This window comes from Bradyrhizobium sp. LjRoot220 (genome assembly GCF_964252915.1).
GTDB lineage: Bacteria > Pseudomonadota > Alphaproteobacteria > Rhizobiales > Xanthobacteraceae > Bradyrhizobium.
On record NZ_CAXUPS020000003.1, the window covers coordinates 336,421 to 566,218 of the forward strand.

208 protein-coding genes, 2 tRNA genes and 2 pseudogenes (2 of these 212 running past the window's edge) are annotated in these 229,798 nt (G+C 62.3%); 107 read left to right on the plus strand and 105 right to left on the minus strand.

What is annotated here, in order from left to right:
• The 4 genes from ACSQ84_RS15735 to ACSQ84_RS15750 all read right to left on the minus strand — a co-directional run.
• Window positions 1–1,865, minus strand: the 5' portion of a protein-coding gene (locus ACSQ84_RS15735) for a hypothetical protein (RefSeq protein WP_436212598.1). 199 nt of this gene lie to the left of the window's left edge; 1,865 of the gene's 2,064 nt are visible here — the first part of the coding sequence; it begins with the start codon at window positions 1,863–1,865; its stop codon lies off the left edge, out of view.
• Between the two features lie 152 nt (window positions 1,866–2,017).
• Window positions 2,018–4,828 carry a DUF4159 domain-containing protein gene (locus ACSQ84_RS15740; protein WP_436213088.1) on the minus strand — a complete coding sequence of 937 codons (2,811 nt, stop codon included), beginning with the start codon at window positions 4,826–4,828 and terminating at the stop codon, window positions 2,018–2,020.
• On the minus strand, window positions 4,828–5,772 hold the full coding sequence (locus ACSQ84_RS15745; protein WP_436212599.1) for a DUF58 domain-containing protein: 945 nt from the start codon (window positions 5,770–5,772) through the stop codon (window positions 4,828–4,830). Before ACSQ84_RS15745 ends, ACSQ84_RS15740 begins: the two co-directional genes overlap by 1 nt.
• Window positions 5,772–6,773, minus strand: a complete 1,002-nt coding sequence (locus ACSQ84_RS15750) for an AAA family ATPase (RefSeq protein WP_436212600.1) — start codon at window positions 6,771–6,773, stop codon at window positions 5,772–5,774. Before ACSQ84_RS15750 ends, ACSQ84_RS15745 begins: the two co-directional genes overlap by 1 nt.
• Before the next feature lie 229 nt (window positions 6,774–7,002).
• Between ACSQ84_RS15750 and ACSQ84_RS15755 the strand changes: the two genes are divergently transcribed.
• The 5 genes from ACSQ84_RS15755 to ACSQ84_RS15775 are packed head-to-tail and all read left to right on the plus strand — an operon-like array spanning window position 7,003 to window position 10,669.
• Complete coding sequence (locus ACSQ84_RS15755; RefSeq protein ID WP_436213089.1) at window positions 7,003–7,662, plus strand: DUF1285 domain-containing protein; 660 nt, start codon at window positions 7,003–7,005, stop codon at window positions 7,660–7,662.
• Window positions 7,663–7,670: 8 nt separating this feature from the next.
• Complete coding sequence (locus ACSQ84_RS15760; protein ID WP_436212601.1) at window positions 7,671–8,333, plus strand: CoA pyrophosphatase; 663 nt, start codon at window positions 7,671–7,673, stop codon at window positions 8,331–8,333.
• On the plus strand, window positions 8,330–8,623 hold the full coding sequence (locus ACSQ84_RS15765) for a DUF6111 family protein (protein WP_436212602.1): 294 nt from the start codon (window positions 8,330–8,332) through the stop codon (window positions 8,621–8,623). Before ACSQ84_RS15760 ends, ACSQ84_RS15765 begins: the two co-directional genes overlap by 4 nt.
• Window positions 8,620–9,891: a CCA tRNA nucleotidyltransferase gene (locus ACSQ84_RS15770; RefSeq protein WP_436212603.1), complete on the plus strand. Its 1,272-nt coding sequence runs from the start codon at window positions 8,620–8,622 to the stop codon at window positions 9,889–9,891. The genes ACSQ84_RS15765 and ACSQ84_RS15770 overlap by 4 nt, the downstream gene beginning before the upstream one ends.
• Before the next feature lie 10 nt (window positions 9,892–9,901).
• Window positions 9,902–10,669 carry a TSUP family transporter gene (locus tag ACSQ84_RS15775; protein WP_436212604.1) on the plus strand — a complete coding sequence of 256 codons (768 nt, stop codon included), beginning with the start codon at window positions 9,902–9,904 and terminating at the stop codon, window positions 10,667–10,669.
• Window positions 10,670–10,903: 234 nt separating this feature from the next.
• On the opposite strand, the gene ACSQ84_RS15780 is transcribed toward ACSQ84_RS15775, so the two are convergent.
• The 8 genes from ACSQ84_RS15780 to ACSQ84_RS15815 form a co-directional block, all read right to left on the minus strand.
• Window positions 10,904–13,381, minus strand: coding sequence for an EAL domain-containing protein (locus ACSQ84_RS15780; RefSeq protein WP_436212605.1), 2,478 nt, complete (start codon window positions 13,379–13,381; stop codon window positions 10,904–10,906).
• 2 nt (window positions 13,382–13,383) lie between these two features.
• The gene (locus tag ACSQ84_RS15785; protein WP_436212606.1) at window positions 13,384–14,178 is read right to left on the minus strand and encodes a substrate-binding domain-containing protein; all 795 of its coding nucleotides are present in this window, start codon (window positions 14,176–14,178) and stop codon (window positions 13,384–13,386) included.
• A gap of 571 nt (window positions 14,179–14,749) precedes the next feature.
• Window positions 14,750–18,763, minus strand: coding sequence for a PEP/pyruvate-binding domain-containing protein (locus ACSQ84_RS15790; protein WP_436212607.1), 4,014 nt, complete (start codon window positions 18,761–18,763; stop codon window positions 14,750–14,752).
• Between the two features lie 725 nt (window positions 18,764–19,488).
• Window positions 19,489–20,211, minus strand: coding sequence for an HAD family hydrolase (locus tag ACSQ84_RS15795; RefSeq protein WP_436212608.1), 723 nt, complete (start codon window positions 20,209–20,211; stop codon window positions 19,489–19,491).
• Window positions 20,212–20,215: 4 nt separating this feature from the next.
• The gene (gene hemF / locus ACSQ84_RS15800; RefSeq protein ID WP_436212609.1) at window positions 20,216–21,103 is read right to left on the minus strand and encodes an oxygen-dependent coproporphyrinogen oxidase; all 888 of its coding nucleotides are present in this window, start codon (window positions 21,101–21,103) and stop codon (window positions 20,216–20,218) included.
• 102 nt (window positions 21,104–21,205) lie between these two features.
• Window positions 21,206–21,571, minus strand: a complete 366-nt coding sequence (locus ACSQ84_RS15805) for a 6-pyruvoyl trahydropterin synthase family protein (RefSeq protein ID WP_436212610.1) — start codon at window positions 21,569–21,571, stop codon at window positions 21,206–21,208.
• A 32-nt stretch (window positions 21,572–21,603) separates the two neighbouring features.
• Window positions 21,604–22,236, minus strand: coding sequence for a 7-carboxy-7-deazaguanine synthase (queE, locus tag ACSQ84_RS15810; RefSeq protein WP_436212611.1), 633 nt, complete (start codon window positions 22,234–22,236; stop codon window positions 21,604–21,606).
• A 49-nt stretch (window positions 22,237–22,285) separates the two neighbouring features.
• Complete coding sequence (locus ACSQ84_RS15815; protein ID WP_436212612.1) at window positions 22,286–22,741, minus strand: tRNA (cytidine(34)-2'-O)-methyltransferase; 456 nt, start codon at window positions 22,739–22,741, stop codon at window positions 22,286–22,288.
• 278 nt (window positions 22,742–23,019) lie between these two features.
• On the opposite strand from ACSQ84_RS15815, the gene petA reads away from it, so the two are divergent.
• The 4 genes from petA (at window position 23,020) to ACSQ84_RS15835 (ending at window position 27,635) form a co-directional block, all read left to right on the plus strand.
• On the plus strand, window positions 23,020–23,550 hold the full coding sequence (gene petA, locus ACSQ84_RS15820; RefSeq protein ID WP_436212613.1) for a ubiquinol-cytochrome c reductase iron-sulfur subunit: 531 nt from the start codon (window positions 23,020–23,022) through the stop codon (window positions 23,548–23,550).
• Window positions 23,551–23,613: 63 nt separating this feature from the next.
• Window positions 23,614–25,686 carry a cytochrome c1 gene (locus ACSQ84_RS15825; RefSeq protein ID WP_436212614.1) on the plus strand — a complete coding sequence of 691 codons (2,073 nt, stop codon included), beginning with the start codon at window positions 23,614–23,616 and terminating at the stop codon, window positions 25,684–25,686.
• Window positions 25,687–25,922: 236 nt separating this feature from the next.
• Window positions 25,923–26,597, plus strand: coding sequence for a dienelactone hydrolase family protein (locus ACSQ84_RS15830; RefSeq protein WP_436212615.1), 675 nt, complete (start codon window positions 25,923–25,925; stop codon window positions 26,595–26,597).
• A 141-nt stretch (window positions 26,598–26,738) separates the two neighbouring features.
• Entirely contained in the window at window positions 26,739–27,635 is an 897-nt protein-coding gene (locus ACSQ84_RS15835) for an NAD-dependent epimerase/dehydratase family protein (RefSeq protein ID WP_436212616.1), read from the plus strand.
• A gap of 151 nt (window positions 27,636–27,786) precedes the next feature.
• Here ACSQ84_RS15835 and ACSQ84_RS15840 read toward each other — a convergent pair whose 3' ends face one another.
• Window positions 27,787–28,722, minus strand: a complete 936-nt coding sequence (locus ACSQ84_RS15840; protein WP_436212617.1) for a VOC family protein — start codon at window positions 28,720–28,722, stop codon at window positions 27,787–27,789.
• Between the two features lie 386 nt (window positions 28,723–29,108).
• Here ACSQ84_RS15840 and ACSQ84_RS15845 point away from each other — a divergent pair, with 386 nt between their 5' ends.
• Both ACSQ84_RS15845 and ACSQ84_RS15850 read left to right on the plus strand, forming a co-directional pair.
• On the plus strand, window positions 29,109–31,265 hold the full coding sequence (locus ACSQ84_RS15845; RefSeq protein ID WP_436212618.1) for an anthranilate synthase component I: 2,157 nt from the start codon (window positions 29,109–29,111) through the stop codon (window positions 31,263–31,265).
• Window positions 31,266–31,367: 102 nt separating this feature from the next.
• Complete coding sequence (locus ACSQ84_RS15850) at window positions 31,368–31,907, plus strand: adenine phosphoribosyltransferase (RefSeq protein ID WP_436212619.1); 540 nt, start codon at window positions 31,368–31,370, stop codon at window positions 31,905–31,907.
• 43 nt (window positions 31,908–31,950) lie between these two features.
• Here the strand turns inward: ACSQ84_RS15850 and ACSQ84_RS15855 are convergent, their stop codons facing one another.
• The 10 genes from ACSQ84_RS15855 to ACSQ84_RS15900 all read right to left on the minus strand — a co-directional run bounded on the left by ACSQ84_RS15855 (window position 31,951) and on the right by ACSQ84_RS15900 (window position 42,445).
• Window positions 31,951–32,619: a hypothetical protein gene (locus tag ACSQ84_RS15855; protein ID WP_436212620.1), complete on the minus strand. Its 669-nt coding sequence runs from the start codon at window positions 32,617–32,619 to the stop codon at window positions 31,951–31,953.
• Between the two features lie 59 nt (window positions 32,620–32,678).
• Window positions 32,679–33,428 carry a hypothetical protein gene (locus tag ACSQ84_RS15860; RefSeq protein WP_436212621.1) on the minus strand — a complete coding sequence of 250 codons (750 nt, stop codon included), beginning with the start codon at window positions 33,426–33,428 and terminating at the stop codon, window positions 32,679–32,681.
• Window positions 33,429–33,592: 164 nt separating this feature from the next.
• Window positions 33,593–34,804, minus strand: coding sequence for a M48 family metallopeptidase (locus ACSQ84_RS15865; protein ID WP_436212622.1), 1,212 nt, complete (start codon window positions 34,802–34,804; stop codon window positions 33,593–33,595).
• A gap of 33 nt (window positions 34,805–34,837) precedes the next feature.
• A complete protein-coding gene (locus ACSQ84_RS15870) occupies window positions 34,838–35,398 on the minus strand; it encodes a LemA family protein (protein WP_436212623.1) in 561 nt (186 codons plus the stop codon).
• A gap of 324 nt (window positions 35,399–35,722) precedes the next feature.
• On the minus strand, window positions 35,723–36,700 hold the full coding sequence (locus tag ACSQ84_RS15875) for a small ribosomal subunit Rsm22 family protein (protein ID WP_436212624.1): 978 nt from the start codon (window positions 36,698–36,700) through the stop codon (window positions 35,723–35,725).
• Between the two features lie 132 nt (window positions 36,701–36,832).
• The gene (gene smc, locus ACSQ84_RS15880; RefSeq protein WP_436212625.1) at window positions 36,833–40,297 is read right to left on the minus strand and encodes a chromosome segregation protein SMC; all 3,465 of its coding nucleotides are present in this window, start codon (window positions 40,295–40,297) and stop codon (window positions 36,833–36,835) included.
• A gap of 278 nt (window positions 40,298–40,575) precedes the next feature.
• Window positions 40,576–41,232 (minus strand): DsbA family protein, encoded by a 657-nt coding sequence (locus ACSQ84_RS15885; RefSeq protein WP_436212626.1) that lies wholly within the window; start codon window positions 41,230–41,232, stop codon window positions 40,576–40,578.
• Window positions 41,233–41,348: 116 nt separating this feature from the next.
• Window positions 41,349–41,828 (minus strand): DUF721 domain-containing protein, encoded by a 480-nt coding sequence (locus tag ACSQ84_RS15890; RefSeq protein ID WP_436212627.1) that lies wholly within the window; start codon window positions 41,826–41,828, stop codon window positions 41,349–41,351.
• A gap of 40 nt (window positions 41,829–41,868) precedes the next feature.
• The gene (locus tag ACSQ84_RS15895) at window positions 41,869–42,189 is read right to left on the minus strand and encodes a HigA family addiction module antitoxin (RefSeq protein WP_436212628.1); all 321 of its coding nucleotides are present in this window, start codon (window positions 42,187–42,189) and stop codon (window positions 41,869–41,871) included.
• Complete coding sequence (locus tag ACSQ84_RS15900; protein WP_436212629.1) at window positions 42,161–42,445, minus strand: type II toxin-antitoxin system RelE/ParE family toxin; 285 nt, start codon at window positions 42,443–42,445, stop codon at window positions 42,161–42,163. Before ACSQ84_RS15900 ends, ACSQ84_RS15895 begins: the two co-directional genes overlap by 29 nt.
• A 70-nt stretch (window positions 42,446–42,515) precedes the next feature.
• Between ACSQ84_RS15900 and mutY the strand changes: the two genes are divergently transcribed.
• Together mutY and ACSQ84_RS15910 are read left to right on the plus strand one after the other, a co-directional pair.
• Complete coding sequence (gene mutY / locus ACSQ84_RS15905) at window positions 42,516–43,658, plus strand: A/G-specific adenine glycosylase (RefSeq protein ID WP_436212630.1); 1,143 nt, start codon at window positions 42,516–42,518, stop codon at window positions 43,656–43,658.
• 51 nt (window positions 43,659–43,709) lie between these two features.
• On the plus strand, window positions 43,710–44,129 hold the full coding sequence (locus tag ACSQ84_RS15910) for a PaaI family thioesterase (protein ID WP_436212631.1): 420 nt from the start codon (window positions 43,710–43,712) through the stop codon (window positions 44,127–44,129).
• Window positions 44,130–44,283: 154 nt separating this feature from the next.
• Here the strand turns inward: ACSQ84_RS15910 and ACSQ84_RS15915 are convergent, their stop codons facing one another.
• On the minus strand, window positions 44,284–45,549 hold the full coding sequence (locus tag ACSQ84_RS15915) for a flavin-dependent oxidoreductase (protein WP_436212632.1): 1,266 nt from the start codon (window positions 45,547–45,549) through the stop codon (window positions 44,284–44,286).
• A 90-nt stretch (window positions 45,550–45,639) separates the two neighbouring features.
• Window positions 45,640–46,014, minus strand: a complete 375-nt coding sequence (locus tag ACSQ84_RS15920; RefSeq protein ID WP_436212633.1) for a nuclear transport factor 2 family protein — start codon at window positions 46,012–46,014, stop codon at window positions 45,640–45,642.
• Between the two features lie 111 nt (window positions 46,015–46,125).
• Between ACSQ84_RS15920 and ACSQ84_RS15925 the strand changes: the two genes are divergently transcribed.
• The 3 genes from ACSQ84_RS15925 to ACSQ84_RS15935 all read left to right on the plus strand — a co-directional run bounded on the left by ACSQ84_RS15925 (window position 46,126) and on the right by ACSQ84_RS15935 (window position 48,148).
• Window positions 46,126–46,950, plus strand: a complete 825-nt coding sequence (locus ACSQ84_RS15925; protein ID WP_436212634.1) for a helix-turn-helix domain-containing protein — start codon at window positions 46,126–46,128, stop codon at window positions 46,948–46,950.
• A gap of 20 nt (window positions 46,951–46,970) precedes the next feature.
• Window positions 46,971–47,447, plus strand: a complete 477-nt coding sequence (locus ACSQ84_RS15930) for a nuclear transport factor 2 family protein (protein WP_436212635.1) — start codon at window positions 46,971–46,973, stop codon at window positions 47,445–47,447.
• An 80-nt stretch (window positions 47,448–47,527) separates the two neighbouring features.
• A complete protein-coding gene (locus ACSQ84_RS15935; protein WP_436212636.1) occupies window positions 47,528–48,148 on the plus strand; it encodes a glutathione S-transferase family protein in 621 nt (206 codons plus the stop codon).
• Between the two features lie 141 nt (window positions 48,149–48,289).
• Here the strand turns inward: ACSQ84_RS15935 and ACSQ84_RS15940 are convergent, their stop codons facing one another.
• Window positions 48,290–49,213: a LysR family transcriptional regulator gene (locus ACSQ84_RS15940; protein ID WP_436213090.1), complete on the minus strand. Its 924-nt coding sequence runs from the start codon at window positions 49,211–49,213 to the stop codon at window positions 48,290–48,292.
• Window positions 49,214–49,304: 91 nt separating this feature from the next.
• On the opposite strand from ACSQ84_RS15940, the gene ACSQ84_RS15945 reads away from it, so the two are divergent.
• Genes ACSQ84_RS15945 through ACSQ84_RS15955 form a run of 3 tightly spaced genes read left to right on the plus strand, consistent with a single transcriptional unit; the run spans window position 49,305 to window position 50,372 of the window.
• Complete coding sequence (locus ACSQ84_RS15945; protein ID WP_436212637.1) at window positions 49,305–49,727, plus strand: nuclear transport factor 2 family protein; 423 nt, start codon at window positions 49,305–49,307, stop codon at window positions 49,725–49,727.
• Window positions 49,663–49,959: a DUF1127 domain-containing protein gene (locus tag ACSQ84_RS15950; protein WP_436212638.1), complete on the plus strand. Its 297-nt coding sequence runs from the start codon at window positions 49,663–49,665 to the stop codon at window positions 49,957–49,959. The genes ACSQ84_RS15945 and ACSQ84_RS15950 overlap by 65 nt, the downstream gene beginning before the upstream one ends.
• A 14-nt stretch (window positions 49,960–49,973) precedes the next feature.
• Window positions 49,974–50,372, plus strand: coding sequence for a RidA family protein (locus tag ACSQ84_RS15955; RefSeq protein ID WP_436212639.1), 399 nt, complete (start codon window positions 49,974–49,976; stop codon window positions 50,370–50,372).
• Between the two features lie 59 nt (window positions 50,373–50,431).
• Here the strand turns inward: ACSQ84_RS15955 and ACSQ84_RS15960 are convergent, their stop codons facing one another.
• The 4 genes from ACSQ84_RS15960 to ACSQ84_RS15975 form a co-directional block, all read right to left on the minus strand.
• The gene (locus ACSQ84_RS15960) at window positions 50,432–51,106 is read right to left on the minus strand and encodes a glutathione S-transferase family protein (RefSeq protein WP_436212640.1); all 675 of its coding nucleotides are present in this window, start codon (window positions 51,104–51,106) and stop codon (window positions 50,432–50,434) included.
• A 183-nt stretch (window positions 51,107–51,289) separates the two neighbouring features.
• Complete coding sequence (locus ACSQ84_RS15965; protein ID WP_436212641.1) at window positions 51,290–51,616, minus strand: hypothetical protein; 327 nt, start codon at window positions 51,614–51,616, stop codon at window positions 51,290–51,292.
• 272 nt (window positions 51,617–51,888) lie between these two features.
• On the minus strand, window positions 51,889–52,320 hold the full coding sequence (locus ACSQ84_RS15970) for a hypothetical protein (RefSeq protein WP_436212642.1): 432 nt from the start codon (window positions 52,318–52,320) through the stop codon (window positions 51,889–51,891).
• A 123-nt stretch (window positions 52,321–52,443) separates the two neighbouring features.
• Window positions 52,444–53,577, minus strand: coding sequence for a site-specific DNA-methyltransferase (locus ACSQ84_RS15975; RefSeq protein WP_436212643.1), 1,134 nt, complete (start codon window positions 53,575–53,577; stop codon window positions 52,444–52,446).
• A 381-nt stretch (window positions 53,578–53,958) separates the two neighbouring features.
• Between ACSQ84_RS15975 and ypfJ the strand changes: the two genes are divergently transcribed.
• Together ypfJ and moaB are read left to right on the plus strand one after the other, a co-directional pair.
• Entirely contained in the window at window positions 53,959–54,900 is a 942-nt protein-coding gene (gene ypfJ, locus ACSQ84_RS15980; RefSeq protein ID WP_436212644.1) for a KPN_02809 family neutral zinc metallopeptidase, read from the plus strand.
• 177 nt (window positions 54,901–55,077) lie between these two features.
• Entirely contained in the window at window positions 55,078–55,641 is a 564-nt protein-coding gene (moaB, locus tag ACSQ84_RS15985; protein WP_436212645.1) for a molybdenum cofactor biosynthesis protein B, read from the plus strand.
• Between the two features lie 116 nt (window positions 55,642–55,757).
• Here moaB and ACSQ84_RS15990 read toward each other — a convergent pair whose 3' ends face one another.
• On the minus strand, window positions 55,758–56,687 hold the full coding sequence (locus ACSQ84_RS15990) for a bifunctional helix-turn-helix transcriptional regulator/GNAT family N-acetyltransferase (protein WP_436212646.1): 930 nt from the start codon (window positions 56,685–56,687) through the stop codon (window positions 55,758–55,760).
• A 122-nt stretch (window positions 56,688–56,809) separates the two neighbouring features.
• Window positions 56,810–57,382, minus strand: a complete 573-nt coding sequence (locus tag ACSQ84_RS15995; RefSeq protein WP_436212647.1) for a glycosyltransferase — start codon at window positions 57,380–57,382, stop codon at window positions 56,810–56,812.
• Between the two features lie 157 nt (window positions 57,383–57,539).
• Here ACSQ84_RS15995 and ACSQ84_RS16000 point away from each other — a divergent pair, with 157 nt between their 5' ends.
• From ACSQ84_RS16000 to ACSQ84_RS16015, 4 genes are all read left to right on the plus strand, one after another.
• Window positions 57,540–58,718: a PA0069 family radical SAM protein gene (locus tag ACSQ84_RS16000; protein ID WP_436212648.1), complete on the plus strand. Its 1,179-nt coding sequence runs from the start codon at window positions 57,540–57,542 to the stop codon at window positions 58,716–58,718.
• 146 nt (window positions 58,719–58,864) lie between these two features.
• Complete coding sequence (locus ACSQ84_RS16005) at window positions 58,865–59,320, plus strand: VOC family protein (protein ID WP_436212649.1); 456 nt, start codon at window positions 58,865–58,867, stop codon at window positions 59,318–59,320.
• Window positions 59,321–59,410: 90 nt separating this feature from the next.
• Entirely contained in the window at window positions 59,411–60,190 is a 780-nt protein-coding gene (locus ACSQ84_RS16010) for a ribonuclease HII (protein WP_436212650.1), read from the plus strand.
• A gap of 171 nt (window positions 60,191–60,361) precedes the next feature.
• The gene (locus ACSQ84_RS16015; RefSeq protein WP_436212651.1) at window positions 60,362–61,870 is read left to right on the plus strand and encodes a glycosyltransferase family 39 protein; all 1,509 of its coding nucleotides are present in this window, start codon (window positions 60,362–60,364) and stop codon (window positions 61,868–61,870) included.
• A gap of 113 nt (window positions 61,871–61,983) precedes the next feature.
• On the opposite strand, the gene ACSQ84_RS16020 is transcribed toward ACSQ84_RS16015, so the two are convergent.
• Window positions 61,984–62,823, minus strand: coding sequence for a uracil-DNA glycosylase (locus ACSQ84_RS16020; RefSeq protein ID WP_436213091.1), 840 nt, complete (start codon window positions 62,821–62,823; stop codon window positions 61,984–61,986).
• Window positions 62,824–62,956: 133 nt separating this feature from the next.
• Between ACSQ84_RS16020 and ACSQ84_RS16025 the strand changes: the two genes are divergently transcribed.
• From ACSQ84_RS16025 to ACSQ84_RS16035, 3 genes are all read left to right on the plus strand, one after another.
• Window positions 62,957–64,618, plus strand: coding sequence for an electron transfer flavoprotein-ubiquinone oxidoreductase (locus ACSQ84_RS16025; protein ID WP_436212652.1), 1,662 nt, complete (start codon window positions 62,957–62,959; stop codon window positions 64,616–64,618).
• A 283-nt stretch (window positions 64,619–64,901) separates the two neighbouring features.
• Window positions 64,902–66,683 (plus strand): tetratricopeptide repeat protein, encoded by a 1,782-nt coding sequence (locus ACSQ84_RS16030; protein ID WP_436212653.1) that lies wholly within the window; start codon window positions 64,902–64,904, stop codon window positions 66,681–66,683.
• Between the two features lie 26 nt (window positions 66,684–66,709).
• Window positions 66,710–67,594 carry a 4-(cytidine 5'-diphospho)-2-C-methyl-D-erythritol kinase gene (locus ACSQ84_RS16035; RefSeq protein ID WP_436212654.1) on the plus strand — a complete coding sequence of 295 codons (885 nt, stop codon included), beginning with the start codon at window positions 66,710–66,712 and terminating at the stop codon, window positions 67,592–67,594.
• Here ACSQ84_RS16035 and ACSQ84_RS16040 read toward each other — a convergent pair.
• Window positions 67,591–68,211, minus strand: a complete 621-nt coding sequence (locus ACSQ84_RS16040) for a LysE family translocator (RefSeq protein ID WP_436212655.1) — start codon at window positions 68,209–68,211, stop codon at window positions 67,591–67,593. The genes ACSQ84_RS16035 and ACSQ84_RS16040 overlap by 4 nt on opposite strands.
• A 150-nt stretch (window positions 68,212–68,361) precedes the next feature.
• Entirely contained in the window at window positions 68,362–69,372 is a 1,011-nt protein-coding gene (locus ACSQ84_RS16045) for a polyprenyl synthetase family protein (RefSeq protein ID WP_436212656.1), read from the minus strand.
• A gap of 233 nt (window positions 69,373–69,605) precedes the next feature.
• On the opposite strand from ACSQ84_RS16045, the gene ACSQ84_RS16050 reads away from it, so the two are divergent.
• From ACSQ84_RS16050 to ACSQ84_RS16080, 7 genes are all read left to right on the plus strand, one after another.
• Window positions 69,606–69,833 (plus strand): DUF2007 domain-containing protein, encoded by a 228-nt coding sequence (locus ACSQ84_RS16050; protein WP_436212657.1) that lies wholly within the window; start codon window positions 69,606–69,608, stop codon window positions 69,831–69,833.
• On the plus strand, window positions 69,826–70,587 hold the full coding sequence (locus tag ACSQ84_RS16055; RefSeq protein WP_436212658.1) for a tRNA1(Val) (adenine(37)-N6)-methyltransferase: 762 nt from the start codon (window positions 69,826–69,828) through the stop codon (window positions 70,585–70,587). Before ACSQ84_RS16050 ends, ACSQ84_RS16055 begins: the two co-directional genes overlap by 8 nt.
• Before the next feature lie 282 nt (window positions 70,588–70,869).
• A complete protein-coding gene (locus tag ACSQ84_RS16060; RefSeq protein WP_436212659.1) occupies window positions 70,870–71,781 on the plus strand; it encodes a S49 family peptidase in 912 nt (303 codons plus the stop codon).
• Window positions 71,782–71,957: 176 nt separating this feature from the next.
• Window positions 71,958–72,149 (plus strand): hypothetical protein, encoded by a 192-nt coding sequence (locus tag ACSQ84_RS16065; RefSeq protein WP_436213092.1) that lies wholly within the window; start codon window positions 71,958–71,960, stop codon window positions 72,147–72,149.
• A 237-nt stretch (window positions 72,150–72,386) separates the two neighbouring features.
• Window positions 72,387–73,334: a glycine--tRNA ligase subunit alpha gene (locus ACSQ84_RS16070; protein ID WP_436212660.1), complete on the plus strand. Its 948-nt coding sequence runs from the start codon at window positions 72,387–72,389 to the stop codon at window positions 73,332–73,334.
• Window positions 73,334–75,454, plus strand: coding sequence for a glycine--tRNA ligase subunit beta (gene glyS, locus ACSQ84_RS16075; protein ID WP_436212661.1), 2,121 nt, complete (start codon window positions 73,334–73,336; stop codon window positions 75,452–75,454). Before ACSQ84_RS16070 ends, glyS begins: the two co-directional genes overlap by 1 nt.
• A 3-nt stretch (window positions 75,455–75,457) precedes the next feature.
• A complete protein-coding gene (locus ACSQ84_RS16080; RefSeq protein ID WP_436212662.1) occupies window positions 75,458–76,060 on the plus strand; it encodes a class I SAM-dependent methyltransferase in 603 nt (200 codons plus the stop codon).
• Between the two features lie 262 nt (window positions 76,061–76,322).
• Here ACSQ84_RS16080 and ACSQ84_RS16085 read toward each other — a convergent pair whose 3' ends face one another.
• On the minus strand, window positions 76,323–76,682 hold the full coding sequence (locus tag ACSQ84_RS16085; RefSeq protein WP_436212663.1) for a DUF1236 domain-containing protein: 360 nt from the start codon (window positions 76,680–76,682) through the stop codon (window positions 76,323–76,325).
• Window positions 76,683–76,915: 233 nt separating this feature from the next.
• Here ACSQ84_RS16085 and ACSQ84_RS16090 point away from each other — a divergent pair, with 233 nt between their 5' ends.
• The 7 genes from ACSQ84_RS16090 (at window position 76,916) to ACSQ84_RS16120 (ending at window position 85,851) form a co-directional block, all read left to right on the plus strand.
• The gene (locus tag ACSQ84_RS16090) at window positions 76,916–77,071 is read left to right on the plus strand and encodes a DUF3096 domain-containing protein (protein ID WP_436212664.1); all 156 of its coding nucleotides are present in this window, start codon (window positions 76,916–76,918) and stop codon (window positions 77,069–77,071) included.
• A 91-nt stretch (window positions 77,072–77,162) separates the two neighbouring features.
• The gene (gene ppdK / locus ACSQ84_RS16095) at window positions 77,163–80,102 is read left to right on the plus strand and encodes a pyruvate, phosphate dikinase (RefSeq protein WP_436212665.1); all 2,940 of its coding nucleotides are present in this window, start codon (window positions 77,163–77,165) and stop codon (window positions 80,100–80,102) included.
• Between the two features lie 468 nt (window positions 80,103–80,570).
• Window positions 80,571–82,043 (plus strand): cell wall hydrolase, encoded by a 1,473-nt coding sequence (locus ACSQ84_RS16100; protein ID WP_436212666.1) that lies wholly within the window; start codon window positions 80,571–80,573, stop codon window positions 82,041–82,043.
• Between the two features lie 340 nt (window positions 82,044–82,383).
• A complete protein-coding gene (locus ACSQ84_RS16105) occupies window positions 82,384–83,628 on the plus strand; it encodes an MFS transporter (RefSeq protein ID WP_436212667.1) in 1,245 nt (414 codons plus the stop codon).
• A gap of 46 nt (window positions 83,629–83,674) precedes the next feature.
• Window positions 83,675–84,661, plus strand: a complete 987-nt coding sequence (acuI, locus tag ACSQ84_RS16110) for an acrylyl-CoA reductase (NADPH) (protein WP_436212668.1) — start codon at window positions 83,675–83,677, stop codon at window positions 84,659–84,661.
• A 188-nt stretch (window positions 84,662–84,849) separates the two neighbouring features.
• A complete protein-coding gene (locus tag ACSQ84_RS16115; protein WP_436212669.1) occupies window positions 84,850–85,446 on the plus strand; it encodes a hypothetical protein in 597 nt (198 codons plus the stop codon).
• 138 nt (window positions 85,447–85,584) lie between these two features.
• Complete coding sequence (locus ACSQ84_RS16120) at window positions 85,585–85,851, plus strand: DUF6894 family protein (protein ID WP_436212670.1); 267 nt, start codon at window positions 85,585–85,587, stop codon at window positions 85,849–85,851.
• A 111-nt stretch (window positions 85,852–85,962) separates the two neighbouring features.
• Here the strand turns inward: ACSQ84_RS16120 and ACSQ84_RS16125 are convergent, their stop codons facing one another.
• The 8 genes and pseudogenes from ACSQ84_RS16125 to ygfZ form a co-directional block, all read right to left on the minus strand.
• Complete coding sequence (locus ACSQ84_RS16125) at window positions 85,963–88,680, minus strand: DUF2339 domain-containing protein (protein WP_436212671.1); 2,718 nt, start codon at window positions 88,678–88,680, stop codon at window positions 85,963–85,965.
• A 122-nt stretch (window positions 88,681–88,802) separates the two neighbouring features.
• Entirely contained in the window at window positions 88,803–89,309 is a 507-nt protein-coding gene (locus ACSQ84_RS16130) for a tyrosine phosphatase family protein (protein ID WP_436212672.1), read from the minus strand.
• Window positions 89,310–89,487: 178 nt separating this feature from the next.
• Complete coding sequence (locus ACSQ84_RS16135) at window positions 89,488–89,640, minus strand: hypothetical protein (protein ID WP_436212673.1); 153 nt, start codon at window positions 89,638–89,640, stop codon at window positions 89,488–89,490.
• A gap of 498 nt (window positions 89,641–90,138) precedes the next feature.
• Window positions 90,139–91,041, minus strand: a complete 903-nt coding sequence (locus tag ACSQ84_RS16140; protein WP_436212674.1) for a transposase — start codon at window positions 91,039–91,041, stop codon at window positions 90,139–90,141.
• A gap of 870 nt (window positions 91,042–91,911) precedes the next feature.
• A pseudogene (locus tag ACSQ84_RS16145) lies at window positions 91,912–92,914 on the minus strand (IS110 family transposase).
• Between the two features lie 263 nt (window positions 92,915–93,177).
• Window positions 93,178–93,786: a YfbR-like 5'-deoxynucleotidase gene (locus ACSQ84_RS16150; protein ID WP_436212675.1), complete on the minus strand. Its 609-nt coding sequence runs from the start codon at window positions 93,784–93,786 to the stop codon at window positions 93,178–93,180.
• Window positions 93,783–94,409, minus strand: a complete 627-nt coding sequence (locus ACSQ84_RS16155; protein WP_436212676.1) for a DNA-3-methyladenine glycosylase I — start codon at window positions 94,407–94,409, stop codon at window positions 93,783–93,785. Before ACSQ84_RS16155 ends, ACSQ84_RS16150 begins: the two co-directional genes overlap by 4 nt.
• Window positions 94,406–95,287 (minus strand): CAF17-like 4Fe-4S cluster assembly/insertion protein YgfZ, encoded by an 882-nt coding sequence (ygfZ, locus tag ACSQ84_RS16160; RefSeq protein WP_436212677.1) that lies wholly within the window; start codon window positions 95,285–95,287, stop codon window positions 94,406–94,408. Before ygfZ ends, ACSQ84_RS16155 begins: the two co-directional genes overlap by 4 nt.
• Window positions 95,288–95,437: 150 nt before the next feature.
• Here ygfZ and ACSQ84_RS16165 point away from each other — a divergent pair, with 150 nt between their 5' ends.
• Entirely contained in the window at window positions 95,438–96,772 is a 1,335-nt protein-coding gene (locus tag ACSQ84_RS16165) for a dihydroorotase (RefSeq protein WP_436212678.1), read from the plus strand.
• Between the two features lie 163 nt (window positions 96,773–96,935).
• Here ACSQ84_RS16165 and ACSQ84_RS16170 read toward each other — a convergent pair whose 3' ends face one another.
• The 5 genes from ACSQ84_RS16170 to ACSQ84_RS16190 form a co-directional block, all read right to left on the minus strand.
• The gene (locus tag ACSQ84_RS16170; RefSeq protein ID WP_436212679.1) at window positions 96,936–97,202 is read right to left on the minus strand and encodes a hypothetical protein; all 267 of its coding nucleotides are present in this window, start codon (window positions 97,200–97,202) and stop codon (window positions 96,936–96,938) included.
• Window positions 97,203–97,351: 149 nt separating this feature from the next.
• Window positions 97,352–97,996, minus strand: coding sequence for an HAD family hydrolase (locus ACSQ84_RS16175; RefSeq protein WP_436212680.1), 645 nt, complete (start codon window positions 97,994–97,996; stop codon window positions 97,352–97,354).
• A 1-nt stretch (window position 97,997) separates the two neighbouring features.
• Window positions 97,998–98,375, minus strand: coding sequence for a TIGR02301 family protein (locus ACSQ84_RS16180; protein WP_436212681.1), 378 nt, complete (start codon window positions 98,373–98,375; stop codon window positions 97,998–98,000).
• Between the two features lie 75 nt (window positions 98,376–98,450).
• The gene (locus tag ACSQ84_RS16185) at window positions 98,451–98,870 is read right to left on the minus strand and encodes an NUDIX hydrolase (protein WP_436212682.1); all 420 of its coding nucleotides are present in this window, start codon (window positions 98,868–98,870) and stop codon (window positions 98,451–98,453) included.
• Between the two features lie 184 nt (window positions 98,871–99,054).
• On the minus strand, window positions 99,055–99,567 hold the full coding sequence (locus tag ACSQ84_RS16190; protein ID WP_436212683.1) for a hypothetical protein: 513 nt from the start codon (window positions 99,565–99,567) through the stop codon (window positions 99,055–99,057).
• 62 nt (window positions 99,568–99,629) lie between these two features.
• On the opposite strand from ACSQ84_RS16190, the gene ACSQ84_RS16195 reads away from it, so the two are divergent.
• Window positions 99,630–100,388, plus strand: coding sequence for an SOS response-associated peptidase (locus ACSQ84_RS16195; protein WP_436212684.1), 759 nt, complete (start codon window positions 99,630–99,632; stop codon window positions 100,386–100,388).
• Window positions 100,389–100,540: 152 nt separating this feature from the next.
• On the opposite strand, the gene ACSQ84_RS16200 is transcribed toward ACSQ84_RS16195, so the two are convergent.
• From ACSQ84_RS16200 to ACSQ84_RS16215, 4 genes are read right to left on the minus strand one after another with little or no spacing between them, the layout of a single operon-like run.
• The gene (locus tag ACSQ84_RS16200; RefSeq protein ID WP_436212685.1) at window positions 100,541–101,122 is read right to left on the minus strand and encodes a GDP-mannose pyrophosphatase; all 582 of its coding nucleotides are present in this window, start codon (window positions 101,120–101,122) and stop codon (window positions 100,541–100,543) included.
• Window positions 101,123–101,134: 12 nt separating this feature from the next.
• Complete coding sequence (locus tag ACSQ84_RS16205) at window positions 101,135–101,590, minus strand: GNAT family acetyltransferase (protein WP_436212686.1); 456 nt, start codon at window positions 101,588–101,590, stop codon at window positions 101,135–101,137.
• Complete coding sequence (locus ACSQ84_RS16210) at window positions 101,587–103,014, minus strand: FAD-binding oxidoreductase (protein WP_436213093.1); 1,428 nt, start codon at window positions 103,012–103,014, stop codon at window positions 101,587–101,589. Before ACSQ84_RS16210 ends, ACSQ84_RS16205 begins: the two co-directional genes overlap by 4 nt.
• A gap of 26 nt (window positions 103,015–103,040) precedes the next feature.
• Window positions 103,041–104,033, minus strand: coding sequence for an L-threonylcarbamoyladenylate synthase (locus tag ACSQ84_RS16215; protein ID WP_436212687.1), 993 nt, complete (start codon window positions 104,031–104,033; stop codon window positions 103,041–103,043).
• A 68-nt stretch (window positions 104,034–104,101) separates the two neighbouring features.
• Between ACSQ84_RS16215 and ACSQ84_RS16220 the strand changes: the two genes are divergently transcribed.
• Window positions 104,102–104,178: transfer RNA gene (locus tag ACSQ84_RS16220), tRNA-Pro, on the plus strand.
• Window positions 104,179–104,360: 182 nt separating this feature from the next.
• Here the strand turns inward: ACSQ84_RS16220 and ACSQ84_RS16225 are convergent.
• Both ACSQ84_RS16225 and ACSQ84_RS16230 read right to left on the minus strand, forming a co-directional pair.
• Window positions 104,361–104,981, minus strand: a complete 621-nt coding sequence (locus tag ACSQ84_RS16225) for a PepSY domain-containing protein (RefSeq protein ID WP_436212688.1) — start codon at window positions 104,979–104,981, stop codon at window positions 104,361–104,363.
• Between the two features lie 45 nt (window positions 104,982–105,026).
• The gene (locus tag ACSQ84_RS16230) at window positions 105,027–106,202 is read right to left on the minus strand and encodes a patatin-like phospholipase family protein (RefSeq protein WP_436213094.1); all 1,176 of its coding nucleotides are present in this window, start codon (window positions 106,200–106,202) and stop codon (window positions 105,027–105,029) included.
• Window positions 106,203–106,579: 377 nt separating this feature from the next.
• On the opposite strand from ACSQ84_RS16230, the gene ACSQ84_RS16235 reads away from it, so the two are divergent.
• From ACSQ84_RS16235 to ACSQ84_RS16260, 6 genes are all read left to right on the plus strand, one after another.
• Window positions 106,580–107,215: a TetR/AcrR family transcriptional regulator gene (locus ACSQ84_RS16235; protein ID WP_436212689.1), complete on the plus strand. Its 636-nt coding sequence runs from the start codon at window positions 106,580–106,582 to the stop codon at window positions 107,213–107,215.
• Window positions 107,216–107,340: 125 nt separating this feature from the next.
• Window positions 107,341–108,540 carry an adenylate/guanylate cyclase domain-containing protein gene (locus ACSQ84_RS16240; protein WP_436212690.1) on the plus strand — a complete coding sequence of 400 codons (1,200 nt, stop codon included), beginning with the start codon at window positions 107,341–107,343 and terminating at the stop codon, window positions 108,538–108,540.
• A 112-nt stretch (window positions 108,541–108,652) separates the two neighbouring features.
• The gene (gene dinB / locus ACSQ84_RS16245; protein WP_436212691.1) at window positions 108,653–109,900 is read left to right on the plus strand and encodes a DNA polymerase IV; all 1,248 of its coding nucleotides are present in this window, start codon (window positions 108,653–108,655) and stop codon (window positions 109,898–109,900) included.
• A gap of 290 nt (window positions 109,901–110,190) precedes the next feature.
• On the plus strand, window positions 110,191–112,524 hold the full coding sequence (locus ACSQ84_RS16250) for a xanthine dehydrogenase family protein molybdopterin-binding subunit (protein ID WP_436212692.1): 2,334 nt from the start codon (window positions 110,191–110,193) through the stop codon (window positions 112,522–112,524).
• Entirely contained in the window at window positions 112,521–113,426 is a 906-nt protein-coding gene (locus ACSQ84_RS16255; RefSeq protein WP_436212693.1) for a 2-dehydro-3-deoxygalactonokinase, read from the plus strand. Before ACSQ84_RS16250 ends, ACSQ84_RS16255 begins: the two co-directional genes overlap by 4 nt.
• A 13-nt stretch (window positions 113,427–113,439) precedes the next feature.
• Complete coding sequence (locus tag ACSQ84_RS16260; RefSeq protein WP_436212694.1) at window positions 113,440–114,078, plus strand: 2-dehydro-3-deoxy-6-phosphogalactonate aldolase; 639 nt, start codon at window positions 113,440–113,442, stop codon at window positions 114,076–114,078.
• A 32-nt stretch (window positions 114,079–114,110) separates the two neighbouring features.
• On the opposite strand, the gene ACSQ84_RS16265 is transcribed toward ACSQ84_RS16260, so the two are convergent.
• Both ACSQ84_RS16265 and garD read right to left on the minus strand, forming a co-directional pair.
• Window positions 114,111–116,543, minus strand: coding sequence for a hypothetical protein (locus ACSQ84_RS16265; RefSeq protein WP_436212695.1), 2,433 nt, complete (start codon window positions 116,541–116,543; stop codon window positions 114,111–114,113).
• Between the two features lie 245 nt (window positions 116,544–116,788).
• Window positions 116,789–118,333 carry a galactarate dehydratase gene (gene garD, locus ACSQ84_RS16270; protein WP_436212696.1) on the minus strand — a complete coding sequence of 515 codons (1,545 nt, stop codon included), beginning with the start codon at window positions 118,331–118,333 and terminating at the stop codon, window positions 116,789–116,791.
• Window positions 118,334–118,533: 200 nt separating this feature from the next.
• On the opposite strand from garD, the gene ACSQ84_RS16275 reads away from it, so the two are divergent.
• Complete coding sequence (locus tag ACSQ84_RS16275) at window positions 118,534–119,595, plus strand: ketopantoate reductase family protein (protein ID WP_436212697.1); 1,062 nt, start codon at window positions 118,534–118,536, stop codon at window positions 119,593–119,595.
• 83 nt (window positions 119,596–119,678) lie between these two features.
• Window positions 119,679–120,554: an alpha/beta fold hydrolase gene (locus ACSQ84_RS16280; protein WP_436212698.1), complete on the plus strand. Its 876-nt coding sequence runs from the start codon at window positions 119,679–119,681 to the stop codon at window positions 120,552–120,554.
• A 16-nt stretch (window positions 120,555–120,570) separates the two neighbouring features.
• On the opposite strand, the gene ACSQ84_RS16285 is transcribed toward ACSQ84_RS16280, so the two are convergent.
• From ACSQ84_RS16285 to ACSQ84_RS16300, 4 genes are all read right to left on the minus strand, one after another.
• Window positions 120,571–120,825, minus strand: coding sequence for a hypothetical protein (locus tag ACSQ84_RS16285; protein ID WP_436212699.1), 255 nt, complete (start codon window positions 120,823–120,825; stop codon window positions 120,571–120,573).
• Window positions 120,826–120,869: 44 nt separating this feature from the next.
• A complete protein-coding gene (locus tag ACSQ84_RS16290) occupies window positions 120,870–121,544 on the minus strand; it encodes a hypothetical protein (RefSeq protein ID WP_436212700.1) in 675 nt (224 codons plus the stop codon).
• A gap of 231 nt (window positions 121,545–121,775) precedes the next feature.
• Window positions 121,776–122,105, minus strand: a complete 330-nt coding sequence (locus ACSQ84_RS16295) for a hypothetical protein (protein WP_436212701.1) — start codon at window positions 122,103–122,105, stop codon at window positions 121,776–121,778.
• A gap of 151 nt (window positions 122,106–122,256) precedes the next feature.
• The gene (locus ACSQ84_RS16300) at window positions 122,257–123,504 is read right to left on the minus strand and encodes a multidrug effflux MFS transporter (RefSeq protein ID WP_436212702.1); all 1,248 of its coding nucleotides are present in this window, start codon (window positions 123,502–123,504) and stop codon (window positions 122,257–122,259) included.
• Window positions 123,505–123,762: 258 nt separating this feature from the next.
• Between ACSQ84_RS16300 and hemC the strand changes: the two genes are divergently transcribed.
• A complete protein-coding gene (gene hemC, locus ACSQ84_RS16305; protein ID WP_436212703.1) occupies window positions 123,763–124,752 on the plus strand; it encodes a hydroxymethylbilane synthase in 990 nt (329 codons plus the stop codon).
• 93 nt (window positions 124,753–124,845) lie between these two features.
• Here hemC and ACSQ84_RS16310 read toward each other — a convergent pair whose 3' ends face one another.
• The 4 genes from ACSQ84_RS16310 to ACSQ84_RS16325 form a co-directional block, all read right to left on the minus strand.
• Window positions 124,846–125,070 carry a hypothetical protein gene (locus ACSQ84_RS16310; protein WP_436212704.1) on the minus strand — a complete coding sequence of 75 codons (225 nt, stop codon included), beginning with the start codon at window positions 125,068–125,070 and terminating at the stop codon, window positions 124,846–124,848.
• 181 nt (window positions 125,071–125,251) lie between these two features.
• Window positions 125,252–126,052, minus strand: coding sequence for an SDR family NAD(P)-dependent oxidoreductase (locus tag ACSQ84_RS16315; RefSeq protein WP_436212705.1), 801 nt, complete (start codon window positions 126,050–126,052; stop codon window positions 125,252–125,254).
• 1 nt (window position 126,053) lies between these two features.
• Window positions 126,054–126,608 carry a carboxymuconolactone decarboxylase family protein gene (locus ACSQ84_RS16320; RefSeq protein ID WP_436212706.1) on the minus strand — a complete coding sequence of 185 codons (555 nt, stop codon included), beginning with the start codon at window positions 126,606–126,608 and terminating at the stop codon, window positions 126,054–126,056.
• Window positions 126,609–126,650: 42 nt separating this feature from the next.
• Window positions 126,651–127,595 carry a hypothetical protein gene (locus ACSQ84_RS16325; RefSeq protein WP_436212707.1) on the minus strand — a complete coding sequence of 315 codons (945 nt, stop codon included), beginning with the start codon at window positions 127,593–127,595 and terminating at the stop codon, window positions 126,651–126,653.
• A 119-nt stretch (window positions 127,596–127,714) separates the two neighbouring features.
• On the opposite strand from ACSQ84_RS16325, the gene ACSQ84_RS16330 reads away from it, so the two are divergent.
• Entirely contained in the window at window positions 127,715–127,978 is a 264-nt protein-coding gene (locus ACSQ84_RS16330; protein ID WP_436213095.1) for a DUF6537 domain-containing protein, read from the plus strand.
• A gap of 93 nt (window positions 127,979–128,071) precedes the next feature.
• Window positions 128,072–128,506, plus strand: coding sequence for a hypothetical protein (locus tag ACSQ84_RS16335; protein WP_436212708.1), 435 nt, complete (start codon window positions 128,072–128,074; stop codon window positions 128,504–128,506).
• Between the two features lie 16 nt (window positions 128,507–128,522).
• Here ACSQ84_RS16335 and ACSQ84_RS16340 read toward each other — a convergent pair whose 3' ends face one another.
• Window positions 128,523–128,651, minus strand: a complete 129-nt coding sequence (locus ACSQ84_RS16340; RefSeq protein ID WP_436212709.1) for a hypothetical protein — start codon at window positions 128,649–128,651, stop codon at window positions 128,523–128,525.
• A 150-nt stretch (window positions 128,652–128,801) separates the two neighbouring features.
• Here ACSQ84_RS16340 and ACSQ84_RS16345 point away from each other — a divergent pair, with 150 nt between their 5' ends.
• Complete coding sequence (locus ACSQ84_RS16345; protein WP_436212710.1) at window positions 128,802–129,620, plus strand: aldo/keto reductase; 819 nt, start codon at window positions 128,802–128,804, stop codon at window positions 129,618–129,620.
• A gap of 99 nt (window positions 129,621–129,719) precedes the next feature.
• Complete coding sequence (locus tag ACSQ84_RS16350) at window positions 129,720–130,892, plus strand: thiolase family protein (protein WP_436212711.1); 1,173 nt, start codon at window positions 129,720–129,722, stop codon at window positions 130,890–130,892.
• Between the two features lie 69 nt (window positions 130,893–130,961).
• Here the strand turns inward: ACSQ84_RS16350 and ACSQ84_RS16355 are convergent, their stop codons facing one another.
• Window positions 130,962–131,189, minus strand: coding sequence for a hypothetical protein (locus tag ACSQ84_RS16355; protein ID WP_436212712.1), 228 nt, complete (start codon window positions 131,187–131,189; stop codon window positions 130,962–130,964).
• Between the two features lie 492 nt (window positions 131,190–131,681).
• Between ACSQ84_RS16355 and ACSQ84_RS16360 the strand changes: the two genes are divergently transcribed.
• The gene (locus ACSQ84_RS16360) at window positions 131,682–132,962 is read left to right on the plus strand and encodes an amidohydrolase family protein (protein ID WP_436212713.1); all 1,281 of its coding nucleotides are present in this window, start codon (window positions 131,682–131,684) and stop codon (window positions 132,960–132,962) included.
• 39 nt (window positions 132,963–133,001) lie between these two features.
• On the opposite strand, the gene ACSQ84_RS16365 is transcribed toward ACSQ84_RS16360, so the two are convergent.
• Complete coding sequence (locus ACSQ84_RS16365; RefSeq protein ID WP_436212714.1) at window positions 133,002–134,699, minus strand: FAD-dependent oxidoreductase; 1,698 nt, start codon at window positions 134,697–134,699, stop codon at window positions 133,002–133,004.
• A gap of 50 nt (window positions 134,700–134,749) precedes the next feature.
• Here ACSQ84_RS16365 and ACSQ84_RS16370 point away from each other — a divergent pair, with 50 nt between their 5' ends.
• Complete coding sequence (locus tag ACSQ84_RS16370) at window positions 134,750–135,733, plus strand: Bug family tripartite tricarboxylate transporter substrate binding protein (RefSeq protein WP_436212715.1); 984 nt, start codon at window positions 134,750–134,752, stop codon at window positions 135,731–135,733.
• 67 nt (window positions 135,734–135,800) lie between these two features.
• Here the strand turns inward: ACSQ84_RS16370 and ACSQ84_RS16375 are convergent, their stop codons facing one another.
• Window positions 135,801–136,679 carry a DMT family transporter gene (locus ACSQ84_RS16375; RefSeq protein WP_436212716.1) on the minus strand — a complete coding sequence of 293 codons (879 nt, stop codon included), beginning with the start codon at window positions 136,677–136,679 and terminating at the stop codon, window positions 135,801–135,803.
• Between the two features lies 1 nt (window position 136,680).
• A complete protein-coding gene (locus ACSQ84_RS16380) occupies window positions 136,681–137,925 on the minus strand; it encodes a PLP-dependent aminotransferase family protein (RefSeq protein WP_436212717.1) in 1,245 nt (414 codons plus the stop codon).
• 356 nt (window positions 137,926–138,281) lie between these two features.
• Here ACSQ84_RS16380 and ACSQ84_RS16385 point away from each other — a divergent pair, with 356 nt between their 5' ends.
• The 8 genes from ACSQ84_RS16385 to ACSQ84_RS16420 all read left to right on the plus strand — a co-directional run bounded on the left by ACSQ84_RS16385 (window position 138,282) and on the right by ACSQ84_RS16420 (window position 147,908).
• On the plus strand, window positions 138,282–140,003 hold the full coding sequence (locus ACSQ84_RS16385; protein ID WP_436212718.1) for a cation:proton antiporter: 1,722 nt from the start codon (window positions 138,282–138,284) through the stop codon (window positions 140,001–140,003).
• Between the two features lie 139 nt (window positions 140,004–140,142).
• The gene (locus ACSQ84_RS16390; RefSeq protein WP_436212719.1) at window positions 140,143–140,964 is read left to right on the plus strand and encodes a hypothetical protein; all 822 of its coding nucleotides are present in this window, start codon (window positions 140,143–140,145) and stop codon (window positions 140,962–140,964) included.
• Window positions 140,965–141,285: 321 nt separating this feature from the next.
• Entirely contained in the window at window positions 141,286–142,362 is a 1,077-nt protein-coding gene (ribB, locus tag ACSQ84_RS16395) for a 3,4-dihydroxy-2-butanone-4-phosphate synthase (RefSeq protein ID WP_436212720.1), read from the plus strand.
• A 191-nt stretch (window positions 142,363–142,553) separates the two neighbouring features.
• Window positions 142,554–143,768 (plus strand): acyl-CoA dehydrogenase, encoded by a 1,215-nt coding sequence (locus ACSQ84_RS16400; protein WP_436212721.1) that lies wholly within the window; start codon window positions 142,554–142,556, stop codon window positions 143,766–143,768.
• A gap of 161 nt (window positions 143,769–143,929) precedes the next feature.
• On the plus strand, window positions 143,930–144,856 hold the full coding sequence (locus ACSQ84_RS16405; RefSeq protein ID WP_436212722.1) for an MBL fold metallo-hydrolase: 927 nt from the start codon (window positions 143,930–143,932) through the stop codon (window positions 144,854–144,856).
• A 263-nt stretch (window positions 144,857–145,119) separates the two neighbouring features.
• A complete protein-coding gene (locus ACSQ84_RS16410) occupies window positions 145,120–146,463 on the plus strand; it encodes a fructose-1,6-bisphosphatase (protein ID WP_436212723.1) in 1,344 nt (447 codons plus the stop codon).
• A gap of 17 nt (window positions 146,464–146,480) precedes the next feature.
• Entirely contained in the window at window positions 146,481–147,701 is a 1,221-nt protein-coding gene (locus ACSQ84_RS16415; RefSeq protein WP_436212724.1) for a 6-phosphofructokinase, read from the plus strand.
• A 54-nt stretch (window positions 147,702–147,755) separates the two neighbouring features.
• A complete protein-coding gene (locus tag ACSQ84_RS16420; RefSeq protein WP_436212725.1) occupies window positions 147,756–147,908 on the plus strand; it encodes a hypothetical protein in 153 nt (50 codons plus the stop codon).
• A 1,099-nt stretch (window positions 147,909–149,007) separates the two neighbouring features.
• Here the strand turns inward: ACSQ84_RS16420 and ACSQ84_RS16425 are convergent.
• Entirely contained in the window at window positions 149,008–149,853 is an 846-nt protein-coding gene (locus ACSQ84_RS16425; protein ID WP_436212726.1) for a DUF1499 domain-containing protein, read from the minus strand.
• Window positions 149,854–149,987: 134 nt separating this feature from the next.
• Entirely contained in the window at window positions 149,988–150,887 is a 900-nt protein-coding gene (locus ACSQ84_RS16430) for a LysR family transcriptional regulator (RefSeq protein WP_436212727.1), read from the minus strand.
• Between the two features lie 92 nt (window positions 150,888–150,979).
• Here ACSQ84_RS16430 and ACSQ84_RS16435 point away from each other — a divergent pair, with 92 nt between their 5' ends.
• Window positions 150,980–151,222: a hypothetical protein gene (locus tag ACSQ84_RS16435; protein ID WP_436212728.1), complete on the plus strand. Its 243-nt coding sequence runs from the start codon at window positions 150,980–150,982 to the stop codon at window positions 151,220–151,222.
• Here the strand turns inward: ACSQ84_RS16435 and ACSQ84_RS16440 are convergent.
• The gene (locus ACSQ84_RS16440; RefSeq protein WP_436212729.1) at window positions 151,219–152,847 is read right to left on the minus strand and encodes a fatty-acid--CoA ligase; all 1,629 of its coding nucleotides are present in this window, start codon (window positions 152,845–152,847) and stop codon (window positions 151,219–151,221) included. The two genes, ACSQ84_RS16435 and ACSQ84_RS16440, sit on opposite strands and share 4 nt — an antisense overlap.
• Before the next feature lie 82 nt (window positions 152,848–152,929).
• Here ACSQ84_RS16440 and ACSQ84_RS16445 point away from each other — a divergent pair, with 82 nt between their 5' ends.
• On the plus strand, window positions 152,930–154,114 hold the full coding sequence (locus ACSQ84_RS16445) for an extensin family protein (protein ID WP_436212730.1): 1,185 nt from the start codon (window positions 152,930–152,932) through the stop codon (window positions 154,112–154,114).
• 31 nt (window positions 154,115–154,145) lie between these two features.
• Here ACSQ84_RS16445 and ACSQ84_RS16450 read toward each other — a convergent pair whose 3' ends face one another.
• Together ACSQ84_RS16450 and ACSQ84_RS16455 are read right to left on the minus strand one after the other, a co-directional pair.
• Window positions 154,146–154,820: a L,D-transpeptidase gene (locus tag ACSQ84_RS16450; RefSeq protein WP_436212731.1), complete on the minus strand. Its 675-nt coding sequence runs from the start codon at window positions 154,818–154,820 to the stop codon at window positions 154,146–154,148.
• A gap of 334 nt (window positions 154,821–155,154) precedes the next feature.
• Window positions 155,155–155,838 (minus strand): L,D-transpeptidase, encoded by a 684-nt coding sequence (locus tag ACSQ84_RS16455; RefSeq protein ID WP_436212732.1) that lies wholly within the window; start codon window positions 155,836–155,838, stop codon window positions 155,155–155,157.
• A 418-nt stretch (window positions 155,839–156,256) separates the two neighbouring features.
• On the opposite strand from ACSQ84_RS16455, the gene ACSQ84_RS16460 reads away from it, so the two are divergent.
• Window positions 156,257–157,234: a magnesium transporter CorA family protein gene (locus ACSQ84_RS16460; protein WP_436212733.1), complete on the plus strand. Its 978-nt coding sequence runs from the start codon at window positions 156,257–156,259 to the stop codon at window positions 157,232–157,234.
• A gap of 229 nt (window positions 157,235–157,463) precedes the next feature.
• The gene (locus ACSQ84_RS16465) at window positions 157,464–157,694 is read left to right on the plus strand and encodes a hypothetical protein (RefSeq protein ID WP_436212734.1); all 231 of its coding nucleotides are present in this window, start codon (window positions 157,464–157,466) and stop codon (window positions 157,692–157,694) included.
• Between the two features lie 271 nt (window positions 157,695–157,965).
• Here the strand turns inward: ACSQ84_RS16465 and ACSQ84_RS16470 are convergent, their stop codons facing one another.
• Window positions 157,966–158,718 carry an SDR family NAD(P)-dependent oxidoreductase gene (locus ACSQ84_RS16470; protein WP_436212735.1) on the minus strand — a complete coding sequence of 251 codons (753 nt, stop codon included), beginning with the start codon at window positions 158,716–158,718 and terminating at the stop codon, window positions 157,966–157,968.
• Between the two features lie 56 nt (window positions 158,719–158,774).
• Window positions 158,775–159,416, minus strand: a complete 642-nt coding sequence (pdxH, locus tag ACSQ84_RS16475) for a pyridoxamine 5'-phosphate oxidase (RefSeq protein ID WP_436212736.1) — start codon at window positions 159,414–159,416, stop codon at window positions 158,775–158,777.
• A 122-nt stretch (window positions 159,417–159,538) separates the two neighbouring features.
• On the opposite strand from pdxH, the gene ACSQ84_RS16480 reads away from it, so the two are divergent.
• Window positions 159,539–159,949: an RT0821/Lpp0805 family surface protein gene (locus ACSQ84_RS16480; RefSeq protein WP_436212737.1), complete on the plus strand. Its 411-nt coding sequence runs from the start codon at window positions 159,539–159,541 to the stop codon at window positions 159,947–159,949.
• A gap of 133 nt (window positions 159,950–160,082) precedes the next feature.
• Window positions 160,083–161,027 carry a DnaJ C-terminal domain-containing protein gene (locus tag ACSQ84_RS16485; protein WP_436212738.1) on the plus strand — a complete coding sequence of 315 codons (945 nt, stop codon included), beginning with the start codon at window positions 160,083–160,085 and terminating at the stop codon, window positions 161,025–161,027.
• 358 nt (window positions 161,028–161,385) lie between these two features.
• On the opposite strand, the gene ACSQ84_RS16490 is transcribed toward ACSQ84_RS16485, so the two are convergent.
• Both ACSQ84_RS16490 and ACSQ84_RS16495 read right to left on the minus strand, forming a co-directional pair.
• Window positions 161,386–162,156, minus strand: coding sequence for an anti-sigma factor family protein (locus ACSQ84_RS16490; RefSeq protein WP_436212739.1), 771 nt, complete (start codon window positions 162,154–162,156; stop codon window positions 161,386–161,388).
• A gap of 82 nt (window positions 162,157–162,238) precedes the next feature.
• Window positions 162,239–162,727, minus strand: coding sequence for an RNA polymerase sigma factor (locus tag ACSQ84_RS16495; protein ID WP_436212740.1), 489 nt, complete (start codon window positions 162,725–162,727; stop codon window positions 162,239–162,241).
• A gap of 237 nt (window positions 162,728–162,964) precedes the next feature.
• Here ACSQ84_RS16495 and ACSQ84_RS16500 point away from each other — a divergent pair, with 237 nt between their 5' ends.
• Both ACSQ84_RS16500 and aroC read left to right on the plus strand, forming a co-directional pair.
• Window positions 162,965–163,564, plus strand: a complete 600-nt coding sequence (locus ACSQ84_RS16500) for a histidine phosphatase family protein (RefSeq protein ID WP_436212741.1) — start codon at window positions 162,965–162,967, stop codon at window positions 163,562–163,564.
• 177 nt (window positions 163,565–163,741) lie between these two features.
• Window positions 163,742–164,827, plus strand: a complete 1,086-nt coding sequence (gene aroC / locus ACSQ84_RS16505; protein ID WP_436212742.1) for a chorismate synthase — start codon at window positions 163,742–163,744, stop codon at window positions 164,825–164,827.
• Window positions 164,828–164,882: 55 nt separating this feature from the next.
• Here aroC and ACSQ84_RS16510 read toward each other — a convergent pair whose 3' ends face one another.
• The 5 genes from ACSQ84_RS16510 to ACSQ84_RS16530 are packed head-to-tail and all read right to left on the minus strand — an operon-like array spanning window position 164,883 to window position 171,879.
• Window positions 164,883–165,944 (minus strand): DMT family transporter, encoded by a 1,062-nt coding sequence (locus tag ACSQ84_RS16510; RefSeq protein WP_436212743.1) that lies wholly within the window; start codon window positions 165,942–165,944, stop codon window positions 164,883–164,885.
• A gap of 40 nt (window positions 165,945–165,984) precedes the next feature.
• Complete coding sequence (locus ACSQ84_RS16515; protein ID WP_436212744.1) at window positions 165,985–166,359, minus strand: hypothetical protein; 375 nt, start codon at window positions 166,357–166,359, stop codon at window positions 165,985–165,987.
• Window positions 166,360–166,381: 22 nt separating this feature from the next.
• Entirely contained in the window at window positions 166,382–169,501 is a 3,120-nt protein-coding gene (locus tag ACSQ84_RS16520) for an efflux RND transporter permease subunit (protein WP_436213096.1), read from the minus strand.
• An 8-nt stretch (window positions 169,502–169,509) separates the two neighbouring features.
• A complete protein-coding gene (locus ACSQ84_RS16525) occupies window positions 169,510–171,201 on the minus strand; it encodes an efflux RND transporter periplasmic adaptor subunit (protein WP_436212745.1) in 1,692 nt (563 codons plus the stop codon).
• A gap of 48 nt (window positions 171,202–171,249) precedes the next feature.
• Entirely contained in the window at window positions 171,250–171,879 is a 630-nt protein-coding gene (locus ACSQ84_RS16530) for a hypothetical protein (protein ID WP_436212746.1), read from the minus strand.
• A gap of 272 nt (window positions 171,880–172,151) precedes the next feature.
• Here ACSQ84_RS16530 and ACSQ84_RS16535 point away from each other — a divergent pair, with 272 nt between their 5' ends.
• The 3 genes and pseudogenes from ACSQ84_RS16535 to ACSQ84_RS16545 all read left to right on the plus strand — a co-directional run.
• A complete protein-coding gene (locus ACSQ84_RS16535; protein ID WP_436213097.1) occupies window positions 172,152–172,385 on the plus strand; it encodes a DUF3551 domain-containing protein in 234 nt (77 codons plus the stop codon).
• Between the two features lie 121 nt (window positions 172,386–172,506).
• Entirely contained in the window at window positions 172,507–172,683 is a 177-nt protein-coding gene (locus tag ACSQ84_RS16540; RefSeq protein WP_436212747.1) for a hypothetical protein, read from the plus strand.
• Window positions 172,684–172,692: 9 nt separating this feature from the next.
• Window positions 172,693–172,824 (plus strand): annotated as a pseudogene (locus ACSQ84_RS16545) (SOS response-associated peptidase); the annotation flags it as partial.
• 854 nt (window positions 172,825–173,678) lie between these two features.
• On the opposite strand, the gene ACSQ84_RS16550 reads toward ACSQ84_RS16545, so the two are convergent.
• Window positions 173,679–175,286 carry a GMC family oxidoreductase gene (locus tag ACSQ84_RS16550; protein ID WP_436212748.1) on the minus strand — a complete coding sequence of 536 codons (1,608 nt, stop codon included), beginning with the start codon at window positions 175,284–175,286 and terminating at the stop codon, window positions 173,679–173,681.
• Between the two features lie 302 nt (window positions 175,287–175,588).
• Here ACSQ84_RS16550 and ACSQ84_RS16555 point away from each other — a divergent pair.
• The 3 genes from ACSQ84_RS16555 (at window position 175,589) to ACSQ84_RS16565 (ending at window position 177,481) form a co-directional block, all read left to right on the plus strand.
• Window positions 175,589–175,665, plus strand: a tRNA-Met gene (locus ACSQ84_RS16555).
• Between the two features lie 470 nt (window positions 175,666–176,135).
• The gene (locus tag ACSQ84_RS16560) at window positions 176,136–176,444 is read left to right on the plus strand and encodes a hypothetical protein (protein WP_436212749.1); all 309 of its coding nucleotides are present in this window, start codon (window positions 176,136–176,138) and stop codon (window positions 176,442–176,444) included.
• 665 nt (window positions 176,445–177,109) lie between these two features.
• Window positions 177,110–177,481, plus strand: a complete 372-nt coding sequence (locus tag ACSQ84_RS16565) for an H-NS histone family protein (RefSeq protein WP_436212750.1) — start codon at window positions 177,110–177,112, stop codon at window positions 177,479–177,481.
• A 224-nt stretch (window positions 177,482–177,705) separates the two neighbouring features.
• Here the strand turns inward: ACSQ84_RS16565 and ACSQ84_RS16570 are convergent, their stop codons facing one another.
• Window positions 177,706–177,858, minus strand: a complete 153-nt coding sequence (locus ACSQ84_RS16570) for a hypothetical protein (RefSeq protein WP_436212751.1) — start codon at window positions 177,856–177,858, stop codon at window positions 177,706–177,708.
• 216 nt (window positions 177,859–178,074) lie between these two features.
• On the opposite strand from ACSQ84_RS16570, the gene ACSQ84_RS16575 reads away from it, so the two are divergent.
• A complete protein-coding gene (locus tag ACSQ84_RS16575) occupies window positions 178,075–178,284 on the plus strand; it encodes a hypothetical protein (RefSeq protein WP_436212752.1) in 210 nt (69 codons plus the stop codon).
• A gap of 551 nt (window positions 178,285–178,835) precedes the next feature.
• Window positions 178,836–179,252 (plus strand): hypothetical protein, encoded by a 417-nt coding sequence (locus ACSQ84_RS16580; RefSeq protein ID WP_436213098.1) that lies wholly within the window; start codon window positions 178,836–178,838, stop codon window positions 179,250–179,252.
• 729 nt (window positions 179,253–179,981) lie between these two features.
• On the opposite strand, the gene ACSQ84_RS16585 is transcribed toward ACSQ84_RS16580, so the two are convergent.
• Window positions 179,982–180,692: a metallophosphoesterase family protein gene (locus tag ACSQ84_RS16585; RefSeq protein WP_436212753.1), complete on the minus strand. Its 711-nt coding sequence runs from the start codon at window positions 180,690–180,692 to the stop codon at window positions 179,982–179,984.
• A 278-nt stretch (window positions 180,693–180,970) separates the two neighbouring features.
• A complete protein-coding gene (locus ACSQ84_RS16590; protein ID WP_436212754.1) occupies window positions 180,971–181,267 on the minus strand; it encodes a hypothetical protein in 297 nt (98 codons plus the stop codon).
• Window positions 181,268–181,645: 378 nt separating this feature from the next.
• Between ACSQ84_RS16590 and ACSQ84_RS16595 the strand changes: the two genes are divergently transcribed.
• From ACSQ84_RS16595 to ACSQ84_RS16610, 4 genes are all read left to right on the plus strand, one after another.
• Window positions 181,646–182,965, plus strand: coding sequence for a UDP-glucose dehydrogenase family protein (locus ACSQ84_RS16595; protein WP_436212755.1), 1,320 nt, complete (start codon window positions 181,646–181,648; stop codon window positions 182,963–182,965).
• A 50-nt stretch (window positions 182,966–183,015) separates the two neighbouring features.
• A complete protein-coding gene (galE, locus tag ACSQ84_RS16600; protein WP_436213099.1) occupies window positions 183,016–184,029 on the plus strand; it encodes a UDP-glucose 4-epimerase GalE in 1,014 nt (337 codons plus the stop codon).
• Between the two features lie 366 nt (window positions 184,030–184,395).
• Window positions 184,396–185,829 carry an undecaprenyl-phosphate glucose phosphotransferase gene (locus ACSQ84_RS16605; RefSeq protein WP_436212756.1) on the plus strand — a complete coding sequence of 478 codons (1,434 nt, stop codon included), beginning with the start codon at window positions 184,396–184,398 and terminating at the stop codon, window positions 185,827–185,829.
• A gap of 104 nt (window positions 185,830–185,933) precedes the next feature.
• Window positions 185,934–186,341, plus strand: a complete 408-nt coding sequence (locus ACSQ84_RS16610) for a hypothetical protein (protein WP_436212757.1) — start codon at window positions 185,934–185,936, stop codon at window positions 186,339–186,341.
• A 14-nt stretch (window positions 186,342–186,355) separates the two neighbouring features.
• Here the strand turns inward: ACSQ84_RS16610 and ACSQ84_RS16615 are convergent, their stop codons facing one another.
• The 6 genes from ACSQ84_RS16615 to ACSQ84_RS16640 all read right to left on the minus strand — a co-directional run bounded on the left by ACSQ84_RS16615 (window position 186,356) and on the right by ACSQ84_RS16640 (window position 193,278).
• Complete coding sequence (locus ACSQ84_RS16615) at window positions 186,356–187,162, minus strand: hypothetical protein (protein ID WP_436212758.1); 807 nt, start codon at window positions 187,160–187,162, stop codon at window positions 186,356–186,358.
• The gene (locus ACSQ84_RS16620; protein ID WP_436212759.1) at window positions 187,146–189,398 is read right to left on the minus strand and encodes an AAA family ATPase; all 2,253 of its coding nucleotides are present in this window, start codon (window positions 189,396–189,398) and stop codon (window positions 187,146–187,148) included. The genes ACSQ84_RS16615 and ACSQ84_RS16620 overlap by 17 nt, the downstream gene beginning before the upstream one ends.
• A 9-nt stretch (window positions 189,399–189,407) precedes the next feature.
• On the minus strand, window positions 189,408–189,902 hold the full coding sequence (locus ACSQ84_RS16625; protein WP_436213100.1) for a hypothetical protein: 495 nt from the start codon (window positions 189,900–189,902) through the stop codon (window positions 189,408–189,410).
• Window positions 189,903–190,412: 510 nt separating this feature from the next.
• Window positions 190,413–191,075 (minus strand): transglutaminase-like cysteine peptidase, encoded by a 663-nt coding sequence (locus ACSQ84_RS16630; protein WP_436212760.1) that lies wholly within the window; start codon window positions 191,073–191,075, stop codon window positions 190,413–190,415.
• A 145-nt stretch (window positions 191,076–191,220) separates the two neighbouring features.
• Window positions 191,221–191,853 carry a hypothetical protein gene (locus ACSQ84_RS16635; RefSeq protein WP_436212761.1) on the minus strand — a complete coding sequence of 211 codons (633 nt, stop codon included), beginning with the start codon at window positions 191,851–191,853 and terminating at the stop codon, window positions 191,221–191,223.
• A gap of 51 nt (window positions 191,854–191,904) precedes the next feature.
• Window positions 191,905–193,278 (minus strand): O-antigen ligase family protein, encoded by a 1,374-nt coding sequence (locus ACSQ84_RS16640; protein WP_436212762.1) that lies wholly within the window; start codon window positions 193,276–193,278, stop codon window positions 191,905–191,907.
• A gap of 216 nt (window positions 193,279–193,494) precedes the next feature.
• Between ACSQ84_RS16640 and ACSQ84_RS16645 the strand changes: the two genes are divergently transcribed.
• The 8 genes from ACSQ84_RS16645 to ACSQ84_RS16680 all read left to right on the plus strand — a co-directional run bounded on the left by ACSQ84_RS16645 (window position 193,495) and on the right by ACSQ84_RS16680 (window position 201,577).
• Window positions 193,495–193,734: a hypothetical protein gene (locus ACSQ84_RS16645; protein ID WP_436212763.1), complete on the plus strand. Its 240-nt coding sequence runs from the start codon at window positions 193,495–193,497 to the stop codon at window positions 193,732–193,734.
• On the plus strand, window positions 193,731–194,921 hold the full coding sequence (locus ACSQ84_RS16650) for an acyltransferase family protein (protein WP_436212764.1): 1,191 nt from the start codon (window positions 193,731–193,733) through the stop codon (window positions 194,919–194,921). Before ACSQ84_RS16645 ends, ACSQ84_RS16650 begins: the two co-directional genes overlap by 4 nt.
• Window positions 194,918–196,270, plus strand: coding sequence for a hypothetical protein (locus ACSQ84_RS16655; protein WP_436212765.1), 1,353 nt, complete (start codon window positions 194,918–194,920; stop codon window positions 196,268–196,270). The genes ACSQ84_RS16650 and ACSQ84_RS16655 overlap by 4 nt, the downstream gene beginning before the upstream one ends.
• 100 nt (window positions 196,271–196,370) lie before the next feature.
• Window positions 196,371–197,423, plus strand: a complete 1,053-nt coding sequence (locus ACSQ84_RS16660; protein WP_436212766.1) for an acyltransferase family protein — start codon at window positions 196,371–196,373, stop codon at window positions 197,421–197,423.
• Window positions 197,420–198,460, plus strand: coding sequence for an acyltransferase family protein (locus tag ACSQ84_RS16665; RefSeq protein WP_436212767.1), 1,041 nt, complete (start codon window positions 197,420–197,422; stop codon window positions 198,458–198,460). Before ACSQ84_RS16660 ends, ACSQ84_RS16665 begins: the two co-directional genes overlap by 4 nt.
• 223 nt (window positions 198,461–198,683) lie before the next feature.
• Window positions 198,684–200,126, plus strand: coding sequence for a lipopolysaccharide biosynthesis protein (locus ACSQ84_RS16670; RefSeq protein WP_436212768.1), 1,443 nt, complete (start codon window positions 198,684–198,686; stop codon window positions 200,124–200,126).
• A gap of 3 nt (window positions 200,127–200,129) precedes the next feature.
• Complete coding sequence (locus ACSQ84_RS16675; protein ID WP_436212769.1) at window positions 200,130–200,711, plus strand: serine O-acetyltransferase; 582 nt, start codon at window positions 200,130–200,132, stop codon at window positions 200,709–200,711.
• 131 nt (window positions 200,712–200,842) lie between these two features.
• Window positions 200,843–201,577, plus strand: coding sequence for a class I SAM-dependent methyltransferase (locus ACSQ84_RS16680; protein WP_436212770.1), 735 nt, complete (start codon window positions 200,843–200,845; stop codon window positions 201,575–201,577).
• A gap of 168 nt (window positions 201,578–201,745) precedes the next feature.
• Here ACSQ84_RS16680 and ACSQ84_RS16685 read toward each other — a convergent pair whose 3' ends face one another.
• A complete protein-coding gene (locus ACSQ84_RS16685; RefSeq protein WP_436212771.1) occupies window positions 201,746–206,116 on the minus strand; it encodes an RHS repeat protein in 4,371 nt (1,456 codons plus the stop codon).
• A 574-nt stretch (window positions 206,117–206,690) separates the two neighbouring features.
• On the opposite strand from ACSQ84_RS16685, the gene ACSQ84_RS16690 reads away from it, so the two are divergent.
• A complete protein-coding gene (locus ACSQ84_RS16690) occupies window positions 206,691–207,788 on the plus strand; it encodes a hypothetical protein (protein ID WP_436212772.1) in 1,098 nt (365 codons plus the stop codon).
• A gap of 203 nt (window positions 207,789–207,991) precedes the next feature.
• Window positions 207,992–209,197 (plus strand): glycosyltransferase family 4 protein, encoded by a 1,206-nt coding sequence (locus ACSQ84_RS16695; protein ID WP_436212773.1) that lies wholly within the window; start codon window positions 207,992–207,994, stop codon window positions 209,195–209,197.
• A 52-nt stretch (window positions 209,198–209,249) separates the two neighbouring features.
• Here ACSQ84_RS16695 and ACSQ84_RS16700 read toward each other — a convergent pair whose 3' ends face one another.
• The 6 genes from ACSQ84_RS16700 to ACSQ84_RS16725 all read right to left on the minus strand — a co-directional run bounded on the left by ACSQ84_RS16700 (window position 209,250) and on the right by ACSQ84_RS16725 (window position 217,482).
• Window positions 209,250–210,677 carry a hypothetical protein gene (locus ACSQ84_RS16700; RefSeq protein WP_436212774.1) on the minus strand — a complete coding sequence of 476 codons (1,428 nt, stop codon included), beginning with the start codon at window positions 210,675–210,677 and terminating at the stop codon, window positions 209,250–209,252.
• A gap of 73 nt (window positions 210,678–210,750) precedes the next feature.
• Window positions 210,751–211,962 (minus strand): glycosyltransferase family 4 protein, encoded by a 1,212-nt coding sequence (locus tag ACSQ84_RS16705; RefSeq protein ID WP_436212775.1) that lies wholly within the window; start codon window positions 211,960–211,962, stop codon window positions 210,751–210,753.
• Between the two features lie 58 nt (window positions 211,963–212,020).
• On the minus strand, window positions 212,021–213,175 hold the full coding sequence (locus ACSQ84_RS16710; RefSeq protein ID WP_436212776.1) for a glycosyltransferase family 4 protein: 1,155 nt from the start codon (window positions 213,173–213,175) through the stop codon (window positions 212,021–212,023).
• 336 nt (window positions 213,176–213,511) lie between these two features.
• The gene (locus ACSQ84_RS16715) at window positions 213,512–214,642 is read right to left on the minus strand and encodes a glycosyltransferase family 4 protein (protein ID WP_436212777.1); all 1,131 of its coding nucleotides are present in this window, start codon (window positions 214,640–214,642) and stop codon (window positions 213,512–213,514) included.
• 796 nt (window positions 214,643–215,438) lie between these two features.
• The gene (locus ACSQ84_RS16720) at window positions 215,439–216,734 is read right to left on the minus strand and encodes a polysaccharide biosynthesis/export family protein (RefSeq protein WP_436212778.1); all 1,296 of its coding nucleotides are present in this window, start codon (window positions 216,732–216,734) and stop codon (window positions 215,439–215,441) included.
• Window positions 216,735–217,194: 460 nt separating this feature from the next.
• Entirely contained in the window at window positions 217,195–217,482 is a 288-nt protein-coding gene (locus ACSQ84_RS16725) for a hypothetical protein (RefSeq protein ID WP_436212779.1), read from the minus strand.
• A 232-nt stretch (window positions 217,483–217,714) separates the two neighbouring features.
• On the opposite strand from ACSQ84_RS16725, the gene ACSQ84_RS16730 reads away from it, so the two are divergent.
• Complete coding sequence (locus tag ACSQ84_RS16730; RefSeq protein WP_436212780.1) at window positions 217,715–217,891, plus strand: hypothetical protein; 177 nt, start codon at window positions 217,715–217,717, stop codon at window positions 217,889–217,891.
• A gap of 125 nt (window positions 217,892–218,016) precedes the next feature.
• Here ACSQ84_RS16730 and ACSQ84_RS16735 read toward each other — a convergent pair whose 3' ends face one another.
• Together ACSQ84_RS16735 and ACSQ84_RS16740 are read right to left on the minus strand one after the other, a co-directional pair.
• Entirely contained in the window at window positions 218,017–219,189 is a 1,173-nt protein-coding gene (locus ACSQ84_RS16735) for a glycosyltransferase family 4 protein (RefSeq protein ID WP_436212781.1), read from the minus strand.
• A gap of 113 nt (window positions 219,190–219,302) precedes the next feature.
• Window positions 219,303–220,391 carry a glycosyltransferase family 4 protein gene (locus tag ACSQ84_RS16740; protein WP_436212782.1) on the minus strand — a complete coding sequence of 363 codons (1,089 nt, stop codon included), beginning with the start codon at window positions 220,389–220,391 and terminating at the stop codon, window positions 219,303–219,305.
• 337 nt (window positions 220,392–220,728) lie between these two features.
• Between ACSQ84_RS16740 and ACSQ84_RS16745 the strand changes: the two genes are divergently transcribed.
• From ACSQ84_RS16745 to ACSQ84_RS16770, 6 genes are all read left to right on the plus strand, one after another.
• Window positions 220,729–220,878 carry a hypothetical protein gene (locus ACSQ84_RS16745; RefSeq protein ID WP_436212783.1) on the plus strand — a complete coding sequence of 50 codons (150 nt, stop codon included), beginning with the start codon at window positions 220,729–220,731 and terminating at the stop codon, window positions 220,876–220,878.
• Window positions 220,835–222,550, plus strand: coding sequence for a type I secretion system permease/ATPase (locus ACSQ84_RS16750; RefSeq protein ID WP_436212784.1), 1,716 nt, complete (start codon window positions 220,835–220,837; stop codon window positions 222,548–222,550). The genes ACSQ84_RS16745 and ACSQ84_RS16750 overlap by 44 nt, the downstream gene beginning before the upstream one ends.
• A 9-nt stretch (window positions 222,551–222,559) precedes the next feature.
• Window positions 222,560–223,939, plus strand: coding sequence for an HlyD family type I secretion periplasmic adaptor subunit (locus tag ACSQ84_RS16755; protein WP_436212785.1), 1,380 nt, complete (start codon window positions 222,560–222,562; stop codon window positions 223,937–223,939).
• A 179-nt stretch (window positions 223,940–224,118) separates the two neighbouring features.
• A complete protein-coding gene (locus ACSQ84_RS16760) occupies window positions 224,119–225,144 on the plus strand; it encodes an NAD-dependent epimerase (protein WP_436212786.1) in 1,026 nt (341 codons plus the stop codon).
• 247 nt (window positions 225,145–225,391) lie between these two features.
• A complete protein-coding gene (locus ACSQ84_RS16765; protein WP_436212787.1) occupies window positions 225,392–227,005 on the plus strand; it encodes a phosphoenolpyruvate carboxykinase in 1,614 nt (537 codons plus the stop codon).
• 8 nt (window positions 227,006–227,013) lie between these two features.
• Window positions 227,014–227,421 carry a hypothetical protein gene (locus ACSQ84_RS16770; RefSeq protein WP_436212788.1) on the plus strand — a complete coding sequence of 136 codons (408 nt, stop codon included), beginning with the start codon at window positions 227,014–227,016 and terminating at the stop codon, window positions 227,419–227,421.
• Window positions 227,422–227,442: 21 nt separating this feature from the next.
• Here the strand turns inward: ACSQ84_RS16770 and ACSQ84_RS16775 are convergent, their stop codons facing one another.
• On the minus strand, window positions 227,443–227,592 hold the full coding sequence (locus ACSQ84_RS16775; protein ID WP_436212789.1) for a hypothetical protein: 150 nt from the start codon (window positions 227,590–227,592) through the stop codon (window positions 227,443–227,445).
• A gap of 32 nt (window positions 227,593–227,624) precedes the next feature.
• Entirely contained in the window at window positions 227,625–227,783 is a 159-nt protein-coding gene (locus ACSQ84_RS16780; RefSeq protein WP_436212790.1) for a hypothetical protein, read from the minus strand.
• A 309-nt stretch (window positions 227,784–228,092) separates the two neighbouring features.
• Here ACSQ84_RS16780 and ACSQ84_RS16785 point away from each other — a divergent pair, with 309 nt between their 5' ends.
• Together ACSQ84_RS16785 and htpG are read left to right on the plus strand one after the other, a co-directional pair.
• Window positions 228,093–228,899 carry an MBL fold metallo-hydrolase gene (locus ACSQ84_RS16785; RefSeq protein WP_436212791.1) on the plus strand — a complete coding sequence of 269 codons (807 nt, stop codon included), beginning with the start codon at window positions 228,093–228,095 and terminating at the stop codon, window positions 228,897–228,899.
• 100 nt (window positions 228,900–228,999) lie between these two features.
• Window positions 229,000–229,798 carry the 5' end (the start) of a molecular chaperone HtpG gene (gene htpG / locus ACSQ84_RS16790; protein WP_436213101.1) on the plus strand. It continues 1,070 nt past the right edge of the window, so 799 of the gene's 1,869 nt are visible here — the first part of the coding sequence; it begins with the start codon at window positions 229,000–229,002; its stop codon lies beyond the right edge, outside the window.

The window sequence follows — 229,798 nt, forward strand, 5'->3', positions numbered from 1 at the left end:
TCGACCACGCGGCGGGCGTCGCCGCCGGTCGCCTGTGCCAGCGGCTTGAGCATTTCGATCGTCGAAGTGACCTCGGAAAATTCCCTCGGGTTGGTCGGCCCGACATTGATCAGCGCCTTCAGCGTGCCGTCGGTCGCCTGCCACAGGCCGAGTTCGCTCGCCGGCAGGGTCGAACGCCAGGTGCCGGGATCGCTCGCGCTCAACGTCAGTTCGCGCGTGGCGCCGCTCGGCGACGTCACCGTGACGGGTGCGACGTTGTCGGACATGGTCTGGCGCAATACCACGAGGTCCTTGCCCTGGATCTGCAGGCGCAGCGCCTCTTCATCCAGATCGGGCTGCTTCATCAGCCAGTGCGACATCCGCCGCAAGAGATCGAGATGCGGGCCGCCGCCTTCATAGCCGCGTGCCCACAGCCAGATATGGTCAGACAGCAGCAGCGCGACGCGGCCCTCGCCGAAACGCGACAGCAGCAGCAGTGGCTTGCCGTCGGCGCCGGTCATGACCGGGGGCGTGACCGCATTGCGCGTCTCCACGGTACGGAAGAAGCGGCTCCAGCGCGGCGGCTCGCTGGCGGAGCCCTCGAGGCCGCGGGTCACCGGATGACGTTTGCCGATGTCGCTCAAATGCGCATAAAACGGCTTCTCGGTGACGCCGACGGGTTCGGCCGGCAGCACCGAATCCAGAGGCGTGCGCCAGATGCTGCTGGTCGAGGCGTAGTCGGGTCCGGCGGATACCAGCACAGCGCCGCCGGCACGCACATAGCGCGCCATATTCTCGAAATACGGGATCGGCAGCACGCCCTGGCGGGCGTAGCGATCGAAGATGATCAGCTGGAACTCGTTGATCTTCTGCTGGAACAATTCACGTGTCGGAAACGCGATCAGCGACAGTTCGTTGATCGGCGTGCCGTCCTGCTTCTCCGGCGGGCGCAGAATGGTGAAGTGCACGAGGTCGACGCTGGCGTCCGACTTCAACAAATTGCGCCAGGTGCGCTCGCCGGAATGCGGCTCGCCCGACACCAGCAGCACCCGCAACTTGTCGCGCACGCCGTCGATCGCGACCACGGCGCGGTTGTTGACCAGCGTCAGCTCGTTCTCCAGCGGCGAGGCCTCGATCTCGACGATATTGGGGCCGGCATGCTTGATGTCGATATCGACATTGGCGGTCTGGCCGCTCTGCAACGTGCGTTCGTTGATCACCTCGCCGTCGCGGCGCACGACGATCTTGGCGCGCTGGCCGGTGACGCCCTGGTCGTCCAGACGGTAGGTGATGGTCTGGGGCTGGCCGACGATGCCAAATCTTGGCGCGGCTGAAATCGCGATGCGGCGGTCGCGCTCGTCCTTGCGGCCGGTGACCAGCGCATGCACCGGCGCCTGGAAGCCCAATGCCGCGGCATTGGCGGGGATGTCATGGACCCTGCCGTCGGTGATCAGGAAGGCACCGGCGACCCGATCGACGGGAACATCCGCCAGCGCCGACGATAACGCGCCGAACAGTTTGGTGCCGTCGGTTTCGCCGTCGGCCTGTCCGGCGTCGACGACACGTACTTCCAGTCCCTTGATCTTCTTGAGGCTGTCGACCAGGGCCTCCTGCGCCTTCGCCGCCTCCTGATTGCGGGTGCCGAAATTCTGGCTCGGGCTCTTGTCGATGACCACAGCGGCGACCGACGACAACGGCTCACGGTCCTCGCGGGTGAAGGAGGGGTTGGCGAGCGCGAGCAAGATCAGCGCCAGCGCGGTGACGCGCACCGCAGCACCGCGCGCACGGCTGATCAATAGCAGTGCCGATATCGCGACGATCGCAGCCAGCGCGATCCACAGCACGAGCGTGGGAACGAGGGGGGTGAATGCGATGCCGTACTGCATTTATCTAACCCAGCAAGTTGGCGTCATCCTGAGGTGCGCGTCGCGCTTGCGGCGCGCCTCGAAGGATGAATTGAGACCGAGCCCCATCCTTCGAGGCTCGCCCAGCGGTGCAAGTGCACCGCAAGGCTCGCACCTCAGGATGACGGAAACCATCATTGCCCCAACCGTTCGATCAGGGCGGGCGCGTGCACCTGGTCGGCCTTGTAGTTGCCGGTCAGCGTGTACATCACGATGTTGACGCCGGCGCGGAACGCGAACTCGCGCTGACGCGGTTCGCCCGGTGTCAGCGGCAGCATCGGCTGGCCATCGGGACGGATCGCCCAGGCACCCGCAAGATCATTCGAGGTGATGATAATCGGCGAGACGCCGTCGCCGCCGCGCGCGGGCCGCGATGCGGCCTCATCGTCATCCTCGCGCGGCAGGGTTTCGACCCAGGTCTGGCCCGAGTTGAACCGGCCCGGAAAATCCCGCAGCAGATAAAAGGTTTTGGTCAGCACGTGCTCGCGCGGCACCGGCTCAAGCTCGGGCATGTCGAGCGAGGAGAGCAGCTCGCGCAAGGTGCGCATGCCCGCCGTCTGCGATGCGCCGCTTTCGCCAGGCGGCGCCTCGACGGCGTCGCGGGTGTCGAACACGACAGTACCGCCTTGCTTCATATAGGCATCGATGCGGTTGATGGCGTCCTGCGGCGGCTTCGGCGCCCCCGGTACAACGGGCCAGTAGATCAGCGGGAAGAACGCCAGTTCGTCGCGCGCGGGATCGATGCCGACGGGATCGCCGGCTTCCAGCGCGGTACGCTGGGCGAGAAACAGCGTTAGTCCGGACATGCCCGACTTGACGATGGAATCGACGTCGGCATTGCCGGTCACGACATAGGCCAGACGGGTCTGCGAGACCGACTTGATGGCGAAGTCATCATTGTCCGCGGCGCGCAGCGGTGCGGGCGCGATCGACGTGACGGTCAGGAACATTGCCAGCACCAATGCTGCGGTTGCCGTCCGCCGCCGCCACAGCGCGGCAAGGCCCGCGCCGAGCATGGCGACCACGATCGCATCGATCAGGAACAGCGCCAGCGATGACGACAACAGGATGCCTCTGAGATCGCGCGGTTCGGCGTTGGTGTAGCTGGCGCGCCGGGCGCGCAGCGACGTCGTGTCGAGCGCCGCGATCCGATCGGCTGAGGCCAGCGTGTTGACCGCGATCGGACCTTCGGCCGCGCCATAGAATCCCGGCGGATGATCCGCGGTGGCGCGGTCGCGGTAGTCGGCCGGCATCGGCTTGGCGGTGGAGGGCGGCGGGCCGAACGCGCCAAAGCCGTCGAGCGTGCGCAGCGGCGCCACGGTCTCGACATTGGTCGGTTCGCTGGCGACGCCTGCGCCGGGCTTTTGCGTGTAGCCGGACATGTCGACCAGCCGCCGCAGCATTTCCACGAAGCTGCCGGACATCGGCAGGTCCGACCAGCGCGAGTCGGCGCCGACATGGAACAGGCTGATGATGCCCTTGCCGCGATGTTCGCCGGTCACCAGCGGCGTGCCGTCTTCCAGCGAGGCCCAGCTCTTGGTCGCCAGCACGGCGTCGGGCTCGGCCAGAACCTGGCGGTTGACGGTGACGTCCTTTGGTACCTGCAAGCCCGCGAACGGGCCGTCAGCGGCGAACGAGGCCATATGCTGCGGCTTTTCCCAGGTCAGGCTGCCGCCAAGGCTGCGGCCGCCGCGGCGCAGTTTGACCGGCACCAAATCGTCATCGGCCTGGGCGAGACGGGGGCCTGCGAAACGCACCAGCACGCCGCCTTGGTCGATCCAGGCGTTGAGGCGCTCGCGGATTTCCGGCGACAACGTGCCGACATCCGCCAGCACGATCATCGGCAGCCGCTGATCGAGGAATTGAGCGATCACCTGCTGCGGCGCGCCGCGGTCGCCCAGCCGCACGTCGGCGAACGGCGACAGCGCGCGGGTGAGATAGAAGGTCGAGGCGAGCAGCGGCTGCGCGGTGTCGCTGGTCGCGCCGGTGACGACGCCGATCGCGCGCCGCCGCCATCGCTTGTCGAGCAGCTGCACGGCACCGGCGGACCGCTCGCCGGCAATTTCCAGCCGCGAGATGTCGTTGCGCAACTCGACCGGCAGTTCGAACGCGGCTTCGGCTTCGCGGTCCTGCGGTCCGAAGGCATAACGGGCTTCGCCGATCGGCGACCCCTTGGCGTCGATCGCACGCACCAATCCGGCGGCCATGCCGCTGGTGGTGCGCAATACTTTCACGGTCATCTTCGCCGCGGCGTTTTCGGCGGCCACCAGCGCCAGGGCTGGGGATGCGCCGCCCTCGTAGATCGTCAGCGTTCGATCGCCGACCGTCTTGCCCAGCGCTTCCAGGAATTCGGTGCCGCGTCCGGTATCGACGCCGTCGGACAGCCAGGCGAGTTCGGCATCGCCGGTGGTCTTGAGGAAGCGGTCGAGCGCGGCGAGCGTTTCGACACGCTCGATCGAATAGGGTTTGGGCGCCAGCTGGCGCAGCGCGACGCGGGCGGTGCCGCCCGGCATCAAGGTGATGTCGCGCGCCGGCTCGGACAGCGGCACCAGGGCGATGCCGCGGCGGTCGTTGTCGGCGTTGGCGATCAACTCGTCGGCGGCCTTGATCCTGGTTTCCCAGCTCGATGCCGCGCTCCAGCCGTCATCGAGCAGGATCACCAGCGGCGCGGTGCTGCCGCCGGCGGCGGTCTGCGGATTCCAGATCGGACCTGCGGCGGCGAGGATCACCAGCGCTGCTGCGGTCAGGCGCAGCAGCGTCAGCCACCACGGCGTTCGCGACGGGGTCTCTTCCCTGGGCTTGATGTCGAACAGCAGCCGCGTCGGTGGAAATTCGATCCGCCTCGGCCGCGGCGGCATCACGCGCAGCAGCCACCACAGCACCGGAAGGGTCAACAGGCCCATCAGCAGCAGCGGTTGTGCAAAGGAGAGGGGCAGGCCCGCGATCATGCGCTTCGCCCCGCTTTGACAGTCGAGGAACGCGCCGCGCCCTTGCTCACCATCATGCCCGAGTGCAGGAACAACAATAGCTCGGCCGCGGAGCGGCTGGTGGTGTGGGTCGAGAACAGCCAGTCGAGCTTGCTGGTCTCGCTTCGAATCTCGTCGCGATGCAGCGCCACGCGCGCGACATAGTCGCTGGCCCAGCTCTCGGCGCGGCCCGCGGTGATCACGCCGCCGCCTTCCGGCTCGACGAACTCGACGCGGCCGGCATAGGGAAAGGTCTCTTCGGCGGGATCGACGATCTGGATCAGCGTGCCATGGGCGCCGGAGGCCGACAGCCCGGCGAGCATGGTACGGATTTCGTTCATCGGCGACCAGAAGTCCGACAGCACCACGATCTCGGCCAGCGCCGACGGGATGAATGAGGGCGGCAGGCTGGTGCGCGTCGCATCGTCATGCAGCATCGCCTGCGCCATCTTGTCGATGACGCTGCGGCTGGCGGTCGGGCTTATCAGGCCGGGAATGCCGACGCGTTCGCCGCCTGCGACCAGTAGTTCGGCCAGTGCGAAGGTGACGATGAGGCCGCGCTCCAGCTTGCTGTCGCGCGCCTGCTTGGAGGCAAACACCATCGACGGCGAGCGATCGGGCCACAGCCAGACGGTATGGGCGGCCTCCCATTCCTGCTCGCGGACATAGAGATGATCGTCGCGCGCCGAGCGGCGCCAGTCGACGTTCTGCGCCGGCTCGCCCGAGACGAAGCGGCGGTACTGCCAGAAACTTTCGCCGGAGCCGGCGCGGCGGCGGCCATGCAGGCCGTGAATGACGTTGGCGGCGATGCGGCGGGCTTCAAGCACGAGACGCGGCAGCGATGCGGCGAGCGTACGGCTTTCGCCATCGGCACGTCGGATTGCTGTGATCTCCTCGCTGGCGTGCTTGGTTTCTGCGGCCATCAACCGATCCGCGTCTTCAATTGCCTGATCACGTCAGGAATGGTGCGGCCTTCCGCGCGCGCCGCGAAGGTCAGCGCCATGCGGTGCTTGAGCACGGGTTCGGCAAGGTCGAGCACGTCGTCGATCGAAGGCGCGAGGCGGCCGTCGAGCAGCGCGCGGGCGCGCACCGCCAGCATCAGCGATTGGCTGGCGCGCGGACCGGGGCCCCAGGCGATCAGCTTGTCGCCGCCGCCATCCGTACCGGGGCGCGCGGCCCGCACCAGTGAGAGGATCGCCTCGACGACGCTGTCGCCGACCGGCAGCCGGCGTACCAGCCGCTGGGCGGTGATCAGGATCTCCGCGTTCATCGAGGCCTTGGCGAGCGTCTCGTCCGCGCCGGTGGTCTCGAACAGGATGCGGCGCTCGGCGTCGCGATCGGGATAGTCGACGTCGATCTCCATCAGGAAGCGGTCGAGCTGGGCTTCCGGCAGCGGATAGGTGCCTTCCTGCTCCAGCGGGTTCTGCGTTGCGAGCACATGAAACGGCTTGGGCAGATCGTGCCGCGCGCCTGCAACGGTGATGTGCTGTTCCTGCATGGCTTGCAGCAACGCGGATTGGGTGCGCGGGCTGGCGCGGTTGATTTCGTCGGCCATCAGCAGCTGGGCGAACACGGGCCCCGAGATGAAGCGGAACGAGCGTTTGCCGGAATTGCTCTCGTCCAGCACTTCGGCGCCGAGGATGTCCGACGGCATCAGGTCGGGTGTGAACTGGATACGCTTGGCGTCGAGACCGAGCGTGATGCCGAGGGTTTCGACCAGCTTGGTCTTGGCGAGGCCGGGAACGCCGATCAGGAGCGCATGGCCGCCCGACAGGATCGTCACCAGGGTATTTTCGATCACCCGTTCCTGGCCGAAAATGACGGTGGAGATGGCTTCTTTCGCGGCCTTGATCTGTCCGGCGACCTGTTCCGCGGAGCGGACGATCGCATCCTCGAGCTTTTCGACGCCGTCTGCACCAGCCATGTCACTCTCCTTAACCGCTTCATGACCCCGCCGAATGCGTCGTCATGCCACGAACCTCATGCTAAACTTACGCAAAGGCCATGTATTCGCTGAATTAAACTATCCCCACATTATCGGTATTTGGGGGTATGAACGGCATCACGATATGGCGAGAATATTGTTCCCGCTCACGTCTCTCGGACGTGCACCAATCGTGCCAGATCGAGCCGCAGAAGCTTTAAGGCAAACAATGGCGAAGCAAGGGCAAAGCAGCGAACAAGGCCGTGAGGCTCGAGATATTGCAAGCAAGGGCCGCGAAAACGCGGGCCTCGAAGGTCTTTCCGCCGCAGCGACCGATGCGGCGAAAGCCAGCCCCGCCGGACGCGGCCTGCCGCCGGTACATCTGTGGAATCCGCCGTTTTGCGGCGATCTCGACATGCGAATCGCCGGCGATGGCACGTGGTTCTACTTGGGCACGCCGATCGGGCGGCCGGCGCTGGTCCGGCTGTTTTCGACCATTCTGAAGCGCGAGGACGGCAAGCACTTTCTCGTGACTCCGGTAGAAAAGGTCGGCATCCGCGTCGACGATGTGCCGTTCCTGGCGGTCGAGATGGAAAAAGAGCAAAGCGGTAGCGGCGGCCGCCTGCTGCGCTTCCGCACCAATGTCGACGACTGGGTGCCCTGCGACGGCGGGCATCGGCTCCGGTTCGAGATGGCCGCCGACGGCGGGCTCACGCCCTATCTTCACGTCCGCAGCGATCTGTGGGCCAAGGTCACCCGCGCGCTCTACTACGATCTGGTTGACATGGGCGAGGAGCGGATGGTCGATGGACAGCCAATGTTCGGAATCGAATCCGGCGGCGAGTTCTTCGCGATGGCCGATGCGAAGCAGGTGAGGGACGCGCTTTGAACGAGCCGATGCTGAAGAAGATGGAACCGGCAGCGGTCAGCTCGGCGGAATTCTTTGCGCGGACCAAAGCGCGGCTGAACTTCGACGTGCCGCCCGGCCTGATCGATCCCAATATCATTCCCAGAACCGGCGACGAGGGCAATGATCGCATGCTCGAGATCATCGCCCAGGAGCAGCCGGTGCGGCCGGCGGCGGTGCTGATCCCGGTGGTCGATCATCCGGAGCCGACGGTGCTGCTGACGCAGCGCGCGGAGCATCTGAGCAGCCATGCCGGGCAGATTTCCTTTCCCGGCGGCAAGATCGATGCAACCGATGCATCGCCGATGGATGCGGCCCTGCGCGAGGCCGACGAGGAAGTCGGACTGAAGCGCGACTTCATCGAGCCGATCGGCTATCTCGATCTCTACGGGACCGCGTTCGGCTTTCGCATCCTGCCGACGGTGGCGCGGGTGAAGCCGGGGTTCAAACTTGACATCAACGAGGGCGAGGTCGTCGACGCCTTCGAGGTGCCGCTGGCGTTCCTGATGAACCCGGAAAACCACCAGATCCACTCCAAGGAATTCCGCGGCATGGAGCGTAGCTATTACGCGATGCCGTTCGCCGAGCGTTACATCTGGGGCGCGACCGCGGGCATCCTGCGGGTGTTGTACGAGCGGATTTATCTCGCATGATCCGTCCGGTATTGACCGAACTTGCAATTTTCCTGATCCCGTTCGTGGCCTATGCGTTGTTCCTGATTGCGACCCGTTCCGGCGTGCTGGCGAAGACTTCCTGGCCGGCGCATCTCGTCGCCAAGCTCGTGCTCGGCTCGCTGCTGCTCGTGGTCGTGAGTTTCCTCCTGCTCGCGCATTTCAGAGGGGCGCCTCCGGGTTCGACCTACGTGCCCGCCCACATCGAGAACGGCAAATTCGTTCCGGGAAGGGAAATCCCCGGAACCGAAAAACCTGGAGCGGGGAAATGAGCGAGGTGCGCGTGCTTGCCGACGCGCCCTGGCTCAAGTCAGGACCGGCTGCCCGCGTGCTCGCTCTGCTCAACGGCGAGGGCGAGGAAGCCCGCGTGGTCGGCGGCGCCGTCCGCAATGCACTTTTGAAAATCCCGCCCGGCGATATCGATATCGCCACCACGGCGCTGCCCGATGAAGTGGTGCGTCGCGCCAGGGCGGCCAGCATCAAATGCGTGCCCACCGGCATCGAGCATGGCACCGTGACGCTGGTGGTCGACGCTGTGCCGTTCGAGATCACGACCCTGCGCGAGGATACCGAGACCTTTGGCCGCAAGGCCAAGGTCGCGTTCGGCCGCGACTGGGTTCGCGATGCGGAGCGGCGCGACTTCACCATCAACGGGCTGTCCGTCGATGCGGACGGCGTCGTGCACGATCATGTCGGCGGGCTTGCCGATATCGCGGCCAGACACGTCCGCTTCATCGGCGATGCCGGCCAGCGCATCGCCGAGGATTATTTGCGCATCCTGCGGTTCTTCCGCATGCACGCGGTCTATGGCGCCGGCGAACCCGACCGCGCCGGCTATCTCGCCTGCATTGGCGGCCGCGCGGGCCTGGCCCGTCTCTCCGCCGAACGTATGCGCATGGAGATGTTGAAGCTGTTGGTCGCCGAAGGCGCGCTGGTTGCGGCCACCGCGATGGCGGATGCCGGTCTTCTGCAATCGATCGTCGGCGGCGTCACCTACACCGGGCCGCTGGGGGCGATGATATCGGCGGAACAGATGCTGGGGCTGACGCCGAGCGCGGTGCGCAGGCTTGCCGCGGTTTCGGTGGCTGTGACCGAGGACGCCAAGCGCGTCGCCGCGCGGCTGCGTCTGACCAATGCGGAAGCCAAGGCGCTCGATTCCATGGGCCACCGCTGGTGGCGGCTCGCCGACATGGACGAGGCGAGGGCGCGGCGGCGGCTCTATCGGCTCGGCGAGGACCAGTATCGCGACCGGCTCTTGCTGGCATGGGCGCGCTGCGGGGGGAGCCAAAGCTTCGCGGACCATCGCACCGCCTATTGGCGTGAATTTGCCACCCTGCCGCAGCGCTGGAGCGCGCCGAAATTCCCGCTGAAGGCGGCGGATTTCATCGCGCGCGGCATTGCCGAAGGCCCGGCGCTCGGCCACGTGCTGACATTGGCGGAAGACGCCTGGCTCGCGGCGGATTTTCCGCTGGATCGACCCGCGCTATCAGCCATTGCCGAGCAGACCGTCGCCCGCTTCGCCCGCGACCACCGCCTGTGAACTTGTCCTCGTGAACATCCTCGCAGGCTTCGCCGATATCTCGGTTATGCAGCTGTTGCTGGTAGGCGCCGTGGCGCTGTTTGCCTCCGTGGTCGGCGGCCTCGCCGGCTACGGCACCGGCGCGCTGATGCCGCTGGTCTTGGTGCCGCTGATCGGCGCCGAGCCCGTGGTGCCGATCATCGCGATCTCCTCGATCTTCACCAATCTCAGCCGCTTCGTCGCCTATCTCAGCTATGCCGACCGCCGCCGCGCGCTGATCGTGATATCGGCTGCGGCGCTGACCACCGCGCTCGGGGCTTACGGCTATACGCGGCTGTCAGGCGCCGGCGCGGCGCTGGTGATCGGCAGCATGCTGATCCTGAGCGTGCCGCTGCGCCGTCTGGCCAAACGCCGCGATATCAGGATCAGCGACGCCGGACTTGGCGCCGGCGCGGTCGGTTATGGCGTGGTGGTCGGTGGCACCTCGGGCTCCGGCGTGATCCTGCTGTCGCTGTTGATGGCGGTCGGCCTCGAAGGCGCGGCGGTGATTGCCACCGACGCCGTGATCTCGGTTGCAACCTCCATCATCAAGATTTCGGTGTTCGGTCTGTCCGGCGTCGTCACCGCGCAGGTGCTGGCGTTTGCGGTCCTGATCGGGGCGATCTCGATCCCCGGCGCGTTCCTCGCCAGGGCCTTTGTCGAGCGCATGCCGGTACGTATCCATACCGCGATCCTCGACGCCGCCGTCATCACCGGCGGCGTGGTGATGATCTCGAGCGCCGCGCGAAGTTTGGTTTAGGAGAATCTAGCGAGGAGTTTAAGGGGCGCGGACAATTAGCACTGCTTGCCGGATGTCCCTTGCTTGCACTTTTCAGACCAATCAGGCTTGGCTGACAGGTCCGATATTGAGGGCAAAGCGAACCTCCTGGTTGAGCATACGGACTTCTCAGTTTGACCCAGAGGCGACATCCGACTCTCCCAAACATGGATGGCCCGGCAGGAGCCACCTGAACGGGGCCCGCCCGTGCCGAGCCTAGGCAGCTTGGAAAGCGACGCTATCCTTCTGTAGCGCTTCCATGACCTTCTCGATCTTCATCGGACGACCGAAATAGTAGCCCTGGCATTGATCGCAACCCTCGACGGCTACCAGATTGAATTGCTCAACGGTCTCGACGCCCTCAGCAACAGTTTTCATTTTCAAACTTCGGGCCATGCTTGTGATTGCTCGTACGATGGCCTTGCAGTCATCCCGGAGCGCGAGATCGCGAATGAAGGACCGATCGATTTTAATCTTGTCGAACGGGAACCTCTGCAAGTAGGACAGGGATGAGTATCCAGTCCCGAAATCATCCATCGATATGCGAATGCCCAGCGCACGCAGCTGGTTCAGCGTCGCCAAGCAATCGCTTGTATCCTGCATCAGTACCGCCTCGGTAATCTCCAACTCCAGGCGGGCTGGAGGTAATCCGGATGCCGCCAGCGCGCTGACCACCATTTGAACGATGTTCCCGCTCTTGAATTGCACGGGAGAAAGGTTGACGGCAACGCTGACATGCCTGGGCCAACCGGCCGCCTGCGAACAGGCGTTTCGCAGGACCCATTCACCGAGCGGCAGAATAAGACCGGTTTCTTCGGCCAGAGAAATAAACTCGTTCGGCAGGACCAGTCCGCGCTGCGGGTGATTCCACCGAACCAGAGCCTCGAAGCCGATAATCTGGCGGGTGTCGGTGCCCACCAACGGTTGGTAATAAAGTTCAAGCTCGCCATTTACAATCGCCAACCGCAAGTCGGTTTGCAGCGTCAACCGCGCCTGCAAGCGGCGGTCCATTTCAGGTTCAAAGAACCGATAGGTCCCGCGACCGCCGCCCTTCGCCAGGTAGAGCGCCATGTCCGCATTTTTCAAGAGCTGATCGGGATCCGAGCCATCGCCGGGGGCGCTCGCGACCCCGATGCTCGCGCCGATAACGATGTGTCTGCCCTCGATCTCATATGGTTCGCTCACCATACGGATAATGCTGGCCGCCAGCTCGCCTCTGCGCTCCGGCAGTTGCACGCCGTCATAAACGATTGCGAATTCGTCCCCGCCGAGACGCGCCACCAGATCCTGATCGCCGATGCAATCGCGAAGCCGCATAGCGACCAGCTTCAACAGTTCGTCGCCGACCGCATGACCCAACGTATCGTTGACTTGCTTGAATTGATCGAGATCGAGACAGAAAACAACAAATCCTGAGCGGGTCTTTAACTTACCGACGGCTCGTTCGAGATGCTCGCGCAGCAGCAAACGGCTCGGCAGGCCGGTAAGCATGTCATGACGCGCTAGGTGTGCGATCCTGCTTTCGCTTTGTCGGCGCTGGGTAACGTCCTCATGCACCGCGACCCAGCCGGCTCCTGGCATGGGCTTTTGGGACACACCAATGATACGGCCATCCTTCAGTTCATGAAAGAACACGGATGCTTCGCCGGGCTTGACCGTGACCTCGCCCAACAGGCGATCCGGATTATCCATCGCTGCATTGCCCACCGACATACGGTGCTGTTCGATACGGTGCAGTGGCGTCCCTGGGCGACACAGCTCAGGCGGCAGTTGATACATGTCCTGGTAGCTCTGATTACAGACGATGAGGAGCGCGTCAGCGTCGTACATGCACAGACCATGCACCATGTTATTCAGCGCGGCATCGAACCGGTTGTTTGTTGCGGCGAGTTCCGTTTCGCGCGTTATCAACTGGATGGCATTCTCCTTAAATACCTCCACGGCGCGGGCCATTTTGCCGACCTCGTCTGCGTCTTGATGCGACGGGACCACAACGGACGTATCGTTCATTGCAAGTTGGATCATGGCTTCGGTGATCTTACGAAGCCGCGAGATTACCCTTTGGACGGTGGTGAGACCGAGAGGGCCCACCAGGACGAGCGCCAGCAAGGCAAAGACAACCACCCATGCTTTAAAGGAGTTGGCAGCGACAACTAGCCGCGAAACCTCGGCATTTGCTTCCCGGACGCGATCCTCACGGTAACTTCGAATCAGGCTTTGGGTAGCGCTGGCATCGTCCGAATACTCGCCGGCGGCCTCGATAGCTTTGTCTTGAGCAAAATTAGTCGCGAAGAACGCGACCCGATCGCCCAGCTCAAATACTCGTGGTAGATTCGCGACGATGCTTCGTTCGAGGTTGCCGGCCTTCTCGCTTAGCAGTTCGCCGCTCAGATCGAATAGTTTCTTTTGGATTTCAGCAAGATCAGCGCCGGCTTGCTTAAGCGTTGCCCGATCGACTTCGGCCGGCATACTCTCGACGATGCGGCGGTGTTGTTCGAGCAGGAGTTCAAGTCGGCTCGAATTGAGAACGCGTACAAGCCCACCGTCGTAAAGCTGATGCGCAGCTTGCTCCGTGCTCCTTGAAAAATGAATGGACGCCGTGGCCAACGCGCCGACCGCGAATACTGTCAGGAAAGCGAACGAATAGAGGCGCGCACCCAGGCTGCTCTGCCACCACTGGAGCAGCCTGCTCATGGCTACATCAGCCTTTCTTGAGCTACGCTCCGGGTGGCATCGATGACGGCGCGTATGGCTGGTGTTGGCTCGCCTGCGGTGACTAAAATCAGGGTCTGCTCCAGCGGCTTGTCCAGCGCGATTTCAGGAGTGCCGCGCTGCTTGGCAAGTGCGGCTTGAGCGAAGCCGAGGGCGCCGGGTTCCTGCTCGACTACCTGCACCAGTTGTACGGGCGTTTTAACGTAAATCGCATTCGGCGACTTCGCCGGTTGGCCCGAAAGAAGCTCCGATTGCACGGCAACCGTGACTCCGCCGCCTCCGCCAACCAGAACAACTCGAATCGGAAGGTCCGGACCGCCCAACGCTTTCCAGTTGTCGATTTCGCCGCGTAGAACCTGGGCAATCACTTCACGCTTCAGCGCGCGCACAGGATTGGCGAGATTAACAACCACGGCGATCCGCGATCGCGCAATCTCAAAGGCGCGAAGGTGGTCGAGCGCCATACCGGGAACTGCTTTGCGTAAGATGTCGACTTCGGCATCTAAAGGCGCGGAGATCATCGCCAGATGCGCGCGACCTTCGAGCAGCGCCATCAGACCTGGCGTCGACTTGTTCGGGATGACCGTAAGCTCATGGCCCGATTTGGATTGGATCAGCTCGTGGTAAGGTTCCATCAGGTTGCGGGCGAACGTCGTCGAGCCTTGGACAACCAGGGTTTCGGCGTTCGCCAACGTTGCAAAGCTCGCCAAGAGGAATCCGGCGCAAAGGCTCCGGAAATTGATCTCTGTGCGGTTGCAGGCGCCTTGATCCGACTTCATGAAAGTCCTCTGATCGGCGGTCGATGGACCTGAAATTGGTCATTCGCGCGTTAGTCCCGCGCTGGTTGCAATGCTTCTCGATCGGACTTACCACCACGATAATATCGATCGGTTAAATCCAGCCTTACGGCGGACATGGACAACAAATGATGAAGGGAGACGCATAAGTCTTCGAAACAATCGATGACAGTTCAGTCGGCTCGTACCACAGCTCCAGATCGATAAAATCCTACTTATTTCTGTGACGCGATTGTCACATGCCTATCCTAGTCTTCGGCAATGTCCGGAGGGATTAGTATTATGTCGTGGGATTTGATCCGTATTTGCTGGCCGAATGCAGCAATGCCGTTCGCGCTCGCAGTTATCCCGCTCGTAGCGTTCACGGTGGAATGGCAGGCGAGTCCGGTTCAAAACTCCTGGGTGCAGGCCCAAGACTATGAGATGGCCACCGCACCTTCGGTGGACTGATTTTGAGCAGCCCACGATCGATGTCTTAGCCGCTCCGTTGGGCTCGATCTGACGATCTGAATTGCAAGATCAGAATGATGTCGACGCAGGGCCTTCGCCGCGCTCAGGCCACTGCTGAAATGTCGGCCTTCTCGGTGACAATCTCGACCGTGCCGTTCAATTGAACTTGCAACAGGTCACCGTCGCGGATGCCGTCTACGTTAGTCGTGCCAACGATCAACGTCACGCCGAACTCTCGGGCGAGAATTGCGGTATGGCTTAGCCAGCCGCCGACTTCGCAGATCAAGCCACCTGAGCGAGCGATGTAGCGCGCCCAGGCCGGGCTGATCATCGGCGCGACGATAATGTCGCCGTCTTGGAAGCCCGATATCTCACCTCCGCGTTCGGCAATTGTAGCGTCAACAACGCGCGCCGGCCCGCTGACCATGTTTGCTCCGGAGACCCGGGTGCCGCGAATTGCATCGCCATCGTGCGGCACCATCGCCTTCCCGGCAGAAAGCTGTTCCAAGTCCCTCACCGTCAGCGAGGATGCCAGACCGGTCATCTGCAAGAATCTCTCACGAATCTGCCGGCGTTCGACAGCTAAGTCACGCCACGAATCGACAGGCTGATCACGCAACGCCAGCAATTCGGCAAAGCTAAGGAAGAACGAAAGCCCACGCAGCTCGAGGCGTTCGTCGACGGCGAGGACGATCCGGCGCAACAAAGCAAGTTCGCGTAGCGAGTGGTGTTTCGCGTCTTCTTTCAGCGCCTCCAGGCGGCGAGCAAGGAGAACCGCTGTCCTGACAGACCCCCCGAGCTGGGACAGGTCGATTGAAGGGTGTAGTGCAGGCACTTCTGGAGCCGCCATTTCGTCGATCCGCGCGGCGTCCTCGCGATAGCGCGGTTCCGACAACTCGTAATCGAATGCCGCCCGATGCCCGATCCCAGACTTCAGGATGAGGCGCCGATCGTCAGCGCTGCTATTCTGGGCCTGCAATCGTACCCGGGTCTCTTCGGTTTCTGGAATATTGCCGAGATAGCTGAAGGCGTTGAGCCCCGCCGCTTCCAGGAGCTTCTTTGCCCTTTCGAGGTGAAAGCTCGCAGCGATATTGATGACATCGATCTCGCGGTGCGTGTCGTGAACAAAACTCAAATAATGACGTTCCAGTGCGCGAAAGAGATCCGGAGTACTCAATTCGTCGAAGTGCATCGCTTCGGAGACGCGCACATCGTCAAGAAAGCGCGGCAAAAACTCCTGGCGGAAGTGCATCTCGATGGCGTCGGCGTTCCGCAGCCGGCGTGCGCCGAGCGGCCCGATCTTGATCGCGCGTACTTTGTCCTCGGACTTGTTCACGTAAAGACGCCCGAGCACGGTGGTGAAATAGCTCTTCCCTGGCTGCGTGGTCCACCCGAGCCCCAACGAGCGCAGCGCCAGATCGACACCGCCCCCGTCGGCCATGATTGATTCCATCAGTGACAAGGAAAGGGGCGTCGGCCGCGGTAAAAGCTCAGACATTTCGTTTTTTGCGAAGGCAATCTCGCCCGTCGAGGTACCCGTTGCCAGCGACAACAGCCGTGCGATTTCCTTTTCGCGCAGCGAATGATCGGATTCATCCGCGAAGAGGGAGGTGATATCCCTGCTTTGAACCAGCTTAAAGCCGCCGGCAAGATAGACCCATTCGATGTCCTGCGGCGCACCAAACAGCTGTTCGGCTTGGCGGCCCAATGCTAACAGCGGCGCGAGATCGATCGGGGGTTCTGCCGCGGCAATGTTCTGCCCCGAATTGCGGCCAAACCGGAACGACTCGGGGCGGGCCGCACCCGACACGAGCTTCTCAGCCGTTCCTTTCACAAGTTCAATGAGTGAGAGCCCACCTGCGGCGGGATCCTGTGTGAATAAGACACCGGAATATTCAGCGGCGATCAAGTGCTGGACGATCACGCTACCTGATGCGGCGCTCACGCCATAGGCTTGTTGGCGGTCGCTTGCGAATGAGTTCTCTACGTCTCGGATAGTCTTTTCGAGTTGGACACGGTCCACGTTCAGAAACGACTCAAACACCCCTGCGAAGCTGCGTTGATTACCGTCTTCATCCGCAGCTGAGCTGCGGACCGCAACACGCTCGGCGCCAAGCCAGCTCCATATCCCATCAAGCAGTCGGGCTCGCATACCTGGATCGGCTCGATTCAAATCCGACAGGAAATGCGGCGGCAGAACAACTCCATCTGGCACTGGAACTTGGATGGCGCGCAGTTGCGCCAGGCGAAACGCCTTATTCCCGTGACCAGTGAGCAATGCCGGTTCGTCAAGTGTGATGACGCGGCGATCGAGCTTCATTCGCCGCAAGTGTGACCAAAAAAGAGCGAATTGGCCAGTGATGACCGCGCGTTGGGTCAGGAGCAGAATCACGCTCGCGATGATGTAAATGTCCGCCGCAGCGCTGAGCAGTGCGGCGCTGACTGTGAATAGCGGCACCGAAACGGCCCAGGCCAACATCCGCTGCCTCTTGCTGCGGACAAAAGCGCTGTCGATATAGAGCGCGATGAGTATTGCGAACAAAGCCGGCAGCACGAACGTTGGATCACGGTCGGCGAGACTATTCACCCACAAGAACGATTGTCCCCGGACCTGAGCAACGGCATGGACTGCGGCAACGGCGAGCGCCATCACTGGCAAGAACAGAACGGCGAAAAGATTGCGCACCGGCGTCATACCGTTGCGCCGGTAGAGAGTCCGTAGGGCGCGTGCCAGGCGCTGGGGATCGCCTTTCAGCTGGGCTTTTAATTCCTTCAGTTCCGGCTCGATTGCACGTCCACGAATCTGATCGCGTTCGGCTTTAACCGAAAGCGGTAGCACCGGAAGCCGGCTCATGATGGCTACAACCAGGATAGCGAACACGAAACCGCTACGGTCGGCCAACCAAGAAAGACCGGCCGCCACCAAATCAACGCCCTTGCTCCACCAGCTCTTGGTGACCTGCTCCTGCCATTTCTCGACATAGGGCGGCCGTCCCCGCGGAATGAAGTACTCCCACGGCAATGTGTACCTGCCGCGGAAATCATGCCCGGCCCGAGTCAGTTCGAGGCCAAACACCTCACTGAAGAAGCAGCCCCGCCTATCATAACAAGGAACGATTATGGGCCGCCGCGGCAAGGCAGCAATCTTCGCCGGCAGTTCGGTGGTCGGGGTCGTACGGATTGTCAGATTGATCGCGCCGGTCAGATGGCCGGCGGAAAACTCGGCCGGATACCGGACGTCGACGAAGACTGCACCCTCTTCCTTGACCAAACGCTTCACGTCCGGGGTATCAAGCAGCACATCGCGATTGCGGTAGTCTGGAATGGCGCGCAGGTCCGCCAGAGTTCGATCGGCCAGTCCGGTCAGCGGACGTTTCTCAACGATCCATTTTTCCAGCCCGCCGACGACGAATCGGCAATCGATGCCTTGCGCAGCCAGCGCCTGGCAGGTTTCCCAACTTCGATTGCCATTGTGACATATGAAGACCGGCTTCTTGCCTTTCAGGTCCAGATTGGCGGAACTAAAGTCGGGAAAGCGAACGAACGTGGTCCCCGGCACCAGACCAGTTTCCCGCTCCGCGGTCTCACGAACATCGAGGAATACAAGATCGTCCCGCTCTCCTTTGGAGGCGGCCTCGAGCAATTCGGCAGCTTGTTGCGTGGTAATGCCGCGTGGCTGCTTGGCCATCTCGCCATAAGACAATTCCACGTTGGTCGGATCGAGCTTCGGCCCGCCGGGTGTCGTCGCCGGACGCAGCAGCGTTTCCTCGAGACGAGCCAGTCGCTCGGCCCGCTTGCCGGTGAACTGATAGACGTTCAGACTGATTGCGACGAGGAGAGCAATAAACAGGCCGACGGCAATTCTGATCGCCAGCTTGGATCGGCGCTCATACCCTGCGATTCCGGCGCGAAGGCCCACGAGAGCGGTGGCGCCGCCGAGCAGCGCCGTCCCAATTGCCATCAGTTGTGAAATGCTCGAAAGCGAGCCGACGACGAGTTCAGGAGATGGAATAGCAAAGGCCGAAGCAACGCCAAAAGCGAGGAGAAAAGCTCCGGCAGCGCAAATCTTAACCAACAGATTAGCTGCTTGCGTGACAATGCGTCCAATCTCAGCCAAAATGCGCCTCTCTTTGCATTGTGGCCCTACCTATCCCGCTTGAACCGGCTCCCAGCAATTCGAGATGCGTGCATAGACCAAAGCCTTTGTTATCATTCTGCGGCGCGCATTCTCAGAAGACCACATCAACTCGACCAGTGGTAGAAGATTAATGGTCTGCTAACGAAATATCACAAGTCTTGTTAAGCCTTGTAGTCATTCATAATTCTGGTCGCATTCACCGAAAGGCCGGCAGGACAGGTTTCGATCCCGTTCTGTTCTTATATGCGCACCAGTTTTCGAACCGAGAAGGAAATTACTTTCGATTGAATGGCGCGGAGCACAGTACGGCCGTGCGCGCGCCATCGGAAGCTTAGGTTGGTACCTAAGCCTCGACGTGCAGTCTCCAATCGCCATGTCGCTTGTTGGCACTTTTCGGACGTGACGCGATGTCGGACTTGAGTCCGGAATCCGAGCCAAAGCAGACTTCCGCCAACGTCTTTGACTCTCGCAAAAAGGTAGGGAATGGAGAAGCGGATTGCTGCGCGCCCAGTTAGTCCGCACCCTAAATTAGTGCCGGTGATTTGCCCGACGTGTCAAAACGTTTTTCGCGGGTAAAGCATCCATGCCAGCGACCTCTTTGTTTTCAAGGGGTTCCTTTCTTTGCATGGGGTTGTTTTCGATATTTTTAGTTTGGGGCGGGACCGGGTCCTGCTTTGGAGCGGTAAAAGCTTCACGCAGCTTTGTCAGGGCAGCAACTCAGTCAGCGAGCGGATCACTCGATCGGGCTTCACCGTGGAGTCCGCGGGCAGGCCCTCGCCGTGCACGTCGATCCAGATCGCGTAGATGCCGAGGCGCTGCGGCGCCACGACTTCCCATTCCAGATTGTCGCCGATCATCCAGGTCTCGGGCGCGGTGACGCCGAGCGCCGCCATCGCGTGCAGATAGGCGCGTTCCTCCGGTTTGCCAAAACCGTGCTCGCCCTCGATCTGGATATGATCGAATCGGTGCGACAGCGCGAAACGTTCGACCTTGGCGCGCTGCGGGCCGCCAGCGCCATTGGTGACCAGTGCCAGTTTGACGCCGTGCGCCTTCAGCGCATCGATCGCGTCATGCGCGCCGGGGAAGACGAACATCTCCTCCTCGCGGTAGGCATGAAACCGGTTGGCGAGCCTTGTCGCCAGATCCAGCGACAGCGGCGCGTGGCCGGCGGCAGCGAGCGCTGCAAATCCGTTGCCGACCACGACGTGCCGGGCCTCTTCGAGCTTCAGCCGCCATTCCGCTGCGGCAGCAGCCCAGAATTTTCGGCCGGCGTCCACAATTGCCGCGGCGAGTTGTTGCGACGATACCCCGCCCAGCTCATCGGCAAATTCCGCAGCGACATTGTTCCAGGCGATCTCCGGGCGGCCATAGGCCGACAGGATGGTGTCGTCCATGTCGATCAGCATCGCGCGAGGCAGTTTTATCATCTGTTCAGGGCCATTTCACTTCGGGGGGCATCGACGACAGGATTGAATCGACATTGCCGCCGGTCTTCAAGCCAAAGGTGGTGCCGCGGTCGTAGAGCAGGTTGAATTCGACGTAGCGCCCGCGGCGCACCAGTTGCTCCTCGCGGTCCGCCGGCGTCCACGGTGTTGCGAAATTCTTCCGGACCAGTTCGGGATAGATTTTCAGGAAGGCGCGGCCGACCTCCTGCGTGAAGGCGAAATCGGCACCCCAGTCGCCGGAATCGTGGTGGTCGTAGAAAATCCCGCCGATGCCGCGGGCCTCCTTGCGGTGCGGCAGGTAGAAATATTCGTCGCACCACTTCTTGTATTTGTCGTAATCGGCAACGCCGTTCGGCCCGCTGCAGGCCTCCTTCATCGCCGCGTGAAAGGCGATCGTATCGGTGTCTTGCTGGGTACGGCGCCGGTCGAGCACCGGCGTGAGATCCGCGCCGCCGCCGAACCAGGCCTTCGTCGTCACCACGAAGCGCGTGTTCATGTGCACGGCGGGAACGTGTGGGTTGCGGATGTGCGCGATTACGGAAATGCCCGACGCCCAGAACCTGGGATCGTCGGTGGCGCCCGGAATCTGCGAGCGGAATTCGGGGCTGAATTCGCCGTGCACCGTCGAGCAATGCACGCCGACCTTTTCGAACAGCCGTCCATACATCATCGACATCACGCCGCCGCCGCCGGGCTTGCCGGTGTGGTCGGCGCGGTCCCACGGCGTGCGCACGAAGCGTCCCGCGCTGCCGGGATAAAGCGAGGCGGGTGCATCGTCTTCCAGCCGCTCGAAGGCCGCGCAGATGTCGCTGCGCAGCGCCTCGAACCAGTCCCGCGCCTTCGATTTGCGATCCTCGATGACGGCGATGTCCATCCAGAATTCCTAATCTTTGTTCGTCGTCATTGCGAGCGAAGCGAAGCAATCCATGGTGCAGCAAAGAAAGTGTGGATTGCTTCGCTTCGCTCGCAATGGCGGTTAATTCTGCGGGCCGTAATAAGTGCAGCTCTCGTTGCAGCTGTCGCGGTGGACGCTGACGCGGGTGATCTTACCGGCGTGCTGGACCCGTTCGAAGATGAAGCGCGACAGGTTCTCCAGCGTCGGCGGGCCGAGCGCCTCGACCTTGTTGAGGAGCTTGTGATCGAGTGCCTTCTGCACCTCCGCCATGCTGCGTTCGAGCAGGCCGAGATCGAGCACCATCCCCGTGGCAGGATCGGGCGTGCCGCGCATGGTCACCTCGGCGCGAAACGAGTGGCCGTGTATCTCTTCGCTATCAGCGCCAAACGTCGTTCCCGGCAGCGAATGCGCGGCCTCGAAGCGAAACGATTTCGTCAATTCCCACATTGTAAAAGCTCAAATCCTGTCTGATACAAATCCTATCTGATACCAAGTGTCTTGTGCGTCTGCAGGCTGAGCCGCCATTTCGGGTGCTGCAGGCAATAGTCGATCGCGCGCGCGGTGTTCGCGGTCACATCGGGCCCGTCCATCGGCTGCAGCGAGAAACGCTCGAAGGCGAGATTTTCGAACGCCTCAGGCGCTGCACCCGCTTGCGGATAGACCAGCTTGAGTTCGTGGCCGCGGCGTACCACGAGGTCGGCGCCCGCCTTCGGGCTGACGCAGATCCAGTCCATCCCCGCTGGTGGTTCGATGGTGCCGTTGGTCTCGATGCCGATCTCGAAGCCGCGCGCATGCAGTGCGTCGATGAAAGGCGGATCGACCTGCAGCAGCGGCTCGCCGCCGGTCAGCACGACGTAACGGTTATCTTTGGCGCCGGTCCATTGCGCGGCGATGGTGTCGGCGAGCTGACCGGCCGTGGCATAACGGCCGCCCAGCGTGCCGTCGATGCCGACGAAATCGGTATCGCAGAACTTGCAGGTGGCGGAAGAGCGATCCTGTTCGCGGCCGGTCCAGAGGTTGCAGCCGGAAAAACGGCAAAACACCGCCGCACGGCCGGCATGCGCGCCTTCGCCCTGCAAGGTCAGAAAGATCTCTTTGACCGCGTAACTCACCATCTCTCCATCAGGTCTCGACCAAGCGTTCTCGACCAAGCCTTCTCGATCAGGTCTTGGAACCGGTTTGCCGCAGCGCCTCGCCGAGTGCCATGGCGGCGGCCATCGCGACGTTGAGCGAACGCAGGCCCGGCTTGATCGGGATCACCAGCCGTGCATCGGCGACGCCGGCAACCTCCTCGGGAACCCCTGCGGATTCCCGTCCGAATAGCAGGATATCGTCCCGCTGGTAGCAATAATCCAGATAGGAGCTGGCTCCCTTGGTCGTAAACAGGACCAGCCGGAAACCCTCGTCGTTACGCCATTGCTCGAATTTTGACCATGAGTCGTGGCGTGTAATAGCGACATGATCGAGATAGTCCATGCCGGACCGACGGAAATGCCGGTCGGAAACCGGGAAGCCCGCAGGCTCGATAATGTGGGCCGCGACATCCAGGCACGCGCACAGGCGCAGAATCGTTCCGGTGTTCTGGGGGATATCGGGCTGGAAGAGCGCAATCTGCATGACGTTGGTGGCCTGTGAAGCCCTGATGAAATGACTGAATAATCACAGCCCGAGGCGGATTTAGTGCATTGCACGCTTGCGAGCCGATAGCGGGCTTGCGCTCTTACGGCAAGGGTGCCAATAGAACGATTCTGGACTGCTTGTTCCGCCCTGAATGGCCGGGAAAAGTGGTCTTTCTGCCGCCGCGGGGGCCGCGGGCGCCGGCAGCCTCTTTCGGGCGCGATTCCAGCGTCTCCGGGGCGGTTCTGCTGGCTGCAGATGAGAAAGGGCTTGGAATCGTGACGACAGCGTCTTCGGCGGACCATCCAACACGCCGTGATTTTCTTTTTGTTGCAACGGGAGCCGTCGCTGCCGTAGGCGCCGCTGCCACAGTGTGGCCTTTCGTTGCCCAGATGAACCCGGACGCAGCGACGATCGCGGCCGGTGCGCCGATCGAGGTCGATCTGACGCCGATCGCCGAGGGACAGGACATCAAGGTGTTCTGGCGCGGCAAGCCGATCTACATCAGCCATCGCACCAAGAAGCAGATCGAAGAGGCGCAAAAGGTTCCGCTGGCGAGCCTGCCCGATCCGCAGGCCGACTCGGCGCGGGTCAAGGCGGGCCATGACCAGTGGCTGGTGGTGATCGGCATCTGCACCCATCTCGGCTGTATCCCGATCGCCCATGAGGGCAGTTACGACGGCTTCTTCTGCCCCTGCCACGGTTCGGTGTACGACACCTCGGGCCGGATCCGCTCGGGCCCGGCGCCGACCAACCTGCCGGTGCCGCCCTACACCTTCGTTTCCGATACCAAAATCCAGATCGGCTAAGGCCCGGACGCCCGTCCGGGACCTTAATCCGTCGCGTCGTTTTACTTCCTCAGGATCGCATCAATGAGCGGACCATCCGATTTCCAGCCGACCAATCCCGCCTTGAAGTGGATCGAACGACGTCTCCCGATCATGGGCCTCGTCCATTCCTCGTTCGTGGCCTATCCGACGCCGCGTAACCTGAACTACTGGTGGACCTTCGGTGCCATTCTCTCGATGATGCTGGGCCTGCAGATCCTGACCGGCGTAATCCTGGCGATGCACTATACGCCGCATGCGGATATGGCCTTCAAGTCGGTTGAACTGATCGTCCGCGACGTCAATTACGGCTGGCTGCTGCGCAACATGCATGCCTCCGGCGCCTCGATGTTCTTCTTCGCGGTCTACATCCACATGTTCCGCGGCCTTTATTACGGGTCGTACAAGGAGCCGCGCGAAATCCTCTGGATCCTCGGCGTCATCATTTATCTGCTGATGATGGCGACCGGCTTCATGGGTTACGTGCTGCCGTGGGGCCAGATGAGCTTCTGGGGCGCCACCGTCATCACCAACCTGTTCTCGGCCGTGCCGTATTTCGGCGAGAGCATCGTGACGCTGCTGTGGGGCGGCTATGCCGTCGGCAATCCGACGCTGAACCGCTTCTTCTCGCTGCACTATCTGTTGCCGTTCGTGATCGCCGGCGTGGTGGTGCTGCACATCTGGGCGCTGCACGTCGCGGGCCAGAACAATCCGGCCGGCGTCGAGGCGAAGACCGAAAAGGACACCGTGCCTTTCACGCCCTACGCGACCATCAAGGATGCGTTCGGCGTCTCCTGCTTCATGCTGGTCTTCGCCTGGTTCATCTTCTACATGCCGAACTATCTCGGCGAAGCCGACAACTACATCCCGGCCAATCCCGGCGTGACGCCGCCGCATATCGTGCCGGAATGGTACTATCTGCCGTTCTACGCGATCCTGCGTTCGATCCCGAACAAGCTCGCCGGCGTCGTGGCGATGTTCGGTGCGATCCTGATCCTGGCTTTCCTGCCCTGGCTGGACAACGCGAGGACCCGCTCTTCGAAGTATCGCCCGCTGGCGAAGCAGTTCTTCTGGATCTTCGTCGTGGTCTGCCTGCTGCTCGGCTGGCTCGGTTCCAAGCCCGCCGAAGGCATCTACGTGATCGCCGGCCGGATCCTGACCTTACTGTACTTCGCCTATTTCCTGATCCTGCTGCCCTTGCTGAGCCGGATCGAGAAACCGCGGCCGGTGCCGAACTCGATCGCCGACGACGTGCTGGCCAAGACCGGAAGCAAGTCGACTCCGATGGTCTCAACGGTGATCGCGCTGGTCGTCGCCGGTGGATTGCTGTTCGGTGGCGCGCAGAATGCTCGCGCGGCAGAGGGGCAGGAAAAGCCGCCCGGAAACAAGTGGTCGTTCGCCGGCCCGATGGGCAAGTTCGATCGTGGCGCGATGCAGCGCGGCCTCAAGGTCTACAAGGAAGTCTGTGCGTCCTGTCACGGCCTTTCCTACATCGCCTTCCGCAACCTCGCCGAAGCCGGCGGCCCTGGTTATTCGGTGGCGCAGGCGGCAGCATTCGCGTCCGACTACAAGGTCAAGGACGGTCCGGACGACAAGGGCGAGATGTTCGAGCGGCCGGGCCGGCCTGCCGACTATTTCCCGTCGCCGTTCCCGAACGAGAATGCGGCGCGGGCCGCCAATGGCGGCGCGTTTCCGCCTGATCTGTCGCTGATCACCAAGGCGCGTTCCTACCCACGCGGCTTCCCGATGTTCCTGGTCGACTTCTTCACCCAGTACCAGGAGCAGGGCCCGGATTACGTAACCGCGCTGTTGCAGGGCTATGAAGACAAAGCGCCTGCCGGCGTCACACTTCCCGAAGGTTCCTATTACAACAAGTACTTCCCTGGCCACGCCATCAAGATGCCGAAGCCGCTCAACGACGGCCAGGTGACGTATGACGACGGCGCGCCGGCTACGGTCGCGCAGTATTCCAAGGACGTCACCACGTTCCTGATGTGGGCCGCGGAACCGCACATGGAAGCGCGCAAGTGGCTCGGCCTGCAGGTGTTCGTATTCCTGATCCTGCTCACGGGCCTGCTGTACTTCACCAAGAAGAAGGTCTGGGCCAACGCCCACTAAGCGCTGGTTTCATCGCAATTCGGAAAAAGCCCCTGCGGGGGCTTTTTTGTTGTGTTCGTCATTCCGGGGCGATGCGCTAGCATCGAACCCGGAATCTCGAGATTCCCCGGGGCGCAATTGCGCCCCTGAGGTCTGGTGCCAACGCACCATCCCGGAATGACGGTGGGGCGGATTGCTTCCTGGTCCCGCTGCGGACAAAATGGCCGCCAATCGCTCCCCAAAAAACGGAGGACCTCATGGGAACCAGCATCGCTTTCAAACGGCCCGACGGCAAGGACGCGGCCGGCTATCTCGCCAATGCTGCGCGCGGCAACGCGCCGGGCGTGGTCGTGATCCAGGAATGGTGGGGGCTGCAGGACCAGATCAAGGGCATGTGCGATCGCTTCGCGGCGGCCGGCTTCGACGCGCTGGCGCCGGATCTCTACAAGGGCAAGGTGGTGCCGTATCACGACACCGACGCCGCCGGCAAAGAGATGAATTCGCTGGATTTCATGGATGCGACCACGCAGACCGTGCGCGGCGCCGCGCAATATCTCGCAAAGAACGGCGCCAAGGTCGGCCTGACCGGCTTTTGTCTCGGCGGTGCCGTCACCATCATCGGCGCCACCAGGATTCCGGAGCTCACGGCCGGAGTCGTGTTCTATGGCATCCCGCCGGAACAGGCGGCAAAACCGGCGGATGTAAAAATTCCGCTGCAGGCGCATTTTGCCAACACGGATGACTGGTGCACGCCGCAACTGGTCGACGGTTTCGAAAAGGCGATGAAGGCAGCGGGCAAGTCGCTGGAGCTGTTCCGCTATGACGCCGAGCACGGCTTCGGCAACGAGCAGCGCCTGTCGGTGCATGATCGGCAGTGTGCGGAATTGGCCTGGGGCCGGGCGACGGAGTTTTTCCGGAAGCACCTAGGGTAATCCGAAAGTGCTTCCTCGTCATTGCGAGCCAACGCGCGAATGCGCGCCCGATGACAGGCTCCGCGAAGCAATCCATACCTCCGAGCAAAGAAAGAATGGATTGCTTCGCTTTGCTCGCAATGACGGGAATTGGCAGCTACCATGAAAATCTTCTGCACAGGCGCGTCCGGCTATATCGGCGGATCGGTGGCGGCCCATCTGGTGGCCGCCGGACATCAGGTCACCGGCCTGGTCCGCTCCCGGGAAAAGGCCGATGCGGTTCGCGCCCGCGGCATCGAGCCGTTATCGGGAACGCTGGATGACGCGGATTTACTGGCGCAAGCGGCGCGCGCCGCCGACGTCGTCATTAATGCGGCGAGCGCCGATCACGCCGGCGCGGTGGATGCCCTGCTCGGCGCGCTGGCCGGAAGCGGCAAGCCGTTCATCCACACTTCGGGGTCGAGCATCGTCGGCACCCGCGCGCAGGGGCAGCGGTCCGACGCGGTGTTTGACGAGAGCACGCCGATCAACCCGGTGCCCGCGCGCGCCGCGCGGGTCGCGTTGAACGAACGCATTCTCGCAAGCCGCGACAAGAACTGCCGCCCGGTCATCGTCTGCCCGAGCCTGATCTACGGCCTCGGCCATGGTGTCGATCCGCACAGCACGCAGGTGCCGTGGCTGATCGACCTTGCCAGAAAGCGCGGCGGTGCTGTTCACCCCGGTCCCGGCGAAAACATCTGGTCGAACGTGCATATCGACGATCTGGTTTCGCTCTATGCGCTCGCCGTGGACAAAGCACCGGCCGGATCGTTCTTTTTCGCCGAGAACGGCGAAAACTCGATGCGCGAAGTTTGTGAAGCCATCAACCGCATGCTCGGTTTCGCGAAAGCGCCGGCGGCGATGTCGATGGAAGAGGCGGCCGCCGAATGGGGCGAGGGCGCCGCCGAGTATACGATGGCGTCAAACAGCCGGGTCCGCGCGGTACGGGCGCGAGAACTCGGCTGGAAGCCGCAGGCGCGGGGTTTGATCGAGGAGATCGAACAGGGCTGTTATCGGTAGCAGCTTGTCGTCGTCCCTGCGAACGCAGGGACCCATACGCCGCGGCTTATCGTTTTAGAAAGCTGTCTTCGACGGCTTTGCGTAGCCACAAACGCTGGTGGTTATGGGTCCCGGCCTTCGCCGGGACGACGAGTGTTAATTGCCGCGTGGCCTACTGCTTCACCCCGTCCCACCACGCGCACGTGCCCGACATCAGCTGGAAATTGCCTTCCATCACCTGCACCGGTGCGCGCAGGCCTTCGGTGGCGGCGCGCATTCGCATCTCGCGCGCGGTCTCGCGGTCTTTCGGCGGCAGCCAGACGCGTTCATGGCCCCACAGGCTCGGGCCGTGATGCATTTCGACCGGCTGCCAGGTCGCCGGATCGATCTCGCGGCCGCCCCAGCCGCATTCGATCATGAAGGATGACGGTGTCTTGGCGTAGAACGAAGTCATGAAGTCGTTGGTGTGACGGCCGAGCGTGACGCCGACGCGGTCCGGCTCCATCATCGCGATGTCGTAGGATTGCCCGACATCGTCCAGCGAAAACAATTCCACCATCAGATGGTGCATGCCGTTCCTGCCGGTCTCGATCAGCGCGAGCGAGTGATGCCGCGCGTTGATGTGGAAGAAATAGGCGCGGAACGGCTTTTCGATGTAGTCGGAAAGCCCGAAGCCGAGCACATCGACATAGTACGCCATGACAGGATCGATGTGCTCGACGGTCAGCACGGCGTGTCCGAGGCCGAGCGGGCCGGTGCGAAAGCCCGAGATCGAGCGGCCCGGACGGAATGGCGTGTCGTCGATCTCGGCGCCGTAAAACGCCTCGAGCCGGTTGCCGCCGGGATCGCGAAACGAAATCAAACCCGTGACCCGCCGTGCATCCGCCAGCGTCTGCGGTTCGGCCGTGACGTTGACGCCGGCCGCTTCGAGCCGGGCGGCGAGTTGGTCGAGGCTCGCCGCGTCGGCGACTTCCCAGCCGAAGAAGCGCGCGCCGTCGCCCATCGCCCGGTCGATGACGATACGTTGTTTGCGGTCGTCCATCCGGAAGGCCAGCAGCGAATTGCCGCGCTCGACCGCCTGCAGGCCGACCAGCGAGGTCCCGAACATCCGATCCGAAGCCCGCGTATCCCAGACCCAGCAAAGCCATCCTGCGCCTCCGCCTGCTTGTTGTTTTCGGGCGTTGTTACCGCCGCCGCTTGGGCCCGATGCTACGCGGATTCCGGCCATTTCAAACCCCAAAAGGTGGGCGGCAGGCCGGTCGGGACGGCAAGCCGCCTCCCTTGACATCGTCCCCGGCGGATGGTGATTAGGTTCCATGAGCACCGTTGTCCGCCCATCCCGTCTTTGGTGGCGCACCTCTTAAGAGGTGGCCGGTGCGATTTCATTTTAACAATCGTCGAAGGTCGCCATCGCAGTGCGACCGGCGGTTTGTTTTGTTTGCCCTTCGTTTGTCCTGTGTGGCGTTCCCTCACCAAGTTTCGTAAGAGGATCACATGAACAGGACCGTCTTCTCCCTGCCCGAACACAGCGCATACCGGACCTCCAGCGGTCTCGCGATCTCGCGCGCCGTCGAGCAGTTTTCCGGCGACGCCAAGCGGCTCGATGATCTGATCGACCTGCTGGATCGCCGCCGCGGCGTGGTGCTGTCGTCGGGCACCACGGTGCCGGGCCGCTACGAGAGCTTTGACCTCGGCTTTGCCGATCCGCCGCTGGTGCTGGAAACCGAAGGCGCGAATTTTTCGCTCAATGCGCTGAACGGGCGCGGCGAAGTGCTGATCGCCTTTCTCGGCGACGTCCTGCGCGAGCCGTGCGTGGTCATTTCAGAGAAGAGCGCGCCGCGTCTTGCCGGTCATATTATCCGCGGACCCGCGCCGGTCGACGAAGACCAGCGCACCCGCCGCGCCAGCGTGATGTCGCTGGTGCGCGATCTCGTCGCAAGCTTCACCGCCAATGACGATCCGCTGCTCGGCCTGTTCGGCGCCTTCGCCTATGACCTCGTGTTCCAGATCGAGGACCTCGTGCAGAAGCGCGCGCGCGAGGCCGACCAGCGCGACATCGTGCTGTATGTGCCGGATCGCCTGCTGGCCTATGACCGCGCCACCGGCCGCGGCGTGGTGCTGAGCTATGATTTTGCCTGGAAGGACAAATCCACCGCCGGCCTGTCGCGCGACACCGCCGAGAGCGTCTACGCCAGGACGCCGCGGCAGGGCTTTGCCGATCACGCGCCCGGCGAATACCAGGCCACGGTGGAGACCGCACGCGCCGCGTTCGCGCGCGGCGATCTGTTTGAGGCGGTGCCCGGGCAATTATTCGCCGAGCCGTGCGAGCGTTCGCCGGCCGAAGTGTTCCAGCGGCTCTGCCGCATCAACCCGTCGCCCTATGGCGCGCTGATGAATCTCGGCGAGGGCGAGTTTCTGGTCGCCGCTTCGCCGGAAATGTTCGTGCGCTCCGACGGAAGGCGGGTCGAGACCTGCCCGATCTCCGGCACCATTGCGCGCGGCGTCGACGCGATCGGCGATGCCGAACAGATCCGGCAATTGCTGAATTCGGAAAAAGACGAATTCGAACTCAACATGTGCACCGACGTCGACCGCAACGACAAGGCGCGCGTCTGCGTCCCCGGCACCATCAAGGTGCTGGCGCGGCGCCAGATCGAAACCTATTCAAAACTGTTCCACACCGTCGACCATGTCGAAGGCATTTTGCGCCCCGGTTTCGACTCGCTGGATGCGTTCATGACCCACGCCTGGGCGGTGACGGTCACCGGTGCGCCGAAATTGTGGGCGATGCAGTTCGTCGAGGACAATGAGCGCTCGTCGCGGCGCTGGTATGCCGGTGCGATCGGCGCGGTGAATTTCGACGGCAGCATCAACACCGGGCTCACCATCCGCACCATCCGGATGAAGGATGGGCTCGCCGAAGTGCGCGTCGGCGCCACCTGCCTGTTCGATTCAGATCCCGCCGCCGAAGACCGCGAATGCCAGGTCAAGGCAGCGGCGCTGTTCCAGGCGTTGCGCGGCGATCCGCCAAAGCCGCTGTCGGCGTTCGCGCCCGATGCGACCGGCTCGGGCAAGAAGGTGCTGCTGATCGATCACGACGACAGCTTTGTGCACATGCTGGCGGATTATTTCCGGCAAGTGGGCGCGTCCGTGACCGTTGTCCGGCACGTTCACGCGCAGCAGATGTTGAACCAGAAGCGTTGGGATTTGCTGGTGTTGTCGCCGGGTCCGGGCCGGCCCGAGGATTTTGGGATCTCGAAAACCATCGGAACGGCACTGGAGAAGCAGCTGCCGATCTTCGGCGTCTGTCTCGGCGTGCAGGCGATCGGCGAATATTTCGGCGGCCAACTCGGCCAACTCGGTCAGCCCGCGCATGGTCGGCCGTCGCGGGTCCAGGTGCGGGGCGGGCGGCTGATGCAGAACCTGCCCAATGAGATCGTGATCGGCCGCTATCACTCGCTCTATGTCGAGCGCGACAGCGTTCCCGACGTGCTCACGGTCACCGCGACCACCGAGGACGGCGTCGCGATGGCGATCGAACACAAGACCCTGCCGGTCGGCGGCGTGCAATTCCACCCGGAATCGCTGATGTCGCTGGGCGGCGAGGTCGGTTTACGTATTGTCGAGAACGCATTCCGGCTGCATGTTTAACTCGTCATTCCGGGATGGTGCGTTAGCACCAGACCCGGAATCTCGAGATTCCGGGTTCGATGCTTCGCATCGCCCCGGAATGACAATTGAAAAGAGACAAAGATGACGTTTGACCATGATCTGAAAGCCACCGTCCGCACCATTCCGGATTACCCGAAAAAGGGCATCCTGTTCCGCGACATCACCACGCTTTTGGCAGATGCCCGCGCTTTCCGCCGCTCGGTCGATGAACTGGTGCAGCCCTGGGCCGGCAACAAGATCGACAAGGTCGCGGGCATCGAGGCGAGGGGCTTCATCCTCGGCGGCGCGGTGGCGCATCAGGTCTCCGCCGGCTTCGTGCCGATCCGCAAGAAAGGCAAGCTGCCGCACACCACGGTGCGGATCGCCTATTCGCTGGAATACGGTCTCGACGAGATGGAGATGCATGCCGACGCGGTGCTTCCCGGCGAGCGTGTCATCCTGGTCGACGATCTCATCGCCACCGGCGGCACCGCCGAAGGTGCGGTGAAGCTGCTTCGCCAGATCGGCGCCAACGTAGTCGCGGCCTGCTTCATCATCGACCTGCCTGATCTGGGCGGCGCCGCCAAGCTGCGGGCGATGGATGTGCCAGTGCGAACGCTGATGACGTTTGACGGGCATTGAGTCCAAGCGGCAAGCCCACGTCAATATTATCCGGGTAATAACTTCACGACCGTTGCAGGATCAGGCTGAGGTCCAGTTCGCGGAAGGCGGTGTAGTTCCTGCGAATCCACTGGTGCAGTTCGGTCGAGGAATCCTTCTCGTGGCGCAGATAGCCGGTGAACGAGAAGGTCAGCCGGTCGATGTACGTCTTCAGGAACACCGGCAGCGCCGATATCCGCAGCACGCGTCCCCGTTCCATGGCCCGGGGCAGTTCGCCGCGCACGACGTGTTCATTGTCGATCGCGATCAGCGCCTTCGGCGGAATTTGTTGCTGAAGCATGCTGTAGGCCATGGCCGAGGCGCGGTCGGTATCGGCCACGAACAGGATCACCGGCGCGACGCCGCGGCGCACGGCTTCCTTCATGAAGCCGATCTCGTCGGTCATCTTGAAGAACTCGTCGAAGGCGTGAAAGCCGAGGTCGATGACCTTGGCGACGCTGTCATTGACGATCAGCCGGTCCATCAGCTGCATCTTGCCGAAGGTGTCGATGACGTCGGCCGTCTCGGTGGTGCGCGGCAGATATTCCAGCAGCGAGGGCTCCTTCAGATTGATGTCGAAGGAGATCACCGTGCCGTTTTTCAACAGCAGGAATTCGCTGAGCAGCCGCGCGATCAGCGTCTTGCCGACCAGCGGGCGGGGCGAACAGATGATGTAGACAGGCGTCGGGCTCATCACGCGCTATATCAGGCGATTTTTCCGCCTAATCCAGCCCAATCCCGCGCCGGGTGCGATTATTTTTCGCCGCTGCGGCTGCTGGACTTGGCGCCGACCAGGTCGGTCAGCTTGATGCGGTCGAACTCGCTCCAGACATTGGCGAGCCAGTGCCGGACATAGCCGCGCAGCACGAACGAATAGTTCGCGGCCTCGTCGTTGGTGCCCTTGTTGGCGACGAATTTGAGGAACGGCACCGAGGAGACCTCGACCTGCTCATAGGCCATTTCGTTGAGTTTGGGGATCGTGAGCTCGGTGGCGTCCTTGATGCGGTGGAAATAGGAATTGTAGGTCGCCTGGTCCCACTGGAAGAACTGGGTGTCGTTGATGAAGTTCTTCACCAGGTAGTATTTGGCGCCCTGCATGAAATTCGCCGTCTCGGCGATTTCGTCCAGCGAGGCGATCGAGGGGCCGAGGATATGGAACACGGCAAAGGTGATCTGGCCGGCCTTGGCCGCATCGAGAAAGCCGATGTCGCGCAACGAGGCCAGCGCCGGCGACAGCAGTCCGGCGCGCACGTCAATCACGGTCACCGAGGTCCCGGCATTGAGCGTGTCGAAGATCTTCATCTGGTCCGAGGTCGTCGTCATGTCGACGATATGGGTGATGTCCGGGTGAAAGCGCTTCAGCGTCCCGCGCGGCGACTCGGTGTCGAACGCCCGCGTCGGGACGTTGTTGGCGCTGAAATAATCCAGCAGCGTCCGCGACACGGTCGTCTTGCCGACCCCGCCCTTGTCCGCGCCCACCACAATCACGACTGGCTTTGCCATGGAATTCCCTACTACGCGCCCCGATCGCGGGAGCGATCGGCAGTCCCCAGACCTGCTTTGGGGGCGAACATGGCAGAAACAAGGGAGAATTCAATTCCCCAGGCCGATGCCGGCATTATTCATACGGAATTCGTTAATGCTGCGGGCGGCGATGCGCCGGCCGGTCAGCTGTGCCGGCCCCAAGGTCCCCAGCGCGGACCTGGTCGTGCGCCCTGCGGCGTACCTTGCGGAAGGCCTGCAGGTGCTGCGGCGTCGCTCCAGGGACCGTGGGGACCCGGTGGCGGCAGCTGATCCGCCGCCTGCGGTTCCGCTTCACTCTCCGGCTCGTCGTCGGCTTCGTCCGGCAAGGCCAGCGGGCCGGGATCGCGGCCGCCGGCGAACTGCACCAGCGCCTTGACCCGCGAATCAACCGACGGATGAGTCGCGAACAAGTCGGCAAATCCCTCGCGCGGATTGTCGAAGCACAGCTCCATGACGGCCGAGGTGGCGCCGGGAAGCTCGCCGCGATTCTCGATCTTGCGCAGCGCCGTGATCATGGCGTCCGGGTTCTTGGTGAGTTCGACCGAGCCGGCATCGGCCAGCAATTCGCGCGACCGCGACAGGGCCAGTTTAACGACCTGCGACAGCAGCCAGGCCAGCAGGATCAGCGCGACCGCGATGATGACGGCGATGATCGCGCCGCCGCCGGAGCTTTTATTGTCGGAGGACGAAGAGGATGACGAGCGCGAGGACGAGGACGACCAGGACGAGTCGCTGCCGGACGAATTCCACGACAGGTTGGTGAACATCCGGAAGAACAATTCGCCGAAGAAGCCGACCACGCCGGCGATGATGACCGCGATCACCATCAGCTGCACGTCGCCGTTGCGGATATGGGTCAGCTCGTGGCCCAGCACGGCCTCGATCTCCTGATCGTTGAGCGACCTCAACAGGCCCGTGGTGACGGTGATGGCGTATTGCCGGCGGTTGAGGCCGCTGGCGAACGCGTTCAGCGCCGGGCTGTCCATCACCTTCAGCTTCGGCATCGGAAGGCCGCGCGAGATGCAGAGGTTTTCGAGGAGATTATACAGCCGCGGCTGCTGCTTTCGCGTCACGTCCTCGCCGCCGGTGACGGCGTCGATCATGTTCTGGTGGAAGAAGTATGCGATCACGATCCAGAGCGCGGCGATGCCGGTCGCATAGGGAAACGCCGTGACCAGATCGCGCCATGCGGCCCGCAAATAATAAGCGACCGGGGCGTCGCTGCGCATTACGACTTCCGCCAGCAGCGCGCCGGCATAGACCAGCACGTAGATCAAGAGAAACAGGCCGGCGAGCAGCAGCATCGAACGGAACTTGTTCGATGCGATATGCGTGTAGAGCCCGTACGCGGCCATGATGTGCTGCTTCTCGCCGGATCGTCGCGGCCGTTAGAATTTCACGGTCGGCACGACCTCGACTTCGGTGCGACTGGCGCCGAGATCGAAGAATTCCTTTTTGGTGAAGCCGAACATGCCGGCGAACAGCGCGGCGGGCATCTGCTGGATGCCGGTGTTGTATTCCTGAACCGCGTTGTTGAAGAAGCGCCGGCTCGAGGCAATCTTGTTCTCGAGGTCGGACAATTCGCCGGCGAGCTGCTGGAAATTGGCGTTGGCCTTGAGGTCCGGATAGGCTTCCGACAGCGCGATCAGGCGGCCGAGCGCGCCGCTCAGCTGATTCTCGGCAGCGCCGACCTGCGCCGGACCCTGCGCCGACATCGCCGAGTTGCGGGCCTTGATGACGTCGTCGAGCGTGCCGCGCTCGTGGCTGGCGTAGCCCTTCACGGTCTCGACCAGGTTCGGGATCAGATCGTGGCGCTGCTTGAGCTGCACGTCGATATCGGCAAAGGCCTGGCCGACACGCTGGCTCAGCGCGACCAGGCGGTTATACGCCGCGATGGCAAACAACACGAGAATGACGATGACGCCGAGAACGATCCAGCCGGTCGACATGGCAAACAACTCCTGGTGAGACGAAAGATGCGTGGAACCTAGACGAAAACCGGGGCGTGCGGCAGCCCGCCGCGACGTGGGGCTTGGTTTAGTCGGAACCAAGGCCGGATAAGTTCACAGCCGCGAATGGACTGCGCTCCCTCTCCCGCTTGCGGGGGAGGGCTGGGGTGGGGGTCTATCCACACGGCGCGCTCCAAGTGGATAAACCCCCACCCGCCGCGCTCTGGCGCGCAAATGCGCTGCCGAGCGCGTCGACCTCCCCCGCAAGCGGGAGAGGTGCAGCGAGTCTGCCGCCACACTGTTTCAACGTAACCCCATCACACTCTAAGTTTTTTCCTCCACCGCATCCCCCCAGCGCCAGCGCCGGGCGATGGCATAATCCGCCTTGGCGCGGCGAGGCGTCCGGCTGACGACGAGACCTGACGGGGTGCAAAGCTTGGCCGTGACTTCGACCTTGGAGACGGAGCGCTGCGCCAGCACCCGGGCCGGTCGAATCCCGGGCGGCGCACGCGTCAGCGCCACATAAGCGAACCTCTCGTCCTCGAACGGCAATTCGGCGCCCTTGACCTGCTTGTGCGCGCGCGAGCGTTGCAGGCGCTGGGTGAAATGGCACCAGTCCGGCGCTTGCAGCGGACATCTGCCGTCATGCGGGCAGGGGGCCGCGACATGCGCGCCCGCCGCGATCAGGCGCTCGCGCAGCACGATGATTCGCGCATAACCGGCCGGCGTTCCCGGCTCGACCACCAACAGCGTATCGCGGGTCTTTTCCCACATCAGCCCGGCCAGCGCGCTTTGTTCGGCGGCACCGAGTTCGCCGATCATGTAGCTGGCGATGACGAGGTCGGCGGCGTCAGCCTTGAGCAGGGCGTTGCGGGCCTCGCCCCGTTCGTAGTGGAGTTCGCGCAGGCGAAAACTCTCGCTGACGAGATCGAGCGCCAGTTTGCGCAACGCGTCATTGGCGTCGAGCAGCGTGAAGCCCTGCAGCGAGGAAAATGCGGCCGCCGCCGCCCAGCTCGCGGTGCCCGGCCCGGCGCCGACATCGAGCAGGGTTTTGGGCGCAAAGTGCGGGTGGATTTCGCACAGCGCATTCAGGCTGGCGGTGACCGCGGCGTAGGTCGCGGGCATCCGCGCCAGCGCATAGGCCAGCGCGTCGGTCTCGGAGCGGATCGTGCCGGAGCCGCCGCCGTCGCGGTAGTTTTTCGAGATCGACGCCGAGCGCTCGGCCGCGTCGTTGCGCGAGAAGCCGCGCAGCTTGGCGTCGAGCGCGCCCTTCAGTTCGGCGGGGAGGTCGGGTGAGGTCATCTATCCTTCGTCATGCCCCGCGAAGGCGGGGCATCCAGTATTCCGTGAGGGCGGTGGGTCACACCAGCGGCGCGGCGTACTGGATCATCCGCCTCCGCGGATGATGACGTCAACGGGGTCGAGTGAGAGATCTCACGCCACGTGCTGGTCGAGGATTTTCACGGCATCGTCGAGGCCGACCGAGACCAGTTGCGAGACGCCGCGCTCGGCCATGGTGACGCCGAACAGCCGGTTCATCCGCGCCATCGTGATCGGATTATGGGTGATGATGATGAAGCGGGTCTCGGTCGACGACGTCATTTCGTGCAGGAGGTTGCAGAACCGCTCCACATTGTGGTCGTCGAGCGGCGCGTCGACTTCGTCGAGCACGCAGATCGGCGACGGGTTGGTGAGGAACACCGCGAAGATCAGCGCCAGCGCGGTCAGCGCCTGCTCGCCGCCCGAGAGCAGCGACAGCGTCTGCGGCTTCTTGCCGGGCGGTTTGGCGATGATTTCGAGACCGGCTTCCAGCGGATCGTCGCTTTCGATCAGGTGCAATGCGGCTTCGCCGCCGCCGAACAATTCGGTGAACAGCCGCTTGAAGTGTTCGTTGACGGTCTCGAACGAGGTCAGGAGCCGCTCGCGCGCCTCCTTGTTGAGGCTCTGGATGCCCTGGCGCAGCCGCTTGATGGCTTCCACGAGGTCGTCGCGTTCGGTGGCCAGTGCCGTGTGCTGGGTCTCGACTTCGCGCAGCTCTTCCTCGGCGCGCAGGTTGACCGCGCCAAGCCGCTCGCGGTCGCGGCGCAGCTTTTCGAGGTTTTCCTCGATCTCGGCGAGCGGCGGCAATTCCGCGCCCGGCTCGATCTCGGCCAGCGCAGCCACGGCGTGCGGCTCGACTTCGAGCATGTCGTGGATTTCGCGTTCGATGTCGGAAAGACGACGCTTGGTGCCGTCCATGCGCTCCTCGGCACGGGCGCAAGCCTCGCGGGCGCTGGAGAGCGCTTCCAGCGACGCCTTGGCCTCGCGGTCGGTCTCCGCCATCACGCTCTCGGCCGCCGCCAGCGCGTCGGCGGCGACGCGGCGGGCGCTTTCGGCGGATTCGATTTCGTTGATCAGCGCGCGGCGCCTCTCGGCGAACAGCGCCGGCGCGTTATCGAGTTCGGCGCGCTCGGCGGTTACTTCGGTGACGCGGGCCTCGATGGTGGAAACCTGCGAGGCGGCGCTTTGCTTGCGGTTCTGCCATTCGGTGCGCTCGGCGAGGATCGCCTGAACGCGGCGGTCGGCAAGTTCAGCCTCGCGCGCCAGCGCCTGCGCTTCGGCACGCACCTGCGCGGCGAAGCGGCGATGGCCCTCGATGTCGGTGCGAACGGCGGAAAGTTTGGTTTCGGTCTCGAGGCTCGGCGGCAATTCAGAAAGCACCGCATGGGCGTTCTCATGCGCGGCCTCGGCCTCGGCGCGGTCGGCCGCCAGGCGGCTGTGGGCCTCCGTCAGCGCCGATTTACGGGCGGCGTGGCGGTTGATCTCGCGCTCGGTCGCGGCATGGCGTTCGCGTGCGGCATCGGCTTCGCGCTGCGCGGCGCGCCAGGCGTCACGGGCGGCGGACTCGGCGCCCGACGCCACCTTCAGCTCTCGCTCGGCGTCTTCCAGCGCCTGGCGCTTGGCGGCGGCGTCAACGCGGGCCTGCTCCAGTTCGTGTTCGATATCGACCAGCCGGGCGCGTTCGGCCAGCCGCCGCGCGGCGCCGGTCGGGGCATGGGCAGCAGCGACAAAACCGTCCCAGCGCCAGACGTCGCCTTCCAGCGACACCAGCCGCTGGCCGGTCTTGAGTTGCGACACCAGTTCCGCGCCGCGCTCCTTGGCGACGACGCCGATCTGCGCCAGGCGCCGCGACAGCTCGGATGGCGCTTCGACGTGGACGGCCAGCGCTTCGACGCCCGCGGGCAACGCCGGATCGTCGAAGGTTGCACCCGCATTGGTCCAGCGCATCGGCGCGGAGGGATCGATCGGGGCGTCGAGGTCGTCGCCGAGCACGGCGCCCAGCGCTTTCTCATAGCCCTTGGTCACGGTGACGCCGTCGATGATCGGCGGCCACAGGTTTTTGGTCTCGCCATTGACCAGTTTCGAGATCGTGCGCGCTTCGGTCTCTAGGCGTTGCACGCGCTTGTCGGCTTCCACCAGCGGCGAACGTGAGGCTTCCAGCCGTGCACGCGCGGCGACGTGACCCTCTTCGTTGGCCTGTGCGGCGGCCTCCGATGCCGCCAGCGTTTCCTGGGCGGTCTCCATCGCGCCCGCAAGCGCATCGATGTCGCCGAGATTGCCGGTTTCCTGCGCGAGCCTGGTTTCCTCGGCCTGGACGTTGGCGATTTCCTGGTCGAGCCGCGCCAGCCGGTCGCGATGGGTGCGCACGCCGGCCTCGAGCTGGTTGCGCTTGGCGGTGAGGTCGGCCAGCACCGTCGTCAGTTCCGAGAACATGCGCTCGGCTTCGGCAAGCGTCGCTTCCGCCTCCGACACGCGTTCATCGACGCCGCTGCGCTTTTCGATGCGCGACTTGATCTCTTCCTTGATTTCGGAATCTTCGGTGTCGAGGCGCAGCAAGGCGACTTCGGCATCCGACGTCTGCTGCTGTTCGCGCGCGATGTCGGCGGTAAACTGGGTCAGGCGCCGGTCGAGTTCGGCGACACGCTCCTTCGCGCGCTCTTCCTCGCGGTCGAGCAGCTCGCGCGCATTGGTGAGGCGCTGCAGTCCGGCGGCGGCGCGGGCTTCGCCCTCGCGCAGCGCCGGCAGTTCGGAGGCGCGGATCGCCTGAATGCGCGCCGCCTCGGCCTGTTCGCGGGTCCGTTCAGCCATCTCGCGAACGTTGAGGTCGTAGGTGCGGGCGGCCTCCGCCACGTCGGTATTGGCTTCCAGCCAACGCAGATGGAACAGCGTGGCCTCGGCCTTGCGCACTTTGGCGGCGACTTCGCGGAACCGGATCGCCTGCCGCGCCTGCTTCTTCAGGCCATCGACCTGACCGGCGAGTTGGCCGATCACGTCCTCGACGCGGGTGAGGTTGGTCTCGGCCGCCCGCAGCCGCAATTCGGCTTCATGACGCCGGGCGTGCAGCCCGGCGACGCCGGCGGCGTCTTCCAGCACGCGGCGGCGCTGTTCCGGTTTGGCCTGAATGATCTCGCCGATCTTGCCCTGGTGGACCAGCGCCGGCGAACGCGCGCCGGTGGCGGCATCGGCAAACAGGATCTGCACGTCACGGGCGCGCACGTCGCGGCCGTTGATGCGGTAGACCGAGCCGGCTTCGCGCTCGATGCGGCGCGAGATTTCCAGAATCTCGCGGTCGTTCATCGCGGCCGGCGCCGAACGGTCGGCATTGTCGATCGTCATCACGACTTCGGCGTGGTTGCGCGCCGGACGGTTGCCGGAACCGGCGAAGATCACCGCATCCATGTCGGCGGCGCGCAGCGATTTGTGCGAGGTCTCGCCCATCGCCCAGCGCAGCGCCTCGACCAGATTGGATTTGCCGCAGCCGTTCGGTCCGACCACGCCGGTCAGGCCCGGCTCGATCATGAAGTCGGTGGGTTCAACGAACGACTTGAAGCCGTGAAGGCGAAGGCGCGTGAGTTTCATGAACACGATTCTCTGTTGGCAGGGCGCGAATCTCCCTGCCGTGACAATACCATGGAAGGCAATGTCGGTGTGTGGACGAGTCGCGCGATGCGCCTCTTATAGCCTGCGACAATGGCGAGGCCGGGGCCGAAGGGCAACGCCCGGATCAGGCTTTTCCCAAGGGTTTTGCGAAGGTTTTGAGACGCGCTTTTGTCGAGGCTTTGCGAGGCTTGCGGGACCGTATAAATCCGGTGCGCGAATCAGGTTTTCAACAGGATTTCACGCGCCGGGCGCACCGATCAGCTCTTCAACATCGCATTGATGCGCTTGCTGAACTCTTCGAAGCTCTGCTCGCCCTTGAGCATCTCGCCATTGATGAAGAAGGTCGGCGTCGCCTGTACCTTCAGCACATCGGCGGCGAATTTCTGGTCGGCGGCGATCTTGTCGAGCAGCTTCTGGTCCCTGAGACAATCTTCCACCGCCGCTTGCGAGAGGCCTGCCTGCTTGCCGATCCGGATCAGCGTCTCGGTGGTGTTCTTCAATACCCAGTCGTTCTGCTGCTTGAACAGGAGGTCGACGACCGCGAAATATTTCGGCGCGTCGTCCTTGGCGATGCAGCGCGCCAGCATCGATCCGGCGGCGGCCTTGATGTCGAGCGGGAATTCGCGGAACACGAACCGGATCTTGCCGCTGTCGATGAATTCCGCCTTGAGCTTCGGGAACACATGCTCGGTGAACGCCGCGCAATGCGAGCAGGTCATCGAGGCGTACTCGGTGACGGTCACCGAGGCGTTCGCCGGGCCGAGCGCCATGTCCGGCAGCGACTGCGGCTTGGCGACGTCGGCAGCGCCTTGCGCCAGCGCGTCATTGATCAGCCGCAGCGGCGAGAAGCCGGCGAGGGCGGCAAGCCCGGTCAGCGAAAGGGCGGCGGTGAAGGCGCGGCGCGTGATGATCAAGGTCAGCTCCCGATTGGCGCGTTCACGCCTGAAGAAGTACGAAAAACGTGCCTTCGCGTAGCTTGAAACGATAATTGTGGCAATGGCAGGTGCCTCTGGTCAGGCGCGCGGCAGGCTCAATTTCGCTTGATCGAGGCCCCCAGCCGCGCCAGCGCGGCACGCAATTCGTCATCTTCCACCGACGACAGCGTTTTGGCGACCTCGGCCACCGCCTTCGGGTCCGGCGCGCGGGACGGTTTTGGCCGATCCCGGCGCGACAGCGGCGCCTGCCGCAGCGCCAGCCGCCCGACCGCGCTCCAGCCGAAGAAGCGGTTGACCCGCTCCAGGATCACGTCGGAGGAGTGCTGGATTTCCAGCGCCATCGGACCCTCGACCCGCAGGATCAGCGTGGCCGGTTCCTGCGGCTGGCCCTCGACCGGCCGCGGCCATTGCATCTTCAACGGCTCGGAATGGGCCGCGATCTCCCGCCCCGCAATCTCGGCCCAGCGCGTCACCAGCTCGCGCGCGGCGAACCCCTGCTTGGCATAGGCGTCGGAAAACACGTCGCCGAGCAGGACGGAAAGCGGTTTTGCCGAGATGGGGCCGGGTTTTGCCATGCGGGCTTATAGCATCACTGCCGGGCAGCCGCAGCCCGTATCATGCTGCGCGGGGGCGGATCGCCTTGAGGTCACGGTCGATCTCCCGTCGCCGCTGCATCAAATCGTAGTCCATCTGCAGCCCCAGGAAGAACCCCTCCGACATTCCGAAATAGCGCGCAAGCCGGAGGTCGGTGTCGGCGGTGATGTCCCTTTTGCCCAACACGATCTCGTTGATGCGGCGGGGGGCGACGTGGACGGCGCGTGCCAACCCGTTCTGGCTCAAAGCCATCGGCTTGAGGAACTCTTCGAGCAAGATTTCGCCAGGGTGCGGGTTGCGAAGCAGGCCGCTCCTAGTCGTGATAGTCGACGATTTCGACATGCGTCGGTCCTCCTTCATCCCAAACAAAGCATATCCGCCATTGATCATTGATGCGGATCGAGTGCTGTCCTTGTCGATCCGCTCTCAGCGCCTCAAGACGGTTCCCCGGCGGCACCCGCAGATCGCCGAGTACGCGGGCCTGATTCAAAAGACGAAGTTTCCTCAGCGCGACGTTCTGGATATCCGGCGGCAATTTTCGGCTCCGCCGCCCGGACCAGATTAATTCCGTCTCGGAATCGGCGAAGCCCTGAATCATAACCAACTATAACGCAGCGCGTTATAGCTTTCAATCTGGTCATGGAGCGATTCCGGTTCTAAAATGAGTCGTGCCCCCATTGCGCGCCATCAAGCATGCGAAACAGACCGGCGCCGAAAGTGCGGCCGGTCGTCCCGCGCTGTTGCTCGACTGGTACGACCGGCATCGCCGCGTGCTGCCGTGGCGGCCGCCGGCGGGCGAGCGCGCGGACCCGTACCGGGTCTGGCTGTCGGAGATCATGCTGCAGCAGACCGGCGTAAAAACGGTCGGGCCGTATTTCCTGAAGTTTCTTGCGCGCTGGCCCGATGTCGCAGCGCTTGGCCGCGCTTCGCTCGACGACGTGCTGCGGATGTGGGCCGGGCTCGGCTATTATTCGCGGGCGCGCAACCTGCACGCCTGCGCGGTGGCGGTGTTGCGCGACCATGGCGGGGTGTTTCCGGATACCGAAGAAGGTCTGCGCACGCTGCCGGGGATCGGCCCCTACACGGCGGCGGCGATCTCGGCGATTGCGTTCGACCGCCACACCATGCCGGTCGACGGCAATATCGAGCGCGTGGTGTCGCGGCTGTTCGCGGTCGAGGAGCCGCTGCCGCAGGCCAAGCCGCTGATCCAGCAATTGGCGGCGACGTTGCTGGCATCTTCTCGCGCCGGCGACGAGAAGTCTCGCGCCGGCGATAGCGCGCAGGCGCTGATGGATCTGGGCTCCTCGATCTGCACGCCGAAGAAGCCGGCATGTGCGCTGTGTCCCCTGAATGACGATTGCGTGGCACGGACGCGCGGCGACCAGGAGACCTTTCCGCGCAAGGCGCCGAAGAAATCGGGAACACTGCGCCGGGGGGCGGCCTTCATCGTCACGCGCGGCGATGAATTGCTGGTTCGCACGCGCGCGGAAAAAGGTCTGCTCGGCGGCATGACCGAAGTGCCGGGCTCGGACTGGCTCGCCGGACAGGACGACAAGGCGGCCTTGGCGCAGGCGCCAGCGCTCAAGGGGATCGCAAAGTGGCATCGCAAGGCGGGCGTGGTGACGCATGTCTTTACGCATTTTCCGCTGGAGCTGGTGGTCTATACCGCCAGCGTCGCCGCACGGACGCGCGCACCGGAGGGAGCGCGCTGGGTACCGATTGCGACGCTCGCCGGGGAAGCCTTGCCCAATGTGATGCGCAAGGCGATCGCGCACGGGCTCAATCTCCAGGAACCGGCGCTTGTCTGCTGACACCATGCTGGCAGCAGGCCTCCACTAGAACGATGCGATCAGGAGGATTTCATGATCGCAACCGCGCTCGACCACTTCACGCCCCCGCCATCCTCAAAGCTGCTTGGCTGGCATCTCATCGATGCGCGCCCCGAGCAAGGCTGGATCCGGATCGGCTTCGACGGCAAGAAGGATTTCTGCAATCCGGCCGGCTTCGTTCAGGGCGGCATTCTCTCGGCGATGCTGGACGACACCATGGGCCCGGCGGTGTTCGTGATGACCGACGGAAAGCTCTACACCGCGACCGTCACCATGACCGTGAATTTCCTAATCCCGGCCAAGCCGGGCCCGATCGTTGGTGAAGCCAACGTCACCCAGCTCGGCAAGACCATCGCCTTTGTCGAGGGCAGGCTGATGGCCGAGGACGGCCGCGTGCTGGCGACGGCCACGACCAGCGCGCGGCTGGTGGAGACGGCGAAGGCTATTCGGTGACGCTGGCCGTGCTGAATGATCCCCGTCATCCTGAGGTGCGAGCGCAGCGAGCCTCGAAGGATGAATCGGCCACAGACGGGCCGTCGTCCTTCGAGACGCGCGCAAGAGCGTGCTCCTCAGGATGACGGAGATGAAGATCGCTAGCCCGCAACGCCTACCGCCCAAGCTGCACGATCGGCGGCTTGGCGTTGAGGCCTTCGACCTGAAAACCGGCGACGCGCTTGTAGTTGGCGGCGATGTCTTCCAGCTCTTGCAGCGAGAGCACGTCGGTGACGACCTTGTAACCTGCCGGTGCGCGCTCCTCGACCATCTGCATCACCTGCTCGGGTCCATTGCGCCGGTTCAGCATCACAAGATCGGTAGTCGCGGGCCGGCGTTCGGCCTCATAGGCGACAAGTGCCGCGTTGGTCGGGCCGTGTGCCAGAATTTCACGCGTGATCACACGGGCATCCAGAATCGCCTGCGAGGCGCCGTTGGAGCCGATCGGGTACATCGGATGCGCGGCATCGCCCATCAGCGTGGTCCGGCCAAAAGTCCATTGCGGGATCGGATCGCGGTCGACCAGCGGATATTCGTAGGCATGCGGGCAGTTTTCGATCAGGCCGGGCACGTCGAGCCAGTCGAATTTCCAGTCCTTAAACCAGGGCAGGAATTCGTTGAGGTCGGCGGTCCGGTTATAATCCTCGCGCCGCCACTGATAGGTCGGCGGCATGTGGCGCTCCGCCACCCAGTTGATGTCAAATTTGCCTGATGCGTCGGCTTCCCTGGTGATGGGATAGCAGACGAATTTCAGGATCTCGTGGCCGGCCATGATCATGGTGCGGCCGGACAGGAACGCGTCCGATTTGGTGATGCCGCGCCACAGGATGCGGCCGTTCCAGATCGGCGAGCCCTCCTGCGGATAAAGCTTTTCGCGGATCGCTGAATGGATGCCGTCGGCCGCGATCAGCAACACGCCGTCATGGTGGCCGGCAGATTTGCCGGTTGCCTTGTCGATGAATTCGGCGCGCACGCCGCGATTCGTGTCGGTCCAGCCGGTCAGATGATGGCTGGTGAGGATATTCTCTTTTCCCAGCCGTTCGGTTGCGGCATCGAGCAGGATCTGCTGCAGGGTGCCGCGGTGGATCGAGAATTGTGGCCATTTGTATCCGGCTTCGACGCCGCGCGGCTCGCTCCAGATCGGTTTGCCGTGCTTGGAAAAATACGCCAGTTCCCTGGTGCGGACGGCGGCCGCATCGAGCCGGTCGTGCAGGCCGAGGTCGATCAATTCGCGCACTGCATGCGGCAGCACGTTGATACCGACGCCGAGCGGCCGGAGCTCCGGCACGCTTTCAAAGACGCGCGCGGGAATGCCGATCTGGTGCAGGCTGAGCGCCAGCGTCAGCCCGCCGATGCCGCCGCCGGCGATGAGTACGGTCATGTCTACGCCCCCATTACATCCGGGGCGTCATGACATGAGGGGCGGCAGGGGGCAACTGCGAAAACCCGGCTGATATCCTGCCCCCAACGCTTAACGCAGTGCAGGCGGTGCGCCGAAGAAGCCGATGATCCTGACCAGCCGGCCGTCCGGCCCGACCTCGCCAAAATCGATCGAGACGTCGCCGCAGCTGCCGTCCGCGCGCACCAGACGCCAGAGGGCGCGGAACACGTTGTGGTGGACATCGATGCGGCTCATGAACTCCAGCCGTACGCCGGGCCGCGCGGCCTGCCACGCGGCGATGTGGCGGGCGAGTTCGTCCCGTCCCACCAGCGAAGCCCTGGGATCGAGATAGACGCCGCCATCGCTCCAGCATTGGTCAAGCAGCGTCTGCCGGGTTGCAGCGTCCGGCTCGTTCCATGCCGCCATGTACTGCGTAACGATTTTTGTGATTGCGTTGTCGTCCACGAACGCCCTCCGCACGATCAAATCTTTCCCCAATTCTCGCACCGAGCTGTCGGCTTGTCACTTACATCGGAGGTAATTGCCGTTCTGACCTGATGGTCTAGATTGCGGCACATGAGCATGCCCAAACAGGAGTCCCAGGATACCGCGGCCGGGCATTTCAGCAGCCTGCTGAAGCATTGGCGCAGCGTGCGCCGCCTCACCCAGATCGAACTGGCTGTCGATGCCAATGTGTCGGCGCGGCATGTCTGCTTTCTGGAAACCGGCCGGTCGCAGCCGAGCCGCGAGATGGTGCAGTTGCTCGGCAGCGCGCTCGATCTGCCGCTGGAAGAACGCAATGCCCTGCATGTCGCGGCGGGCTTCGTGCCGCCCTATGGCGACAAGGGACTGGCGGCGGACAATCTGCAGCCGGTACAGCAGGCGCTGGATTTCATGCTGCGGCAGCAGGAGCCGTATCCGGGCATCGTGGTCGACGGGCACTGGGACGTGCGCATGCGCAATCAGGGATCCGCGCGCCTGCTCAGGCCATTTCGCGATTCATACGCGATGGCATCAGGCATTGCCGACAACGCCATGCATGTCGTTTTCCATCCAAAAGGCCTGCGGCAGTTCATCGTGAACTGGGACGAATTCGCGGGCCAGATGATCCAGATACTGCATCGCGACGTCGCGCAAGGCAGCCGCGCGGCCGCCGGGCTGTTCGACGAGATCATGGCCTATCCTGGGCTGCCGGCCGAGTGGCGGCTTCCGCGCCAATCGCAGGCCACCTCGCCCGTCATGATCATGCACCTCGCCAAGGGCGATTTCCGTCTCGCATTCTTTTCCACCTTCACGACGCTCGCGATGCCGACGGACGCGGCGCTGCAGCAGATCAAGATCGAATGCTTTTTTCCGGCTGACGATGCCACCGCGGAGATGGCGCGCCAGATGGCGCTTTGACAAAACCTGAGGAGATCAACATGCAGCCTGCACCACGTAGCGATCGACCGGCCGGGACGATGGACGAATTGCGCGCGTTGAACGCCCGCTTCATCCATAATTTCATCACCAACGACGTGCCGTCGCACGACGCCATCCTGCACCCCGCTTTCATCAGCATCTGGCCCACGGGCCAGCGCTGGGACCGCGCGACCTACCTGAAATACTGGGCGACTGCGTTCAATCCGAAACTGATCCCATACTGGGACGTCCGCGATGAACTCATCACCGTGATCGGCGATGTGGCGCTGGTCCGTTCCACCAACAAGGCCACCCGCCGCCGCGACGGAAACGAAGTGACTGGGATGACCATGTACACCGACACCTATCTGTTCGAGAACGGTGCGTGGAAGTGCATTCAGGCCCAGATCCAGGCGGTGGCGCCCGAGTATTATCCGCCCGATGACACCATCGTCAGCGTCTATATCGACGGAAAGCTGCAGCCGCGGGCCGCCTGATCGCGGATCGCGCCAGCGCGCCTGGGATGGACGGCGAGAGAGCTTGGCGTTAACCTCCGGCCTTCCCCGTGAGGTCCAACATGCTCAAACTCTATTATGCCCCCGGCACCTGCGCGCTCGCCTCGCATATCACGCTGGCCGAGGCCGGCGCTGACTACACCACCGAGCGGATCGACTTCAAGATCAACCAGCAGAACAGCCCGGAATATCTCGCCATCAATCCCAAGGCGCGGGTGCCGTCGCTGGTCACCGACCGCGGCATCCTGACCGAGACCCCGGCGATGCTGGCCTTCATCGCGCAGAGTTTTCCGAAAGCAAAACTGGCGCCGATCGAGGACGCCTATGCGTTTGCGCAGGTGCAGTCGATCAACAGTTATTTGTGTTCGACCGTGCATGTCGCGCATGCCCACAAGGGGCGCGGCTATCGCTGGGCGACCGAGGAATCCTCCTTCGCCGACATGAAGCGGATGATCCCGAAGAGCGTCGGCGCCACCTTTGCGCTGATCGAGCGCGACATGCTCCGGGGGCCGTGGGTGATGGGCGAGACCTACACGATCTGCGATCCCTATCTGTTTACGCTTTCGGGATGGCTCGAAGGCGACGGTGTCGACATGGCGGCCCTGCCGAAGGTCGCCGATCACCGCAAGCGGATGGCGGATCGCCCGGCGGTGCAAAAGGCGCTGGCGGAAGAGAAGGGTTGAAAAAATCGGTGTCGTCCCTGCGAAAGCAGGGACCCATACTCCGCGGCCTCTCGGGTTAGGTCGTGTCAGACGACTTCCTTTAAAACAAACGCCGCGGCGTATGGGTCCCTGCTTTCGCAGGGACGACCCGGATTGGGAATCCTACGCCATCTTCTTCCTCGCTAGCTCCATCTCGCGGCCGATGCCGAGCATGATGGTGCGCAGCCAGATCGAGCCGGGGTCCATCTGGGCGCGGGTCGGGTAGAACATGAACTGCTCGTCGATGCCCGGATCGAACGGCGGTGTGATAGTCATCAGCGACAATTGTTTCGACAGCGCGCCGATCAGGCGGCGCGGCACGAAGGCGACCAGATCGGTCCGCGCGGTGACGTGCAGCGCCTCGATATAGCCGGGCACGACAAGCGCGATCTTCCGTTCGATGCCCTTGGGCCGCAACCAGAGGTCGATCAGGTCCTCGCTCTGGCCGCGGATCACGACGGCGACATGCCGCGCGCCAAGAAAACCGTCGCGCTTTTTCAATTTGGCGGCGGCGGGATGGCCGCGCCGCACCGCCAGCGCATCGCTGTCGGTATAGAGCCGCTGGCGGTGAAAGCCGCGGAAGGCGTCGCCGATCGAGATCACGAGATCGAGGGTGCGGGCGAATTCGGCGGTCATGATGGCAGAACTTCGCCACGGCACAACGTCGATGCGGACGTTCGGCGCCAGCCGCGTGATCTTCTCCATCAGCGGCGGCATCAAAAGTTCGACCGCCAGATCCGGCATCATCAGGCGAAAATGCCGTTCGCTGCGCGCGGCGTCGAAATCATCCGGGACGAACAGGGCGCGCACCTGATCGAGCGCCTGCGCCAGCGGCCCGCGCAACGCCTGCGCGCGCGGCGTCAGCTCCATGCGGGCGCCGTTGCGCACCAGAAGCGGGTCGCCGATCAGGTCGCGCAGCCGCTGCAGCGCGTGGCTGGCGGCCGGCTGCGACAGCCCGATCCGCATCGCCGCCCGGCTGACATTGGCTTCCAGCAGCAGCGCGTCGAGTGCGACCAATAGATTGAGGTCAAGCGATTTCAAATTCATCAAATGAATATATATCATATTCTCTATCGATTGGAAGAATGCGGCCCCGCGCGCGATGGTCTGAAACATCAGATCACAGGAGAAGCCGCCCATGAGCGCCGCCGCCAACAAGAAACTGATGGAAACAATCTTCGCCGCCGTTGCCGCCGGTGATCGGACTTCTTTCGCCGATGCCCTGGCCGACGATGTCAGCATGACTGTCACGGGGCAGTACTCGTGGTCGCAGACCTTTCACGGCAAGGAATCGGTGCTTCGTGATCTCCACGGCTATGTCTCTTCCCTCTTGAAGCATCGCCGCACCGTTCCGTTTCGGTTCATCGCCGACGACGAATGGGTCGTGGTGGAAGCGCGGGGCGATATGGTGACCCACGCTGGAGAGCGCTACGACAATCATTATTGCCTGATCTACGGGATCAAGGACGGCAAGATCCGCGAAATCCGCGAGTACAATGACTCGGCCCTGTGCGAGCGCGTGCTGGGACCGTTTCCGCAGGAGCGGAAGCTTGCGGGCTGACGCGTTGAGCCGTGTTTGCGCCGGCGACCGGTATCACCGCCGGCGAGCGCGAGCGCTGCCGGGTTCGACGCGCGCCGTCATCGCGGCTATCATCGCTCTCGTCCGGGTGTGGCGGGAGCGCCGCCGTGCCCGGCGTCAACTCTCCGTCATGAGCGCGCGCGAGTTGGAGGACATCGGACTCTGCCGGCCCGAGATTGACTACGAGTTCGGCAAGCCGTTCTGGCGGAAATAAAAAGGGAGATCGAGATGAGCAAGGAAATCTTCAGCCCGGCGACGCTGCCGCCGCCGGTCGGCTATTCGCATGTCGCGAAGGTCACGGGCACGCTGGTCTATGTTGCGGGTCAGGTGTCGAGCGACGCGTCGGGGCAGCTGGTCGGCGAGGGCAATCTGGAGGCGCAGGCCGAGCAGGTGTTCAAGAATCTTAAGCTCGCGATCGAGGCGGCCGGCGGCACCATGGCCGACATCGTCAAGATGAACGTCTATCTGGTCGCCGAAGTCGATCAGGCCGAGGTCCCGAAATTCCGTGCGGTCCGCGACCGCTACATCAATACGGCAAATCCGCCGGCGAGCACGCTGGTGGTGGTCAGCCGCCTGGCGCGGCCGGGCTGGCTGATTGAGATCGAGGTGGTGGCGGCGATCGACTAACGCGTGAGGCGAAAACGGCGCCCGCGAAGGGCGCCGTTTTAAATGATTGGTGCACCCGATCAGGCCGCCCGCACCGCGAGATGCTTGAACATGTTGCGGCGGGCCTCGTCGTCCATTTCCGCCTTGAACTTGAACTTGTCCTTCAGTGCGATCGCCTTGGCCGCCGCGGGGCGGGCGGAAATTTCGTCCACCAGCCGCTTGACGTTGGGATATTTCGCAAAGCCGTCCTCGCCCAGGATCAGCGGGATCATGCGGGCCCAGCCCCACACCGCCATGTCGACGATGCTGTAGCTGTCGCCGACCATAAAGCGGCGCTTGGCCAGATGCTCGTCGAGAATGGCGAAATGCCGCTGCGCCTCGAACTGGTAGCGGTTGTGGGCGTAGTCGATCTTCTCCGGCGCGAAGTGCTTGAAGTGGACGGCCTGGCCGCTGTAGGGGCCGACGCCGGTGGCGACGAACATCAGCCAGGACAGCAACTCGGCACGGTTGGCGGGGAGAAACTTGCCGGTCTTTTCCGCCAGATAAAGCAGGATGGCGTTGCTATCGAACACCTTGACGCCGTCGTCGTCGATCGCCGGCACCTTGGCATTCGGATTGATGACGAGGTATTCCGGCTTGAACTGGTCGCCGGCGCGGGTGTCGACGGCCACTGGCTCAAAGGCGATGCCGGCTTCCTCGAGGAACAGCGCGATCTTGGTCGGGTTGGGCGATCCGTTGAAATAGAACTTGAGCATTTTGGAAAACTCCTTTGCTTCTTGCCTGCCAGGAAACCTGGTTGCGAACCGGCGCGGGTGATCGTACCGCAACGCGGCACGTCCATGCTCAAATTTTTGGAAGGAGCGCAACCGACGAGTTCGTGAGGCAGCAGGCGGCTCGGCAGAGACGCTCACCGCCCTGACCAGCCGGGGTAGAAGCGATTAGCCGAGGTAGAAAAACCCCACCAGGCCCACCACGATCAATCCCGCACCCGCCAAATCCACGATGGCCGAGAAGCGGATCGCCGAATGCAGGTTCGACGCCTGAACCATCCGTTCGGACTGGCGCGCATAGCCGTGGACGATGATCTGCTGGTTGAAGTCGCTGTTGGCTTCCAGCCGCTCGGTCAGGCCGACGCAAATCAGGAGCACGCCGAGGATGACGAAGCCGGCAAAGCCCAGCAAGGTGAATAGCAGGATCGGGGGCACGCCGATCAGGAAGATCGGCAGCAGGGGCAACAGCAGTAACGAATCGGATTGGGAGCGCATCGGACAGCTCGCAGTGGCCGCAAATGACGGCCTGTATGGGCCTGAGTATACAGCCAATATAGCAACGAATCAGGGCCAAAGGAGATGCGACAGTCTGCTTAAATCACAGGGCTGCCATCTCGCGGGTTGCGGCGCCTTGGCCATGTTGAAGGCAGGATGAAAAAAGCCGCAGCGGCGGGTTAACCGGCCACCATCCCGGAGCGGATCTCGGCGCGCAGTTTGTCGATGGCGGGTGGCCTGTTCGTTGCCAAACCTGGAAGGCTGGTCGTCGGCTACGCCCTCCAGAGCCGTTGAAGGCCCTCAATCAACTTAACGAGAAGAATAGCAAGCAGGATCAGTCCTGCGATCGCGAACGCGACCATGTCAAAAATCATAGTGAGAAAGCCGAGCGCGTCGCCTTTTTGCTGTGCCATCGAGTTGACGCCTGACCAAAAGTATTCCCAGACGTGGAACATTCGCCAAACGAAAAACATCAGAATGGGCATCGCGAGAACTGCCAGAACTTTGCAGGCCTTCCTGGCGGCGAAGAGAATAGCAAAGGGCGACAGGAAAACAGCGTAGTTTACAAGAAAGAGACTCTGATACCGATCTCGTGTGTAGACCTGATATTCCGTGCCGATGAGAGTCAGCAGATGCGCTATCGACAAAGCGACCGCGGCTGCGACACAGCGCTTCTCGACTTCGTCTTCGCTCAGCACGGTCATGTCGTCGACGGCTTTCTCGCCTGATCCATTTCGCGCCTGTTGTGGGGCACGCAAGGAGCCTATCAACGAACGCGCGTCAACGCGATGTGCCGGCTTGTCTCAACCTGAAGGTCCTCGAAAAGCTCAGCCCACCGCCATCCCGGAGCGGATCTCGGCGCGCAGTTCGTCGATCAGCCTGAGGCCCTTCTTGGTCTCGACGTGCCAGAAGGTCCAGCCGTTGCAGGCGCCGGAGCCCTGGGCCACCGCGCCGATGCGGTGGATCGAGCCGACCTTGTCGCCGAGCATGATGGCGCCGTCGGCGCGGACCAAGGCGCCGTGGCGCTTCTTGGAATCGACCAGTTTGGTGCCGGGCAAAATCATGCCGCGCTCGATCAGTTCGGAAAACGCCACGCGGGGCGCGTCGCGCGCGGTCATGAACGGCGCCAGCGTCGCCTCGGGCAGCGGTTCGATCGCCGCGATGCGGGCTTCGGCCGCGGCCGCATAGGTCTTGTCGCGCTCGAAGCCGATGTAGCGGCGGCCGAGGCGTTTGGCCACGGCGCCGGTCGTGCCGGTGCCGTTGAAGGGATCGATCACGAGATCGCCGGGTTTTGACGACGACAGCAGCACGCGCGCCAGCAGGCCCTCGGGCTTCTGGGTCGGATGCACTTTCTTGCCGTCTTCGCCCTTGAGGCGCTCGTCGCCGGTGCAAAGCGGGATCAGCCAGTCGGAACGCGCCTGCACGTCCTCGTTGGCGGCCTTCAGGGCTTCATAGTTGAAAGTATAACCCTTGGCCTTTTCGTCGCGCGCCGCCCAGATCATGGTTTCGTGGGCGTTGGTAAAACGCCGGCCGCGGAAATTCGGCATCGGATTGGTCTTGCGCCAGACGATGTCGTTGAGAACCCAGAAGCCGAGGTCCTGCATCATGGCGCCGACGCGGAAAATGTTGTGGTAGGAGCCGATCACCCACAGCGTCGCCGACGGTTTCATGACGCGGCGGCAGGCCAAGAGCCAGGCGCGGGTGAAATCGTCATAGGCGGCGAACGATGAGAACTTGTCCCACTCGTCGTTGACGGCGTCGACATGGGATTCGTCGGGGCGCTTGAGATCGCCCTTGAGCTGCAGATTATACGGCGGATCTGCGAACACCAGATCGACGGAGCCTGCCGGAAGCTTCGACATCTCGGCGACGCAATCGCCTACGACGATACGAACATCCGACGGGGACTCGAATTTAGTGCGGGGCGCCCTTGCAGACGCCCCGCGACGCGACTCAACCATGACTCAATTACTCTGACTCAGGCGACGCTGTCGGCGACGCGGGACTAAACAACCGACTGGCGATACATTGACCGGGCAAAGTAAAAATCGACTTAATCGGTATTGCTACTCAGACAGATTTGCCGAGATCAAATTGGCGCTTATGCGCGCCAAAGTGTTTTTCAGCGGGGCCTGTCCCGCACTTGATGCGGGATGGATACCGGTTCGCGTCGAGAAAACGCGTCAAATTAAGAATCCAGCGTCCCGTTACGATTCAATCGGAGCGGAAACGCCGCTAGGCAATAATTGCCGGGCAGGTTATTGATTAATGGATTGAGAATTTTTACGTCTGTGCAGCGTTGGGTATCCAAGGGCAATCCGCCGGGATGAGGAATTTGCGCCATGCGTTACGATGACTTCCGCCGCAGCGACGAGATCGAAGACCGTCGCGACAGCGGCGGCGGAATGGGAGGCGGCGGTGGCGGCTTCGGCATTCCGATGGGCGGTGGCGGGCTCGGCATCGGCACCATCATCGTGCTCGGCCTCGTCGGTTACGCGTTCGGCATCGATCCGCGCATCCTGATCGGCGGCGCGGAAATCCTCACCGGCGGTCACCAGCAGGCGCCGACCTACCAGACCGATCGCAGGCCGGGCGGCCCGGCCCCGACAGGCGCGCCCAAGGACGAGATGGGCAGCATGATCGCCGGCGTGCTCGGCGAGATCGACGATCGCTGGAACGAGATCTTCCAGGCGGACGGGCGATCCTACAAGGGACCGCGCATCGTGCTGTTCCGCAACGCCACCAATGGCGGGCGCTGCGGCATGGCGCAGTCGGCGATGGGCCCGTTCTATTGTCCGCCGGACCGCCAGATATTCCTCGACACCGCCTTCTTCCGCGATGTCGAGACCAAGTTTCGCGGCTGTTCGGGCAGCACCTGCAAATTCACCACCGCCTATATCATCGCGCATGAGGCCGGCCATCACATCCAGAATTTGCTCGGCATCCTGCCGCGCGTGCAGCGGTTGCAGGAGCAGGCCGGCAGCAAGGCGGAAGCCAACGCGCTGCAGGTCAAGGTCGAGTTGCAGGCGGATTGCCTGTCCGGCGTCTGGGTCAACCGCGAGGAAAAGAAACGTCCGGGCTTCGTCGAACCCGGCGACATCGACGCCGCGCTGGCCACCGCCACCGCGATCGGCGACGACACGCTGCAGCGAAACGCAGGGCGCAGGGTAGTGCCCGACTCATTCACCCACGGCTCCGCGGCGCAGCGCAAGCATTGGTTCATGACCGGTTACAAGCAGGGCACGGTGCAGGCCTGCAATACCTTTGCCGCGGGGGCGCTGTGAGACAAAGGTCTATCCGTCATCCTGAGGTGCGAGCGCTTGCGAGCCTCGAAGGATGACTGGCACGGTGCCGGTGGCCCATCCTTCGAGGCGCGCAAGAGCGCGCACCTCACGAGTGAACGCAAGTGCGTTCATCCGGGGATGACGTCGAAGTCTGGGAAGAGCCTGGGTTAGGTAAGCATGTCCTCCATCGATGAAACCAAACAATTCGTCCCGCTCAACATCGCCGTGCTGACGATCTCCGACACGCGCGCGCTGGCCGACGACAAATCGGGGGCGACGCTGGCGGAGCGGCTGGTTGCCGCCGGCCATCATCTGGCGGCGCGCGAGATCATCGTCGACGATGTCGATGCGATCCGCGTCATCATCCGCCGGTGGATCGCCGATCCCGGGGTCGATGCCATCATCACGACAGGCGGCACCGGTTTCACCGGGCGCGACGTCACGCCGGAGGCGGTCGAGCCGTTGTTCGAAAAGCGGATGGATGGTTTCTCGATCGCCTTCCACATGCTGAGCTACGCCAAGATCGGCGCCTCCACGGTGCAGAGCCGCGCCACCGCCGGCGTTGCAGGGGCGACCTTCATCTTCTGCCTGCCGGGCTCGCCCGGCGCCTGCCGCGACGGCTGGGACGGCATCCTCGCCCACCAGCTCGATTACCGCACGCGGCCCTGCAATTTCGTCGAGATCATGCCGCGGCTCGACGAGCACCTGCGCCGCCCGAAGGCCAAGGGCGCGTCGGTTTAGTAGCCTCTCCTCCGTCATTCCGGGGCGCGCGCAGCGCGAACCCGGAATCTCGAGATTCCCCGATGCGCAATTGCGCATCTTCGGTCTGGTCTTTCGGACCATCCCGGAATGACGATTCACAACTCCAGCTCCCACGTCTCGCCGACGAGATCGACGCCAAAGCTGTGGTGCGGCTCTTCCTTGACGCGCCGGAAGCCTGCAGCCTGATAGATTCCGCGCGCGGCGACCAGAATGCTCTGCGTCCACAGCGTCATCTGCTTGTAGCCTTTCTCGCGCGCAGAGCGGATGCACTGCTCGACGAGCGCGCGGCCGACGCCGAGCCCGCGCGCCTTTTTCTCGACCAGCAGCAGCCGCAGCTTTGCGACGTCAGCGCTGCCCTTCACCAGGAAGATCGAGCCGAGCGGCTCACCGTCCGCTTCCGCAATCCAGCAATGCTCGCGTGACGGGTCGTAGTTCCTGATGAACTGCGCGCAGATCTCGGCGACCAGCGCCTCGTAGCTGATGTCCCAGCCATATTCCGCGGCATAAGCTTTTGCCTGGCTCGAGATCACCCAGCCGATGTCACCGGGGCGATGGCTGCGCAGGAGAAACGCCGCGGGTTTCTGCACGGGTGGCTCCAGCGTCTGTTCGATGGTCGTCATGGCGTTCACCACGGCGGCGCGCTTGATATCGTCGAGCGAGGCGAGCAGGCTTCCGACCTCTTCGTGCGAAAGGCGCTCGAGTTCGGCCTGGGCGGTGCGGCCGCTTGGGGTCAGCGAGAGCTCATTGATGCGCCGGTCGTGCTTTGCGGCATTTCGCGTCACGATCTGACGCCGCTGCAGGGTCTGCAGGGTACGGCTGACGAAGCCAGGATCGAGGCCGAGATCACGGGTGAGGTCAGTGGCTGTGCAGGCCGGGCGATGCCTGATCTCGTAGAGGATGCGGGCTTCTTGCAGGGTGAAAGGGCTGTGCAGCAGCTTCGGCTCGAGCACGCCGAGTTTGCGGGTATAGAAGCGGTTGAAGGCGCGAACCGCCGCGATCGCTTGGTCGGAATCATTTTGGGACATGGCACACCTTAATATTTGCCATTGTCAAACAGTTATTTGACTTTGGCAAGTATATGCCCGCCCGAACTGGGCCTGCTCTATCTTGCATGGGGTTGTTTTCGCAATTTTTGGTCTGGAGGCGCCTAGGCGACCACCATGATCCGGCTGCGCAGCATGGTGCGGGAGCGGCGGCCGAGCTGGCGCAGCAGCCGGGCTTCGGAGCGGCGGACATCCGGCCGGTAGCCGCCGAGCCGGTTATAATGATCGTGCGCAATGAGAAGGCCCTGTTCCGCCGAGGGCCCCGTGATCAGGCGGGCGACGAATTTGAGGCCATCGCGGAAGCCGGCATCTGAGTAAGGCGAGCGGGCATAGCGGAAGATCCCGGCGCGGGGCCGGCCGCTGCTCGATACGCCCTGGATGAATTGCGCGGTCTCTTCGATCCAGCCCGAATCGAGCACCGCGCCGGCGTGCAGGAACATCAGCCAGGGCGAGCGCGCCTGGCGGGCGCCGGCGGCCAGCGCCGCCGCACGGCTGCCCTCGAAGGGCAGAAAGCGGCAGCCTGCGACATCGGCCACCCGTTCGATCACGCCGCTCGCGGTGCGATCGACCAGCACCACCTCGCGGATCAAGCCGGAGGCGGCGCCCGGCACAAGCGCCGCCAGCGTTGCGACGGCGGGCTGCTCGACGCCTTCGGTCGGGATGATCACGCTCAGCATGATGAGACTTCGTTGGCTCAAACGGTGAAAAACGCTGAACTGTTATCACCTTGTCACATTCAAAACAGCCGCTGGCGTGCAGTTTTTTACGGCAGCGTGTTGTGGATTTTCTTTTTATCGTTCTTGATTTGTTCTCAAGGCGTGTTACGTTCCCTGCATGAGCCGAGCATCCTCTCATGCCCTCAAGCACCCGCCGGTCACGGCGCCCTCCGAACCGGCGGGTGCGACTCCTTTTCCTGAACCGACACCCTTTCCTGAACTGGCGGTCGCGATCGACCGCGAACGACGGCGTGGCCGCGGTGCCCAGTCCAACGACAGCGGCCGCTTCGAGGCCGAGGCGCGCGTCGCCTTCGACGACGGCTGGCAGAGCCTCGACGACCTCGCCCCGTTCAAGACGACGGTCGGTATCGACACCTCGCGCAAGGTCATCACCCGCAACGATTCGCCCGACATCGGTTTCGACCGCTCGATCAACCCCTATCGCGGCTGCGAGCACGGCTGCGTCTATTGTTTCGCGCGGCCGACCCACGCCTATCTCGGGCTGTCGCCCGGGCTCGATTTCGAATCGAAGCTGCTGGCCAAGCCCGATGCGCCCATGCTGCTCGAGAAGGAGCTGGCGGCTGCGGATTACGAACCGCGCATGATCGCGATCGGCACCAACACCGATCCCTATCAGCCGATCGAGCGCGAATACAAGATCATGCGCGGCATTCTCGAAGTGCTGGAGCGCGCCGGCCATCCGGTCGGCATCGTCACCAAATCGGCGCTGGTGACCCGCGACATCGACATTCTCCGGCGGATGGCAAAACGCAATCTGGTCAAGGTCGCACTGTCGGTGACGACGCTGGACCCGAAACTCGCGCGCACCATGGAGCCGCGCGCCTCGACGCCGTCAAAACGGCTGGAGGCGATACGGCAACTGGCGGAAGCCGGCGTTCCGGCCACGGTGATGGTGGCACCCGTGATCCCCGCGCTGAACGATTCGGAGATCGAGCGCATCCTCGATGCCGCGGCCCATGCCGGCGCCAAGGAAGCGAGTTACGTTTTGCTGCGGTTGCCGCTGGAAGTGCGCGATCTGTTCCGCGAATGGTTGATGGCGAATTATCCCGACCGCTATCGCCACGTTTTTACCCTGATCCGCGACATGCGCGGCGGCCGCGACTACGACTCGCAATGGGGAACCCGGATGAAGGGCACCGGGCCGATGGCCTGGATGATCGGACGCCGGTTCGAGATCGCCTGCGAGAAACTTGGGCTGAACAAGCGGCGATTGAAACTGACGACGGACCATTTCGTTAAGCCGAAGCGAAACGGGCAGCAGCTGAGTTTGTTTTAGGACAACGGGATTCTTCCGCCGTCATTGCGAGCCACCGGGTCGCGCGAATGCGCGCCCGATGACAGGCTCCGCGAAGCAATCCATACTTTATTGCGCGGATGCATGGATTGCTTCGCGGAGTTCGCAATGACGAATGTGGAGGTAGCATGAGCGAAAAATTACCTGCGCCAACTCCGCGACTGACCGTCATCACGCTCGGCGTCAGCAACATGCGGGCCAGCATCGCCTTTTACGAAGCGCTGGGATTTGCGCGAAAAATTCGCTCAACCGGCGAGGCCGTCGCTTTCTTCGACACTGGCGGTCCCGTGATCGGCCTGTTCCCGTGGAATCAACTGGCAGAGGACGTGACGCTGCCGGACCATCCGCGGCCCAAGACCTTCCGCGGCGTGACGCTGGCCTGGAACTGCTCGTCGAAAGAAGAAGTCGACACCGTGCTCGACTTCGCGATCGCCAAGGGCGCCTCGCTGCTCAAGCCCGCGCATGAGACCAGTTACGGCGGCTACGCCGGATATTTCGCCGATCCGGACAACCATCCCTGGGAAGTCGTGGTCGCACCGGGCGTTGAGGTCGGCGACGACCGGCGGGTTCATTTGGCGGATTAAGCCCGCGATCAGACGCGTTGCGATTGAATAGCGGGACTTGAGCCCAGTTCCCGGTTGCGCGCCGACGCTCGCTTGCGCAACCATCCCGGCATGATTCGGGATAAATCCGCCAAGAAGGCCGTGGCCAAGCCGGCGGCCAAACCAGCGGCCAGGCAGGCCGAGCTGCCGACCGGCGTGATCGCGGTGGCGCCGCCGAGCTTTCGGCGCGAGCGCGCGCTGATCAAGCGCGGCGTCTGGCCGATCGCCGGCTGCGACGAGGCCGGGCGTGGCCCGTTGGCCGGTCCCGTGGTCGCCGCAGCCGTGATTCTCGATCCGAAGCGAATCCCGAAGGGGATCGACGATTCGAAGCGGCTGACGGCGGAGCGCCGCGAGGAGCTGTTCGAGGAGATTTGCGCGACCTCGTCGTTTGCGGTCGCGTTCGCCTCGCCGGCGCGAATCGATCGCGACAATATCCTGCGCGCCTCGCTGTGGGCACTGACCCGCGCCGTGCACGCGCTGCCGGAAATACCCAAGCATGTGTTCGTCGACGGTCGCGACCGGATCGAGGTGCCCTGCGACTGCGACGCCGTGATCGGCGGCGACGGCATCGTTATGTCGATCGCCGCCGCTTCGATCATCGCCAAGGTGACGCGCGACCGCCTGATGTGCGCGCTGGCGCTGGACTGCCCGGGCTACGGTTTCGAAACCCACAAGGGTTACGCCGTGCCGGAACATCGCGAGGCGCTGGACCGGCTGGGACCCAGCGTCCACCACCGCCGTTTCTTCGCCCCCGTGATCGCCGCGCGTGCGAAGCATGAGCCGGGCACCGTCGAGCCGGATCTGTTCGCGGTGGAAACGGAAATTGACGCTGACGTCTCGGCGGCGCTCTAAGGTGCTTCGTCTCGACGCGTTTTCTTGACGCGAGCCGGTATCCATCCCGCATCAAGTGCGGGACAGGCCTCGCTTGAAAACGCTATGGTTGCCTCGGCGGGTTGCGCGCTCTATCAAATGGCTTCGGGCAAGGCCGGGCCGCTGGGATCGGCGCGGGCATTCGGACGGTTCATGCGTTTCACCTCCCTGGTTGTCGAACTGATCCGCGCCCGGCCGCGGCTGGTCGTCTGGCTCGTGGTGCTGCTGCAGGCAGCAATGTGGCTGATCCTGCCGATGCTGCTCTATCGCAGCCCGCCCGGCGATATCGCCACGGTTCTGGCGTTCGGCCGGGAATATCAGGTCGGGACCTATTTCGGCCCGCCGCTGGCGTTCTGGCTCGCCGATATCGCCTACCGCGCGGCCGGCAATCATGTGTTCGGCGTCTATCTGCTGGCGCAGGTCTGCGCGGTCGTCACCTTCTGGAGCTACTATCAGCTCGCGCGCGCCATCGTCGGCGGTCAGCATGCAGTTCTCGCGGTGCTTCTGAGCATGACGGTGGTGGCCTTCAGCTCGCCCGGGGTCGAATTCGGCCCGCTGGTGCTGGCGCGGCCGCTGTGGGCGCTGCTGTTGCTGCATTCCTGGCGATTGATCGGCCAGAACCGGCGCAGCGCCTGGTTTGCATGGTCGATCGAGGCCGGCTTGTTGCTGCTGACGATTCCGGCCGCGCTCGGGCTGCTGCTGCTGATCGTCGGATTTACCCTCGCCACCGCGCGCGGGCGGCGCACCCTGATGTCGCTCGATCCGCTCTATGCGCTGCTGGTGATCGTCGTATTGGTGCTGCCCTATCTGATCTGGGTCGTCCGCGCCGACGTGCTGGCGATGCCGCCGTTGCCGGGAGTGGATGATCTGTCGGCCAGGGCGATGCACTGGGGCGGCCTGCTCGGCGGCCTGTTGCTGGGGACGGCCGGCATCGTGCTGCTGGTGATCCTCAACTCCGGCGTGTTCGTGCGCAAGGCCGAGGAAGCGCCGATCATCTACCGGCCGCCGGTCGATCCGCTGGCGCGGCAATTCGTCTATACGTTTGCAATCGGCCCGGCGCTGTTTGGCAGCCTGATCGCGGGCGTGTTCAATCTCGAGCGCGTTAGCGGCGGCGCCGGCGTCGCCTTGCTGATGTCGGGGCTGGCCGTGGTCGTTGCGACCGGCGATCTGATCCATCTGCGCCGCCAGCGGCTGCTCCGCACGGTCTGGGCCGCGGCGGTCGCAGCACCGGCTTTCGTGGCCATCGCGACCACGCTGTTCCTGCCCTGGACCACCGGCGCCGAAGTGCCGACCTCGCTGCCGGCGCGGGCGATCGCGCATTTCTTCGGCGACAGTTTTGAGCGGCGCACCAACCAGCGGCTGCGCGCGGTGGCCGGCGATCCGCAACTCGCAGGCTTCATCGCGATGGATGCCGGCCGTCCGCATCTGTTGCTTGATGCCACACCCGAGAGGACGCCGTGGCTGTCGCTGGCAAAATTCAATGAAACCGGCGGCGTCGTGGTCTGGCGCGCATCCGACACCTCAGGCACGCCGCCGCCGGATATTGCCCAGCGCTTTCCGGGCCTGGTGCCGGAAGTGCCGCGCGCGTTCGAATGGATGGTGAACGGCAGGCAGCCCTTGCTGCGGATCGGCTGGGGCATCGTGCGCCCGAAGGCGCCATAGGCAGTCCCTCATGGTGAGGAGCGGCCCCTTGGCCGCATCTCGAACCATGAGAGCCCGCGGCCCATCCTTCGAGACGCGGCGAAGACGCCGCTCCCTCGGTGAGCGCAAAGCGCTCATCCGGAGGATGAGGGTGAAATCGCCTTCTCCAATTCCTTCGCGATGGCGCGCAAATCCTGCCACGACATCCGCTTGTACGAAGGCGAGCGCAGCAGATAGGCCGGATGAAACGTCGCGATGGCGCGGATCGTGCGCGTGCCGGTGTCGTAGTCGAACCATTTGCCGCGGGTCTTCATGATGCCCTCGCGGGTCGACAGCAAGGTTTGCGTCGAGGGATTGCCGAGCGTCACCAGCACGTCCGGATTGACCAGTTCGATCTGCCGCTGGATGAACGGCAGGCAGATTTGCGTTTCCTGCGGCGTCGGCGTGCGGTTGCCGGGCGGTCGCCACGGAATCACGTTGGCGATGTAAGCCTTGCTGCGGTCGAGCCCGATTGCCGCGATCATGCGGTCGAGCAATTTGCCGGAGCGGCCGACGAACGGCCGGCCCTCGATATCCTCGTCGCGCCCGGGGGCCTCGCCGACGAACATGATGCGCGCCTGCGGATTGCCGTCGCAGAACACCAGCTGCGTTGCGGTGCGCTTGAGCGCGCAGCCGTCGAAATTCTCCAGCAGCGCCCGCAGCGCCTCCAGTGACGGCGCGGTTCGCGCCGTTTCCCGCGCCGAGGCGATCGCGGCTTCCGGCGCCGCGGCTATTTCGCTGCGCGAAACTGACGGCGCCGCCACGGGCATTTCCCGCACCAGTTTCTGTGGCGCGGTTTCGCGCGGCGCCGCGATGGTAGCGCTGTCGGGCTCGGCAAGCCGGTCGACCGGTTCATCGGCCAGCGCGCAATCGACCCCGGCCTCCAGATAAAAGGCCAGCAATTGCTGCACGGTAGGGACGGGTTCGGGCGCGATGGACATGCTTCTTATCTAGGACGGATCGGACCGCAGCGAAACGCCTGAGATTTCATTTCCATGGTTGTTCTCGGCGCAAAAATCGGAAACAAACGAACCTTAGAGCCGTTCTCGATTGGGCTGAGACCAGAACATGAGCACCGAAGAACTTCCGCCGCGTGAGTCCATGGAATTTGACGTCGTGATCGTCGGCGCCGGGCCGTCCGGCCTGGCGGCTGCGATCCGGCTCAAGCAGCTCAACGCCGATCTCAACATCGTCGTGGTGGAGAAGGGGTCTGAAGTCGGCGCGCATATTCTGTCGGGTGCGGTGATCGATCCGGTCTCGCTCGACAAGCTGATTCCGGACTGGCGCGAGGACGCCGATTGCCCGCTGAAGACGCAAGTCAAGGACGACCGCTTCTACTGGCTGACCGGAGCAAGCGCCATCCGGCTGCCGGGCTTTGCGATGCCGCCGCTGATGAACAACCATCACTGCTATATCGGCTCGCTCGGCGATGTCTGCCGCTGGCTGGCGCCGAAGGCCGAGGCGCTTGGCGTCGAGATCTATCCCGGCTTTGCCGCAACCGAAGTGCTCTACGACGAAAACGGCGCGGTGCGCGGCATCGCGACCGGCGACATGGGCATCGCCAGGGACGGCACGCACAAGGATTCATTCACCCGCGGCATGGAACTGCTCGGCAAATACACGCTGTTCGCCGAAGGCGCGCGCGGCAGCCTTTCCAAGGAGCTGATCGCAAAGTTCTCGCTCGACGCGAACAGCGAGCCGCCGAAATTCGGCATCGGGCTGAAGGAAGTCTGGGAGATCGACCCGGCCAAGCACCAGAAGGGCCTGATCCAGCACTCGTTCGGCTGGCCGCTGAACAATTCGACCGGCGGCGGCTCGTTCCTCTATCACTACGACGACAACAAGGTGGCGGTCGGTTTCGTCCTGCACCTCAATTACGACGATCCGTATCTGTCGCCGTTCGACGAGTTCCAGCGCTTCAAGACCCATCCTTCGATCCGAACCGTGTTCGAAGGCGGCAAACGGCTGGCCTATGGCGCGCGCGCCATCACCGAGGGCGGCTACCAGTCGGTGCCGCGCTTGAGCTTTCCAGGCGGCGCGCTGATCGGTTGCGCGGCGGGTTTTGTCAATGTGCCGCGCATCAAGGGCGTGCACAATGCGATGGGCAGCGGCATGCTCGCCGCCGAGCACGTCGTGACGGCACTCGGCGCCGGCCGCGCCAACGATGAACTGGTCGAATACGAGAATGCCTGGCGTGGTTCGCAGGTCGGCAAGGACCTCTACCCGATCCGCAACGTCAAGCCGCTGTGGTCGAAGTTCGGCACCCTGATCGGCGTACCGCTCGGCGGCCTCGACATGTGGACCAACACGCTGTTCGGCTTCTCGCTGTTCGGAACCCTGTCGCACGCCAAACCGGACAGCAAGACACTTGATTCGGCCAAGATCCACACGCCGATCGCGCCGGTGAAGCCGGACGGCAAGCTGACCTTCGACAAGCTTTCGTCCGTGTTCCTGTCGAACACCAACCATGAGGAGGACCAGCCGGTCCATCTCAAGGTCGCCGACATGAATTTGCAGAAAACCTCGGAGCACGACGTCTATGCCGGGCCGTCCAACCGCTATTGCCCGGCCGGGGTCTACGAATGGGTCGAGGAGGCCTCCGGTCCACGCTTCCAGATCAATGCCCAGAACTGCGTCCACTGCAAAACCTGCGACGTTAAGGACCCGAACGGCAATATCACCTGGGTTCCACCCGAAGGCGGCGGCGGACCCAACTACCAGGGGATGTGACCACGATTACGTGAGTTTGCGAATCGAGGCGCGCGCGGCGCTCCGGATAACCCCGGCACCGGCCACGATACCGCCACAGTGCAAGCGTCTTCGGGGGCTATTGGCCAAACGGGTGGGACGATCGGCGGCCCCAAGACCCGCTGCCAATCGATTCGCCACCCCGTATCCTTGCGGTTGAACGCCAAAAGCGGCATTGTCGCTGGGCCTTGATGCCGCCGCGTATGTCCGCATTCGAGAGCGATCGAAAGATCCTGCCATCAATCCTGGAGCTAGGCGAACCGTGATGCTTTCCACTCGTTTCAATCGCTGGACCATCGCCGCTGTTACCGTCGCCGCGCTTGCCGCGCCCGGCTCGCTGCTGGCGCAGACGCCCGAGCATACCGGCGACAATTCGGCGCAGTTTCCCAGCAAGAGCGATCTGAAATCGCTGACCACCTCCGGCAGCTATCTGGCGGCGCGCCATGCCAGCGTCGAACGCGACGCCAGCTCGGCCGCGGCGTTCTACCGCTCGGCGCTGCGTACCGATCCGAAGAACAACGAATTGCTCGACCGCGCCTTCATCTCCTCGCTGGCCGACGGCGACATCGACGAGGCGGTCAAGCTCGCCGACCGCATCCTGACGCTGGACAAGGCCAACCGCGTCGCGCGGCTGGTCGTGGGTGTCCGCGACCTGAAGCAGAAGAAATACGCGACCGCGCAGCTCAACATCAATCAGTCGATCCGCGGGCCGATCACCGATCTGGTGGCGACGCTGTTGTCGGGCTGGGCCAGCTTCGGCGCGGGCGATTCCAAGGCGGCGGTCGCCAATATCGACAAGCTGACCGGCCCGGAGTGGTATCCGATCTTCAAGGATCTGCATACCGGCATGATCCTGGAACTCGCCAACAAGGACAAGGATGCCGGTGCGCGATTCGAGCGCGCCTACAAGCTCGACGATTCCATGCTGCGCGTGTCCGACGCCTATGGGCGCTGGTTGTCGCGCAACAAGGATCAGGCGGCGGCGATCGGCATCTACGAGGCGTTCGACAAGAAGCTGCCCCGGCATCCCTTGGTGCAGGAGGCGCTGCGCGACACGCGGGCCGGCAAGAAGATGCCGCCGCTGATCGATTCGGCGCAGGCAGGTGCGGCCGAAGCGCTGTATGGCATCGGCGCCACGCTGACCCGCCGCGGCGGCGAGGATCTGGCGCTGGTCTATCTGCAGCTCTCGCTTTACCTGCAGCCCAACCATCCGCTGGCGCTGCTCTCGCTGGCCGATCTCTATGAGTCGGTGAAGAAGCCCCAGATGGCGATCAAGGTCTATGAGCGCATGCCGGCGAATTCGCCGCTGAAGCGCAATGCGCAGATTCAGCTCGCCACCAATCTCGACGCCGCCGATCGCAGCGAGCAGGCGATCAAGATCCTGAAGGACGTCACTGCCGAAGACCCCAAGGACATCGAGGCCATCATGGCGCTCGGCAATATCGAGCGCGGCCGCAAGAAGTTCGCCGACTGCGCGACGACCTATTCCAGGGCGATCGACGTGATGCCCAGCGTGACCGACAAGAACACCTGGGTCACCTATTACTATCGCGGCATTTGCCAGGAGCGCTCCAAGCAGTGGAGCAAGGCCGAGGCCGACATGCGCAAGGCGCTCGAGCTGCAGCCCGAACAGCCGCATGTGCTGAACTATCTCGGCTATTCCTGGATCGATCAGGGCATCAACCTCGACGAAGGCATGAAGATGATCAAACGCGCCGTCGATCAGCGTCCCGACGACGGCTATATCGTGGACTCGCTGGGCTGGGCGTTCTACCGCATCGGCAATTTCGAAGACGCCGTGAAGAACCTCGAGCGCGCGATCGATCTCAAGCCCGAAGATCCCACCATCAACGACCACCTTGGCGACGCCTATTGGCGCATTGGCCGCACGCTGGAAGCCAAGTTCCAGTGGGCCCATGCGCGCGACCTGAAGCCCGAGGCGGAAGAATTGCCGAAGATCGAGGCCAAGATCGCCAATGGCCTGCCCGAGGACACGTCGTCCGCGGCATCCGCCGACAAGAAAAAAGAAGACGGCAGGGGTGGCTGATCGAAAGCTTTGGGGGCAGTTCGGCCATGCCGGCGTTGATTGATGAGGGGCGTGCCAAGGTCAACCTGACCTTAAGGGTGGTTGGCCGCCGCACCGACGGCTTCCATGACCTGGAAAGCGTGGTGGCGTTTGCCGATTGTGCTGATCGTCTGACGCTGACGCCGGGTCCCGAGCTGACGTTGCAAATGTCCGGCCCGCTGGCGCAGGCCTGCGGCGAGACCTCGGACAATCTGGTGCTGAAGGCGACGCGCCTGCTGGCGGAGCGCGTGCCGGGCCTGAAGGCCGGCAGTTTCACGCTCGACAAGGTATTGCCGGTCGCGGCTGGCATCGGCGGCGGTTCGGCGGATGCGGCGGCAGCGCTTCGGCTGCTGGCAAAATTGAACGGGCTGGCGCTCGACGACGAACGGCTGCTCGAGGTCGCGCTTGAGACCGGTGCCGACGTGCCGGTCTGTCTTGGCTCGCGCGCCTGCGACATGACCGGGATCGGCGATAACCTGACGCTGCTCAGCCTGCCGATCATGCCATGCGTGATGATCAACCCCTGCGTTCCCGTTCCGACCAAGGATGTATTCAAGGCGCTCGGCTTGCGTAACGGCGAATTGCTGGTCGGCGTAACCGACGTGTTCCGCGGCACCGACTGGCCGGAAGCCGGCGCGTCGGTCGAAGACTGGGTCGAAGTGCTGGCGGCCAGCACCAACGATCTGGAGGCGCCGGCGACGCGCATTCAGCCTGTTATCGGCGAGGTGATCGCGGCGCTGAACGCCACCAACGGCGCCTGGCTGGCGCGGATGTCGGGATCCGGCGCGACCTGTTTTGCGATCTATGAAAACACCGCCGACGCCGGCCGCGCCGCCGAGAAAATCCGGCGCGAGCATCCCGGCTGGTGGGTGCACGCGGGAACGTTGAGCTAGCTCGCCGGCCGCCGCACCAGCGCGAGCGACACACCGAGCCCGGCGATGAACAGCCCCGAGCCCTGCCGCAGGCGCTGCACGAGACGCGGCCGGCGCACCAGGCCGGCGCGCGCTGACGCTGCCATCATCACCACGACGAAATCAACGAGCGTGTTGAGCCATACCGAGACCAGGCCGAGTGCGATGAACTGCAGGGCAGGGTGGCCGCCGGCAGGATCGATGAACTGCGGAATGAAAGCCAGAAAGAACGCCGCGGTTTTCGGGTTCAGCGCTTCGACCAGCACGCCCTCGCGAAACGCCTGCTGCGCGCCGGCCGGGCTGATCGCCTCCACCATCTGTTGTCGGCCTTCGCGAAACGTCCGGATGCCGAGCCAGATCAGATAGAGCGCGCCGGCGAGTTTGAGTACCGTGAAGAGTTCGGCGCTGGCGAGGATGAGCGCCGACACCCCAAGCGCGCCCGCGACGACATGGACCAGTCCGCCCAGCGCGGTCCCCAATGTCGAGGCGACTCCCGTCTTGCGGCCACCCGACAGCGTCCGTGCAGCGACGTAAAAAATCCCAGGACCGGGGACGGCGGCGATGATCAGGGCTGCGGCAAGAAAAAGCGACAAATTCATTCAATCATTCCTACGCTTGCCACGTATTCGACCGTCATCCTGAGGTGCGCGCTCTTACGCGCCTCGAAGGATGGGCCACATGCGCCGTGCCCTGTCATCCTTCGAGGCTCGCCAAAGGGCTCGCACCTCAGGATGACGTCGACATCTAGTTTAATGCGATCTTGCCAGGCAGAATGCCACGACCTGCTCGAGCGCGGTCTTCATCGGCGAGGCCGGAAACAGCGCCAGCGCGTCGACGGCCATCGCGCCGTAATGATGGGCGCGGCTGATGGTGTCTTCCAGCGCGCGATGCTTGGTCATCAGCCCGATGGCGTGATCGAGATCGTTAGCCCCGATCTCGCCGCGCTCCAGCGCCTTGACCCAGAATGCGCGCTCGGTGGCATTACCGCGGCGGAACGCCAGCACCACCGGCAGCGTGATCTTGCCCTCGCGGAAATCGTCGCCGACGTTCTTGCCGAGTTTTGCCGATTTGCCCCCATAGTCCAGCACGTCATCGACGAGCTGGAACGCGATGCCGAGATTCATGCCGACCGAGCGGCAGGCGGTCTGCTCGGCCTTCGGCCGGTTGGCGATCACGGGACCGACCTCGCAAGCCGCGGCGAACAATTCCGCGGTCTTGCCGCGGATCACGGCGAGATATTCGTCCTCGGTGGTCGCGGTGTTCTTGGCCGCCGCGAGCTGCATCACTTCGCCCTCGGCGATGGTGGCGGCCGCCGAAGACAGGATGTCGAGCGCCCGCAACGAGCCGACCTCGACCATCATGCGGAAGGCCTGGCCGAGCAGGAAGTCACCGACCAGCACGCTCGCCTCATTGCCCCACAGCATCCGCGCGGACAATTTGCCGCGCCGCAATTCGCTCTCGTCGACCACGTCGTCGTGGAGCAGGGTTGCGGTATGCATGAACTCGACCGAGGCGGCGAGCTTGATATGGCCGTCGCCGGAATAGCCGGTGAGGCTGGCCATCGCCAGCGTCAGCATTGGGCGCAGCCGCTTTCCCCCTGACGAGATCAGGTGGTTGGCGACCTCGGGGATCATGGTGACTTCCGAACCCGTCCGCGACAGGATCGTGGCGTTGACCCGCTCCATATCGGCGGCGACCAGCCCGACCAGCTCATCTATCGAAGCGTTGGACGGGCTTTCGAAGGGTACAATAACCGCCACGCGGGTCTCCAAATCTGGCCAATTCGCACTATCCTATCCTACAATAGAAAGTGCGGGCTAAAGCGGCAAGGGCACGTAGCGGTTGACATCGGCCGCAGGCAGCGTTTTCAAGCGAAGCGGATCCCCGCTTCGCGTCAGGAAAACGCGTCAAAACAAAGCACCTGGTCCTCGGTTCTGAGCCAATCAGAACCGAGGCTCAGGCCCTCCGATCGGCCGACAAAGGAGAGCGCGAATTGCGGGAATTGGTTCGGACCAACGACATTGTGCTGGTTTCCGCGGTGGGCGCGCTGCTCGACGGCGCCAATATCCATCATCTGGTGCTGGACCAGAACATGAGCGTCATCGAGGGATCGCTGGGCGTGCTGCCACGCCGCATCCTGGTCCATGAGGACGACAACCGCGAGGCGCGCCAGCTGTTGACCGATGCCGGGCTGGCCCATGAATTGCGAGCGGATGAATAATCTCGATGTCACCGAGGACGCCTTTCTCGGTGGGGCCTTGCGCTTAAGGCAGCTCAAGTCGGGGCACCGCGCCGGTCACGATGCCATCCTGCTGGCGGCGGCGACGCCGGCCTGTGCAGGTAATCGCGTGGTCGATCTCGGCGCCGGGGTTGGCGCGGCGGGCCTCGCGGTGGCCAAACGGGTCGGGGATATCGATCTCGTGCTGGTCGAGATCGATCCCGATCTCGCAGGTCTCGCGCGCGCCAATGCGGAAGCGAATGCGCTTTCCGCTGACGTGATCGTGCTCGATGTCGAATCGGCCGCCGACGTCTACACGGCGGCCGGTTTGCATCCCGACAGCGTCGACGTCGTATTGATGAATCCGCCGTTCAACGATTCGACGCGGCATCGCGTCTCGCCGGACCGCGCGCGCGGGATCGCGCATGTCGCGACATCGACCACGCTTTCGAACTGGATTCACGCGGCCCGGCGCATTCTCAAATCCAGGGGCATGCTGACGCTGATCTGGCGCGCCGACGGCATTGCCGAGGTGCTGGCGGCGCTCGATCACGGTTTCGGCAGCCTGGAAATCCTGCCGGTTCACGGTGATGTGAAGGCGCCCGCGAATCGAATCCTGATTCGCGCCACCAAGGGCGGGCGGGCGCCGACGCAAATTCATGCCGGCCTGATGCTCAGGGATGAGCGAGGCGCGCCCAACAAAGCGGTGCAGGAGATTTTGGCGGGAAGGGGGATCTTGGCGTTGGCCGTCCCGTAGCGGGCGGCCAGCAATTTCATGTCTCGCTCACGTCTCGAGCGAGTCGGGAGCCGAAAAGCCTATTGCGGAAGCGATTCAGGCTGTCGTTTCGGTGCCGAGGTGAAGTGAACCGCGGTCAAAATGCTGCCGATCAGCATTATCAGCAGGTAGATTTTCATGTCACTCTCCGCTGCGCCATTGCAGCCGTAACGGCCACGTTGCAAAAGGCCATCCAGCCCTAATTCGTTCCCGCTCTTCCAATGACAGTGGCGTGATAAAAAATGGTTAATTCGAGGTAACGGCATGAGTGAACAAATAAGTGATCGTGTGGGATTGTCGGGGCTTGCCGAGCGGCTGAAGGAGTGGGTCCCGGCCAAATTCCGGCGCGGGGCCGCGGTGGTGCCGGTGGTGCGATTGTCCGGCGTGATCGGCGCGGTGACGCCGCTGCGGCCGGGCATGTCGCTGGCCGGCATCGCCAAGACGCTGGAGCGCGCTTTCGGTACCAAGAATGCCAAGGCCGTTGCGCTGGTGATCAATTCACCCGGGGGCTCGCCGGTGCAATCGCGCCAAATCTATTTGCGGATCAGGCAGCTTGCCGCGGAAAAGAATTTGCCGGTGCTGGTGTTCGTCGAGGACGTCGCAGCATCCGGCGGCTACATGATCGCCTGCGCCGGCGACGAGATCTTTTGCGATCCCTCCTCGATCCTGGGATCGATCGGCGTGGTCGGCGGCAGTTTTGGTTTCCAGGAGATGATCAGGAAAATCGGTGTCGAGCGGCGGCTCTATACGGCGGGCGCCCACAAGGCGATGCTCGATCCGTTCCTCCCCGAAGACCCCGATGACGTGGCGCGCCTGAAGTCGCTTCAGCGCGAGATCCACGCCATCTTCATCGCGCTGGTCAAGCAGAGCCGCGGCAGCCGCCTCAAGGGCGCGGACGACACGCTGTTCACCGGGGAATATTGGGCTGGCGAAACCTCGGTGTCGCTGGGCCTGGCGGATGCGATCGGCGACCTGCGTTCGACGCTGCGCACCCGCTACGGCGACAAGGTGCTGACGCCCGTCATCGCGCCCGCCAGCGGGATGCTGTCCGGCCTGCTTGGTCGGCGGTCGCCGGGGGCGGGCTCGATGGGCCTGTTCGACGGGCTCGGAGGCCTCCCGGACGATGTGATTTCCGCGCTCGAAACCAGGGCGATTTGGGCCAAATTCGGGTTCTAAAGCGTTTTCAAGCGAAGTGGATACCGGTTCGCGTGAACAAAACGCGTCAAAACAAGAGTCTTAGCGCCGCACCGCCGCGCCATTTAGTCCTAAAGGCGGGAATTGCGGTGCAGCCCGGCTTGCGCGAGAATGCACCTATTGGGGGCGTGACCGACGTGAACGACAAGGATCGACCGATGCCACCGTTGATCGCATTCGCAGGGGCCCTGGGTGGGCTCGCCGTGGTCCGCTGGGCTTACAAGACCGCCGTCCGGATCAACCGTGAGCTGGAGGAGGCGCGGCTGGCCCGCGTCGCGGAAGCTGCCCGCGCGAACGAAATCCCGACCCTGCGGCGGGACCCGGTCACCGGGGCCTATCGGCCGGGCTAGACAAGGAAAAACCCTCATCCTGAGGAGCCCGTCTTCGCCCGCTGGGCTTCGCCGGGCACGCTTTGCCGTTTTGGTGAGTGGCTGCGCCACGCGTAGCCCGAAGGGCAAAGCGTGGTTCGAGACGCGCGAAGCCGCGCTCCTCACCATGAGGAACGGGCTACCATCGCCTTGATTCCCCTCGCTGCCGCCGATACGGTCCCGCGCGCCCAAAATCCCCTCGCGAGACCGATTCTGCCGATGGATGAATTGCCTGCCCATATGCGCCCGGAACGTTCGTTCCAGGGCTTCATTCTCGCCCTGCAGCGGTTCTGGGCCGAACAGGGCTGCGTGATCCTGCAGCCTTACGACATGGAAATGGGCGCAGGCACCTTTCATCCAGCGACGACCTTGCGCGCGCTCGGGCCGAAACCGTGGCGGGCCGCCTATGTGCAGCCCTCGCGCCGCCCGAAGGATGGCCGCTACGGCGAAAATCCCAACCGGATGCAGCACTATTACCAGTTTCAGGTGATCATGAAGCCGTCGCCGCCGAACCTTCAGGAACTGTACCTGAAGTCGCTCGCCGCGATCGGCCTCGATTCCAGCCTGCATGACATCCGCTTTGTCGAGGACGATTGGGAAAGCCCGACGCTGGGCGCCTGGGGCCTCGGCTGGGAGTGCTGGTGCGACGGCATGGAAGTGTCGCAGTTCACGTATTTCCAGCAGGTCGCGGGCGTGGAATGCGCGCCGGTCGCCGGCGAACTCACCTATGGCATGGAGCGGCTCGCCTGCTACCTGCAGGGCGTCGACCATGTCATGGACCTCAACTTCAACGGCCGCGAGGGCGCCGACAAGGTGACCTATGGCGATGTGTTCCTGCAGGCCGAGCAGGAATATTCGCGGCACAATTTCGAATACGCCGATACGGCCATGCTATTCGAGCAGTTCAAGATGGCCGAAGCGGCCTGCAAGAAGTATCTCGCGGCGGGCTGGCAAGAAACCCTGAAGTCCGGCAGCAATCAGAAGGAGCACCTGATGGCGCTGCCGGCCTATGACCAGTGCATCAAGGCGAGCCACGTCTTCAACCTGCTCGATGCCCGCGGCGTGATCTCGGTGACCGAGCGCCAAAGCTACATCGGCCGCGTGCGCGACCTCGCAAAAGCCTGCGGCGAAGCCTGGGTCCACACCGAAGCGGGCAGGGCAGCTTGATGCCTGATCTTTTGCTCGAATTGTTTTCAGAAGAAATCCCCGCGCGCATGCAGGCGAAGGCGGCGGACGATCTGCGCCGCATGGTCACCGACAAGCTCGTCGCAGAGGGGCTGGTGTATGAGGGCGCAAAAGCGTTCGTGACGCCGCGGCGGCTGGCGCTGACGGTGCACGGCATTCCGGCGCGGCAATCCGATCTCAAGACCGAACGCAAGGGCCCGAAAATCGGCGCGGCGGATGCGGCCGTGCAGGGCTTTTTGAAAGCGACCGGCCTCAATTCGCTCGACGAGGCAAAAATCCAGCGCGACCCCAAGGGCGACTTCTACATCGCGCTGATCGAAAAGCCGGGCCGCCCGACGCTCGACGTGCTGGCGGAAATTCTGCCGGTCATCGTTCGCACCTTCCCGTGGCCGAAATCGATGCGCTGGGGCGAACGCTCGGCCAAATCGGGCGCCCTGACCTGGGTGCGGCCGCTGCATTCGATCATCGCGACCTTCGGTCCGGAGACCGAAGAGCCCGAAATCGTAAAATTCTCCATCGATGGCATCGAGGCCGGCCAGACTACTTTTGGTCACCGCTTCCTGGCGCCCTCGGCGATCCCCGTGCGCCGCTTCGGGGACTACGAAGCCAAATTGAAGGCCGCCAAGGTCGTGATCGACCCGCAGGCGCGCAAGGACATCATCCTGGCCGACGCCAAGCAGCTGGCGTTCGCGCAAGGCTTTGAGCTGGTCGAGGACCAGGTGCTGCTCGACGAGGTGTCGGGCCTCGTCGAATGGCCGGTCGTGCTGATGGGTTCGTTCGACGAGGAGTTTCTGTCGATCCCGGGCGAAGTGATCCGCGCCACCATCCGCAACAACCAGAAGTGCTTTGTCGTCAGCGATCCCAAGACCGGGAAGCTGACCAACAAGTTCATCCTCACCGCCAACATCGAGGCCAGCGACGGCGGCAAGGCGATCATCGCCGGCAACGAACGCGTGATCCGCGCGCGGCTGAGCGATGCGAAGTTTTTCTACGAGACCGACCTGAAGACGAAGCTGGAAGACCGGCTGCCGAAATTCGAGAACATCGTGTTTCATGAGAAGCTGGGCACGCAGGCCGCGCGTATCCAGCGCATCGAGCGGCTGGCTGCGGAAATCGCGTCGCTGGTCGGCGCGGATGTCGAAAAGACAAAACGCGCTGCGCATCTGGCCAAGGCGGATTTGCTGACTGAAGTGGTCGGCGAATTTCCGGAACTGCAAGGCTTGATGGGCAAGTACTACGCTCTGGCGCAAGGCGAGGATGCTTCCGTCGCCGCCGCGAGCGAGGAGCACTACAAGCCGCAAGGACCCGCGGATCGCGTGCCGACCGATCCGGTGAGCGTCGCGGTGGCGCTGGCCGACAAGCTCGATACACTGGTTGGCTTCTGGGCCATCGACGAGAAGCCGACGGGCAGCAAAGACCCGTATGCGTTGAGACGCGCGGCGTTGGGTGTGATCAGGCTGATCGTCGAAAACGGAGTCCGGACGAATCTCATGCCTGTCGCGAACAAACATATCTTGTCGTTTGTTAGCGCACAGGGACTGAAGGATTGGAATGGACAGCAAGTCGATCAGAAATGCATCGACCTTCTCTCCTTTTTCGCCGACCGCCTGAAAGTCCAGCTCCGCGACCAAGGTGCCCGTCACGACCTCGTCGACGCCGTGTTCGCGCTCGGCGGTCAGGACGATCTCCTCATGGTCGTCCGCCGCGTCGAAGCGCTCGGCAAATTCCTCGACACCGACGACGGCAAGAACCTGCTCGCCGGCACAAAGCGCGCCAGCAACATCCTCGCGATCGAAGAGAAAAAGGACAAGCGCAGCTTCGACGGCGCGCCGGACAGGACGCTTTACAGGCTCGACGAAGAAAAGGCGCTGGCGACGGCGATCGATCAGGTGAAGAGCGAAGCCGGCGCTGCCGTAGCAAAAGAAGACTTCGCCGCCGCGATGAGCGCAATGGCAAAACTGCGGCCGGCGGTCGATGCGTTCTTTGACAAGGTCAAGGTCAACGACGATGAACCAAAAACCCGTGAAAACAGACTGAAGCTCTTGAACGAAATCCGTGCGGCGACGCGCGCGGTGGCGGACTTTTCGAAGATCGAGGGCTGAGACGTGGATCCCAAGACGCTGGCCGCTTACGATTCGGATGCGGCGGCGTTCGCCAAAGACTGGCATGAGCAGCCGGCGCCGGTTGACCTGCACGAAGTCGTCGAGCGGTATTTCGTGCGCGGCGGCAATTCGGCCGATATCGGCTGCGGCTGCGGCCGCGAGGTCGGCTGGCTCAATGCCAACGGTTTTTCGGCCGTAGGCTTTGATGCCTCCGAGGGCCTGCTGGCTGAAGCGCGGCGGCGCTATCCCGAGCTGAAATTCGCAGCAGCCGAATTGCCCGAGCTGAAGGGCGTCGGCACCTACGACAACGTGCTGTGCGAAACCGTGATCATGCATCTGGAGCGCGCGCAGATCGCGGCCGCGGTGCGGCGCCTGCTCGGCATCGTCAAGCCCAGCGGAATTCTTTATCTGAGCTGGCGGATTACCGGCGATTGCGACATACGCGATGCCAAGGGGCGTCTTTACGCCGCGTTCGATGCCGCACTGGTGCTGGCGGAGCTGAAAACGACGACGCTGTTGCTCGATGAAGAGGTCGTCAGCGCCTCCTCGGGCAAGAAGATCCATCGACTTGTTGCCAAGAAGCCGGGGCTGGAGATCAGGGAGTAAACTTAATCGCCGTGGATTCGGCGTCATCCTGAGGTGCGAGCCCAGCGGTGCACTTGCACCGCTGGGCGAGCCTCGAAGGATGGACCACCGGCTGTAACCCATCCTTCGAGGCGCGCAAGAGCGCGCACCTCAGGATGACGGCGGTGCCAGCCAAAGAAAAGCCCCGCCCAGGGGGGAACGCCGGGCGGGGCTTTCTTGTCCGGTCGTCTCTCGCGCACATCCGCTTGCGCGGCGCCCGGACTGATCGTTCAGGCTAGCGGGATTAGTCGACGACCTGAACGATGCGACGCGAACGCGGTTCGACCAGAACCGTCTGGCCGTTCACCACGGTATATCGATAGGGTGTCGCGGCAACAGTCTGCGGCACGTCGTAATAGGTGATGCCGGCATCCGGCAGCACGCTGCCGACGGTTATACGGTCCGGAATGGTGAAAGTCGGCACGCGCTCACGCACGACATATTCCCGGAACGCCGGGCGCTGTTCGGCGGTGATGCCCTCATGCTCGCCGACCACCACGCTGCCGCCGCGAACGACACCCACGGTGTCGCTTTGCGCCTGTGCTGCGATGGGTGCAGCCAACGCGCCGGCGATCGCTGCAATGGCAAGTAGTCTGTTCTGCATGGTGTACTCCCTCGCGCAGAAGAACGCCGGCTAACCAGCGTACGATGGGAGGCCAATTCATCGCGCGCGGCATTGTTCCGGAAAAAGCCCGCCTCACACGCGGCATTTTCGGGCAATTTTTGCGAGAGCCGGAACCCATTGAGGCGGCAGGCGTCTCCTATTGCGGAACCGCGCCAGCGGTTAAGTTGCCTGCCTCGATTCGACGTCCCTCATCTCTCCCGGAGAAATTTCAAATGACCATCACCGCCGCGCACATTTCCCCGATCGTTGCCTTGATTGCGGGAATCCTGATCTTGATCATGCCGCGGTTCCTCAATTTTATCGTCGCAATCTACCTGATCGTGGTCGGTCTGGCCGGGCTCGGCGTGTTCAAGATGCTTCGCTTCTAGTCAGGCAAGCAAAGTTTCGCGGCTTGCGCGGAACCCCCCGAAGTGGTGTAAGGCGCGCATCTTCTCCTCTCTTTCCGGATTGTCATCTGCCATGGCCAAAGCGGTTGCGAAGTCCAAGAAAACCGTCGAGAAAATCGTCGATAAAACCGTAGCGAAATCAAAGCCATCTGGTGGGGCCAAGGCCGCACCCGCGGCCTCGGCGCGCAAGGCGCTGCCGAAGGCTCCGGCGAGGCCGGTTGCCAAGGCGGCTGCGAAGCCTGCTGCGAAGGCCGCTACAAAAGCTCCAGGCAAGCCTGCGGCTAAAACGGCGAAGAAAGCCGTCGTCAGCAAGCCGGCCGTGGAAGCGGTAAAATCGGGCAAGTGGGTCTACACGTTTGGTGACGGCAAGGCCGAGGGCAAAGCGGGCTTGCGCGACCTGCTCGGCGGCAAGGGCGCCAACCTCGCCGAAATGGCCAATCTCGGCCTGCCGGTGCCTCCCGGCTTCACGATTCCAACCTCGGTCTGCACTTACTTCTACGCCCACGACAAATCCTATCCGCCCGCGCTCAAGGCGCAGGTCGAGAAGGCGCTGGAGCATGTCGGCAAGCTGACCGGCAAATCGTTCGGCGATTCCAGCAATCCGCTGCTGGTTTCCGTCCGCTCCGGCGGCCGCGCTTCGATGCCGGGCATGATGGATACCGTGCTCAATCTCGGCCTCAACGACCAGACCGTCGAAGCGCTCGCCGAATTGTCCGGCGATCGCCGCTTCGCCTATGACAGCTATCGCCGCTTCATCACCATGTATTCGGACGTGGTGCTCGGCTTCGAGCATCATCATTTCGAAGACATCCTCGATACCTTCAAGGACGGCCAGGGCTACACGCTCGACACCGACCTGACCGGCGACGACTGGGTCGAACTGGTCGGCCGCTACAAGGATGCGGTGGCGCGCGAGACCGGCGCGGACTTCCCGCAGGATCCGCACGCGCAATTGTGGGGTGCGATCGGTGCGGTGTTCTCATCCTGGATGAACACGCGCGCGGTGACCTACCGCCGGCTGCACGACATTCCGGAATCCTGGGGCACGGCCGTGAACGTGCAGGCCATGGTGTTCGGCAACATGGGCGAGACCTCGGCGACCGGCGTTGCGTTCACGCGCAACCCCTCGACCGGCGAAAGCAAGCTGTACGGCGAATTCCTGATCAACGCGCAGGGCGAAGACGTGGTGGCGGGCATCCGCACGCCCCAGGACATCACCGAGTTTGCGCGCCAGGAATCCGGCTCCGACAAACCGTCGATGGAAACCGCGATGCCCGACGCGTTCAAGGAACTGACGCGGATCTACACGCTGCTCGAAAAGCACTACCGCGACATGCAGGACATGGAGTTCACGGTCGAGCAGGGCAAATTGTGGATGCTGCAGACCCGCGGCGGCAAGCGCACCGCCAAGGCGGCGCTGCGGATCGCGGTCGAGCTCGCCAATGAAGGCCTGATCTCGAAAAAGGACGCGGTGATGCGGATCGATCCCGCCTCGCTCGACCAGCTGCTGCACCCGACCATCGATCCCTCGGCCAAGCGCGACGTCATCGCGACCGGCCTGCCGGCCTCGCCCGGTGCCGCCTCCGGCGAAATCGTGTTCTCGTCCGATGAAGCGGCGAAACTGCAGGCCGACGGGCGCAAGGTCATCCTGGTGCGGGTCGAGACCAGCCCGGAAGACATTCACGGCATGCACGCGGCCGAAGGCATTCTCACCACCCGCGGCGGCATGACCTCGCACGCCGCCGTGGTGGCGCGCGGCATGGGCAAGCCCTGCGTCTCCGGCTGCGGCACGATCCGCGTCGATTACGGCCGCGGCACCATGAGCATCGGTACCCGCACCTTCAAGACCGGCGACGTCATCACCATCGACGGATCGGTCGGCCAGGTGCTGGCCGGGCGGATGCCGATGATCGAGCCGAAACTGTCGGGCGAATTCGGCACGCTGATGGGCTGGGCCGACGCCGTCCGCAAGCTCGGCGTCCGCGTTAACGCCGACACGCCGGAAGACGCGCGCACCGCGATCAAGTTCGGCGGCGAGGGCATCGGCCTTTGCCGCACCGAGCACATGTTCTTCGAGGAGACCCGCATCCGCACCGTGCGCGAGATGATCCTTTCCGAGGACGAGCAGTCACGCCGCGCGGCGCTGTCAAAACTGCTGCCGATGCAACGCGCGGATTTCGTCGAATTGTTCGAGATCATGAAGGGCCTGCCGGTCACGATTCGTTTGCTCGATCCGCCCTTGCACGAGTTCCTGCCGCACACCCAGGCCGAGATCGAGGAAGTCGCGCGCGCGATGAACACCGATCCGCGCAAGCTCGCCGATCGCGCCCGCGATCTCGCCGAGTTCAATCCGATGCTGGGCTTCCGCGGCTGCCGTCTTGCGATCGCCTATCCTGAGATCGCCGAGATGCAGGCGCGGGCGATCTTCGAAGCCGCGGTCGAAGCCGAAAAGCGCACCAGCAAGGCGGTCGGCCTCGAGGTGATGGTGCCGCTGATCGCGACCAAGGCCGAGTTCGATCTGGTCAAGGCGCGGATCGATATCACCGCGCAGTCGGTGATGAAGGAGACCGGCAAGAAGCTCGCCTATCAGGTCGGCACCATGATCGAGCTGCCGCGCGCGTGCCTGATGGCCGGCGACATCGCGAACACCGCAGAGTTCTTCTCGTTCGGCACCAACGACCTGACGCAGACCACCTACGGCATCAGCCGCGACGACGCGGCGAGCTTCCTCGGCACCTATGTTGCGAAGGGCATCCTCGAGATCGATCCGTTCATCTCGGTCGACCGCGATGGCGTCGGCGAACTGGTCAAGATCGGCGTCGCGCGAGGCCGCAAGACGCGGCCCGATCTCAAGGTCGGGATTTGCGGCGAGCACGGCGGCGATCCCGCGTCGGTGGCGTTCTGCCACGAGATCGGGCTCGACTACGTCTCGTGCTCGCCCTATCGCGTGCCGATCGCACGCCTTGCCGCGGCGCAAGCCGCGCTGGGCAAGACGGTCGCCAGCCAGGCGTAGTTCTTACTCGACGCTGACAACTAACAAAGACATCGTCATGCCCGGGCTTGTCCCGGGCATCCACATTTTTGGCGACCCTTCCGTCATTGCGAGCCAACGGGTCGCGCGAATGCGCGCCCGATGACAGGCTCCGCGAAGCAATCCAGTCTTTTTTCGTGGCCCGATGGATTGCTTCGCTGCGCTCGCAATGACGGGCTCTGAATGCGCGCACCAGCCCCGTAACAACACGGGAACCCGCAACATCTTCTTCATCATCTTCGTTGACGGGATGTTTACCACTTTCATCGCGTCCCCGTTTACCAAGACTTCTCGTGCATCAAGGCAAATGCGCGCGATCTCTTGCGTGATGCACGCTGGCCACGCCGATTAACTCCCCGGCAACCTAAATTCGATACCAACAATAAAGATCGAATTGCACGGATGTACTGACGTTCGGTCGTTTTTGTAAGCGTTGCGTAGAGCGTATCGATGAATGTGTTGCGTAACCAGCCGAAGGGCGCGCGGTTCGCGTCCTTCGGTCTCGGTCTTTGCATCTTCGCATTGATGCCGACCGAGACCGGATATCAGGATATCGCGTCACTGCTGGCCCGGCAGCCGGGCGTCGCCGAGCGCTGGCAGAAGCGTGTGTTCGCCACCGCCGGCAACATCCACGTCGCGACCTTCAGCTTCGGCCGTCCGATCGGAACCGCTTCACCGCAGACCGCAACCCTTCGGCTCGCCAGCCTCGGCCATCAGGGCATCGACATAACAGGTTCGGTGACGCGCAATTCGATTGTCGCCCCGCCGCCGCGTTATCACGCCGCCGATTTTCCCAAGGTCGATCGCACCATGAAGGGCGATCGCCTCGTGGTGGCGCCGCCGGCACCCGTAGAGCCCGCAATGCCGGCCGGCAGCGCGCCAGCCATCGAAGATCCTTCGTCTTCAAACGCTTCCGTCAAGGGCCAAAAGACCGCTGCCACGCCGCCTTCAGTGGAGCCCGCGCCGCTCGATCCCGAACTGCAGGCCGCGCTGCGCGCGCCGCCGCTGCCGCAATTCGATGTGTCGATGTCGCTCGAGACCAAGCCGCTCGACGACAAGCCGCTCGGTAAGTCGATGGACGCCCCGCCTGCACCAGAAGTGGCCCTCGCGCCGGCGCCGCCGCGCGACAATTTCTCCTTCAAGACCTCGAGCCTGTTTTTTGGATCTTCGCTCGGCGCGCCCGAAACCATCGAGCGCTGGCGGCCGGGCGAAGAGCCCATCGTCATGCTGCCGAGCGCTGTGGTCGCCGATCCCGACATGAAGATCATGGCCTCATTGCCTGTCGATGCCGACGGGCCGGTCAAGGCCGGCGAGATGGGCGTCAGCGTCGCGCCCAAGGGTGAGGTCAATTCCGACAACCAGCGCGCCAAGACCCCGGCAGAGCGGCTCGGCCTGTTCGACGACAAGTCGCGCGCCAAGTCGGAGAAATGCCTGACCGAAGTGGTCTATTTCGAAGCCCGCGGCGAAGCGGTGCGCGGCCAGATCGCGGTGGCGCAGGTGGTGCTGAACCGCGCCTTCTCCGGCAAATATCCGGACACGGTGTGCGGCGTGGTCTACCAGAACAAGCACCGCCATCTCGCCTGCCAGTTCACCTTCGCCTGCGACAACAACAAGGACGTCGTGAAAGAGCCCGACATGTGGGAGCGCGCGCAGAAGATCGCCAAGGCGATGCTCGATGGCCAGCTCTGGCTGCCTGAGGTCGACAAGTCGACGCACTACCACGCCTATTGGGTGCGTCCGTCCTGGGTCAGCGAAATGAGGAAGATGTACAAGACCGGCGTGCACACCTTCTACCGGCCGCGCAACTGGGGCGACGGCAGCGACGCGCCGAGCTGGGGCACCGCGGCGGAGACGGCGCAAATTTCCGCCAAGCTCGCCGAAGCCGCCAAGAGCTCGGCGGAGCAGGCGAGTGTGAAGAGGTAGGTGAAGAGGTCGGTATTGTCGTCCCTGCGAACGCAGGGACCCATACGCCGCGGCCGTCATGATGAGACTCGGTGGCTGACGCCTTCTTCCAATAATGACGCCCTGTGGTTATGGGTCCCTGCGCCTGATGCGCAATTGCGCACTAGGCAGGGACGACGAGAGATTTGCACTCGCACGCCAGGGCGCTCCCCCCAAATTGCACTCGACGATTTTGCAAGGCTGCCCTGCAGCGGAAAAATCTGCTCCGCCGCCCTTGGGATTTCCATGCGAATGCATTAACTCCTCCCGGCGCACCCGGCCGATTCCTCCCGGCCCTGGCGCCCAAGCATCGAGGAAACGCATGGCTGTCACCGCAGACAATCTTCGCACCGCCAAAGCCAGTTGGCGGACGCCATTGGTGATCATCATCTGCGGATGCGCGATTGCGCTGCTCAGTTTCGGGCCGCGATCGAGCCTTGGTTTCTTCATCCAGCCGATGAGCAAGGAATTTACCTGGGGCCGCGACGTGTTCGGCCTGGCACTGGCGCTGCAGAATCTGCTGTGGGGATTGGGCCAGCCGATCGCGGGCGCGATCGCCGACCGTTTCGGCGTCCTGCGCGTGATGGTGGTCGGCGCGCTGCTCTATGCCGGCGGCCTGTTATTGATGCGCTACGGGGCGACGCCGGCCTCGCTCGATCTCGGCGCCGGCGTCCTGATCGGCTTTGGGCTCTCCGGCTGCTCGTTCAATCTGGTGCTGTCGGCGTTCAGCAAATTGCTGCCGCCGGAGAAGCGCGGCATCGCGCTCGGCGCCGGCACGGCTGCGGGCTCGTTCGGGCAATTCCTGTTCGCGCCGTTCGGCGTCGCGCTGATCGACAATTTCGGCTGGCAGGCGGCGCTGACCGTGTTCGCGCTGCTGATGCTGCTGATCGTGCCGCTGTCACTGGCGCTGGCGACGCCGCCTGCGACGACGGAAAATGTGCCGGCCGCGGACCAGCAATCGTTCAAGACGGCGCTGGCGGAAGCGTTCGGTCACCCTTCATACGTGCTGCTGGTGCTCGGCTTCTTCACCTGCGGCTTCCAGCTCGCCTTCATCACCGTGCATCTGCCGGCCTATCTGGCCGATCGCGGCATCTCCGCGCAAACCGGTGGCTGGGTGATCGCCGCGGTCGGCCTCTTCAACATCATCGGCTCGCTCAGCGTCGGCGTGCTGCAGAACAAGTTTCCGAAGCGCTACATTCTCTCGACGCTTTATTTCGTGCGGGCGATGGCGATCGTTGCGTTCATCTCGTTCCCGATCACGCCGTTTTCCGCCATCATGTTCGGGGCCGTTACCGGTCTGGCCTGGCTCTCGACGGTGCCGCCGACCTCGGCGCTGGTGGCGCTGATGTTCGGCACCCGCTGGTTTGCGACCCTCTATGGCTTCGCCTTTGTCAGCCATCAGGTCGGCGGCTTCCTCGGTGTCTGGCTCGGCGGCGTCGTGTTCGAGAGTTATGGATCCTATACGCCGATCTGGTGGCTTTCGGTGCTGTTCGGCGTGCTCTCGGCGCTGATCAACCTGCCGATCGTGGAGGCGCCTGTCGCGCGGGCGGTTGCGCAGCCCGCCTGATGCGGTAAAAACTCCCTCGACCTACAAAGTTCGGGGAGAGTTTGCCGTGGGAACATTCAAGGCCATCAGGATCGACAAGGCGGAAAAAGGCACCACCGCGGCGCTGACGCAGTTCGACGAAGCCGAATTGATGGAAGGCGACGTCACCGTCGCCGTCGAATGGTCGACGCTGAACTACAAGGACGGCCTGGCCGTCACCGGCAAGGCCCCGGTGGTGCGGCGCTTCCCGATGATCGCCGGCATCGACTTCGCAGGCATCGTCGAACACTCCACCCATCCGCAGTGGAAGGCCGGCGACAGGGTCGTGTGTAACGGCTGGGGCATGGGCGAGACCCATCTCGGCAGCTACGCCGAGAAGGCCCGCGTCAAGGGCGACTGGCTGGTGCGGCTGCCCGACACCATCTCGACCCGCGATGCGATGGCGATCGGCACCGCCGGCTACACCGCGATGCTGTCGGTGCTGGCGCTGGAGAAACACGGTCTCACGCCCGGAAGCGGCCCCGTCGTTGTCACCGGCGCTGCGGGCGGCGTCGGTTCGGTCGCGACCGCCGTGCTGTCGAAACTCGGCTACCACGTGATCGCTTCGACCGGGCGGGTGTCGGAAACCGACTATCTGAAAGGCCTCGGCGCCGCCGAGGTGATCGATCGGACTGAACTGTCAGGCCCCGCCAAACCGCTGGCCAAGGAGCGCTGGGCCGGCGGCATCGACAGCGTCGGATCGACCACGCTCGCCAACCTGCTCTCAATGACGAAATACGGCGGCGCCGTCGCCGCCTGCGGCCTGGCAGCGGGCATGGACCTGCCGTCGTCGGTGGCGCCGTTCATTTTACGCGGAGTGTGCCTTCTCGGCATCGATTCGGTGATGTGCCCGCTTCCGCAACGAAAGCTTGCCTGGAGCCGCCTCGCCAGCGATCTGGATCACGCCAAACTGGCTGATATTACTCAGGAAATCAGCTTGGACCAGGTCGTCGATGCCGGCGCCAAAATCCTCGCCGGCCAGGTCCGCGGTCGAATCGTGGTAAAAATTCTCTAACGGCGTTCAGACTTTACAAACCATGCTGCTCCAATGTTGCCACGGTTCGTATGGTAAGCAGCGGGTAAAGAGGCCTGCATGATCGGAAAACGGGGTATCGGTTTTCCATCGCGACAATCGCGAAGCGTTTGCGCGAAGATCATGCTCAACAAGGCGGGTGCCCGCGCTCGGTAAGTTGGAGTTGCTGCATGCTTGCGCGTTTGGTGTTGGGGGCCGTCACGGCCGCGGCGATGGTGGTGCCGGCGCTGGCCGGGATGATGAATGCCGACGAGGCCCGCAAGTTTGTGGCCGGCAAGGTGTTCGCCTTCACCTGTTTCGACGGCACCCGCGGCGCAGGCCGCGTGCTCGACGATCTCGGCGCGGCCGGATCCATTCAATTCAGCGGCGCGGGGCCGACCCGCCATGTGCGCTTGCCCGGCAATACGCTGCAGATCCGCGGCCAGGCGGTTTGCGCGGCCATCAAGGGCCTGCCGTTCGAGCCGTGCTTCAATCTCGACAAGCGCGACGACCGTTCGTTCCGTGGATCGGTGTCGGGCATGGGCTTCGCCTATTGCGATTTCCGTCACCAGGGCGCGCAGCAGATGCTGATGGCCCGCTCGGTGGCGCGGCCGCGTTCGCTGCATGCGCCGGCGTCGACACGCTCGGCCGACGCGTCGCGCACGGAGGTCTCGACCCGCGTCGAGACGCCGGCGGTTGAGGCCGCCAGGCTCGAGCCGGTCAAGTCGGAAGCCAAGGCAGAGCCGAAGGCTGAAAGCGCACCGGAGCTGCGCCGTTCCACCGAGTGATTTCCGGCGAAATGAAGCCCAAAATTGGGAAAGTTCGCCCGTAGTCATACGGGCTGGCGTTTTCACGTCTTGGTAGCGAGTCTGGCCCCACCGTGACGGCCAACAAGGCCTGGGGGCGGCTCATACATGAGATCGACGATGCCGCTGTATTTCTTCCGGATCAGCAACGGTCGCTACGCTGGCGCCTCCGACCAGGGCTCCGAATTCGAAAGCCGCGAAGCCGCCTGGGCCGAGATGACCAAGGTGTGCGGCAATCTGCTCGGCAGCATTTCGCGCAGCATGAAGCAGAACGCCGAATGGCAGATGGAAATGCTGGACGAATCCAGGAAGCCGGTGTTCAGGATCCGGCTGGTCGCGGAATCCGTCGGCGATGAGCAAATTCCTCGACTAAGTGCGCGCGGCTAGAGCGTTTTCCAGCGAAGTGGGTACCGGTTCGCGTCAAGAAAACGCGTCAAATCAAGAATCTAGAGCCCCGTTCCGATTCAATCGGAACGGAAAAGGCTCTAGATCAATTAGCTAGCTCCCGGTCGGCATCGCGGGCGCCGTCGCCGCCCGCCTGCGGAACAGAATTCGCTGATACAGCCAGCCGATCGCCACCAGCACCAGGCCCAGGCACATGAACGACAGCGCACGGTAAACCCCTGTGAGCGCCGACATGTCGATCAGGAACGCCTTCAGGACGGTCAGCGCGATGACGACCGCTGACGCCAGCCGCGCGCGCTGCGAGTTGAAGAGAATGCCGATCCCGAGCAGGACGACGCCGAACGCCAGGTACGCGATCGAATAGGTGTATTGCTCGGCGCCCGTGGTCGGTCCGACGGACACCACCGGTCCGTGATAGATTCGGCGGACTTCAAACGTCACGTAAGCCAGTGCGAGAACGAGCGCGCCCGCCGCGATCGAGTTGGCGTAGGCGACGGGACGCCGTCCCGCCACCGCATAGGACAACAGCAGCGCCAGAACCGCGGGCAGCGCATAGGCCAGCAGCAGCAGATTGATGACGAGCCCGCCGACATCGATCCACCACAGCATCGGGTTCCTCAGCAGCAGCAGCCCGAACAGGGCGGCCGCCCCGGCAAAGCCGGTGAGCAGGATCGCGCCGGCGTTGTGAACGATGCTGCCGGTGCGGATGCGCAGGCGCTCCAGCCCGATTGCCATCGCCAGCGCCACGCAGACCTGCAGCGCGATCTCGGTGAACCCTGCAGCTGGGCGATAGACGTCGCCATTGTTGACGGCATGGCGGATCTCCATGAACGCCAGCAGCACCGTGAACAGGATCGCGGCCGCTTCCACCATGCGCAGCGGCGCATCGTCGCCGCCGCGGCGCAGGAAGTGGCTGGCGGCCCAGAACGACGCCGCCGGAATGCCGTAGCCCCACAACAGCCAGTTGAAGATCGGCGTGGCGCCGACGGCCTCGCCGACGATGCGCGGCTCGTAGCCGATCCGCAGCACGACGATGGCGGCGAGGATCGCAGCCAGCGAACGCAGGAACGGGATCGGCCGCTGCATCGAAATCCAGGCGGTGCCCAGCGACATCAGCGCCAGCGCGATCGTGAGCCAGCCTTTCTCCAGCGCGAACGTCAAGGCCAGCGCCAGGCTTGCGAGCGCGCCGGTCGCGAACAGCGCGATCGAGGCCGGCATTCCCGGCCGGTCCTCGCGCTTGCTCAGCATTTCGGTGGCCGCCGCATAGCTTGCGGCCAGGATCACCGCGAGAATCGCGAACGGGATCGAGCGGTCGAGATGCGCGATGCGGGCATAGAGCGCGACCAACAGCGCCAGCGGCGTGAACACGGCAGCCGCCGACCAGACCACCGGGATCACGGGACTGTTCGAACGGCCCTGTGCGAGGAATCCCGCGACGCCGAAACCTGCGGCGAAGATCGCAGCCGAGATCAGATGCAACGACACTGATCCATCCGTGGCGCTGGGCCCGATGCCCGCGATCGGCCCACCGGGCAGCACCAGCATGTCGGGGTTGGCGCGAACAGCCCATTCGGCGAACACGACAAAGACCAGACCCGCGGCGGCGCCGACCGCGCCGACCGCGGCATCGGTGCGCCAGGCGACGATCAGGCTGCCGGCCACCAGCAGGCCGAACGCGATCATCGCGACGTCGGCGTGGAAACTGTTCAGCACGATCAACGTCGCGCCGAACAGGTACGCGGCGAGCGAACCGGACGAAATCGGCTCGATCTCGCCTTCTTGCGCTGCAGGCCCGAACATGAACCCGCACACCACCAGCAGCGCGGCGAGGATGAAGCCCGCGATCACGTGGAACGCGTGCGGCGCGACCATCGAGGGGCCGCATTGCAGGCACGGGAAGGTCCACAGCAGCGCGAACACGATCGTGGTGACCGCAAGCCAGCGCCACATCCGCACCCGTGCCAGACCAAAGGCTGCCGCAGTGACGATCGCGAGATAGATGTAGAGCGCCCAGAAGTCCGGCTTGTCGGAGGAGACCAGGATCGGGGTGACGAAGGCGGCGGCGACACCGAGACCGGCCAGCGCCGGCCCGTGCAGCAGTGCCGCGGCCAGCGTGCCCATCGCCACGATGCCGAGCAGCACGAATGCGGTGGCAGGCACCAGGAAGCCGTACACCGCATAGGCGACATACACGGTCGCAAAGGCCACCACCGTGCCGGCGGCGGTCAGGATCGCGGGGATGTTGGCGATCGGCAGGGCTGCGATCGTCGAAACGCTCTCCTTGCGCCGCGTCCACTCGCCCGCGGCGAGCAGCGCCAGCGCGAACAGGCCGCCGAGGAATACCCGAACCTCGTCGCTGATCAGGTTGGCTTCGATCGAATAGCGCACCATGAAGATGCCGCCGAGCGCCAGCGTCAGGCCGCCGATCCACACCACCCAGCGGGTGCCGATGGTTTCCTCGAAACCGCGATCGGGTTGCGGGAGGGGCGGCGGCGGCGCGGCCGGCGGGCCGTCAGCCTTGCCAGCCGCGGTCTCGGTCGGCGCATCGGTTTGCGGCCCGGCGGCGGGAGGGACCGGCTCGGCCTCAGGCGCGATCGGCGGCGGCTCGGCCGCGATGCCGGGCGAGGTGGGCGCGCTGTCCTGCTCGAACATTTGGGGAAGCGGTGGCGGGACGGGCCTGGCGAGCGCCGCCGTCGCTTCCATCCTGTCCAGCCGCCTTCGCAACTCCGCGATCTGGTTCATCGCCTTGACGGCAATGATGATGGCGACAATGGCGAACAGGAACGGAAGAATTGCAATCTCGTCGAACATCAGGCCTCCAGGCGGGCGCGCAGAAACGTCAACCGCCTCGATGCGGCCCGTCGCAATGCTGTGAGTGCAGGTCTGCCCGGAAAAAGTTCAAACCGCCCCCCGGACGGCGGCGTTTTGGCACGCTATTCGAGATCCACGCGAAACGGGCGGCCTTCGACGGTCATGCTGCCCGGGCCCATCTCGTCCAGCGCCCGCAGCATCCGCCCCTCGCGCCCCAGCGCCTTGTCGGCGAGGCTGACGATCAGCCGGTTGGGCTGGGCGATCGGGGAGGCGGCGCGGATCTGCCGGGCGATCGAAATCTCGTCGCGGTGCGGATTGAGCATGCAGGCGGCGGCAAAGGCGCTGGCGGTCGACCGGCTGATGCCGGCATAGCAATGCACCACCATCGGCGCGCTGCGGTCCCAGCCCCGCACGAAGTTCAGCACCTTCTCGATATGCGCGTCCGACGGTGCGAGAAAGCCGTCCATCGCCTCGGTGATGTCGTCCATCGACACCCGCAAATGGTTGGCCTCGAGCACCGATTCCGGCCGCATCACCTGATCGACATTGGCCATCACGGTGAGAACATGGCTGGCGCCGGTGGCCTTGACAGTGTCGGGAAGGGCGGCGAGCGAGCAGACGTGAAGCATGGCGATCCTTCTGGGGGAACGTCCGGTGCGGAGCGTCCCTGCGTGGTCGCCATTATAGGCCGGTGCGGGGGCCGGTCAAAGCGGGTTCCGCCGGGGTTACAGTCTTTAGACCCAGGAATTATCCCGATGTACGTTCCCTCCGCGCTGCGATCCGCGCAAGACCTGGAGAGATGTAGCTTCACTCGCCGATCATCGTACCAGAGAACCAAATCGACCAAGCAGCGTTGACAAAGGCGCTCGCTGGATGACAACCGGACGCAACGGAGATGATGGACGTAGGCATTTTTCCGGTTTCTGCCTTCGACACCAACGCATCGGTACGCGCCGACATCTAACCCGTTTCCGGCGAGTGTACTTTCCAAAGTAGCCGAGCTCGGCGGATTCCTTGGCGCATGTCCCGCGCAAGTATTCCCGGTGCCAACTGCCGATTAGGGTGCGACAAATCAACCCGACGGGCAAATCACTTCCGTTTGTCAGAAATCGTGTCAAGCCCCGAAATAAAAAATATTTCGCTTTTACAGAATTGCGACTCAGGGATATATCCTTGGCCATCCCGTCCTAGTCAGAAGGGCGTCGGCCGTGGTCACGGACGTTGGACGGGTAGCGATGGACGTGACGGTGCCCTTGACCAAAGGCGCCGAAGCGTACGGCGAAGACGTGTGGTCCTGACGCCGCGGTGCTGGCGTCAATGCACCTGGAGGCAATAGTTTTCAGGGCGCAACGGAGGCAAAAGAGCCGTTCTCCGGGGAGAGCTCGTTATAAGCCGTAAAGCCATTGCGCAGGGAAGGCCGGGTGTTCTCCGCTGCCCTGTATGCTCGTGTGCAGCTTTCTATCTACAAACCGCACACGGGACCGCGGGTGCAGCGCGCACCCGGTCTTCCCTGCGCCCTCTTGTGAGAGGGCAAGGAATTTCTGGCAAAGCTCGGGCGATCAAGCGCCGCGAGATCGCGAACTCACATCCTCTGGCTGTTTGACAATTGAATTGAAATCTCACCACGTCGTCCCGCGGTTCGCACATAGGCGCTAAGATAGTCGGAGCATAGTTTGATACCGGCGTTTTCTCCTTGGCGGCTCGCGAAGATGGCGTTGAGAGAGCGCGATTGATCGGCGCAGACAGCTCATCGGGCTGTGGGATCACGGCTTGAGCGCAGCAGGCGACGAGATGCTGGAGCAATCGCCGACTCCAGGCGTTGCCAGGCGGCTTCTGACGGGGAGAGGCCTCAAGTTCGTCGATGAGCGTCTGAAGCAGTAGAATAGTCAGCAAATGGGCCAGAACATGAGGTCTGGCGGAGCGTTCGTCGGTTCCGGGTGGTCCTTCAGTCCGATCAGCCTTCAACCGCTTGAACCTGAGTTCGATCCGCCATCGCAGACGATAGAGGGCAAGAACATCCGCAGTTGCGAAGTCCTTCTGCTTGAGTGAGGTTACCAAGATCACCCAATCTGCAGCGTCAAGCGTTTGCTTCGAGATCTGGTGGCCTCCTCGCTGTGCATCTCGGCGCGCTTTGCGTCGCGCTTCCGCTGCAGCTTGCCGGCTTCTTGGCGCGACCAAACGCAGGGCGAGAGGTGCGCCGCCCTTGCGCTTTATCCAGATCAGCCGATCGATCAGGCCGCGGGCCGATACGCGCAACTCGGCGACAAGATCGAACTCATTGCCTTCGCGATCGAGCCAACGTGCGCTCTTCCAACCGGCCCGGATCACGAAGTCTGCGCCGGCTGCGAGCAGCGTCGCCATGCGGTCCGGTTGTAATAGGCGCGATCGGCAAGGCGGATCTCGCCCGCCACCGCCGGTATCCGATCCAGCGTCTCGCCAGCCTGCTGATCGGCCGCTGAAATCGGCAAACGCTCCTGTGGAAGGTCGAACGCGCTGTGAATCCGCCACACCCGTTCTTCTTCATGGCGCCCGGTCCTTCTTCGGCACCGAAGTGGCGTCGATAATACGGATCAAGCGTCGCCGGCTGGCTTGCGGGCGGCGTTAGCAAGCGCATGACCCACCAGCATCGCGAGCCAATCTCCGCACCTGACGCAAGCGATACAGCAGAGCTACATTGGAAATATCGACAAGCCCCACCGACGCCGCCCATGCGGCGGTCGATCGCAACCCCCATTCGCCCAGACAATAGGCCGGATCAGCGCTGCAAATCCACCGCATTGGTGATCTCACGCGGTCGCTGGAACGCCTTCGTCTCCTGCGCCGTAACTTCTAAGCGATTCATGCCGCCAAGGCGCAACGATGCCCGCCCAGTCTTCATTCACAAGCGATTCGTGTCTCATGGCACGCTAGAATCACAAGCGATTCCGTCCCGCAAGTCTATTTTAGCGCCTATGTGCGAACGCAGGGACCCATATGTGGACGGCCCCCGTGCCACAAGAGTTTTTTGATGGTCTGATCGGATCGCTTGCATCCATATGTCCGGCCTGTTGATGCGGTTGGTGGCCGCTGGCCAAGATGGTTTTCCGCGACGCGAGTTCCAAACACGCCAGCGACCTTTACAGGCCAATGGGTCCCACGGATTGTCTCGCACCTTGGATCAATCTGATCCTACCATCTCCTCCTCTTGCAGCTCCGGCTCAGCCGGTCAGGCGAACCCGACCGGCCGATCTCTTAAGCGGCAGCAGCCACCGATGCCTCGGGCATCCGTGCGCCATCGTAATCTCGCCCGTCGTCATCAGCTTCCAGACGATGCGGGCGTTCTTGTTGGCGAGCGCCGCGGCAGGCTTCGGCGGTTTGCGCGCCAGCAGCGACCAGCCAAGCTGACGGACGGCCGCGGCCCTTCATCGCCTGCTGGATCACCGGAGGTGGCCCCCGCCACCAGAACACTGCGCAGCCTTTCATCCCCGGCGCGGGTGATCTTGCCGAGGCGGGTCTTGCCGGCGGGTGGATGATCTGGGGTCAGCCCGATCCAGGCGGCAAAATGCCGGCAAGACAGGTACAGCCCGTCGGGCGCCATGACCAACGCCGTGGCGCGGTGGCCCGATGCCCGGAAGGTCTTGTCAAGCGACGGCGCTGTCGGCGTCGCGAGGTCTTGAGGCCTTCGACCAGGCCTCGACCGCCTTCGTTCGGCGCAACCGCATAGTCGCGGCCTGCAGCGCCTTATCTCTTGCAGGCGCCAGCAGGCTCATCCCGCGATCGCCAAGGGCTCTACCTTGACGGAACCCTGTGATCAAGCCGAACTCCGCCGCATAACCGCGGATTGCGTTGCTGAGCTGGGTTCGTCGGTCATCAGTTGCTGGCGAACTCCTGCAGCATTAGCGCCGCCTGCTGCTCCCGTCTTCCGCAATGCGAACCGCATCGTCGGCCGGCTCATCGCCTCGCACAACCCCTCGGCGTCCCGCCCGTCGTTCTTGTTGCGCTTGACGTAGGGCTTCACGTGTTGCGGCGCGATCAGCTTCACCTCGTGGCCGATCCGTTTAAGTTCCCGTGCCCAGTAGTGCGAGGCTCCGCAAGCCTCCATCCCGATCACGGTCGGAGGCAGCTTGGCAAAAAATTCCAGCATCTGCTTGCGCCCCAGCCGCTTGCACAATACCGGACGCTCCGCTGCATCCACCCCATGCACCTGAAAAATATACTTCGACGTATCCATTCCAATTCGGATAATCTGTTCCACGGACGGCTCCCTTGTCTGAGATCTAGGGCAAGGAATTTCTGGCAAAGCTCGGGCGCAATGCGCCGCGAGATCGCGAAGTTGCGTTTGCCGTTACACCCACGCTGCCATCACCCGCGCAGGCGGGTGATCCAGTATCCAGAGACGCTGATGATTGAACCGAGAAGCCGCGGCGTACTGGATACCCGCCTTCGCGGGTATGACAGCGGAATGTGGGGCCGCGCGTTCGCCGGGACGACGAGGTGATGGAGCTCGGAACGCAGCCCCTACGACGCCACCGCACCGAACCTTGCCAGAAACTGCTTCTCTGCCTTGGCCGCGGTCCATGGCGTCAGATATTCGCGCACGGTCGGCTCTGGCAGGCCGGGATCCCTCCCAAACAAACGTTTTGCCTCGGCCTCCGCAAAACCCGCCAGACGCGTAGCTTCGAGATAGGCCGCACCGCGGTCCGCGGCCTTGATCGCCTGCGTGATTGTCTCGGTCAGTACCGGCGGCAGACCGAAGCGGATGTGGATCGCGGCCAGCAGGCGTTTTTCCACCACCTTGTAATCGCCGCCGATGACCGCCTTGAACGGCGAGATCATGTCGCCGATGACATATTCCGGCGCGTCGTGCAGCAATGCGGCGAGCCGGAATTTCAGATCGACGCGGGGCATCTGCTGGCGCAGCACGGCTTCGACCAGCAACGTATGCTGCGCCACCGAAAATATATGCGCGCCGCTGGTCTGGCCGTTCCAGCGCGCGACGCGCGCCAGCCCATGGGCGATGTCGGCGACCTCGATATCGAGCGGCGAGGGGTCGAGCAGATCGAGCCGCCGTCCCGACAGCATCCGCTGCCAGGCCCGGGTCGCGACATCGGAATTTCGCTGCTTCATTTGACCTTGAGGCGGGGCTTGCGATGTTGACCGCTGCAGCTCTCGTGGCAGAAGCACGTCACCAGATGGTCGTTGACCATGCCGGTGGCCTGCATGAAGGCGTAGACAATGGTCGGGCCGACGAATTTGAATCCGCGCGCGCCGAGTTCCTTGGAAATCGTGATCGAGAGCGGCGTCGAGGCCGGCACGCTCGCGGTGGTCTTGAATTGATTGACCTTCGGCTTGCCGTCGACGAAATCCCACAGGAACTTCGAAAAACCCGCGCCTTCTTCCATGATCTTGAGATAGCCCTTGGCGCTGTTGATGGCGCCTTCGATCTTGGCGCGGTTACGGACGATGCCGGCATCGTTCATCAGCGCATGGACTTTCTTCGCATTGTAGCGCGCGATCTTTTCGGGCTGGAAATCATCGAAGGCTTTGCGAAAATTGTCGCGCTTGCGCAGGATGGTGATCCAGGACAATCCGGCCTGAAAACCGTCGAGGATCAGCTTTTCATACAGCGCGCGGTTGTCATATTCGGGCACGCCCCATTCGGTGTCGTGATAGGCCATGTAGAACGGATCTTCGCCCGGCCATGGGCATCGCATCTTGCCGTCGGCGTGCAGGCGGGCGGCTTTGCTCATGCGACGGTCTGCTTCGGCGGGGTGCGCACGTCGTTCGGATCGGTGAGGCGGATCGCAAGCCCGCCCGCCGACAGCGTCAGGCCGGCGTCGAGCGCGTCGGCGACGCGATCGGTCCGCAGCAGCGCGATGCCATGGCCGCCCGCGGTCGATCCCATGGTGCCGACCGGCTTGTCGCCGGCGACGACGGGAATGCCGGCTTCCGGCGAAAAATCCTCCAGCGTGACCCGAAGCGCGCGGGTGCGCGCGGTGCCGCGATGCTGCATCCGGGAGACGACCTCTTGTCCGACGTAACAGCCCTTGTCGAAATCGATGCCGTGCAGGCGGTCCATATTGGTCTCGTGCGGAAACGCGTTGCTGTACATGAAATCCAGCCCGCCGCGCGGCACGCCGATCGCGATGCGATGCACCTCATAAGCGGCTTCATCGACGAGATCAGCGCCGCAGAGATCAGCGACCTTCTGCTTGAGCTCCTGGGGAATGAGGATGCGCCAGCCGAGCGTCGCATTGCGCGGGTCGGTGAACGAAAGGTCAGGCTTCATTGCGGGCTCGCCATCCCACACCGCGAGCACGCCGAGGCTGTCGGAGAGGTTTTCCACCGCGACCTTGGCGCGCAGCTTGTAGAAGCCGAGCTTGTCGGTGAGGCCTTTTGCCAGTGGGCGGGGGACATCGATCAGGAACCCGCCGCCATGTCCGTCCGGGGCCTCCGTGATGAGAAAATCCGCGATAATTTTGCCCTGCGGCGTCAGCAGCGCGCCGAACCGGCCAAGGCCGGGGCGCAGCAGCGTGACGTCGGTGGTGACGAGCCCGTTGAGGAAGTTGCGGGCGTCCTCGCCCGAAACCTTGACCACGCCCCGGTCGGTAAGAAACGCTGCTTTCATGGACTTAAGAGGCCTATTTTGGAGGTGCTGTTTCGAGCTTTTCGTCAAGTTCCTGGGGAAACACTGGTGCCGGATATCACATGGGAAGTTAAGGCGCTAAGGTGCCGTCAACAACCCCGAGAGGCAGCCTAAAGCGGGCGTCGAGGACCGATGAATCAGCGATTTGATACCATTCTAAAATCCGGCACCGTGGTCAATCAGGACGGCGAGGGCGTCCGCGACATCGGCATTTCCAACGGCCGGATCGCCGCGATCGGCGGGCTCGGGCAGGCCTCCGCCGCCGAGACGATCGACTGCAAAGGCCTGCACATCCTGCCCGGCGTGATCGACACCCAGGTGCATTTCCGCGAACCGGGCCTGACCCAGAAGGAAGATCTGGAAACGGGATCGCGCAGCGCCGTGATGGGCGGGGTCACTGCGGTGTTCGAAATGCCGAACACCGATCCGCTGACGGTCACCGGGGCGGCCTTCACCGACAAGATCAAGCGCGCGCATCACCGTATGCATTGCGATTTTTCGTTCTTCATCGGCGGTACCCGCGACAACGTCGCCGATCTGCCGGAACTGGAGCGCGCGCCGGGCTGCGCCGGCGTCAAGGTGTTCATCGGCTCCTCCACCGGTGCGCTGTTGGTCGAGGACGACGAAAGCCTGCGGCGGATTTTTGCGGTGATCAAGCGTCGCGCCGCGTTCCATGCCGAGGACGAATACCGCCTCAATGAGCGCAAGTCGCTGCGCATCGAGGGCGATCCGCGCTCGCACCCGGTGTGGCGCGACGAGACCGCGGCGCTGATGGCGACGCAGCGGCTGGTGAATATCGCGCGCGAGGCGGGAAAACGGATTCACGTGCTGCATATCTCGACCAAGCAGGAGATCGACTATCTGCGCGACCACAAGGACGTCGCGTCCTGCGAGGCGACGCCGCATCACCTGACGCTGGTGGCGCCCGAATGCTACGAGCGGCTCGGCACGTTGGCGCAGATGAACCCGCCGGTGCGCTCGGTCGATCACCGCGACCGGATCTGGTACGGCATCGAGCAGGGCATCATCGACGTGCTCGGTTCCGACCACGCGCCGCATACGCTGGAGGAGAAGGCAAAAACCTATCCGGCCTCGCCCTCGGGCATGACCGGGGTGCAGACGCTGGTGCCAGTGATGCTCGACCACGTCAACGCCGGTCGCTTGTCGCTGGCGCGTTTCGTCGATCTCTCCAGCGCCGGCCCCGCGCGGCTCTACAACATCGCGACCAAGGGCCGCATCGCCGCCGGCTATGATGCGGACTTCACGATCGTCGATCTCAAGCGCTCTGAGACCATCACCAACAAATGGGTGGCGTCGAAGGCGGGCTGGACGCCCTATGACGGCATGCGCGTGACCGGCTGGCCCGTCGGCACCTTCGTGCGCGGCAAGCGCGTGATGTGGCAGGGCGAATTGACGACGCCATCGACCGGCGAGCCGGTGCGGTTTTTGGAGACGCTGAGGAGGTGAGCGATGTTCGGGTGAGGGAAAGTGTCGCCTCAACCACACTTGTCGTCACCCGGCTTGACCGGGTGATCCAGTACGCCGCGTCTTATCAATTCAATCGCTGACGTCTCTGGAATACTGGGTCGCCCGGTCAAGCCGGGCGATGACAGCGGAGCGTGCTGAAGGACTACTGCTTCGCCAGCGACAACGAAAACTCGCCGTTGCGCACGCGGGCGGGGAGGCCTTCGACGAATTTCGCCACTGCATCCTCGCCATAGGTCGAGACCAGTTCGGCCAGCGCCGTGAACAGGCTCGCCTGCGCCAGGCAGTCGCCGTCGACACCGTCGTGGCGCGCCTCGGCCCAGGCTTCATGGAGGTAGCTGAGGGCCGCCTGCTTCTGTTCGTGGTCGGGCAGCGGATCGCGGTGAAGCGAATAGGATGCAGGATGGCTCATGAAACTCGACGGACGTTGCGCGCGTTCCCCCGCGGAGCGCATCTGATCGCCAAGCTGTAGCATGCGGCGCAGGGCCTGCTAGGCACATCTTTAAGAAAGGTTAACGGGCGCCCCGGCATTTGAATCGGTCGCGGGTTCCGCGAAAAACATCAGGAAATGTGATCGAGGATTGCCTGCGGCGTGGCGCAGACATGCCGCGCGCCGGCTCCGATCAATTCGTCCCTGGTGCCATAGCCGTAGAGCACGCCGATTCCCGGCATGCCGTTATTTCCGGCACCGATCATGTCGTGGCTGCGATCGCCGATCATCAGCGTCTTGGACGGATCAACGGAAGCTATCTTCAGCGCATACGCCAGCAGATCAGATTTATCGACGCGTGTGCCGTCGAGTTCGGAGCCGAACACATGCTCGAAATGATGGCGCAGCCCGAAATGTTCGACGATGCGAGTCGCGAACACATGCGGCTTGCTGGTGGCGACGAACAGCCGCCGGCCGGACTGGCCGAGCGTGGTCAGCACCTCATCGATCCCGTCATACACGGCGTTCTCAAACAGGCCGATATCGGAAAACCGCTCGCGATACAGCGACACCGCGCGGTCGGCATGATGCTCAGCGCCGAGCAGCCTGACAAAACTGGCGCGCAGCGGCGGACCGATGCACCAGGTCAGTTCGTCCTCAGTCGGGATGGTGTGATGCTCGAGCCTCGTGAGCGCATACTGGATCGAGCGCGTGATGCCGGGCTTGGGGTCCGTCAGCGTGCCGTCGAGGTCGAAGTAAACAGCGTCGACGGGCATGTCAGTTCGCATAGCGCGCGGTGAGGTCGCGCGAGATCTTGGAGCCTTCCTCGATGTAGCGGCGGATCGCGATCGAGGCGGCGGGCGTGCAGGTCCGGTAGGTCTGCTGAAAGCCGTTATAGCCGCGGTTGAAGCTGGCGATCATCCGGGCGCGGCGCTCGCCGGAAGGCGTTTCCGCGTCGGCCAGCGCCTGCATCTCGTTGCGCCATTTCGCGCCTTCATTGCTGCCGCAGATGCCGCGCAGATAGTGCAGCGTGCCGAGGATCTCGGCCAGCCGCTGCAAATCGCGGTCGAACGGCGCGGCGCCATCCTGGGCCCGTGCGGGCGTCAGATGGCAGGCCGAGATGACGATGAGGAGGGCGAGAAAGCGCTTGCGCATTTGGGGGTCCAGAACCCGCCCGATATGCCCCCTCAATGCGCAGGAAGCAAGGCGCCCATACCCTGGCATTCGGGCCTAAACCAGCTTCCGTGCCGCTGATATGACCTCCAGAAGGCCGTCGGTGTGCTTGAGATCGCCGAGCGCGTCGGGGTCGAACCACCCAAAATCGTCGTGCTCGTCGTTCAGGACCGGCTCCCGGGCGATCCAGCGCGCCGCGAACGACAGGATCAGATAATGCCCGCCGCCGCCGGTTCCAGGCAACACCTCGCGCCAGCCGGCCAGCGCCAAAATCTCGATGCGCAAGCCGGTCTCTTCGTCGACCTCGCGATGCAGCGCCGTATGCAGCGATTCGCCGAATTCGACCCGGCCGCCGGGAAACGAGTAAGAACCCTTGCCCGGCGACCGCGCGCGGCGGACCAGCAGCACCTTGCCGTCGCGAAAGATCGCGCCGCTGACGGCGAGTTGGGGGCGGGCGGGTATGGCAGCGGAATCCAAGGCGTGATCCGGAAAAGCGGTGACGGTTCGGGTGGATCATGCCCGAACGATGCCCGGAGGTCTAATGCCGATGCAGCGGACCGGTAGCCCGGATGAGCGAGGCGACATCCGGGGTTGTTGTTGCCGCGATCCCGCATATCGCTTCGCTCATGCGGGCTACCTGCTAATGCGATACCAGATGCGGCTAGTTCGACATGATGGTTTCGATGTCGGCCTCGGTGCCGCCGTTGATGATGCCGCCGGCCAGCGCCACCAACGGCTTGACCCAGCCGGTGGCCTGTTCGGCGAGCGTGGCGCGGGTCTTGTCCTGGCGGGCTTCGCGCATCGCCAGGCCCACCGCGGTCAGAATCGAGGTCATGCTGTTGGCGATGTTGTCAAACTCGGCGCGAATCCTGGGGTCGGCCAATTCGTAGGCCTCGATCGCGAGATCGCGGGCCTTGAAATTGGAAGCCCAGAAATGCTCGGCGTAGGACAGCGGACTCCAGGTCAGAAAATCCTCGGCGCATTCCGGCATGTCCGGAACCATCTCGAGCAGCATGATGGCTTCGTTGAAATGATTCAGATAGTCGGTGGCAAGTCCGGTGCGGGGGTTGATGTTGGCGGCGCGCAGCACGGCGGCGCGGGCCTCATCGATGTGGCCCGTGCGTGGCGGTGTCGGGCGATCGGGTCGCGCTTCTGTGGCGGCCGGCAAGCTCATCTGTTCCAGTGTTAACACTTGGGGTTAAAAGGGATTAAACGGATACCCATCTGGGTTGGATTATGTGCGGACGTTTCGTAATTACCTCGCCGCCGGCGGCACTTAGGCAGATTTTCGGCTATATCGAACAGCCCAATTTTCCGCCGCGGTACAATATTGCTCCGACGCAACCGATTCCGGTGGTGATGCTGGAAAACGGCGGCCGGCACTTCCGGTTGATGCGCTGGGGCCTGCTGCCGGCATGGGTCAAGGACCCGCGCAACTTCGCGTTGCTGATCAACGCCCGTTCCGAGACGGTGCGCGACAAGCCGGCGTTCAAGAATGCGATCAAACGCCGGCGCTGCCTGATCCCGGCCGACGGCTATTACGAATGGCAGGATTCGAGTGGCCGCAAACGGCCGTTCTTCATCCACCGCCGCGATGGCAAGCCGGTCGGCTTTGCCGCATTGGCCGAAACCTGGATGGGGCCGAACGGCGAGGAGATGGACACCGTTGCGATCGTCACCGCGCCGGCGAGCCGCGATCTGGCGGCTCTGCATCACCGTGTGCCCGTGACGATCGCGCCCGATGAATTCGAACGCTGGCTGGACGGCCGCGCCCACGATGCCGACGACGTCATGACGTTGTTGACCGGCCCCGCGGAAGGCGAATTCGCATGGCACGAGATTTCGACACGCGTCAATCGCGTCGCCAATGATGACGCACAATTGTTGCTGCCGATCACGGAAGAGGAGCGGGTGGCGGAGGAGCCGAAGCCGAAGAAGGTCGCGCGCAAGGCGGTGTCATCGGCGGAGGATGAAGGGCAGGGAAGTTTGTTTTGAGTCGTCGTCCCGGCCAAGCGAAGCGCGAGCCGGGATCCATACGCCGTGCCCTATCGGCGAGAGCAAGGTCTGGAGACCTTCAAAAACAACGAATGCCGCGGAGTATGGGTCCCGGCGCAAGGCCGGGACGACAGTGAGCCCGGGACGACAGCTTACCTGAAAATATGCAGCGCCGCGTATTGCAGCAGCATGATGGTCTTGGCGTCTGCGATGCGGCCGTCGGCGATCATTGCGAGTGCGGAATCGATCGGCAATTCCAGCACCTCGATGTCCTCGCCCTCGTCGGCGATGCCGCCGCCGCTGCCGATCCGCATTGAGGCTTCATACTCGGCGACAAAAAAGTGCAGCTTCTCCGTCACCGCGCCCGGGCTCATGAAGGCCTCGAACACCTTCCTGACGTCGTGGAGGCGATAGCCGGTTTCCTCTTCGGCCTCGGCGCGGATTCGCTCCTCCGGCGACACATTGTCGAGCATGCCGGCGGCAGCTTCGATCAGGAGATCGTCATGGCCGTTGACGTAGGCCGGCAAGCGGAACTGCCGTACCAGCACCACGGTGCGCAAGGCAAGATTATACGGTAGCAACGCTGCGGCATTGCCGCGGTCATAGACTTCGCGGGTTTGCGTTTGCCATTCGCCGTTGCCGCGGCGGTAGTCGAACGTGATGCTCTTCAACAGGTAACGGGCGTTGGAGAGGACGCGCTCGTCCTTGACCCGGACGCGGTCGGAGATGGTCATGGCGTTCCCTCATCAAGGCGTAGGTTCGCGGCCGTCGAGCCATTTGGCGAAGACGACGGTCTGCGCTTCGGCATAGCCGATCGACTGGTAGAATGCGCCTGCGTGGGCGTTTTCGCGCCGGACCATTAATTGCACCTTGGCCATGCCGGCCGCGCGCAGCCAATCCTCGGCCGCGTTCATGATGACGCGGCCGTAGCCGAGGTTGCGACGCTCCGGATCGGTGGCGACGTAATAGACCCAGCCGCGATGGCCGTCATGGCCGGTCATGGCGGTCGCCACGATGGCGCCGCCGTCGCGGCCGATCAGCACGGTTGAATTCGGCTCACGCCGCGCCAGCGCGATGTCAGACGCGGGATCGTTCCACGGCCGCGTCAACCCGCAGGCCTGCCACAGCGCGATGACGGCGGGAATGTCGGCGTCCGCGATCGGCGCGATGGCGAGGGACGGAAGCGGCGCTGCGGCGTTCACAGCACCTTGCCGGGGTTCATGATGCCGAGCGGATCCAGCATCGCCTTGACGCCGCGCATCAGTTCGATCGCGACGTTGTCCTTGACGTGGGGCAGTTCGTCGCGCTTGAGCACGCCGATGCCGTGCTCGGCGGAAATCGATCCGCCCATCCGCAGCACGATCGCGAACACCACTTCGTTGACCTCGTGCCAGCGCGCCAGGAAGTCCGCGGTATTGCCGCCGACCGGCTGGCTGACGTTGTAATGGATATTGCCGTCGCCGAGATGGCCGAACGGCACCGGCCGCGAACCCGGAATCAACTTCACCACGGCCGCGTTGGCCTCCTCGATGAAAGCGGGTACGGCAGCGACCGGCACGGAGATATCATGCTTGATCGAGCCGCCTTCCGGCTTCTGCGCCGCCGACATCTCGTCGCGCAGCTTCCAGAACGCCGAGCGCTGGCTGAGATTGGCCGCGATCACCGCGTCATCGACGATGCCTTCTTCCATGCCCTTGGCGAGGATCGCTTCCAGCGCATCGCGGGCGTCGTCGCGCGAGGACGACAGCTCCATCAGCACATACCAGGGGTACTTGTCTTGGAGCGGATCGCGGATGTCGATGCCGTGGCGGATGCTGAAATCGACCGCGATATCGGCCAGCAACTCAAAACTCGTGAGGCTGCCGGCCGCCTCGTTCTGCGCGATCGACAGCAGTTTCAGCGCCTGCGCCGGCGATTGCAGGCCGACATAGGCGGTCTCGATCGCGCGCGGCTTCGGAAACAGCTTTAATGTCGCCGCCGTGATGATGCCGAGCGTGCCTTCGGCGCCGATGAAGAGATTGCGCAGATCGTAGCCGGTGTTGTCCTTCTTCAGCTTCGACAACGAGTTCAGGATCCGCCCGTCGGCCAGCACCACTTCCAGCCCGAGCGCCATCTCGCGCGCCACACCATAGGCGAGCGCGGCGGTGCCGCCGGCGTTGGTGGAGAGATTGCCGCCGATGGTGCAGCTGCCTTCGGCACCGAGCGACAGGGGAAACAGCCGGTCGACGTCGCGGGCGCGGGCTTGCGCGATCTGCAGCACCACGCCGGCCTCGCAGGTCATGGTGTTGGACGCCGCATCGACCTCGCGGATTTTATCCAGCCGCCGCAGCGAAACGACGACTTCACCATTATGTGGCGTCTGGCCGCCGACCAGCCCGGTATTGCCGCCCTGCGGCACCAGCGCGATTTTGTGCGCGCTGGCGAGCTTGCAGATCTCGGAAACTTCGGCGGTCGATCCCGGCCGCAACACCAGCGGAGATTTTCCGTGAAACAGATCGCGTTCCTCGGTGACATAGGGCGCGATATCGGCAGCATCGGTCACCGCATATTTCTCGCCGACGATCGCGCGGAATTTCGCGATCAGTTCGGGCGGAAGCAGCGGCACGGCAGGCTGGACGATATTCATGGCCTTGTCTTTCATTCCCGTCCAATTCACTCCCGCCCAACCGCGGCGCGGCGCAGCCGGTCATTGATGGCTTCGCCCAATCCATCGTTGGGAATGGGCATCACGGCGATCGTACGCGCCGCCTTGCTGTCGAGCGCGCGAAGATGGCCGAACAGATTGGCGGCGGCCTCGCTGAGATCGCCGCGTATGGACAGATTCATCACCGCGGCGGCCGCGTCAATTCCCGAAACTGCATCGCTGCCGAACGCCAGCAGCGCTTCGCCGGGTTCGATCCTGATTGCACCGAGCCGCACGCGCGTGCTCGGAGCATAGTGCGACGCGAGCATGCCCGGCGCCAACGGCTGGGCGTTGTCGCTCGCGGCATCCGCAGGCGGCTGCTTCAGCGCACGGCCCAGCACGCGCTCGATGTCGGCGCGGGGCAGGCCGCCCGGGCGCAACAACATCGGTTCGTCAAAGATGCCGACAATGGTCGATTCGACGCCGACCGCGACCGCGCCGCCATCGACGATCAGGTCGATCCGCCCCTCCAGATCGCTTTGCACGTGCGCGGCTGTCGTCGGCGAGACGTGCCCCGACAGATTGGCCGAGGGCGCCACGACCGGGCGGCCGAACACGCGCAGGATGCCACGCGCCACAGGATGCGCCGGGATCCGGATCGCGACGGTGTCGAGGCCGGCGGTGGCGAGGTCGGCGACCGTGCAATGGTCCGTTTTCGGCAGCACCAGCGTCAGCGGCCCCGGCCAGAATGCCTCAGCGAGCCGCAAGGCAGCGGCGTCAAAGCGGCCGATTTCGCGCGCCGCGGCGAGATCGCCGACATGGGCGATCAGCGGATTGAAGGCCGGCCGGCCCTTGGCCTGATAGAGCCGGGCGATCGCGGCCGCATTGGTGGCATCGGCGCCCAGCCCATAAACAGTCTCGGTCGGGAACGCGACCAGCCCCCCTTCGCGCAGGGAATCAGCGGCCGCGGCCACCGCGGCCTCATTGGCAGGCAAAACCAGTGTTTTCAGGCTTGTATTCACAGGGATTAATTCCTCAAATCGGCGCCTTGCGGTGACCGAAACCGACAGCTATAAGCCGCGTTCTTAGTCGGAGTGTGGCTCAGCCCGGTAGAGCACTGCGTTCGGGACGCAGGGGTCGCAGGTTCGAATCCTGCCACTCCGACCATCATATCAATGGCTTGCGCGATCCTCTCGCGGCCTCTTATTGACCAAAAATCCCGGTTTTGCACGCAAAATGCGCGCAGCGCTTTCGCAGGCCGCGCGAGGTCGCTGGTCATGCGCCCGATATGCATGAGACGACAGACTACGGTTATTGGCAGGTCGAGTGCGCGTTCATCCGAGCTGGAATCATCGCATTCCGTGGTGGCGATTCGATCCCGGGGTCCTTGCTCGCGGCGGTTCGAGAACGACCTGCTTGAGATCGCTGTTGCCGCTGACGACGATGATGACGAAATTGAGTTTGCCGTTGTCGGTCATCAGGCCGCCGCCAATGGCCTTTCCCGACGTTGCCCGCTCTGCGATCACCACCGCATCCGAGAGTTCCTGCCGGACGCTCCTCAGCGCCACGACGTTGTTTCTGTCGTCTGAATTGAGGTCCTTCAGGCGTGATGCTGTTTCGGTGCCGATGGTGTTCCCGGTTTTTGCATCGATGGCATGTTCCCAAAGACGATTGTCCCGAACTGTCTTGACGCGATAAACCGGGGAGCCGGACGCGCCGTCGAAGCTGATATCCGCGGTCCTCGAACCGACGTGCAGCTTTTCAGCGATCCCCATCGCCTGGCGCAGCGATAGCTGTGCCGCACGGAATGCCTCGAGCTCGCGGTTGACCGCCTCCTGCTGAACGCGCTCGTCCTCTGTGCCTTGCTCCTGCATGGCGGTCTGCATGGCCGATAATTGGGGTATCGCAAATGGCGGAGCAAGCGCGAGGAGGGAGAGAAGGAGGACCGCAAATCGTTGCTTGTTGGACATCGGCTGCTTTCGTTGTTCGCGCGTGCAGAGTGAAGGTCGGGGCGATTATCGATTGCCGCTGGCGAACTGCGGCCTGGTTGATACGCCGGACATCGGCGCGGGTTCCAAATCATCTGGCGGCGGGGAGATCGACCAGAGACGGTTGCTGCGCGCCCTGTCGTAACCGTACTGGAACAGCGTGCGCATATAGGCGGTGTCGAAGCCGGAGGTCGGCGAAGCCGGCTGATCGCCTTCGATGTAAGTCAAATTGAATCCGAACTTGTTGCGGCGGGCGAAGATATAGGTGCTGTACAGAATCGAGCGGGTCTGGATTTTCGTCATCGTCGATGACGACCGCGCGGCGATTTCGACAGTGGCATTACGAACCAGCTTGAATTCGCGCTCCACCTTGTTGTTGATCAGGATGTAGAGCTGCAGATTGTCGATCCTGCCCGGCTTGGCGTCGTGCAGCAGGTAAGCCTCCGGCAGCGTCAGGACGGGCGCGGTCACGCCGCCATCGACGTGCATCTCCTCGAAACGCTTGCCGTTGGCTTCGGCGGTTACCAGCATCGGCGGAAACACCACCGGCAGGCTGGCCGACGCGGCGACGACGTCGCGGAACAGGTTTAGTGCTGCGGGCGTGCGCAGCGAGGCGATGCGTCCCATGTCCCAGATCGCGGTGCGCTGTGAATCCAGATTGGTGGTGACGACGAGCAGCCGCCGCCCCCTGGCGTGTTCGGCTGCGACCGCCGCCACGAAGTCGGTATCGATATATTTGGCCACCAATTCGCGCAGCCGGGCGTTGCCGAACAGGCCCGCCCCGAAGATGGCATTGAACGGGTTCGGTGCGTCGAGAAGGCTCTCGGCGATGCCGCTGGTGTAGAGTTCGCGCAAGGTCGCGTCATGGCTGGGACCGAGGAACGCGAATGGTGCGATGAGCGCGCCGGTGCTGACCCCCGACACGATCGAGAACGATGGACGCCTGCCGGTCTCGGTCCAGCCGATCAGCACGCCGGCGCCATAGGCGCCGTCGGCTCCGCCGCCCGATAGCGCAAGGTAGGTGCGGGGTCCGCGCAGCGCGACTTGTGCGGGATATTGCTGGAACGTGGAAGCGGGCTCGTCGGCGTAGCGGCGCAAATCCGTGAGATCGAGGACCCGCGCGGAGGATGCATCCACCATGGCATAGGGCGTCCTCGGCAGCGACGAACATCCGGCGGTGAGAAGGCTGAGCGCTGAAACCATGGCCAAGGCTACGGATGTCCGAAGACGGATGCAGTTCATGTTATTTCCGGATTGGAAGTGGGCGCTCAGGAGCAACTCGCCGCGCAACGGGGCTCGCTTCGCCATTGGGCTCCGCAGAATGCGGCGACCATTCGCCCGGTCAGGCGCCTGCTGGACTGCCGCGGATTGGAATCGCCCGGTTCAAACCGGTCTCGCCGGTCCGGGCTGAGCCAGATTGCTTCGCACACTTCCGGAAGTACTGTCGGAAACAGGGCCGTTTTGACGCCATAAGACACATTTGGGTTGATCAAGTGAGTAATCACTTACTAAAATTGACTGACTCGAAAGTCAATAGCGAATCGTGGGCAGTCGGATACTCTGAATGGATGAGCGGCGAGATGAAGTTGAAAGAACGGGCCCGCCGGAAAGCGGAACGACCGGCCGAGATCCTCGATGCGGCCTTCGAGGAATTCGTCAAGAACGGCTATGCGGCGACACGGCTGGAGGATGTCGCCGCCCGCGCATCCGTGACCAAGGGGACGATCTATTTCTATTTCGAGACCAAGGAGCGTGTCTTCCACGAGATGATCCGCCACAAGTCCGAGGCGTTCTTCCCCGAACTGGAAGGCTACGCCCGCAAACTGCAGGGGTCTCACAGCGCGCGCCTCCGCTCGCTGATCGTCTTCGTCTATCGGAAGATCGCCGAGGACAGGGCGTCGCGCGAGACCCTGCGTTTCCTGATCGCCGAAGGCTCCCGTTTCCCTGATCTGGTGGACCGGCATCATGACGAGTTTGTGCAGCCGGTCATCGATCAATTCCGGAAGGTGATCGAAGCCGGTGTCGCTGCCGGTGAATTTCGCGGGTCGCCGGCCAGCACGTTCACCGAACTCGTGATGAGCCCGGCCCTGCTGCTGAGCCTGTGGTCGATGCTGTTTGGCACCCGCAAGCAGATCGACGTCGCGGTCTTTACCGAAGCCAGCATCGATCTGCTGATGCGGGGGCTCGAAATGTCAGCTTCAGGCCGGGAGACATGATGCGAGGTTGTCGAACGACGAGCCCCTGAGGGACATCCCGGATCGCGACCGACTCCATTGACGTCATCGACGGGAGACACGACATATCCCGCACCGTCGATCCAGATCACCGCCCGGGAGCCAAAATGGACGCGCCGCCGAATATCGATCCCGTCGCAGCGTATTCTGACGGCGACGTCGTGCAGTGGCTGACAAACGGCACGCGCGATCAGCGCTTCATCGACAATATTTTCGGTGAGCTTTGTGTTCGGCTCCAGCAAGCCGGCATTCCCGTCAAACGCGCGTCGCTTCATATCCTGATCCACCATCCGCAATGGCTTGGCGCCCGGATCATGTGGGCCGACGGGATGCGCGAGGCCGAAATTTCGCGCGTCGACTACGATGTCCAGGAGCGATCCGAATATATCGGCAGTCCCGCCAACGAAATCCATGATGGTGCCACCGAGGTGCGCGAGAATCTCGAACGCGATCCTGAGCTCGGCCGCAAGCATGCTGTCTATGACGAGATGCGGGCGAAGGGCCTGACCGACTATGTGGCATGGCCGCTGTACCATACGCTCGGCAAGCGGCATCTCGTGACCTTTGCAACCGACCGGCCCGGCGGTTTCGACGACGCGCATATCGCCGCCCTGTCGAAACTGTTGCCGGTGCTGGCGCTGGTCAGCGAAATCCGGGTCAAGAACCGGCTGGCACGAACGCTGCTCGAGACCTATGTCGGCTCGCACGCCGGCGAGCTCATTCTGGCCGGCGCCACTAGGCGCGGCAGCGGGACGACGGTGCGCGCCGCCATCATGATCTGCGACCTGCGTGATTTCACCCGGATTTCCGACAATTGGCCGCGCGATGATGTCATCGATCTTCTGAACGGCTATTTCGACGTGATGTCGGAGCCGATTGCGCGACACGGCGGGGAAATATTGAAGTTCATCGGCGACGGTCTGCTCGCCATTTTTCCGCTCAGCCAGCCCACGGCCTGCGCAAATCTGCTGCATGCCGTGGCTGAAGCCCGTCAGGCCATGACGGCCCTGAATGAAAAGAACAGCGAGACCGGTCGCGCGCCGCTGAATTACGGGATCGGCGTCCACGTCGGAGACGTCATGTACGGCAACATCGGATCGCGCACCCGGCTCGACTTCACCGTCATCGGTCCGGCGGTCAACATGGCTTCGCGTCTCGAAGCGCTCACCAAGCAGTTGGGCAGAACGGTGCTGCTGTCCCGCGCGTTCGCCGACTTCGTCGAAAGCGATTTCGATCTCGAACGCGTCGGCGAATATCCGGTGCGCGGCTTCAACGACCCGATCGAGCTGTTTGCGTATCACGGCTGAATGCCGATCTCTGCTCGCGCGATCGCTCCTTCGATCTTGACACAAGGCGTCTTCGTTCTCATTGTGTTCTCCCTGCGAGAACATCGTCGAAACGTCAGGGCGAACGGTCGGGATGGCAACGACAGCCACCATCCTCCATGCGGACCTGGATGCTTTCTATGCCTCCGTGGAGCAGCTGCTCGATCCCTCGCTGCGCGGCAAACCCGTTGCCGTCGGTGGCGGCGTTGTGCTTGCCGCTTCCTACGAAGCCAAGGCCTTCGGGGTCCGCGGCGGGATGCCGGGACGGCAAGCGTGCGAACTCTGTCCGCAACTCATCTTTGTCAGCGGGCATTTTAGCGAATACCAACGGCTGGGCGATGCCACCATCAAGGTGATCGGCGATTTCACACCGCTCGTCGAACGGATCTCCATCGACGAGGCCTTTGCTGACGTCGCGGGCTGCACCCATCTGTTCGGTCCGCCCGCCGAAATTGCCATGGCAATTCGCCAGCGCGTGCGCGCGGAGCTCGGCCTTCCGATCTCGGTCGGTGTCGCGCGCACCAAGCATCTGGCGAAAGTTGCTTCGCAAGTGGCCAAACCCGACGGGCTCGTGGTTGTCGATCCCGACACCGAGCTGGGATTTCTTCACCAGCTGCCGGTTGAATTGATGTGGGGTGTGGGCCCGTCCACGCGGACGCGGCTTGCCGAGATCGGCGTGCTGACGATCGGGCAACTGGCAAAGACACCGGGATACTCGCTCGAGCAGGTGCTTGGCTCCGCGGCAGGGGCGAAACTCGCGGCACTGGCGTGGAATCGCGATCCACGGGAAATCAAGACTCACCGCCGGGCTCGATCGGCCGGAGCGCAATCGGCGTTTGGCAGGAAACCTGCCGAAGAGCGAATTTATCGGCCTACTCTGCTTCACCTTGCTGACCGAATTGGCAGCCGGCTCCGGGCCAAGTCGAGGCCCGGGCGGACCGTGACGGTCCGCGTTCGCTTCGCCGACCTGAATTCTGTCACTCGCTCGGTTACGCTCGACGCACCCATCTCCGCGACCATGATCCTTGCCGAGGTCGCGGAGGATCTGGTGCGCGCGCTGCTGGCGGATCACCCTCATGAGAAAACCATCTCGCTGCTGGCGATTTCCGTGTCGCATCTCGAGGAGCATTGGGATGTCGAGCTGGAGCTCCCGCTTGGACTTGGCGATGAAGCACGCCGCCCCGGCACCAAAAGAGGCATGGCACGCTGGGCGGCCGATCATGCCGTCGACAAAATCCGCGATCGCTTCGGATGGGATGCCATCGGCTACGGATCGGTGGCATCGAGCGTCTCTGCTTCCGTTCCCGACGCGTTTCGCAAACTCGCCGAAAAGGAGCTGTGACCGTCACCCTCAATACGCCGAGCGTGGAAGACGCAGCCAGTAACCGTCCAGCGGCAGAACGGATTTGCCGCGCGCCTTACGGCCCGGTTCGCGCTTTCCAGCTCTTGCCTGATTTCGGATCGTAGCGCCCGCCACCGAGATGCCCATGATTTGCAGCAGGAGCGGCCGTGACGTCCGCTTGGTCCGGCCCGCACAGGCCGGCAACGCCCATTCGGCGAGGCAGGAACTCCGAGTAGCGCCGTCCGCCAGTGCCCCATATAACCCTTGTTGCTTCGGCAAGGAGGTGAGCGTTGCGCGAGCGTTATCAAGGTCAGTCCCTGAACCGGTTGGAGGACCATCGCTTCCTCACCGGGCGCGGGACCTATGTCGCCAATGATCACGTGCCCGGCGTGTTGCACGCCCATGTGGTCCGCTCGCCTCATGCATTCGCGCGCATCGTCCGGCTCGATCTGGAGGCGACGCGCGGGCTCCCCGGCGTGGTCGCCGTCCTTTCCGAGGCCGACCTCGCGGCCGATGGGATCGGCGAGTTGCCCTGCGTTACCGTGATCGATGCGATCGAGCCGATCATCGAGCCGCCGCGCCCCGCGCTGGCCCGGGATTTCGTCCGGCATGTCGGCGATCCCGTGGTCCTCATTGTCGCCGAATCGCTGGAGGCGGCGGTGGCGGCCGGCGAAGCGGTCGACATCGCCTATGAGCCCAAGCCCTGCGTCACCGTGGCGACCGCGGCTTTGGCGCCGGATGCGCCGCAGCTGTGGAAGGAAGCGCCAGGTAATTCTGCGTTCCTGTTCAGGAAGGGCGACGCGGCGGCCGTTGCCGCGGCGATGGCCCAGGCCGCGCATGTCGTCGAATGCGACCTCGTCAACAACCGCGTGGTGGCGGCTCCCCTGGAGACCCGCGCCGCGATCGGCTTCCATGATCGCAAGACCGATCAATTTGTCCTGTCGTTGACCGGCCAGGCCGTCCACGGCATTCGCCATGTACTGGCCGGCTCCGTCTTCAAGATTCCGCTCGAACGCCTGCGCGTGGTGGTGCCGGATGTGGGCGGCGGTTTCGGGGTGAAGAACTACGTCTATCCCGAATATGCGCTGGTGCTGTGGGCGGCAAGAAAGCTCGGCCGCCCGATGCGCTGGGTCTGCGAACGATCAGAGGATTTCGTCAGCTCCGCGCACGGCCGCGATTTGGTTGCGCGCTCGCGGCTCGCCCTCGACAAGGACGGCCGGTTTCTCGCGCTCGAAGTCAAGGCGGTTGCCAACATGGGCGCTTATCTTTCAACCATGGGCCCGGTCAGTTCGACCAATGCGGCCGCCAGCGCGATCGGCGGCGTCTATGACATCCCCTGTGTGTTTTACGAGGTGCGCGGCGCCTTCACCAACACGCCGCCGATCGACGCCTATCGCGGCGCCGGCAAGCCCGAAGCCAATTATCTGATCGAGCGGCTGGTGAACCTTGCATCGCTCAAGTCAGGCATCGATGCCGTCAAGCTGCGCCGCCGCAACATCGTAAGCCGCTTTCCGCATCGCACCGCGATGGGCATGAATATCGACGGCGGCCGCTTCAAGGCCAATCTGGACGACGCGATCGCGCTCGCCGATCGCGACGGCTTTCGCAAGCGGCGCAAGCAATCGGGCAAAGCCGGCCGGCTGCGCGGCCTCGGCATTGCCTGCTTCCTCGAAACGTCCCGCGGCGTGCCAAGCGAGATGGCGCGGGCCGCGTTCGAGGCCGACGGCACGGTCTCGCTGGCGGTCGGCACCCAGTCCAACGGCCAAGGCCATGAGACCGCCTATACGCAGGTCGCGGCGGACTTGCTGGGATTGCCGATCGATGCATTCCGCTTCCACCAGGGCGACACGGACTTTCTGCCCGGCGGCAACGGCCATGGCGGCGCGCGTTCGATGCATATGGGCGGCACCGCGCTTGTGATGGCGATCGAGAAGTTGATCGAGAAAGGCCGGCTGATTTCAGCACATCTGCTGCAGGCCCCGGCCGATCAGGTGGCATTCGCCGATGGCCGCTTTGTCGTGCAGGACACCGAGCGCGCCATCGAGATTGGCAAGGTGGCCGAGGCCGCGAGGGATCCCGCCAATCTCCCGGAGGGAATGCCGCCGGGGCTCGAGGGAAGCGCGACCAACAGTTCCGAACTCTACAATTTTCCGAACGGGTGCCATGTCGCGGAAGTCGAGATCGATCCCGATACCGGCATCGTGCGGCTCGACCGCTACACCATCGTGGATGATTTCGGCCGCCTCATCAATCCGCGCGTGGCGCTCAGCCAGGTGCATGGCGGCGTTGTTCAGGGTATCGGACAGGCGTTGCTGGAGCACGTCGTGTTCGACCCGGAGGGCCAGTTGCTCAGTGGCTCCTTTATGGACTACACGCTGCCGCGCGCGCGGGACCTGCCGAATTTCGCCGGCGGCCTCGATCAATCGGCGCCGACCAAATCGAACCCGCTCGGCGTAAAGGGAACCGGCCAAGCCGGCAGCATCGCCGCGCCGCAAACCATCATGAACGCGGTGCTCGATGCCTTGTCGCCGCTCGGCATTGAGGAACTGGATATGCCGGCGACGCCGTATCTGGTGTGGAGCGCGATTCAGAAAGCCCGAGTATCGGAACGGATCTCGAAATGAGCGAAGCCGCCTACATCGCCGTCGATTGGGGCACCAGCAGCTTTCGGCTGTGGCTGATCGATCGCGCCGACGGCGTGCTGGCGGAACGCCGGAGCGACGAAGGCATGATGGCGGCGGCCAGGATCGGCTTTGCCACCGTGCTGCAATCGCATCTGGATGCCGCCGGCGCCGCCGACCATCTGCCTGTCGTCATCTGCGGCATGGCGGGCGCGCGTCAGGGCTGGGTTGAAGCGGGATACATCGATACACCCGCAGATCTCACATCCATTCTGAAGCATGCTGTCCCGGTTCCAAAACAGTCCCGCGACATCCGCATCCTGCCGGGCATCGCGCAGCGCGACCCCAGGGCGCCGGACGTGATGCGCGGCGAGGAAACCCAGTTGCTCGGTGCGCTCGGCGTAGATGGTGGCGCACTGGTCTGCATGCCGGGCACCCATTCGAAGTGGGCAAGCGTGCGCGGTGGGACTGTCGAACGCTTCACCACGTTCATGACCGGCGAACTCTTCAGCGCCATATCGCGCGAGACGATATTATCGCTGGCCGTGGCGAATGCGGATGAAGCTGTGGATTCCGAAGCCTTCCAATCGGCCGTGACAGCCGCTTTTGAAGCGCCCGCATCGGCAGCGAACCTGCTGTTTCAGGTGCGCTCGGGCCAGCTTCTATATGGCGGCAGTCCCGCCTCGGCCCGCGAGAAAATATCGGGAACTCTGATCGGCCTCGAACTGGCGGCGGGGCTGGCCGGTGATCGACCGAGCGGCATCACGCTCGTTGCTTCGGGCAGGCTCGGGAAGATGTATCAATTGGCCTTTGACACGCTTTCCGTTGCGGTCCATTGCATCGATTCCGACGATGCGGTCCGCCGCGGCCTGGCCAGTGCCGCCAGCACCATCTGGACATTGTAGAAAGATCAGACGCATGAAACCTGTGCCATTTCCGCCGATGAAGCGCCCGCTGGTCGCGATCCTGCGCGGCGTGAAGCCTGAGGAGGCGGAGGGCATCGTCGACGCCTTGATCGAAAGCGGCATGACCGCGATCGAGATCCCGCTCAACTCACCCGATCCGTTCCGCTCCATCGAGCTCGCGGTGAAGCAAGCCTCTGCCGAAATCCTGATCGGCGCGGGCACCGTGCTGACGCCAGAAGATGTCGAGCGGCTGCATGATGTCGGTGGCCGGCTCATGGTGTCCCCGAATGTCGAGCCGGATGTCATTGCCAGCGCCTGGGACCGCGGCATGGTCACGATGCCCGGCGTCTTTACGGCAACGGAGGCGTTGCTTGCGGCCAGGGCCGGGGCTTCCGCGCTGAAATTTTTCCCGGCGGGTATCCTTGGTGCATCGGGAATAACAGCGATCCGCGCCGTTCTTCCCGCGGATCTGATGATCGCCGCCGTGGGCGGCATCTCCGACAAGAATTTTGTCGAATATACCAAGGCCGGCATTCACGCGTTCGGTCTCGGCACCAGCCTTTACAAGCCGGGCATGACCGCGGCCGAGGTTGCTGAGCGCGCCAAGGCAACGATCCGCGCGTACGACGCGGCCATGCTGGATTCGAAATAGTTCAGCAGAAAACTCCGTCTGCAAGATCGCCCTCAGCCGGCGACCTCGCGGGCCATCGCCGGCGTTTCGGCCTGCTTCGGCTGGATCGACGGCGCGTCCGCAAGCACTGCAGGGCTGGTTGCCAGCCTTGCCGAAAAGAGCGCGAGGCGGCTCATCTGGCGGCCGGCGACAACGATCATCAGGGCGCACACGACATAGAGAGCGACGCCGATTGCGTAAGTATTGGCGATACCGAACTCGATCGACAGCGCCATGCCCAAAACCGACGCCAGCATCGACATGATGCCGTTGGCGCTCCAGAAATACGGATGCAGTTCGCCGTGGCGGCGCCAGATGCTCAGGCCCAGCGGGAACATCATGCCCATGCAGAACGCGGGCGGTGCCAGCAGCAATATCGACAGCACGATGCGCATGCCGGTTGTTTCCGCGCGCGCCCAGCTCGTCAGTGCGGGTGTCAGCAATCCGGCAAGCGCGAGTGTCGCGAGCAGCGCGACCAAGCGGGTAACGACTTCGCGAGTCCGGGGAGATCGCGCGCCGACCGTGGTACTGCCCAATCCGCCGAACAGCAGGATGGTGAACAGCACGACGCTGAGCCCGTAGACGGGATGGCCCAGAAACACCATCAGCCGCTGCATCTGCGAAATCTCGATCAGCATGAAGCCGACGCCGATCGCGCAGAAGAAGGTCACCGGCGGCGTCAGCACCGCCAGCGGCGTCTCGCGTGCCAGACGAATGAACGGCCGAACGACGTAGAACATGCAGGCGACCAGCGCCACCACGATCAACGCCAGCGTCATGGTGATCGCGGTGTTGTTGTGGGTGCGCGCCGACATCGGGGCGGCGACGAAATCGCCGAAGCGCGCGGTGTAGAAGAAGAACGGGTTGTCATCGGTCGACGGCGTGACGTTCTCCGGCAGCGAGGCGAAGTAGGCCGCATCGGCCGTGCCGGAAATCAGCTTCGTCGTCACCGCGTCGAAGGCGATGTCCGGCCCCATCAGGATTTTAAAACCCTGGGCCTGCAGTCGCTCGCGCGCGCCTTGCCATTCGGCTGAGGTGAAAGCGTCCGGCCGCGTGATCACGTTGACGATGTTGCCGACGTTGAGCGCGATCAGGTGGTCTTTCAGTCCGGCGGCGGGCACGCCGTTGCGTTGCAATGCCTCGGCCGCGATGGCGACCAGACGATAGAATTCGCCGCGGTGGCTGTCCGCATCGTACCAGCGCGAGACCGACAGCATGCCGCGCGGCTTTAGCGCGCGGTAGAAATCGCCCCAGGCTTCGACGGTATAGAGCCGGTTCTCCGTCAGCGTCAGGCCGCCGGCGGCGGTCGCCGCCCAGGTGTCGATCAGCGAGATCTGCACCAGATCGTAGCGGTCGGAGGAATGGTTGATGTAGCTGCGGGCTTCGGCATTGATCAGGGAGACGCCGGGCTGCTTGTCAAGATGGCCGGAGAAATCGGCGAACTTGTCGGTGAGCACTTCGAAGATTGCCGGATTGATCTCGATGCCGCTGATCCTTCTGGCGCCGAACAGTAGCGCGGAAAGAACGTCCCGGCCGCCGCCGACGCCGACGACGGCAACGTCGGCCGCCGGCTGCACCAGATAGGCGCCGTTGATCACGTCGTCCTTCAGATAGCCGAGCTTGCCGAGATCGCCATCGAAGCGGGTGATGACGGTCGCCGCGTCAGCGTCGATGTCGAGATAGTTCTGATCGATCTTCGTCGTTGGCGTACGCGAAAAGCCCCAGCCGAACGGCACGGATTCACCCATCGCCGTCACCCGAACGCGCGAATAGGTGTTCCAGCGCTCGAACAACGTGCCGGTTTGTTGCGCGCCCTTGGCCCAGAATACGCCGAGATGGCGCTTGCCTGATAGGTCGAGGGCGGCATGTCCAATCGCGACCGCACCCAGCGACAGCGCGACGGCGCCGCTGAGGCGCAGCGTGCGGGCGTCGCCGCTGCCGCGCACCACCATCCAGCCCGCGCCCGCGGCCATCGCGCCGATGGCGAGCGTGGCGCTGACGGGGTCGATCACCAGCAACACGAAGATGATGCCGAGGCATCCCACGGCTGCGCCAGCGAGGTCAGCCGCGTAGAGCCAGCCGCCGCTGTAAGGCAGCCGCGTCAACAGCAGCGTGATGCAGACGCCGCTTTCGGTCAGCGGGATCACGAAGGCGATGGTCGAGGTCAGCAGCGCCAGCCACAGATACTCCAGCGGCACCAGCACCGGCGCGCACAAGAAGCAGATCATGGCGCCGACGCCGGTGACGGCAAACCAGGAGGCGTGGCGTGCGAATTCGGTGCCGACGCGTTCGGGCGCGTAGCGGACGGGGTTGTTGTAGACCTCCATCGCGCCGCGGGTCAGCCCCAACATCGCCAGTGAAATCGCCGCGAACGCAAAATGATAATACAGCATCACGCTGAAGAAGCGTGTGATCAGGATCTGGTAGGACAGCGTGACCGAAGCCAATACGAAAATTGCAAAGTAATGGCGGCCTGTAATTCTCGGGAAGGGCTGCAAAACAGGGCTCCTGAATGACGCCAACCAATGCGCGGTGCTGCCCTTTTGCCTATGCTAGATTCCGTAATGTTCGCTTAAATAAATCACCTGATTTGAAGCGCCTGATGCAACGGTCCGACTGCGAGCCGCGCATGATCGGCCCAGCCATGGTTAACGCAGACCTAATCGCAACTTACAGGCGAAGCGGACGTGCCTCAGGTCACCGGCCCCGGCGTGAACAGCGTCAGATCGTTGTGAATTCCCCAGCGGTCGGACCAGACCTTGGTGCGGCCGCTCGCGACATCGAGGATCAGACGGAACAGATCCCAACCGGTTTGCTCGATCGTGGCTTCTCCGGTCGCGATGCGGCCGGCGTCGAAATCGATCAAATCCTTCCAGCGGCGTGCCAGTTCGGTACGCGTCGACACCTTGATGACGGGGGCGGCGGCGAGCCCATAGGGCGTGCCGCGCCCGGTCGTGAACACCTGCAATGTCATTCCGGAGGCGAGCTGCAGCGTGCCGCAGATGAAGTCGCTGGCGGGCGTGGCCGCGAAGATCATGCCTTTTGTTCGCACCCGTTCGCCCGGTGACAGCACGTCGACGATCGGGCTGGTGCCGGACTTGACGATCGAGCCGAGCGATTTCTCCACGATGTTGGCGAGCCCGCCCTTCTTGTTGCCGGGCGTGGTGTTGGCGCTGCGGTCCGCGTCGCCCTTGGCGAGATAGCCGTCATACCAGGCCATTTCGCGGATCAGCGCGCGGCCGACGTCTTCATTGGCGGCGCGCCGCGTCAGCAGGTGAATGGCGTCGCGGACCTCGGTGACTTCGGAGAACATCACGGCTGCGCCGGCGCGTACCAGGAGGTCGGCGGCGAAGCCGAGCGCGGGATTGGCGGTCACGCCGGAAAACGCGTCGGAGCCGCCGCATTGCAGGCCGATGACGAGGTCGGATGCCGGGCAGGTTTCGCGGCGGCGCGCGTTGAGCACGGCAAGCCGCGCATCGGCCATCGCCATGACGGCCTCGACGATGGCGCCAAACCCGTCGAACGCCTCGTCCTGCATCCGCACGATGCTGCTGTCTGTCCCTTCCGGCAGCAGCCGCTCGGGAACCAGTTTTTCGCAGCCGAGGCCGACGACCATGACTTCGCCGCCGAAATTCGGGTTCAGCGCGAGATTTTGTAGCGTCCGTATCGGCACGATCGCCAGCGGCGCGTTGATCGCAACGCCGCAGCCGTAATTATGCGTCAGCCCGACGACGTCATCGACATTGGGATATTTCGGCAGCAGCTCGGCCTTGATGCGCTTGATCGCAAACGCCAGCGTGCCGGCGACGCATTGCACGCTGGTTGAGATCGCCAATACATTTTTGGTACCGACCGAACCGTCGGGATTGCGAAAACCTTCGAACGTGTACCCCTCCAGCGGCGCCTGCGGGGCCGGGACGGCGGTGGCAAGCTCGAGCTTGTCGAGTTCGGGTGGCGTCGGCATGTTAATCCGCGCCTCGTCCACCCATTCGCCGGCCAGGATCGGCTTTGCTGCGGTGCCGATCACCTCGTTGTAACGGCGGATCGGCTCACCCAGCGCAATGTCCGACAGCGCCACCTTGTGGCCCTGCGGCACGAAGCTGCGCAGCTCGAGACCGCAGGCGAAACGGCTCTTCGCCGGCAGCCCGAGATCGTTGACCACGATCGCGACATTGTCGTTGGGGTCGAGCCTGATGTAGCGCGGCTCGTAAGCCTGCGCCGTCGCGGTTCCCGTCACGAAATTCTCCTTAACCTTGCGTCTGCCGCATTGGGTACCAATCCGGACAAGTATAGGCCGTTTTGGCGAATACATGAAACTCACACAGCTGACGTCATGGCGCCGATCGGCTACCGCATGCGTTCGGCCATTGTGGTGAGGCCTGCCGCTGCGCTAGCCTCGGCACGAAGAAAAGCCAAATAGAAAACCAAGAGGAAAGCATGGGCAAGAAGATTGCGATCGTCGGAGCCGGCGCCGTCGGCGGCTATGCCGGCGCTCACATGGTGCAGGCGGGCGAGGATGTCACCTTCATCGATCCCTGGCCCGAACATGTCGAGCATATGCGCAAGCACGGCCTGCGCGTCACCCATGCGATGGATGTCCCGGAATTCTCCGTTCCGGTACGCGCGCTGCACGTCACGGACGCGCAGCAGCTTGCGAGGGAAGCACCGGTCGACATCGCCTTCGTGTGCATGAAATCCTACGACACCGCCTGGGCCACCATGCTGATCCGGCAATATCTGGCGCCCGACGGCTATGTCGTGTCGTTGCAGAATTGCATGAATGAAGAAACCATCGCCGGCATCGTCGGCTGGGGCAAGACGCTGGGCTGCATCGCCAGCAGCATCACAGTGAATTTGCCGGAGCCCGGCCACATCCACCGCGGCGCCGGCAAGCACGGCGCCGCCCACACGGTATTTCGCGCCGGCGAAGTGCACGGCCGCATGACGCCGCGGGCGGAGGAAATCTGCCGCCTGGTCGCCTACACCGACAGCGCCAAGGTGACCTCCAATCTGTGGGGCGAGCGCTGGTCCAAGCTGGTCGCCAATGCGATGGGCAACGGGCTCTCGGCCTGCACCGGCATGACCGGCGGCCAGATGCTGGCGAGCGAGCCGATCCGCCGCTTCTCGACCCGGCTCGGCAGCGAGGCCATTCGCGTCGGCCAGGCGCATGGCTATCAGCTCGAAGAGATTTTGCATCTGCCGCCGGAGACCATCGCGCGCGCCGGCGAGGGCGACGAGGCGGCGATGCGCGCCTGTGACGCGCAGCGCTTTGCGGACGGCAAGCACACGTCGCCCGCGCAGCGGCCCTCGATGGGGCAGGACATGCAGAAGGGCCGGCGCACCGAGATCGAATTCCTCAACGGCTTTGTAGTGGGCGAGGGCGAGAAGGTCGGCATCTCGTGCCGCGCCAATGCGGCGCTGACCGATATCGTGATGCGGGTCGAGCGCGGCGAGCTGAAGCCCGATCCGCGGCACATCACGGAACTGCGGTTGAACTAAGCGTTCCGCCGCACGGAATCGCGCTCCAGAGGGGCCGGGCCGCCACGCTGGACCTCCGCCACGCCAGCCATTAAGTAACTCCGATGGACATCGCATCGGACGCGCCGCAGTCGCGCTATTTTCAGTCGCAGGGGCTCAAGCTTCATTTCACGGATTGGGGTAACGCATCGGCGCCGCCGTTGCTGCTGGTGCATGGCGGCCTCGATCACTCCCGCAGCTGGGATTATCTGGCGCAGGCGTTGGCTGCGGATTTTCATGTCGTGGCTCCCGATCTGCGCGGCCATGGCGATTCCGGCTGGGCCACCGGCAGCAGTTATAGCCTTGCGGATCACGTCTACGACCTGACCAGTCTGGCGAAGTCGGAAGGTTTTGAAAAGGTCGCGATCGTCGGCCATTCGATGGGCGGCATGGTCAGTTTGACTTACGCCGGCGCGTTTCCGGAACGCGTGTCAAAGCTGGTCGTTCTCGACGGCGTGACCAATTTTCCGGCGCGCCGCCCAAAGCCCGCCGACGTCAGGATATCGGATTGGGCCGGTGACCTCGACAAGCTGGCGCAGCGGAAAATCCACCGCTATCCGACCATCGCCGATGGCGCCGAGCGGATCATCGGCCGTAACCCGCGGCTGACGCGTGCGCAGGCGATGCATCTGGCCACCCACGGCATGAAGCGCAACGAGGACGGCAGCTTCAGCTGGAAGTACGATCCCTATTTGCGCGCGCGTGCGCCGTATCGGTTGTCGCTCGAAGACAACATCGGATTGTGGTCGCGCATCGCATGCCCGACGCTGCTGGTCGCGGCCAGCGAAAGCTTCCTGCCCGATCCCGAGAAGGCCGGTGTGATGTCGCATTTCAAGCACGCTGAATTGGCTAAAATCGCCGGCGCCGGCCACTGGCTGCAACACGACAAGCCCGATGAAGTGCTCGGGTTGATTCAGAAGTTTCTTGCCGATGTTCAATAGCGTCCTGTGACGACCGCTAGGCGTCGGAAGGCTTGCGGCGCCGGCGAATGACCGGTTCGTTTTTCAGCGATGCACAGGAGCTGCTTTCAGCCTCCGCCCTGGTGGATTCGGAACTCGTCCATACGTGCTGGACGCCGTTGAAGAACAAATATGTGCAGTGTTTCTTGTAGAACGGCACCGGATAGGCGTCGCTCAGTTGCGCAGTGTCTATTCTTGATCCGATCAGGACCCCGCGATTGAGCGCGTAGCCGGAGGACACGACGATGGCCAAACCAAGCAAGGCCCAAACACCTGACCGTAACTTCATGGCCTTACCTAATCTTCTTCCATGCACTGAAGAATAAACGCCGTGCGGTCCCGCGGCAGGATGCCTTGCACGACGGCCTTTTGCCGGCATCTGAGTTGCCCGATATGCGCGGCGACGGCCTTGACGCGGCGCTCTTCCACGGCTGTATCAGCGACCCGTATCATCCTGACCTTGATAGGCGTGCCGTCCGACTCAAACTGAAATTCGTACTTCCGCCCGTTGGCGTCGACCGCCGAACAAGCGATGCTGGACACCTGTTGTGCCGCAAAATTTCCGATCTGCTTGCACAGGCCGATTGACGGTTCGACAGCCGGCGTCGGCAAGCCGTCGACCTTGGGTCTGTCCTTGGATTTCAGAAGCATCCGGTCGATGGATAACTCGTATCTGTTGTCTTGCTCTCGCCTGGCCTTCTCGCCCGAAAACGTGATGATGTGGCTATCATCATTGGGATCGTTGAGAGGGACGGTGAAACCGGATCGGCCCCCCGGGCTATGCGAAAAGGCCACCGTGGTGCAGGCGAAGTCGCTGTCCGCCACCTTTAACGTGCTGCACTTGCCGGTCATCGACGCGAACATGTCGATCTCGGGTTCAAGCCGCTCGATCTTGTCGCCAAACGATATGCCCGAAGGCATCGAAAAGAACATGAATGTGGCGGCGGCTGCGGCCCGCCAACAAATGCGCATGAAAAAAATGTCCCCAGCCGAAATGCGGGCTGAACTCTGCAATTTAAAGCAACAAGACGCAATGGCTTGCGAAGCCCGGCGACTGCGCCTCCCATGACGGTTTTGGCACGTGGGGGGCCGCAGTAGCGGAGAGAACGGTTAGAGCCAGCGGGTCGCGCGAAAGCTAAACTCCGCGAGATCCATCGCCTTGGGTCCACCGGCTAGGCTGATTCAAACAGGGCCGAGCAGGCTCTAGTGCCTGCTCGTGTGCGCCGTCTCCAGTCCCTTCAACAGCAGGGTGGGCATGGTCTTGGCGTATACTTCAATGAACGTCGCATCGCCGCAGGCATGAGGGCCATGTGCGGCTTGCTCGGCGATGCGTGCGGCCTTCGCCTCGCACTTCGCGAAAAGGTGCCAGAACCATTCTGGTCGCTTGGCCATTTCCGCCTTATGCATCTTGATCACCGCGGCGCCTACTGCAGCCATGGCACTTATGACACCTGGACTCAGGGCGCTAAGAGCGGCCGGGCTCAGGATGTCTTCTCGCATGTCGGTCGCGGCGGCCCGTGTTTTTGCTGGCATGCCTGGCTCCCTGAGTTGAGGCGAGGAGCGTAGCGTGCGGAGGTTGACCCGCTCTGAATTGATGAACCTAAATTAAGCCTTTCGAATTCGGTCGGCCGTTCATGAATTCTTAACTCTGAAAGGCGCCGCCGCCAGCCGCCACACGGCGCGGCTACACCGCGATGCGATGCGGCCTGAACAGGCGGCCCTTTTCCACCACCAGCACGACGCCGAGCGCTGCCAGCGTGCAGAGGAAGAATCCGGTCGCGAACGGCAGCAGCGTGCCGTCGTAATCCTGGCCGATCGTGGTGCCGATGGCGATGCCGAGCAGGGTGGTGATCGATCCGTACAGCGACGATGCGGTGCCGGCGATGTGGCCCTGTGGCTCCATCGCCAGCGCGGTGAAGTTGGCGATCATCAGCCCGAACGAAAACATCATCAGCGCCGACAGCGCCATGAACAGCGGCAACGGCAGCACCTGCAATTTCACCGCCGCCAGCATGATGCCGGACACGGCGACATAGCCGAGCAACGCACCGTGTGAAATGACGCGCATGCCGAGACGGTTGACGAAGCGGGCGTTGACGAAGCCGGCAATCGCCGTGCCGATCGCGATGCTTGCGAAGGCAATCGGGAAATAATGCCCGAGCTGGTAGATGTCGGTGAACACCTGCTGCGACGTGAACACGAAAGCGAACAGCGAGCCGAGGACGCCGCCGGAGACCAGCGCGTAGCCCAGCGTCTGGCGGTTGGTCACGGTCTGGCGGAAGGCGTCGAGCACTTCGCGGACGGCAAGTGACCGGCGCAGCGGGACGGGCAGCGTCTCCGGCATGCGCCACGCGCTCCAGATCAGCGTCACCATGCCATAGGCCATCAGCACGATGAAGATGCCGCGCCATTGCGTCAGCAGCAGCACGGCCTGGCCGAACGACGGCGCGATGACCGGCACCGCGATGAACACCATCATCGCCAGCGACATCACGCTCGCCATGCGGCGGCCGGCGTAGCAGTCGCGCACGATCGAGGTGGCGATGACGCGGGTCGCCGAGGTGCCGAGGCCCTGCAGCGCGCGCGCCAGCAATAAGGTCTCGAACGAGGGCGCGGCGATCGCCAGCAGGCTGGCGATGAAATAGACGGTCATGCCGCCGAGCAGCACCGGCCGGCGGCCGAAGCGGTCGGACAGCGGCCCCATCACGAACTGCCCGACGCCGAAGCCGACCAGGAAAATCGACAGCACCATTTGCGGGCGGTTGGCGTCGGCGAGATGGAACGCGGAGCGGATGTTCGGCAGCGCCGGCAGCATCATGTCCATCGCCAGCGGGTTCAGCGCCATGATGGAGGCGATGATGACGACGAATTCGGGGAAGCCCATCGGGCGGTGGCCTGAGGAAACCCAGGCATTGGCATTGATTTCAGACACTTACGACCTCGATCCAGGCCGCGAATATAATCGTCATGCTGCGGCGCACAATGCCCATTCCGGGATGGCAGCCCGTCGGGGAAGGATGAGGTTGCCGGTATGGTCACGCCAGCGGGCAGATTTATTCGGATTGTCGCCGCCGGGACGACCAGGAGGCGGACTTTGTCACGCCGCAGCTCGAAGAGCGAAGGCGGATTGTTCTGCGGCTCCCTTTGCTTTAATCCCGCGACCAATTGACCGCCTCGAAACGGAGACCCCGTGTCACACCACCCCTTACGGATCGGCACACGCAAGAGCGCGATGGCGCTGGCGCAGACCGATGAGGTCGCGCGGTTGCTGCGCGCCGCCAATCCGGGGCTGAGCGTCGAGATCGTCAAGTTCGAAACCCGCGGCGACCAGGACCAGACCAGCAAGCTGCTGCGGCATGGCGGCAAGGGCGGCGCGTTCGTCGCCGAAATCCGCCAGGCCATGCACGCCGGCCAATTGCAGGCCGCGATGCATTCGTTGAAAGACGTGCCCGGCAACGAGGAGACGCCGGGCCTGGTCATCGCCGCGACGCTGCCGCGCGATGCCGCCAACGATTCCCTTGTGCTGCGTCCGGGGTTGTCGCTGGAAACCTTCAAGGCCGCACGGGGCAAAGGCTTCAAGATCGGCACCAACGCGGTGCGGCGCGCCGCCTATTTGCGCCGGTTGTTTCCGGAAGTGACCGTGATCCATTACCGCGGCGCCGCCGACACGAGGATTGCAAAACTCGATCGCGGCGACATGCAGCGGCTTCCCGACGGCGGCGAGGTCGGGCCGGCCGATGCGCTGGTGATGGCGCGTTCGGGCCTCGAACGCATCGGCATGGTTTCACGTATCGCCTATGATTTTTCCGTTACGGAAATGCTGCCGTCGGTAGGCCAGGGCATCGTCGCGGTCGAATGCGTTGAAAAGGATTGGCCGACGCGCGGGTATCTCGCAAGGATCGAGAACCAGTCCTCGCGGCTCTGCGCCGAGGCCGAGCGCGAGGTGCTGTGGGTGCTCAACGGCCATTGCAACTCGCCGATCGCGGGTCACGCGACCATTTCCGGCAACGACATGACGCTGACAGCAGCGGTGCTGGACGAAACCGGCGCGCGCTTCATCGAAGCGTCGCGAACGGCCGCGGCGGACCGGCCCCACGAACTCGGCCGCGCCGTCGGGCTGGAACTGCTCGACAAGGGCGCCGCCGAGATCATCGCGCGCAACCGGCCGGATGAACATTGACTGTTAGGTGACCGCCGCGGTGCGGCCGGTCCCTGGCGGGACGCGGCGCCGCGCTTCAGCCGGTAACTGATGACGAGAAGCCAGTGAGCGGCATTACGCCGCAAGGTCGAGCAGCAAGCACGACGAACCTCTGACCAATACCTTGCGGCCTCTCGATGTGATGACCGGCGCATCGCCGTTCATGGCAACGAGTCCGAGTCTGATCAGGCCTTCAATTGTGAATCGATTCATTCGCCGTGGTTGTGGTGCGGTGTTGCGCAGATTCTTCAGGGTTTCCCACTGAGCGAGCGTCAGTTCGCAGTCGAATTCATCGTTCATGGCGTCCAGGGACTCCTCGCGTTCACAAGGCGCGTGATAGCGGCCGCTCATGAAATTCGTGCGACCACAACGAGTCAGGATTTGGACGTACGATGATGCGCCGTCACATCATCGTGTCATTGGAAACTTTCAACTGTCTCGAATCGTGACGTGTTGCGTTGCATCAAAGGCGCCACAATCCCTAACCGCGCCGCACACTGGCGCCGCCATCGACCGGCAACGTCACGCCGGTGATGAAACTCGCCTCATCGGAGGCGAGAAACAGCGCGGCGTTGGCGACGTCCCAGCCGGTGCCCATCTTCTGCCGCAGCGGCACCTTGCTGTCGCGCTCGGCTTCGACCTCGGCGCGGGTCTTCTTGAATTCGCGGGCGCGGGTATCGACCGCCATTGGCGTGTTCATCAAGCCGGGCAGGATGACATTGGCGCGGATGCCGTATTGCGCGTTCTGATAGGCAAGCTGTTCGGTGAAGGCGATCATCGCCGACTTGGTCGCCTTGTAGGCGACGTATGGATAGGTCGTGATCGCAGCCATCGAGGAGATGTTGATGATGGCGCCGCTGTTCTGCTGGCGCATGATCGGGATGACATGCTTGGCGGCGAGGATGCAGCTCTTCAGGTTGATCGCGACGCAGCGGTCGAACGCCTCCTCGGTGATGTCGAGCAGCTCGGCGTCGCCGCCGGACAGACTGACGCCGACATTGTTGTGCAGGATATCGATGCTGCCCCAGCGTCCATGCGCGTCCGCCACCATGGCCTTGACGTCGGCATTTCTGGTGACGTCGGCCTTGAAGGCGACCGCCGTGCCCTGCTTGGCGGCGATCATGTCGACGGTCTCTTGTGCGGATTCGAGATGATGATCGACGCACAGCACGCGAGCGCCCTCGCGCGCGAAGGTGAGCGCGGTGGCGCGGCCGTTGCCGATGCCTTCGCCGGGGCTCTGGCCGGCGCCGACGACGATGGCGACACGATCTTTCAAGCGCATTTCATTCCACTCCCGGGATCGGGTACTGTTGCAGTACCTCTTTGTAATAGGGCTCGTTGTCCATCTTCATCGTCGCCAGCACGCGGACCACGGCGCAGTAGAACGCGATGGTGACCACCAGATCGGTCATGTGCTCGTCGGAGAGTTTTTGCTTGATCTCGGCGAACGTCGCATCCGACATCGCAAGTTCGCGCACCATCTCACGGGCGCCGCGCAGGATCGCCTTCGCGAGCGGTTCGAGGCTCGAAGGCCTTCCCTCGGTCTCGGCCATCATCGCCTTGATGTCGTCGTCGGTGACGCCGAACTCCTTGCCGATCCTGACGTGGTGGGTGAATTCGTATTCCGATTTCTCCATCCAGCCGACCTGCAGGATCGCAAGCTCGCGCAGGCGCGGGTCGAGCTTGCTCTTGAAACGGATATAGCCGCCGATCTCGTTGAAGGCGCGCGCCATGTCGGGCGAGTTGACCAGCAGTTTGTGCAAATTGGTGTTGCGCTTGAGCAGGTCGCGGTATTCGGGGGCGACCTGATCGGCTTCGAGATAGGGCAGGCGGGCCATCTTGTTGTTTTCCTTGTCTGGCAAATATCGCCGGGCGCCGGCTCAGCCATAGAGCGCTTTGTGTTCGCTCGCGTAGTTGGCGTAGGAATCCTTGATGCTCGCGAGATTGAGCAGCATGGTCGCGACCGGCCTATCGTCGTTGCCGAATACCGTGGTCCGCACCCACATGCTCTCGGTCCGGCGGCTGCCGCTCAGGGCAACGACCTCGCGCTCGGTGACGTAATTCTCGCCGGCGAACAGCGGCCCGCGCAGCAGGCGGATTTCCTGGTCCGCGAACAGTCCGACCGCGGGGCCGCGGATTGGCAACCGGTCCTCGCGCGCGCGGTATTGAAACAGCACGCTCAGCATCTCCATGGGGATGATGGCCCGGCCCCAGGGATTGAGTTCCTGCGAGTAATACGCGGAAGGTTCGGTGATGACTTTCAGTTTGTCGGCCAGCGAAAACGGATAGAGATCACCCATGTTCTGGTCGAAATCCATTTTCACGGTTTGCCGGCCGGTCTTCATGCCGACCTTGAGGTCGGCGAGAATCACGGGTTCGGTGAGCGGCTTGAGTTCGCCGAGCCGCCGGTGCAGCGCCGTCTCCGTTCCATCGCCGCCGACGGACGCGGTGCCGCGCAAAATCTCGGTGCCGTCGCGTCTGGTCATGCCAACAGCGCAAACGGTCTGGCCCGGCTGCGGCTTTTCGATGTTGGCCTGGACTTCCTCGCCCTCGAAGGCGGGATTGCGATAATGCGCCGAGAGACAGCCGGTCTCGAACCAGGCCTGGCCCCAGATCCGTTCACACAACGGCGCGAACTGGCTGAAATGGGTCGGGCCTTCGATCGTGCCGCCCTGAAAGCCAAGTTTCTGCGCGGTGGCATCGTCGTGGATCGAGGCGTGGGCGTCGTAGACCTGCGCCTGCAGCATTTGCTTTGGGCGTCGCCACGGCCCGACCAGCACATCGCCGTTCTCAAGTATCTCGGTCGTGAATGCCGCTTCGGTCATCCTGTAAGTTTCCTCTCCCGTTTGCCGCCAGCGTTTCAAAGAAGACAGGTTTCGGCAAGGGTGCGACTGAAGTCCACATCGCCGCCTTCGATCCGTTCGGATACACGACAGAGCGGCGGATGGAGCGGGCGCTGCCGGGAGAATTTTCTGACATGATCTTCCGTCACCTCGACACCGCAAAACCGCAGGATTGGCCGCGGCTGGTGGCGCTGGCGAAATCGGCCGACCTCGTGCGCGGCTACGGCCACATCAAGGAGGCCAATGTCGCGCGCTACCGCCAGGAATGCGCCCGGTTGGAGGGACCATGGGACAACCGGTCGCACAGGCCGCGGAATAGGTTCCCGGCAACCGGCCGCGGATTTTTTTGCGGGCGGCGTAGTTAGCGGGTAACCTTGCCAAAAATACCGGCTGGCAAAGGCCGGCCGGCTCCCTACATGATCGCTGTTATCGTTTTTGAGTCATTTCGGAGGCCCTTGATGGTCCTGAAAAGCGCTTTTATTGCCGCTGTTTGCACTGGGCTTTTGGCGTCGGCCGGCCCTGCGGCGGCGGCCGAATATCGTCCCGGTGAGTTCCTCAAGCTCGATTTGCCCAAGGCCGTGCTCTCGCCGAAGCGGATTGGGCCGGAGACGCAATTCGGTCCGGTCCGGATCGAGGCGAGGTCGGATGCGGATGACGCCGAGGCGGATTTGGACGCGTCGGTATGGCCCAAGCTGCCGCCGCGCAAGGCGCATGTCGCCAGATCTCGCGCCGAAAAGCCCAGCGCCGAGAAGCCCCGCGCTGAACCGCCGCGCGCCGCAGCGCGCGCCAAGCTGGCGAAGCGGCGCGGCAATCCGCTCGATGCGCAGGCGCGGGATACGCGGATTCAGACCTGGCCGTGCAAGTCCGGCGGCATCTGCAACTGGCAGCGATAGAAGCGATCGCGGCCGTTCAGGGCTTCATCAAGAGATAGCCGCCCACCACGATCAGCACCGAGAGCGTCGTGATCACGCCGAGTACGGCGGCGGCGATCGCCGGCAATTGATGCGCATCCAGCCATCGTTGCAATGCGTTGCCCATCGCTGTTCCCAACCCGATCTTGATTTGCCCATCGCCTTGCGGGCAGACTATTCATAGCGATCTATTCCTGGCGATCTATCCTGCGCAATCAGTTGCCGTCCATGCGGCTTTCGTCTCGGCCGCGGCCATTTGAGTCTTCGGGAGCATTCAATGGAAAATCTGCAAACGCAGGGCATTGCCCTGCCCAGGCTTGGGCTTGGCACCTTCCGCATGCAGGGCGATGCCTGCCGCGCGGCGGTCGAAAGCGCGCTGGCGCTCGGTTACCGCCATCTCGATACCGCGGAAATGTACGGCAATGAGGAGGCGATCGGAGCGGCGATCGCGGCCTTGCGTGTCGCGCGCAAGGACCTGCACGTCACCACCAAGGTCTGGAACGAAAACCTGGCGCCGGAGGCAATCCGCCGCGCGTTCGATGCTTCCTTAAAAAAGCTGCGGCTCGATCAGGTCGATCTCTATCTGGTGCACTGGCCGGCGCCGAACATGAACCTGCCGGCGATGTTCGAGACCTTGATGAAGCTGCAGCAGGAGGGCCGCACCCGCGCCATTGGGGTCGCCAATTTCAATATCGCGCTGCTCAAGACCGTCGTCGAAGACATCAAGGCGCCGATCGCCTGCAACCAGGTCGAATATCACGTGATGCTGGATCAGACGAAGCTGCGCCAATACCTCACCGCCAAATCGATACCCTTGGTGGCCTATTGCCCGCTGGCAAAGGGCGGCGTTGCGTCGGAAGAGGTCTTGATGGCGATCGGACGCAAGCATGACGCAACAGCCGCACAGGTCGCGCTGAAATGGCTGCTCGATCAGGACGGCGTCGCCGCCATCCCGAAGGCCTCGCGCGCCGAAAGTCAAAAGGTCAACCTCGACGCGCTGAAGCTGCGGCTTGATGACGACGATCGAAAGGCAATCGCGGCCTTGCCGAAACACAAGCGCTGTGTAAATCCCGCGTTCGGGCCGGCGTGGGATTGAGGGCGATTCCTTCTTTTCCGTCTGCCGGAATTCAGGGTTTTCGCTACACACGGGCTGAGGTCCAGTCCATACTGGGTGGCATCAAAGGGAGGTCTAAAAATGCGTGAAGCTGTTATCGTTTCCTATGCACGTACCGGGCTGGCGAAGTCCGGCCGCGGCGGGTTCAATATCACCCCTCCGATGTCGATGGCGGCCCACGCCATCAAGCACGCTGTCGAGCGCGCCGGCGTCGAGAAGGATTACGTCGAGGACTGCTATCTCGGCAATTGCGCGCACGGCGCGCCCAATATCGGCCGCCAGGCGGCGCTGCTTGCCGGCATGCCGAAGTCGACCGGCGGCGTTTCGGTCAACCGCTTCTGTTCGTCGGGACTGCAGACCATCGCGATGGCCGCCAACTCGATCCGTTCGGACGGCGCCGATTGCATCGTGGCTGGCGGCGTTGAAAGCATCTCGATCCCCGGTGGCGGCGCGCCCAAGGAATCGATCGATCCGGATCTCTTGAAGACCGCGCCTGACATCTTCATGGCGATGATCGACACCGCCGACATCGTCGCCGAGCGCTACAAGCTCAGCCGCGAATACCAGGACGAATATTCGCTGGAATCGCAGCGCCGCATGGCCGCCGCCCAGCAGGCCAACAAGTTCAAGGACGAAATCGTCCCGATGAAGACCAAAATGAAGGTGGTCGACAAGGCGACCAAGGCGGAAAGCATTGTCGACTACGTCGTCGATCGCGACGAGTGCAACCGCCCCGAAACCACCATGGAAGGCCTCGCCAAGCTCGAGCCGGTCAAGGGTGCCGGCAAATACGTCACCGCCGGCAATGCCAGCCAGCTTTCGGATGGTGCGGCGGCGGTGGTGCTGATGGAAGCCAAGGATGCCGAAAAGCGCGGCCTGCAGCCGCTCGGCCGCTTCGTCGCCTGGGCGGCGGCGGGCTGCGAGCCGGACGAAATGGGCATCGGCCCGATCTTCGCGGTGCCGAAGCTGTTGAAGCGCCATGGCCTCAAGATCGACGACATCGACCTCTGGGAACTGAACGAAGCCTTTGCCAGCCAGTGTCTGTATTCGCGCGACAAGCTCGGCATCGATCCCGAGAAGTACAACGTCAATGGCGGTTCGATCGCGATCGGTCATCCCTTCGGCATGACCGGCGCGCGGCTCACCGGCCACATCCTGCAGGAGGGCCGTCGCCGCAAGGCCAAGTGGGGCGTCGTCACCATGTGCATCGGTGGCGGCCAGGGCGGCGCAGGCCTGTTCGAAATCTACAGCTGAGCTAAAGAAACCAGCTACTCATGCGAACAAAGAAAATGGCTCCGCGAGGAGCCATTTTCCGTTGAGGCATCAATAGTAACGGTGCCTCTTGATGATCACGGTTTTGTTGCGATGCCCGTATCCGCGATGGTAGCCGCGGCCACGATGCCCGCGGTATTCGGCCCGCGCACCATGACCGTAGTGATGGCCGCTGTGATAACCGCCACGCTTGATCACAACAGTCTGAGCGCTTGCAATCGACGGCGCCGCGATGATGATCGCCCCTAGCGCAGCCAACACATATCCAAACTTCTTCATTGCTTCTCTTCTCCTCATTGAGCGGGATGTAACATTGCGGTGACACGAACGTTCCGGGGGAACTTGAAGAGAATTCTGAATGTCTGTTCAGCAACGATCGGTAGATGCAATGCGCGTGTTGGTTCCGCGCATGAGTGAACTTCTTTAATGGAATGGCTTCATCCGTCGAGACGACGCGGAGCCTGTCATCGGGCCGCGCTTCGCGCGGGCCCGTTGGCGGCTTCTCCCGAGCGAACGCAATTGCGTTCGTCCGGGGATGAGAGCTCATGGATCAGGTCTGGACCCTCATGGTGAGGAGCGCGGCAAGACCGTGCGTCTCGGGACGATGCTACGCATCGCCGGGCGAACCATGCGGCCACGCCACGATCCCACCGACCGCCCGGTGGCCAGTCATTCCTACCTGTGTGGGCGGATCGTGGGCACGCGCCGGCTTGCGGAAATCCGGGTCCCGGCGCATCATCGCGTCATAAAATCATATGGGGGAGCGATGCCATGAGCGGGTTTTCACGCCGTGATTTTCTGAGTCTGACCGGATCAGCCGCCGTTGCCGCCATGTCCGGGCGCGCCCATGCGGCGATGGGACCGAACGACAAGTTCGACCTCGTGATCAGGGGCGGCGATGTACTCGATCCCAGCCAGTCGCTGCGGGGCAAGCGTGACATCGGCATTCGCTGGGGCGTGATCGAGGCGGTCGAAGCCGACATTCCGGCCGCGCGCGCCGCGAGGACCATCGACGCCACCGGCAAACTGGTGACGCCGGGGCTGATCGACCTGCACTCCCACGTCTACCCGTATGGTTCGGCGATCGGCATTCCCGCCGACGAATTGGTGCAGGCCCAGGCAACCACCACCGTGGTGTCGGCAGGGGACGCCGGCGTCAACAATCTCGCCGCGCTGCGTCGCTACATCGCCGCGCAATCGCGCGCGCGGATTTACGCATTCGTGCATATCGCCAATCACGGCCTGTCGGGCTTCCCGGTCGCCGAACTCTACAATATCGACCACGCGCAGCTCGACGCCTGCACCCGGGCGCTGGCCGAGAATCCGGATTTCCTGCTCGGCGTCAAAGTCCGGATGTCGGAGAATGTCATCGCCAAGCACGGCCTCGAACCACTGAAGCGAAGCATAAAAGCCTGCGAGATGTGCGGCTGGCCGGCCAAGATGATGGTGCATATCGGCGGCGTCGAGACCAAGGAGTTGATGTCGCAGATTCTCGATCTGATGCGGCCGGGCGACGTCCTGACCCACGCCTATTCCGGCGCGCCGAACATCGGCGGCGTCTTCACCAACATCGTGCAGGACGGCAAGCTCCTGCCGGCGGCGCTTGCCGCCAAACAGCGCGGCGTGATGTTCGACGTCGGCCATGGCGGCGGCAGTTTCGATTTCACGGTGGCGGAGCCCGCGATCGCAGGCGGTTGTCCGCCCGATACGATCTCATCCGACATCCACGTGTTCTCCGGCAATTCGCCCGGCATGCCGTATCTGCCGAACGTGATGAGCAAGTTCATTCCGCTGGGATTTACGGTGGAGCAGGTGGTGGCGATGGCAACCTCGGCGCCGGCCAAGATCATCAACCGCGCGCCGAAGATCGGCACGCTGCAGATCGGCGCGCCCGCCGACGTCGCGATCATGGAATTGATGGAGGCGCAGGTCTCGTTCGTCGACACCCGCAACAACAAGCGCGAGGGCAAGCTGTTGCTGAAACCGGTGCAGACCGTGATTAACGGCGTGCCGTTCGGCCGGCCCTATCCGGCGCCGTTCGCGGTGCGGTAGCGCCCGCTTCCATTACGTCGGCGACCAATGTGCCGGCGTTCAACTCTGTCTTTCGGGCGACTGCTGACCGTCGCCTGTTCGGCCGCGCAAAATATCTACGAGATGCTCTGGACGATCGGGAATGGCATCTCCGCGCCATGCCACATGCTGATCTGTCCGGACAACGATCAGCTTGCGATCGTAGGGATGCTCTGAATCGCCGGCTTGCAGGTCCACCACCTCGATCGGAATCCCGCCGTCGCGCATCGCCTTGATGAACGGCGCAACCGTCGTTTCCGGATCGAGGCGCAGCAGGGTATAGCCCGGTCCGAAGGCGTCGTAGACCGGGCGTCCGTCCGGCAGGTATGAGAAGGGTACACGGCAGCCGGGTACGGTCGACGGCGTGAAGTCGGCCATCGTATAGGCTGGCGGTTCGGCGCCGTCGTAGGCGATGATGGGCGAGCGATCGTAGAAGTAGCCGAAGTTGAGGCCGCCACAGCAGTACTGCTGGACGTTCAGATCGTAGGCTGCTTGCCCAACCCGCCTGCGAATCGCATCGCCCTCGGCACCCGGCTGCTCGATTTCATCCGGGACGGTTCGGCGCTGGCCGAGAACCTTGCCGGCCATGTCCATGGCGAAGCGCGACACCTGCTCGGTAATAGGCAGCCTCTCGGCTTCATACGCGTCGAGGATGGCCGGGTCCGCCCATCCCTGCAGATAGGCGGCCAGCAGCCATGCCAGGTTGGTGGCGTCGGCGATGCCGGCATTCATGCCATAGCCGGCATAGGGCATCCAAAGATGCGCGGCATCGCCGCAAATGAATGCGCGTCCTTTCCGAAACTTGTCGGCGACCAGTCGTCGGCCGACCCAGTCCTCCCTGGACAGGATTTCATATTTGAAATCGGCTCCGACGCCCAGGATCGCGCGGATCGATATATCGCGATCGACCGATTCGAAAGTTTCGTCTTCGCGATTGAGATGGTTGTGAATTAGCCATTTTTCGCGACCGTCGATGGCAACGACAGTCCCGCAACGCCGCGGATTGAGCGAGAGTGTCATCCAGGCGGGTTTGCCCATCAGCTCGATCAATCCGGGCGCGTGGACGTAGGTCGACTGGACACGCTGAATGATGGGCGTGCCTTGCAACGTCGCATCGATCGCCTTGCGGACAAGGGAGCGGGCGCCGTCGCAACCGACGATGAATTCGGCTTCGATCTGAAAAGTCGTGTCGGCATCGAGATCGCGTGCCGTCGCGACAATGCCGTTATGCTCTTCCTTGAAATCCTCGAATGCGACCCGATTCAGAACCTTCAGGCCTTCGATGCCTTGTGCATGAGCGAACAGCGCCGGCTCCATGTAAATCTGATTGATCCGGTGCGGAGGCTCCGCGGTCGGCCAACCGGTATCGGGTCCTTCCGTCGTGGTATAGCGGTCGCGACGGCACGGAATGGGGATGCGCGATAGTTCCATGCCGGTTGTCGTGGTACGGTAAGCGCAGTCGTTCGGATAGTCCGCGGGCAGGCCGGCATTGCGCAGCGTCGGTGCTACCCCTAGACGGCGGAAGATCTCCATCGATCGCGACGACACGTGATTGCATTTTACACTCGGCGGCTCGCCGGCGCTCCTGACTTCGACGATGGCGGTAGCAATGCCACGGAGCGCCAGATCCATCGCCAGCGTCAGGCCGACGGGACCGGCCCCGACGATCAGCACACTTGTCTTGATTGACTTGCTTGTCGCGGCGGGATGATCGTGCATAATTGACGCTCGGCTCGTTCGCATCTTCTGGAGTTGATGGAAGAGAATAGATGTTTCAGTCGGTTCGGAAAATAGCTCTTTGCGTACTTTCCTTGCTGCTGGGTCAGTTGTTGTTTGCGCCCGATGGCGCGCATGCTTATCCCGATCAGCCGATCAAGATCATCGTGACGTTTCCGCCCGGTGGCAGCAGCGATATCGTGATCCGCGCGCTACAGCCGCTGCTTTCGGAGGATCTGCGTCAGCCGATCGTGATCGAGAACCGGGCGGGAGCCGGCGGCAACATTGGAATTGGAGCCGTCGCCCAGGCCGCTCCGGACGGATACATGATCGGCGTTGCCGCTGCGGGCGTGCTGACGGTCAATCCGCATCTCAACCGTGCCGCGATGTCGTTTGACCCGGCAAAAGATCTGGTCCCCATCACGTTGCTTGCCGAGATTCCGTTCGTGCTGGTGGCGTCGCAGAAATCAAACCTTTCCTCGGTTGCGGAGGTCGTTGCGGCGGCCAGGGCGCGTCCCGACCTGTCGATCGGCCATGGCGGTAACGGCACCGCCATGCATCTGACGTCGGTACTGTTCAACCAAAAAGCCGGTGTGAGCATTCCGCTGGTCGCCTATCGTGGCACTGCACCGGCCGCGGTGGACGTTCTCGCCGGCCATATACCGCTGGCTGTACTGGATATTCCTGCGTCCCAGCAATTGATCCGGGACGGAAAGCTGAAGGCGCTTGGCGTCTCCGCGGCCAAACGGGTTGTCTTCCTCCCCGACGTTCCGCCGCTTTCCGAGATGGGTCTCAACGGATTCGAATCCGTGGGCTGGTTTGGCGTCGTCGCGCCTGCCGGTACTCCGCCCGACATCGTCCGCCGGCTGAACGCGGCGTTCGTGAAGGCATTGAAGGACCCCGCAGCGATCGAGAAAATCCGCGTCCTCGGTGCCGAACCTGCGCCGTCATCATCGGAAGACTTTGCAAAATTCATTCGTGCGGAAGGCACAAAATGGGGTGCGCTGATCACAGCTTTCGGGCTCAAAGGCGAATAGGGCGCCGCGGTGGTTCATGCTGGAGAGCCGCTCGGCAGGTATTTTCCCTCCTGCGATAGCTGCGAGATCAGGCTGATGGCTTTTGCTCGCGGCTGTTGCCGATGATATCGGCAATGACGGCGCCCATCACCAGGGCGCCGCCGATGAGAACGCGGAGCCCGGGAACCTCGGCAAACGCCAGCCAGACCCAAAACGGCATCAGCGGCGTCTCCAGCGTCGAGATCAGGGCAGCCTGGCTGGATGGCAGAAAGCGCGAGCCGATGAAAAACAGCGTGAGGCCGATGGCGACCTGGAAGAATCCGAACATCGCAAGGATAAGCAGGTCGAATCCGCTGACGCTGAACAGGCCGTGAGCAAAGGGAATGCTGACGACGCTTCCCAGGATGTTCGAGATCGCGGCCGCAGCGACCATCGATGTATCCTTGTGCCGCCGCACCATCACAGTCATTGCGGCGATCGCCAGCGCCATGAAGCAGGCCAGCGCGATTCCGAGCATATCGGCGCCGGCGCGTGCGTTGCCCAGGATGATGGCGACACCGCAGAGTGCCACGACGCTCGCCAGCATGGTTCGCAATCGGGGGATTTCGCGCAGCCATACCCATGCGAGGGCGGCGGCGAGGAACGGCCCCGTTGCGATAATAATGGCGACGTTGGATACGCTGGTCAGTTGCAGGGAGGGGATGAAGGCGATCATGGCGGCTGTCGAATACGCCGCGACGAGCCAGCCGCTTTTCCCCATCCTGGTCAGCTCGTGCAAGCCGGCGCGACCTTGCAGCAACACCATCATGGCTGCGATCAGGCCGCCACCGAACAGCCCCCGCCAGAACAGGATGGTCCAGGAATCATAGGGAAGCAGCCGCGTGAAGAACGGCGCCGTGCTCCACGCGATGGCGGCGGCGATGACGAGGGCAATGCCGAGGCGATGCTGGGAGGCGGCGCCGGTCACCTCAGGTGCGCGCTCGCTTCTCGACGTTCGCGCTGCGCTCCGGCACGCCGAATTCCTTGCGGCAGACTTCCGCCAGCACGGCGACGCCTTCGCGAATCTGCTCATGGGAGGGACTGGCAAAGCACAGCCGTAACCGGCTGCCGGCATAGGCCTTGTCGGTCGACCATTCCGGCCCGGGGTTGATGGCGACCCCGGCGGCCAGCGCCGCCTGATACAGTTTCAGCGTGTCGACGGTGTCGGGGAGTTTGACCCACAGGAAAATTCCTCCCTTGGGATCCTCGAACTCCGCCGCGGTGCCGAACTGTTCGTTGAGCGCCTCCATCAGCGTGTCGAGCTTGGCGCGCAGGCCGCGCGTCAGCTTCGGCACGTGGGTTGCGAAATGCGGCGCGCAATATTCCGCCAGCACCATCTGCTCCAGCGCGCCGGAGCCGGCGTCGGTCTTCAGGGCCAGCATCCGCGACATCATCTCCCAGGGCGCAACGATGAAGCCGACCCGCAGCGCGGGCGCGATCGATTTGGAAAACGAGCCGATATGGATGACGCCGCCTTGCTGGCTCATCGCATAGATCGCGGGCGGGCGCTGGCCGTTCCAGATCAGGTCGGCATAGCAATCGTCCTCGAAAATCGGCACGCCGTATTGCTGCGACAGCCTGATCATCTCAGCGCGCCGCGTCTGCGGCAGGATCGAGCCGGTCGGGTTCTGCACGGTCGGGATGGTGTAGATGTATTTCGGCGTGATGCCGCGGCGCTTGTGGTCGGCGAGCGCCGCCGCCAGCGCGTCGATCCGCATTCCCTCGTCATCGAGGGGAATGCCGACCGTCCTGACGCCGAGCCGCGTCAGCCGGCTCAGCGCGCCCTGATAGGTCTCCTGTTCGATCAGCACGGTATCGCCGCGCGCCAGCAGCGTCGCGTTGACGAGATCGAGCGCTTGCAGTGAACCGGACACGATCATGACGTCATCGGCGGCGCAGTCGATGCCGGCGTCGCGCTGGAGCTTTTTGCTGAGGAACTCGCGCAGCGGACGATAGCCCTGCGGGCCGCTGGCGAGGCCGTAGGTCGCGAGCGTCCTGCCCTCGCGTTTGAGCACGGCACTGACCGCCTCGATCAGGCCATCGACCGGCACCTGGTCGGGATCATTGTTGCCGCCGACGAAACTGTATTTGGCCAGGCCCGTCCACCGCGCCGCCGGCGCCGGCAATCCGGCCGGCAGCAGTGGTGCGAAATCGAAAATGGATGCGGTAGACATGGACAATCACTCCCGTTTTGTTTTTCGTTGAGAGGACCGCTGGCGCGGCCCTCCGGTGTTTTTGGTTTTTGTCAGTTCTTGCCGACGATCTTAATCGCTCGCCCCCGGGTGATGAAAGCGTAATGTCCGCGGCCGAGCATCGGTGCCCGCGGGCTTTGCGATTTCCCCCTGCGCCGCCAAATCGACCACGAAACTGGCCCCGGCGCTGTCCACCTGCGCGTGCGTTCCCTGGGTGTAAAGGATCGACAGGCAGGCAAGAATCGCTAGAAAGAGACCTGTCAGGCGGATGTGACACATTGCTCGTTTGACCATTGCGCCCCGGTCTCTAGGTTGCGGTGAGGAAAAAGTCAGGAACTATGCACGAGCTTATTGGCGATATCACGTTATGCATCCTGTTTGCCTGGGTGCTTGGTTTGCTGGCCCATTTTACCCGGCAACCGCTGATCCTCGCCTACCTTATCGCCGGGTTTGTCATTGGTCCATTCGGCATGAAATGGGTCCATTCCAAGGATTCGATTCACGTCATCTCCGAACTCGGCCTGATCTTCATGCTGTTCATGATCGGGCTGGAAATCGACCTGAAAAAGATCGTGCGCGCCGGCAAGGTCATCCTGTTTGCCGCGGGCGGGCAATTGGTCGGCGGCTGCCTGCTCGGCATCCTGTTCTTCTGGGGGATCGGACTGTCGTTGGGGGCGGGGCGTTTCGACGCGCTGTATCTGTGCGTCGCCTGCGCACTCTCTTCAACGGTCATCATCGTCAAGGTGCTGTACGAGAAGCGCGAGCTCGATACGCTGCCCGGCCGCATCACGCTCGGCGTATTGGTGCTGCAGGATATTTTCGCGATCCTGTTCCTGGCGGTGCAGCCGAGCCTCGCCGATCTGCAGATCAGTGTGATCCTGATCTCGATCGGCCGGGTCGGCGTGCTGGTGGCGACCGCATTGGTGCTGAGCCGTTACGTGCTGCCGCGGTTGTTTCACCAGATCGCGCGCCGGCCGGAGCTGATCCTGCTCGGTGCGCTGGCCTGGTGTTTCCTGATCGGCGAGATCGCCGAAAAACTGCATCTGTCGCGCGAGATGGGTTCGCTCGTCGCCGGTGTCTCGCTCTCGACATTCCCCTATGCGCTCGACGTCACCGCCAAGGTGACGACGCTGCGCGATTTCTTCATCACGCTGTTCTTCGTGGCGTTGGGCATGACCATTCCGATCCCCGGCCTGTCGGTGATCGGGCTGGCGCTGTTGATCGCGGCCTTCACCGTCGTGAGCCGTGTGGTGACGACGTTTGTACCGCTCTATCTGATGAAGCAGGGTCTGCGCGCCAGCCTGTTGCCGGCGATCAATCTGGCGCAGATCTCCGAGTTCTCGCTGGTCGTCATTCAGACCGGCGTCCTCGCCAACCATATCGGGACCGAAACCTCGAGCGCGGCGTCGTTCGCGTTCGTCATTCTGGCCGTGCTCAGCACCTTCGTGATGGGCAAGAGCGATGAGATCACGCGAGGTCTGATCGGTCCGCTGAAGAGGATCGGCCTGCGCGATCTCGATCACGGCCAGGGCGATGCTGGACATGAGGGCGGCCATGAGGCCCGCCGCATCGTCATTCTCGGCTTCTTCCGCGCCGCGAGCGCGCTGCTGGCCGAAATCGAGCGGCAGAATCCCCTCGTGCTCGAACAGATCACCGTGATCGATTTCAATCCCAACGTGTTCCGGACGCTGGCCGATCGCGGTCTGCACGTGGTCTATGGCGATATCAGCAATGTCGATACGCTGCTCCATGCCGGGATCGGCAAGTCGGAGCTGATCATCCTGAGCGTGCCGGATTCGCTTCTGAAGGGCGCCAACAACGAGAAGCTGGTCCGGCACGTCCGCACCCTCAACCCAACCGCCAAGATCGTCGCGACCGCCGATATGCTGCGCGACGTCAACGATCTCTACGCAGCCGGCGCCGATTACGTGACGGTGACCCGGCTCAGCGACGCCCACGAGCTCTATACTGTGATCGAGGCCGCCGCCGCCGACCTCCTCGGAGACAAGCGCGCCGAGATGGATGCGCTGCTCGCCGAGCGCAAGGAAGTGCTGCCGTAAAGGCCTTCTGCTCGCGGGGGAAGGGGTCTGTGGACGTGTGACGTCACGCACGCATCCGCTTGAACCGGATTTAATGTAGCCGACACTGAAGTTCGTACGGCGGCGCCATTTCCCTGGCCGCAAAGAAATTTCAAGCGGCATGCGATCATCATTATCGTCATCAAATGACGCCCGTGCATCGAGCGCGGCGTCCCCGTCGTCCACGCTGTTCGGTTGCCTGCGGGCGGGGACGGCCGCGATCCTGTTTCAGCTGACGCTCGGCACGCTTGTCGTTGCGTACACGCCCGTCGTGCCATGGATCGCCCTCGTCTTTCTGCTTGGCCTTCCGCTAGCCATTAGCGTCACGCGAGCCCGGGCGGGTCTGTTCATGCCTGCGGTTGCGATCATGACGTTGACGGGCGTGTCGCCGGCCTTTGTCGTGGATGCCCCCTTGTGGGGCCGCACCGTCAATCTGCGTCTGGTCGACGATATTCCTGCCGGTGTCGGCGTCGCCGGCTACGCCGCGCCGCGCTGGCGCGTTGCCACCGATTTCGCGGGGGAGGCGCGCATGAGCGGCGGCCGCGGCAACGAGAGTTACGGCACCCGCCGTCTGGCCCCGCTGGTCGGCGACGGCTGGAGACCGGAGTTTCCTGTTGAAGTCTGGGTCGCGGGCGAGGTCAGGGATTCCGGACGCATCCTCACCTCGCATCCTCAATTCTGGAACGAGCCCGGCGGTGAATATGTCCGGTTCGTCGGCATTGCCGTATCCGGCGCGCAGATCATCGCGCGCGATGCGGCCACGAAATTCGGCCTCAAGACACTGGATGAGCCGCTCATCGTGACGCGCGCGCCCTCGATTTCAGGCGCTCTCGCGGACCAATACCAGGCCATTGCGCGGACGGCAGCTGTGCCTCTGCTGGGATGGGTCTTCTGCATCCTGGTTGCGGCAGGCTGCTCGAAACGGCGCGAGCGGGGAAGGTGAAGCGCTACGGAAGGTGATGTCGCGGGTCGGCCATTCGGCGGCGGCGGCAGGGTGCGGCAGGCCCCCGATCCCTGCCATCAGGGCGAACCCCGCCCATGCCATCAGGTGGAAATTCACCCGAAAACCCTTATGTCTCTTACCTGAATTGTGCTTCTTGTTCTCATGGGTGCGACCATGGCAAGCCGGACCTCGTCAGGTTTCCTGCGTGTCTATTTCGTACAGCGAAACACGGCCGGCGACGTTCTGCCCTGCGGATTGACGCTGGCGCGGGCCCATGAGTCCGGCTAATGCACTGCCTGTACAACGCGAGAATTTGAGAAGATGGCCGATACGATCCAGGAAGTTCTGCAAGCCTTTGCCAATGGCGAACTCGTCGTCGTTACCGACGATGACGACCGGGAAGGCGAGGGCGATTTGATCGTCGCGGCCTCGCTCTGCACCGCCGAGAAAATGGCGTTCATCATCCGCCACACCTCGGGCATCGTCTGCGCGCCGATCACGCAAGATGACGCGCGCCGGTTCCGGCTTGATCCGATGGTGGCGCATAATGATTCCAGTCACACGACGGCCTTCACGGTCTCGATCGACTACAAGCCCGATGGCGGCACCGGAATCTCGGCGGAAGAACGCGCCTCCTGTTGCCGCGCGCTGGCCAACCCGAATGCCGGCGCCAGCGATTTCGCCCGGCCCGGACATATTTTCCCGCTGATCGCCCGCGACGGCGGCGTGCTGCTGCGTTCGGGGCACACCGAGGCCGCGGTCGACCTCTGCAAGCTCTCCGGCCTGCCGCCGGTCGGCGTCATCTCCGAGTTGATGAACGACGACGGTACCGTGATGAAGGGCATGCAGGTCGCAAAATTCGCCGCCACCCACAAGCTCAAGCACGTCACGATCGCTGACATGATCGCCTATCGCCAGGCGCGCGAGAAGCTGATCGAGCGGGTCGCGACCTTTACCACCGATAGCCCGATCGGCCCGCTGCAGGGCTATGCCTACCGTTCGCCGTTCGACGAGATCGCGCACGCCGCCTTTGTCTATAACGGCATCGGCGACGGCAAGAACGTGCTGACGCGGCTGCACAAGCCCAACATCGTCAAGGATCTGTTCACCGGCCAGGCGCGCATGCAGATCGTGCTGAATCATTTCAAGGCTGCCGGCCGCGGCGTGCTGGTATATTTGCGCGATGGCGCCGCCGGCGTTCCGGTCGAACCGGTCGGCGAACAGAAATCCGCCGAAGCCGATCGTAACCGGCAGTGGCGCGAAGTCGGCGTCGGCGCGCAAATATTGCGCGACCTCGGCATCACGTCGATCCGGCATCTGACCTCGTCGGTGCACGACTACAAGGGACTGTCCGGTTTCGGGATCGAGATCGTCTCCAACGAACGGCTCGAGGGTTGAGTGTTGTCATTCCGGGGCGATGCGAAGCATCGAACCTCAGGGGCGCGATTGCGCCCCGGGGAATCTCGAGATTCCGGGTTCGCTTCGCGCCCCGGAATGACGTGAAAGGCCCAATTCAATTGCGCTTCGGACGATAGCGCACTATTTTGGCCGTCAACTCCAATGAGGACAGTGATGCGAAAGGGATTTTTATGAGCGTGCGCCCTCAGTCCAAGGACAAGCCGACCGCGGCGGGTTTCCAGTGGGACGATCCGTTCCTGCTCGACGAGCAGCTCACCGAAGATGAGCGCATGATCCGCGACACCGCGCGTGCCTATGCGCAGGACAAGCTGCTGCCGCGCGTGACCAAGGCCTATCTCGAGGAAAAGACCGACCGCGAGATCTTCAACGAGATGGGCGAGCTTGGCCTGATCGGCATCACGCTGCCGGAAGAATATGGCTGCGCCAGTGCAAGCTATGTCGCCTATGGCCTGGTGGCGCGCGAGATCGAGCGCGTCGATTCCGGCTATCGCTCGATGAATTCGGTGCAGTCCTCGCTGGTGATGCACCCGATCTACGCCTATGGCGACGACAACCAGCGCAAGAAATATCTGCCCAAGCTTGCCACCGGCGAATGGGTCGGCTGCTTCGGCCTGACCGAGCCCGATGCCGGCTCAGATCCCGGCGGCATGAAGACGCGCGCCGAGAAGGTTTCCGACGGCTACCGGCTGACCGGCAGCAAGATGTGGATTTCGAACGCGCCGATCGCCGACGTTTTTGTCGTCTGGGCCAAGTCCGCCGCGCACGACAACCAGATCCGCGGCTTCATCCTTGAAAAAGGCATGAAGGGCCTGTCGGCGCCGAAGATCGGCGGCAAGCTTAGCTTGCGCGCTTCGATCACCGGCGAAATCGTGATGGACGGCGTGGTGGTGCCGGAGAGCGCCTTGTTGCCCAACGTGTCCGGTCTGAAGGGCCCGTTCGGCTGCCTCAACCGCGCCCGCTACGGCATTTCCTGGGGCGTGATGGGCGCTGCCGAGGACTGCATGGCGCGCGCGCGGCAATACACGCTCGACCGCAAGCAGTTCGGCCGGCCGCTGGCGGCAACCCAGCTGGTGCAGAAGAAACTCGCCGACATGCAGACCGAGATCTCGCTGGGCCTGCAGGCCTCATTGCGGGTCGGCCGCCTGATGGACGAGGGCAAGGTGGCGCCGGAGATGATCTCGATCGTCAAGCGCAACAATTGCGGCAAGGCGCTCGACATCGCCCGCGTCGCCCGCGACATGCATGGCGGCAACGGCATCCAGATCGAGTATCACGTGATGCGGCACTCTTCGAATCTGGAGACCGTGAACACCTATGAAGGCGCCCACGACGTCCACGCCCTGATCCTGGGCCGCGCGATCACGGGCATCCAGGCGTTTTCGTAAGTCTCGCCAACCGTCATCCCCGGATGAGCGCTCTGCGCTCACTCGGGAGGTGCCCGCTTCTTCAGCGCGCCTCGAAGGATGACTAGCCGCGGTGCCTGCCATCCTTCGAGGCTCGCAAGGGCTCGCACCTCAGGATGACGGTCCCCTAAACCGAGTCTCCCATGGCCGAAACCGACAACGAAGACATCCCGTTCAACCGCGACTTCCCGCTCAAACCAGGCGTCGTCGACGAAGCCCGCCCGGGCGTGCGGCGGGTGCTCTGCAATAATCCGAGCCCGTTCACCTTCACCGGCACGGTCAGTTACATCGTAGGCCGAGGCAAGGTCGCGATCATCGATCCCGGCCCGGACAACGAGGTGCACGCGAAAGCGCTGCTGGATGCCGTGCGCGGCGAAACCGTGACGCATATCCTGGCCACCCATACCCACAACGACCATTCGCCGAACACCGCACGGATCAAGGCCGCCACCGGCGCGCCGGTTTACGCCGAGGGGCCGCACCGCGCCTCGCGGCCGCGCTTCGAGAGCGAGAAGCACAATCCGGAATCGGGGGCCGACCGCGACTTTCGGCCCGACATCGAGGTCAAGGACGGCGACGTCATCGAAGGCGCTGGCTGGGCGCTGGAAGCGGTGGCCACTCCGGGACACACCGCCAATCATCTGGCGTTCGCCTGGGGCGAGCGGAAGATCAATTTCGTCGGCGACCACGTGATGGGCTGGTCGACCTCGATCGTGGCCCCGCCGGACGGATCGATGATCGACTACATGGATTCGCTGGCGCGGCTGGAGCGCCGGCCCGAGGATCTGTATTTCTCAGGCCACGGCCCGGAAATTCCGGAGGGCCCGCGCTATGTCCGCTTCCTGACCCGGCACCGCCGCGCGCGCGAAGCCTCGATTCTGCATCGCCTCGCCAAGGGCGAGGCCGACATCCCGACCATGGTGCGCGCGATCTATATCGGCCTCGATCCGCGGCTGACCGGGGCTGCCGGCTATTCGGTGCTGGCGCATCTGGAAGACCTGGTGTCGCGCGGCATCGTGGCGACCGACGGCGATCCCGTGATCGGCGGGACCTATCGGATGGCTTCTTAGAACGAACCATCCCCGTCATTCCGGGGCGACACGCAGTGTCGAACCCGGAATCTCGAGATTCCCCGATGCGCAATCGCGCATCTGAGGTTCGCGCTAAGGCGCGCCCCGGAATGACGCGATTTCGCGCGTCACTTCTTCACCCTCTTGGCTTGGGCCCTGGCCGCCGAGGTCCGCTTTGCTGCGCATAACAGACTCAAGTCGGACCTCCCAAGTCCGAAAAGTGTGCCAGCACCGGACTCGTGCATCGCAGCAAATGGCGGCGCATGAACTATTATCCCATCGCTTCTGGCATGATCTTTATGGTGATCGATGATCCCGGCTACCGAGCCTGCGCTTTTCGAGAAATGCATTTGTGGAACCTAACGGAAACCTCAGACGTTCTTTTTCGCGAAGGAGCAGCGCCGTCGCCCCGTGCAGCAAGCCCAGGCGCCGAGGCGCTGCGCTGGTCGGAGGGAACGCTCATGAGACTCACCCTTTCGGTCATCAAGGCTGACATAGGCTCCGTCGGCGGCCACACGAAACCGTCTACACGCATGCTGGCGACTGTCGAGGGCGAGGTCGCGAAGGCGATCTGCGATGGCCTGCTGATCGACGGTTTCGTCTGCCACACTGGCGACGACATTGCGATCATCATGACGCACACACGGGGCGAAGGGAGCTCCGAGGTGCATCAACTTGCCTGGAAGGCGTTCCTCGCGGCCACCTCGGTCGCGAAAACCTCCGGGCTTTATGGCGCCGGCCAGGATCTTCTCGTCGACGCACCGTCCGGAAACGTCCGAGGCGCCGGCCCGGGCGTCGCCGAGCTCAGCTTCGACCACAGCCTCTCGGGCACGAGACCTGCGGAGTCCTTCATGGTGTTCGCCGCCGACAAATGCGGCCCCGGCGCCTACAACCTGCCGCTCTACCTCGCCTTCGCCGATCCCATGTATTGCGCCGGGCTGATGCTTCCCCCGATGATCAAGGGTTTCCGTTTCCATGTCATCGACATGGACCACACGGCTGGCGACAGCGTCATCGAACTCGACGCGCCCGCGGACGGCTACCACATTGCCGCGCTGCTCCGCGACAATGAGCGCTTTGGGATCGATCGCATCGTTTCTCGAACGAACAACGAGATCGCCGTCGCTGTTTCGGCGCAGCGTCTTCACTCGATCGCAGGCAAGTATACCGGCAAGGACGATCCGGTCGCGATCGTCAGGAACCAAGGGATTTTCCCCGCGCCTGAAGAAATCATCTCACCGTTCGCGAAGGCGCACTTCGTAGGCGGCGATGCACGCGGCTCGCACGTGATGCCGCTCATGCCTGTGCCACTTAACACACCGGTGACAGGCCTGTACTGCCTGCCGATCGTTTCCTGCACCGGCTTTTCGATCGACAAGAACGGCCGTTTTTCGGAATCCTTTACCGATTTCTTCGACAACCCGGCGTGGGACGAAGTCCGCCGGCGCGCCCAGCGCAAGGCAATCGAGATGCGCAGCCAGGGCTGGTCCGGCGCCGCGATGCTGCCCTATTCCGAGCTCGAGTATGGTGGCTTCCGCGACACCGTGTCCTCGCTGCTGAAGCGTTTCCAGGTGCGCAAGGAGCGCAAGCCGGAAGCGGCCGAGTAAAGTACGCTACGCTGTGCATGATTGCGACATGCCAATGCTGGGAGGTGGACTTGGCGAGAAAACGCATCGGCATTCTCACGGGCGGCGGCGATGTCCCCGGCCTTAACGCTGTCATCAAGAGCGTGACTTATCGCGGCAGTGAGAACGGCATTGAGGTCATCGGCCTCCGCCGTGGTTGGGAGGCCCTCACGCACCTCAACCTGGAAGACCCGGCCAGCAAATCTCACTACCTCATGCCCCTGAATCGTGAAAACACGCGCACCATCGACCGGAGCGGCGGCACCGTGCTGCACTCGAGCCGCACCAATCCGTCCAAAATGCAAAAGCTGCCCGATCATCTCGTCGGCAAGGACCTTCCGGTCTCCCTGAGTACCAGGGGCGGCGGCGCAACCAAGACGTGGGACCTCACCGGCCAGGTGCTGGCGAACCTCTCGGGGCTCGGCATCGAACACCTGATCGCCATCGGCGGCGACGACACGCTTAGTTATGCCGCCAAGCTCAACGAACTCGGTGTCAAGATCATCGCCATCCCGAAGACGATGGACAACGACGTCCGCAACACCGAGTACTGCATCGGCTTCTCGACCGCGATCACTCGCGCCAGCGCGGCTATCCAGCGGCAGCGAACCACGGTCGGCTCGCACGAGCGAATTGGCATTTTCCGCGTCTTTGGCCGCGATGCCGGATTTACCGCGCTCTACACCGCGTACGCGACCTCGATCCGATGCGTCATACCGGAGTACAGGGTCAATCTCGACAGATTGATCCAGTTGCTCCTTGAGGAGAAGCGCGCCAACCCGAGCAATTACGCGCTGATCGTGCTCAGCGAGGGCGCCGAATGGGAGGGCTACAAGCTGCAGGAATACGGCGTGCCCGACGCCTACGGTCACCGCAAGAAGGCCAGCGTGGCGGAATCGCTTGCCGAGGAGATCAAACAGCGCGCTGGAGAAGAGACGATCACCTCCGACCTTACCTACGATTTGCGATCGGGCGAACCTGACTTCATCGACAAGCTTGTAGCTCTGACTTTCGGCAACATGGCCTACGATGCCATCCTGGAAGGCAAGACCGGTCTCATGTCGGCTCTGGTAGAGGGCCGTTACGACCTCGTGCCCATCCCTGACCCCAACCTGGGGCCTCGCAAATTGGATGTCGCCAGCACATACAACACGGAGCGCTACCGTCCCATCTACGGCAACAAGCTGGGGCTGCCGGTCTTTCTCAACCGCGCGTCATAGGGTGCCAGGCGGTAATCGCCAAGAGCTTCTCCTATGGGGCAGCCGCGGAAGTAGATGAAATTAGAAATCAATCCTTATCGTGCGAGTACTTCTCCAAAAGCAGCCGATTATACTCATCTCTCACTGCTCTCCGTGAAATATGCCCTTTTCGGTCTTTGGCAATCTTCAGAAGATCAGGATCAGTTGGTGCCCGTGATTTCTTTCTGAATCTGGCAAAGAGTTGGCTAGTAGGCCCCGGGGTTCTTCCAAACAGCCGGTCAAACCATCCCATGGTGTCCTCACCGGTCATACTGCGAATTACGACACTCTATCATCTTGAATTTAGGACACTAGGGTTGGCTTGCGCCTTGGCCGGCTCGCCGGTTTCTTGGTGGGCCGGCGACGTCCGCTTTGCTGCGCATTTAAGCAAGCGCTCAGCGTTCTCTTCGCCGCCACGTCGATCGCGAGTCACCGGCAGATAACTTTTCAACCCTCGGTAGCTCCATTCGAAATGTATGGTACCGTGCACTTACCGGGACGGCATTTCCGTCCCGGTTTTGGGAAGGACATGTCATGAGATTGTCGTCAAGCTTTGTCGCGCCCTCAGCTGTCGCGATCCTGTCAACTGCACTGTTGTGCGGCCCGAGCGGTACGGCAATGTCGCAAACCGCAACAGGCGCCGCTACCGCGCTTCCTGGCATCACCGTCGACGCGCCGAGGCGGGTGGCAAGGCCACATCGGCCGAAGCCGGCGGCCAACACAGTTGCATCTCGCCGGACATCGCCAAGCGCTCAAACGCCATCGGCGGCGCCAGGTTCAGTCATGGCGAGGCTTGCGGCGCTTGAGAGAACCTCCAGCAACTACACCGATGGTCATCAAACAAGTTTCAAGTACGGCAACCAACCCTGGAATGGATGCTCCACCTCAGGGAGTCTTTTTGATTTATCGGTAACGTGCAGAAACGTACGCAACTACAAAACCTACGAGGAGTGCAGGGAGACCACGCTGTTTTTGGGTGGAAACAACCGTGGAGCCTGGTGGTATTGCAGCAGCCTGATGGCCGGTGGGAAGTTGGCCGGGGAGAAGAAGCCTCAGGTCGCCGAACTCAAGCGATCAGGACGTCGCTAGTCCATACCGCTGGCTGCGCGAAGACGCAGGATCACATGTTTCAATCAACGGACTTGGAGCGATGCGGAAACTCCGCACCGGATCATTCGCTTCGGTTTTGTTGTGTCCACGTCATGTCGGGTTAGGGGATAATCCCGGAAATGCGGTCCTGCACCCGCGCAAGCGCGGGGCGAGGGAGCGCACCGTCCACGCCAGCACGCTACTGCTTCTTCACCGTCTTGGCCGGCGCCTTGGCTGGCGCCGCCGGTTTCTTGGCGGCCGGCTTGGTGTCGGCCACGGTGTTGATGTCCTCGATCAGCCTGGTGATGCGTGCGGCGTTGCTGCCGAGGTCGCTGTCGAAATAGCGCGAGGCCGAGCGGATATCGACGCGGGAATCCTCGCCGTCGGCCTTGATGCGGATCGAGATGTCTTCGCGGAATCCCATGATCAGCGTTTGCGCGATCGCCTCGATGCGCCCCTCGCGGCGCGCCTGCGGCGGACGTTCGTCGACCACGCGCCATTTGCGCTTGTTGACGAGCGCGAGCGTGATCTCGTAGGCGCGCTGCGCCGGGACCTCGAGCTCCACGGTCTCGATATCGGGGTAGGCGATCCGCTGCTGTTCGGCGGAATAGAGCCCGGCATAGACGGCGGGATTGGTGCCTTCGCCGGCGCGCAGCGGCGCCAGCGCCTGGAAGCGCGGCGGATCGATCGGATCGGTGGTGATGTCGTGGATCGGCGGCAGCTTGCGGTATTGCAGGGCCAGATAGGCGGGGTAGGCGAGGATGGCGGCGTTGATCAGCAGCGCCAGCACGATGCGGCCCATGCCGCGCGAGCCGTTCTGCCAGATCGCCGCAAACGCGGCGAGGCCGACCAGGATGGAAAGGCCCGCGCAGGCCAGCGCGCCGAAGAACGTCGCCAGCGCCGGCTTCATTTCGAGGAAGCCGAAGCGGACGATGAGGGTCGAGACCACCACCGCAACCAGCGAGAATATCGCAAGGTTGCGCGACCACGTGGCGAGGCTGGACACGGGCTCCGACTGGTAGGGAGCGGAAAACCTGCGGGCCATCCCTGGACTTCCATCCTGAATTCAGCTGCCGGTCCGGTCGCAATTGACGACCCGGCGCGGCCCTCAACTAGCGCATTTTCCGCACCCGTGGAAAGCCGCTTGCGCCGGAAAATCAGTCCAAATGATGGTAGTGGTCATGCCGGACGTCCGAACTGCGCGGCCACAAAGTCGATAAAGGCCTTGATGCGCGGCGCGCGGTGGCGGCCCGGGACGGTCAGCGCGTGGATCGGAAACGACTCGGCGATGTGGGTGTCCTGCAGCAGCGGAACGAGGCTGCCTTGCTGGATCGCCCGCGCGACCATGAAATCCGCCAATCGCGCGATGCCGAGCCCGGCGATCGCCATATCGCGCAGCAGGTCGGCATTGTCGCTGCTGAATGAGCCTGAGACGGCGAGGCGATTGATGCCTTCATGGGTGTGGAAGGGCCATTGCGACCACGCCGGTCCCGGCAGCGTCAGGCAATTGTGCTGCAGCAGATCGGCGGGCACGCGCGGCGACCCGTGTCGCTGCAGATAAAGCGGGCTGGCGCAGACAACACGTGTGGCGTCGGCGATCTTGCGCGCCACGAGGGCGGAGTCGCCGAGTGCGCCGGAGCGGATGGCGACGTCGACCTGCTCGGCAACCAGATCGACCTGATGGTCCGAAACATGAAGCTCGACGGTGATGTCAGGATAATGCTTAAGGAAAACAGGGAGCGCCGGACCCAGTATTTGTTTGGTGAGGGCGGTTCCGACGCTGATCCGCAAATGACCGCGCGGCAGCCGGCTTGCCGCCGTCACCTCGGCTTCAGCGGCTTCGATCGATGCCAGAATGTCCCTGCTTCGGGCCAGAAACAGGTCGCCCTCGGCGGTCAGGGCGAGCCGCCGCGTGGTCCTGGTCAGGAGGCGCACGCCCAGCCGGTCTTCGATGCGCGTGACCAGCTTGGACAGGGCGGAGGGCGTCACGCCGAGATCATCCGCCGCGGCGGCAAAGCTGCCGCGCTCGACCACCCGCACAAATCCGTTCATTTCGGCCGAGGCGGCATTGATATTCATGAATTTGGTTCACGAGTGTATCTGAATACTAGCTAATTATATCACATTGGAAGCGTAATAATAGTTCCTTCTTGCAATGAAGGAGCGCCGTTATGTCCTTGAAAAAGAACTCCGAAGGCCCCGCGTCGTGGGCGCAAGGCGAAGGCGCGTTGCGTCACCCGGACGGCAGCCCCGATATCGCCGCCTATCGGAAGATCGCGCACCGCGAACGGGACGTGGCCATCGCTTCCGCCGTGCGGGAAACAGCGCGCAGCGTGCGCGCGATGGCGTTGGCGATCTGGCGTGTTTTGGGCCGGTCGGGGCGCATCCGGTCGAATGCGCCCCTCCGAGGTTAAGCCGCCGCGTTCGGAAAACTGTAGCTCTTGAACTGGTCGCGCAGCGCGGTTTTCAGGATCTTGCCGGTCGCGGTGTGCGGAATGCCTTCCACAAAAACGACGTCGTCGGGCATCCACCATTTGGCGATCTTGCCATCCATGTATTTCAGGACGTCCTCGCGCGTTGCCTTCTCGCCGGCCTTGAGCTGCACGATCAGCAGCGGACGCTCGTCCCATTTGGGATGATGGACGCCGATCACGGCGGCTTCCGCCACCGCCGGATGGCCAACGGCGAGGTTCTCCAGATCGATCGACGAAATCCATTCGCCGCCGGACTTGATGACGTCCTTGGAGCGGTCGGTGATCCGCATATAGCCGTGCTGGTCGATGGTGGCGACGTCGCCAGTGTCGAAATAGCCGTGCTCGTCGAGGATCTCACTATCGACCTTGAAATAGGCCTTCGCAACCGCTGGTCCCGCGACCTTGAGACGTCCAAAGGTCTTGCCGTCCCAAGGCAGTTCCTTGCCGGCATCGTCGGTGATCTTCATCTGCACGCCGAACGGCGGATAGCCCTGGGTCTGCAGGACATCGAGCCGCTCCTCGCCGCCGAGCTCGGCAAACGGCGGTTTCAGCGCTGCCACGGTGCCGATCGGGCTCATCTCGGTCATGCCCCAGGCGTGGCGCACGCGAACGCCCATGTCGACGAACGACTTGATCATCGAGCGCGGCATCGCCGAGCCGCCGCACACCACGCTCTTCAGGTGGGGCAGCTTCAGGTTTCCGGCGGCCATGTGGTTGAGCAGCATCAGCCACACTGTCGGCACGCCGGCGGTGTGCGTGACCTTCTCGGTCTCGAGCAGCTCATAGACCGAAGCACCGTCAAGCTTGGCGCCCGGCATCACCAGCTTGGTGCCCATCGAGGGCGCAGAGAACGCGATGCCCCAGCTGTTGGCGTGGAACAACGGCACCACCGGCAGCATGGTCTCGGCGGCGCTGGTGCCGAGAGCGTCGACATTGTTGGCCATCAGCCCGTGCAGCACGTTGGAGCGGTGCGAATACAGCACGCCCTTCGGGTCGCCCGTGGTGCCCGAGGTGTAGCACATCGCAGCTGCGGTATTCTCGTCGAAGGTTTTCCACTCGAACTTGCCGTCGGCTTCCGCGATCCAGTCCTCATAGGCGACCGCGTTCTTCAGCGTGGTCTGCGGCATGTGTGCCTTGTCGGTGAACACGATGTAGCGTTCCACGCTCGGCATGCTGTCGGCGATCTTTTCCAGGATCGGAATGAAGGTGATATCGGTCATCACCACGCGGTCTTGCGCGTGGTTGATGATCCAGGCGATCTGGTCGGGGAACAGGCGCGGATTGACGGTATGGCAGATCGCGCCGATGCCCATGATACCGTACCAGGCCTCGAGATGGCGCCAGGTGTTCCATGCGATGGTGGCGACGCGGTCACCGAGCTTGATGCCGTCGCGGTCGAGCCGTTGCGAAACTTTTAGCGCGCGATCGCGAATTTCGGCGTAATTGGTGCGATGAATGGGGCCTTCGACCGACCGCGTGACGACCTCTTGCGTGCCGTGATACTGCGCCGCGTGTTCGATAATCCGGTGGCAAAGCAAAGGCCAGTCTTGCATCAATCCGAGCATACGCGCGTCCCTCCCAAAGGTTATTTCCTCGCGCATCATCCGCCTAAGTGTGGGCGTTTTGGCGCGCGATCATGGAATTGACATGAACTGTAGCGCGGAGAAAGCAAGCCGAAAATGGGCTTATGGCGCCTTTGGCCGCACGGCGGCGGCAATAGTTACCGTTGCGGTGGCGCTGCTCCTGCCTGGCGCGCTCTCCGAACCGGCTTGGGCGGCGAAAGCCTCCCGGTCGGCGCCCTGGGGCGACCTGTTCGGGATCTACCCGCCGAAGCCGCGGGCGAAGGTCCAGCGTGCGGCAGTGCCGCTGCCGCGGCCGCGCCCGGCCGATGCACCAGCCGCCGTCCAAGGCCGGCCCAAGGCTGAGGAGGCTGCCAAGGAAACGTCCAAGGAAACGTCCAAGGAAGCGCCCAAGGAAACGTCCAAGGAAACTGCCAAGGAGGCGGGCAAGCCCGGCGAACCGGCGCCAGCGCCCCAGCCACCGCCACCCTCGGCCTGCCGGCTCGCGCTGACCGACGCCATCGCCATCGCTCCCAGCATTCCGGACATCCGCGGCGCCGGCGGTTGCGGCGGCGAGGACCTGGTGCGGCTCGAGGCGATCGTGCTGCCGGACAAGCGGCAGGTGTCGGTGAAGCCGGCGGCAATCCTGCGCTGCGCCATGGCCTCCGCATTGGCGGACTGGATCCGCAACGACATCGCGCCGCTGGCGGAGCGGCTCGGCAGCACGGTCAGCGATCTCGACAACTTCGACTCGTTCGAATGCCGCGGCCGCAACCGCATCGTCGGTGCGCGACTGTCCGAACACGGCCGCGCCAATGCGATCGACATCCGCGCCATCAAGCTCGCCAATGGCCGCTCGATCTCGCTTACCGATCGCACCGTGCCGCGGGACTTGCGCGAAGCCGTGCTGCATTCGGCGTGCGCGCGGTTCTCGACAGTGCTGGGTCCAGGGTCAGACTGGTATCACGAGGACCATATTCATCTCGACCTGATGGAACGGCGGAATAATTACCGGATCTGCCAATGGGACGTCTGGGACCCGCTGCCGCAGAAAGCGCCGCTGTTGCCGGCTGCGCGTCCGGAAGAGGCGCCGCCGCGCGAGGTCGCCGCCAAACCCGATGAAGACAAATCCGGCGCCGCCAGACCCGCTGCGGAGAAATCGAGCGCCGCGCCGGCGGATGCAAAATCCGATCCGGCGAAACCCGAGGCCGAGCCCAAGCCCGCAACAAGCAAGCCAGCCACAAAAAAACGCCGGCATGACCGGCGCTCCTGATGGTCCTGCTGCGGCATAACCAGTCCGTCGGTCAGTGCGGCCTCGGGCCGCTACGCAGCGCCATCTTCGAATTGAACGGCGAGTCGCCGCTCTTCGGCTCCAGCATCACCACGATCGTACCGAGCTCGACGCGATCATAAAGATCGATCGCGTCCTCGTTGGTCATGCGGATGCAGCCCGAGGAGATCGACGCGCCGATATATTCCGGCTGGTTGGTGCCGTGAATCCGAAACAGCGTGTCCTTGTTGCCGGAGTAAAGATACAGCGCGCGCGCGCCCATCGGATTGTCCGGCCCCGGTGCGACGAATTTCGGAACACCCAGGCGCGCGATTTCACCCGGGGTCGGATGCCAGGCCGGCCACTCGGCCTTGCGGCCGACCTTGGCGATGCCTGACCAGGCCATGGCTTCTTCGCCGACGGTGATGCCGTAGCGGATCGCCTTGCCGCCGGGCTGCACGTAGTAAAGGTAGTGGTTGTCGGAATCGATCACGATCGATCCGGGCGCTTCCTTGCGGTGGTAATCGACGATGGCGCGGCGGAATCGTTCGGCTACGGCCACTTTGGCGTAGCTGGTCCTGGCCAGCAATTCCCTGTCGCGCGGCTTGAAATTCTGGACGTTGGTCGCCTCATAGGTCGCGCTCTGCATGCAGCCTGAAAGCGTCAGGGCGGCGGCGATTATTCCCAGCATAAGTTTCAGCGACGACATCGTGCACGTCCAGTCGCAATGCTTTGCGTTCCAAACCTTGCGTTCGCTGCGCCAATCTGGAGCCTTAAACGTGACGATTCGTTGGCCGCATCATTGTTGAAACCGGTCGCAATTCCAGCGTTTGCGTGTCTGTTGGGCGCCGCGGAATGACGGCTGTGTCTTTCTGGCCGCGTTGCTGCAGAGCGCGTGATTTCGGATTGATATTTTGGCCACGCACGCGGCTTCAACCCGGTCGGCTGGGCGCGTTTGCGGAAGGCATCCGACGCGACCGCCAGGCAATAAAAAACGCCGGCAAAGCCGGCGTTCTGATCTCGTTGCGAGGTGATGCTTTCAGCTATTGCATCACGTTGCCGCCGCCGCCCTGGAGCGCCATCTTCGAATTGTACGGCGAGTCACCCTGCTTCGGGGCCAGCACCACCACGATCGTGCCTTGCTTGACCTTGCTGTAGAGGTCGATGACGTCCTCATTGGTCATGCGAATGCAACCCGAGGAAATCGATGCGCCGATATATTCCGGCTGGTTGGTGCCGTGAATCCGGAACAGGGTGTCGCGGCCGCCCTGATAAAGATAAAGCGCGCGGGCGCCGAGCGGATTGTCGACGCCGCCGGGCACCGACGCCGGCAAACCTTCGATGCGTCTGTGAATATCCGCAGTCGGCGTCCATTTCGGCCATTCCGCCATGTTGCCGACCTTGGCAATGCCGGAGAAGGCGAGGGCTTCTTCGCCGACGGTGATGCCGTAGCGGATCGCCTTGCCGCCATCCTGCACCAGGTAAAGATAGTGGTTGTCGGAATCGACTACGATCGTGCCGGGCAGTTCGCGGCGGTGATAATCGACGATGGCGCGGCGGAACGGTTCGGCCACGGCAACCTTGGCGTAACGCGCCTTGGCAAGCTGGACCTTGTCCGCCGGCTTGAGCGTGGCCTCCGGCGCAGCCTGATAGCTCGTGGTCTGCATGCAGCCCGACAACATCAGGCCCGCAGCCAGAATTCCCAACTTTGCCTTCAGCGACGTCATTGCGCACTTCCAATCGAAGATCGCGGTCACGCGCCAACATTGCGCCGGAAACGCCACGATTCCATTAATCCCATTATCGGCAAAAACCGGCCATCATTCCAGTGCTTACGCGCTTGTTCGGCACTGCGGGAGCCTCGCTGTGGCTTTTTTGCCGCAAGTTTTGCGATTTCCGGTTGATTTCCAGGCAATGCCGGCGTTCTTGCCGAATCGTAGCCACGTTGACGCCACCTCATCGCCATAAATGTGGACGGCGGGTTAATACGCCGGTCATCAAGCGCTTGCCAGAATCGCGTTTAGTCCGCTGGGTGCCTGTGCGTTTTCGCGCGAAACGGCTACCGGTTCGCCAAGAAACCAAGACTGAAGACGCCAAGACTGAAGCCACCAAGACCAATACGGTTGCCCTGTTCCGGAGTTCCCCATGTTGTCAGTGTATGTCCCGTCCGAATCCTCCCTGAAGAAAGTCGCGGTGGCGGACGCGGCGACTTTGCCGGAAAGCGCGGTCTGGATCGACATGGTGAAACCGACGACCGAGGAAGACCGGGCAGTGGAACGGCTGACCGGGATCGCGGTGCCGACCCGGGAGGACATGCAGGAGATCGAGATTTCCAGCCGGCTCTATATCGAGAACGGCGCGCGCTACATGACCGCGACGCTGATGTGCCATTCCGACACCGACATGCCGCGGACGACGGCCGTCACCTTCATCATGGCCGGTCACCGGTTGGTAACCGTGCGCTACGACATGCCGAAGCCGTTTGCCCTGGTGGAGAACAAGCTGGGGCGGTCGTGCATGCCCGGCATATCAGGCGAAATGGTGCTGATGGAACTTGTCGACGCGGTGATCGATCGTTGCGCCGACATTCTGGAGAAGGTCGGCGCCGACGTCGACCAAGTCTCGCATGACATCTTCGAACCCGAAAGCGAGCGTCACGGCCAGGCCAAGCGATATTCGCAGATCCTGATCGCGATCGGCCGCAAGGGCGATTTGACCTCCAAGGTCCGCGAGAGCCTGGTCTCGGTCGGCCGTGTCGTCACCTTCCTGTCGGCGGTCATGGAAGGCGTCAAATGGTCCAAGGACATGCGCGAGCAGCTCAAGACCATGCAGCGTGACGTCGCCTCGCTGACCGACCACGCCTCCTACCTCTCCAACAAGATCACGTTTGTGCTCGATGCCATGCTGGGCGTCGTCAATCTCGAGCAGAACAACATCATCAAGCTATTCTCGGTGATGGCCGTGGTCTTGATGCCGCCGACGCTGATCGCCTCGATCTACGGCATGAATTTCAAGGCGATGCCGGAACTCGAATGGGCGCACGGCTATCCGATGGCGCTGGTGATGATGCTCATGGCAGCCGTGCTGCCTTACTTCCTTTTCAGATGGAAGAAGTGGCTGTAGTCACGCGACCATAGTCACCAAAAAGTGTCGTCACCGGCGTGACCGTGGTCACCGAGGTGTGACCGTGGTCACCGGGGTGTTAAGGCGCACGGCTGTTCTCCAGTGCATTCATACACCTGAAAAAAAGTCAGGAACCCGCCCCATTTGTACGAATAAAATTTGAGCGTTGCGCTGAACGATTGAGCGAAATTTGTCTGCGATAAAACGTGCCTCAGGCCGCGAGGACACAATGGTTGAAAAATACATAACGCCACCACGCAACGTCATCGATTTTGCGCGCTATCAACAGGGCCGCAGCGTTGGCAAGGCGCAGGCGATCGCGGCGCGTGTTTGCCGGCATTGCGGTGCCGCGCTTGCAGACGGCGAGAACGAAGACGAATGCTCCAGCGCCTTCAACGTCGACGCATCGGCCGAGCGCAGCAAGCCGAGAAAGACGCGCAGCAAGTTCTACGCTGAGTGACGCGCGCAAAAGCGCTTTCGAGCGACAGCCTGCCCCGCGCATGATGCGGGGCAGGGACCGGTTCGCGGGGATTTTTGCTGCCGCGCCGAAGGCCCGTTGCCGGGCAGGCCATGGGCGCTGCAAATTGCGCGATGATGGAATCGTGCGGGTGATTTGCCCGACGTGTCAAAATGTTTTTGCGGGCCAAGCTCCACGCCAGCGAACCCCTTTGTTTACGAACCCCTTTGTTTACATAGGGTTCCTTTCTTTGCATGGGGTTGTTTTCGATATTTTAGACGTGCTGGCCGCCGTTGATGTGGATCTCGGCGCCGTTCACGTACGAACTGGTGTCGGTACACAGCACGTAGATGATCTTGGCGACCTCGTCCGGTGTGCCGAGCCGGTGCATCGGAATCTGCTGGTCGACGATCTTCTCGGTGCCCGGCGACAGGATCGAGGTGTCGATCTCGCCCGGCGCGATCGAATTGACGCGCACGCCGACGCGGCCGAAATCGGAGGCCATTTCACGTGTCAGGGAAGCCAGCGCCGCCTTCGAGGTCGCATAGGCCACGCCCGCGAACGGGTGCACGCGCGAGCCCGCGATCGAGGTGACGTTCACCACCGAGCCCCTGGTGGCCTTCAATTCCTCGATCAGCCCGCGCGCCATCATGATGGGCGCAAAGAAATTCACCCGGAACACATGGCTCCAGGTCTCGATGTCGGTGTCCATGGTGCCCATCCGCGTGCCGCCGGCGCCCTTGGGCGAGATCGCGGCATTGTTGACCAGCGCATGCAGCGCACCGCCCTCGAGCCGATTGCGGATTTCCGAAATCGCCCGCGTGGTGTCGGCATGGTCGGCAAGATCGACCTGGATGTGATCCTCCGGCCCGGCGTCCCACGGGCAGTTGTCGGGAAAAGGATGCCGCGAGCAGGTGATGACGCGCCAGCCGGCCGAGGAAAAGCGGATCACGGTGGCATGGCCAATGCCGCGGCTCGCTCCGGTCAGGAGCAGCGTGCGTCGCGGCGCGTTGGTGGAAGTCGACATAAGTGGTTCTCTTGCTTTCGTCATGCCCGGCACAAGGCCGGGCATGACGATTTACTTCAGGGATAGAGCCGCTGTTTAAACCATGGCTGGACCGGCGCGTCGCGGCGGAATTCGATGCGGTCATGGAGGCGGAACGGACGGTCGTGCCAGAATTCGAAACGGATCGGCTCGATGCGCCAGCCGCTCCAGCCCGGCGGCCGCGGCACTTCGCCGATGATATGCTTGGCGGCGACCAGCGCGATCGCCTGCTCGAAGGCAAAGCGGCTTTCCAGCGGCTGCGATTGCTTAGAGGCCCAGGCGCCGATCTGCGCCTGCTTCGGGCGGGTGGCGAAATAGGCGTCGGCTTCTTCCGGCGTCACGGGCGACACGTTGCCGCGGATGCGCACCTGCCGGCGCAGCGATTTCCAGTGAAATAGTAAAGCCGCCTTAGGATTTGCGGCCAGTTCGCGGCCCTTCTGGCTGGCGACGTGGCTGTAGAACACGAAACCGTTCGCATCATAGCCTTTCATCAGCACCATCCGGACATCCGGCAGGCCGTCGGCATCGACGGTTGCCAGCGCCATCGCGTTGGGATCGTTCGGCTCCGCCTTCACGGCTTCCGCAAACCACTCGCCGAACAACGCAAACGGTTCTTCGGCGGCGGTAAAATCACCCGATGTTAACGGTGCCGGGTGTTTGATGGAGCTTGTGTCGGTCATGCCAGGAGTTCCAGTTGCGTCCGTTCGCGTCCGAGAGCGCGTTACCGCCCCGGTATAGGTTCGCCCTATATAGGACATGGCGACGCATTGGCCTATCGGCGATCCGGCCGGCGGGCGCGGTGATGACCATGATTTTGATCGGCTTTGGCGCGGGCGGCTGCAGCCTGCGTCCGGATGGCGGCGCCTTCGCCAGGATGGACGAGAAGAATGAGGTGACCGGCTCGGTTACGCCGCCGGCCGACCCGCCGGTGCCGACCGAGAGCGATCTGGCTTTTGCCCGCACCGCCGCCTCCGATGTGCTGACAAAAGGCGGCAAGGATTCCAGCCAGCCTTGGGAAAACCCCGAGACCGGCGCGCGGGGTTCGGTGACGCCGCTGTCCCAGGCCTATGCTGCCGACGACGGCCGTACCTGCCGGGATTTCCTGGCCAGCTACGTCAAGGGGCGTGCGGAAAGCTGGCTGCAGGGCGCCGCCTGCAAGGGCGGTCAGGGCCGGTGGGAAATTCATAGCCTCAGGCCGTGGAAACGGGGCTAGACTGCTCCAAGCGTTTTTCGAAGTCGCCAGAAGTCGTCAAGGGAGTTGCAAAAATGCAACTGGCTCCCCAGATGAAGGCAAAGTGGGCGAAATGCCCGAAGTCAGAACCATTTCCGTGAAGGAGACGTGACGGATGCGCGACCCCTATGAGGTCTTGGGGGTGCCGCGGGGCGCCAGCGCTGCGGCGATCAAGAGTGCCTACCGCAAGCTCGCCAAGAAGCATCACCCCGACAACAACACCAACGATCCGAAATCCGCGGCGCGGTTTTCCGAGATCAACGCGGCCAACGAGATCATCGGCGACGAGGACAAGCGCAAGCAGTTCGACCGCGGCGAAATCGACGCCGAGGGCAAGCCGCGCTTCCAGGGCTTTCCCGGCGGCGGCCCGCGCGGCCGTGCCGGAGGCCCGGGCGGCGGATTCGAAACCCACACCTTCCGAAGCGGCGGCGGTGGCGGCTTCGAGGACATCCTCAACAGCATGTTCGGCGGCGCGGCCCGCGGGCAGCGTCCCGGCGCCGGCAGCGCCTTTGAATTCGACACCGGCGGCATCGGCCTCGATCTCGATCTCAGCGTTGCCATGACGGTGTCGCTGGAGGAGTCGGTCAAGGGCGCCGACAAGCGCGTCAGGTTGCCGACCGGCAAGGAGCTCAACGTCAAGATTCCGCCAGGCGTCGCCCCCGGCCAGCAGATCCGGCTGAAGGGCCAGGGCGAGACCGCGCCGGGCCATCCGCCGGGCGACCTCCTGATCACCGTCAGCGTGGCGCCGCATCCCTTCTTCAAGATCGACGGCAGCGATTTGCGGCTTGATCTGCCGATCACGCTCTATGAGGCGGTGCTCGGGGCCAAGGTTCGGGTGCCGACGCTCGGCAGCGCGGTCGAATTTCCGATCCCGAAGAACACCTCCAGCGGCCGCACTTTCCGTCTCAAGGGCAAGGGCCTGCCGAAGGCAGGCGGGACCGGCGACCTGTTCGTCACCACCCGGATTATCCTGCCCGACGGGAACGATGCCGAGCTTGAAGCATTGATGGAAAAGTGGCGCGACGGCCATCCTTACAATCCGCGCAGTGATCTCGGCTGACTAAAAACACGCCTGACCAAAAACACGCCTGACCAAAAACACGCCTGACCAAAAATACGTCCGGCCAAAAACAGGTCCGACCAGCGAGCGGAGTGCGGCGGGGTACTTCCCGATGAGAAGATCCGGCCGCCCTGCAAAAAAGGGCGGCCTCGACAGGGGGACCAGCGCGGTACCAAACCCCGATCGAGGCCGCTTGCGCTGATCGGCGGATCGAGCGCTGCTCATTTTCGCGTGATCACCCGGTGCGATAATGAGACGCGCCGATGTCCTGATTCCAGATTTTCGATGTCAGAATTGGGACAAGCGGCTTGACCTAAAGCCTCAACAGGTGACTGGCGCAACCGGTGGTGGACCTGGTTCAGCCCCCGGTCTTCTCCATCTGGTCGTAGACCGATTGGGCGATCTGCGTCAGCCGGGCACGGTCACCGACGCCGCTCACCACATAGGCAACGCCGCGATCGGCCCAGAACAAGGCGCTTTCCTTGCCCTGTGATGAAAAGCGCATCTGCGTCGCCTCGGCCTCCGATTTTGCGGAGTAGATCGTGAAGCGTTCGCCCGATGTGCTCTCATACATCATGAAGGATGCAGGACCGCCGGAGCCGGGCAACAGCCGTCCGCCGACCAGCTTCAATCCAGCCGCGGTCAGTTCCGGCGCACGCACCAGCCAGCCGCAGCGCTTGGTCAGCCAGGCCTGCAGATGCGCGCGTTCGCTGCCGGGTACTTCGACGGGATGACGTACTTCGACCACGTAGAGCCGGTGCGCTTCGAGCGCATGAACCGTGAAATTCTGGATCGCCGACGGGGCCGCTGCCGCCCCGCGCGCCATCCAGCCGACGCCGCCGCCGACGATGAACGCCATAAGCGTCGCGGCAATCGCGCCGTAGACCCATTTGCGCGGCTGCCGCACCAGCCGCTCGATCTCGAGCCGCTTTGGCACCGCCTCATCGACGACCGCGTCGTAGCGGACGTGCAGCGCTTCCGCCATCGTGCGCCACGACCGCACCCGCGCCGCATCGTCGGGATGCGCGGCGAGCCACGCTTCGACATCGCCGCGGCGCTCCGCCGGCAGCTCGTTGTCGACGTAGGCATGCAGCTCGTCTTCGGTGACGGGAATACGGGGTTCGGTCATCGTCGTCGTCTCTGTCTATTCCTGGCCGCCATCTGCCTATGCATATCGCCTGCCATCACGCGTCTTGCTCTCATCGCCTGCATCACTTCACCCGTCTGAGCGCGGCGCGTTCGCCCTCGAGCGAGGCTTTGACGTGCGCGCGCGCACGGGCAAGCCGCGACATCACGGTGCCGATCGGGACGCCCTGGATGTCGGCGACCTCGCGGTAACTCAACCCTTCCAGCATCACCAGCAGCAGCACCGAGCGCTGCTCTTCCACCAGCGTCGACAGCGCCCGCGCGATGTCGCGGCCTTCGGCTTCGGTCCCGCTGGCGTCCGGGTTGTTGTCGAGCAGCGGCATGAATTGCGGCCGCCGCGCCAGCGATCGCCGCCGGTTCTTGTTGAGGTTGGTCAGGATCGTATAGAGCCAGCTCCTGACATCGCCGCCGAGAAACAGCCGTTCCGAACGCAGCGCGCGCACCAGCGTGTCCTGCACCAGATCGTCGGCGATATCGGCGTCGCGCGCCAGCGCTCGCGCGTAGCGGCGCAGCGCCGGGATCATGGTTTCGACACTTTGGCGAAGCGCGGTCATTGTCACCAGGTCTTCAGTTCATTTCCGGCGCGAACGCCTTTTCCAACATAACACCCGATTGACGCGTCTATTCCGATCATGGAGCAGGCGCCAGCGAAACAGCGTTAATCCCAAAGGATAATCCGAAGCGTATTTGGGCTGTACCGCGGTGGAGCGCTGGTGTACCTCCAACCATAATACCAAAGCGCGATTGGATTCGCTTTCCCATTCGTCGCCTAAGGAATAGCCGCCAGTCCGATGCCTGCGCCCGTCATCTATTACATTCGCCATGGCGAGACGTCGTGGAATGCGGAAGGCCGGTTGCAGGGCGCGCAGGACATTCCGCTGAACGATCTCGGCCGCAGGCAGGCGGCCCATGCCGGCCATGTCCTCGGCGATCTCTTCGCGCGCGACGGCCGCGACAAATCCTCGCTGGCGTTTGTCGCAAGCCCGCTGATCCGCGCCCGCGCGACGATGGAGCTGGTGCGCGGTTCACTGAAGCTGCCGCAAAGCGGTTACGCGCTCGACGACCGGCTGCGCGAAATCGGCTATGGCCAGTGGGAAGGCGCGACGCTGCCGGAGCTGCAGCTGCGCGAGCCTGAGCTTTATGCCAGGCGCCAGACCGGGAAATGGACGGTGTCGCCGCCGGGCGGCGAGAGCTATGTCGAGGTCCAGGCCAGGATGCAGCAGTGGTATGCGTCCGTAACCGCCGACACCGTTGCCGTGGCGCATGGCGGCACCGCCCGCGCCCTGATGGTGGCGCTCGGCATCGAAACACCCCTCAGCGCCGCCGACCTGACCATCGAGCAGGGCGCGGTTTACGTGTTCCAGGGCGGGGCGCTGCGGAAGTATAGTTAAATCTGCATCCATCCCCCGTCATTCCGGAGCGCGAAGCGAACCCGGAATCTCGAGATTCCGGGTCTGGTCCTTCGGACCATCCCGGAATGACGGTCTAGCGGTTTGACCGCGGGGGGCGCGCGCGTTACCACACGACATAATCGTTGTCTGTCAACGTAAGCACAAGCGCGAAGCACCATGTCCTTCAACACCTTCGGCCACATGTTCCGGGTCACGACCTTCGGCGAGAGCCACGGGATCGCGATCGGCTGCGTGGTCGATGGCTGCCCGCCGCTGATCCCGCTCACCAACGAAGACATCCAGCGCGACCTCGATCGCCGCCGTCCCGGCCAGTCGCGCTTCACCACCCAGCGCCAGGAAGCCGATGCGGTCAAAATCCTTTCGGGCGTGATGGCGCATCCCGAGACCGGCGTGCAGGTGACGACGGGAACGCCGATCGCGCTTCTGATCGAGAACACCGACCAGCGTTCGAAGGACTATTCCGAGATCAAGGACAAGTTCCGGCCGGGCCATGCCGACTTCACCTATGAGGCCAAATACGGCCTGCGCGATTATCGCGGCGGCGGGCGCTCGTCGGCGCGCGAGACCGCGACACGCGTCGCGGCCGGCGCCATCGCGCGAAAGATCCTCCCCGACGTCAAAGTGCGCGGTGCGCTGGTGCAGATGGGCCCGCACAAGATCGATCGCGCAAAGTGGGACTGGGACGAGATCGCGCGCAATCCGTTCTTCTGCCCCGATAAGGACAAGGCCGCGTTCTTCGAGCAATATCTCGACGGCATCCGCAAGAGCGGCTCCTCGATCGGCGCCGTGATCGAAGTCGTCGCCGAAGGCGTGCCGGCCGGCCTCGGCGCGCCGATCTACGCCAAGCTCGACGGCGAACTGGCGGCGGCGATGATGAGCATCAACGCAGTCAAGGGCGTCGAGATCGGGGCGGGTTTCGGCGCCGCCGAATTGTCGGGCGAGCAAAACGCCGACGAGATGCGCACCGGCAACACCGGCACGCGCTTTTTGTCGAACCATGCTGGCGGCGTGCTGGGCGGCATCTCCACCGGCCAGCCGGTGGTGGTGCGCTTTGCGGTCAAGCCGACGTCGTCGATCCTGTCGCCGCGCCAGACCGTGGACCGCTCAGGCGCCGACACCGACATCATGACCAAGGGCCGCCACGATCCCTGCGTCGGCATCCGCGCGGTCCCGGTCGGCGAGGCCATGATGGCCTGCGTGCTGGCGGATCATCTGCTGCGGCACCGCGGCCAGGTCGGCTGACGGCGTCATTTCCGGCGTTTGTGCCGCCGACATCAGCGACGCCCGCGCCGTCAAGTCATTCGTGCCCGTGACGATGGTGCAAATCGGGATAATGCGGATGCTTGTGCCGCATCGGCTTGTGTTCATGCCAATGCGAATGAGGTTCTGTCACCGGTCCGTCGTGGTCATGCTGGTGGTGCTCGTCGTGAACATGGCCGTGCTCGTGCGATATCGGTTCATGAACGTGATCATGTTCGTGCCGTTCCGCCAAATGCAGCCATAGTCCCAGACCCATCAGCAATGCTGCCGCGCCAAGCTGGAGCGTCATCGGCTCCCCCAGCGCAACCGCGATCAGGGCTCCAATGAAAGGTGCGAGCGAGAAATAGGCGCCGGTGCGAGCCGTGCCAAGATGGCGGAGCGCCAGAATAAAGAGAACAAGGCTGAGGCCGATCGCGAAAAATCCCAGCAGCGCCGACAGGCCAGTAAACTGGAGCGGGGGAACTGCGACACCACGCCAGAACGCGATGCCGATATTCGTACCTCCGGCGACCAGGCCCTTGATCATCGCGATGATAACCGGGTCGGCGGACGACAGCTTGCGCGTCAGATTGTTGTCGATGCCCCAGCATAGGCACGCGGCGATGATGAGCGCCGCCCCGATATCGAGCGATACGCTTTGACCATCCCAAGACAATAGCAGCGCGCCCAGCACGATCGAAAGCGCGCCCAACACCAGGCGCCGGTCAACATTCTCACGGAAGACCAGCCACGCAATCGCCATGGTCGCGAGACCTTCGAGATTGAGCAGCAGCGATCCAGAGGCGGCCGACGTCCGGCTGAGGCCTAGCATCATCAGTAACGGCCCGAGAACGCCGCCGAACGCAATGACGGCGATCAGCCACGGGATATCGTGCCGCCGAGGTGGCGCCTCGGCATCGGAAAGGCCGAAGGCCGCACGCAGGATGTGCACGCCGGCGAGGCCGAAACCCGCGCCGACGTATAGCAGCCCCGCCAGCATCTGCGGGTCGGTGCTGCCGAGCAGCACCTTCGATAGCGGTGCGCTCGCGCCAAACAGCACCGCCGAACCCAGCGCAAGCGGCACGCCGGGTATCTTGTTGGACGATCGTTCTACGTTCATGTCGCGTCCCAAGGACAACGGTAGAACCAGCCGGCCGCCGCTATTGGTTGGTGTATCGTGCGGTCAGTGAATGACCGTGCAGGCTGCCCGAAAAGACAATGCGGGCTTGCGGTGAAAGTTCGCTCTCGAGCTTTCCGCTCATCATGTTCGGGCTCGCCGGGCTGAGCGCCACCGTTGTCGTCTTGCCGCCATCCTGAATGGTGGCACGGCCCCGCATCTCCTTCGTCGAAAGCGGCGAGCCATCGTCGTCGCTCACGTAAAAGACGATTTCCTGACCCTTTCGCACGAACTCGATCGGATGTCCTTGCGATGTGACAACGGGTCCGCCGTTTTTGCCTTTCTTGGCTTGTGCGGCGGCAGTGTCCGGCATTGCGATGATGGCAGCGATGGCAGCGAGGAAGATGTACTTGATCATTTCTGTTCTCCAGTTGGTTGGATTAGTAGGCGGTTGCAGGGGTTAGCTTTGCCGTATGTTCGCTCAACAGACGTTCCAGAGGCTTTCTGCCAAGCAGTAGAAAGAGCAGGGGCGTGACAACGGTATCGAGCACCGTGGCACTCAACAGTCCGCCGAAGATCGTGACGGCGAACGGATGCAGAATCTCTCGTCCGGGTTCGTCAGCCCCGAACAAAAGCGGAGTAAGGGCGAGCCCGGCGCACAACGCCGTCATCATGACGGGGCTCAGTCGCTGCAAGCTGCCGCGAACGATCAGGCCGACACCAAACTGCTCGCCTTCATGAAGCGCCAGATTGATGTAGTGGGATATCTTGAGAATGCCGTTTCGCGCTGAAATACCAGCGAGCGTAATAAAGCCGATCATCGAGGCGACCGACAACGGTTGCCCGGCGATCTTCAACGCCAGGACGCTGCCGATCAAGGCGAGGGGGATGCTACCCATGACGATCAGCGCCAGGGCGGTGGACCGATAACGGCTGTACAGAACGACGAATATCATCGCGAGCGACGCCAGCGACAATATCCCGATGCGCCAGGCGGCTTCCTCCTGTGCCTGAAATGTACCTTCCAGGTTCGTCGTGTAGCCTTGGGGAAAATTCAGCTCGAGGAGCGCGCGGCGGATATCGGCGGCTATCTCGTTCATGTCCCTTCGGCCGTCGCCATTGCCATAAACCACGATCCGTCGCTGGGTGCCCTCGCGCTGAATTTGGTTCGGTCCATCCGTCTCGATGATCTCAGCCAGAGAACTCAGCGGAACGAATCCCGATGACGTCGGAATCAGAAGGTTGTGCAGGCCGGTGGTCGAACGATCCTGCTCCGAAAGGCGGATGACGACGTCGAAGCGGCGATTTCCGTCGATAATCTGGGAAACCTTGCGTCCGTTCGACAAGGTGTCGAGCGCGTGGGTGACGGCGGCGGGAGTGAGGCCATACAAGGCGGCGCGTGCGTGATCGACTTGCACCCGCACCTGCGGGATGAGTACCTGCTTTTCGACCTGAAGGTCGACGAGCCCCGCGATGGATGAAAGGCGCTGGCGCGAGGTTTCCGCGAGCTGGCGAAGCACTTCGATATCCGGCCCGAATATCTTGAGAACGACCTGCGCACGTATGCCGGACTGCAAATGATCCAGCCGGTGGCTGATGGGCTGGCCGATCGCCACCGAGGCCGGCAGTCCTGACAGAGCTTCACGGACATCGGCATAAATGTCCGCCTTTTGGCGCTTCGATGGCGTGAGATCGACGTCGACTTCGCTATAGTGCACGCCTTCCGCGTGTTCATCGAGTTCCGCGCGGCCGGTACGGCGTCCCACCGATTTCACTTCCGGAACTTTTGCCAGCAATTGTTCGGCCAGCAACCCAAGCCGGTGGGATTCGGCCAACGAGATCCCGGGATTGTATTGCAGCGACAGAACCAGCGTCCCTTCGTTGAAGGGCGGCAGGAAGCTGCGGGGCATCAGCGTTGCGGCATATCCGGCAATAGCGACCGCGATGGCCACCGCGCCAAGCACCATCCGGCGCCGTTGAAATGCCCAGTCGAGCAGCCAGCGGTTGCCCGCCTTCAATGTCCGTACGACCGCGCTGTCGCCTCTGTCAGCGTGAACCCTGCTGGAAAGCAGGTAATACGACAGGACGGGCGTGACCGTCAGTGACGTGAGCAGCGAGGCGAGTATCGACACGATGTAGGCGGTGCCGAGCGGCGTGAACAACCTTCCCTCGATGCCGGGAAGTGCGAACAGCGGCACAAAGACCAGAACGATGATCAATGTTGCATAGACGATGCTGGAGCGAACTTCCTGGCTGGCCTGCGCAATCACTTCCAGAGCGGCGCGAGGCGACGGCAACATCGCGTTTTCCCGCAGGCGCCGCAGAATATTTTCGACGTCAACCACGGCATCGTCGACCAGTTCGCCGATCGCAATGGCGAGGCCGCCGAGGGTCATCGTGTTGATCGTGAGGCCAAATGCCCAGAAGACAAGAACGGTGATCAGGAGCGAAATCGGGATGGCGGTTAACGAGACAAACGTCGCGCGTGCATTCATCAGGAACAGGAAGATGATCAGGGCAACGACAACAGCCGCCTCGATCAACACCCGCTTGACGTTGCCGACCGAGGTTTCGATGAACGTCGCCTGGCGAAACTGGATGTTCGTCACGGTAACTCCAGCCGGCATGGTGCGCTGAAGCTCGTGCAACGTCGCTTCGATGCTCCGCGTGAGCGCCACGGTATCCGCCGCTGGTTGCTTCTGCACGCTGACGATGACCGCCGGCTTGCCGTTGTAACCGGCATCGCCGCGCTTGGCGCGCGCCGCGAAATCGACCGCGGCCACCTGTTTGAGCAGGATAGACTGGTCGTCACGGGTTGCGACCACGGTGTTGCCGAGGTCTTCGATCTGCCGGGAAAGGCCCACGTTGCGGATCAGATACTCGCGGCCATGCTGGTCGACAAATCCGCCGCCGCTGTTGGTGCCGAAGCGGGCGACCGCCTGTTCGATCTGGTCATGGTCGACCTTAAGTGCCTGCATGGCCGCTACGTTTGGCGTCACGCGGTATTGCCGGACCTCTCCGCCGATCGGGATGACCTGGGCGACCCCTGGAATGGCCAGCAGCTTCGGCCTGACCACGAAATCCGCGATCTCGCGAACCTCCATGGGCGATGCCTTGCCGTCGCTGGTGAGAGCGATCAGCATGATTTCACCCATGATGGAGGTCACGGGACCCATCTGCGGATTGACTGAAGACGGCAGTTGCTCGCGGATCAGCGCAAGCCGCTCGGAAACGAACTGGCGGGCGCGGTAGACGTCAACGCCCCAGTCAAACTCGACGTAAACCACCGAAAGCCCAACGCCGGACACCGAACGCACGCGAATGACGCCGGGCATCCCGTTCATCGACGTTTCAATGGGGAACGTGACGAGTTGCTCGACTTCCTGGGGAGCCAGGCCTTCTGCCTCCGTCAGGATGTTGACCGCCGGCCGGTTGATATCCGGAAGAACGTCAACCGAAAGCCGGGGCAGGACAAAGAGGCCATAGGCGACCAGCGCTGCCGCTATCGCCAATACAAACAGGCGATTGCGCAAACCAGTCCGGACAATGAGTTCGAACATGGCGTTTCCTAGCGGATCTGGTTGATGAGGTCGGAGGCGCGGATCACCGCCCGTTCCTCTTTGTCGAGACCAGCCGCCACAACGACATGCGTTGCATCGACCGGCAGAATTCGCACGGCCCTCGGCTCGAAGCGTTCCGGTGCGACGTGGAGCCAGACGACGTTTTCGCCGTTGCTGTTTCGCACGACGGAATCCCGCGGAAATATCAGGCCCTCCGAAGGCGTGCCGCTCTGGACCGTCACGGTGAGCGGCTGTCCGATATTGAGCCCGGCCGGCGGCTCCGGGATGGCGAAATGAACCACGGACGCGTGCTGCCGCAAGGCACGGCTGGTTCCGAGATAGGTCAGTGGAATCGATTGCCCGCCGCTGCCGGTCGCCGTTGCGCCGACGGAGGTGCTGAGATCGATATCGGTGTAGGACAAGGCCTCGACCCACAATCCCTTCGGATCGGCGATCTGGAACAGCACGTCCTGCGGCTGGATAACTTGACCGGGGACGACCTTGGCTGCCGTGATGATGCCATCGGTCGACGCGCGCAACACCTCGTAACCGGTGCGGGAGTTCCGGACGGTCTCGCGGCGCGCCCGCAGGCCTTCAAGCTCGCTCTCGAGGTCGTTGACTTGTCCCTGGGGTACCGCTCCCCGTTCGGCAAGGGGCCGCAGCCGACGTATCTTGTTCTCCGCGACCGCGATCAGCTGTTCGATTTCGCCGACCTTTTCCAGGATCGTCGTTCGATCGGCGACGGGCAGATGAGGTTCGACCTGGATGAGCAGTTCGCCCTTTTTGACGGTCTGGCCGATGCGGGGTATCGGGGTTTCGCTCGGAACGATCCGGCCGCCATAAACACTCTGCACGATGCTGCTGCGGTTTGGATCGGCGATCACGCGGCCAATCAGATTCTGCGCAGGTCTCACGCTTCGCGACTCGGCGACCGCCGTGCGGATATCGAGCAGGCGTTGGGTCGGCTTGGCGGCAAAGACGGTGCCATCCTGCAGCCGCCTGGGGGCGTCGCTGAGGGCCTGTGGCGGCGACGTGCTCGGATTGCCTGCGGTGTTGCGCCCTTCACCGATCGAGATTGCGGCAACGGCAAAGCACGCAGCCGCGGCCACTCCCGCCGATGCACCCACGATCGGCCGCCTGCGTCTCAGATAGACGAACAGGAGGCCAAGTCCCAAACCGGCGAGGGCAAAGGCTGCGCCGCTTGCGGCGGCGGAACGCCAACCATGCGCATGGCTTGCTGGCGCGGCCGCCGCCTGCGGCAACGTGAAGGAATCGACCAGGAGGTCATCGCCCTTCGCGGCACGGACCGCGAAAATGACTTCCACCGATCCGGTTTGATTGCGGTCCGGAAGAACGGCGGAATAGGTGCCGTTCTGTTCTTTCCTGGCCTCGATTGGTTCAGCACTGCCGACCGTAACCTGTATGGTCGCGTCACGAACCGGTTCGTTGGTGGCGGCATCGTCGATGAAGATCGACAATTTGTCGTCCTTCAGGATGCCGACAATCTCATAGAGCTCCGATCGCGCCGCGACCCTTGGATAGGCGGAGGCCACCACGGCAGATTTCTCCGCGTCGCCGTGGTCATGCCCCTCATGGGCAACAGATACCGCAAAGCTGATCAGCAGGCTCGCCAGGCAACCGATGCCGATTGCTCCCAGCCGCACGATGCGCCTTTTCAGGCGGCACATAACCCAAGACATCATATTTCCCTTCAGGCACGCGAAATGGCAGCGGCCGGAAAGGCCGCCCTAGCACGCGATGCTGAGGGTTCTTGGTGGTCGGGTCAGAGCGTCGGGTTCGACTCCGTTGGCTCTCTGCACGGCCGGCGGCTCGACGCGGCCGGCAAAATCAAACGGAATGACCAGTGCGTCGAACGTCGAAACAGTCACGGATGCGCCGAATATCGTCCAAAACGATGAGTTTGCACCGTCAAAATCGTAATCCGGTGCAGCGGGATCATGGACGTGACCCACATCACTATGGTCGTGATCGTGCACGTGACCGGCCAATCGATCGTGGATATGCACGGTGCCGTTCAGAGTGACCGAAGGCTCCAGCATCAGGCCTGCCGCGGCCGACGCCTGCGAGACGGCAATAAGCGTCCCCTGCAGCATAAACGCCGAAACCGCCAGGAACATCATCGTTCTGGCGAAGCCACGCATGCGATGGGTCAGCCGGCATCTCACGCTGGATAAGTAGGCGAGTTTTGAGGTGCTTTCAAGAGATTGCGGTGTTGGAGGGAACGTAACCGCGACGACGATGGTCTCGCCCGCGATCTTCGCAGCGACGAGCGCGCGCGCCTGCTCAATCGAATAGGCGTGCACGGTGAAGAGCGGCTTGCCGTTCTGTATGACGGTGAAGGGCTTGGTGGTCTGCATTTCGGCTTGCTCCTGTTGTTGGAGCCCGAAGCCAGCCATTCACCGCGCCTGCAGTCTAACCAAGTTTTCGGCTGGAAATCATTATCCCCGTCACTGTTGCGGGCCTGATGGCCGTCGCTGCCAATAGCGCTGGTTGAGGCCGCTCCGTTGTACCCGGCAGGTTGTTCACCGCTAGCCGTAGCGGCTTGCCCCGTCGTCGTGGCCCGGCGATCATCGCTGTGCGGCCAGTTTGGTGAGCAAGGGAGTTTCGGATGCGCGTTCTGGTTTTGGCGATGTTGGCGGTCTCGGTAACGTCGTCGGCTCGCGCCCAGACGTATGATCCGGCTTTTCCGGTTTGCCTGCATGTCTGGACCCGGGGAAACAACTACTACGATTGCAGGTACACGACGCTGCCACAGTGCAACGCGACGGCATCGGGACGCGCGGCACAGTGTATAATAAATCCCTACTATGCCGGCGCGACAGGACCGCAGGGGCGCGACCGGCGTTACCGCAGAGCCTATTAGCTGGGCCTGGAACGCCGTACAAGCGCAGTCATCTGGTCGCGCTGCGACCGAACAAGATTCCAGCCGATGATCCGCCCTCAACACGGTGGCCGGGCGAGCGGTGAATGATGAGGGAGCGACGATGAACGGAAGCCGCTACTACGTGGTGCGATCAGAGGGCACGAAATACGGCATAGGCTTTGGCAGCGCTCTCGCAATCGCCATCAGCTACACCACGAACAAGTCGATCCTCTGGGCGATCATCCACGGCATTCTGGGCTGGCTGTATGTTATCTACTTCGCACTATTCCAGTCGTAGCCTTCGCCGATGTGCAATCTCTACAGCATCACCACCAACCAAGAAGCGATCTCGCGACTGTTCCGCGTCGTCAACCGCTATGTCGGCAATCTCGCACCGATGCCGGGCGTGTTTCCGGACTATCCGGCCCCAGCTCGTAGGGCGGATTGGAGCCGAAGGCGTAATCCGCCATTCCGCCTAACCGCGCAATCATGCTCGCCGAAATCTCCGCGCATTAATCGCAGGGCTTAACGATTTGAAGTCAGACGCTGGATAGCAGGTGGTGTCGTGGCTACGAGCGGCGGATTACGCCTTCGGCTCCAATCCGCCCTACCGACGTTGCTGCGTCGCCTTGCGCGCAAGCGAAATCTCGCGAGCTGGTTGCGACAAATCAACCCGACGGGCAAATCAGTTCTGATTTGCGTAAGTCGTGTCAAGCCCCGAAATTAAAAATATTTCGCTTTTACAGAATAGCAAATCAGTTTATATCCTCACCCATCCCGTTCCGCCAGAGGGGCGTATCATGATCGTCACGATCGTTGGGACGGGTCGCGGTGGACGCTGGTAGCGCCGATAACGAACGGCGCGAGAGCGTACGGCAAAGACGTGTGGTCCTGACGCCGCGTTGCTGGCGTCAATGCACCTGGAGGCAATAGCTTCCAGGGCGCAACGGAGGCAAAAGAGCCGTTCTCCGGGGAGAGCACGTTATAAGCCGTAAAGCCATTGCGCAGGGAATGTCGGATGTTCTCCGCTGCCCTGTATGCTCGTGTGCGCATTCTTATGCACATTGCACACGAGATCGCGGGTGCAGCGCGCATGCGGCATTCCCTGCGCCCTCTGTTTTCGGGGGCGGGAAGTTTCCAGCAAACCTCGGGCGCGATGCGTCGCGAGATCGTGAACGCATATTCAGTTGTCGTCACCCGCGAATGCGGGTGACCCAGTATTCCAGAGACAACGATGATTGAACGAGAAGCCGCGGCGTACTGGATCCCCGCCTGCGCGGGGATGACAGCCAATCATCCCGCCCGCATCTCGGCCTTGATCATGTCCGCCGCTTTCTCGCCGATCATGATGGTCGGCGCATTGGTGTTGCCGCCGATCAAGGTCGGCATAACAGAAGCGTCGACCACCCGCAGGCCGTTCATGCCGTGCACTTTCAGCTTCGGATCGACCACCGCCAAGGGATCGTCGACGCCCATCTTACAGGTGCCGACCGGATGATAGACGGTATCGACGCGGGCGCGCAGCAGGCTGCGGATGTCGTCGTCGGTGTGCACGCCGGCCGTGAACATGTCGCGTTTCTGCAAGGCGCGCAGCGCCGGCGTCTCCAGCAACCGTTTTGTCACCTTGTAGCCGCCGAGCATGGTTTCGAGGTCATCGGGATGGGCCAGGAAATTCGGATCGATCAAGGGTGGCGCAAAGGGATCGGCGCTGCCGAGCGCGACATGGCCGCGGCTCTTCGGCCGCAGCTGGCAGACATGGAGCGAGAAGCCGGTGCCCTTGTGGCGCTTGCGGCCGTGATCGTCGGTCAGCGCCATGCCGAAATGCAATTGCACGTCGGGCATTTCGAGGTCGGGCCGGGTTTTCAGGAAGCCGCCGCATTCGGCGAAATTCGAGGTCATCGGCCCACGGCGCTCGCGCCGGTACTGGCGGATACCGCGGAGCAGCCGCGGCATCGCCTTGAACGAGAGGCCATTAAAATTCGGATTGTCGGACATGTAGCCGAACACGAAGTCAGGATGGTCCTGCAAATTCTGTCCGACGCCGGGCAGGTGGTGCACGCTGGCGATGCCGTGCTTGCCAAGCGCGGTGCTGTCGCCGACACCGGACAGCATCAGCAATTGCGGGGTCTGGAACGCGCCGGAGGCGATGATCACCTCGCGCCGGGCGCGGAGTTGCTTCAATTCCTTGCCCTGGCGGTACTCGATCCCGACCGCGCGCTTGCCTTCGAACAAAATGCGCGTGGCCTGCGCGGCGGTCTCGACGCGCAGATTAGGGCGGCTATTCATATGCGGATGGATGTAGGCCCGCGCCGCGCTCCAGCGTTCGCCGTTCTTCTGCGTCACCTGGTAGATGCCGAGGCCTTCATGGTCTTCGGCGTTGAAATCCTCGCGGATCCGGAATTGGCCTTCCTGCGCCGCCTGCATGAAGATCTGCTGCACCGGATTTTCGGTGCGCAGCTTGTTGACGGCGAGCGGGCCGTCCTTGCCGTGATAGTCGCCGTCGAAGTCGGCGTTGTTTTCCGAACGCCTGAAGTAGGGCAGCACGTCGGCGAACGACCAGCCGGCATTGCCGAGCGCGGCCCATTGGTCATAGTCGCTGCGGTGGCCGCGGATATAGATCATGGCATTGATCGCGGACGAGCCGCCGAGGCCCTTACCGCGCGGCTGATAGCCGATGCGGCCGTTGAGGCCGGCCTGCGGCACGGTGTTGAAGGCCCAGTTGTTGATGGTGCCGGTCACCATCAGCGCCAGCGCGAACGGCGTCGTCACCACCCAATTGTCGTTCCTGCCGCCGGCATCGAGCAGCGCCACCGACGTCTGCGGATCCTCCGAAAGTCGTCCCACCACCGCGCACCCGCCGGAGCCGGCGCCCACCACCACGAAGTCGAAGGTATCCGTCACGCGTGCCCCCCAATCCCGATGTTTTTCCAGGCTTTATTGCCCCAAAGTTCCGCTTTTACGCCTTTGGTGGCAAGGGTGGCCCCACGAGGCCATTTGGTGGCGTTTTTGGCGTCACAAAAACCTCAAAAACCGCACCATGGGGCTTTCCAAAGCAGGCTTGCGTTGATACATACCGCTCGCACCTAGGGGCATTGCCCGGGTTGCCTTCTCAGGAAGCCTCTGGACGGGATCGATCGGCGCCCAAAAGCGTTGGCCGCTTTTGCTTCGGGTCCGGTCTTTTTGAAGGCAAAGCAAAGGTTTAACGCGGGGTGGAGCAGCCCGGTAGCTCGTCAGGCTCATAACCTGAAGGTCATAGGTTCAAATCCTATCCCCGCAACCAAGACAGCCCTTCCAGGTCAACGACCTGGAAGGGTTTTTCTTTTGGGGCCGCCGCTCCGGTGGCATCGGGGCAACCCTGCATCGACGATCGACCGCCTAGGCGGTGGCGGGCGATGGCGGACCGTTCTCCGATGCGCTCCGCTTGGGCCGCCACGGTGCTGCCAAACTCCCAACAAGGGAACGAACCGCACGATCCGATCTCCAGCATCCACGCGCTGCCATCCTGCATCGGGGCAGCCAGACGTCGAGCGCGTCTCCGGATGAATGCTTCGTGAGCATTGCGCTGCCTAAATCTTCCGGCGACAGACAACTCTTTCACCACGAAAGGAAAGCGCGAAAGGGCTAGCATCACGCGGGGCCGCTTCGTGGGAGTGGTGCGCGTGAGCCGTGAGCGAAGAATCTTTCCAAGGCGATATCAGGCGAGCACTTCACAGTCCTACACCCTCATCGGGTTGACGCTGGAAGAGACGCGTGAGTTCGAACGGCTGGAGCAGCTTTCTTCTGAACGCCATTCAGCCGACGCCGCCTGGAATCTGGATGACGAACCAACGACGCCCGAAGAGAGACGATGGCTTGAGCTTTATCGCAAACACGAAAGCGGCTGGAGTGCTTGGCGCGCAGCCGAAGCTGCGCCGCCAGCGGCAGTTCCAGCTCTACAGCGCTGATTGCATGGCTCAAATGCGCTGCCGTCGAATCCACATGGCAGGCCTTATGCCTTTTATTTTTGATGCGATGGAACCAAGCACTCGTCTCTTTATTGTCGCAACTCTGCGCCAATAAGCCCCCCACCAACTCCCGTGAATCAGAAGATGAGTTCTCCAATGCGATCTGACGACGAACAGGGTTTCTCCGCCGGTGAATACATTGGACGCGAAATTCAGATGCAGGATTCCTCGCTCCGCAATATCTACGAAACGCGTCTCCAGCTCGCGTTGCGACTCGAGGAAAATCTGGCCTTGCGTCGGGCGGTATCGCTTCGAGAACGTCAGTCGTTGGCGCCGCTGGAACGAAGCAGGCTACGAGCAAACGGGCGTGCGCGTTAGGACGTCTTTCCATCGCCGCGGTCGTTTGGAAGCCCGGGGATGAGCGATTTGGCTGCACACGATTTTGAGGTGGCACCCCACGAAGGTCCGGCCATACGGCTACGAAGCGGTGCAGCGCTTTATTTCCGGGAGGCGGAACAGTCGCGCGCCGGGCAGATGCCGGGCCGACTGCAGCCAGCTCAAATAAGGCTGTATTGCGAAATAAAATAACGCTAAAGCCATTTATTGCGGCATATCGTTCCTGAACGATCTGTATGCGGCAACTTTTTCCGCAACCAAAGGTATCTCCCGTAATCAAATGTGGTAATTTTGGGAAATCTGATTGGATATAACAACCCGAGCGAACAAATCGTAGCCCAACGAAATAGTAGCCCAAGGAAAAAAGATACTTAGGGAGAAGAAATGAAGTTTCGCAAATTCAATCTCTCGTCATTATCCATGGACGAGCTGTGGGCCCTTCATGAGCAAGTCGGCAATATCTTGGCCGACAAAATAACGAATGAAAAACGTGAGCTGGAGCAAAGGCTTGCGAAGCTCAACAGCGGCATGATGGCGAAAATCAATCGTCCGGATCGGCAAGTTGCGGAACGTCGAGCCGTTCGCCGAAAATACCCACCGGTTCTCCCCAAATTCCAGAATCCATCGGACCCGTCCGAGACCTGGGCCGGTCGGGGCAAGCAACCGCGCTGGATGGTGTTGCAGCTCAAGGCCGGCAAGAAGATGAATGATTTTCTGATCGATCGGGGCAAGCGCAAGCGCGCGAGCAGCCGGTAGACCGAGGAGGTTCGGGGCCGCAGCCGACGCACATTCACGCGCGCGCTGCCGCGGACGTCATTCACTGCGCAAGTCATACACTGCGCATATCATTCATTGCGCAAATGGTCCGGCCCCATGCGGCTCGCCGGCCGCGCTTCATCGTGGTGTGATTGCGTCGAGCGTGAAGCGGTGGGGCGCGAAGCCAGACGGCAAGCCAAACCTTCCCGCTCCGCCCCAGCGGTCTAGCCAGCCAGCGCCATCTCAGCCAATTCGAGCCATTTGCTTGCCATCTCGCGCAGCATCCGGCGCGACTGCTCATCGGTCGTCGTCGCGGCCAACTGCAGGCAGTGGTTGGCAAAATCCACATATCTGTCGCTAAGAGCCACTTGCTGCATGACCGATCCGTGAAGGTTTGTTCGTCGAGAGTTAAACGGGCCAGGATGGACCATCGCAGAGTTTATCTTGCTCCCGTCATTAAATAGATATTACTCCTGTAAAATTTTAAAATTCAACCGGGCAAAGCACGATCGGAGAAAAAGAAGATTTTATTTGGCACCGAGCTGATCGACATTTACTGAACACAGTACGCCACTAGTGCGGTGTGCCACGAGATGCTCAAATTCAGCACCCAGTTCTCGATTTCTCCAAGCAAACAGAGCGCCAAAATGCTGCAGCGGCCGGAAAGAATCCCGTTTGTTGTCAGAGCCAAAGAGAAGTTTTTCACGGGAGGATTCCTTGGATTGATGCTGTTGGTAATGGCGGTGTGGATGTACTTTCTGGGCTCCATTTTTTTGAATTTGGTAGTCTGGCTTTTTTCCTGACTGTCGGCAGGATGCGGCGCTCGGTGGGTTCGATGGTCTTGCCTTCGATGGCATCGCGAGCGCCAGGCATGTCAGATATCCGCTATCAGTGACGGCTGGTGCCGCAGGATCGGCTTCACGCCGATCGGAATGATGGGAGAGTGAATGGCGGGGATTTTTTTGGCCAAGCCGTGGGACGGTGAGGTCGCGTCCTTTGTTCGCTCGGACGGTGAATTCCTGATCGTCAGCGTCGAATGCCGCGAACGAAAAAAGTTCACGGGACCTATGGCGTCAGCTCGCCGAGCAGCATGATCGCGTCCTTTGTCGCGAGCATGGGCATGAACCGGCAGACCCTGGCCGGCGCAGATCCCGGCAATGAACCGGCGGATGCCTGGAGTGGGTGGCATCGATGTTGCCAGATCGTGCGGGCAGGACTTCAAGTCAACGATATTTGAGAGGAGGTTAGCGCGGTTCCCACGCGAGCCGCCGCCGCATTAAATAATTATTAACCTGGCTTGGGTGATTTTGGGCTTTATGCTGCCGTGGCGGCGCAACGGGACGGGCATTAAATGATGTTTCAGCTGCTCTCACGGACTCGCGCGCAAAAATACGCCGGCGGTCGATCCGGCGACCGCGATTTCAGGGTGCGGTCGGCCGGACGCGACGTCGACACCGATCGGTCGCGGGTGAGTTCCGTTCTGGACGCCCTGGACGTGGCGATTCGCGAGGCGGAACAGGAGCAATCGGGTCTTAGCCGGCGTGTGGAAGACGTCCTGGCCCGTGCCGCGGTGACCTTCGGAAATGGAACCGACGAATACCTTGAGCGCGATGCACTCGACAGCCACCACCAGACCTTGTTCAGCAACGAAATCTCCAACGGACAGCACCGTCTCCAGGAGCTTGCTGTAACGATAGCCCACTTCAAGTTTTTGAAGGCCGCGTTGCTTAGCCGGTTTCCGGACTTCAAACCGCCCGCGTCCGCCGCGTAAGCGTTGCGCGGCCGCCGCGCCGTTCCGGGGGATCACATTCGGCCGGGTCAGCACCAGGAGCCCCTAACCTTGGATCCGCTGCAGGCCTTAGTCTGCCAGCACGGCGAAAAGCTGGCTGCGAAGAAGGCCTTCGCCGCCGGGTTCGGAGGCTCGGAATGGCCTGTCAGGCAAGGCGCGGCCTAGGCGCTGACAGGATCAAGGCGTTCACAGGATAGAGAAAGTCTGAAGCGTCTCGATCACGACGCAAGCGATCATACCCCATAGGGCAAAGTTGATTTCGATCCCAACTCGCATAGGACATCCTCCCGTTTTTTTGCCGCCCGATAGCCGTTGCTTCGCGCGTGATTGCCCTAGCCGTAATTCAAGTACGGCCAGCTTCCCAGCCTAAGTTCTGAGCAATCCTCAGTTCTCTAAACGGGGGATGCCGTCGCGGCTGGTATGGAGCCGAACTGATCGCGGCCCATCGCTGCGGCCCGTTGTCTCCCATCTTCGTGGCGCGTACGCGCTGGCGGTACGGTTACCGCCGGCGTTTCAGTGCTTGGCCAGTCAGCGCGCCGGAACGATGCGCTTGGAATCATGGACCCCCCGACCTCCGATAGCTGGCAAGAGGAGAATGAGAGACCAACGAGCGGGGAAATCGCTTTCCAGCAGCCGTCAGGCGGCGCAGTCGAGGCGACCGGAGAAAAACCAAAGAAGGCCGCGCGAAGCGCTATCGGACGCCCGCAATGGTCAGATGGCCAGCAGGCGGGAACCTTGAATTGAAAGCAGCGTCAGATTCCCGGTGGCGTACGCCCCGGTATCTATGTTGGCGCGGTTTGCCAAAATCTCTGCGCTGCGAACCGGTGTATGGCCATGAACAATATATTTGCTGAACCGTTTCTTGTGCTGGAGAAAATCCTCTCGAATCCAAAGCAGGTCTTCCTCCCGTTGGTCAGCCAGCCGTATGCCCGGTCGAACACCCGCATGAACAAAAAAGAAGTCGCCGCAGGAGAAGTTGAGACGCAGGCGTCCCAAAAAGTCGCGATGGCGTTCCGGCATCGCCTCGAATAACTCTCTCATTAATGTATGCTGCTCGTCGCCGTCTGGATTGACCGACGGAGAAAGTCCGTAAGACATCAATGTTTCCAGCCCACCGACCTGAAACCAATCTCCCATGCGGCCGGGATCGCGAAAGACCTCATCGAGAAAGGCTTCGTGATTGCCTTTCAGGAATACCGCGTTGCCACGCTGGGCCCGCTCAATCAGGAGATCGAGTGTTGCGCGCGAATCCGGACCGCGGTCGATGTAATCGCCCATGAAGACTTCGATCGCGTGACGCGGCCTGCTGTGGGCAACGTCGGCGTCGATGACCCGGAGCATTTGATCGAGTAGATGCGCGCAGCCGTGAATATCGCTGATGGCGTATATCCGGACCCCGTCCGGCAACCTTGGCTTCGCCATCGGCTTCGCAAGGCGTAGGGCTGACAACATCAGGATAATATACTCACAAAGGCGTCCGGGGCTCTAGGCCGCGCGAATCCTCACCTTGGCATTAACCGCCTGGGATGAACATATATCATCGTGGTGCCGGTTTGGCAGGACGCGGAGGGGGTTATTGTCTGAAGGGTGACGTAACCGCCGAACGTCGTTGCCTCACCGACGCGCTCCGGATCGAGCCGCGGGGCAGGCCGGCGGACATGCGTCCCGCGGTGGATTTGCAGTCGGTCCCTCGGCGAGGGTCAAGACTTCCGGGCGACGACGACCCGGGCGGCATGGGGCACCTTCGGCACGGTCCTGGCGGGACGTGGAGCCCTTACGATCGACATGAACAGCGCGGAGCATACGTAGCCAAATTGCAGAAGTGCTGCGAAAACCACCACCGCTGTAATTGCCTGCAGCAGGGTCTGGCCCTGCGCCATCGACATCGCCGCTAGCGAAATCGCCCCAACGAAAACAATGGGCACCAGAACCAGAAACCGAAACCGAATTCCAAGAACCAACCCAATCAACGTACTGCAAATGGCCAGTGTGGTCACACCACCTACTCCATACAACGACGCTGTTTCTTACCGCTGGCCGGCCTAAAATTGGCTTAATTTAGCCATTGAAATTGCTCGAAATTCGGTTCCGAAGCCGCCTGCCGGGATGCTCACCGGTGAGCGCCGAGCGCGGTAATTTTCCGGGCCGAGCTTAAACCGATCAAGACACGCGCATTTAATTTCCGGCCTGCCGCCCCTTTCAGCCCTCTCGTTTCGCGAGAGTGTTGCGTTTGCAGGACAATTTCGGATTTTCGACCGAAAGCCACGAAATCGAGCAGGCTTTTCAAGGCAAGGTTAGGTTTTGACCCGCTTCCATGGTTAATTTAAAACCTTCGCTGTCGGGGAATTAAATACCGGAAAGAAAGTGCTCAGCTCATGCGCGTTGTTGTTGTGGGAACGGGATACGTTGGATTGGTTTCAGGTGCCTGTTTCGCCGACTTTGGACACCACGTCACCTGCGTGGACAAGGACGAGGCCAAGATCGCATCGTTACAGCGCGGCGAAATCCCGATATTCGAACCAGACCTTGATCGAGTTGTTCAAACCAACGCGCGCGAGGGCCGACTTGTTTTCACGACCGATCTTGCTGGGCCGGTAGGCGAGGCAGACGTTGTCTTTATCGCCGTTGGCACGCCGTCGCGGCGCGGCGATGGTCACGCGGATCTCAGCTATGTCTATGCGGCATCTCGGGAAATTGCGAAATCCGTCCAGGGCTTTACCGTGATCGTCACGAAATCGACCGTCCCGGTGGGCACAGGCGATGAGGTGGAGCGAATCATAGCGCAGATAAATCCCTCGGCCGACGTCGCAGTCGCATCGAACCCGGAGTTTCTGCGCGAAGGCGCGGCCGTGCGTGACTTCAAGCATCCGGACCGCATTGTCGTGGGCACCGAGAATCCGCGCGCGCGCAAGGTGATCGGCGAGATCTACCGACCGCTTTATCTGAATCAGGCGCCGATCATGTACACCGGACGCCGTACCGCCGAACTCATCAAGTATGCGGCCAATGCATTCCTGGCCACCAAGATCACGTTTATCAACGAAATTGCCGATCTGGCGGAAAAGGTCGGCGCGGACGTTCAGGAGATCGCCCGCGGCATAGGTTTGGACAATCGGATCGGATCGAAATTCCTGCATGCCGGCCCCGGCTTTGGGGGCTCGTGCTTTCCCAAGGACACCCGCGCGCTGATCAAGACCGCGCAGGACTACGAAGTCCCGCTGAGGATTCTGGAAGCGGTGAACTCGGTCAATGATACGCGCAAACGCGCGATGGCACGCAAGGTCGCCGCGCCGTTCGGCGGTAATCTTCGCGGAAAAACCGTTGCTGTTCTCGGCTTGACCTTCAAGCCCAATACCGACGACATGCGCGAGGCCCCGTCGATCCCGTTGATTACGGCGCTCCGCGACATGGGCGCGACGGTTCGGGCCTTTGATCCGGTGGGCATGGAGCAGGCCAGGCTCGAGATGCCTGACATTGAATATCATGAGAATGCTTACAGCTGTGCCGAGGGCGCCGACGCATTGGTCATTGTGACCGAGTGGGAGCAATTTCGCGCCCTCGACCTCGACCGGCTCAAGCAGGATATGGCGGCGCCCGTGGTGATCGATCTTCGAAACATATACAGCCCTGACGACCTCACCAGTAAGGGATTCCTGTACCAGAGTGTCGGGCGCCAGGCGAAAGCAGCGGGCTGATCTTGAGCCCGGTGCAAACGTCAATCTGAACCTCTCTCGTGGAGAAATCGGTGCCCCAACGCCCTGCGATTCTTGTGACCGGAGGTGCCGGCTATATCGGCGCGCATTGCTGCAAGGCTTTATCGGAGGCCGGCTATGTTCCGGTATGCTTCGATAATCTATCGACCGGTCACCGCAACTTCGTGAAGTGGGGCCCTTTTGTCGAGGGCGACGTCAGTGACACGCCACGAGTAGCCGAAGCGATAGCTTCGCACGGCGTCGCCGCCGTGATGCATTTTGCGGCATTCAGCCAGGTGGGCGAGTCCGTCATGGCGCCCCAGAAGTATTATCTGAACAATGTGTGCGGAACGGTGTCGCTATTGAAAGCGATGCTGGCGCAGAACTGTCGCCGCCTGGTGTTTTCGAGTACCGGAGCAGTCTACGGCAATGCGAGCCGCGATCCGATCGGTGAGGGCGCCGCCGGCGTTGCCGTGAACCCTTACGGCGCCTCGAAATGGATGATCGAGCAAATCCTGGCGGATTATCATTCTGCCTATGGAATGAATTCATTTTGCCTGCGCTATTTCAACGCCTGTGGCGCGGACCTGTCGGGATCAATCGGTGAACTTCGCGATCCGGAAACCCATCTCATTCCTCGCGCCATGATGGCCCTGCAAGGTCACGTCAGCGACTTTGCGATCTTTGGGGATGATTATGAGACCCCGGATGGCACTGCGATACGCGACTACATTCACGTGGTGGATCTGGCCGCAGCGCATGTGCGTGCTCTTGATGCCCTGCTGAACGGCGCTCCGGGCGGTCGCTATAATCTTGGCACGGGTTCTGGATTCTCGGTGCGCCAGGTGCTGGCGGCCATCGAGCGCGAGACAGGCCTTACCGTTCCGCTGGTGACGAAGCCGCGTCGGCCTGGGGACCCGCCCATTCTGGTCGCCGATCCATCGGCAGCTCGGGTTGATCTCGATTTTCTTCCAGCGTGCTCGGATCTGACGACGGTCGTGAGGTCTTCCTGGGCCTGGCATCAACTGGCTCACCCCCGCATTGAAGCCGAAATGCGAGTTCGCTAGGCGGATTTATCAGGGCCGATATGCGCAATGCGAAGGTCCCTGCGCCACATTTATCAGGATTATGACACGGCGGGAAAATTGCCTTGTTTTTAATTATTTACTGCGCAGGGCGTGCGCATACTGAATATTTAAATGGCATTATATGATCATTTAATTGCCGCATTGATGCAATGCAAAATTGGTTTGATTTTTTTTGGTGCGGTGCCACACTCTCGCTTCGATTGGTTAGCACTCTCTCAAGGCGTTGTTGGAAATCTGCGACGCAAGTCTTCCTACATCGCTCGCGGCCCTCCGATAATTAAATAAGCGCGTCGGTGAGTTGCAGTGATGTCGGCGGTTGCAGTGGTGAAGTGACGAGGGCCCGAGATGTCTGCAACAACATATGGTTCCGAAGACGTCGCTGCGACGATTGCAAGCCGTGGCGCGTCGTTGCAGCGGCCGTTCCAGATCTTTCTCATCAGCGGCGACTTTCTCCTGATCCTGCTGAGTTATCTCGTGGCGGGTGTCGTATATCGCCAGTTCATGGGAACGACGGCCGACCAGGAAGTTCCGATCGGCGCGGGCCTGATCGTCGGTGTTGCGTTCGTCGCAATCGCCTTTTTCCAGCGCGTCTACGACAGCCATCGCCTGTTCAACGGAATGTGGCAGGCGCGGAAGGTTGTTTTCGTCTGGATGATGTCGCTGGCGATTCTGGCTCTTATCGCTTTTCTTCTCAAATCGACGACGAGTCTTTCGCGCGGCACGACCATTGTGTTCGCGATTGCCGGGATTCTCAGCTTGGGAGCGCACCGGGCGGCCTGGCGCATCGGCCTGGCGTCGTCCCTGGCAAAGGGTCACTTGATCGACCGCAGGGTCGTACTGCTCAGCCTGAAGCCGCTCGATTTCACTTCGAATCGCTTCAAGGATTTGCGAAAGAACGGCTTTGATGTCGTGCGTCACTTCGTCTTGAACGCGACGCAGGATGACGCGGCACTCGATGCCGAAATCCTGAATATCATTCGCCAGTCTCGCACGACGAACGCCGAGGAGTTTCTTCTGGCAATCGACTGGAACGAACTGCCGATGCTCCAGAAACTCAGTCAGCGCCTGCGTCAGGTTCCGCAGCCGATCCGGCTGCTGCCGGATTTTCCGATCGCAGATCTGGTTTCGCGGCCGTTCATGCCGGTCAGCGGGACGATGGCGATCGAAATCCAGCGGCCGCCGCTTTCGATATTCGAACGCGCGCAGAAGCGGTGTCTGGATATCGGCCTTGCCTCGATTGCCCTGCTGATGCTGGCACCTCTATTGATCATCTCGGCGATCCTGATCAAGCTCGATTCGGAGGGCAGCATCATTTTCCGGCAATCCCGTCGGGGCTTCAACGGAAGGCCATTCGAGATCTGGAAGTTTCGCAGCATGAGCGTGGCGGAGAACGGCCATACCGTCACGCAAGCGACGAAGCAGGATAGCCGGGTGACCCGGGTTGGCCGCTTCCTGCGGAAAACCAGCATCGATGAATTGCCGCAGCTCTGGAACGTGCTGCGCGGGGAAATGTCATTGGTCGGTCCGAGGCCGCATGCGCTAGCCCATGACAACTATTACGACCAGGTGATCAGCAACTATGTGTATCGCCATCATATGAAGCCGGGCTTGACGGGTTGGGCGCAGGTCAACGGCTTCCGCGGCGAGACGCCGACCATCGACCTGATGGAAAAGCGCGTCGAGTATGACGTCTGGTACGTCAGTAACTGGAGTATCTGGCTGGATATACGGATTATTATCCGCACGGCGATGGTGATGATGTATCAGGATGCCTATTGAGGCAGGACGTGGCTTGAGGCAGGACGTGGCTTGAGGCAGGATGTGGCGGGTCTCGGTGGCTGACGTGACTTTGCTTTCGGGCGGCCATGATCTAAGATTTTCCGATGCGGTCGGCATCATTCAGTATCCTGATAGCGACGCTTGTTTTTGGCGGAGTTGCTTCGCCGTGCGCAATGGCGCAGGCCGAGCTAATGGCGCAGGTCGAGCCAGAGTCGGACCAGCCCAGCGAGCCCAGAGTGTCTCGCGAGCAATGGCTTGCGGATATAGAGGCCGCCCGCCGCCGCGTCGAAGAACGAAGGCGTGAAGGGCGGAGTTTTGCTCCGCCCGTGCATTCCGACGCGGAAGCGGCTCACGAAACATTCCAAAGAATTCTCGAGGATGACAGTTTGCGCGCTGGCGACATCGTCGCCACAAGCCGCGGCCTCCTGATGTTCAAGGGCCAGTCGTCGAATGAGCGAAGCCTGAACGATTTTGCGCCCGTCGCATGGGGTGCCGCCAAGCCAAAGCCGTAGCCGGCGACGTCGTTTCACGGTGGTCGCCGGACATCGACGATTGGAGCCGGACCGGTTGGATAGCAACGGTGGCGGATCCGCATTCCGCCTTCGGACACAAAATGAAGAAACACCCGCCGTTCGGCTTCCGCAGCGGCACAGGTTCGGTCCAGCAACTTCGTCTGGGCGCCGACGGGAGCCCCTTGGTAAAGGGTTGCTGCGCTAGGGAACAGCCGGGCTCGAAAAATGTCTTCGAAATCCTGTACGGCTGCTTCCTGGAGGCCTGGTGGCAGGGCGTCGAAGCTGCGGAGCGCCAATGGCGCTCGAATGAGCTGTAGCCAGGCCTCGTGAGGCGCCAGGCGATAGGACTGGCCCAGAAGCGTCACCGCGCGCGGTCCGAAACCTTCCTGGCGAATATTGGACCAGTACATCCCAAGCCAGCCGAGGGATTCGGTAGGTGCGCACGCAATCAGCGCCTTGCTCAGGGAACTGACGCGGGCAGTGTCGGTGTCCGCCTGCCGCAAATTGGCGCTGCGTGCCGTTTCGCTGGCTACCCCGATCTGCAAAAGCAGCAACTCGCGCAGCGTCTTCGAACTGCATTGCCGCTCAGCGGCTGCGAGGTTCGCGGCAATCATTTCCCGCAGGAGGGCCGGATCGTACCTCTCGCCGCGCGCGAGGCGGCTGGCGACAAGTGGAACAGCGGGGTCGCCAATATCGGGAAATACCCGGATCGCCCAGACCAGCGCGCCGGCTGCGAGAACGATGTTGGCGCCCAGCATGAGCCGGCGATAGTGGCGACGGATTGGCCGATGCGGCGGCGCCGCCTCAGGCGCCTTCGACATAGTAGCTGTTGTAGTGTGAGCCCTTATAGGCCTCGATGCGCTTGAGCATCTTCGGGTTTGCACGGTTTAGAACCGCCCCGAGAAGCTTCTTCTGGATGGCTTCCGAACTGGCCAGCGATTCCTGCAACGCGCTGCGCGTCGTCCGGCCCCATTCGATGACATAGACCATCGCATCGAGGAGGTGGCTGGCTGCCTTTGCGTCGGTCACAGGCATCACCGGCGCAAGATCGATGATGATGTAGTCGTAATTGTCGCGCACCATGGCCAGCATATCCGCCATCGCCTTGGAAGCCATCACGTCAGCCGAATTGACCATGCGCGCGACGACGAAGGACGGAAGGAAGTCCAGGCCGGTTTCCTTGCTGCGCTTGATGTGCTGACCGAGCGACTGGGGGTCCCTGAGCGCTTCAAGCAAGCCGGTCTTGGCGTTTGGTGCCAGTTCGCGCGTCAGCGAGCGTGTGTGCAGATCGCCATCGATCAGCAGGGTACGGTGGCCGGTCAAGGCGATCAGGTGGCCAAAATTGGCGGCGATCGTGGTCTTCCCCTCCTTCGGCAATGAAGAGACGATGCCGATCACCCTGACGTCGCGGGTCAGCCGGGCGACGTCGATGGAAACCTTGATGTTTCGCAGGGTCTCGGCGTAGCGCGAAAATGGATGGTCAACGACATAGTGGGTGAGGGAATCGTCCTTGTCCTTCGCGGCCGAACCATCGATCGGCAGCAGCGAGCGGGCCTTTTTCGCAACCGGCTTTTGCGAACGTAAGTCGGGCAGCACGCCGAGACATTTCACGCCGAGTTCGTCCTCGACATCGCCGGGAGACCGCAGAACGTCGCTCAAAAGCTCCTTCGAGAAGGCTGCACCAAATCCGAAGCAGAGTCCGCCGACCAGGCCGCCGACCAGCGCCAGCAGGGTTTTGGGTGAACTCTTCTTGTCGGGCTTGACCGCCGTGCTGATGATGCGCGCTTCGCTGATCGGGAAGCTCTGATTCTGCGTCGCGTGCTGAAGCTTCTCAAGGAAGTTGTTGTACAGGTTGCGATAGGTATCGGCGGCACTTTCGAGATCCCGCAGCCTTACCTGCGCCTGACCGGTGTTGCCGGCCTGGGTGACCAGTCCTTTCATGTTTTCCTCAAGAGAGGCTTCGCGGCTCTTGGCGATGGCGTAATCGCTTCGGTAGGCGTCGGCGATACGGCGGACCTCGTCCGCGATGGCCTTGCGCAGCTCTTCCATGCGGTTGTTGAGATTGATCGATGCCTGGTGGGTCTTGCCGTAGCGTGCCGACCAATCGGCATACTGGCCCGCCAGGTCGAGAAACTGGGCGCGAAGCCGGGTGATGACCGAATTGTTGAGTGCGTCGGTGACGGTCGGTTGAGCCAGGTCCTTGTCCGAAATCGCCTCGATCCTGTCGAGGCGGGCCCTGGCTTCAGCGGTGGCGGCACGGGCCTGAATGAGCTGGGTATTGACGTCGGACAGCTGCTGCTCGGTCATCAAGCCGCGGCTGGTGCCGACGATGTTGTTCTCGGTCTTGAAGGTCTGCACGGCGCGGTCGCTAGCGGTCGCCTGTTCGCGCAGTTCGGCGCTGCGCTGTTGCAGCCATTCGCCGGCCCGTTTGGTCGACTGGTATTTCGCCTCGAGCGCGCCAACGATGTACGCGTCAGCGATCGCATTTGCGATCTGCGCGGCCTTTTCCGCATTCTTGGAACGGAAATTGAGCGACAGCACATAGGTCGTGAGCACACGCTCGACCTTGAGATTTCTCTGTACTGCCTCGACGGCCGCGCGCTCGATCCGCTCCTTCGAAGGCGGACCATCGGAGCCGAACAGGGTAAGCGCCTTTCCGATGATGATCGCCAGCATTCCGGGATCGGAGCCGTTGAACTCACGATCCTCCGTCAAACGCAGCCGCCGCACGATTGACTGGATCAGGTCCTCGGAGCCGATAATCTCGACCTGGCTGTCGACAAATCCGGTATCGATGAGGTTGCTGTTGATTGCGGTTTCCTTGTCCAGAACCTGTGTCTGGCGCGTATCCATCAGGATACGGGCGTTCGCCGTATACATTGGCGTAGACACCAGCAGATAGATGACGACAAGCGCTATCGAAGCGGCGACGATCGAGGCGATCAGGGGCCACTGCCGGCGCACGATATCCACCGCACGCTCGACGCTCAGCGTCGTTGTGCCGATCTCAATGCCGTACTTCTTGAGCGCCTGGAACTGGTCTCTTGGCTGATACATCTGCAAAGCTCAATTGTATCGAGATTGGCTGAGCGGAAGCGGTATCTTGGCAAACGGATCGGCAATCTCGGTGTTCCATTCACCCGTCAACAGACCGGAACTGGCATTGCCTGGCTTTCCATTCTGAGTCGGCGCCGCCGCGCCCTGTTCAGCCTCGGCCGAATAGCCGATCAAGACCGCGCGATCTCCCAGTTTTCGCACGAAATCATTTATCTTCCGCGACGCTTCGGGCTTCGTCGGGAGACAGCGAAATTCCGCTCTGTAAAGACCTGCACCGATGGCCACGCGATCCCTGTCCGATGAATCATTCACCAGCTTCGCGACGGAAGGCAGCAATGACGGATCGGTGACCAGATAACCCGTAAGCCGGCCCGCCAGTTTTTCCTTGTCGTTGCGCAGCTGTTGCAACAGCGATCCGGGGGCGGCGACAAAGGCCTGCACGGCGAGCGGGGGGACGCGCTCCGCCAGCGCGACGCATTGCGCGTGGCACGGTGCCGCGATCACCAGGAGCAACGCTGCGCCTACCAGCCGTCTGAGCCCAGACAAGAGGGTCTGTCGTCGAGTCAAGGACTTACCGTTCATTCGTGTACCGTTGGCTGTGGTGTGAAAAATACGGTTTAATCACAGGGTCAGGCGTTAAATCGCCGGTTCAGGCGTTTAATCACATGTTCAGGCATTTAATCACCTGTTCAAGGCAATGTTGACAAAGAACTGTGTCATCTTTTTGTGCAGTGCAAAAGTATACCGCCGGGGCTTTCGGGGGAGCTGCAAATTCCGGACCAGCCAGATTGGTGCGCCTGTTGGCGGTGGCGGCCAGCCTTGGTCCGCAGGCGCGCCTGAGCGGCCGCCAATGCCTGCGAGCGATGGAAATTCAGAGAATATAATCAGGTGCAGCGCGCCGTTCACCGGACGGTGAGGCGGGCCGCGCCCCGCCAGTGGCATAGAGCCATCGATGGCGGGTGCAGTCTGGCGGCAGGGCCTACGCGAGAATGGATCAATAAATATTAATGTTCATTACTGGAACTGCGGCCGAACGGATGCGAGCCGGGTTGCTCGCAGGCGCTGGCCGTGGCTGCCGACAGCAACCCAAAAACGCGGATTGGCGCTGGACTGCATCGATATCCAGGTATAGCCGAGGGAATTCCACGGACGGACGTTGCGCGCCAGATTGTCAAGAACGACATCGCCGTCGGGGAGCCGCACGACCAGTACAAGGTGCCCCCGACCGCCGTCCGTCAAGACGACCGCAAGGCGCAGCGCGCTCTGGGGCCAGCCCCTCGCAATCAATTGGTGCCGCTTGGTGACTGCGTAATCATTGCAGTCGCCCGCGGCCGGGGAGACCTTCCAGTGCGCGGCCATCGGATCGGTGGACTTGCGCAGTGGCGATATCGCTTCGTTAACCGAGGTGTTGACCTCCCGCAGCATTTCCATCGCACGATCGGCGGGCGGCAGCGCCTGTGCGCCAGCTTCCGCATCGCATTCAATGCGGTAGTTCATGCAAAACTTCACGAACTGGAGCGGCGCGAGCGTGTTGTCGAATTCCTCGATGAACGCAGCTCGGTTCGTCCGCGACACGTCGGTCGAGGCGTCGGCGTCGGCCTTGGCCGCGCTGCCCGCAAACGCGATGGCGGTCGCCAGCATTGGTGCAAATAGCAATTTCATGTCGTCCCCCGTCATTCTTTTTCTTGACGCAGGTACGGTGTCTCACAGAGTTATTGGGTTTGGGTTCCGCGGATAGATAAAATTGAACCAAACCGCAGACAGCGTTATCTCCGTGGAGGATACTGGTTAATCCGCGATCAATCCAGGGCATTCCACGGGTTTAATTCGTCGGACTGACCGGCGTCAGAACGGAGGGTGTCCCGGCCGCCGCGGTCGTCAAGAGCGTCGTCGAATTGGTGCTTGCGCCGCCGCCGCCGCCGAAAGTGATGCTGTTATTGCTCGACACGGCTCCCGGCGACGTCGTTGACGTGGTTCCCCGCCCACCGCCGGCGGTGGTGTCGCCATTCGGATCTGCTCCGGTGATCGCCTCGGTCGGAATATCCCCCGTTATGCTCACGAAGGCTTGAATCAACGGCGGATTCTCAGCCTTCAGGACAACTTCCTGGATCTGCTGGGCGAAGGCCGGTTGCGTCAGCACGCATACCGAGGCGGCAGTGCCGAGACCAGCGCCTATCGCACGGCTTTGATCGGCGGAACTTGCCCTGGAAAGCGATGCGATGCCTTCAAGCGTCTCGGGCCGGATGATCAGCATGTCGCGGATTTCAGAAGCAAGGCCACCCTGACCATCCTTGAATTGGCCAAGGAGCGCTTCGGGGTTCTCCAGAAAGGCTGTCGCGCGTTCTGCCGACACGAGCGAAGAGTTCGGAACGCATCCGCCGCTGGCCGGTGCCGCGGCAGCCGGGGCCGCGCAGGCGGCCACAAGCGTTACAAGACAAAAAATCATCAAACGCATTTGCTTTGCCCAATCGCGATTAAAAATGAAGAATAGTCGATTTAAATTAAATCATAATTCAGTCACCACAACTCCGCCACCGTTTTTTCGCAATGATGACGGAAAGCTCTGCGCCAGCCCGGCGCCAGCGATTGCGGCGAAGAAAACGCCGTAACCAGCTATCTGCAGCGAAAAGTCCATGCTGCTGTGAAGCAACCCCAGCGCGGCGACGCTGGCGCCGATAATCGGTATGTAGCGATCGCGCCGCCGCCGCAGGCTGCCTCGGAACAAGTGGTAAACGTACCAAAGGACGATCGCGACGATCGGGATGGCGGCCGGTAAGCCAATTTCGACCGCGAGTTGCAGCGGCGTGCTGTGGGCGCGGTCCCAAATGCCGAGACTGCCTAACCCGGCGGGCCGGTAGGCTGCGAACGCCGCCTCAAAATTGCCCAGCCCAACGCCGAACATCGGATGGTCGCGGATGATCGCGATCGAGGCGCGGTAGGCCGTCAGCCGCTGATCGTCGATCAGGCCATAGGTGAGGATCCGCCCTGCCACCGCGCCGCCGATCATCTGAAGGAGCAGAATGGAAGCGACCGCGGCTCCCGCCAGCAGCGCCCACCTCCGAAAGGCGCCAAGCTCGAGCGGCCACAGGTAGAGTGTGCCGGCCAGCAGAAATGCTGCAATCGACAGTAGCAGCCCTGCGCGCGATCCCGTCATCGCAGTCGCCAGCGTGCAGACGGTAAATCCAAAGGCGAGAGCCGCTGGTGTGGCGAGATAGTGCCAGAGCAAAGCGAGCGGCCGATCTGACGGCGGACCGGCGCGCTGGTCTACGCGATGCAGCGAGCGCAACAGAGGGACCAGGAAGAGCAGGGCGCAACTGCCCCAGAATGTCGCGGCTGTGTTGCGATTGACGAATGTGCCGGTAGCGAAGCCGAGATAGGCCTCCTTCTGCCTGAATAACAGCGTACTCGGGTCGGCAAGCTGCGCCAGGATGCCATACGAAGCGTAAAGAAAGCCCGCCCATGCCAATGTCCGCAGAAGTCGTTGAGCCGCTGCCGCTTCCGCTGCCAGAAGCACGGCGCGGGCGAACGCAAGCGACATCAGCAGGGGGGAGCCAAATGCGAGCCACGGACCGGCCGCAGTCATTGAAATGCGAGCGGGGACATCGGCGCCGAGAAGATCATGCGGAAGTTTCCAGACCGGATTCGTTCGTCCCACCAGCGGATCGGGCCATGTCTGGAGCGCGACGGTGGCGCCGACGAGCGCCATCGCCACGAACAAAGGCAGCAACAGCCGAAAATCCTCGCGGCCGATGGCTTCCAGATCCGTCGTCACCAGACTGAGCGCGAGCAGGACGATCCAGATCCAGATCCAGACGAAGTCCGCCGATCCGAGCGGAAATGGCGCCAGCACGAAGACAGCCATCGCGACAAGACCGGACACTCCGCCCAGAAATTTCCTGATTGATCCCTTACGCGACGCCAGGTGCCGGATCCCATTCCTGAACTGACTGGAACTTGGACGCGGCACGACGGCGGCTTGCCGGGCCCGTCCCAAAGTTTCCTGAAGTTATCGGTCTGGTTCCCAAAGCGCCAGCGATGCGAGTGAATTGTTTCACGACCGTCTAAAAGCCGCCTTCGGGTGCATTTATTTTCAGACATGCCGAACGATCAAAATGCGCTGCTTTTCGAGGCCGCATTTATTTTTGGTCTGCAAGGTCGGACGATTAAACGTGCAGGACGATTAAAAATGCGGCCGCTTCTTGGCGAGGCTATTTATTTGCGGACCTGCCATGCGGAGCGGGGTTTTCTCGTCAGGATTTTAATGTTCCGGTTGAACGGGCAACGGAAGACAGGCACTATGCTGCATCGCAACAATTTGGGCGCAATTCAATCGTGACGGGCCATCGCTCAAAAGAACACTATGTCCCGCTCGACAGCGTCCGCGGAATAGCCGCGCTGAGTGTCGTGGTCCACCATTTTGTCATTTCGGAACCGCTTGGCGCGATCCTGCCCCACAAGGCATGGATCGACTTTGCGTTCTTCCATAACGCCTGGCTGTTCGTCGATCTGTTCTTCGTTCTGAGCGGCATCGTGATTTCGATGAGCTACGTGCAGGGCGGCTTCGGTACTTTCGAATTTCGGGAGTACATCGTGCGCCGGCTCGCTCGCATCTATCCGCTCCACATCGTCACGCTGCTCGCGTTCCTGTCGTTTCGAATGATGAAGCTCGGCCTTGTCGGCATAGGTCTGCTGCACTTCGTGCCGTCCGAGATGGCGGTCAACAACGGCTATTCGTTTTTCCTGAATGTGCTGCTGCTGCAAGCGCTCGGATTTATCGACTATTTGAGCTGGAACGGGCCGAGCTGGAGCATCAGCGCCGAATTCTATACCTACCTCGTGTTTGGCGGCGTCGTGGTCCTGGCCCAAAAGCTCCGGGACGTTCGCATTATCTTCATGATGTCGCTGGCTCTCTTGTTGGCCAGTGCGGCATTTATCCTGCTGGTGCTTCGCCATTATAGCCTCGACTTTCACACCTACGGCTTCGCGCGCTGCATACTGAGTTTTTTCCTCGGGGTGCTCACGCTCAAAGCGGTGGCGTTGGTGCCAGTTGCCGTGCGCCCATCCGTACAGGCGATGTGGCAGATCGGGGCGGCGATGGCGGCCATCGCCATTGTCTGCGTGGTGGGAATGCAGCCGATGCTGAGCTATCTCGCGCCGGTCATATTTGCCGTCCTGCTCGGGTCGCTGATGGCGTTCCCCGGACGTAGCCTGCCCAGCCTGCTATCGGTCAAGCCGCTGGTTTGGCTCGGCAAGCGATCCTATTCGATTTACATGGTGCACGCGCTCGTTCTCGTCCTGATCGAGTATTTCTCGCGCGGCGCCGGCCTGCGGACCTTTCAGATGGTTGATCAGTTCGGTCCGGGATTGGCTGCATCGCTGTTGCTGTCGGGTTACGTCGTGGCCGTGCTGGCGCTGTCGAACCTGACCTATGCGAATATCGAGATGCCCGGTTCGAAAGCCATCGTCGGGCTTTTGGCCCGCAGGCCTCGCGTTGTCGCGGCGGCCGAAGGAGGGGGGCAATGACGAACCGGTCGGCATCGTCGTCCCTCGCGGCTCCGGACTTCAGACCGCCGGAGCCGTTGCCTCTGAATCCATTGCCGGAGATCGGCATCTGGAACGTCGAGGCGCTTGCGCTGCTTATGTATTTCTATCGCGACGCCTTCGCCGGCGCGCTGCGCTACTATCTGAGTATCGTCAAGCTGGATGCCCTCTGGTTTCTGCCGGATCTCTTTGCGGTGATGTGCATTCTGGCGTTTACCCAGCGCTACATCATCACGGGCAGAAGCCTGATCGCGATCCTCACGCTGCTATACATCGCGTTCGCTTTATATGTCGGGTTTGTCTTTCTGGGCTACTTCGCCGGCATGGCGTCGTCGTTCAAGATGATCGCGCCCGTGTTCGTGGGGTTCTGCTTTTGCAGGCGTGATTTCAGCCAGTACAAGCAGCTACTTGCCCTGATTCACCCGATCTTCTTCATTACCATTATCGGCATCTTCCTTTCGTCGCGCGTGCAGTTTCCGTGGGTTGGTTTTGCATACGAAACGTTGGGAGCCACGCGGCAGGCCACCAGACTTTGGTGGACGGCGTCCGAAGCGCGACTGGCCGGGTTTGCTGCCGACAGCACCATGGCCGCGTTCTTCGTATTCATTACGTTCGTGTTTACGTCGGCTCGCAAGGGTATGCTGTGGATCTGCATCTGGGCACCGGTCGGCCTCTACGCCATCAAGCTCACGACCAGCAAAACCACGCTGGGCGTGATGATAATGTACCTGGTGTGCCTTGTTATCATTCGAATGCTCCCGGAGCGCGAGAGATTTCCCATGCTGCGCCGGATGGCGGCGCTGTCTTTCGTATCGATCCTGGTTCCCGTCGTGTTGATCGTCTTCTTCTCCGGCGACGGTCTCACCAGTATTTCGCGGGGATTCTTCAGCCTTCAGGATCGCGTCAACAATAGTTGGCAGCTCCCCTTTGTGTACATGCAAGACCTGATGCCCATGGGATTCGTGACTGGCTGCGGCCTCGGTTGTTTCAACTATCCGCAGCAGTTGTTCTCCAACAAGCTCAGCTACTACGTGCCGGTCGACAATTTTTATATCGGCACGTACCTGATGTTTGGTCCGATCTTCGTCATATTCATGATTTTCGCGATCGCCGCAGTCATGAAGACCAAGGATATCTACAAGCTGTCCGCCACGATCGCGATGAACCTGTTTACCATCACGGTGCTGGCCTACGGCCCGGCCAGCGGCTTGATCATGATTGGTGCCTCGTTTAGCCAGATGTTCGCTAAGCGAAGCGCGCAGGATCGGGATACTCTGATTGCTCCACCGATTGCGCCCGGCATCGATGGTCTGGCATCGCGGCCGGCATGATGAAGATCCCGTGGCACTCACCGGCACCCATCGTGCCCTTCTCGCGCGCGCCGGCGCCAGGTTCCGCCATGCTTCCTTCTCAGCGCGGGAGGAAGCCACGGTGAACGCTCCAAAGCAGGATTTCCTCCCGGCCGTCCAGGGACTGCGCGGCATTGCCGCGCTAAGTGTCCTGTTCGTGCATCTCTACGACATGCCGCTCCTGGCCGGCTTCATGGCGCCGATCTGGCCGTGGCTGGGATCGACCATCAATATGGGCGGACATGGTGTCGAACTGTTTTTCATGATCAGCGGCTTCCTGATACCGGCCAGCCTGGTGCGTCACCGCAGCGTTGCCAAGTTCTTCTATGATCGCTGTCTTCGCATCCTTCCCGTCTTCGTCATCCTCCATCTGACGCTATTCACCATTGGCCCGATCGTCGGTTACAAATTCTTCAAGGGGATTGATGTTGGAACCTACGCCCAGCTGTTCTTCGTCAACCTTGCATTTTTGCCCGATGCCCTGGGGCTTCCGATCGGCCAGCAGAACGCCTGGACGCTGAGCTATGAGTGGGCGTTTTACATTCTGTTCGCTGCGGTTTTCGTCGCGGTGGCGAGGCAGAAAAGCTGGATGCTGGCCCTGCCGCTGATCGGGCTAGCCCTTGCAGGGATATGGTACCGGCCGATTGCCGCGTATTTCCTGGTTGGATTGTTGTTCAGCGCCGTGGACCTGCCGATCCGGCTGCGGGGGTGGACCGGACTGCTGGCCGGCGCGGTATGCGGCATGGCGATGTATCTATCGCTTGAGTACCTGCACCCGTTTGTCGGCCTGGTGCCCGGCCTGCTATTGTTCGGAATGGTGCTCGCGCAAACCTCTGGAGTCGCGGCGGCGTTGAGTGCGCCATCGCTGCAATATCTCGGCAAGATCAGCTACAGCCTTTATCTGGTCCATCCCTTCGCCCTGTTTCCATTGCAGATGATCGGAGCAAATCTTGCCGGACGTGGCGTGGATCCTTGGCTGCTTTCCGCGGCCTTTGCGCTTCTCGGTTTCGTCCTGTCACTTATCGCTGGGGGGATAAGTTACGAACTATTCGAGGTGCGTCTTCGGCGCTTCCTGGACGCGGCGTTTCGACGCCGGCTGTTTCGGGCGCCTGATGGAGCGGGGCATCTGGCATGACCGAGCTGGCTTCAAGACGTAGTCTGGACACATTGCAGTTGGGACGCGCCTTCGCGGCGCTTGCCGTTGTGTGTCACCACACCACCAGGACGCTGGCCCAACCCAAATATCTCGGCGAGAACGTATTCCCGATCTTCAACGCCGGAGATTCCGGCGTGATGTATTTCTTTGTCTTGAGCGGCTTCGTCATATTCCTGGCGCACGCAAATGACTTTGGCGATCGCGACAATGCCTTCCGTTTCGTATGGCGTCGCGTCCAGCGAATATATCCGGCGCTTTGGGTCGCCTTGATATGTGTCGTGCCTCTCGTGCTTTTGATGAAGGCTGAACTGAGCTTTTACGAGCTATTCTCGTCCTTCCTGCTGTTGCCGATAGAGCACGAGCCCATTATCGACGTGGTCTGGACCCTGCGCCACGAGATGATCTTTTACGCCATCTTCGCGGTCGCGATTTGGAACCCCAGGATCGGCTGGATCGCGGGAGGGCTGTGGCTGGCGTTGTCTTTCGTTCAACCCGTATTTTTTCCAGCCTATCCGCTCTCGTTTGTGTTTCATCCCGCTCACATCCTCTTTGGCCTGGGGATTCTGGCGTACTGGCTGTTCAATCGCCGGGACGTCGTGTTCCCGAGGGTCAGCCTGACGCTTGGGATCGTCCTTTTCGGAGGTACATGGATAGCCGTCGCCTACGGCGTTGTCTTGAAGAATGCGATCTCGACCTGGAGCTACGGCGTTGGCGCCATGCTGATGATTTTGGGCGGGGTTGTGCTCGAGACCAGGACAACTCTGCGAATACCACGCCTGTTCATATTCCTCGGCGAGGCGTCCTATTCGATCTACCTCGTTCATTTTCCGGCGCTTTCGGGTTTCGCCAAGGTCGTAACCAAGTTGAAGGCGCTGGGTGTTCCTGACGAACTGATGTTCATGATGGTTGCACTCGGGGGCGTCGCGGTAGGTGTGGTATTCTACCTGTTGGTCGAGAAGCCCTTGCTGACGTTTTTCAGAACGATCGGACGTGTACCCAAGAGGGTCGAGGCATGATGTCGGCTGCCGGACTTCGTCCCCCGACGATCAGGGCCTCGCTCACGAAACGTGGACCGGATGTTTCGCCTGTGCTGGCGCGCGTCGGTGTCCAGTGCACGCGCGGTTCGGAGATGTTGGAACGAACGAGAGCTGGCGCAGCTGATCGCGCCGGATGTCCGCTTTCAGCTATTGCGGAGCAAAGTGTTGGGCGGGGCTGGAAGAACAATGCACGGATGACCTCATGATCCTGAAGAATCTGCTCTCGATGTCCGGCGTGAACATTGTGAAATCGGTGGTCCAGTTTCTGATGACGCTGCTGATGACGTATTTCGTCACCCCGGCCGAGTTCGGGTTGGTTGCCTTTTCGCTGCCGTTTGTCACGTTTATCGCGCTTCTTACCGATCTCGGGCTGTCGAGCGCAATGATTCAGCGCCCCTCGCTGACGCGCGACGAGACCGGCGCGGCCGTGACGATGATGCTGGCGATCGGCATCGGCTGCGCCGCGGTGCTGGCGGTAGTGGCGGGGCCGCTGGCCGGCGCCGTACGGATGGATGGCTTGGCGGGCGTGCTGGCCGCGCTGGCGGTCTCCGTCGTCCTTTCCATAGCGGCGCTCGGCCCGCGCGCGGTTCTCGAGCGCGCGCTGCGCTATCAGACGGTGGCGATGGTAGAGGCGGGCGCGTCGATCACCGCCGCATCGTTGGGTGTCCTCGGAGCCGTTCTGGGCTGGGGGATCTGGGCGCTGATTTCATATTACGTGCTGATGCAGGTCATTCGCGCGATCGCCTTCTACGCGATTGCGCGGCGTCAGATCAGGCTCAACTTCCGATGGCGCAGCGTTGCGTCGATGCTCTCGTTCGGGGGCTGGATACTGGCCTCAAACGTTCTCAATTTCGCCGCTCGCAACATCGGAAATTTGCTGATCGGAGCGAAGCTGGGCGCGGCGGCGGTGGGGCTCTTTGGCCTGGCCTTTCAGTTCATGATCTTTCCGTTGATGATCCTGTCATGGCCCGGCGGCGGAGTCTTGATGGCGACGCTGAGCCGCATGTCCGGTAATGAGCACCGCGCAGCACAGAACGCGGCGATTTGCGCGATGCTGAGTGTGACGGCAATGATTACCTTCCCCGCGATGATCTATCTGACGTTTGGGCTCTACTACCCGGTGACCACATTCCTTTCGCCTCATTGGCAGGAGGTATTGCCGCTGGTTAGCGTCCTCGCGCCGGCGGGGGCCGCACAATCCATTGCCGCCTACGCCGGCCCAATTCTGCTCGCGCGCGGGAAAGCCCGTCTGCAGTTCTGGATCAGCAGCGCCAACAGTGTCGCCATGATCGTGTCCTTTGTGGTGGCGCTGCCATTCGGTCTCAAGGCCGTTGCTATCGTGTATCTTGTCACGGCGATTATCGTGTGCACCTTTATGCTGGTGATTGGCGGCCGAAGTACCGGGCTGCCCTTCAAGTCGATCGTCAAGTCCCTGCTTCCAGCGACGGTCGCGACCCTTGCTGGAACTGTCGTGGCCCTCGCGGCGACGTCGGCGGACGTGACGAGCATGAAGCACTGGCTGCTTGCAACCGCTCTCTATCTGGTGGTCGTGCTGTCTTGTTACGCCGCCTTCCGGCATCAGATCCGCGGGAGCGTGCAATCGCTGCTTGGTCGATCCATTGAAGCGCGGCCGTCGGTGACCTGAGAGATGGTTGATATGAATGCAGGTGTGGAAGCTGAAAAGATCGCGAGACGTGAGCCTCTGCAGGCTCCGTGGCGCGCGGATTTGTTGGCGAACACCGGGAATTCCGGTGTCGGTGCTGCCGCGGTTGCCTTGATAACCGATCCCGGCTTTACGGTGATTACGTGGTGGCGTGCCGCCAAATGGCTGCGCTTCAGCACGCGCTGGGGGTCTCCCATTGCCTGGCTGATCGTGCGCTCGTTGGCGCGACGCGGCTGCTTCATGTCGTTGCTCGCGGAAATCGGCCCGGGACTCACCCTTCCACACCCGACCGGAATTGTGATTGGAGAGGGTGCGCAGGTCGGGAGTTCGGTTACCCTTTACCACAACGTGACCCTGGGCCGACATACCTGGAACGAGCCGGGCTGCCCGCGCGTCGGGGACGGTGCCGTCATCTATACCGGCGCTGTCATCATTGGACCCATCAAGATTGGCGAAGGTGCAACGGTGGCTGCGAACTCGGTCGTCAACCGCGATGTTCTACCGAAGGCGGTGGTGGCCGGCATTCCGGCCAAGTCCGTGCGTTCCGCATTGCCGTCTTCGACGTGATGCGGCGACATCGGTAAATTGGATCGCTTTGGTTTGTGCTTGATCGTCAGGCCGCTCCTGGCGTGGTTAAACCGTCACTCTGAGCGTCGATCGGCGGTCGCTCACTGGAATTAATCGACGAGGAGATGAGCATGTCGTCAATCATGACCGACTTTACGAGCATTTTTCCGTACCTTGCAGGTACGAAGTTCAACGAGAATATGGCCGTGACCTACAACGGCAAGATGGATGTCAGATACCGCAGTGACGTGTTGATCGACATGTGCCGCGGCAAGCGGATCCTTCATGTCGGGTGCTGCGACCACGTTCCGCTCATCAAGAAAAAGATCGATCACCGCGATTGGCTCCACGGTCTGATCACGGAGTGCTCCGAGTACACACTCGGTGTCGATATCGATCAGGACGCGGTGCGCGAGGCGAGCCGCATTTCCGGACTGGACAATATGGTGTCCGGCGATGTGACGTCCGGCCAGAAGATAGAGCAGATATCCGGTCGAAAATTCGATATTGCCCTGTTCGGTGAAGTCGTCGAGCACATCCCGAATCCGGTTTCGTTTCTCGGGCGATTTAGAGAGAACTACGGTGACGTCGTCGAGAAAATCGTGATTACCGTGCCGAATGCGTTCAGGGGCGGCAACATCAAGGGAATCCTGAACAATACCGAGACGATCAACTCCGACCATCGCTTCTTCTTTACGCCTTACACGATCGCAAAGGTTGCCTTGGACGCCGGGTTTTCTCCGGAGGAGATCCAGATGGCGACCTTCAAGAGGGCCGGCATGATGAAGACGATGCTGCTGCGGCGTTTGCCTCTGCTGGCCGAGGACATCATCTTCACCGGCTCAGTAGCCGCCGGCCGGGCGTAACCCGGCTCGGCGATTTGATGCGTCGAGGCCTCTACCAGTCCGGAAGACTTGAGCCATCAAGACTTGACCCATCAGGACTCGCCCCGTCGACCGGGGCTTGTCCGCTCAATCTCCGCAATCCTGCTTGAGGAAACCGATGCGCTCTGAGGGCGCATCGGCCGCGTCACGTCAGACGAACAGGAAGTTGCTGTGATCGAGGTTGGTCGCGTAGACGTTTTTCAGGGTGATCGTATCCGTGGATGACAGATGGATCAGCGTGTCGGTTCCGGATTGCGTAAACTGAAGGTGGCTGTAGTCGGCGACCAGCGACGCGGCGATCTGGATCGTATCATGGTTGGCCGCGGCGCCGGCCTGGAAGCTGTTGATCTGGTCATTGCCATGGTCGAAGACAATTTTTGTCGATCCCGGGGCCGCTGAGAACAGGTCGTTTCCGTTTCCGCCCTGTATCGACTGACCGGCGCTGACAGCCGTGACGGTGTGTGAGCCGTCGCTCTTCAGAAGATCGAGCTGCAGCAGAGTGCCGCCGGCGGCATAGCTTTCGTGCAGGGTCGCGCCCGGATTGTCGGCGACGACATACTTGTAGACGTCCTTGGTTCCGTCGGCGTTATTGAGGATCTGCTGGGTCTTGGATCCGGCGCTGTCGTACAGATCGGTCACTTTGCTGCCGTCGGCGTTGATGACCTGTTTATAATCCAGCGAACCGTCGGCGTGCAGACGGGTGTCGGAGGTGATCTTGCCGGCGGCGTCGATGTGCTGGATCTGGGTCGTGTAAGTCTGGCCGGTGATGTTGTAATAGTAGTTGTCGTCGCTGCCGTCGGCGTTGCTGACATACATCTTCATCTTGACGCCGGACGAGTACAGCGTGTTCGAGGACGAGCCATCCGTGTTCTGGACGTAGTCGCTGGTCAGGTTGCCTGCCGAGTCGAACAGCTTGCTTTCCTTGAAGCCGTCCGCGTTGGCGACGTAGATCGAGGCGACGACGCCGCCCGAATAATTCGTGGTGGTGACATCGCCCGTGGCCGTCTTGAGGACGTTCTGGACCAGCGCGCCTGACGAGGCGTTGTAGCTGCCCGTCTCGGTGGACCCATCCGTGTGGTGTGTGATCTCGGTGATCCTGTGACCGGTGCTGTCGTAGAGGTCCGTGACCTTGGTGCCGTCGCCGCTGATGACCTGGCGATATTCGAGCGTGCCGTCGGCGTGCCAGCGGGTGTCCGCCGTCATCTTGCCCGACGGATCGTAGTGCTGGGCCCGGGTCGTATAGGCCTGGCCGGTGATGTTGTAGTAGGTGTTGTCGTTGCTGCCGTCGGCGTTGGTGACGTACATCTTGGTCTTGATGCCCGCCGAGAACAGCGTGTTCGAGGACGAGCCGTCGGCGTTCTGCACCAGGTCGCTGGCGAGTTGGCCGGCGCTGTCGTAAATCTTGGCTTCCTTCGAGCCGTTGGCATTGACGATATAGACCGAGGCCAGCACCGACCCGTTATAGTTTGACGTCGTTATGTTGCCGGTCGCGGTCTGCACCACCTCCTGGACCAGATTGCCGGATGAATCGTACTTCTCGGTCGTGGTGGCGGTCGGATTCCAGCTGGTCACGGTGGTCTTGTGGCCGGCCGCGTCATACAGCGTGGTCACCTTGCTGCTGCCGTCGCTGCTGATGACCTTGGTGTAGGCGAGCGTTCCGTCGGCATGCCAGCGGGTGTCCGCGGTCAAAACGCCATTTGAATCGTAGTGCTGTTTCTGGGTCGTATAGGCCTGGCCGGTGATGTTGTAGTAGGTGTTGTCCTGACTGCCGTCGGCGTTGCTGACATACATCTTGGTCTTGACGCCGGCCGAAAACAGCGTGTTCGAGGACGAGCCATCGGTGTTCTGCACCAGATCGCTCGAGAGGCGGCCCGCGCTGTCATACAACTTCGCTTCCTTCGAGCCGTCGGCATTGGCGACATAGACCGAGGACAGCACCGACCCGTTATAGTTGGAAGTCGTCACGTTGCCGGTCGCGGTCTTCACCACCTGCTGGAGCAGATTGCCGGACGTATCGTATTTCTCGGTCGTGGTGGCGGTCGGGTTCCAACTGGTCACGGTGGCTTTGTGACCGGCCGCGTCATATAGCGTCGTCACCTTGCTGCTGCCGTCGCTGCTGGCCACCTTGGTGTAGGCGAGCGTTCCGTCGGCGTGCCAGCGGGTTTCCGCGGTCAATACGCCGTTCGAATCGTAGTGCTGTTTTTGCGTCGTATAGGACTGGCCGGTGATGTTGTAGTAGGTGTTGTCCTGGCTGCCGTCGGCATTGGTGACGTACATCTTGGTCTTGACGTTGGCCGAATACAGCGTGTTCGAGGACGAGCCATCAGTGTGCTGGATCAGGTCGCTGGTGAGGCGACCGGCGCTGTCGTAGATCTTCGCTTCCTTCGTGCCGTTGGAGTTGGCGATATAGACCGAAGCCAGCACCGACCCCTTGTAGTTGGAGGTCGTTACATCGCCGGTGACCGTGCGGACGACCTCCTGCACCAGGTTGCCGGACTGGTCGTACTTGCCGGTCGTGGTGGCGGCGGAGGTCCAGGCGATGACGGTGGTCTTGTGGCCGGTCGCGTCATACAGCGTCGTTACCTTGCTGAGGCCGTCGCCCGTGATCGTCTGGGTGTAGTCCAGCGAGCCGTCGGCGTGCCAGCGGGTATCCGAGGTCAATTGTCCGCTCGGGCTGTAGTGCTGAGTTTGGCTGGTATAGGTTTTTCCGGTGATGTTGTAATAGTTGTTGTCATGGCTGCCGTCGGCATTGGTGACGTACATCTTGGTCTTGACGCCGGCCGAATACAGCGTGTTCGAGGATGAGCCATCTGTGTTCTGCACCAGGTCGGCGGTAAGATTGCCGTTGGTCGCATCGAACGTCTTGGTTTCCCTGGAGCCGGTCGCCGCATCGACGGTGACCTGCTGGGTGGCCACGCCCGCTGTATAGAGGGTGCTATCCGTTGATCCGTCCGCAAATACCGTCGACTTGCTGGTGATGATTCCGCCGACGAAGTTGGACGTGCTGGTCGATTGCAGGTTTGCGGAAGAATCGAAGATCTTGGTGACGCTCCAGGCGCTGGTGGAGGTCGTTACCGAAAAGGAGTAGCCGCCTTGGATGGCTGAAAGCGCATTCCCATAATGCGAGATCATATAATTCATGGTCGATTCGGAGGCGACCGGAAGCACGTGAGTATCGGTCAAGGTAATCGTCGCCAGCGATTCATTGGTGTTCAACGACGACAACTGCAACGCAATCTCCGCGGCCGTGCCGCTGACATCGGTCGGCAGCGGCTCGTCGGGGGTCGACGGCGGCGCGTCGATCTCGATGATCAAGGGATGATCGCTGAGCGGGACAGTTATCTGGCTGACGTCGGTATAGGTCGCGATGGGGGTCGAGCCGCTCAACGGATCGTAAACGCTGACCGAATGGTGCACGCCTCCGAGATTGACGGTGACAGGCTGGGAAGGGTTGGAGATTTCCGTGTCGGTGGCGTCGTTCCAGACCTTCGGCTCGGCCCAGATGACGAGCTCATAGGCGCCGTTGCTCTTGCCGAGAACCATGCTGTTGCCCGAATCGGGCATGTTGCTGAGCGAGTAGCCCAGCTGCGTTGTTGGTTGCTGGCCACCGGTCCCATCGTCGCTCAGGATGGTCGTTAGATTGTGGACCGCGGTCGCGGCCAGCTTCGGCGTGCCATCGCCGTTGAACAAGCCGAAATGCATCTCCGGATCGTTGCTGACGCCGCTCGCGCCTGCGTCGAGCAGCTGGTAGAGATATGTCGTACCGACGCCGCCCTTGAAGGCGTCGACCAAGGTGTTGAGGATCGACTTGGCCTGCACGTTTTCGCTGGCGCCGATGTAGGGGGTGTCGCTCTGCGTCGTATAGCCGGTCTCGGTGATGACGGCCGGATTGCCTGATGAGACGGACTTGGCGTTGGCCAGCAACAACTGGAGAGTCGCCTGGGGCGTCGAACCCGTGCTGACATAGGCGTGCGAGTTCGCAAAGTCGGAAGCGCCCGACAGGTCGCCGAGCTTGGCATAGTCTGCCAGGTCATTGTAACCCAGCGACAGATTGTAGACGGCGATGTTGGCCAGGGCGGCATTTCCGTTCACGGCGGCAAAATAGGCGGCCTGGAACTGGGCTGCGGCTTCGATGGTGGAACTGCCGTTGTAGCTGAATGCCTGAAGGTTGGCCTCGTTCAGGCCTTCCAAGGCGATGATGCTTCCCGGATGGTCGGCGCCGAACTGTTCCACCGATGCCAGGTACTGCTGTAGTGCGTCACCGCCGCCGGCGGGCAAGCTGGAGGGAACAACGAGATCGAATTTGTAGCCGTCCGCGGCCAGTCCCTGCAGAACGGGTTGCGCCTCCGGAATGTTGGTAAGCCCGTCGCGCAGCTTCGTGACGCCGAGATATTCGAGGCTGTCCTGCAACAGGGCAAGATTGTCGTACGAACCCCAGGAATACCCGACATGCGTATTGACCCCGATGGAACTGACAAAGGAACTTGCGGAGAGGATGGTCTGATCGGCGGATGCGGTCATCGATTGCTCGGCTGTTTGAAGGGGAGAGTTGATGCGAGAGTTAGCTTCCAGAGTTCTCTTTTGAGTTTTTGATTTGGATAAAAGTCGAAGCAACAAGGAGTTTTTTCATTGTTGCCTATCCAGTTGCTCGAGCTCTGAAGTGGAAACCTGGAAACCAGAATCGCGAAGCCCCTGAGGATTTACAAGTTGGTAAGTTCTCAAGATGACGGAGTGAAGGCGATGGCTGCCTTGCATTGCCTACTTAGAATGCTTGGCTGCTTGCCAAGCAGGCAATCATGCGCTTCGAGAATGGTCGAGACCGAAAGAATACGGGCGTTCAGCCGGAACCTTTTCAATCGCAAGTTTGTTCGCGATGCTAACCTCTGCATCTCCGGCATGAGTTCCTTGAACGCTTTGGTTGGTTCCCGGACTGGACCCGACTTTTGCGGCGCGCTAAACTTAAAAACGCCTCACCCCGGCAGATAAAAAACCTTTCCCCGGCAATAGCAGAAGCGGCGCGCGGATCGGGTTTCGCACGCCCAGACGTCAGAAGGTGGTCATGATGAGTGTTGTAAAGGCAACTGGGACTGAGCGGATGACCGGGACGAACCTTGCGCGGCGGCTGGGCCTATCGCTTGTCGTCGTGGCTGCGGCCGCGATGATCTCGTGGCCCGCCAATGCCTTGGAGTGGGGCACCAACGGGCCTTCCGCCATCAGAGCGAATTTGGGGCCCGCCTTTAAAGTCATGAAAGAGCGCGGCCTGACCCAGTTCAGGATAGGTGTGAATCTTACCAAGGACACCGAACCGACCGAAGCCCCGATGTTGAGGCGCGCGATCGCGCAGGCCAAGACCTACGGGATAACGCTGCATCCCGTGTTCGGCTTCGCCTTCCGGTGGGGAGATCGCACGGATGCGGGCAACTATCCGAAAGGTGACCGCGACGCGCTGTATCGCCAGGGCTTCAATCGAACCTACGATTTCGTCAATCAATTCAAGCACGATATCAAGGACTGGGAACTGGAGAACGAGCTGAACCTCGTCGCGCACGGTCCGGACGGCAAGCGATTGTTTGGAAGCGGCGGCACCGCGGAAGAGTTTGAGCTGCCCGTCATGGAGGATTGGGCGGCCGTCTTGCGCGGGGCTTCAGACGCGATCGACAGGATCAACAAGGAGAACGGACTTCATTTGCGCAAAGTCCTGAATACGACGTCGACGATGTTCGGCTTTCTGGACTTCATGGCCGCGCGAGGGGTCGGGTTTGATGTGATTTCCTACCACTATTACGAAGTGCTGGGAGAGAACCCCAACAAAGCCTGGAACGGTCGCAATCCGCGGTTCAACCTGTTCAAGAAACTGGCCACCTATCGCAGACCCGTCGTGTTCAATGAGATCAATTGCGGCGAGATTTACAAACCGAACTATGGCAACAAGCCCGGCGACCATATGACCGAGCGCTGCCTGAAGAGCCTGAATGACACGCTCACCGCACTGAGAGACCAAAAGGATATCGTGATCGACAGCATCAGCATCTATGAGCTGCTCGATGAGCCTGCCAAGGCGCCGCCTGAAAATCGGTTCGGCCTGATGTACGATCTCAAGACGCCGAAAATCGCGATGTACCTCGTCTCCCGCTTTGCGGGGGTTCGTCTCTCTCCTGAAGAGGCCGCCGAATTGGAAAAGAGAGGGCTTTGAGGGGGAGGCCGGCCGACACGTGCCGCCGACCCGGGCTACCAATTCGCGATGCGTCCGGCCCGCATCTTGCACCCTGCACCCGGAAAAGTCGCGCAAATTCGAGAAAATCCGGGCGTGCGTCAGAGATCTGTCATCGATAAGGGCGGATTTCCAAGCTAGAACCCTGCCTTATGTTTCATGATATCGAATAGAGAGATAAATCGATGACCGAGGTCGCTTCCAGCAGCGCCAATGTCTTGTTTCTGGTTGAAGTGGTGAATTGCAACGACGGCATCGCTTCGTATTGCGAGACGCTTGCGACCGGGCTGCACGGTCGTGGCGTGCAGATCTATCTGGTCTCCGGCGAAGTGCGCTCGGACGAGAAGTCTGAATACAAGCGCAGGAAATTGACCGCGGCCGTCAAGGAATGGCATGAGATCCCTGGACTGAGAAAGCTGCCGTCGCCAGCGATATTTTTTCGGCTGCTGAAGCTGATCCGGGAACGCAAGATTACGGTCATCAACGTCCACGGTCTCGGTATGCTGCTGTGGGGCAGGTTGTTGTCTCTGCTGACGGGAGCCCGCGTCGTTGCGACGTATCATCCGTCCGTGCTGGGCAATATCGAAAACGCCCAGAACGCGCCGAAGTCACAGTTCAGTCTGAAGCAGATACTGTTCTTCAACGCCTTCTTTCCCCACAAGCTGATCCTGATGTCTGAGGAATCGCGTCAGCACCTCAGTCGATATCTGGTGCTTCGGAAGGATGGAATTGCAAAGGTCTACGGCGGCGTTGACACGGATCATTTTTGTCCGCCTTCGGCTGCTGACCGGCAGCAAGCGCGGCAGAAATTCGGCCTGAAGGAAAGCGACTTCATGTGCCTGCTCGCGGCGCGCCTCGCATGGGTCAAGGGGCACGATCTGCTCATCAAGGCGGCGCGGAAGATACGTGACCAGGGTGGTCAGTCCTCGCTCGATTTAAAGTGCTTCTTTGTGGGGAGCGGCGGTGCCGACCGCGAAAAGGAGATTAAATCGTTCGCCTATGCCGGCGATGAAAAGGACCATCACACGTTCAAGTTCCTCGGCTTCATGGGCGACGTCCGCGAGGCATTATGGGCTGCCGACGTGTTTGTGCTTCCCAGCCGGTTCGAAGGATTTCCCTTGGGTGTTGCCGAAGCGATGGCGACGGGGCTGGTCCCGGTCCGGACCCCGGCCGGCGGCGCCTCCGATCAGATCATCAACGGGCAAACCGGCTTTGTCGTTCCGTTCGAAGACGTGGATGCTCTGGCCCAGGCGATCGAAAAGCTTACCGATCCCGCCCGTCGGCAGACGATGGCACGAAACTGCATCGCGCGGGCCCAGCAGTATTTCGGTGTCGGTCCGATGGTCGATCAAACCCTGCAGATCTACGGTTTGGCTTCGCCGCAGTCGTGATTTGACCTTGAATTCATTCGGCGCGTCGCAACCCGCTTCGGGAAACGCGGCGCTAGCGTAATGGATCAATCGGGGCCGGACCCTGGTCCAGCCGCCTCGCCGACAGGAATTGACCCTGCCAGGCGACGAGCACGACGGCCATGGCTGAGACGACGATTTTGCCAACCAGCCAAAGCACGGGTTCGGAAGGGGCTGCGGCGAAGGCTCCAATCAAGATGGCTACTATGACGGACTGGCCTAGCAGGAGCCAGCTTGGGATCACTCCGAAACGAATAATCGGACCACTGTCGCACAACATGACGATTGCCGTCGCAACGGCAGCGCTCGCAATCTGAGCGGCTGTAGACAGGCCCATCACCGCGGCAATCGATGAGACGACCGACACCAGCGCCAGTTGGCAGGTAGCGACGACCACAAGCCTGGTTGCGGATTTTCTCAAGTGCGGGATGACCGCAAGCGTCGCCTGGAGATGGGTATGTAGAAAATAAAACACCGTAGCTGCCGGCGCCACGGCCAGGAAATCCATCAGGAGATCGGCCGGAACGAACAGCCGGCTTGCATCCGGGAGAAAGCCGATCAGGCCGCCCAGCATGACGGTCGTCGCGCATAGAATGAAGTCGACGAACCGGGACGTTGCCTGACGCGCCTCGTGATCGGTGCCGCGCTCGAACTGGACGACCACCTCAGGATAGCTCACGGAGTGTATCGCGGCCATGAGAACCGCGAATGGCCGTTGCAGCAGATCGATCGCCATTAAAAAGGCGGCCGTCGCCGTGGCGGCGGATGCTCCCAGGCTGCCGACAATGATGAAACGCAGCATCACCGGAACGGAGAGATGAATCACCGAGGCGCCGGCGGCCAGCATTCCGTAGCGGGAGAAATCCACCCAATCCGTCAACATGGTGCGGTGAGGTACGCTTCGCAGCGGCATGCGATGCGCCAACAGGCCGGCTATCAGGGATGTCGCATGGCCGGCGACGATGCCAAGGAGAGTGGCTTCGGCCGTTCCATGGATGCTCGCGCCAGCAACAGCGCCGACCAGCAGGAGACTGGCCCGCAAGATCAGGAGGACGGCCGCGGTACCAAGACGATCCGACACGCGGATAGCCATGAAGTACATATCCGTGAGTCCCTGCAGGACCGCGATGGCCAGCCCAAGCGCGACCACCCGGGGCGCGAGGGTTCCGATCAGTGACGCGGCGCTGCCGACCGAAACCAGCACCACGGTGCTCAACAATCCCGCGGCGAACAACGAGGATCGTAATCTTGCTGCGTCTTCCCGGTCCGCCGCAGCGAGAAAACGAACGCCCGCAAGTTGCAGCCATTCGAACATGAATACGCACAGCAGCTGGCTTGAGGCCAAAGCGAGTGAAAATGAAGTGTAGCTGGCGGGTGGCAGCAGGTGGCTGGTGGCAAAGATGAGCGCGATGGCTGTCGCACTCTGGAAGACATAGCCACCAAACGCGAGGAGGCGGATCATTTCAGACCGGCATGAGTTGGCCGGCCCGGGTATCGAGTCGGGACGCAACTCGCGATCGTCGTGGTCGGAACCATCATGATCTGGCCACTCCCCGGGATTGCCTGACGTGTTCGAAAGCGTCGCGATATCTGGCGACGACGTCGATGAAGGTCCATTCGTTGATCCCGGCCTTTAACCTTCGGCTGATCTCGGCAATCTGCTGGGGAGATTCAATAATCTGCAATAGGCTCTTGGTCAGAGATCCAGCGTCAGGTGCCGTCAACCATCCCGTAACATCCTGTTCGATCACTTCCTGTATTCCGCCGAAGCGGGTTCCGAGCAGCGGCTTTCCGGCTGCCTGCGCGTCGGCCACCACCAGCGGGCTGGGGTCTTCCCAAACTGACGGGACTACCACGACATCGACCTGCTCGTAGAATTCCCTTGGTGCGACGAAACCCAGGAAATCAATTCGGGCGTTGGGCGCCAGCAATTTGATATGCGCACGCTGGCTTTCTGTCGCATGGCCGGCGATGACAAGCCGCATCAGGTGAGGTGGAATTGCCGCAACCGCCTGGACGAGGTTGTAGATACCCTTCTCCTGCATCAATCTTCCGATAAACCCAAAGGTAACCGTTCCGTCGGGTCGCACCGTGATCTTGTCACCGACATCTGCCGTCGAAGCGTTACGAATGACGGTGCGCAGTGGCGTATCGGAGAAGAGTCCCAACTGCGTGTGGATATCAAGGATACGCTGGCTTACACCCACGACGGCGTCGAGATGCTTGGTCGTGCCGCGTCGGTTGACCGTCAGGATCTTGCAACTGACGCAGGTGTTGGCACACGCGCTTCCATTCGAGAAGCGAGAGCACCGCGGGCAGGTAAGGTAATAGTCGTGAAGGGTATGAAGAACCGGGACGTCCAGTTCCGAAGAGGTTTTCCATACCGCCGTCGTCAATCCCGAAAGATTATTGGAATGCAGGATGTCGGGCTTGAAGGCCTGGATTCGCGCGGCAACCAGTTGCGCGGTCTGCTGCCAGTCTTCCACCGCATGCCAGATGGCACGGATCGGCGCGCTACGCGGTTTGGTGAACGGGAAATACACATTCTTTACCGGCGCCGAATAGACGTCGATGCCGTTGCACGTTTCCATTTCCTGGTTGGGAGCCGACGCGGCGCGGATCACCTCCACGCTGTCACCCTTGTCCAACAGGCTTTCGGCAAGTCGGCGCACGAATATCTCCGCGCCGCCCACGACCTTGGGAGCCTGCGGCGTTGGATAGATCGACGACGTAATAAGAACTCTCATTGAAGGAGTCTCGCCCCCAAGGAACAATAAAGGGATGGATGCTGGAAACTATTCCCTGTCAGGGAGCCTTCGAATTACCGGCCGAATAAACCTCCATGTATTGCCGCGTGACCGAATCCGGCGAGAATTTTTCCGCGAAATCCGATTGTAGCGGCTGTGTCGTTTTCCATCTCGATGTGTCGCTGACCGCCTTCGCCATGAGCTCGGCCAATTGACGAAAATCATTCGGCTCGTAGGAGCCCACCATATTGGAAAATCCGGATATCTCCGGAATCCCACCCGCCGTCGAGCAGATGGTTGCGCGGCCGGCGTTAATGCTTTCGATCAGCGTGCGCGGCAACGGCTCCGGCCAGACCGAACTGACGAGGCAGACGTCAATGCTTGCGTAGAAATTTGCGGCTTTTGTAAAGCCAAGCCATTCGATGCGATCGCTTTTCTGGCCGGCTTTCAGGCCGCGGACGTACTGCTCGAGCCCCTTTCCGGCGATCTTCAGCTTCCAACCTGCGTCAGGTAGAAGTTCGGCGGCCTTGAGTACGATCTCGATACCCTTTTCGGCCTCGATCCGCCCAATGAAGCCGAACACCAGATCGCCGGTGGCGGGCGGCGAAACCGGAGCCAGTTCGCTGGCGTCGGCAATATTGAAGATGACCTTGCCCGGGCTCCTGGCGAAATAGCCAAGTTTCTGGTGCTGATCCAGCACAAACTGGCTGTTCGAAACGACGGCATCGACCATGCGCGAAGCAATCAGCGACGGGGCGGTCATGGTCGTGCAGGCCGGGCACCGGCGCGTACATGTCTCTCCGTTGCGGAACAGGGTCGACCTTTTGCAGATCAGGGAATAATCGCGCAGCGTGTGGACGACCCGTAGCTTGCGGCGCTTGGCTTCCGACCACAACGCTACCGAAAATCCGGTGAGATTGTTGGTGTGCAAAACGTCCGGCGCTTCAGTATCAAGGATGGCGCCGAAGCGCTTGGCGGCCTGGCGATTCCAGGTGTCGCGCAAATGCCACTTCAGTCGTCGCAACCGCGACGGCTTCCGGTCCTGGTCGAACGGCCAATAGTCATTATCGATCTGCAGCCTGTAGACGCGAACGCCCTTGATCTCGCTGATCGAGGTTTCCGGCGCCTTGTGAAGGCAAACCACCGAAACCTGATGACCCCTGAGGGCGAGCGCCTCCGCCAGCAAGGAAACGGAAACTTCAGCGCCCCCCATGATTTCCGGAGGGTATAGGCTGTTTACAAGGAGTATCTTCAACTATCGCCTCATCGGTGTCGGTCGGTTGCTGCCGTTGCCTTGCTATGAAACAGGTCCTGAGCGCTCGACTCGTTCGACCTTACCGTCCACGAGGCGGTGCTGCCAGCCGAAACGCGCGTCAGCGCACTCAACAACGAGTGCAGTCATTAAACGAGTGCAGTCATTAAATGTCCTGCCTCCAAGGAGGTCAGGAAATTAAATCCCTGTAAGCAAGCGCCGCCAGGAAGGTCGGCCGCCTGGCTGGTTGTCCGGATCCTGGGAGAAACCAGATCCGCATCGTTCGCCGCCACATGGCTAGTCCTTGCGGCGGAGCAAGTCCTCGAATATCCCGCGGTATTCGGCGACGACTTCCGAAAATGTACGTTGACTGTTCTTGTCGGCAAATTTCCGGGTCATGGTTGCCAATTCGTCGGGATTCGACATGATCCTCCTGATACTTTCGGCGAGCGAGTCGGAATCAGGCTCCGTAAGCCATCCGACCGCGCCCCTTGCGACAGCCTCGGGTATGCCTCCGAAGCGGGTGCCGAGGAACGGCTTGCCAGCGGCCTGGGCATCAGCGACCACGATGGGGCCGGGCTCCTCCCAGATCGGCGGAATGACCACGACGTCGATTTGACGATAGAAGGTTTCGGGGGCGACAAATCCGAGGAACTCGATCCGGGCTTCGGGTGCCAGCGCACGCAACCGCTCCTTCATCTCGGTGCTGGCATAGCCTGCGATCACCAGCTTGACGGAGGTTGGCGGCAACGTACCGACTGCCTTGACCAGATTGTAAATGCCTTTCTCCTCGGTCAGGCGTCCGATGAAGCCCAGCGTCAGGAGGTCGGCCGGGCGTCTGGGCTCTGGTGCGGACGCGGCAGGGGGGAGTGCCGAGGCGTGCCGGATCACCTTGCGAAGCGGTGTGTCTGCGAAGAGGCCCAAATCGGTATGAATATCCAGAATGCGCTGGCTCACGCCAACGATCGCGCTGAGCTGCCTGGTCGCGGTGCGACGGCTTACGGTTAGTATCTTGCAGCTGAAGCAGGTGTGCGTGCAGGTGCTGCCGTGGGAGAAGCGCGAACAGCGCGGGCACGTCAGGTAATAATCATGCAAGGTGTGGACGATGGGGACGCCGTGATCGGATGCGGCTTTCCAGACGGCCGTCGTCAGGCCCGACAGATTGTTGGAATGCAGAACGTCAGGCCTGAACGCCTTGATCCGGTCCGCCACCAATTTTGTCGACCGCCGCCAATCTTCGACTGCGTGCCAGATCCCCCGCATCGGTGCGCTGTGTTGTTCGGTGAACGGAAGATAGATGTTACTGACCGGCTCGGAATAGATATCGACGTCGTCGCATGATTCCGTTGGTTGGTTGGGGGCCGACGCCGCGCGGATCACTTCCACGCTGTCCCCGCTTGCGACGAAGCCCTCGACCAGCCGGCGCACGAATATTTCCGCGCCACCGACGACCTTTGGGGCCTGCGGGGTTGGATAGAGGGATGTCGTAACAAGGACCCTCATTAAAAATGAGCCGTCCCGGCAAGGATACTATGGCGATTGGTTGAAATTGTTCTCATTGCTGCAGAACGGTCCCCCTGGCTGTCATTCGAATACATCTCCAAATATTCGCTCTGGTCTCAGGCGTGAGTTTCTCCGCAAGGCCTGGTCGGGAGGCAGACGTTTTTTCCATCGAACGGCCTCGCCGATTCTCATTCAACATCAGTCTGGCCAGCCCACGGCGATCGTTGGTTGGTACGTGCCCAGAAGCTTGGAAAGCTCCGATATCTCCCTATCCCATCCGCACTGGAGCAAATTGTGGCGCGGCCGGAGCTATTTCCGTCGATCAGGATGTGCAGCAGGGCTCCGGCCAGTCCGAGCTGATCAGGCAGCCGTCGATACCGGCGTAAAATCCCGAGGTTTGACAAAGCCCGGCCCTTGCCCGCGGTCGGGCCACCCTGGGAGAGGTTGCCGCGGCTGGACGCGCGCTGGTGTCTGCAATGTTGAAAAAGATCACACGATCTGAATTCCGGAAAATGTATCCCGGACACTGAGGCCGCGCGAGCACGTGCCGGCTATTGGAGGCGACGGCGTCGACCAGATGCGAGGCAGGCCAGGACGCTGCCGGCGTGCCGCATTCACCGGCAGCTCGGGTGCCTTCAACAGGCCTGCTGCGGTGGTCTATCGCCTGAGCGTCTCTGTCTTCTCCTTGCGGGTTCGAACTCGGCGATGCTCCATCCCTGCCCTATCTCGTGTTCGCAATCGTGGCGCCGATATTCGCCGCATTCACGGTTGCTGCGTTCAGCGGAGCCATCAACTTGATGAACTCGGTTGACGGCGCCTCCGCGACCGAAATCACGTCGTGATCGCGCATCCGGAACGAGTCCGCGTGGAACCAGCCGTCGGGCTTGCTCATATCGAACTTGTAGACTGCGGGCACCAACTCGGTCGGGAATTGAGATACCTGCAATCCGATCCGCTCCAGCAGGGGCTTCGGCTCGAAGCGATAGACGAAGATCGATTTGGAATCGGCGCGGATGCCGTCCAGTCCGCCTGCTTTCGCCAGCCCTTCGGCCAACGTCATGTTGTCGTTTTCGAAGGTGAAGCGGCGATTGTTGGTGCCGCCAATCGAGCCGGGCGAAGGTGTCGACCCGAAGACCATGAACACCCTTGGAACCCGGGTCAGGAAAACAACGTCGCCAGGAGCGAGCAATATGTCTTCACCGGGATGATGGACCACGCTCGACATCGACTCGTTGTAGGTCCGGCCGCTCCGTTTGATCGTGATGGTGGACTCGTAAGATGGATATTTGGGACCGCCCGCCCGTGCGATGGCCCCCATCAGTCGAATGCCGCCGGGATCGACAGGGAAGCGCAGGGGCGTGTTGACTTCGCCAAGTACGCTAACCTGGTTCCCGCGCTGCTCGGCCACGCTGACGACGGCCTGCGGGTCGATAGCGCGGTCCTTGAGACGTTCGCGAATGATGTTGGACACGGCGCGCGGGGTCAGGCCGGATACCTTGATCGATCCGGCATACGGGATGTTGATATTGCCAGACTGATCGACCTGCTGGCGTGGAATGTCGACGAAATTACCTGGCCGTACGCCCGCCTCGCGCGGGATAAACAGACCGCCGGCCTGGGCCTCGTAAACGGTGACGGTAACGATATCGCCGACACCGATGGTCACATCGCGATAGTTCCCGCCAGGCAACCGGGAAAATACCAACCCGGCGCTGTCGGTAAAGGAATTGGTGGCCTGCAGCACCACCGGATTGATCGGCATCAAGACGTAGGGCAGCGGCGCCGACGGCTCCGTCACGATAGCGGCGTTCGAACGCGTCGATACCGCATCCGGCGAATCCAACGGAATGAAGCCCGCGCAACCGCCGAGCGCCAACGCGAGTGCCACAAAAAGAGCAGAAGAACAAATCAGCCCTTTTGACTTTGCTCTTCTTTCAATCACCACAGCACCCTCGCGATACGCTTCGTCCAATTTAATACTCTTCGTTCCGTCGTCCCATCTGACCGTAGCAATCATCCGGATCCGAAGTCACGCCCGAGCACCGTTCTTGCGAGGTAAAGCCTCGCCCATGTGACCTTCTTGCAACTTTCGCTGAGAGGGTTCTGAGCAAAACCCGGCTAAAGTTTGAGCACGACGTGATAGGACAGCAAACGTGCCATTTTCTCGTCACCGTCCTGCCTTCATACCTCGCGGGCAATTAAATGAGGGCAGGGAGAAACCCACGTTATTCTCTACCATTTAATATTTGGTCGACATTTAATATCAGCGCTGCGACGCGGATACGTTGCGTGGCTCGGTGGTGAGGGGGATCATGCTCACATGCAAGGTCAGGCGCCTCCTGGGACGCCGCGGTTCACCACGGCGATGACGAGGCGGCAAGTCGTTTGGCGTTGTTGCCATGGTCGGCCCGGCGGTACGGGCGCGGAGGACCGCCGTCCGGATCGGACACGGGCGAGCGCAAGCAGGATCTGAAGGGCTAGGTGGGTTCTTGCTTCGCGGCGATCGATGAGCGAATGCGGTCGCTTAGCCAGTGCCCAAAGAACAGAACCCGGGTGACGATGGAATGACCAGACCCGCCCGACGTTTTAAGCTGCAACGGGCGCCCACTCGCGGAATCTGAGGATTCCGCTGCGCGATCTAGCGATTTGGCCGGGTTCTCGATCGAGGCAGGATTTGGTCGCCGGATCGGCCGGAAGTACATTGCCACGGCGAAAAAGATATTAAAGACGAACCAGCCTGCCAACACGTACAGCAGCGTTTCCAAATGGAAGCCTCCTCAGGGGCATCCGCCACTTATACATGAGTTGCCATGGGGAACTCCCCGCAAATCGATGTTGCGGCGCAATAGGCCTCTCGGCGCAGCGATAGCCGGTTGTCCAATATTTGTTAGGGATTCCGGCCGTTAAGCACGAGTTTCTTTAATCGGCGTAACCACTTACTAATTCCGGCTCCCTAGCTATACTCCCTTCAAACGAGAAAAAGGGGAGGCAGGCGAAATGGATGCCCTACCGATGGCATTGTTGGCGTTCACCGCGGGGTTTTTGACCTGCGCGTTGCTCGTCGCCGTCCTGATACGGTGGTCGTTCTCCGACAGGCGAGACCGCGGAAGCGAGCCGGTCGCCAGCAACGAGCAGAAGCCGCGCGCCATCGACTTTCTGTGGTCGGGCAGGTGACTCGGCCCGTCGAACGGGCAGTCAGCCGATCGACAGGGCGTCCAGGCTTTTGCGGCCTTTAGAATTTGCCTTGAATTATTTGTCCTGGAAAAATTGATGCCGGCGCAGCATGGAGCCGGCTGCGATCAGAAATTGTTCGGCAAGTCCGATTGCAGTTCAGCTTGTTGTTCGGATCCGATTTGATCGCCTCGTCCCAGCTCGGCATAGACCTGGTTGAGGACACGATGCGTCTTCTCGATGTCGTATAATTGTCTAAAGCGCTCGAAGCCTCGCAGACCCACCGCGGGCAGATCGAGCTTCAAGGCACGCCGAAACCCTTCAGCGAGCTGGGCGGCGGAAACCGGCTCACAAAGCACGCCCGTCACGCCATCCTCGACGATTTCCGGCAAGGCTCCGATACGAAACGCAATGATCGGCTTGGCCGCCCGCATCGCTTCAATGGCGACGAGGCCGAAGGCCTCCCAGCGTGAGGGGATCACGACCAGATCGGCCTTTTCGAGCTGTGCCTCGATCTGGTGTCGATCCTGCCAGCCGAGCAACGAGACGTTGGCGGGAAGCGCACGCCCTTCATCTTCGTATTTGCCGATCACCGATGCGCCGACGATCCGGACGTCCACCAGGTCCTCGAGCGCGCGGGCGGCTTCGGTCAGCAGATCGTAGCCCTTCTGGCGATCGAGACGGCCGATGAACAGAACCTTGGTCTTTTCCGAAGGCCATATCGCCGAGACCGTATCGAGCAACGGGCGGTTCTTCGAAATGCCGTTGTGCACAAGAACCAGGCGATCGGCTTCAATTCCGGCCCGAACTCCCTCTTTGAATTCATCCCTCGAAATGCAGATGATCCGATCCGTGATCTTGGCCAGGATACCTTCCGTGAGTTTTGTCACCTGATAGCTCAGCCAGCCCGTCTCGCGAGAGAAAGCCCATCCGTGCGGACAATAGACGATCCGCGGCCGCTTGCGCTTCAGCAGCAGGACCGGACGGAGAACCAATCCGGCAAACGAGGAGTGCAGGTGAACGACATCCGGTTGCAGCCGGTGAACGGCGCGCAGGGTCGCGAGTAACATGCGGAACAGGCCGGAAACACTCCGGTCCGAACGGCCGAATTCCGTGATTTCCGTGTCGTCGATGCCGGTCAGGTCGGCCCGATGATCGGACGGGATAACGTAATGCACGTTACCGCCGCCGAGGGTCTTTCGCTGGTGGGGGTGCAACTCGTTGAGATACGTCGCGATGCCGCCTCGGATCGTTTCGGCAACATGCAGAACCCTTGTTGTTCTGTCCGGATCACTGGGCACGCCTAATCCTTCATTTTCACGCTGGTGCGACAAGCTGTTCCCGATACGCAGCAATATTTGGGCCGTGATGTGGTGTTCCTGCGGTTGTTCTGATTTAATTTATTTATTCGGGTTTAAATGGGGTGTTTTTCGAGAAACCGCAACATGGCGGCAGCGGATTTGGCCCACGAATAGGCCGCCAAACGCTCTTCTTGCTTCTGCCGCTCGTGGCCGGAGATGCTTCCTGCTGCAATCCTTTCGACCATGCGCTGCTGCAATTCCTCGACCCTCAGAGGGTCGAAATAGGCAGCGGCGTCGCCGCAGGTTTCGCGTACCGCCTCTGCGGTACTCGCTATCACCGGGCAGGCGAAGAACATTGCCTCCAGCGGAGGCACCCCGAAGCCTTCATAAAGGCTGGGGAAAATAAATGCATTTGCACGCGAAAAGAGCGCCGCGATCTCCTCGTCGCTCAGCCGGCCTGCCATCACGACACCGGCCTTTGAGGCCGTGGGGCCATCCGAAAAAACCTTGCTGTTGTCGCCGCCGACCACGACGAGTGGAATATCCGCCCGGCCCAGCCGCTCCGACGCCTGGATGGCCAGCGAGACGTTTTTGTTCTTTGTCATCGACCCGACGAAGAGAAAGTACCGATTGGGAACAAGGCCCAACCGGTCGATCACCCGAAAATCCGGAACCGTTGCTGCAAAATGCTCGGCGCTGTTGGAGAACACTGGAACGGCCGTCGGCGTTAGCCGCAAGGCGGCGGCGAGTTCGCGCCTAGAGAAGTCGGAAACCGTGGCAATCGTCGCGGTTCGCGCCAGCAGATGGCCCAGCGTCCGGTGCAGCATCAGATAGCTCCGGCTGAAGAAATCCGGCCGCCGAAACACCTGGGCGTCATGGAGGACGACGAGGTGGTTTCGGTGAAGAACCGGCCCGGAGTTGGCGAGGCTGATCAGCCGCCCACCCGCCGCCGCTCGCGCAAGGTCGATCTGATCCCAGGCATGCCCAGTCCGCCGGCCTACCTGTTTGGTCCGAACCACGGCAAGATCGAGTTCGACCTTCGCGTTGGGCGGGGTGAGCAGCTGCCATTCCGCCTCGAGCAGCGGCTGCGCCGCTTCGCCGGCCGCCAGCAGGCGATCCATGGCCTTAACCATTTCGGCGGCATAGCGCTGAACACCCGTAAGGGATTGCGACAGGAATCTACCGTTGATGAAAATTTTCAAAGACGATCTTCTTCAGATTTTATGGAACGCAGCGTTGGCTGCTGCCCCAATAGTAGGCACGGCGGAGTGAGGTCGAGTGTGCCAAGAACATGCCAAGTCTGGCATGGCGAAGTCTGGCATGGCGAAACATTGGTGGGAACCGGTCTGCACGCATGCGACCTTCGTTAAATCAGCACCTGCCGTATTGGCAAACGCAAAATCGGGAAGGCTCCGTCAAAACCAAACCAAATGAGCGTGTCGGCTTCATGAATCTTGCTGCGTGCTAATTATTTAGGAACGAATTTCGTTTGATGTGATCTGGCGCGCGCTGTCGGCTGGGATTTCAATTGAGTGGAAGATGGAACTTGCCGCGCAACAAAAAGCACACATTCTCGGTGCATGGGACGTGTGCGGGCATGTTCCCTTCCTGGATCAGCGCGAAGTGATGGAGCGAGATTTTCGCAATGGCTGGGTCTGGTCCAATCAAGGCAAGCGCCGTTCTGGTTAACGGCCTGAGGTCGTGCGTTCCGGCAGTCATGACGACGGTGGTCTTCAGCTTCTTCATCAACCTCCTCGCGTTCACCAGCCCGCTTTATATGCTGCAGATCTATGACCGGGTGATCGGCAGCCGCAACGAGACCACCCTGCTCGGCATCACGGTGCTGGTCGGTTACCTCCTGATCATCAATGCGCTGCTTGAGATGCTGCGCTCCCGCCTCATGGTTCAGGCGAGCCTCGCGGTCGACAGCAAGCTGGCCGGTTCCGTTTTTGATGCAACGCATTCGGCCGGGCTGCACTTCCCCCGTCTTGCCCAGGGGCAAACGCTGCGCGACCTCGATTCCATTCGCGAGTTCATCGCAGGTCCCGCCCTGATTGCGCTGTGCGACCTGCTGTGGATGCCGATCTTCGTCGTGACCTGCTTCATTCTTCACCCCTGGTTCGGCGCCATCGCGCTGGTCGGTTCGGTGCTTATCCTGCTCTTGACGCTTGCCAGCGAGCTCGCGACCACGGGTCCCATGAGTCTGGCGTCCAAGACGTCGATCGCGGCCAACCAGAAGGCGGTATCCGCCCTGCGCAACGCCGAAGTCATTCACGCCATGGGGATGCTCGATGTCCTGCGCGACATCTGGATTGCGCAACACGGTCACGTGCTCAATTTACAGGCCATCGCAGGCAAGCGGTCGGGGCTGATGGCGGCCGCGTCCAAGTTCGTCCGCATGTTCTTGCAAACGATGGTACTGGGTCTTGGCGCCTATCTTGCGATCCATAACCAGATTTCTGCGGGCATGATTATCGCCGCCTCGATCTTTGTCGGGCGCGCGCTTGCTCCCGTCGAGGGCGTCGTGGGGAACTGGAAGGGACTGACCAGCGCGCGGAACAGCTGGAGCAGGCTTGTCAAATTGTTCGCCGTCGCGGGCGAGGAGCCGCAGCGGGTGACGCTGCCGCGGCCGGTCGGCCATCTGACGCTCGAGGCGGTCACCGCAGGGCCCCCGGAACAATCCCGCAGCACCTTGCGGAACATCTCGTTCGAGGCACGGCCGGGCGAAATCGTGGGTATTGTCGGCCCGAGCGCCGCCGGAAAATCCAGCCTGGCTCGGGTGATTACCGGCGTTTGGAGACCATCGTCCGGCAATGTGCGCCTCGACGGGTTCGATTTTTCGCATTGGAACCCCCGCGAGCGTGGGCGCTACATCGGTTATCTGCCGCAGGACATCGAGCTGTTTTCCGGAACCGTCGCGCAGAACATCGCGCGCTTTCAGGAGGTCGACAGCGATGCGGTGATAGAGACCGCGCGCCTGTGCGGATGTCACGAGATGATCCAGCTCTTGCCGGACGGCTACAATACCGCGGTCGGCGAGGGGGGCGCCACGCTATCGGGCGGTCAGCGCCAACGCATCGGGCTGGCGCGTGCTTTTTTTGATCGTCCGTCCCTGGTCGTGCTCGATGAGCCCAATGCAAGTCTTGACCAGGGTGGCGAGGAAGCGCTGGTCCAGGCCATCCGTCGATTTCGCTCGTTTGGCTCCACGATCATTCTCATTACCCACAAGATCAGCGTACTGACCGCCGCCGACAGGATTCTCGTGCTGGAGGGCGGTATGGCGCAAGCCTTTGGTCCCCGCCACGACGTGCTTAAGCATTTGATCGCTCCTCCAGTGCCCGTTCGGGCGGCGGCAGGCTGAGGTCAGTCAATGTTCAAGCTCGGCTTTTCAATTCCTGCATGGCTTTCGATTCCTGCGCGCTTCAAAGCTCGTCTTCCCCGGCGCGTCCCCAGTTCACTGCCATTCGCTCATGCGCAGGGCAAAACCGCGATCGCCGGATACACGCTGATCATTTTCACCTTCGGAGTGATGGGGGGGTGGGCGGCTGTCGCACCGCTCGACCGCGGCGTCGTTGCGCAGGGCGTCGTCATGATCGAGGACAGCCGCAAGGTGGTGCAGCATCTCGAAGGCGGCATGGTGAGCGAGATTTCCGTCAGAGAGGGCCAGTCCGTCGTTGAGGGCCAGCTGCTGGTCAATCTGTCCCCACTGCAGGCGAGTTCGGGGCTCGAGACGGTTCGTAGTCAGCTCGACGGCGCCCTCGCGCTCGAAGCATCGCTGGTTGCCGAAATCGATCGCCGCGATAGCATCACCTTTCCGCTTGAACTGCTGGCGCGGCAGGCCGCTTCCCCGGTCCTGGCGAGGATCATCAAGGACCAGACGCTGCAATTTGAAGAGCGCAAGCGCTCGCGTGCGACCCAGATCACGCTGATCGAATCCAAGATTCAGCAGCTCCGATCCGAAATGGAAGGCATCGCCGTCGAGAAGTCATCGACCGAAAAGCAGATCGGCTTCCTCGACGAAGAGTTGACGGGTCTTCGTTCGCTGAAAGAGCGGGGACTGATCCCGATCACGCGCGTGCTTGCCATGGAACGGGAACGCACCCGCCTTGAGGGCATCATCGGCCGCGCCATCGCGGATACGGCGAAAGCGAACAACGGAATCAGCGAAGCGCGCCTGCAAGCGATGCAGCTGGAGCAGAAGTTCCAGGAGGAGGTATCGGCCCAGCTCTTGGAAACGCGCCAGAAGATAAATACCGCGAGGGAAAAGCTGGTGGTGGCGCGGGACCTGTTCACCCGCCTCGATATCCGTGCGCCCCGGGCAGGCACGGTGCAGAATCTGAAGGTGTTCACGGTCGGGCAGGTCGTTCGGGCCGGCGAGTCGCTGATGGAAATCGTTCCCAGCAACCAAAAGCTCGTCGTGCACGCCCAGCTTCCGGTCAATTCGATCGAACATCTCAGCGTGGGACAGACCGCCGAAATTCGTTTCCCGGGTCTGCGCGCGCGCGGGATTCAAATGATGACTGGACGGCTGGCATCTATTTCGCATGACAGGCTGGTGGACGACGTTACCAAGCAGCCCTATTTCCTCGGCCTCATCGACCTCTCCGACGCCAAGCTCGATGAACGTTACCGCGACAAGCTGATCGCGGGCATGCAGGCCGACGTGGTGGTCGCGACCGGCGAGCGCACGGCGCTGGAATATATCGTATCGCCGCTGACGGATGCCCTGCATACGTCTTTCAGGGACTGAGCGCGCAAACGGCGATCTAAATAGCCTGCACACGAATTTGGCGGATTGCGCTTAAAGCGTGGCTGGCTGACGCGCGACGGAATCCTGTCGCCGATCGTCGGAGTTCACTTCTGCCGGCGCTCTGCGCTTGCCTCCAACGCTGCAGTCTGGCATTGCGTTGCAAACCAATGGGGATGACCGTGTCGACACCAGGACCTGTGATTGTCACCGGAGCCGCCGGATTTATCGGCATGCAGGTGTGCGAACGGCTGCTCGCGCGCGGCGAGCAGGTGATCGGGATCGATGCGCTCACACCCTACTACGATCCGGCGCTCAAGCGCGCGCGGCTCAATTACCTGATGCAACACGCAGGCTTCACATTTCATGACACGGATCTTGCCGATCCCGCGGCGGCGAAGCTTGTTTTCGATGCGGTGAGACCCGATCGCGTCGTGCATCTTGCGGCGCAGCCCGGCGTTCGCGCATCGATCGACGATCCGATCGGCTGCATACGGGCGAACTGCGACGGCTTCGTCACCGTGCTCGAGAACAGCCGCCGTCACAACGTGAGGCACCTGGTTTATGCCTCGTCGAGCTCTGTTTACGGCGCCAACCGCACGCTTCCGTACTCGACGGAGCATTCGGTCGACCATCCGGTCAGCCTCTACGCCGCGAGCAAAAAGGCCAACGAGCTGATGGCGCATACCTATGCCCATGTGCACCGGCTTCCAGTCACCGGCCTGCGGTTCTTTACCGTGTATGGGCCGTGGGGAAGGCCCGATATGGCGGTCTATCTCTTCACGCGCGCGATTTTCGAAGGCAAGCCGATCAAGATTTTCAACCATGGCAACATGCGGCGAGACTTCACCTATGTCGACGATATTGCGGAGGGTGTGATCCGCACCCTGGATCGCCCGGCTGCGCCAAATCCGGCCTGGGATGCAGAGCGCCCTGAATCTGCCACAAGCGCCGCTCCATATCGCGTCTACAACATTGGCAACAACCAGCCCGTGAATCTGCTCGATTTCGTCTCGACGCTCGAGGACATCATTGGAAAACCGGCGGTTCGAAATCTGCTTCCAATGCAGGCGGGGGACGTGCTCGAGACCTGCGCCGACATCTCGGCGCTGCAACGCGATGTCGGCTTTTCGCCTTCAACGCCGCTGGCTGAGGGACTGCGCCGGTTCGTCGAATGGTATCGCGGTTACCACGGCGTGGCGGGCTAACCGGCTCGGCCGATCCGGCTCGGAAAAAAATGGTTGCGGCCGAGCTGAATTGGCCAGCGACCTGCCCAGCGATTTCTCACCTCCACGACTGCAATTTGGGCAAAGTTGTTCGGCATGACGCTGTCGCATGCCTGTCCGCCGTCTTGGTCGGCTAGGTCGCGACTTATGGCACTATTCTTGCGTTTCAATGTCATTCGTATTTCGTGATCGACGGATAGGTCGTGCGGTGAATGGTGGGAGAAAGCTCGTGCAAGAGACAGGCGTAAGTAACAGTGCCTTCGGCGCCGATAAATTCGGCTTAAAAAATCTCAAGTCAGTGCACTGGAATCTGGGGGCGCCGCAGCTCTACCAATATTCGCTAAGCGCCGGCGAAGCCGTGCTCTCGGCCGATGGCGCGCTGTGCGCCGACACCGGCGAGTTCACCGGCCGCAGCCCGAAGGACAAGTTCACGGTGCGCGACGCCTCCACCGAGAAGATGTGGTGGGCCGGCAATCAGTCGATCACCTCGGAGCAGTTCGACGCGCTCCATGCCGACTTCATCAAGCACGCCGAAGGCATGACGCTGTTCGCGCAGGATCTCTGTGGCGGCGCCGATCCGAGCTTCCAGATCAAGACCCGCGTGTTTACCGAGCTGGCCTGGCACTCGCTGTTCATCCGCACGCTGTTGATCCGCCCCGAAGCGTCGGAGTTGGAAAACTTCGTGCCGGAGCTGACCATCATCGACCTGCCGAGCTTCCGCGCCGATCCCAAACGCCACGGCGTGCGTTCGGAGAACGTCGTCGCGATCGATTTCGCCCGCAAGATCGTCCTGATCGGCGGGTCTTATTATGCCGGCGAGATGAAGAAGAGCGTGTTCACCACGCTGAACTATTATTTGCCGGCCAAGGGCGTGATGCCGATGCACTGCTCGGCCAATGTCGGTCCCGACGGCGACAGCGCGATCTTCTTCGGCCTGTCCGGCACCGGCAAGACCACGCTGTCGGCCGACCCCAAGCGCACGCTGATCGGCGACGACGAGCATGGCTGGGGCAAGGACGGCATCTTCAATTTCGAAGGCGGCTGCTACGCCAAATGCATCAAGCTGTCCCAGGAAGCCGAGCCGGAGATCTTCGCCGCCAGCAAGCGCTTCGGCGCGGTGCTTGAAAATGTCGTGCTCGACGAGCGCACAAGGGTGCCCGACTTCGACGACGGCTCAAAAACGGAAAACACCCGTTCGGCCTATCCGCTCGACTTCATCCCGAACGCCTCGCGCACCGGCCGTGCCGGCCAGCCGAAGAACGTCGTGATGCTGGCCGCCGACGCGTTCGGCGTGCTGCCGCCGATCGCAAAACTGACCCCGGCGCAGGCGATGTATCACTTCCTGTCCGGCTACACCGCCAAGGTCGCGGGCACCGAGCGCGGCTTAGGCAACGAGCCGCAGCCGGAATTTTCGACCTGCTTCGGCTCGCCGTTCCTGCCGCTTGATCCGTCCGTTTACGGCAACATGCTGCGCGAACTGATCGCGAAGCACAATGTCGATTGCTGGCTGGTCAACACCGGCTGGACCGGCGGCAAATACGGCACCGGAAGCCGGATGCCGATCAAGGTGACCCGCGCGCTGCTGACCGCGGCGCTGAACGGCTCGCTACGCAATGTCGAATTCCGCACCGACAAATATTTCGGTTTTGCGGTGCCGACGGCGCTGCCGGGCGTCCCCAGCGACATCCTCAATCCCGTCAACACCTGGAAGGACAAGGCCGAGTTCGACAAGACCGCGCGCGCGCTGGTCGGCATGTTCCAGAAGAACTTTGCCAAGTTCGAAGCCCAGGTCGACGCCGACGTCCGCGCCGCCGCACCGGATCTCAAGCTCGCGGCGGAGTAACCAAGGGCATGACCATCTCGCGATCCAAGGGCCTGTCGGATGATTTGATTCTGTTGCTCAAGGCAGAAGGCTTGAGCTTCCGCGATGTATCCAAACGCCTCGGCGTATCGCTGGGATCGGTGACCGGCCGGTATTACCGGCTAAAGGGGGTCCGGTATCCTTCCCAGCTCGCCAGAGATGCCGAAATAAAGCGAACGAGGAAACTGCGTCGCCATGCCCGTAACCGAGAGAAATCCTCCGCTGCCATTCAAGCTGCCATCGATCTGAAAAACGGCATCGAACCTTCATCTGCGATCGGGGCGGCGCGCACAGCGGGAGCCTCGCTGGAAATGATCGGCGCCTGTCTTGGGATATCCAAACAGGCACTGCATAAGAAGTATCGGCGCGAAGTATCGGGGCAAGGCTATTTGAAATAGCCGCAACCGAATCGAAAAGAGCTACTTGGCGCGCCCGATTTGGCTTTTCAGCAACATGATCATCAATTGTCCGGCGCCAATGCCGCTGATGCCGCCCGCCACCTTCACTGCCGCATCAAGCAGACGACCGTGGCGGTCCGGCGTCAGCAGCTGCAGGGTCTCCAGTGCCACTGCGCCTCCGGCAACGATCGCGATAACAAAGACTACGCGGTCAGGGTAAGCGAAGCCAAGCCAAGCGCAAGGCCCAGCAACGCGAAGGCCGCGAAATGTTCAAACTGAACGCCGGCAACCACCGGGCGGGAGTCGATTGGTGACAGCGTCGCGTAGGCAATGAATGCCAGCGCGAGCCAGCCCACAATCATGCATAATGTTTGAATGGTCGCGATAACCTGATCTCGTCACTGATTGTTGAGAAAACCCTTGTTGTTGAGAAAACTCTTGGCGTGGAGATCGTCCAGCCTGTCCAGGCGTCGGCTGTGCGCGCGTCCTGCAATAACCACAGCAGCAATAAAGACGGTGACCGCAAGGCAAAACCAGATCATGTGGTGGAACTTACCCAACGGCGCGGAAGCAAGTCAATTGTCCCGAACTTGAAGTCTGGAAATCCCTGTTGTTGATCCGAAACCGCGCATTTGCCAGAGTCACATTTCTTTCGGATCGGAGCGATGCCCATGCCCTTGTGGATTTGCGAACAATGCGGCGCGCAGTTCCCGGAAAGTGTTGCGCCGCCGGCTTCATGCCCGGTCTGCGAGGACGAGCGGCAGTATGTGAACTGGAAGGGCCAGCAATGGCTCACGCGCGAAGCCTTGGCGGAGCGCCACAAGATCGTCTGGCGCGATGATCTCGGCATTTCCGGGATCGCTCTCGATCCCGGCTTCGCGATCGGGCAACGCGCGTTGCTCGTCCCGGAGCCCGACGGATGCGTGATGTGGGATTGCATTCCCCTGGCCACGCGCGAGGCGGTGGACCATGTCAGGTCGCTCGGCGGCCTGAAGGCGATTGCCGTTTCGCATCCGCATTATTACGGCGCGGTTGCCGACTGGAGCGAGGCCTTTGGCGGCGTGCCGATCTTTCTGCATGGCGACGATCGGCAATGGGTCACGCGGCCGCATCCCGCGATCGTGCCGTGGACCGGCGACAGCCATCGGATATCCGACGACATTGTTCTCATCCGCACCGGCGGCCATTTCGCCGGCGCCACCATCCTGCATTGGCGCGCGGGCGCGGAAGGCCGGGGTGCTCTGCTGACCGGTGATGTTGCCATGGTGGCGATGGACCGCCGCTCGCTGAGCTTCATGTACAGCTTTCCGAACTACATCCCGCTGAATGCTGCGGCCGTTCGCACCATCGCGCGCGCGGTGGCTCCGCTGGCGTTCGACCGCATCTATGGCGCATGGTGGGGCAAGAACATCGAGGCGGGCGCAAAACCCGCGTTCGATGCTTCGGTCCGGCGATACCTGGCCGCAATTGCGGATTAAAGCGGCCGAAGGGGAGGAACCAGCCGGCCTTCGACGCTTGCCACCCCAAATAGCATCGCTATATCAGGGCTTTCCCACCCACGCTTTATCTCGTGAGCCCCTGATGACCACCACCACTGCCCCCGAATCCCAGCCGTTCCAGGCCGAGGTCGCCGAACTCCTGCATCTGATGGTGCACTCGGTCTATTCGGAAACCGATATTTTCCTGCGTGAACTGATTTCGAACGCCTCCGACGCCTGCGACAAGTTGCGCTATGAGGCGATCGCCGCGCCCGAGCTGATTACCGACGGCGCACCGCCCCAAATCCGCATCGTGCCGAACAAGGCGGCGAACACGCTTGCCGTGGTCGACAGCGGTATCGGCATGGACCGCCAGGAACTGATCGATAATCTCGGCACCATCGCGCGCTCCGGCACCAAGTCGTTTCTGTCGCGCCTGTCTGAGGCCAAAGACGGTGCCAATCTGATCGGCCAGTTCGGCGTCGGCTTCTATGCGGCCTTCATGGTCGCCGAGCGCATCGTCGTCACCAGCCGCCGCGCCGGTTCGGATCAGGTGTGGACCTGGTCGTCGTCGGGCGGCAGCGGATTTGAGATTGCGCCGGCGGGCGAGGAAGACGCCGGCCGCGTCACGCGCGGCACCGAGATCATGCTGCATCTGAAAGAGAATGCGCAGAAATATCTCGAGACCTACGAGATCGAGCGCATCGTCCGCGCCTATTCCGACAACATCCAGTTTCCGATTCTGCTGCTGCCGGAGGAGGGCGAGCCACGCCAGATCAATTCGGCCAGCGCGCTGTGGCAGCGCCCGAAATCGGAGCTCACGCCGGAAGACTACAAGGGCGCCTATCAATCGATCGCCGGTGCGTTCGACGAGCCCGCGATGACCTTGCATTACCGCG

Coding starts and splice junctions, on each gene's coding strand:
- ACSQ84_RS16340 (WP_436212709.1), bottom strand. CDS start 128,651: ATGGGCAACGCATTGCAACGATGGCTGGATGCGCATCAATTGCCGGCG.
- ACSQ84_RS16005 (WP_436212649.1), top strand. CDS start 58,865: ATGAGCGAAAAATTACCTGCGCCAACTCCGCGACTGACCGTCATCACG.
- ACSQ84_RS16405 (WP_436212722.1), top strand. CDS start 143,930: ATGGCCGAAACCGACAACGAAGACATCCCGTTCAACCGCGACTTCCCG.
- ACSQ84_RS16630 (WP_436212760.1), bottom strand. CDS start 191,075: ATGACGGGGGACGACATGAAATTGCTATTTGCACCAATGCTGGCGACC.
- ACSQ84_RS16730 (WP_436212780.1), top strand. CDS start 217,715: ATGGATGCCCTACCGATGGCATTGTTGGCGTTCACCGCGGGGTTTTTG.
- ACSQ84_RS15900 (WP_436212629.1), bottom strand. CDS start 42,445: ATGATTCAGGGCTTCGCCGATTCCGAGACGGAATTAATCTGGTCCGGG.
- ACSQ84_RS15745 (WP_436212599.1), bottom strand. CDS start 5,772: ATGGCCGCAGAAACCAAGCACGCCAGCGAGGAGATCACAGCAATCCGA.
- ACSQ84_RS16230 (WP_436213094.1), bottom strand. CDS start 106,202: ATGGTTTCAGCGCTCAGCCTTCTCACCGCCGGATGTTCGTCGCTGCCG.
- ACSQ84_RS16060 (WP_436212659.1), top strand. CDS start 70,870: ATGAGTGAACAAATAAGTGATCGTGTGGGATTGTCGGGGCTTGCCGAG.
- ACSQ84_RS16400 (WP_436212721.1), top strand. CDS start 142,554: ATGAGCGTGCGCCCTCAGTCCAAGGACAAGCCGACCGCGGCGGGTTTC.
- ACSQ84_RS16010 (WP_436212650.1), top strand. CDS start 59,411: ATGATTCGGGATAAATCCGCCAAGAAGGCCGTGGCCAAGCCGGCGGCC.
- ACSQ84_RS15765 (WP_436212602.1), top strand. CDS start 8,330: ATGATCCGTCCGGTATTGACCGAACTTGCAATTTTCCTGATCCCGTTC.
- ACSQ84_RS15835 (WP_436212616.1), top strand. CDS start 26,739: ATGAAAATCTTCTGCACAGGCGCGTCCGGCTATATCGGCGGATCGGTG.
- ACSQ84_RS16000 (WP_436212648.1), top strand. CDS start 57,540: ATGAGCCGAGCATCCTCTCATGCCCTCAAGCACCCGCCGGTCACGGCG.
- ACSQ84_RS16750 (WP_436212784.1), top strand. CDS start 220,835: ATGGCTGGGTCTGGTCCAATCAAGGCAAGCGCCGTTCTGGTTAACGGC.
- ACSQ84_RS16015 (WP_436212651.1), top strand. CDS start 60,362: ATGCGTTTCACCTCCCTGGTTGTCGAACTGATCCGCGCCCGGCCGCGG.
- ACSQ84_RS15840 (WP_436212617.1), bottom strand. CDS start 28,722: ATGTTCGGGACCTCGCTGGTCGGCCTGCAGGCGGTCGAGCGCGGCAAT.
- ACSQ84_RS16330 (WP_436213095.1), top strand. CDS start 127,715: ATGGAGCGGGCGCTGCCGGGAGAATTTTCTGACATGATCTTCCGTCAC.
- ACSQ84_RS16510 (WP_436212743.1), bottom strand. CDS start 165,944: ATGAACGTAGAACGATCGTCCAACAAGATACCCGGCGTGCCGCTTGCG.
- ACSQ84_RS16120 (WP_436212670.1), top strand. CDS start 85,585: ATGCCGCTGTATTTCTTCCGGATCAGCAACGGTCGCTACGCTGGCGCC.
- ACSQ84_RS16130 (WP_436212672.1), bottom strand. CDS start 89,309: ATGCTTCACGTCTGCTCGCTCGCCGCCCTTCCCGACACTGTCAAGGCC.
- ACSQ84_RS16385 (WP_436212718.1), top strand. CDS start 138,282: ATGCACGAGCTTATTGGCGATATCACGTTATGCATCCTGTTTGCCTGG.
- ACSQ84_RS16115 (WP_436212669.1), top strand. CDS start 84,850: ATGCTTGCGCGTTTGGTGTTGGGGGCCGTCACGGCCGCGGCGATGGTG.
- hemF (WP_436212609.1), bottom strand. CDS start 21,103: ATGGACATCGCCGTCATCGAGGATCGCAAATCGAAGGCGCGGGACTGG.
- ACSQ84_RS15960 (WP_436212640.1), bottom strand. CDS start 51,106: ATGCTCAAGTTCTATTTCAACGGATCGCCCAACCCGACCAAGATCGCG.
- ACSQ84_RS16525 (WP_436212745.1), bottom strand. CDS start 171,201: ATGTCTTGGGTTATGTGCCGCCTGAAAAGGCGCATCGTGCGGCTGGGA.
- ACSQ84_RS16320 (WP_436212706.1), bottom strand. CDS start 126,608: ATGGCCCGCCTGCCCTATCTCGAAGCCGATCAGGTCGCCCCCGAATAC.
- ACSQ84_RS16710 (WP_436212776.1), bottom strand. CDS start 213,175: ATGGGGGGCGCTGAAGTTTCCGTTTCCTTGCTGGCGGAGGCGCTCGCC.
- ACSQ84_RS16290 (WP_436212700.1), bottom strand. CDS start 121,544: ATGCGCATTTGTTGGCGGGCCGCAGCCGCCGCCACATTCATGTTCTTT.
- ACSQ84_RS16425 (WP_436212726.1), bottom strand. CDS start 149,853: ATGGCCCGCAGGTTTTCCGCTCCCTACCAGTCGGAGCCCGTGTCCAGC.
- ACSQ84_RS16170 (WP_436212679.1), bottom strand. CDS start 97,202: ATGAGCCATCCTGCATCCTATTCGCTTCACCGCGATCCGCTGCCCGAC.
- ACSQ84_RS16345 (WP_436212710.1), top strand. CDS start 128,802: ATGGAAAATCTGCAAACGCAGGGCATTGCCCTGCCCAGGCTTGGGCTT.
- ACSQ84_RS16180 (WP_436212681.1), bottom strand. CDS start 98,375: ATGCGCAAGCGCTTTCTCGCCCTCCTCATCGTCATCTCGGCCTGCCAT.
- ACSQ84_RS16260 (WP_436212694.1), top strand. CDS start 113,440: ATGAAACCTGTGCCATTTCCGCCGATGAAGCGCCCGCTGGTCGCGATC.
- ACSQ84_RS16755 (WP_436212785.1), top strand. CDS start 222,560: ATGTTCAAGCTCGGCTTTTCAATTCCTGCATGGCTTTCGATTCCTGCG.
- ACSQ84_RS16105 (WP_436212667.1), top strand. CDS start 82,384: ATGGCTGTCACCGCAGACAATCTTCGCACCGCCAAAGCCAGTTGGCGG.
- ACSQ84_RS16390 (WP_436212719.1), top strand. CDS start 140,143: ATGCGATCATCATTATCGTCATCAAATGACGCCCGTGCATCGAGCGCG.
- ACSQ84_RS16445 (WP_436212730.1), top strand. CDS start 152,930: ATGAACTGTAGCGCGGAGAAAGCAAGCCGAAAATGGGCTTATGGCGCC.
- ppdK (WP_436212665.1), top strand. CDS start 77,163: ATGGCCAAAGCGGTTGCGAAGTCCAAGAAAACCGTCGAGAAAATCGTC.
- ACSQ84_RS16620 (WP_436212759.1), bottom strand. CDS start 189,398: ATGTATCAGCCAAGAGACCAGTTCCAGGCGCTCAAGAAGTACGGCATT.
- ACSQ84_RS16465 (WP_436212734.1), top strand. CDS start 157,464: ATGGTTGAAAAATACATAACGCCACCACGCAACGTCATCGATTTTGCG.
- ACSQ84_RS16595 (WP_436212755.1), top strand. CDS start 181,646: ATGCGCGTTGTTGTTGTGGGAACGGGATACGTTGGATTGGTTTCAGGT.
- ACSQ84_RS16070 (WP_436212660.1), top strand. CDS start 72,387: ATGGATGAATTGCCTGCCCATATGCGCCCGGAACGTTCGTTCCAGGGC.
- ACSQ84_RS15805 (WP_436212610.1), bottom strand. CDS start 21,571: ATGTGGGAATTGACGAAATCGTTTCGCTTCGAGGCCGCGCATTCGCTG.
- ACSQ84_RS16030 (WP_436212653.1), top strand. CDS start 64,902: ATGCTTTCCACTCGTTTCAATCGCTGGACCATCGCCGCTGTTACCGTC.
- ACSQ84_RS16450 (WP_436212731.1), bottom strand. CDS start 154,820: ATGTCGTCGCTGAAACTTATGCTGGGAATAATCGCCGCCGCCCTGACG.
- ACSQ84_RS15830 (WP_436212615.1), top strand. CDS start 25,923: ATGGGAACCAGCATCGCTTTCAAACGGCCCGACGGCAAGGACGCGGCC.
- ACSQ84_RS16335 (WP_436212708.1), top strand. CDS start 128,072: ATGGTCCTGAAAAGCGCTTTTATTGCCGCTGTTTGCACTGGGCTTTTG.
- ACSQ84_RS16415 (WP_436212724.1), top strand. CDS start 146,481: ATGATTGCGACATGCCAATGCTGGGAGGTGGACTTGGCGAGAAAACGC.
- ACSQ84_RS16570 (WP_436212751.1), bottom strand. CDS start 177,858: ATGCAGCAAGTGGCTCTTAGCGACAGATATGTGGATTTTGCCAACCAC.
- ACSQ84_RS15850 (WP_436212619.1), top strand. CDS start 31,368: ATGACGTTTGACCATGATCTGAAAGCCACCGTCCGCACCATTCCGGAT.
- ACSQ84_RS16150 (WP_436212675.1), bottom strand. CDS start 93,786: ATGAAGCAGCGAAATTCCGATGTCGCGACCCGGGCCTGGCAGCGGATG.
- ACSQ84_RS16480 (WP_436212737.1), top strand. CDS start 159,539: ATGACCATGATTTTGATCGGCTTTGGCGCGGGCGGCTGCAGCCTGCGT.
- ACSQ84_RS16460 (WP_436212733.1), top strand. CDS start 156,257: ATGTTGTCAGTGTATGTCCCGTCCGAATCCTCCCTGAAGAAAGTCGCG.
- ACSQ84_RS16275 (WP_436212697.1), top strand. CDS start 118,534: ATGGGCAAGAAGATTGCGATCGTCGGAGCCGGCGCCGTCGGCGGCTAT.
- ACSQ84_RS16665 (WP_436212767.1), top strand. CDS start 197,420: ATGACCGAGCTGGCTTCAAGACGTAGTCTGGACACATTGCAGTTGGGA.
- ACSQ84_RS16720 (WP_436212778.1), bottom strand. CDS start 216,734: ATGATTGCTACGGTCAGATGGGACGACGGAACGAAGAGTATTAAATTG.
- ACSQ84_RS16605 (WP_436212756.1), top strand. CDS start 184,396: ATGTCTGCAACAACATATGGTTCCGAAGACGTCGCTGCGACGATTGCA.
- ACSQ84_RS16035 (WP_436212654.1), top strand. CDS start 66,710: ATGCCGGCGTTGATTGATGAGGGGCGTGCCAAGGTCAACCTGACCTTA.
- ACSQ84_RS16645 (WP_436212763.1), top strand. CDS start 193,495: ATGCCGAACGATCAAAATGCGCTGCTTTTCGAGGCCGCATTTATTTTT.
- ACSQ84_RS16780 (WP_436212790.1), bottom strand. CDS start 227,783: ATGATTGTGGGCTGGCTCGCGCTGGCATTCATTGCCTACGCGACGCTG.
- ACSQ84_RS15935 (WP_436212636.1), top strand. CDS start 47,528: ATGCTCAAACTCTATTATGCCCCCGGCACCTGCGCGCTCGCCTCGCAT.
- ACSQ84_RS15825 (WP_436212614.1), top strand. CDS start 23,614: ATGAGCGGACCATCCGATTTCCAGCCGACCAATCCCGCCTTGAAGTGG.
- ACSQ84_RS16675 (WP_436212769.1), top strand. CDS start 200,130: ATGGTTGATATGAATGCAGGTGTGGAAGCTGAAAAGATCGCGAGACGT.
- ACSQ84_RS16535 (WP_436213097.1), top strand. CDS start 172,152: ATGTTGGCGGTCTCGGTAACGTCGTCGGCTCGCGCCCAGACGTATGAT.
- ACSQ84_RS16770 (WP_436212788.1), top strand. CDS start 227,014: ATGACCATCTCGCGATCCAAGGGCCTGTCGGATGATTTGATTCTGTTG.
- ACSQ84_RS15760 (WP_436212601.1), top strand. CDS start 7,671: ATGCTGAAGAAGATGGAACCGGCAGCGGTCAGCTCGGCGGAATTCTTT.
- ACSQ84_RS15795 (WP_436212608.1), bottom strand. CDS start 20,211: ATGATAAAACTGCCTCGCGCGATGCTGATCGACATGGACGACACCATC.
- ACSQ84_RS16310 (WP_436212704.1), bottom strand. CDS start 125,070: ATGAACGATGAATTCGACTGCGAACTGACGCTCGCTCAGTGGGAAACC.
- ACSQ84_RS16165 (WP_436212678.1), top strand. CDS start 95,438: ATGAATCAGCGATTTGATACCATTCTAAAATCCGGCACCGTGGTCAAT.
- ACSQ84_RS15940 (WP_436213090.1), bottom strand. CDS start 49,213: ATGAATTTGAAATCGCTTGACCTCAATCTATTGGTCGCACTCGACGCG.
- ACSQ84_RS16575 (WP_436212752.1), top strand. CDS start 178,075: ATGCTCAAATTCAGCACCCAGTTCTCGATTTCTCCAAGCAAACAGAGC.
- ACSQ84_RS16745 (WP_436212783.1), top strand. CDS start 220,729: ATGGAACTTGCCGCGCAACAAAAAGCACACATTCTCGGTGCATGGGAC.
- ACSQ84_RS15995 (WP_436212647.1), bottom strand. CDS start 57,382: ATGCTGAGCGTGATCATCCCGACCGAAGGCGTCGAGCAGCCCGCCGTC.
- ACSQ84_RS16210 (WP_436213093.1), bottom strand. CDS start 103,014: ATGAATATCGTCCAGCCTGCCGTGCCGCTGCTTCCGCCCGAACTGATC.
- ACSQ84_RS16100 (WP_436212666.1), top strand. CDS start 80,571: ATGAATGTGTTGCGTAACCAGCCGAAGGGCGCGCGGTTCGCGTCCTTC.
- ACSQ84_RS16440 (WP_436212729.1), bottom strand. CDS start 152,847: ATGCTCGGATTGATGCAAGACTGGCCTTTGCTTTGCCACCGGATTATC.
- ACSQ84_RS16695 (WP_436212773.1), top strand. CDS start 207,992: ATGACCGAGGTCGCTTCCAGCAGCGCCAATGTCTTGTTTCTGGTTGAA.
- ACSQ84_RS15860 (WP_436212621.1), bottom strand. CDS start 33,428: ATGGCAAAGCCAGTCGTGATTGTGGTGGGCGCGGACAAGGGCGGGGTC.
- ACSQ84_RS15815 (WP_436212612.1), bottom strand. CDS start 22,741: ATGCAGATTGCGCTCTTCCAGCCCGATATCCCCCAGAACACCGGAACG.
- ACSQ84_RS16295 (WP_436212701.1), bottom strand. CDS start 122,105: ATGCCAGCAAAAACACGGGCCGCCGCGACCGACATGCGAGAAGACATC.
- ACSQ84_RS16670 (WP_436212768.1), top strand. CDS start 198,684: ATGATCCTGAAGAATCTGCTCTCGATGTCCGGCGTGAACATTGTGAAA.
- ACSQ84_RS16135 (WP_436212673.1), bottom strand. CDS start 89,640: ATGTCGGCGCGTACCGATGCGTTGGTGTCGAAGGCAGAAACCGGAAAA.
- ACSQ84_RS16485 (WP_436212738.1), top strand. CDS start 160,083: ATGCGCGACCCCTATGAGGTCTTGGGGGTGCCGCGGGGCGCCAGCGCT.
- ACSQ84_RS16025 (WP_436212652.1), top strand. CDS start 62,957: ATGAGCACCGAAGAACTTCCGCCGCGTGAGTCCATGGAATTTGACGTC.
- ACSQ84_RS16615 (WP_436212758.1), bottom strand. CDS start 187,162: ATGTCGAAGGCGCCTGAGGCGGCGCCGCCGCATCGGCCAATCCGTCGC.
- ACSQ84_RS16200 (WP_436212685.1), bottom strand. CDS start 101,122: ATGACCATCTCCGACCGCGTCCGGGTCAAGGACGAGCGCGTCCTCTCC.
- ACSQ84_RS16705 (WP_436212775.1), bottom strand. CDS start 211,962: ATGAGAGTTCTTATTACGTCGTCGATCTATCCAACGCCGCAGGCTCCC.
- ACSQ84_RS16410 (WP_436212723.1), top strand. CDS start 145,120: ATGAACTATTATCCCATCGCTTCTGGCATGATCTTTATGGTGATCGAT.
- ACSQ84_RS16280 (WP_436212698.1), top strand. CDS start 119,679: ATGGACATCGCATCGGACGCGCCGCAGTCGCGCTATTTTCAGTCGCAG.
- ACSQ84_RS16495 (WP_436212740.1), bottom strand. CDS start 162,727: ATGACCGCGCTTCGCCAAAGTGTCGAAACCATGATCCCGGCGCTGCGC.
- ACSQ84_RS16380 (WP_436212717.1), bottom strand. CDS start 137,925: ATGTCTACCGCATCCATTTTCGATTTCGCACCACTGCTGCCGGCCGGA.
- ACSQ84_RS16065 (WP_436213092.1), top strand. CDS start 71,958: ATGCCACCGTTGATCGCATTCGCAGGGGCCCTGGGTGGGCTCGCCGTG.
- ACSQ84_RS16370 (WP_436212715.1), top strand. CDS start 134,750: ATGTTTCAGTCGGTTCGGAAAATAGCTCTTTGCGTACTTTCCTTGCTG.
- ACSQ84_RS16490 (WP_436212739.1), bottom strand. CDS start 162,156: ATGACCGAACCCCGTATTCCCGTCACCGAAGACGAGCTGCATGCCTAC.
- ACSQ84_RS16430 (WP_436212727.1), bottom strand. CDS start 150,887: ATGAATATCAATGCCGCCTCGGCCGAAATGAACGGATTTGTGCGGGTG.
- ACSQ84_RS15865 (WP_436212622.1), bottom strand. CDS start 34,804: ATGGCCGCGTACGGGCTCTACACGCATATCGCATCGAACAAGTTCCGT.
- ACSQ84_RS15930 (WP_436212635.1), top strand. CDS start 46,971: ATGCAGCCTGCACCACGTAGCGATCGACCGGCCGGGACGATGGACGAA.
- ACSQ84_RS15855 (WP_436212620.1), bottom strand. CDS start 32,619: ATGAGCCCGACGCCTGTCTACATCATCTGTTCGCCCCGCCCGCTGGTC.
- ACSQ84_RS16255 (WP_436212693.1), top strand. CDS start 112,521: ATGAGCGAAGCCGCCTACATCGCCGTCGATTGGGGCACCAGCAGCTTT.
- ACSQ84_RS16455 (WP_436212732.1), bottom strand. CDS start 155,838: ATGACGTCGCTGAAGGCAAAGTTGGGAATTCTGGCTGCGGGCCTGATG.
- ACSQ84_RS15895 (WP_436212628.1), bottom strand. CDS start 42,189: ATGTCGAAATCGTCGACTATCACGACTAGGAGCGGCCTGCTTCGCAAC.
- ACSQ84_RS16315 (WP_436212705.1), bottom strand. CDS start 126,052: ATGCGCTTGAAAGATCGTGTCGCCATCGTCGTCGGCGCCGGCCAGAGC.
- ACSQ84_RS16175 (WP_436212680.1), bottom strand. CDS start 97,996: ATGCCCGTCGACGCTGTTTACTTCGACCTCGACGGCACGCTGACGGAC.
- ACSQ84_RS16240 (WP_436212690.1), top strand. CDS start 107,341: ATGGACGCGCCGCCGAATATCGATCCCGTCGCAGCGTATTCTGACGGC.
- ACSQ84_RS16635 (WP_436212761.1), bottom strand. CDS start 191,853: ATGCGTTTGATGATTTTTTGTCTTGTAACGCTTGTGGCCGCCTGCGCG.
- ACSQ84_RS16700 (WP_436212774.1), bottom strand. CDS start 210,677: ATGATCCGCCTCCTCGCGTTTGGTGGCTATGTCTTCCAGAGTGCGACA.
- ACSQ84_RS16580 (WP_436213098.1), top strand. CDS start 178,836: ATGTTTCAGCTGCTCTCACGGACTCGCGCGCAAAAATACGCCGGCGGT.
- ACSQ84_RS16225 (WP_436212688.1), bottom strand. CDS start 104,981: ATGTCCAACAAGCAACGATTTGCGGTCCTCCTTCTCTCCCTCCTCGCG.
- ACSQ84_RS15955 (WP_436212639.1), top strand. CDS start 49,974: ATGAGCAAGGAAATCTTCAGCCCGGCGACGCTGCCGCCGCCGGTCGGC.
- ACSQ84_RS16325 (WP_436212707.1), bottom strand. CDS start 127,595: ATGACCGAAGCGGCATTCACGACCGAGATACTTGAGAACGGCGATGTG.
- ACSQ84_RS16785 (WP_436212791.1), top strand. CDS start 228,093: ATGCCCTTGTGGATTTGCGAACAATGCGGCGCGCAGTTCCCGGAAAGT.
- ACSQ84_RS16685 (WP_436212771.1), bottom strand. CDS start 206,116: ATGACCGCATCCGCCGATCAGACCATCCTCTCCGCAAGTTCCTTTGTC.
- ACSQ84_RS16085 (WP_436212663.1), bottom strand. CDS start 76,682: ATGCAGAACAGACTACTTGCCATTGCAGCGATCGCCGGCGCGTTGGCT.
- ACSQ84_RS16515 (WP_436212744.1), bottom strand. CDS start 166,359: ATGATCAAGTACATCTTCCTCGCTGCCATCGCTGCCATCATCGCAATG.
- ACSQ84_RS16140 (WP_436212674.1), bottom strand. CDS start 91,041: ATGGCGACGCTGCTCGCAGCCGGCGCAGACTTCGTGATCCGGGCCGGT.
- ACSQ84_RS16190 (WP_436212683.1), bottom strand. CDS start 99,567: ATGAGCTTGCCGGCCGCCACAGAAGCGCGACCCGATCGCCCGACACCG.
- smc (WP_436212625.1), bottom strand. CDS start 40,297: ATGAAACTCACGCGCCTTCGCCTTCACGGCTTCAAGTCGTTCGTTGAA.
- ACSQ84_RS15785 (WP_436212606.1), bottom strand. CDS start 14,178: ATGAAGTCGGATCAAGGCGCCTGCAACCGCACAGAGATCAATTTCCGG.
- ACSQ84_RS16540 (WP_436212747.1), top strand. CDS start 172,507: ATGAACGGAAGCCGCTACTACGTGGTGCGATCAGAGGGCACGAAATAC.
- ACSQ84_RS16680 (WP_436212770.1), top strand. CDS start 200,843: ATGTCGTCAATCATGACCGACTTTACGAGCATTTTTCCGTACCTTGCA.
- ACSQ84_RS15910 (WP_436212631.1), top strand. CDS start 43,710: ATGATCGCAACCGCGCTCGACCACTTCACGCCCCCGCCATCCTCAAAG.
- ygfZ (WP_436212677.1), bottom strand. CDS start 95,287: ATGAAAGCAGCGTTTCTTACCGACCGGGGCGTGGTCAAGGTTTCGGGC.
- ribB (WP_436212720.1), top strand. CDS start 141,286: ATGGCCGATACGATCCAGGAAGTTCTGCAAGCCTTTGCCAATGGCGAA.
- ACSQ84_RS16125 (WP_436212671.1), bottom strand. CDS start 88,680: ATGTTCGACGAGATTGCAATTCTTCCGTTCCTGTTCGCCATTGTCGCC.
- ACSQ84_RS16470 (WP_436212735.1), bottom strand. CDS start 158,718: ATGTCGACTTCCACCAACGCGCCGCGACGCACGCTGCTCCTGACCGGA.
- ACSQ84_RS15990 (WP_436212646.1), bottom strand. CDS start 56,687: ATGTCCCAAAATGATTCCGACCAAGCGATCGCGGCGGTTCGCGCCTTC.
- ACSQ84_RS15770 (WP_436212603.1), top strand. CDS start 8,620: ATGAGCGAGGTGCGCGTGCTTGCCGACGCGCCCTGGCTCAAGTCAGGA.
- ACSQ84_RS16355 (WP_436212712.1), bottom strand. CDS start 131,189: ATGAAGAAGTTTGGATATGTGTTGGCTGCGCTAGGGGCGATCATCATC.
- aroC (WP_436212742.1), top strand. CDS start 163,742: ATGTCCTTCAACACCTTCGGCCACATGTTCCGGGTCACGACCTTCGGC.
- ACSQ84_RS16585 (WP_436212753.1), bottom strand. CDS start 180,692: ATGGCGAAGCCAAGGTTGCCGGACGGGGTCCGGATATACGCCATCAGC.
- ACSQ84_RS16365 (WP_436212714.1), bottom strand. CDS start 134,699: ATGCACGATCATCCCGCCGCGACAAGCAAGTCAATCAAGACAAGTGTG.
- ACSQ84_RS16090 (WP_436212664.1), top strand. CDS start 76,916: ATGACCATCACCGCCGCGCACATTTCCCCGATCGTTGCCTTGATTGCG.
- ACSQ84_RS16235 (WP_436212689.1), top strand. CDS start 106,580: ATGAAGTTGAAAGAACGGGCCCGCCGGAAAGCGGAACGACCGGCCGAG.
- ACSQ84_RS16155 (WP_436212676.1), bottom strand. CDS start 94,409: ATGAGCAAAGCCGCCCGCCTGCACGCCGACGGCAAGATGCGATGCCCA.
- ACSQ84_RS16040 (WP_436212655.1), bottom strand. CDS start 68,211: ATGAATTTGTCGCTTTTTCTTGCCGCAGCCCTGATCATCGCCGCCGTC.
- ACSQ84_RS16500 (WP_436212741.1), top strand. CDS start 162,965: ATGCCTGCGCCCGTCATCTATTACATTCGCCATGGCGAGACGTCGTGG.
- ACSQ84_RS16520 (WP_436213096.1), bottom strand. CDS start 169,501: ATGTTCGAACTCATTGTCCGGACTGGTTTGCGCAATCGCCTGTTTGTA.
- ACSQ84_RS15870 (WP_436212623.1), bottom strand. CDS start 35,398: ATGTCGACCGGCTGGATCGTTCTCGGCGTCATCGTCATTCTCGTGTTG.
- ACSQ84_RS16055 (WP_436212658.1), top strand. CDS start 69,826: ATGAATAATCTCGATGTCACCGAGGACGCCTTTCTCGGTGGGGCCTTG.
- ACSQ84_RS15890 (WP_436212627.1), bottom strand. CDS start 41,828: ATGGCAAAACCCGGCCCCATCTCGGCAAAACCGCTTTCCGTCCTGCTC.
- ACSQ84_RS16195 (WP_436212684.1), top strand. CDS start 99,630: ATGTGCGGACGTTTCGTAATTACCTCGCCGCCGGCGGCACTTAGGCAG.
- ACSQ84_RS15845 (WP_436212618.1), top strand. CDS start 29,109: ATGAACAGGACCGTCTTCTCCCTGCCCGAACACAGCGCATACCGGACC.
- ACSQ84_RS15925 (WP_436212634.1), top strand. CDS start 46,126: ATGAGCATGCCCAAACAGGAGTCCCAGGATACCGCGGCCGGGCATTTC.
- ACSQ84_RS15915 (WP_436212632.1), bottom strand. CDS start 45,549: ATGACCGTACTCATCGCCGGCGGCGGCATCGGCGGGCTGACGCTGGCG.
- ACSQ84_RS15755 (WP_436213089.1), top strand. CDS start 7,003: ATGGCGAAGCAAGGGCAAAGCAGCGAACAAGGCCGTGAGGCTCGAGAT.
- ACSQ84_RS15875 (WP_436212624.1), bottom strand. CDS start 36,700: ATGACCTCACCCGACCTCCCCGCCGAACTGAAGGGCGCGCTCGACGCC.
- ACSQ84_RS16530 (WP_436212746.1), bottom strand. CDS start 171,879: ATGCAGACCACCAAGCCCTTCACCGTCATACAGAACGGCAAGCCGCTC.
- ACSQ84_RS16690 (WP_436212772.1), top strand. CDS start 206,691: ATGACCGGGACGAACCTTGCGCGGCGGCTGGGCCTATCGCTTGTCGTC.
- ACSQ84_RS16610 (WP_436212757.1), top strand. CDS start 185,934: ATGCGGTCGGCATCATTCAGTATCCTGATAGCGACGCTTGTTTTTGGC.
- ACSQ84_RS15780 (WP_436212605.1), bottom strand. CDS start 13,381: ATGAGCAGGCTGCTCCAGTGGTGGCAGAGCAGCCTGGGTGCGCGCCTC.
- ACSQ84_RS15950 (WP_436212638.1), top strand. CDS start 49,663: ATGACTCGGCCCTGTGCGAGCGCGTGCTGGGACCGTTTCCGCAGGAGC.
- ypfJ (WP_436212644.1), top strand. CDS start 53,959: ATGCGTTACGATGACTTCCGCCGCAGCGACGAGATCGAAGACCGTCGC.
- ACSQ84_RS16360 (WP_436212713.1), top strand. CDS start 131,682: ATGAGCGGGTTTTCACGCCGTGATTTTCTGAGTCTGACCGGATCAGCC.
- ACSQ84_RS15750 (WP_436212600.1), bottom strand. CDS start 6,773: ATGGCTGGTGCAGACGGCGTCGAAAAGCTCGAGGATGCGATCGTCCGC.
- moaB (WP_436212645.1), top strand. CDS start 55,078: ATGTCCTCCATCGATGAAACCAAACAATTCGTCCCGCTCAACATCGCC.
- glyS (WP_436212661.1), top strand. CDS start 73,334: ATGCCTGATCTTTTGCTCGAATTGTTTTCAGAAGAAATCCCCGCGCGC.
- ACSQ84_RS15975 (WP_436212643.1), bottom strand. CDS start 53,577: ATGGTTGAGTCGCGTCGCGGGGCGTCTGCAAGGGCGCCCCGCACTAAA.
- ACSQ84_RS16420 (WP_436212725.1), top strand. CDS start 147,756: ATGAAATTAGAAATCAATCCTTATCGTGCGAGTACTTCTCCAAAAGCA.
- ACSQ84_RS16565 (WP_436212750.1), top strand. CDS start 177,110: ATGAAGTTTCGCAAATTCAATCTCTCGTCATTATCCATGGACGAGCTG.
- ACSQ84_RS16350 (WP_436212711.1), top strand. CDS start 129,720: ATGCGTGAAGCTGTTATCGTTTCCTATGCACGTACCGGGCTGGCGAAG.
- ACSQ84_RS16435 (WP_436212728.1), top strand. CDS start 150,980: ATGTCCTTGAAAAAGAACTCCGAAGGCCCCGCGTCGTGGGCGCAAGGC.
- pdxH (WP_436212736.1), bottom strand. CDS start 159,416: ATGACCGACACAAGCTCCATCAAACACCCGGCACCGTTAACATCGGGT.
- ACSQ84_RS16655 (WP_436212765.1), top strand. CDS start 194,918: ATGACGAACCGGTCGGCATCGTCGTCCCTCGCGGCTCCGGACTTCAGA.
- dinB (WP_436212691.1), top strand. CDS start 108,653: ATGGCAACGACAGCCACCATCCTCCATGCGGACCTGGATGCTTTCTAT.
- ACSQ84_RS15945 (WP_436212637.1), top strand. CDS start 49,305: ATGAGCGCCGCCGCCAACAAGAAACTGATGGAAACAATCTTCGCCGCC.
- ACSQ84_RS15970 (WP_436212642.1), bottom strand. CDS start 52,320: ATGACCGTGCTGAGCGAAGACGAAGTCGAGAAGCGCTGTGTCGCAGCC.
- ACSQ84_RS15965 (WP_436212641.1), bottom strand. CDS start 51,616: ATGCGCTCCCAATCCGATTCGTTACTGCTGTTGCCCCTGCTGCCGATC.